This window comes from Labrys okinawensis, assembly GCF_047345005.1.
GTDB classification, from domain to species: Bacteria; Pseudomonadota; Alphaproteobacteria; order Rhizobiales; family Labraceae; genus Labrys; species Labrys okinawensis.
The window spans coordinates 560,785-787,957 of the sequence record NZ_CP178864.1; the positions used below are offsets into that span (position 1 = coordinate 560,785).

Below are 227,173 nucleotides of genomic sequence, written 5' to 3' on the forward strand. Positions count from 1 at the left end.
CAGGGCATCGCGTACATCCTCCCGTTCGAGGTAGGCGCTGAGCACCAGCCCGTCCGGCAGGAGAGTCGGCATGTCCTTGGTTGAATGCACGCCGATATCGATCTCGCCGTCGGCGAGCGCGCGTTCGATCTCCTTGGTGAACAGCCCCTTGCCGCCCACCTCGGACAACGGACGGTCGCGGATCATGTCACCCGAGGTCCTGAACACGCGGATCTCGATGCGTTCGGGCGCGATGTCATGCGCCCGAGCCAGCAGGGCCTGGGTCTCCCGGGCCTGCGCCAGGGCAAGCGGACTGCCTCTCGTCCCGAGGCGCAACAGAATGGACACGATGCGGCTGCTTTCCGAATGGTTTGAGGCTGCTTAGCGCCGGAAGGCTGGGGAAGTCAAAGGCCGTTCGAGGGCTCAGAGCTGCTTGCGGTACACGATGAAGCCGGAAAGATCGGCCACCTTGTCGTAAAGCTGGCGGGCCACGCGGTTGCTCTCCTGCGTTTGCCAATAGACACGCGGCGCCCCCAAGGCCTTGGCGCGGCGATAGACTTCCTCGATCAGCGCGCGGCCGACACCAAGCCCCCGCGCGGCCTCGTCGGTGAACAGGTCCTGCAGATAGCAGTTCGGGCCGATGGACACCGTGGTGCGATGGAAGAGATAATGGGTGAGGCCGATCAGTCGCTCCCCGCGTTCGGCAACCAGGGCATGAACCGGCTCGTAGCCGTCAAAGAAACGCTGCCATGTGCAGGCCGTGATCTCGGGGGCAAGCGAGTCAGGTCCCACCCGGCCATAGAAGATATTGTAGCCCTCCCACAGGCGCAGCCATTGATCATGGTCGGCGCGCTCGACAGGGCGGATGGAAAAGTCCTCGGGCATCGCAGTCATCTCCGGAGCAAGGGCGCATTGACGCGACAGGAACGCTTCCTATCATGATTGCGATCTTTCAAGCTTGGGATTCTCCAGCGAGGGAAATGAATGCCTATTCAGGCGCCTGTCACTGCGGCGAAGTCACTTTCAGCGTGGATGCCGATCTGCCAAAGCAGGCGATGAGCTGCAATTGTTCCTTCTGCCGGCGCAAGGGCTCGCTGATGACCTTCGTGCCGGCCGCCCAGTTTGATCTGACAAGCCGGCAGGAGGCGCTGAAATCCTATTTCTTCAACAAGCACAGGATCGAGCACCGCTTCTGCGCGACTTGCGGCACCCAGGCCTTCTCCGCCGCCACGGCGCCGGATGGCGCGGACATGCGCGCGATCAATCTCCGCTGTGTGCCGGAAGCGAATCTCGAGGCTCTGGAGCTCAAGATGTATGATGGGGCGAGCGTGTAGGCCCGCCAGGCCTGCCGAAGAGGCTCGAGCGGAAAGAAGCCTGCGTGGTTGGCCCCGGCGGCCAAATATCGCCATGTCAAAAATGTTGGTCGCTGCTTGCCGAGGGGCGGCTAGCAGGGCCATTCTTTCTGCGCAAAGGAGATTCGTCGGTAAAGATGTTTCTGCAACGAAATTCGGCTGGACTGGAAAAGGTAAGATATTCGAGGAGAGCGGGATTAGCACTTCCGGTCGTATGCCAAGGCCTATCCAGAACGTAATCAGGGGCATTCCACCAGGTCGGTTGAGGATTTAGCCTGTAGCGATGGGCCAGATAATGGGCGGTCGCGGCAATCAAGGGCATCGTGGCGCAAATTGCCCGTTCTGCCTGGCTGCTCCACGAGCATCAGATAGCGGCGTCTGTTGCTCTCCGCCGCATAAAATTCGTCGAGAAACTCGGGAAGAACCTTATCGAGCGTTTCCGTCGCGAGACGACTTGCGACTTCGGATAGGGTATTGGGGCGCATCTTCTCGATCTTTCTCGATCAGCTTTGGGAGCATCAACGTCTTTAACAAGAATTTCTGCTTTTCAGCGCCTCTGCGCTCTTTGGGAAATACTGCCGGAGTACATCAATTGCCGAATTGGCGGTGGAAATGCCTATCGTTCTCATAAGCTGAACGACGTCGTTGGTTTCAGTTTCTCCTTTGGCAGGATCGTTGAAACGCATCGCTTTCAGCTTGAGGGCGAGCATGTATTCCGGCTTGGGAATATAGATCGCGAGGCCAGGTTTTTCACTGTCTGGCGGGTACGAGCCAAAAAGAATGTGATCTGTGTCTTTCCGAGCGCTACTGCTCAAATGGAATTGAACTGCGTCATTGAGCCAGTCCTCCGACCATTCGTTTTCCCTGGCAATGGATCTTGTTTCCGAGAGCAGCCGGTCAGGCCATTCTTCGCCTATCGATGCAATGTCGACGTCTTCTGTTGCGAAACGGAAATTGCTGGCGATCATCAGTGCGGAACCGCCATAGACCAGGAGTTCAAGACGCGTGCCATGCTTCGTCGCAGCCTCGCCTATCCGGTCGAAGGCCAGCAGGAGGGATTGGGCATTGATGGTCGGCATGGCTTCCTAGAGCAACCTGCGTCGTGGAGTTATCGAGGAGTCCGATGGTGTGGCCGGAGTGCTTATAGCCCGACAATCCAACGCCTGAAGGTTCGATGAATGATTTAGCCGCTGGAACGTTCAAGCGGAAGCACCCACTGTCGTGTCCCGAGACTGGAGGCGAGCAAAAGTGGCGGTGATGTCTGGGACGGTCCGGACAGCGATCAAGAGATCGAGGTCCCGCGGCAACTGGGCCGTGTCACAGCACCGCCAAATCCCCATAGTTCTGCATCGGCCCGTCTCCCAGAAGTCCGGCGAGGGTGGTCAGGCTCTGGCGGAGCGTGTCGAAGGGCGGTGCGCCGAGGCTCAGGCGGATGCCGCCTTCTGCCGCCTTGGTATCGACCATCGGTGCCCGGGGCGGCATGACGCGGATGCCCTTGGCCATGGCGGCGCCCGCAAAAGAGTCGGCCCGGGCTGTCGGCATGGGCAGCCAGAGGTGGTAGCCCGGGGCGTCCGCGCGACGATCGAGGCGAAGGAGAGTGCGGGCGAGGTCCATGCGCCTTGCCGCGTCGGTGCGGATCGAGGCGGCGACGGAGTGGGCGGTACCATCCGTCAGCCATTGCTCCATGATCAGGCAGGCGAGCGGGGAGGCCATGGTGCAGGTGGCGCGCAGGGCCGTGAGGGCGCGGTCGAGGAAGGCGCTGGGCACCACGAGCGAGCCGACCCGCAGGCCCGGGCTGAGCGTCTTCGAAAGGCCGCTGACATGCAGCGTGCGCTCGGGCGCCAGCATGGCGATCGGCAGAAGCTCTGGCCCGACCAGGATGGCATGGATGTCGTCCTCGACGATGATGACGTCATGCGCGCGGCAGAGGCGCACGATCTCCTCCCGCCGTCCGGCTCCCATGGTTGCGGCGGTAGGGTTGTGCAGCGACGGCGTCACATAGAGGAGCCGCGGACCCTCAGTACAGGCCTGCGAATGCAGGGCCTGTTCCAGGGCGTCGGGCCGCATCCCCTGTTCGTCCAGTTCGATCCCGACGAGGCGATCGCCGCGCTGGCGAGCCAGCATGATGGCGCCGGGATAGGTCAGGGCCTCGGTGAGCACCACGCCGCCGGCCGGCGCGGCGGCGGCGAACGCAACTGCGATGGCATGCTGCGCCCCGTGGCAGATCAGCAATCGCTCCGGTGCCGCGTCCAGCCTCTGCGCGGCCAGCCAGCGGGCGAGCAGCGCGCGGTGGTCGTCGCGCCCGGCCGGCGGCAGATAGGAGCCGAAAGTGCCGGCGTCGAGCCGGCGCGCCAGCGAGGCCAGGGTCGCGGACAGCAGGCGGTCGCTCAGCATCTGGGGCGGCAGATTGACACTGAGGTCAATCACCTCCGTCGCGCGTGGCGCCAAGCCCGCCACGAACATGCCGCGCCCACGCTCGCTCTGCACCAGGCCGCGGCGCTCCAGCACGGCATAGGCCTTGGTGACAGTGCCGATCCCGATGCCGAGCTGGTAGGCAAGCTCGCGATGCGGCGGCAGGCGGGCGCCATGCGGCAGGTTTCCCCCGGCGATATCGTCGGCCAGGGCGGCGACCAGCCGCTCATAGGGCAGCCCTGAGCCCTCGTCGAGGCGAGGTTTCCATGGAGAGGCGAGACGCATCCAAATTCCCAGAGTGTCATGTGACGCTATAACGATAGCGGCAATAGTGTCACATCAGTAAAGTCGCGGCAAGCAACGAACCGCGGGTACAGCGTATGACCACCGAACTCCTGCTTGCCTTCATGGCCTATGCCTTCGTGACCTCGATCACCCCGGGTCCCAACAATACGATGCTGCTGGTTTCTGGCGCCAATTTCGGTTTTGGGCCGACCATCCCGCACCTGCTCGGCGTCGCATTTGGTTTCTCTGCCATGGTGCTCGCCGTGGGGCTGGGCGTCGGCGGCATCTTCGTGCTGTTCCCGCCGCTGCACGCGATCCTGCGCTATGGCGGGGCGCTCTATCTGATCTATCTCGCCTGGAAGATCGCCACCTCCGGCGGCCTCGGCGGCGGGGATGCGGCCGCCCGGCCCATGCATTTCCTACAGGCGGTGGCCTTTCAGTGGATCAACCCCAAGGCCTGGATCATGGCGATCGGCGCGGTGGCCACCTATACGCCGCAGAACGGCTATTTCCTCAACATCGCCGTCGTCTCGCTGATTTATCTGATCATCAACGCGCCCTGCATCGCGGCATGGGCCGGCTTCGGCACGGTGCTGCGCCGGTTGTTGCGCCGGCCGCTATATCTGCGGCTTTTCAATGTGGGGATGGCGCTCCTGCTGGTAGCTTCGCTCTATCCGCTGCTGATGCATGCGTGAGCCGTCGCCTCGACAGTCTCGACTTTTGGAAATGACCGATGAAACGACGCTTCGTCCAGTGCGATGTCTTCACCTCCGTCCCCGCCCGTGGCAATGGCCTGGCCGTCGTCCTCGACAGCGGCGGTCTCTCGGATGAGGCGATGCAGGCCTTCGCCACCTGGACGAACCTGGCTGAGACGACTTTCCTGCTGCCGCCTGATGATCTCGGCGCGGACTACAAGGTGCGCATCTTCACGCCGGCCTACGAGATGCCCTTCGCCGGCCATCCCACCCTCGGAAGCTGTGCCGCCTGGCTCCGCGCGGGTGGCAAGCCGGCAACGGCCGGAATTGTCAGGCAGGCATGCGGGGTTGGTATCGTCGAGATCGATGTGAGCAGTACGGTGCCGGCCTTCACGGCCCCGCCCACCACCATCGAGCCGATGCCTGCCGAGACACTGGAGACCATCGCCGCCGCGCTTGCGATCGATCCAGGCCGCATTCTCCGCACGGCGATCCTGAACAACGGCTCGCCCCGGCCCGTGCTGGAACTCGCGGGCGCCGGGGAAGTGCTGGCCCTCGATTCCGCGCGGGTGCGCTGGCCGGCCTTCCAGCCGATCGGGGTAATCGGCGCTCATGCCCCCGGCGGCGAATGCGACTATGAGGTACGCCTGCTCGCGCCCTCCAGCGGCATGAGCGAGGATCCGATCACCGGTTCGCTCAACGCCGCCCTTGCCCATTGGCTGCAGAGCCAGGGCCGGCTGCGGGGACCGATCGTGCTGGCGCAGGGCACTAAGATCGGCCGGGTCGGGCGTGTCTACATCAGCACCGTGGGGAACAAGGTGCTGGTGGGCGGCAACACGCAGATACTGATCGAAGGAACGCTGGAGTTGTAGGCCGCGACCTTGCTATGGTTGCGTAGGGATGGAGTGGCGGTCTCCGACCGCCATCTTAAACCGCCACTTTGTATTTGGTGCACCGCCGAAGCGGATGCCTGTGCCTTCTCCGCTCTACCTCGGCTTCTCATGAACGAAGAACAAGTCCATCACGCCTTCCTGGTCAGCGTCTTTCTCAAGGGCGCCCACGCCCTGATCGAATGCATCGGCGGTCTCGCCCTTGCCCTGATCAGTACCGAGACGATCACCGGTTTGGTGAGGGCGCTGACCCAGGACGAACTGTCCGAGAACCCGCACGACTTCCTTGCCAGCCATCTCCAGGCCTGGGCGCAAGGCTTTTCGCTGCAGAGCAAGCATTTCTACGCCTTCTATCTTCTCAGCCATGGCATGGTGAAGGTGTTCCTGGTCATCGGCCTGCTCCGCGGCAAGGCCTGGTCCTACCCGGCATCGCTGGTGGTGCTCGGCCTCTTCATCCTCTACCAGCTCTACCGATATTCCTACACAGGCAGCATCGGCCTGCTCGTCCTCACGGTCTTCGACGTGGTGGTGATGGCGATGATCTGGTGGGAATATCGTCTGGTGCGCCACAAGCTTGCGTGAGGCCGATCCAGAGGGCGAGTTCCTGGCAGGGGCCCGGTCAGGCCCGCCGTCTCTCCGCCATCAGAGACACCGCCAGTACACAGCACAGCAGGCCAAGGCATAATGGCAGCCCCTGGTGTCCGATCAGTTGCATCGCCAGTCCTGTCGCTGGCGAGCCCACGATGCCGCCAATGCCCCACACGAACGCGAAGGCCGCGTTGCCGGCGATCAAGGCCTGCCCGGTGAAACGCTCGCCGAGCTGGATCAGGGCCATGGTGTACAGCCCGAACGAGAACCCGCCCCAGACCAAAACCAGCGGCCAGACGAGCCACACGTTAAAGATCAATGGCAGCAGCGGGCAGCCGGCCAGTGCAGCCAAGGCACAGAACAACAGGGTCCGTGCGGAGCCGAGTTGTTCGGCCACGTGCCCGAGCAGAATCTGCAGCGCGGCGTTGCCAGCGATGAAACAGGTGATCAGCGAAGCGATGCGTTCTTCATCGCTGCCGAGCGCGACGCCGTAGACCGCGAACAGGGAAAGCAGGATCTGCTCGAAGGCGGCGGCGGTGAAAACTGCGAACAGGAGGAGCGGCGCCCGTGCGAAGAAGCCTCCGACCGATGTCGCCGGGCCTTCATGCGGCATCGTCGGCAGGCGCGGCACGACCGCAAGCACGATCAGGCCACAGAGAAGGAACGCCGCGATGCCGATCACGAAAGGTGGCCAACCCTGCGTGCCGACCAGGCCGAGCGACAGCGGGCCGATGGCGAAGCCCGCCGAAACAATCGATGAATACAGACCCAGGATGCGGCCCCGGCGTGTCGCAGGCGTGATCGTGATCAGCCAGGTTTCACTGATCACGTAAAGGGGATTGGCGAAGAAGCCGAGCAGGAAGCGCAGCGGCATCCAGACCCAGACTTCCTGCGTCCAGCCAATCGCGACCAGGGTGAACGCGGTCAGGATCGAACACAGGATCGCAAGCCGTGCCCCGCCCACGCGGCGCGTCAGCGCCGGAATGAGTGGCGCGGATACAATGAAACCCAACGGCGTCATCGCCGCCGACAAGCCGATCAGGCCTGATGTCGTCCCCTGCCGCTCCAGGATGAAGCTGAGCAGCGGATAGGTCAGCCCCTGGGCCACCGCGAACACCGTGACTGTCGCGATAATGCCCGCCATCGCGGCCCACGGCATCCGTTCCCCCTGCGGTGATGTCGCGCTTTCGGCAATCATGCGCTCTTCGCCTTATGGTTGCCAGAAAGGCTTGGCGATCTCTGCCTCGGCCTGCCATCTCTTCAGGCCGATGTCGTCGATCATGTGGGGATTGGCCTTCGAGATGTCCTCAAGTCCCCTGCGAAAGCGTGCCCGCTCGCGCCAGGTCGCGATAAGGCTTCGCAGGGCCGCCAGGCTGTAGCGCCGAGTCGGCATGTCCGCCGGCCGCGCTGTCGGCGCAAGGATGGGATTATCGTTCATGGCAGCCTCCATGGAATTGTGGATCAAGGGACCCCGGGAGGCTGAACTCTGCAGGATACGAACAGTGTCGTAATTAAGCCCTCCCAAATAGTTCTCAAAAGTTCCAAAGGGGCTATAGATGCGCCGTATGCAGGGATCGCGCTTTGCCTTTGGTCCGTTCGTGCTTGATTCCGACGCGGGAACGCTCCTTCGGAACGATGTTCCCGTTGCAATTGGCTACCGCGGTCTGAAGCTGCTTGCGGCCCTCGTGGCACGGTCCGGCGAAATCCTGGGCAAGGCCGCGTTGATGGACGCGGCGTGGCCTGATACTGCCGTCGAGGAAGGCAACCTCACCGTCCAGATCGCGCTCTTGCGCAAGCTCCTTGGTCCGGCCGTCGATGGCGGTGAATGGATCGTCACGGTTCCTCGCGTCGGCTACCGCTTCACGGGAGCCATCGAACAGCTCGACGGCGCGAAGCGAAGGCCATTGCCGCTGCCCGGCAAACCATCGATAGCCGTGCTGCCCTTCGTGAATGTCAGCAACGATGCCGACCAGGAAGCCTTCGCGGATGGGCTGACCGAGGACCTGATCACCGACTTGTCCAGGATTTCCGGCCTGTTTGTCATCGCGCGCAACTCGGCCTTTGCCTACAAAGGAAAGGTAATGGACGTGCACGGGATCGCACAGGACCTCGGCGTGCGCTATCTGCTGGAAGGCAGCGCAAGACGCGCCGCGGGACGCGTGCGCATCAACGCCCAGCTGGTCGATGCGATGAGTGGCGACCATCTTTGGGCGGAACGCTTCGATCGCAGCCTGGATGATATCTTTGCCGTTCAGGACGAGGTCACCGGCAAGATCGTCGAGGCGCTGCTCGGGCGGCTGCGCGCACCGCCGCCGCGCAATCGGCCAAGAAATCTCGAGGCCTACGATCTGTGCGTGCGGGCGCGCCGGCTGATCGATGATTCCCCGCAGTCGGCACGTGAAGCACATCTGATGCTCATGCGCGCGGTTTCGCTCGATCCCGATTACGCCGAGCCCTATCGCTGGCTTGCCATGAACCACTGGATGGGGTGGGTGCATTGGGGCGGGCCGACCGACGACTCCCGTCGTGCCGCCCTGGAACTGGCACGCAAGGCCGTCGCGCTCGATCCCAATGACGCCGGCTGCCACTGGGTCCTGGCTTACCTGCTTGCCTTCGAGCGCAGCTTCGTCGAGGCGGATGCGGAATTCGCCAAGGCGATCGAGCTCGACCCGAACGAGGCGGACACCTGGGCGGCATTATCCGACATCACGGTTCTGGCCGGGCGAGTCGAGGAGGGCCTCGAGCATATTCGCAAGGCCTTCCGGCTGAATCCGTTTCCGGCAAGCTGGTACTATCTCGCGCTCGGCCAGGCGCAATATGCCGCCCGCGAATATGAAGCCGCTGTCGAGACGCTGCGCAGGGACGAAACTTACCGTACAAGCTCACGGCGTTTCCTGGCGGCAAGCCTTGCCCAGCTCGGCCGGCTCGACGAGGCACGCGCGGAGGTCGAACTGTTTCTCGTGGGCAACCCGCATTTCACAACTGGCCACTGGGCCAGGACGGAGCCATTCCGCGACGCTGCGACGCTTGAGCATTTCGTCGATGGCTACCGCAAGGCCGGTCTTCCGGAATAATGTGCGCGGCGGCGTGACCTCCCGAACGGCCAGTCACCGGGCAAAGTCGGTGCTTACGGGCGGGCGGCCCGCCATTGCTGACAGAAGCTGTCAGCAGCTTTCCCTTATGGTCGTGTAGAATACGATAGGGAGAAGCTCTGATGTGGACAGAGGGTTTTGAAACACGCTCGGTGCGGATGGAGCGGCTGTGGCTGCTCACGGTTCAGGCGCCTGTCGAGGACCTCGATCGGCTCATGGCGGCGGTGACGGCCATCACGCCTCTTGCGATGGGCAAGTATGACTTCAATGCCTATCAATCCGCCGGCGGCATCGAGTGGTATCGCCCGCTGGAAGGCGCTGCCGCCGGTCCGGAACAGGCGGTCCGCAAGCGCCCGGGCGTGGTGGAACTCGCCTTCCAGCTGCCGGACGACCAGACGCTGATCGACGCGGTGGTCGAAGCGCTGTTCCAGGCCCATAGCTACCAGGAGCCGGTGATCCGGCTGCAGCCCATCCTCGCCAGCCGCTCGAAGGGCCTCGACGACAGCGCCAATCCGCATCGCTGGTGGAACACCACGGGCGACTGGAAAAAGGCGCAGGCTGCCAACCCTGCGGCGCCCGAATGAACTCCGCGCAATACCGCCTCGGCCTCCTGCTGGTGACGGGGTCCGCCATCGCCTGGAGCATGGCCGGCTTCTTCACCCGTCTGATCCCGCTTGACACCTGGACCCTGCTGGCCTGGCGCGGCATTTTCGGCGGCCTCGGCATCGGGGCGGTGATCGTGGCGCTGGAAGGCCGCAAGGCCTGGCATGGCTTTGCGTCGATGGGCTGGCCGGCCTGGATCTTCGCCCTTGTCTCGGCGCTCGGCATGGTGCTGTTCATCACCTCGCTCCGCCACACCACTGTGGCCCATGTCGCGGTGATATACGCCACCATTCCCTTCGTCGCGGCGGCCGTCTCGTGGTTTGCCCTGCGCGAACGGCCGACGGGCAGCGCCATCCTCGCCAGCCTCGCGGCGCTGGCGGGCGTCTGCGTGATGGTGGGCCTTAGCGGTGAAGGTGGACGGTTCGGCGATCTCCTTGCCTTCGCGATGACATTGACCATGGCGGTGATGATGGTGATCGCCCGCAAATATCAGGGCATTCCGGTGACGCAGGCCGCGTGCTTCTCCGCCCTCCTGAGCGCGCTGGTGTGCTGGCCGCTGGCCGATCCCCTCGCCGTCTCGGCGCATGAGCTTTGGCTGCTGGCCCTGTTCGGCCTGGTGAACTCGGCCCTCGGCTTGACGCTCTTCACGCTCGGAGCCCGCTATCTGCCGCCGATCGAGACGGCCCTGATCGGCTCGCTCGACGCCCCGCTGGCGCCCCTCTGGGTCTGGCTGATGTTCGGCGAAACGCCCGGCGCCGGCACCCTGGTCGGCGGCCTGATCGTCTTCATAGCGGTGACCGCCCACATTTTGCTGAGCGCCACCCGGCGGGGAGCGCCTGAAACGGCCGGCACCTGAGTACCCGCCGCGACCCCAGCCATAGTTCCCGTCGCCAATTGCCGCGTTGCCAAGAACGGGCAGGCGGCTCACATTATCGGCCTTGGCCGCGGGGCCGCATGAATATCGGAAAGCCAGGTGAAACCAGCGCACGTCACCACGCCGCAAGAACTCGCGATCATTCGGCGCGCCTACGCCAGGCAGGTGAAGGCGGCGGCCGGAGCGGACAATCCGGCGGTCGAGCGGGCCTTCGCCACGGTGCCGCGCGAGGATTTCCTCGGGCCGGGACCATGGCAGATTCCGCGGGACTGGGGGAACTATACCCCGACCCCCAGCGCCGATCCCGTCTATCTCTATACCAACGATCTCGTCGGCATCGTCCCCGAGCGCCGGATCAACAATGGCCAGCCCTCGCTGCATTTCTATCTCCTCGCCCGTGCCGCGCCGGTGGTCGGCGAGCATATCGTGCATGTTGGCGCGGGCGTCGGCTACTACACCGCGATCATGGCCGATATCACTGGCCCGGACGGCAAGGTGACGGCCATCGAATATGATCCCGACCTTGCGGCGCGGGCCCGCGCCAACCTGGCGTCCTACCCGCAGGCTGATGTGATCGAGGGCGACGGTGGCAGCGTGCCATTCGAGGATGCCGACATCATCTACGTCAACGCCGGTGCCACCCGCCCCGCCAAGACCTGGCTCGACCGGCTGAAACCCAGCGGCCGCCTCGTCCTGCCGCTGACCACCGATCTGAATTTTTCGGAAGACGGCTGGAACAAGATGCACCAGCGCGGCGCAGTGTTCCTGATCACGCGGCGGGAGAGGGATTACGACGCCGAATGGATCTCGCCGGTGGCGATCTTCCCCTGTGTCGGCACGCGTGACGAGGCCTCGGAAAAGCCGCTGGCTGCGGCCCTCCAACGAGGCAACGCCAAGCGCGTGCGCAAGCTTTATCGCAGCGATGCCATCCCCGGGGAGCGCTGCTGGCTCAAGGCCCCTGGCTGGTGCCTTGCTTATGACTAGCGCCTATGCCGCGACGCGGGGTGAGGGCGCTGGATCCGTCGCCTTGCTCGAGAGCCTCGAGCGACAGCTGCTCGACCCCGCCGTAAGGGCAGACGCAGTGCGGCTTGCCGCTTTGCTGCACGATGGTTTCGTCGAATTCGGCCGTTCCGGCGCCGTCTATGACAAAACCGGGGTGATCGCCGCGCTGGCCGCCGAAACAAGCGAGCCCGCCGCCGCTCGCCTTGCCCAGGATTTCCAGATCAAGCTGCTGTCGGAAGCTGTCGCCCTCGTCACCTATGTCACCGTCCGGGAGATCGAGGGCGGCGCTGAGCTCCGCAGCCGCCGCAGCTCGATCTGGACGCTGGCCGGCGGCCGCTGGCAGATGATCTTCCACCAGGGCACACCGATGCCGCCGGGCGTAGCGGTAGGATAGAGAGTTCAGCCACCGCTCTGTCGTCTCTGGTGACGGCGCCATGATGCGGGCAACGGTCCACAAGCTGGCACACCTCGGATGGGGGCGTAGATGGTGAAGGAGAGCAGTCAGTCAGGCCTGGCAACGAGGACGTGTGTGGAGAGTAGGCGCTGCGGCTACCGGCCTAATGCTTGACCGCCTCCGGCCCGTCGGAGGCGAGCCATACACCAAGGGCGGCGTGCAGCGCTTCCGCCGCCTCGGGCGAGATCGGAACCTTCAACACGGTGTTGCCGTCGAAATGAAATTCGGCGAGGACAAAGCCGCCGCAGGGTGGAGAAGCCAGGCGGAGCAGGCTGGTCATGACCGGAGCCTCGATGGCGCCGCCGTCGCCCGTCAGGTCATCGATATTGTCAACCATGTCGGCCTCAATTCCCCTGAGAACGCATCTGGATTGCCACCTATCGTCAACGTCACGGCAGCCGCGCTTCGGACCTCGCAGATGCGGAACCTTCCTGATTGGCGATCTTGGGCAGCTGCCTCTGCGCCCTCGCTCAAGATCACCATTGGCTAGACGGTGCACGCTTTCATTAACTAGTGAATTCGGCGCCACTCTCGGCAGTCTAAGCGAAATGGCATCGCTATAGTTTTCCAATAATGAAAGCGATCACGCATGCAGCTCGTTCGTGTATCACCCAACAATTTTTTATGATAGAGCAAACATGCAACACTTGGAAGTAAATCAGAGCATCGACTGGCGATCTTTTGTGATCCACTGCCGTGGCATCTTCTGAGGGTATTCTTTCCAAAGCGGTTTTGGGTGGATTTTCTGTTCCCGATCCCCGCCGAATCGGGCTCTCCGTTCCATATGCCGTTGATGCCGGCCCGGCTTTGCCGCGAGCTCGCGCGCTTTGGCGATATTCTTCGGCGCCGGGTCACGCGGCGAATACGCTGCTCGGTGCAAATAGAGCTTGAACCGCGCCGCCTTCTTGCCGATTGTTCGTTGCCCTCCCGTCTCGGAGCCTTTGCATGTACGGCCAATCCTCCTCCTCTGCTGCTTCGCAGAGCCGCGCGCGGCGCCTCGATGCCGTTATCGACAAGGCCATCGCGGAGGAGCGCATCGTAGGGGCCATGGCCCTGGTGGCCGAAGACGGCGAGATCGTCTATCGCCGTGCTGCGGGCTATGCCGATCGGGAGGCCGGCACGCCCGTGGCCGAGGACACCATTTTCCGCCTGGCCTCGGTGACCAAGCCGATGGTCGCCGCCGCGGCGCTTTCGCTCGTGGACAGCGGCACGCTGGCGCTGGAGGACGCGGTGACGCGATTCCTGCCGGATTTCCGTCCCAGGCTCGCCGACGGCAGCGAGCCCGTGATCTCCATTCGCCATCTCCTCACCCACACATCCGGCCTGATCTATGGTTATGACCGAGCGGCTGGCATTTCCGACGGCATGGACATGCCGGGCCGCGGCATGGCTGAGAACCTGGCGCGTATCGCCGCTCAGCCCCTTGCCTTCTCGCCGGGCAGCGCCTGGCGCTACTCGGTGGCGATCGACGTTCTGGGCGGCCTGATGGAAAATGCAGCGGACAAGAGCTTGCCCGAAATCGTGGCCGAGCGCGTCACCGCGCCTCTGGGCCTCGATGACACCGAATTCTTGGCGACCAAGCCGGAGCGTCTCGCCATCCCCTATGCCGACGGCGCGCCGCGCCCGATCCGCATGGCCGACCTCCAGCCCGTGCAAGGCAAGGACGGCATGCTCTTTTTCTGCCCGCCCCGTGCCTTCGATCCCACCTCCTTCCCTTCGGGTGGCGGCGGCATGGTGGGCACGGCAGGCGACTTCCTCACTTTCATCGAAGCCGTGCGCCAGGGCGGCGCCCCCATCCTGTCGCCGGCCAGCGTTCATCTTCTCAGCGAGAATGCCATCGGCGGCTTCGATACCGGCGTTCCCGGACGCGGCTTCAGCCTCGGCTGGTCGATCTCCCGCGATCCCACGGCCGCCGGTCTGCCCTATACGGTGAGCACATGGCAGTGGGGCGGCGTCTACGGTCATTCCTGGTTCGTCGATCCCGTCAGGAAGCTTTCCGTGGTGTCTTTCACCAACACGGCTGTTGCAGGGGTCAACGGCGCCTACCCCGATGCCATCCGGGACGCCGTCTATGCGTAACGCCCTTCCGGCAGGCCTCTGGCATCGAGGGAACGTCGCGCAGCCGTGTGCGTTGGTGGTAGACGCGCGTATCAGCCTGCCCGCATACCGACCACGCCATCAGGACGAAGCCCCGGCCTCGATAGGAGGAGATGTACGTGCGTCCTTTTTGGCTCTTTCGCCGAAGAAGGTAGTTCTAACCATTTTGGAGCGCTTGCATCCCTCGAACCACTTAGGCATTTACGCAGAGATACTTCTGAAGCGGACCTGTACGTTCCGTGTCTCTGCCTGTAAACGCAAGGCTATCGTCGGAGCTTTTGCAATTGAGATTGCCCGGCGAAAAATTTGGGGGACCGGGAACCAGGATCGAAAGGCTCCGTTTTTACCGCTATGGGAATGGATATGATTACCGTCCTTGTTACCGGTGGTGCTGGCTATATCGGCAGCCATGCTTGTAAGGCATTGGCGCTGGCGGGGTATCAGCCTGTCTGTGTCGACAACCTTTCCTTAGGGCATGCCGATGCGGTGAAATGGGGACCGCTCGAAGTCGGCGACATCCGCAACAGCGCCTTCCTCAACAAGGTCATCGCCAAATACGCGCCCGAGGCGGTGATGCATTTTGCGGCCAGCAGCAATGTCGGCGAGTCCGTCGCAGATCCCGCGAAATATTATTCCAACAATGTGCAGGGCTCGCTGAACCTGCTGGAGGCCGTGCGCCAGAACGGTATCGAGCATTTCATCCTGTCCTCGACCTGTGCCACCTATGGCATTCCCGAAAGCTTGCCGATCGTCGAGACCTCGCCGCAGAACCCCATCAATCCCTATGGCGCCACCAAGCTGGCGGTGGAGCATGCGCTGGCCGATTACGGTCGGGCGTATGGATTGAAATGGGCGTCCATGCGCTATTTCAACGCTGCTGGCGCCGATCTCGATGGCGAACTCGGCGAAAGACACACGCCCGAGACGCATGTCATCCCGCTCGCCATCATGGCGGCGTTCAGCCATTCGCCGACCTTCAACGTGCTTGGCACCGACTATCCCACCCCCGACGGCTCGGCCATCCGCGACTATATTCACGTCACCGATCTTGCCGAGGCGCATGTTAAGGGCCTCGATTATCTCCGCGCCGGAGGCGAGAGCTCGGCTTTCAACCTCGGCACCGGAATCGGCACCACCGTGTTTGAAGTGCTGCAGGCGGTGCAGGTCTGCACGGGTCGCCGGCTCGACATTCGCCGTCAGCCGCGCCGCGCCGGTGACCCCGCCATTCTCTACGCCGCGGCGAACAAGGCGGCGGAACTCCTCGACTGGCATCCGCAACATCGCGAGATCGAGACCATCGTCGGCAGCGCCGTCTCGTGGTTCCGCCACAACCTGGCGGCTTGATCGAGCCGCCAGAAGACTTGTCTTGCAGGGGGATCGCGTCCAAAAAGGTTCATTCCTCCGCGGCAATATGCGTTCAGGTGGGAGTGAATTTCGAAATTAACTCACTGGTATCAAAAGAATTTTGCGATTCTTGGTGCTTCGATCTGAAAGTAAAACGCTCTGGAAACCGGCAAGCCGAGGCCAAGCGCATGAACCTGCTCTCTCCCGAAACGAACGCGCTGGTGCTGACCGCCGGGCGGATCCTGCTGGGCGGCCTGTTCGTGTTCGGAGGTCTGCGGCACCTCGCCCTGTTCCACCCCGTTTCGGAAGCCATGCGTGCCCGCCGCGTGCCCTTTGCGCCCCTGGTACTTCTGGGCGGCACCATCTTCCAGATTCTCGCCGGCCTGTTGCTGATGGCCGGGTGGCTGGTGGCGCTCTCGGGGCTGGGCCTGGCGCTCTTCACGCTGCTCGCCTCGTTGATGATGCACAATTTCTGGAGCCTGGAGGGTGACGCCCGCACCGCCGCGTTCAATGGCTGGCAGTCCAATCTTGCCATCATCGGTGGCCTGCTGATCGCCGCAGCTCAGGCAGGGTGAGGTGATGCCCGGCAAAACACCAAGCGGGCCGGCAAAGACCACAGGGCCGGCGCTTCTGGCAGGCGGAAACCCCCAGATTGCCAAGGCTTTTGGCGACGCCCCGGTGCAGGCCTATATAGCGGCCATGCCAAGCTGGAAGAGCGAGGTCGGGCTCCGCCTCGATACGCTCATCACCCGCGCCATCCCCGGCGTTCGCAAGGCAGTCAAATGGAACTCACCGCTCTATGGCGTGGAAGGCCAAGGCTGGTTCCTCGGCATTCATTGCGGTGCAAAATATGTAAAGGTGGCGTTCTTCCGGGGTATGTCGCTGCATCCCGTTCCTCCAGGCGCGTCCAGGAGCAAGGATACGCGCTACTTCCACATCCACGAGGGCGAACAGATCGACGAGGCCCAGTTCGCCGCCTGGGTCGAACAGGCCAGCCGATTGCCGGGCGAACGCATATAGGGGCATCCTTGTGGCGTTTTGCGATTTGACGAAATCGGCAAGAATCGCAAAGACGCGTTGAAACAAGGAGTTAGAGCAATGGGCGTTTGCCTGTAAACACGCTTTGGTCTAGGGCGCCGACACGTCGGCGCCTCGGATAGCCGCCGACTGTGCTTCAGCAGAGCTGACGGCGAAACGGACGGCCTCCTCTCGGCCCGGATATATTCTCGATCGCATCCAGTCGCATCGAATTTGGACATCGAAGCCAACCCGGTCGGATCTCCGTCGACTTAATGACTTCTGAGGACTGCCATCTATCAACCGCCCCAGGGCAGTTTGTTTTCCTTCACAAAGTTGCTGCCTTCCTGATTGTCGCCTTTCTGAATGAAGATCAGATTGTGGTAGAAATGCATGCCAAAGATATTCAGATCCGTGTAGTTCGGGCTATAGCCGGGAGCGTGCATCTCCTCCCAGTTCAGGCCATCGATCAGCGATTTGAAAAATTCCATTGTCGTTTGTGGGTTCGCGGTGGGAGTGATGGAGCCACCGAAAATCGGCCAATAAGATGTCTGGACGTCTTCGACGACATACCACCCATTTGGAGCGACGTGCTGAAAGAGCATCCAAAAGCTCGGAATGACGTGTTCCGGCCGGTGGGAACCATCGTCAATGATGATGTCGAATTCTCCGCCTTCGATCTCATCCAGGATCTTCGCAAGCGCCTGAGGGCTGCCTTGGGATCCGGTATAGGTCTTGATCCGCTTTCCCGCGACGCCGGGCTTGGGATAATAGTCCAAACCGATGATCTGGGCTTTGGGGAAGTAGTCACGCCACATTCGAAGGGAGTGACCGCCGGCATCGGGCTCGCCATAGCCCCCAATGCCTATCTCAAGCAGGCGAATAGGGTAGTCGCGGAGCGGCGAGAAGTGGCGGTTATAGTGCTGCGTATATTTGTGCGCGATTGCTTTGTCGGTCCCGTGAGAGATCGCCAACTTCGTCAGTTCGTCGTCCATATTCCCTCTTACGCAAGTAGTTCGAGAAGCCATCGCCGATTGGAAAAGTATCTCTGTCCAAGACTCAGCTGCGCAGCATCGTCATATCGCGTCGAATCACTCCCTGCAACTCCTCCTCTCGTAACTGAACGAAAGTGTAAGCATTGCCTGACGCAGAGTGATGCCGGCAGATTTGAGGTGAGTGGTCCGGATCGCGCCGGCAGCGGCTATGCGATGGCGAGCAATGGCAAGGCCCGCCAGGTCCGTGAACTGATCGCCGGTGGAAGGGCTTTGGCTTGACGGGCGGCCCAAAGGCGCGCGTCAAAAATGCTCCAGTTCCAAGTATCCGCGCCTCCGATTTCATGTGTCCGGCTTCAAGAGGGTCAAACCGTCACCTTGCTCGTGCGCAATGGTGTGCCGACATCGCCGGAGACACGGCGGCGCGCCATGGCGATACTGAGCGGCTGCAATGCCAGCAGTATCGAGGTGGCAGCCGCAAGACCCTTGTTCTCCGGCACTGACACTGTGGTGGCGTCGGGGATTTGCGCCTCGCCGCTGGCGTCCGCCACCACGGTGGCGCAGCCGGCGTCCAGTGTCGCTCGCGCGAGCGTGCGCACGAGAGGCCCGTCGCCGCCAGCGCTGCGCAGGAGCACGACGCCGAGGCCAGGCCTGAGCACCTCGAAAGGCCCGTGCCGGAACTGGCCGCCCTCGAAGCCGACGGTCACCACGCGTGCCAACTCCATCATCGCCAGCGCAGCGCTGCTCGCCGCACCCGCCATTGGACCGTAGCCGGCAAATAGAATTGCTTCGCACTCGGAAAGAACCTGTTCGGCCGCTTCGATCGAGGGTCTCTCACCAGCTTCGAAGACCGCACGCAATGCAGCCTGCGAGGCGCCCAGGGCTTCAAGGATGGCGCCATGCATGGCAAGCGTCAGCGTGATGGAACGGGTGGCGGCGAAGGCTTGCTCCGGGCCGCCATGGGCCACCAGCGCGGCCTCGCAGGCTTGGGCAAGCGCGCTGTCCCCGTCGAGCGTCAAGGCATAGCGCTCGCCCCGGCCAGCGGGCTTACCGACGAGTTCGACGATCTCGCCCGAGCGGCCCGATTGCGAGGCGATCAGCATGGTGTGGGGGAAATCCGGCAGGGGCGCCGACAGCAGCTCGGAAGCGATGCAGGCGCGGCAATCGAGCCCGAGTTCGCGATAAAGTGGCGCCGCCACGACATTGACATGGTGCGAGCCGCCCATGGCCGCGAGCACGACAGCGCCTGTCCTGCGTGCGCTTGCTGCCGCGGCTGACGCCGCCTCCCTGACGGCGGCGAGGGTCGCCAGGGCGTCGGCGCACTGGCGGTCCATCTCCGTCTGCATGCGCCGCAGGCCTTCATGCTGTTGCATCGGAAGCTCCATGGAAGAATCAAGGTGGAAAGGTGTGCAGTGATCCCACGCGGAGGCTCGAAACGCCACCCTGCCCAGATCGCCACGGAGGAACGCTTGCGCGCAATCTCGGCCCTCGGTCTTCGAGATCGAAGACCACCACTCCATCCTTGATATCTTAAGTGATGATTGACTCATCATACCAGCTGTCCTATACCCTCCCGAACTCGGGAGGACCTCTGCATGACCACGATCGCGCTCTTTGGTGCCGGCGGCAAAATGGGCTACCGGCTCGCCAGCAACCTGAGAGGGTCGCGCTTCGAGGTCCGGCATGTCGAGGTAAGCCCCGCCGGGCAGGAGCGTCTCAAGACCGGCCTCGGCATCGATTCCGTTTCGCCGGATGCCGCCCTTGATGGAGCCGAGGTCATTATCCTCGCCGTGCCCGACACGCTGATCGGCAAGGTCGCGGCGGGTATCGCCGACAAGCTCAAACCGGGCACCATGGTGGTGGCGCTCGACGCCGCCGCGCCCTTTGCCGGCCATCTGCCGGAACGCGCGGACCTGACCTATTTCGTCACCCATCCCTGCCATCCGCCCATCTTCAATGACGAGACGGAGATGGCGGCCAAGAACGATCATTTCGGCGGTGTCGCGGCCAAGCAGCATATCGTCAGCGCACTGATGCAAGGCCCCGAAAGCGCCTATGCGCTGGGCGAAGAGATCGCCAAGGTGATCTGGGCGCCCGTCATGCGCTCCCACCGCGTCACCGTCGAGCAGATGGCGCTGCTGGAGCCGGGCCTGTCCGAAACCGTCTGCGCCACGCTGCTCGACGTCATGCGCGAGGCGATGGACGAGGTGGTCGCCCGCGGCGTGCCCCGCGAGGCGGCGCGTGACTTCCTGCTCGGCCACATGAACGTCCTCGGCGCCGTGATCTTCGAGGAGGTCCAGGGCGTGTTCTCCGACGCCTGCAACAAGGCCATCACCTTCGGCAAGCCGGCCTTGATGCGGGACGACTGGAAGCGCGTGTTCGAGCCGGACGAGATCGCCGCGAGCATCCAGCGCATCACCTGAGCGCGCTGGCGGCGCTGGCCGCAGCTTCAACCAGAAAGCGTTCGCCGGAGGCAACCGGCGGCAGTCGTGAAGAAGCCATCGACAGACCAAACGGGAGGATACCATGACATTCAAACGACTTCTGCTCAGCGCTGCACTAGCCGGCGTGATCGCGGCAGGATTGGCGGGCACCGCGCTGGCGGCCGATCTCATCGCCATCATCACGCCCTCGCACGACAACCCTTTCTTCAAGGCGGAGGCTGAGGGCGCCGACGCCAAGGCCAAGGCGCTCGGCTACGACACGCTGGTGCTCGTGCATGACGACGACGCCAACAAGCAGTCGCAGTTGATCGACACTGCGATTGCCCGTGGCGCCAAGGCCATCATCCTCGATAATGCCGGCGCCGACGCCACCGTCGCCGCGGTGCAGAAAGCCAAGGCTGCCGGCGTGCCTTCCTTCCTGATCGACCGTGAGATCAATGCTGCCGGCGTCGCGGTGGCCCAGATCGTGTCCAACAACTATCAGGGTGCCCAACTCGGCGCGACGGAGTTCGTCAAGCTCATGGGCGAGAAGGGCAATTATGTCGAGCTTGTCGGCAAAGAGTCCGACACCAACGCCGGCATCCGCTCGAAGGGCTATCACGACGTCATCGACGACTATCCGGACCTCAAGTCGGTCGCCCGCCAGTCGGCCAACTGGAGCCAGACCGAGGCCTACTCCAAGATGGAAACCATCCTGCAGGCCAATCCCGACATCAAGGGCGTGATCTCCGGCAACGACACCATGGCGATGGGCGCCATCGCCGCACTGCAGGCGGCCGGGCGCAAGGACGTGATCGTGGTGGGCTTCGACGGCTCGAACGACGTGCGCGATTCCATCAAGCAGGGCGGCATCAAGGCCACTGTCCTGCAACCCGCTTATCTGCAGGCCCAGACCGCCGTGGAGCAGGCCGACAGCTACATCAAGACCAAGAAGGGACCGGCCCAGGAGAAGCAGTTGATGGACTGTGTGCTGATCACGCCCGACAATGCCGGCAAGCTCGAAACCTTCGCGCTGACCAACTGAGCTAGGATGGAGTGGCGGTCTCCGACCGCCATTCTCTTCTTCCAGCGTCGCGTTTCCTAGATGGCGGTCGGTGACCGCCACTCCAATTCCCAGAGCTAATTCATGCGCAGGCTTGCCACCGGGCTGATGATCGTCGCCGCAGCACTTGCCCTCACGGCCTGCAAGATCGTGCCGACCGCCGAAGTCCAGGCTGCCCGCCAGGGTGGCAGCTCCGGTGGGCCGGCGGCTTTCGATCCGGACAAGATGGTCAACGAGATGTGGGACGCCAAGGTCATCCCCTATCTCACGGCCAAGGCAGGCGACTTCGCCGTCGTGCGAGACCTCGCCGCCAAGAGCCCGGACGAGGCGGGTGCAAGATTTGGCTACCGCGCCAAGGAAGGCAGCACGCCCTGGACCTATGTCATCAAGGCACAGGGACGCATCGTCGCCGCCAACACCCAGTCGCGTGCGGCCACCATCGATGTCGATGTCGACCAGGACGGCAAGGCCGACATGGTGGTGCAGATCGGCCCGGCGTTGCGCGGCACGACCTTGCGCGACAGCCTGGATTTCGTTTCCTTCAATTCCTTCACCAATCAGATCGACTATGCCCAGTTCGGCAAGGCCTTCAACACCAAGGTCAACGCCGGCGTATTGCAGCCGCTGCCGCGCGATGGGCTCGTCGGCCGCAGTGTGACGGTTCTCGGCACCTACGCGCTCGAGCCGGGTGGCAAGCCGCCGCTGGTGACGCCGGCCGAACTCAGCCTGGGGCCATCCTCATGAGCCGCGAGGGCGAGAACATCCTGCCAGCCGACGACGTGGTGTTGCGCCTCGAAGGCGTGTCGAAGGTCTATTCCGGCACGGTCGCGGTCAAGCATGTCGATTTCGACGTGCGGCGCGGTGCCGTGAACGTATTGGTCGGCGAGAACGGCGCCGGCAAGTCGACCCTGATGAAGATCATCGCCGGCGTGGTGCAGCCCACCAGCGGGCGCATCCTGCTCGACGGCAAGCCGGTGACCTTCGCCAATGCCGGCGAGGCCGTGGCTCACGGCATCGGCATGGTGTTCCAGGAGCTCAACCTGTTCGGCAATCTCTCCGTCGCCGAGAACATCTTCGCCGCCCGCGAGATCGTGCGCCTGCCCCGTGGCATCGACCATCGCGAGCAGGAGCGTCGCGCCGCCGAATTCCTCCAGCGGCTCGAAGCCGGCATTGATGCCCGCACGCTGGTGGAAGACCTGCGTGTCGGTCAACAACAGCTCGTCGAGATCGCCAAGGCGGTGGCACAGGACGCCCGCATCCTGATCATGGACGAGCCGACCTCCGCTCTCAGCGCGGCCGAGGTCGAGATCCTCTTCCGCGTCATCGCCGACCTCAAGGCGCAGGGCGTTGCGATCGTCTACATCTCCCACCGTCTGGAAGAGCTCATCCGCATCGGCGACTACATCACCGTGCTGCGCGACGGCCAGGTCACCGGCGAGGAGCGCATGACGAATGTCGACGTGCCCTGGATCGTGCGCCAGATGATCGGTTCAGACGCCAAGGATTTCGCCAAGACGGAAGACCATCCACTCGGCCCCGAAGTCTTCCGTGCCGAGGATATCAGCCTGCCGCGCGTGACGGGGGGCCTTGCGGTCGACCATGTCTCCCTTTCCGTCCGGCAGGGCGAGATCGTCGGCATCTATGGGCTGATGGGCGCGGGGCGCAGCGAGTTCTTCGACTGCGTCATGGGTCGCCACCGCCATGCCACCGGTCGCATCTTCATCGACGGCAAAGCTGTGGCCGAAAAGGACGTCACGGGACGTATCCGCCGCGGCCTTGCCCTCATCCCTGAGGATCGTCAGCGCGAAGGGCTGGTGACCGTGCTCTCCATCGCCGCCAATCTCTCGATGGCTGCGCTCGGCCGGTTCGTGAGGGGCTTCCACATCAGGCGCGAGGCCGAGTACAGCGCCATCCGCGGCGCCATCAAGGACCTCTCGATCAAGGTGGCCGATCCCGAACTCGGTGTCAGCTCGCTGTCGGGCGGCAACCAGCAGAAGGTGGTGATCGGCAAGGCGCTGATGACCAAGCCGAAGGTGCTGCTGATGGACGAGCCCAGTCGTGGCATCGATGTCGGCGCCAAGGCCGATGTGTTCCGCAACATGCGCCGGCTCGCCGCCAATGGTCTCGGCATTCTGTTCGTGACCTCCGATCTCGACGAGGTGATGGCCCTGTCCGATCGCATCGCGGTGATGAGCAATGGCAAGCTCACGGCGCTGTTCGATCGAGCCGAGGCGACGCCTTCGGCCGTGGTGGCCGCCTCCGCCCTTGGTCACGGCCCCTCCAGTTCCCCGTCACCTGCCAACCACGGAGCGCTGGCATGACCGTCGCGCAGGAAACTTCGAACCGGTCGTCCAGCGGCGGTTCCCTGGCCTTGAACCTGATGAAGCTGCGCACCTTCATCGCCCTGTTCGCCGTGCTGATCTTCTTCTCGCTGGCGGCGCCGAACTTCCTGTCCACCGCCAATCTCATCCTGATGTCGAAGCATGTGGCGCTGAACGCCTTCCTCGCCATGGGCATGACCTTCGTGATCGTCACCGGTGGCATCGACCTCTCCGTCGGCTCGATCGTCGGCCTGTGCGGCATGGTGGCGGGAGGGCTGATCCTCAACGGGCTCGATCTGCGCATCGGCTACACCATCTTCTTCAACATCTATGAGGTGATGGCGATTACGTTGCTGGTGGGCGTGCTCATCGGCGCCGTCAATGGCCTGCTGATTACCAGGCTCAACGTTGCGCCCTTCATCGCCACGCTCGGCACGCTCTATATTGCTCGTGGCCTCGCGCTGCTGTCGTCGGATGGCGCCACCTTCCCCAACCTGGTCGGGCGGCCCGATTTCGGCACACAGGGCTACGAGATCCTCGGCGCGGGGCGTCTCCTTGGCCTGCCGGTGTCGATCTGGATCCTCGCCGTGCTGGCATTGGCCGCCGCCTATATGGCCCGCTGCACGCCGCTGGGGCGCCACATCTTCGCCGTCGGTGGCAATGAGCGCGCCGCCAGCCTGTCCGGCATTCGCGTCAACCGGGTAAAGCTCTTCGTCTACATGTTCTCGGGCTTCTGCGCCGCTGTCGTCGGCCTCGTCGTCTCCTCCGAGCTGATGGCCTCGCATCCGGCCACCGGCGAGAGTTTCGAGCTCAACGCCATCGCCGCAGCGGTGCTCGGCGGCACCTCGATGTCCGGCGGGCGCGGCACCATCGGCGGCACCATCATCGGCGCCTTCGTCATCGGCATCCTCTCGGACGGACTGGTGATGATGGGCGTCAGCGAATTCTGGCAGATGGTGATCAAGGGGCTGGTGATCATCATCGCCGTGGTGGTGGACCAGGCGCAACGCCGGCTGCAACAGCGCGTTGCCCTGCGCCAGATGGCGAGGCTGGCCTGATGTCTTATCGCGGCGCGCTGATCGGCTGTGGCTTCTTCGCCATCAACCAGCTCCATGCCTGGCGCGATATCGAGGGTGCGGATATCGTCGCCCTCTGTGATCGCGATCCGGCGCGCCTGGCACTCGCCGGTGACCAGTTCGGCATTTCGGCGCGCTACGCCGATGCCGAGAAAATGCTGCGGGCCGAGAAGCCCGATTTCGTCGACATCGCCACCACCGTGGCAAGCCACCGGCCGCTGGTCGAGCTTGCCGCGCGGTTGCGCATCCCGGTGACCTGCCAGAAACCGTTCGCGCTCTCGATGAAAGATGCGCGCGCCATGGTGGAGGCCTGCCAGCAAGCCGGTGTGCCCTTGATGATACACGAGAATTTCCGTTGGCAGAGCGCCATCCAGGCGGTGAAGGCACGGCTCGATGCCGGTGCGATCGGCAAGCCTTTCTGGGCGCGCGTCTCTTTCCGCTCGGGCTATGACGTGTTCAGCGGCCAGCCTTATCTCGCCGAGGGCAGGCGTTTCATCGTCGAGGATCTCGGCATCCACATCCTCGACATTGCCCGCTTCCTGTTCGGCGAGGTCACACGGCTGAGCGCCCGCATGATGCGCGTCAATCCGGCCATCAAGGGCGAGGATGTCGCGACCATGCTGCTCGACCACTCAAGCGGTGTCATCTCGGTGGTTGACTGCAGCTATGCCACGAGGCTGCCGGTCGAGCCCTTCCCGGAGACGCTGGTCGAGATCGATGGCGATGCAGGCACGCTGCGGCTCGGCCAGGGCTACCGCCTCACTGTCAATAGGCCCGGCGGACTGGAGGAAACGGACCTTTCGCCTCCGCTGCTGCACTGGGCCTCCCGCCCCTGGCACAACATCCAGGAGAGCGTGCTCGCCATCCAGCAGCACTGGCTGGACTGCCTGCGCAGCGGGCGCGAACCCTCCACTTCCGGCTACGACAATATCGGCACGATGGCTCTGGTGGAGGCGGCCTACGCAAGTGCCGCGAATGGCGAGAGTGTCGATACGAGGACGGTATAAAAGCGCCGGCGCCTGATGGCCGGGCCGGCCACCAAATTATTCGCCCATCCCTAAAATATTTTTGTCACACGCTCCGGGAATAAAACCGCCACGTGGATTGTCACTGCTCCCATAGGCCCGCTGTGGGTCTTCACGAAAGGAGAAGGACAATGTTGAACGTTTCCTATGCGAACAAGGAGAAGTCACTGCTGAAGTCGCTGGCTCTTGCGACGGCGGCGGTTCTTCTTTCCGTTACCTTTGCAGGCTCGGCTTTTGCTGATGCCGGTGACCGGGATCTCGAAGTCAATGCGGTCAATACTGCGCCCAATCTACTCGCCCCGAGGCCGGTGACGACACCGATGGGCGCGCAAGGCATGAAGCCAGTCCACATGGCGCACGTTGCGATCCGGCATCACGGATACAGTCAGGCCAAGGATCTCGGTCGCTATTATTGACACGTCCAGTCGCACGCTGGAGGCGGGCGCATCCGGGAGCGGGTCCTCAGACCTGTCCCTTGTCTGCGGCCGCTTTCCGAGGAGCCGGGTCTGAAGACCCGCCCCCCTGATGCACATAGAGAGAAGCCGAGCGGTCGAGGTGGCGCGCCATCGCCTTTTCCGCGCCCTCGGGATCATGGGCGATGATGCGGCCGAGGATCTCCTCATGCTCGGAGAGGGTGATGTTCTCCTTGCCGGTCCAGATCAGCAGATCGGTGTGATACCGCCTCAGCCAGCCGAGCGTTGCTTCGCTCATCGCCTCGAACAACGGGTTGCCCGAGATGGCGGCGATCCGCGTGTGGAACTGCATGTCGGCCGTGATGAAGGCATCGGCATTGCCGAGGCTGGCGCGCTGGCGGGCCAGGGCCTCCTGCAGCCCGGCGATGGCTCGCGCATCCGCCTTCTCCACCGCCAAGCGCACCATGCCGAGCTCGAAGAAGCGGCGCGCCTCTTTCAGATGCTCGAGCGAGGCCGGGGAGCTTGACAGCAGCACATTGGCGGCATCGTCGACCTGCTGGAAGATCGACCTGGCCGTGGGCCGGCGCACCCGCGCCCGCTCACCATGCGAGATGGTCAGGAGGCCGATGGTGCTCAGCTGCTGCATGGCCTCGCGGATGGCGGGGCGCCCGACGCCGAGCCGGTCCATCAGCTCGCGCTCTGAGGGAAAGGGATCGCCCGGCGAAAGCTCACCCATGGTGATCAAGGCCTTGAGGCGATCGAAGACCTCATCGGAAAGTTTGCGACGGACAATGGGTTCGCTGCTGAGGGGCATGAGACGTTCCGTATGAGGCCGCGCCGTGTTCAATTCTCTTTGCCGCCGGATTCCTGGCAAGGCAAGCCGGCAGCATGCAAGAGTGCCAGCGCTGCACGCAAACCGATAGGACAAAATCCATTGCGTCAACATAGATCATGATATACTCATCATACCTGTTGAGCAATGTACGAAACGGATCATACAGGCCGAGTTGGCATGAGAGTAAGCTATGGAAGCGAGTGGCGCCTTCCTCCGTCATTGCGGTCCTGCCATACAAAATCAGACCGAACGGCTTGAGTTGCTGCCATGTCCGTCATTCGCATGACCTACCGCATCGAGACCACCGGCGACGTTGGGAAGCTGGCCGCCAAGATCGCCAGCGACCAGTCTACCGGCACCTTCGTCGCCCTTCCCGGCGAGACCCCGGAGTTGAAGGCGCGCGTGGCGGCCCGCGTGGGCGATATCCGCGCGCTGGAGACGCTGGCGGTGCCTTCGATTCCTGATCCGGAAGCGCCGGCCAATGCGGCCTACAGGCGCGCCGACGTCGATATCGATTTTCCGATCGAGGCCATCGGTACCGATCTCGCCGCACTGATGACCATCGCCATAGGCGGCGTCTATTCGATCAAGGGCTTCAGCGGCATCCGCATCACTGGCATGCAATTGCCCGGGGAATTCGCGGCAGCCTATCCCGGCCCGCAATTCGGCGTGGCGGGCACGCGCCGGCTGACTGGCGTCAGCGGCCGGCCCGTGATCGGCTCCATCGTCAAGCCGGCGCTCGGCCTGCGCCCGCCGGAATCGGCCGGGCAGGTGCGCGAACTGGTCGAGGCGGAGGTCGACTTCATCAAGGACGACGAGAAGCTGGCAAGCCCGGCCTATTCGAGCCTCGAGGACCGCGTGAAGGCGATCATGCCCATCATCCTCGATCACGAACAGAGGACCGGCAAGAAGGTGATGTATGCCTTCGGCATATCGCATAGCGATCCCGACGAGATGCTGCGCAACCACGACATCGTGGCGAGGGCCGGCGGCAACGCGGCGGTGATCAACATCAATTCGGTGGGGCTGGGGGGCCTCTCCTTCCTGCGCAAGCGCTCCAGCCTGGCGCTGCATGCCCATCGCAACGGCTGGGATATCCTGACGCGCCATCCGGGTCTCGGCATGGATTTCGAGGTCTACCAGCAATTCTGGCGGCTTCTGGGCATCGACCAGTTCCAGATCAACGGCATCCGCGCCAAATATTGGGAATCGGACGAGTCCTTCGTGCGCTCCTTCAAGGCGGTGACGACACCGCTCTTTCCCGGCGATATCTGCCCGATGCCGGTGGTCTGCTCAGGCCAGTGGGGCGGGCAGGCGCCCGAAACCTATGCGCGCACAGGCCAGACGCTCGATTTGCTGTATCTGTGCGGGGGCGGGGTGGTCAGCCACCCTGGGGGGCCTGCGGCCGGGGTGCGCGCCGTGCGCCAGGCCTGGGAGGCGACGGTCGAAGGCGTGCCGCTGGAGGCTTATGCCCGAGAGCATCCGGAACTGGCGCAGTCGCTGCTGAAATTCGGCGCCGATGCCGGGGCGGCGTGAGCGTGGGGAGGACGGAATTGGAGTGGCGGTCTCCGACCGCCATCTTCCTCCCTTGCAAACATTCAGGTTCCAAGATGGCGGTCGGAGACCGCCACACCGCGTTTGGTGCTTATAGAAAGATTCCTCAATGCCCGGCCTGCTGCTTTCCTACTACGGCGACGACTTCACCGGTTCCACCGATGTGATGGAAGCACTGGCCTCGCATGGTGTACGCACGGCGCTGTTTCTCCAGCCCCCCTCTGCGGAACAGCGCAGGCGGCTCGGCGAGTGCGATGCCATCGGTCTTGCCGGCACCAGTCGCAGCCAGAGCCCGGCCTGGATGGACGCCGAACTCACGCCGGCCTTTGCCTGGCTGAGGGAACTTGACGCCACCATCTGCCATTATAAGGTCTGCTCCACCTTCGATTCCAGCCCGACCATCGGCAATATCGGCCGCGCCATCGAGATCGGCCGCCAGATTTTCGGCCAGCGCCAGGTGCCGCTGGTGGTGGGTGCTCCGCAGCTCAGGCGCTATACGAGCTTCGGCAACCTTTTCGCCGCCTATCAGGGCGAGGTCTACCGCATCGACCGCCACCCCGTGATGAGCCGCCATCCGGTGACACCGATGGACGAGGCGGATCTTCGCCTCCATCTCGGCCGGCAGACGACAAGCAGCATCGGCCTCGTCGATCTCGCTGCGCTGGCATCGGCCGAAGTCGACGGCACGGTCGACGCCGTCGTGGCGAAAGGCGAGGATATCCTCATCTTCGATGTCGCCGACGAGGCAACGCAGGCCGTAACAGGCCGCCAGCTCTGGCGCCTGAAGCCAAGTTTGGGATGCTTCGTGGCCGGTTCGTCCGGTATCGAATATGCACTGCTGCGCGCCTGGCAGGAGGCGGGGCTGATCGCTGGCAAGGCTTCTTTCGCTGCGCCGGGTGTGGCCGAGCGCATCGCCGTCGTCTCGGGCAGCTGCTCGCCCACTACCGAGCGGCAGATCCGCCACGCTACCGCCCATGGCTTCGAGGACATCAGCCTCGATCCGCGCGAACTCATCCACCGCAGCGAGCCGGCGATCGCCGAGGCCGTGGCCGCCGGCCTCGACAGGTTGGGCCAGGGGCGCAGCGTCATACTCCACACGGCGCTCGGGCCTGATACGGACATCGGCGCCGAGTTCGAGGGCGAGGGAGACCGCAACCGTATCGGCCAGGCGCTGGGGCAAATTCAGAAGGCGCTGGTCGAGCGCGCTGGCCTCACCCGGGCCGTCATCGCCGGCGGCGATACGTCCAGCCACGCTTTGCGCGAACTCGGCATCTTCGCCCTGACCACGAGGCTGCCTCTGCCGTCCTGCCCGGGTTCGCCGCTCTGCACCGCTCATGCGGATGCCCCGGCCTTCGACGGCCTGGAGATCGCCCTCAAGGGCGGACAGGTCGGCGGCGACGACTATTTCTCGATGATCCGCGAGGGCCGGGCTTAGGAGATGTAGGGGGCGGGTCTTCAGACCCGCCTGAACCGCTCCCGCTGTGTTTTGAGAGCCGGGCCTGAAGACCCGCCCCCAATCTATGTGCCTCGGGTTCGTCACACGGACTGGCTCCATGCCAATCGGCCGCTGGTTGTTGACATCACGCCTCAGACTGTAATAAATTTCAATCACAGAAATAAATTACACGCCTCTATTCCCCCGGCAGGAAACATGGCCCGATCAGCGCCCAAGCGGGACAGCGAGGACAGCCTCGCCGTTCGCGCTGCCTGGCTTCACTATGTCGCCGGGCTGACCCAGGCCGATGTCGCGACGCGCCTCGGCGTCGCCAATGTCAAGGCGCACCGGCTGATCAGCCGTGCCGTCGAGAGCGGCGCCATCAAGGTCACCATCGACGGCGATGTCGCCGAATGCCTGGTGCTGGAAGCCGCCATCGCCTCCCACTATGGCCTCGACATTTGCGAGGTCGTGCCGGACCTCCATGAGCCTGGCCTGCCGTTGCGAGCGCTCGGCGTTGCGGGGGCCGGCTTCCTCCAGCGCGAGATCGAGAACCTGCAGGGCGGCATCATCGGCATTGGCCATGGCCGTACCCTCGCAGCCGCGGTGGCCGACATGCGCCGCGTGCCGGGCGGCAGGATCCGCTTCGTCTCCCTGCTCGGGGGCTTGACGCGTAATTATGCCGCCAATCCCTATGACGTGATGCATCGCCTGGCCGAGAAGACCAACGCGGCCGCCTATGTGCTGCCCGTGCCCTTCTTCGCCAACACGGCGGAGGATCGCGAGGTGCTCGTCGCCCAGCGCGGTGTACGCGAGGCCTTCGGCCTGGCTGCCCAGGCGGACCTCATGGTGGTGGGCATCGGCACCGCCCAGCCTGACGCCCAGCTCGTCGCCTCCCAGATGATCGAGCCGGTCGAGATCCTGGAAGTGCGCGAGGTCGGCGGCGTCGGCGAGGTGCTCGGCCATTTCTTCGACCGTGACGGCAAACCGGTTGAGACATCGCTCGCCGCCCGAACCATCTCGCCGGAGCTCGAGGGATTGAAGGGCCGCCGCATCGTGGCGCTCGCCGGAGGGCCGGAAAAGATCGAGGCCATCCAGGCGATCCTCGCCAGCGGCTATCTCAAGGGCCTCATCACCGACGAGCGCACCGCGGAAGCGCTCGCGAAGAATATCCGGGGGAACGCATGATCTCGGGCCAGGACATCCTCATCGGCATCGATGCCGGCACCTCGGTGATCAAATCCGTCGCCTTCAGCTTCAAGGGCGAGCAGATCGCCGTCGCCTCCGTGCCCAACCGCTATGCCACCGGCCCCGACGGTATGGCGACGCAGTCGCTGTCGCAGACCTGGGCCGATTGCGCGCAGACCCTGCGCGACCTCGCCGGGAAGGTCGAAGGCCTGGCACGGCGCACCGCCGCCATCGCCGTCACCGCCCAGGGTGACGGCACCTGGCTGGTCGGCGCCGGCAATACGCCCGTGGGCGATGCCTGGCTCTGGCTCGATGCGCGGGCCGCGCCTACCGTTCGGAAGCTGCGCGGCCAGCCCACCGACCGCTCCCGCTTCGAGGCGACCGGCACCGGCCTTGCGGCCTGCCAGCAGGGCACGCAGCTCGCCCATATGGCGGCCACCCAACCCGAATTGCTGGCGAAGAGCGAAGTCGCCCTGCACTGCAAGGACTGGCTCTACCTCAACCTGACAGGCGTGCGCGCCACCGACCCGTCGGAAGCGAGCTTCACCTTCGGCAATTTCCGTACCCGCCGTTACGACGACGGGGTTATCGAGGCGCTGGGGCTCCGGGGCGAGCGCCGGCTGCTCCCCGACATCGTCGATGGATCGCAGACCACGCATCCTCTCGGCGCCGGAGCGGCGGCAGCCACGGGCCTCAAGGCCGGCACGCCGGTCTCGCTCGGCTTCGTCGACATCGTCGCCACTGGCCTCGGCGCCGGAATCTATACGGGCGACGCCACGGCTGCGTGCACCGTGATTGGCTCCACCGGCATGCACATGAAGGCGACACCGCAGGATGGCGTCTATCTCAACGCCGAAAGCACTGGTTATGTCATCGCGCTGCCCGTGCCCGGCATGGTGGCGCAGATCCAATCGAACATGGCGGCGACGCTGAATATCGACTGGGCGCTGCGCCTCGCCGCCGATCTCCTCGCCGAGATGGGCCAGAGCGTGAAGCCGTCGGAGCTGGTGGGCCGCATCGACGCCTGGCTGGCCGCCAGCAAGCCCGGCCAGATCCTCTATCACCCCTACATCTCCGAAGCCGGGGAACGGGGCCCCTTCGTGAACAGCAGGGCGCGTGCCGATTTCATCGGCCTTACCAGCACGCATCGCTTCGCCGATCTCCTGCGTGCCGTGGTCGAAGGCCTCGGCATGGCGACGCGCGATTGCTACGAGGCGATGGGCATCCTGCCCGCGGAAGTGCGTCTCACCGGCGGGGCTGCCCGTTCGCGCGCCCTGCGTGCCGTGCTGGCGGCCTGCGTCGGCGCTTCAGTGCGCGTCTCCGCACGCGAGGAGGCCGGCGCGGCCGGTGCCGCGATGATGGCGGCGGTGGCCGTGGGCGCTTACGGCTCGATGGCCGACTGCATCGGCGAATGGGTCACACCTCTTCTCGGCGCCGCCGAGACGCCGGACCCCGCCCTCATCCAGATCTATTCCCATTTGTTCCCCGCCTATCAGGGCGCGCGCCGCGCGCTCGAGCCGGTGTGGGACATGATGAATTTTCAATAGGAGCCGAGATGACCGAGACCGTGGACCTTTTCATCATTGGCGGCGGCATCAACGGCGCCGGCATAGCGCGTGACGCGGCCGGGCGCGGGCTCTCGGTGATGCTGTGCGAGAAGGACGACCTCGCCCAGGGAACCTCGTCCCGCTCGGGCAAGCTGGTGCATGGGGGTCTGCGCTATCTCGAGTATTACGAGTTCCGCCTGGTGCGCGAGGCCCTGATCGAACGCGAAGTGCTGCTCGCCAGCGCTCCCCACATCATCTGGCCGATGCGCTTCGTGCTGCCGCATAGCCCCGAGGACCGGCCCGCCTGGCTGGTGCGGCTCGGCCTCTTCCTCTACGACCACCTCGGCGGCCGCAAGCGCCTGCCCGGCACGCGCACGCTCGACCTCCTCCGAGACCTGGAGGGCGCGCCCATCGAGGACCAGTTCACCAAGGGCTTCGAATATTCCGACTGCTGGGTTGACGATAGCAGGCTGGTCGCTCTCAACGCCGTCGATGCGGCAGAGCGCGGCGCCCAGATCTTCACCCGCACCGCCTGCACGAGCGCACGGCGCGAGGGCGATCTGTGGCATGTGGAGATGACCGACACTCGCAACGGCACCCGTACCACCGTAACGGCGCGTGCCCTCGTCAATGCCGGCGGGCCCTGGGTCAGCGACATCATCCAGCGCGTTGCCGGCGCCAACTCCAGCCGCAAGGTGCGGCTGGTCAAGGGCAGCCACATCATCACCCCGAAATTCTGGGACGGCGCCAACGCCTATCTCGTGCAGAACCACGACAAGCGGGTGATCTTCATCAACCCCTATGAGGGCGACAAGGCGCTGATCGGCACCACGGACATCCCTTATGAGGGCGCGCCTGAGAATGTGGCGATCGAAGAGACCGAGATCGACTATCTCCTCAAGACTGTGAACCGCTATTTCAAGCAGAAGCTGCGGCGCAGCGACGTGCTGCATTCCTTCTCCGGCGTGCGTCCGCTCTACGACGACGGCCAGGGCAACCCCTCCGCCGTGACGCGCGATTATGTTTTCGACCTTGACACCACCGGTGGGGCGCCGCTGCTTAACGTGTTCGGCGGCAAGATCACCACCTTCCGCAAGCTCGCCGAGCATGCCTTGCAACGCCTGCAGCTGACCTTTCCCAAGATGGGCCCGGACTGGACGGCCACGGGCATCCTGCCCGGCGGCGAGATCGAGAAGGGCGACGTGCCGAAATTCCTTGACCGGCTGGCGACCCATTATCCCTGGCTGCCGCGCGACCTCGCCCGGTACTACACCCGCACCTATGGCGCCCGCACTGCCCGGCTGATCGGTGGCGCCACCAGCCTTGCCGACCTCGGCCAAGGTTTCGGCCCGCGCCTTTACGAGGCGGAGGTGCGCTACCTCATGGCGCAGGAGTGGGCGGAGACGGCGGAGGACATCCTCACGCGGCGCACCAAGCACGGCTTGCATATGAGCGAGGACCAGAAGGCCGCCTTCGCCGGCTGGTTCGAGCGCCAGCCCGCCGATGCGGCGTGAGGGGGCACCCCCGTGGGCAATGGCATTGCCGACAGGGGCGCGAGATCGGAGTGGCGATCACCGATCGCCATCTTCCTCTCGTAAGCGCGCAGCTTCCAAGATTGTCGATCGGTGATCGACACTCCTATCCCACGCCCCCACCACCCTCTCGGAGCTCCCATGGGCCTGACGCTCTCCCTGAACACCAATCCCCTGGTGAACCGTTTCGCAGATCCCGGCGACCTCATCGACGCCGTCGCGCATCAGTTGAAAATCCGCGACTTGCAGCTGACCCATGAGTTCATCAACCCGTCCTGGCCGGCTCCGGTGATCCGTCGGCTGACGCGTGAGATGCAGGCGGCCCTCGCGCGCACCGGCGTGCGCGTCACTTCAGGCATGACGGGCCCTTATGGCCGACTCAACCATTTCGGCCATCCGGACCGGGATGTCCGGCGCTACTACGTCGACTGGTTCAAGACCTTCTCCGACATCACGGCGGATCTCGGCGGCAGTTCGGTCGGCACGCAGTTCGCGATCTTCACCTATAAGGACTATGACGATCCCGCGCGGCGCGAGGAACTGATCCGGATCGCCATCGATTGCTGGGCAGGGGTGGCCGAGCATGCCAAGGGGGCCGGCCTCGCCTATGTCTTCTGGGAACCGATGTCGATCGGCCGCGAGTTCGGCGAGACCATCGAAGCCTGTCTCGCCCTGCAGAAGCGCCTGACGGAAGCCAGCATGGCCGTTCCGATGTGGATGATGGCCGATATCGATCACGGCGACGTCACCAGCAGCAATCCCGACGACTACGATCCCTATGCGTGGGCGCGCGCCGTGCCGCAGGTCTCACCCATCATCCACATCAAGCAGTCGCTGATGGACAAGGGCGGGCATCGGCCCTTCACGGCAGAATTCAACGCCAGGGGACGTATCCAGCCCCAACCACTGCTCGCGGCCTTCGCAGAGGGCGGGGCTGAGGACAATGAGATCTGCCTCGAGCTCTCCTTCAAGGAGCGCGAACCTAATGACCGCCAAGTCGTCGCGCAGATCGCCGAGTCGGTCGCCTTCTGGGCGCCGCATATCGATACTGGTGCCGCTTCTCTGAACCTGTGAGGAGGGATGGAGGGGCGGTCTCCGACCACCATTCTTCGAGACGGCAGCGCCTGTAGCGGGGGAAGACGGCGGTCAGAGACGGAGCGCCATATCGGGCGCACCGCGCCTTTGAAGCAGGTGGACCGCTCACGCTCTTTTTATCCGGCGTTGAATTTTTCCCATTGCGCGTGTGATATGATGTGTTATTTATCACTTCACAGATGATCTTCATCACAATAACAAACCAGATGCGCCGGCCGAGGAAGCAATGGGTCTGCACGATGCATATTGGACAGTTTTCAGCCTGCCGGCGAAGGCGGACTTCCGCCTGGCGTGCGTTTGACGGGAGCTGGCGAGCATGACCAAGACCCCGTTCTGGATCGGGACGAGCTGGAAAATGAACAAGGTCTTGGCTGAGGCGCGGGCCTTCGCCGAGGGCCTGATCGCTGCCGAGCCAGAGGCGGATCCCCGTATCCAGCGCTTCGTCATTCCGTCTTTCACCGCTGTGCGCGAGGTGAAGCGCCTGCTCACCTCAACCACCGTGAAAGTGGGGGCGCAGAACATGCATTGGGCTGATGAGGGCGCCTGGACTGGCGAGATCTCACCCGTGATGCTGGTTGATTGCGGCCTGGATCTGGTCGAGATCGGTCATTCGGAGCGGCGCGAACATTTCGGCGAGACGGACGAAACCGTCGGGCTGAAGACCGCCGCCGCAGTGCGCCACGGCCTGATCCCGCTGATCTGCATCGGCGAGACGGCGAAGGACAAGGACGGCGGGCGGGCCGACGAGGTCCTCGAAAAGGAAGTGCGCGCCGCACTCGGCGCCCTGTCGCCCGACCAGTTCGCCGCGCCCATGCTGTTTGCCTACGAGCCCATCTGGGCCATCGGCGAGCGCGGCGTGCCAGCCAGCGCCGACTATGCCGATGCCCGCCAGGCTCGCATCACATCCGTCGCGGAAACAGTGCTGGGGCGCCGGATTCCCTGCCTTTACGGCGGCTCCGTCAATGCCGGCAACTGTGCCGAACTCGCCGGCTGCCCTCACATCGACGGCCTCTTCATCGGCCGGTCGGCGTGGGACGTGACCGATTATCTCCACATCCTCGCCCGTGTCGGCGAGGTGCTCTGAACGTTAGGTACAACCCATCTCTTCGTGAAAGGGGCGTGTCATGAAACTCGCAATTGCCGGCGACAGCGCCGGAGACGGCCTCGCCCATGTCCTGGCCGAGCATCTTAAGAACCGCTTCGATGTGATCGAACTCTCCAAGGCGCCCGATGACGCCACCGAGCTCTATGCCAACCTGTCCGACCGCGTCGCCTCGGGTGTGCTGAAAGGCGATTATGACCGGGCGATCCTGGTCTGCGGCACCGGCATCGGCGTTTGCATCTCGGCCAACAAGGTACCCGGCATCCGTGCCGCGCACTGCCACGACACCTATTCGGCCGAGCGCGCCGCCCTCTCCAACAACGCCCAGATCATCACCATGGGCTCGCGGGTGATCGGGCCGGAGCTCGCCAAGTCGATCGCCGAGGCCTACCTGGCCCAGACATTCGACGAGAAAGGCCGCAGCGCCTCGAATGTCGCCGCCATCAACGATCTCGACGCGAAATATCACGGTTGAGCCTCTGGCATGCTGCGCCGCTTCTTCAGGAGCAGTGCCCACCGATCGCCATTCGGCGGAATTGCAGGCATGTCGCTGGTGGTCTATTATAATTATCGCGCATTCTGGCTACATCATAACATAACCATATCGTAGCCGATCTCTGGGACCGGGAAACAACGAGGATGACGGCGGGTACCCACAAAAAGGCGGGATTTCATAACGAACAGATGTCGTCGAGGCAGGCTGCCTCGCGCATCGTGGCTCTCTTTTGCTTCAGAATGAGCCAGATCGGCATTGTTTTTGCTCGAATCCCTGCTCGGCTCCGCGAAGCGCTCTCCAGCCGGAAGACAGCCTCCTGGTCGCTCGCGCCTGCCTCTGGCCGTCCTTATCAGGCACGTGGCTCCTATCGCAGTCTTGAGATATCTAACGCGAGTATAGCCGCAATCTCTCACATAAGCGCGATGGTTGCAGCTTTTTCCATCTCTTCGCTGCCAGCCGGCCGCGCTTCCGCCTTCCTCCAGCCGCCTCACGGCTGCCCAGCACAGGGGGTTCTCCCATGAGCGTTTCAGCAAGCACGCCCCTGAAACCGCGCCGCAGGTCGGGCCTGCGCTGGGCGCTGGCCGGCGTTGCCGGGCTGGTTCTCATCGCTGCGATGGCTGTAAGCACCAAGGTCGTCATCATCGGTTCGGCGGCCGACGTGCAGGCAGATGTGTTCTCGCCGGATGCCTTCGGCGCTGCGGAATTCCCGAAGATCCAGGCTGCCGTCACCGACAAAGCCGTCGCGGCTGACGTCTTCGCGACTGCCGTCGCTGCCAACAAGGACGAGGCAGGCAAGAAATACGGCGTGCCCGGCAGTATCGGGCCGGAAATCTCGGTCAAGTTCACGGGCGTCGCCGGCCAGGGCAAATCCGGTATCTACAGCGTCACCGTGCCGGGCGTGCCCTCCGAGGTGCTGATCCGCGTGCAGACGGGTCCCGCGATCAACGGCACGGATATCCGCGATGCCACGGGCACGATCGCCTTCGGCCAGTTCACCAACCAGATCGAATATCAGAATGCCGGCTCCGCCCTGAACAGGGAGATGAAGAAGCAGGTTCTGTCGAAGATCGACAACTCCAACCTCACCGGCAAGACGCTCTCGGTCGTCGGCGTCTTCCAGCTCATCAACCCCAAGAGCTGGCTCGTCACGCCGGTAAAGCTGGAGGTCCAATGAGCGCCGTGGCCGAACAACTTGCGGGTGCCGGCGAGACCGTGCTCGCCGCCCGCAACGTCGCCAAGATCTATGGCAGCACCCATGCACTCAAGGGCGTGAACTTCGATATTCATCGCGGCAAGGTGACCACCTTGTTCGGCGAGAACGGCGCCGGCAAGTCGACGCTGATGAAGATCCTCTCCGGGGTCGTCTCGCCGACCTCGGGCCAGATCGAGCTCGATGGCGAGGTCGTCTCCTTCGCCTCCTCGACCGACGCGCGCAATCGTGGCATCTCGATCATCCATCAGGAGTTGAGCCTCGCGCCCAATCTGAGCGTGCGCGACAACATCTTCATGGGGCGTGAGATCGTGACGCCGACCGGCGTCGATTTCGCCGAAGAGGCGCGCCAGGTCCGTGCCCTGATGAAGGAACTCGCCGAGGATATCGATCCGCTGCAGCGGGTGGAGGAACTGCGCCTCGGACAGCAGCAGATCGTCGAGATTGCCCGCGCCCTCTCGGTGAACTCGCGCATCCTCATCATGGACGAGCCGACCTCGGCGCTGAGCGCCAGTGAGGTCGAGATCCTGTTCAAGGTGATCCACGACCTCAAGCGGCGGGGCGTCTCCATCGTCTACATCTCCCATCATCTCGAGGAAGCGCTGCAGATCACCGATTTCGCCGTGGTCCTGCGCGACGGCGCGATCACGGCCAGCGCGCCGCGCAAGGACATCGATCTCGAATGGATCGTGCGCAACATGGTTGGCGAGAATTTCGACCTGGGCTCACCGCCCACCGGCTATGGTTTCGGTGACACCGCCCTGTCGATTCGCAACCTCTCGGTGGCCGATGCCTCAGGCACCGGCTCGGTGGTCGATGGCATCTCGCTCGACGTTAAGGCCGGCGAAATCGTCTGCATCTACGGGCTGATGGGCGCCGGCCGCACCGAAATGCTCGAATGCGTCGCCGGACGCATGCCGAGGACCGCCGGCAGCGTCTTCCTGGAAGGCCAAGACGTCTCGGATTTCAGCATCGCCGACCGCATCGAACTTGGCCTCGCCCTCGTGCCCGAGGACCGCCAGCGGGACGGCCTGGTACAGACGATGACGGTGGGTTCGAACCTCTCCCTCGCCAGCATCGGCAATTTCGTGCGCGGCCTTCTACTGTCGCCGCCACGCGAGCAGGCTCTGATCGGCCAATCGATCCGCGACACCCACATCAAGACGGCAGGCGGGGAGGCGCCCATCGGCTCGCTCTCCGGCGGCAACCAGCAGAAGGTGGTGATCGGCAAGATCCTGGCCACCCACCCTCATGTGATCCTGCTGGACGAGCCGAGCCGCGGCATCGACATCGGCGCCAAGGCCGAGGTGTTCCGCATCCTCGCCGAACGCGCCACCCAAGGCCTCGCGGTGGTGTTTTCAACCTCGGAAGTCGCCGAGTGCCTCAGCATCGCGCACCGCATCATCGTGATGCGCCGCGGCAAGATATCCGCCGAGTTCGGGTCCGACGTGACCAAGGAGCAGATCATGGCCGCCTCGGGCGAAGCCGTGGTCGTCGGTTGATCAAGAAGAACGGAGCCTGACCATGACCCAAGTCGGTCCCTCTCTCAAATCCAGCAGCACGGCCTCCGTCGCCGAGGGATTCGACATCGGCCGCCTGCTGCTGGAAGGACGCGCCTTCTTCGCGCTGATCGCGATCATCGTCGTGTTCTCCTTCCTGTCGCCCTACTACTTCACTGTCGCCAACTTCCTGACGATGGCCCAGCACGTCGCCATCTTCGGCATCCTGGCTGTCGGCATGCTCCTGGTCATCCTCAATGGCGGCATCGACCTCTCGGTAGGTTCGACATTGGGCCTCTCCGGCGTAGTGGCGGGCTTCCTCATGCAGGGCGTCACGCTGCAATGGTTCGGCGTCATCCTCTATCCGCCGGTCTGGGTGGTCGCGGTACTGTGCTGCGTGCTCGGTGCGCTGGTCGGCCTCGTCAATGGTGTGCTGATCGCCCGCTTCAAGGTGCCCGCCTTCGTCGCCACTCTCGGCGTGATGTATGTGGTGCGCGGCTTTGCGCTGCTGATGACCAACGGCCTCACCTACAACAATCTCGGCGGCAAGCCGGAGCTGGGCAATACCGGCTTCGACTGGCTCGGCTTCAACCGCCTCGCCGGTGTGCCGATCGGTGTGATCGTGCTTTGCGTCATCGCCGTCCTCATCAGCCTCGTGCTCAATCGCTCGCCCTTCGGCCGCTGGCTCTACGCCTCGGGCGGCAACGAGCGCGCCGCCGAACTCTCGGGCGTGCCCGTCAAGATGGTGCAGGTCACCGTCTACATGCTCTCGGGCATCTGCGCGGCGATAGGCGGCCTCATCCTCTCCTCCCAGCTCACGTCGGCAGGCCCGACCGCCGGCACCAGCTACGAGCTCACCGCCATCGCGGCCGTGGTCATCGGCGGCGCGGCGCTCACCGGCGGACGCGGCAATATACGCGGCACGCTGCTCGGGGCTTTCGTTATCGGCTTCCTCTCCGATGGCCTCGTCATCATCGGCATCTCGTCCTACTGGCAGACGGTCTTCACCGGCGCGGTCATCGTGCTCGCGGTGCTGCTCAATGCCATCCAGTATCGCCGCCGCGTCAAGCGCCCAGCGGACGCCGGCAGCCAAACCACTTCTCAGCAGCAGGGGGGATAAGCCGACAAGCTGTCTTCCAGAGAAGAGCCTTAACGACCCTGAAAACACCACCCAAAGGAAATGTCCCATGATGAGCAAGACCAAACTCCTGATGGCTGCCGCCTTCGCCCTGACGATGAGCGCCAGCTCGGCCTGGGCCGGTGGCCTGATCTCCATCATCGTCAACGACCCGGCCAATCCCTATTGGCTGACCGAGGGCAATGTGGCGGCTGCCACGGCCAAGAAGCTCGGCTATGACGCCAATGTCGCTGCCCACAAGGCCGACACTAATGTCGAGAGCAACCTGATCGACACCGCCATCACCAACAAGTCCGTGGCCATCATCCTCGACCCGGCCAACGCTTCGGGCTCGATCGGCGCCGTGAAGAAGGCCGTGGCCGCCAATATCCCGGTGTTCCTGGTCAATGCCGAGATCAACCAGGAGGGCCTCGCCAAGGGCCAGCTCGTCTCCAACAACGCCCAGGGCGCCGCCCTCGGCGCGCAGGAATGGGTGAAGCTCGTCGGCGAGAAGGGCAACTATGCCGAGTTGCTCGGCGCCCCGTCCGACAACAACGCCGCCACGCGTTCCAACGGCTACGAGACCGTGCTGAGCCAGTATCCTGACCTGAACAAGGCCGCTTCGCAGGTTGCCAACTGGGATCGCACGCAGGGCCACGACAAGATGCAGACCATGCTGCAGGCCAACCCGAATATCGTCGGCGTGATCAGCGGCAATGACGAGATGGCCCTCGGCGCGATCGCCGCGCTCAAGGAAGCCGGCAAGCTCTCCAGCATCAAGGTTGGCGGCTTCGACGGCTCGCCCGACGCCGTAGCGGCCATCAAGGCCGGCGAGCTGCAGTACACCGTGCTGCAGCCGGTGGCGGTGTTCTCGCAGAAGGCGGTCGAGCAGGCCGATTCCTTCATCAAGACCGGCAAAACCGGCGCCGCCGCAGAAAAGCAGCTCTTCGATTGCGTCATCATCAACAAGGACAACATCGCCAAGTATTCGGCAGCCTTCACGCTGTCGAACTGATAGAATCCAGGGGAGCGCCGAGCGCGCGCTCCCCTATTCTGGCTTCCACCATAGGGGCCACGCGCGATTGTCGGGTGTAAGCCCGCATCGCTGATCTTCGCCCTTTGCGATCTCGATCACGGACGTGGTATCCCCGTCCTAGACTATGGTGCAGGCAAGATGAATACCCTCGAAGACGACGATCAGAGCGACGCCCCCCTGGGGCAGGAGCCCGTACAGGGTGATTCCCGTCTGGCACGCCAGGTTGCGCGGCGGCAGTCGATTACCGAAGCGGTGATGGCCGAGGGATCGATGCGCATCGAGGATCTCGCCGAACGCTTCGGCATCAGCCTGATGACGGTGCATCGCGACCTCGACGAACTGGTCAGCCGCGGCATCCTGCGCAAGACGCGCGGCATCGCCTCGGCCGCACCGACCAGCCTGATCGAATCGAGCGATGTCTATCGCTTCAGCCGGCAGCTGGCTGAGAAGAAGGCGATCGCTTTCGCCGCCATGCGCTTCGTCGAGCCGGGGCAGGCGATCTTCCTCGATGATTCCACCACCGTGCTGCAGATGGCCCAGCATTTCCCCGCCAAGGTGCCGCTGACTGTGATCACCAACTCGCTGACCCTGATGAACGAGCTCAAGGGCATGCGCGACCTTACTTTGCTCGGCCTCGGCGGCCAGTATTACAACTGGTGCAACGCCTTCATGGGGCGCATGACCTCGCACGAGACTTCCTATCTGCGCGCCGACACGCTGTTCATGTCGATGTCCGCCATCACCGACGACATCGTCTTCCACCAGTTCCTGGAGATGGTGGACACCAAGCGCGCGATGTTCGATTCGGCCTCGACGCGCATCCTGCTGGCCGACCACACCAAGTTCGACCGCCGCGCTTTGCACGGCTTCGGCCCGCTGACCAATTTCGACATCGTCATCGTCGACGACGGCACCCCGCCCGTGCATCTCGACCGCATGCGCGCCAAGGGCATCAACGTCGTGGTGGCCCCAACGAAGGGTGTGGAGGGGGCCTGAAGCTTCCTGAGCATTTGCTTCAACGGCTCACGAAGAAGCGCAACGGCCGCCGTCATTCCGGCCGAAGAGCCGGAATCCATGAACATTGCCATTACGGGACATGCGCTCCCCACGTCTGCTCTTTCGTCAGTGCCTGTGTTCATGGATTCCGGCGTTCCGCTTCGCTCCAGCCGGAAAGACATCGGTTGCGCCTCCCAGGCTTAGCCAGCGCCCGTCCTACTTCACCGAGAACGTTACAATATCAAGGTTGTAACACTTATTCTCGTGACATTCTCATAAAATCATGTTCATTTTCTTCCCATATCCCATCCATGACAGGGAAGCGTTTGCATGCCCAGCTTGCTCGGTATCGACAATGGCCTCACCATCACCAAGGCGGTGGTCTTCGACGTGGATGGCGGCCAGCTTTCGGTGGCGCGCCGGCGCGTGCCGCAGTCGATGCCGGCGCCGCGCTTCGTCGAGCGTGACATGGCGGGGCTGTGGCGGGCGACTGCGGAGGCGATCCGCGAGGCGATCGCGCTCAGTGGCCGGCCCACCCAGGATATCAAGGCCGTGGCGGCGACCGCGCATGGTGACGGCGTCTATCTCCTCGATGCCGAGCGCCGGCCGCTCGCGCCCGGCATCCTTTCGCTCGACAGCCGCGCCGGCACGGTGGTCGAGAGATGGGAGAAGGAGGGCCTGTTCGGGAAGGCCCTCGCCGAGACCGGGCAGATGCCGCACGTCTCCGCGCCTTCTGCCCTGCTGGGCTGGTTCAGGGAGAACCAACCGGAGCTTTACGGCAAGATCGGCCATGTCCTCGCCTGCAAGGATTGGCTGCGCTTCTGCCTTACCGGCACGCTTGGCACCGACAGGACAGAGGCCAGCACTTCCTTCACCAATGTGCACAGCCAGGACTATTCGCCCGAGGCGCTGCGCCTCTACGGCCTCGAGGCCATCCGGGGCGCACTGCCGCAGATCAGCCATTCCGCCGAGATCGTCGGGGAAGTGACGGCCGAGGCCGCGGAACTGACCGGGCTTGCAAGGGGCACGCCTGTCGCCAGTGGCTTGCACGACGTCACCGCATCGGCGCTCGGCATCGGTGGGCATGAAGACGATGTCGTCAGCATCGTCGCCGGCACTTATTCGATCAATGAGGTGGTCTCGGCAGCGCCCAAGCTCGATGCACGCTGGTTCTGCCGCAGTGCCATCGCGCCCGGGCGCTGGAACAACATGTCGATCTCACCGGCCTCGGCCGCCAATTACGACTGGTTCCTTGATACGCTCTGCCGGGGCGACCAGGCCGAGGCTGCCTCCACCGGCGCCTCCATCCATGCCCGGCTCGGAACGGAGATCGACGCGGCCCTGAAACGGCCTTCGACCGTCCTGTTCCATCCCTATCTGTTCGGCTCGCCCTTCGGCAATCTCGCCAGCGCCAGCTTTGTCGGCCTCCATGGCTGGCATGATCGCGGCGACATGCTCAAGGCCGTGCTCGAAGGCATCGTGTTCAACCACCGCTACCATGTCGAGGCGCTTCGCCAGGGCTTTGCCTGCCGGGAGGTTCGCCTCACCGGCGGTGTCTCGCGCAATGCCGCCTTCGCCCAGATGTTCGCCGACGCGCTGAACCTGCCGGTCACGGTGGCGGATGTCGACGAGGCGGCGGCCTTCGGGGCGGCGCTCTGCGCCGGCGCGGCGGTCGGCTTGTTCTCTTCACCACAAGAAGGGGCGCGCGCCATGGTCGCCAGGGCCCATATCTTCGAACCTGATCAGGCTCGGAGCAGGCTCTATGACGAGCGTTACGCCGTCTATGCCGGCATCGCCGAAGCCCTCAAGCCGCACTGGGCCCGGCTGGAAAGCCTGGGGTATCAGGCATGAGCAAGGCGGATGACCGGCGCCAGGACATCGCCGACTATGTTATGCGGCAGGGCCAGGTCCGCATCGAGGATCTGGTCAGCCATTTCGGCGTGTCGCGCATGACCATCCATCGGCATGTCGACCAGCTCGCGCAACAGGGGATCATCCGCAAGCTCCATGGCATGGTCACTGTACTGCCGTCCGGCGTTTATGAGAGCACCTTTCGCTATCGCCAGGGCATCGGGCGGCTGGAAAAGGAGGCCCTGGCCAGGGCCGCCCTTACGCATGTCGAGGCCGGACAAGTCGTCATGCTCGACGATTCCTCCACCGCCGGATCGACGGCGCCGCTCCTGGCCGAGGTCAAGCCGCTGACCGTGATCACCAACTCCGTCCATGCCGGCACGGTGCTGATGGAAGCCGGGGATGTCGATTTCATCTGCCTCGGCGGCCAGTACCACCCAACCTACAATGCCTATATCGGCCTGCTCTGCGAGAACGCCATCGCCGGACTCCGGGCCAACCTGTTGATCTGCTCGGCCTCGGCCGTATCTGGCCGCACGGCCTATATCCAGGACCAGCATGTCGTGCGGGTGAAGCAGGCGATGATGCGGGCCTGCGCGAAGCGGATCCTGCTGCTTGAGGCCGCCAAGTTCGACAAGATCGCCCTGCATGCCCTCGACGACCTCAGCACCTTCGATGCCGTGCTGGTTACCGATGGCCTTCCGGCGGCGATCGCCCACCAGCTCCAGGAGGCCGGCGTGCGGCTTCAGATCGTCAAGACGGTGACAGCATGAGCGAGACGATGAAGAACAGTCCCGATGCGGTGGAACGCGCCGAGACGATTGCGCGATCGGGCGCTATCGACGTGGTCATCCTCGGCGCCGGCATCAACGGCGCCGGCCTGTTTCGCGACCTCAGCGCACAGGGTGTCAGCTGCGTGCTCGTCGACAAGGGCGATTTCGGCTCCGGCACCAGCGCCGCGCCCTCGCGACTGATCCATGGCGGGCTGAAATATCTCGAAACCGGCGAGTTCGGCCTGGTGGCACAGTCCACCCTTGAGCGCAATCTCCTGCTCAGGAACGCGCCGCATTGCGTCACGCCGCTTCCGACAGTCATCCCGATCTTCTCCTGGACCAAGGGCATCGGCGCGGCGCTACGCACGCTTTTCGGCTCCAGAAGCGCCCCGCGAAGCCGCGGCGCCCTGCTGATCAAGGCGGGCCTGGCGATCTACGACCATTACGGCTCGCGCAATCGCGTGATGCCGCGCCACCGCATGGTCGGCCGGCGCACGGCGCTGAGCGAAATGCCGGCACTCACCCCCTCGATCGTGGCGACGGGCACCTATTACGACGCCAAGGTGAGCCTGCCCGAGCGCCTGGTCTATGAACTCGTCGCTGATGGAATGGCGGCCAATCCCGGCTCGGCGGCACTCAACTACACCGGTCTTGCTTCATCCGAGGACGGGGTGCTCACCTTTCAGCCGCAGGCGGGGGCCGATCCCATCTCGATCAAGCCGAAGCTCGTGGTCAATGCCGCCGGGCCCTGGATCGACCATGTGAACGCGGCCCTTGGCGCGCCCTCCAGAATGATCGGCGGCACCAAGGGCTCGCATATCCTGCTCAGGCATGATGCACTCATCAAGGCGCTCAAGGGGCAGATGATCTATTTCGAGGCCGATGACGGGCGCATTTGCCTGGTCTACGACTATCTCGGCCTTGCCCTTGTCGGTTCCACCGACATCCCGGCCGACAATCCGGACACGGTGAAGGCCGACCAGGCGGAGATCGACTATCTGATCGCCAGTCTCCGCTCGCTGCTGCCGGGTCTGGAATTCGATCACTCCCAGATCGTCTACGCCTATGCCGGTATCCGCCCGTTGCCGGCCTCGAATGCGGCGGTGCCGGGCCTGATCAGCCGCGACCATTCCGCGCCGGTGCTGGAGCCGGACGACTCGCGTCCCTTCCCGATCATCTCGCTGGTCGGCGGCAAGTGGACGACCTTTCGCGGCTTTGCCGAGGAGGTCGCCGACAACGTGCTCAAGCGCCTCGGCAAGAACCGCTCGGCCAGCACGAGGACGCTGGCGATCGGCGGCGGCAAGGATTTCCCGCCTGATGCAGCCGCCCGCGCCACTTGGCTCGCCCAGGCGGCTGGAGCGTCCGGCCTGTCGCGGGAACGTCTGGAAACCCTGCTCGCCCGCTACGGTACCACCGCGCTGCCGGTCGCCCACCATTGCGCCGCCAGCAGTCGAAGCGAGGAGATGCTACGGGCCAGTTCCTACAGCCTGGCCGAGATTGAATATATAGCCGGCAAAGAGCAAGTCGGGCATCTCGCCGACATCGTGATGCGGCGCACGGCGCTCGCCATCACAGGTTCGCTCAACCGGCATGACCTCGAAATCATTGCCCGCGTGGCCGGGGACGTGCTGGGCTGGAAGCAAGAGCGCATCGCCACGGAGGTGGAGAGCGTCGTCAGCCTACTCGGGGAGCGGAACCTGCTGAAGATCGAGTAGCGGTGAGCTCTCATAGCCGAGGAGGGCGCGCCAAACACCGAGTGGCGGTCTCCGACCGCCGTCTTCCCCTCCTGCAAACTCTTCGGCTCGAGGATGGCGGTCGGAGACCGCCACTCCAAAGAAAGTCGTCGCCAACCGGTCGGAGGGCGGGATACTTCAATCCCATCGTAATTCGAGGTCCCCATGCCGCTTGATCCAGCCCAGATCGAAACCCTGTCCAGGATTTCCACCGCAACCTTGACCACGGTCCTGCTCAAGAAGGGCCTGCGCAATGTCTGGATGCGCGGCACCAAGCCGCTCACGACCGGGCAGCCTCGTATCGTCGGACCGGCCTTCACCCTGCGCTTCGTGCCGGCACGCGAAGATCTGGCCACGCCCGCAAGCTGGGCCTCGCCCACCTCGACCCGCGCCGCCATCGAGGCGATGCCGAAGGGTGTTGTCGCCGTGGTCGATGCCATGGGCATAGAGGATGCCGGCATCTTCGGCGACATCCTGTGTGGGCGTATGCAGAAGCGCGGCGTCGTCGCCCTCGTCACCGACGGCGTGGTGCGCGATGCCGCTGGCGTTCTGCAGACCGGCCTGCCCGTCTGGTGCAACGGCGTCGCCGCTCCACCCTCGGTAGCGGGTCTCACCTTCGTCGGCTGGCAGCAGCCGATCGGCTGCGGCGGCGTCGCAGTGTTCCCTGACGATGTGGTGGTGAGCGACGACGACGGCGCAGTGGTTATCCCGGCAGCCTTCCTCGGCGAACTCCTGGCGGAGGCACCGGAGCAGGAGCGGGCGGAAGCCTGGATCATGAAGCAGGTGGAGGCTGGGGCTGCTCTTCCGGGCCTCTATCCGATGAACGCCGAGATCAAGGCACGATATGAGCAGGCGAAGGAGGACGGTGAGGCGTGAAGCAATCGTAGCAGGAAAAGGCGCGACGCAAGGCCTCCCCCTGCCAGCCCTGCTCCTCACGCAACCCAGCCCTGTGACCCTATCCCCCACCCCATATCGTGCTATAGGAAACCAACCCCTTACCTACGGTACCGCCTCCCCCATGCTTGTTCTTGGCATCGAAACCACCTGCGATGAAACGGCCGCCGCCATCGTGTTGCGCAACCAGGATGGCGAGGGACAGATCCTCTCCAATGTCGTGCTGTCGCAGATCGCCGAGCATGCCGCCTATGGCGGCGTGGTGCCGGAGATCGCGGCACGCGCCCATGCCGAGGTGATCGACCACATCATCGAGCAGGCGATGGAGGAAGCCGATGTGCGCTTCGACCACCTCGACGCCATCGCCGCCGCCGCAGGGCCGGGCCTGATCGGCGGCGTCATCGTCGGCCTCACCACGGCCAAGGCTCTGGCGCTGGCGTTGAACAAGCCGCTGATCGCAGTCAACCACCTGGAGGCGCACGCGCTGACGCCGCGCCTCACCGACCAGGTCGCCTTTCCCTATCTGCTGCTGCTGGCTTCCGGCGGCCACACGCAACTCGTCGCCGTACGCGGCCTCGACGACTATGTGCGCCTGGGCACCACCATCGATGACGCCATCGGGGAGGCCTTCGACAAGGTCTCCAAGATGCTCGGCCTCGGTTACCCCGGCGGGCCGGCGGTGGAGGCGCAGGCGATGAGCGGTGATGCCGCCCGCTTCGCCTTCCCCCGACCGATGCAAGGCCGGCCCGAGCCGAATTTCTCCCTCTCCGGCCTGAAGACGGCGGTGCGCCTGGAAGCCGAGCGCCTCGCCCCTCTCGCCGCCAAGGATATCCGGGACATCTGCGCCTCCTTCCAGGCGGCGGTGGTCGACATGGTAGTAGACCGTACGCGCGTCGGCCTGCGGCGCTTTCGCGATGTTGCCGGCACCGCGCCGACCGCCCTGGTGATCGCCGGGGGCGTCGCCGCCAACCTCGCCATCCGCCGCGGGCTGCAGCGCCTCGGCGCCGAGGCAGGCTTGCGCATCGTCATGCCGCCGCCGGCCTTGTGCACCGACAACGGCGCCATGATCGCCTGGGCCGGAGCGGAGCGCCTTTCCGCCGGCATCACCGACGGGCTTGACACCAGCCCGCGGGCGCGCTGGCCGCTCGATCCCAATGCGCCCGGCTCCGGCAAGGGCGGCCTCGGCCGAGAAGGGGTCGGCAAGGGAGCCAAGGCTTGACTGCGGGCAACGTGAAGATTGTCGGCGTCATTGGCGCGGGGGCCTTCGGCACCGCACTTGCCTGCGCCGCCGCGCGCGCCGGCCGCCAGGTCCGACTCTGGGGCCGCGACGCCGGAGCGATGGCCGAGATGAGCGCGGCGCGGGGAATGCCGAAACTTCCAGGCCTGGCCCTGCCTGCGAGCATACAGCCCACCGCCGACCTCGCCGAAGCGGCGGGAAGCGAGGCGCTGATCCTGGCCGTACCGACGCAAGCCCTGCGTGAAGTCTGCCTGCAGCTTGCCCCTCTGGCGAAGGCAGGCACGCCGGTGATCCTGGCGGCCAAGGGCATCGAGCGGGCGAGCGGCGACTTCGTCTCCGACATCGCCCGCGAGACGCTGCCTGCCTGCCCGCCCCTGGTGCTCTCGGGCCCCGGCTTTGCTGCCGATATCGCCAAGGCCTACCCGACAGCGCTCACCCTCGCCTGTGCCGATGCCGCGCTCGGCCAGCGCCTGGCAAAAGCCATCGGCTCGCCAGCCTTCCGGCTCTACCATTCGACAGATTTGCGCGGCGTCGAGATCGGCGGGTCGGCCAAGAATGTGCTGGCCATCGCGGCGGGCGTCGCGGCCGGGCGTGGCTTCGGCGAAAGCACGGTCGCCGCTTTGCTTGCCCGCAGCTTCGCCGAGCTCACGCGGTTCGGCCTCGCCTTCGGTGCCCGTACCGAGACGCTCGCGGGCCTGTCCGGGCTCGGCGACCTTATCCTCACCGGCACCTCCTCGCGTTCGCGCAACCGCCGCTTTGGCGAGGAACTCGGCAAGGGCATCGGCATCGAGGCGGCCATCCGCGACGTAGGCCTCGCCGAGGGTGTCTGGACGGCCCCGATCCTCGCCAGCATGGCTGACGACAAGGGCGTGGACATGCCGGTCGCCGCCGCCGTGGCCGACCTCGTGGCCGGCAAGGCCAGCATCGACCAGGCCATCGACCGCCTGCTTTCCCGGCCGCTCAGGGCGGAGTAGGCGCAAATCGGTGTGTCCGCGACCTCTATCGCAATCGTCCTGTTTCCATGCCGGTCTGAAGACCAGCAAACCAAAGGATCCTTCCATGACCCTGAAACGCATCGGCGCCGGCAACCGCATGAGCGATGCCGTCATCCATGGCGACAAGATCTACCTCTCCGGCTATATCGCCGAAACCACCGTCGGCAAGTCGGTGAAGGAGCAGACGGAGGACATCCTCGGCCAGATCGACGAGACGCTGAAGGAAGCCGGCAGCGAGAAGACCAAGGTGATCAAGGCCAATATCTGGCTCACCGACATCGGCACCTGGGATCAGATGAACGAAGCCTGGGACGCCTGGGTGGTGCCCGGCCAGGCTCCGGCCCGCGCCACGGTGGAAGCAAAGCTGGCGGGACCGGGGCTTGATGTCGAGATCATGGTGGAAGCGGCCTTGTAGCAGGGAGCGCGGACGTCATCGTCCGCCTCTTGAACCACCAGCGAAGCAAGTTGAGGCTGACCTCTCTCGGTGCGTTCCAAGGGCGAACGAGGACCTACCGGCTCCCAGCTACCCCCGGGCCCTCGGATGCGCGGCCTGGTACACCCGCATCAATTCGCTCGCGTCGACCTTCGTGTAGATCTGCGTGGTCGAGAGGCTGGCATGGCCGAGCAGCTCCTGGATCGAGCGCAGATCCCCGCCCCGGCCGAGCAGATGCGTTGCGAAGGAGTGGCGCAGCGCATGCGGGGTGGCGCTGTCGGGCAGGCCGAGCGCGCCGCGCAGATGCTGCATGGCGAGCTGGATGATGCGCGGGGACAGCGGGCCGCCCCGCGCGCCGACGAAGAGCGGCTCGTCGGGCCCCATCCTGTAGGGCACAAGCTTCAGATAATCCTCCACGGCCCGTGCCACGGGGGCGATCACCGGCACCGAGCGCATCTTCTGGCCCTTGCCGATGACCGTGAGGCTGTCGTGCCCTGCCACCGGCGCATCCTTGCGCAGGAGGCTGAGCGCTTCGGAGATGCGCAGGCCCGCTCCGTAGCACAGCGCCAGCACGGCGGCATCGCGGGCGAGGATCCAGGGCTCGCGCACTTCGCCACCCCGGGTGTCGGCATCGGCCACCTTGCGGGCCGCCTCGGGCGACAGGGGCTTGGGCAGGCTTTGCGGCAGCTTCGGCCCGCGCACGGCCGAGAGCGCCGCGCTGGCGCCATGGCCCTCGCGCTCGAGGAAACGGGCGAAGGCACGGGCGGCGGCAAGCGCCCGCATCAGCGAGCGCGGCTTCAACCCGTCGCTTCGGCGGGCGGACAGGAAGGCACGGACATCGCGCGGCGCCAGGCTTGCGATGTCGTCGAGATCAGGCGGCCCACCGAGATGGCCGGTGAGGAAGCGCAGGAAGGCGGTGACGTCGCGCTCATAGGCCTCGACCGTCTTCGGGCTCATGCGCCGCTCGACGGCCAGATAAGCGAGCCAGCGCCCCTTGGCGGCGACGAGGTTTGGTGCGGCAACGAGCACGGGAGGTAATGCGGTCATGCCACCATCATGCTGCGAAATAGTGAGGGAGTGGTTGAGAGGTGGTGGGAACCCCCTCCTGGCCAGAATTGCGCCGCCGTCGTGGCGGTGTCCAACCTATTCGCCTGGCTCGGCCACCGACAGCGGATCCGCCAGGGCTTCTTCCACTGCCTTGGGATTCTTCTCGATCACACGCAAGAGGGCGCTTGCCGCCGGATCTGGATGGCGACGCCCCTGCTCCCAGCCCTCGAGGGTCCGTGCCGGAATACCGAAGCGTTTCGCAAAATCCTTGGGAGACTTGGAGACGGCCTTGCGGATCGCCTTGACCTGTTCCGCCGTTATGGAGGGGATCTTGCGAACCGGAAGGGCGATCTCTCCCCTCTTCCAGGCGGCCACCTCCTTCAGGCTCTCGATGAGGGCCGCGCCAAATTCCGTTTCAGTCTTGGCCATCTGTGATCTCCTTCATCAAGGCGAGAGCCAGCTTGCGCTCGTCGCCCGTCAAATCCTCCTTCTCCGACTTGGCATAGGCGAAGAGCATCACGGCTACGTCGTCCGCGATCATCAGAAATTAGATCGCACGTCCGCCGCCGCGCTTACCCTTGCTGCGGAGAGCGAATCTGATCTTCCGAATGCCGCCAAGGCCAGGGACAACATCGCCGGCGTGCGGATTGTCGGCGATAGCCTCTTCGAGTGCGGTAACATCCGCCATCGACGCCTTCAATCGCTTGAGATCACGCTCGTAGCGCGACGTACGGAGAATTTCCACGCCCAATCATACGTCATTGGCGGACTTATTCAAGACAAAATACGCCAATGCCGTGATCTGAACGATAGAGACCGCTTACTCGCCCGGCACCATTACCGCGGCACCGTTGCCAGCCGGAACAGGCGCGGACGCCGTGCCGCGGCTGGACCAGACCAGCACCAGGATGCACAGGCTCGACAGGCCGAGATAGCCGCAAGCCAGCGGCACGATGGTGCCGTCATAGGCCTCGCCGATCACGGCGCCGAGCACAGCGCCCATCAGCGTGGTGACGCAGCCGATGAAGGATGAGGCGGTGCCGGCGATGTCGCCCACCGGTTCCATGGCCAGCGCGTTGAAGTTCGGCATGGTGAGGCTGAACAGGAAATGCGCAACTCCCATGGCCAGGCCGAAATAGAGCAGCGGCGGGCGGCCGTTGTAGAGAAGCGCCAAGCCGAGCAGCACCAGCGCCATCAGCCAGAAGCCGACCATGCCGAAGCGCGACAGTGCGATCATGCCGAGCCGCTTCACGAGGCGTGAATTGGCGAAGGACGCCGTGCCCATGCACATGGCAATCAGGGCGAAGGCCAGCGGGAAATAGTGGCCGAGGCCATAGATGTCCGTCTCGAAGATCTGCTGCGCCTGGCCGAGATAGGTCATCAGGCAGCCCATGGCGAGGCCCATCGCCAGCGTGTTGGCGATCGAGGCGCGGGTGGTGGCCACGCGCCTTATGCCCGAGGCTACGTTGGAGAAGGACAGCCGCCGGCGATATTCGGGATGGAGAGTCTCCGGCATGCGCAGGCCGAACCAGAATACCACCACCAGCACCAGGGCCAGCATGCTCATGAAGATGTAGCGCCAGCTGCCAAGCACCAGAAAGGCACTGCCCGTGGCAGGGGCGATCACCGGCACCACGATGAAGATCATCATGGTGAGCGACATCACGCGCGCCATGTCGCGGCCGGCGTAACGGTCACGGATGATGGCGATGGAGAGCACGCGCGCCGCTGCGCCGCCGAGGCCCTGGACGGCACGGGCGACGAGCAGCGTCTCGAAATTATGGGCGAAGATCGCGAGCAGCGCACCGGCCGTATAAATGACGAGGCCGAGCATCAGCACGGTGCGGCGGCCAATGGCGTCGGAGACCGGACCCCACACCAACTGCATGACGGCGAAGCCGCCCATATAGGACGTGAGGATGAGCTGCATGCGGTTGGCATCGGCGATGCCGAAATCGGAGCGGATGGCTTCGAAGGCAGGCAGGAGATTGTCGATCGACAGCGAGATCAGCCCCATCATGAGGGCGATCACCAGGACGAATTCGGCAAAAGACGGTTGGGGACCCTGCTTCAAAGCAGGGTCCGAGGCCGGACCAGCAAGGGGACGGGACATCGTAATCTCAGAAATGCGAAAATCAAAAAACTGGCGGGGCAATAGGGCGGCGCTCAGATATCGATTTACTAGCACGACAATCGTGACCAAAAGGTGATCTATTTGCCACATGGAGCGCAAATCCGCGCAAGAATGGCAGAAAAATTTCATCGGTGAGCAGAGAGTCGGGATGACGGCGCTTCGGGCACAGTGGTGCTAGCTCCGCGCAACGGACGCGACACCCCTCTTGCGCCCTAACCCCAGCGCCTGTGCGCCCACATCCATTGCTCGGGATATTCCCGCACCCATTTTTCGAACAGGCGATGGATATTGCGGGTGGCCTCTGCCACATCGGCATCGCGGTCGCTGGTTTGGGGGATCTCGATCGCTTCCGCCTCGATAAGAAAGCGCACGCCCTGCTTGCGTATGACGCGCGCGGCGACGAGCGAGGCGTCGTTGCCTCTGGCGAGCAGGGCCGGAAAGACGGTCGAGGGGGCCGGGCGATCGAAGAAAGGCACAGACAGGCCGCCGCGATCCCGCAGGTCCGCAAGCAGGGCGATGGCGCCACCTTCACGCACGATGCGCATCAGCTTGCGCCCCACGTCGGCCCCCTTCACGAAGAGACCCCGCGGATAGCGGTCGCGGCGCACCAGGGAGACATAATCATCGACCCTCGGGTTCTTCAGCCGCTGATAGACTCCCGCGACCTTGATGCCGCTATCGACTGTCGGCAGCACAACCAGTTCCCAATTGCCGGTGTGAAGCGAGACAAAGACCACACCCTTGCCGCTCGATTTCATGGCTTCCAGCAGGAGGCCGCTTTTGTTCTCGATCCGTTGGGCCCTGATGATGCGTTCGACCATCAGGCTTTCAGCAAAGGTTCGGCCAAGCTGCATCCACATCGCGCGCGCCATCGCTTCGATTTCGGCTGCATCCTTGGCGGGATAGGCCGCTCGGAGATGTCGTATCGCGCGCTCATGGCGACGCAATCGCGGTGCGATCAAGCGCCAGAGCGTGCCCATGAGCCAAGAGCCGAAATCAAGCGGAAGTAAATGCAGCAGGCCGATCAGGCCGCGCAACATAAAATACTCCGCTGCGTATCTGACCTTACGCCAGCGTCGTCTGTTATTCGAGTTAATCACTGAGGGCCTACTATCGAAACGCACCGCTGAGGCGGTGGTGCCGCTGACCCGTTCGAGCTCCCCGATGCCGATGCAAGCATTACTCGCTATCGGGCGTGGCTGCAACTATCGTCAGTAGCCGCGAGGTGATCCATGAAGCACTGCAGCCCGGGAAGACGGCCGGTGGCACCAGCGACAACCGGCGAGCCGGTCTCCGCCAGCTCCGGTTTACAAGGGCAGGCGGAGATGCCCATCGGTGCTGACCTTGGTCGATAAAGGCGACAGAAACATCGTCATTGCTTCGCGCCGCTGGCAATGACGGGCTCGGATTCCGCCCCTCGACTGCAGAGTTGGCGCCTCTGGGTCGAGATGTCCGCGATCCTGGAATCTCTCCCGTGCATCCGCGCACAGCGGTCCCGTTAACCCTCGGTTAACCTGCCCGGAAGTGTGGAGCGAGCGAGACCCCGCCATGGTTGCCATCCCCCAGCGCAGCGTGCCCAGTCGTACTCACAGCCTCCTCTTCGAGGCCAAGGCCGCCGTCCTGCGCGGCCTGCGCCTTGCCCGCGAGGCCTTTGCCGCGGAGCGCGTTACCAGGCACCGTCCAGCTGCGCTTCTGGCGCAGGCGCCGGTGCTGGCACGGGTATCCTCGCCGCTCTGGAGCAATTTCACAGGCACCAAGGACCGCCAGCTCACCGCCGGCAAGGTGCAGAACCTGCGCCGAGCTCTCAAGGGCCTTGACGGCGTCGAGGTGCCTGCGGGCGAAATCCTCAGCTTCTGGAAGCAGGTCGGCCGGGCCAGCCGCACCCGCGGTTTCGTGCCAGGGCGGGAGTTGCGCGAAGGCTGCCTGATCTCCAGCGTCGGAGGCGGCCTCTGCCAGCTCTCCAATGCGCTCTACGAGGCGGCCCTGCAGGCGGGTTTCGAGATCGTCGAGCGCCACGCCCACAGCCGCGTGGTGCCGGGCTCGCGCGCCCAGCTCGGGCGTGATGCCACGGTGTTCTGGAACTATGTCGATTTCCGCTTCCGCAGCTCTCACGCCTTCCGCATCGAGGCGCGCATGAGCCGCGACCAGCTCGAACTCGTCTTCCGCGGCTTCGGACAGGCGGCTTCGGCCATGCTGCAGCAAGCTCCCGACTTGCTGGGCCAGGAAGCGCATGACTGCTCAAGCTGCGGCCGGCACGACTGCCACCGCAACAATCCCGACCGCCCCCTCCACACCGGCCTGCCCACGGCCTGGTTGGTTGATGCCGGCTGGCCGGAATTCATCGACCTCTTCAAGGCGATGGCGCGCAGGGAAGACGCATTGCTGCGCCCCGCCCGCCTGCCTGGCTCGGCGCGCTATGCCTGGCCAACCGGCCTCGTCGACACGGAGAGGAGCGCGCCGGTCGCTACCCTCCGCCGGTCGCTAGACCTGCGCGGCGCCTCCGGTGGCAGCCTGCAATTGAAGACGATGGCGGCCGATGAACGCCTTGCCGAAGCCTATGCCGCCAGGCTCTCTCACAACCACATCCACCTTGTGGTCGCCCAGAACCTGCTGCCGCATCTGTGGCGCGCCGGCGTGCTCCAGGGGCGCAGCTTCGACGTGCTGATGGAGCGCCTGCCGCTGGACGCGTTGCAGGGCCGTCTCGACGCCGCCGTGCGCCGCCATCCCGAAAGTCCGACGCTAGCCGATTTCCGCGCCTCCGACGCCATCGTCGCCGCCGAGGCCGCTGCGCTGAAAGCCGCCGACCGCCTGTTCACCCCGCACGCCGCCATAGCCGCCCTCGATCCCCGCCGTACCACCTTGCTTGGCTGGGCGCCGGCAAAGCCCCTGCCGGCAAAGAAGGGCGGACGCACCGTGCTCTTTCCTGCCTCCGCCCTCGGCCGCAAGGGCGCCCACGCGCTGCGGGAGGCGATCCAGGGCCTCGACATCGATCTGGCCGTCAAGGGCCATGCGCGCGACTGTCCGGCCTTCTGGGGTAACCTGCCGGCGCGCCTGCTGCCAGCCGGCGAGATCCCAGCCGAGATCGCCGCCGTGGTGCTGCCAGCCTTGGTGGAGCACCAGCCCCGCGCACTCCTCGCTGCGCTCGCCGCCGGCCTTCCTGTAATAGCCACCCCCGCCTGCGGCCTCGCCCCGCAACCGGGCCTGACCCTGGTGCCGGAGGATGATGCCGGCGCCCTGCGCGTGGCGTTGAAAGCCGTTTTGGGATGAGAGCGGCGGCGTGCCTGGTCGCGGGCAGGCATCCAAGCCAGGCCGGCGGGAAGGCGAGTCCGGCGATCATTGAGCCGGTTTAGGTATCCGCTGTAGCCAAAATTGCTAATTGAGCCTGCACCGGAGCCGCTTACCCTGCGGGAGGGGATCGGAAAGGTGCCGTGCGTATCCATGAGCACGTTCGACAAGAGCGGCGGATCCCGCTCGCACGCCGTTCTCGCCAGCGCTGCCGATACCCTATCGACCTTGCTCCTCACCTGCCGGGGGATGAATGCCGAGGATCCCGAGAGAGGCTTTGCCGCGCTTGAAATGATCCAGGGCCATCCGCGTTCGCGCCTTGGCCTCTCCCATGGCGAAGTCGCCCTGATGGTCGAGGCGCTGATCGAGCGATATGTGCCCGAGGTGGAGGCGGCGTGGATCCATTCCAGGCTCTCTGCGAGCGGCCGGCTCCTGTCTCTGATGATAGAGCTGGAGCTGATCGGGGACCTGGACACCACGATCGTCAGCGCAGACTTCAATGCGCTAGCCTAAAAGAACGTTTCGACTTGCGCTTTGCTCTAACGCACGAGCTCAGGGGCGGGGAACGTCCATTTGCCATCGAGAATTGCAGGCCGCGGCCGATAGAGGCGAACCGTATAGTTCCAACCCTTCATGATCGGCAGACAGTTCTGAATTTTTCCATCACAGCCACCGAACTGGATGTCGATCGAGCCGTCACTGCTCTTCTTCGCGGTGATGTTGTTGATCGAGTACGCGCCATACTCGTTCTTTTCGTAATAGCCTTGGGCATTGTAGAGGCTGATCGACCAGAAGCCGTCGACGGGCACGTCCTTGACCTTGAGCGTGTAGACTGTCGTGCCATCATTCTCGGCAGGCGTAACGTTGAGATAGGTCGCGTCCTTGTCTGGATTGCCACCCCAGCCCACAGCGGTTCCGATCAGATGGCGGATCGGATCGACTGCCTGTCTGGTGCCGAACGCCTTCTTGAAATCGGGAATAGTGGAGCCGAGGGCGAGGAGCGCGTCGCGAACCTTCTTCTGGCTGGTCTGATCCCACTCCGGTATCTCGAACTTGCCCTGGTTCTTCTGGCTGACCTGTATGGCATCCTGCAACGCGTGGACCTGATCGACGTCCTTGGGATCGGACGGGTCGACGAGGGTCCTGACTGCCACGGCGACGTAGCGTGTGCCTACCAGTCGCTTGTCCAACTTGTAGGTGCCGGCGCCGTATACGACTTCAGGCACGTAGTGGTCTTCGCTGATGACCTGCATCGACATGAAGCGCTTGCCGGGGTCGGGCAGCGTGATCGTCACCGGGCCGGCGTCGAGATCGAACACTGCGGACGAATAGAGCGTGTCTCGATTGAGACGAATGACATCCTGCTTGTCGATCGACGCCGGCTCCCGGCGATGGTTGAATTTGCCGAGGCCGCCGTCCTTGGCGATGTTCCCCAGATACAGGTCGCTCTCGGCGCGGATGAAATTGTCGACGGTGACGGGCACTGCGTCAGCCGCCAGCGATTGGCCCGCAAGTGCGCCGATTGCGCTGAGCGCCGCGGCAAAGCCGATGGTGATCGGTGCGATCTTCACGCTGCGCTCCTTCATATTCACTGAACCCGTTCCATCGGTGGGGCCTTCCATGTGCCCTTGAGCGCCGCAGGTTTCGGCCAATAGAGGCGCAGTACCGAGAAGAACGGCCCCGTGGGCGCGGGCAGCCAGTTCGCCTCCTTGTCCGCGCCGGGCGACTCGTTCTGGACGTAGAGCGTAATGCCGCCATCGGCGTCCTTCTTCAGGTCCGCCAGCATCGGGGAATTGATCAAATAGCGATTGAGTGGATTGGCATAGAGCAGGCTCGACGGAAGCTGGTAGAGCGTCAGCGACCAGAAGGCGTTGACGGGCGGCAACTGACCCGGCGCAAAGCGAAGCGTGTAGCGATTAGCCCCATCAAGCTTCTGCTTGCCGGCGTCGACGAAATAGACCGGGTAGATCGCTTCATCCTTCGAGTTCCCGTAGATACCGAGAACCGCCGCCGACATACGTTGCATGTAGTCGTTCTTCAGAAATGCCCGGGTGCCGAATCCATCGGCGCTGGAGACCTTGCCCGTATCGATTTGCGTGGTCTTGAACTCGTTGAAGGCCTTCCACCCATCGGCCATGCCGTCGGAGACCGCCTTTTGCATCTCCGGTGAGAGCGCTGCCGCGTCAAAGGATTTGCCGGCTCCGATATTGAGCTTGGCAAAGCGCGCCATGAGCGTTTTCTCGGATGGGTGGGTCGGGCAAAGCTGGAGGATGAAATTCAGCTGGTTGAAGAAGGCTGGCGAGGTCTTCTCCTCCTCAGCACTGAGCGGCTTCACAAAATTGAGCGCCGGCGGAGCCTGCGGTGCCGGTTTGCCAAGAAAGGTCGAGAGCGGCTCGACCTTGTAGCCAGCCTGGATCTTCTTGACGTTGTCGATGTCGCTGGGATTGAAGAGTTGCGTCCGGTAGATGACGAAGGCGAGCTGTGTTTCCGAGCGCAGCACCGTCTTGATGCCGGCTGGCGTCTTGCCCTTCCAGTTCGGTCCGGCGAGAAGATAGCTCGCTGCATTGTTGCCCGTGGCACGGCTGCCGACATAGGCAAAGTTGAACGTGTACATGTCAATGAACTGGAGCGAGTAGTAACGGTCCTTTTCGACGGCGGGCACCGTGAATACCAAGGGCTCTGCACGGAGGTCCGCACCGATAAAGGAATAGGGTGTGTCCGAATTCGGGGTCTGGATGGCCTTGTCGTCGGGCGTGTAGACCCGCGCATTGTTGTGCAGGACGTTCCAGTCGCCCTTATATTCGGGGCTGCCCTTATCGACGAAGTAGGAGTACTGAACCCGGTAGCTGTCGACGAGCGGGAACCCGTAAATCGTCGCCTCCTTCGCGATCGCGCGCGCTTCATCGGGCGAAATGGATTGGCCGCTTGCAAAGGCGGGCACGAAAAGCGCCAGGCCCGCGCCAAGAAGAACTCCCGCGATTACTTCCCGAAAGCTCGCCATCTATTACTCCTGTCGCGAAGGGGGCCGCCTGTCGGTCTTTCCATTGCAGAGGGCCTTCCGGTGAGACGGCTTCGCACCGGCTGGAGGAGCCGGCAACTTTCATCGAGCGCTCTGTGGCGGTCGTTCATTCGGCGAGCGCAAAATGCCATCATCGCTATGACCCTCCAACGCTGTAACGGTAACCGCGCGAACCCGTGCCGATTTCCGTGCACTATGCAACGCTGATGACAGGCCGTCCCTCCTTCGCCTATTGGGGGTTGCCGTGGAGCATGCTCAAAAACGCGGATTAGCTCGGCTTCTGCTTCGTTGGCCCGAATACAGGGTCAATCTCCAGCGACGCGCCAAGGAAGATCCGTATTTGCTCGACTTGATCGGTGCCTACGAAACCGCGTGCGAGGCCGTGGAATATTGGAGTCACGCAGACACCATCGTGGCAAGCGAGCGTGCGGAAGAATACCGGCAACTGCTGATAGCCACCGAGCATGATATCCTGACCAAGATCGTATAGGCCATTTGAAGTAAGGGAATTGTGGACGCTGCTTATACTTTGTGTCAAATTGCCAATGCGTAAATACGAGCAGCCGGGGGTGCTGGTATGATCGTCATAGATAGAGATGCTATTCTAGATGGTAATATTTCAAAGGTTTTGATTGAACGTGCGCTATCGAAGCTTTTGTCAAATGAAAGCCTGCGATTATCGGACCGAAACAGGAAGTTTATTCACTTCGTTGTTAAAGAGGTGATCGCGGGGAGAGGCGAGCGAATAAAAGCCTATTCCATCGGCGTTGATGTATTCGGCCGTGGTGAGGATTTCGATCCAAATATTGACCCGATCGTGCGTATCGAGGCCACACGCTTGCGTTCCGCGCTGGAGGCATATTACAGCGGTCCCGGAGCGAATGATGATGTCAAGATCATCATGAGGCCTGGTAGTTACGTTCCAGTCTTCGAGGGACCCTCGCTGGGGGCTTCTCCGAACCGTCCAAGGCTTGTCGCGTCGGCGCCTGTTCCGCTTCCAAGCCGTCCCATCGTGGTCAGTCATGGGACAGATCCGCGGAACAGACAGGCCTATACCTGTGGCGCGCTGCTGGTGAATGCACTCGCGCAGAAACTGATAGGCAAGTCATACAGGGTCTTTTTCGGCTCACTTCCTAATCAGAAGGGGCGAGGGAGAAGCATCAAGGACATCATGAAGTGCCATGACAGTGTCATCTGCATCGATATCAGCATATTGCCGATAACTGGCGGCAGACGTCATGTCTGGTCCATTTCCGATCTCGAAACGGGAGAGGTATGCAGCCTGGGCGATATGGATCAGGTCAGTGACGAGTTGACCAGCGCATCCTGGGTGAGTGAACTCACGGACAGAATTTTCCGGTCGGTCACTTCGGTAATGGATTTGGCTACTGCAGCGAGGGAGCGGTCAAGGCGCTTGTGACAGGGTGAGGTCATCGACTCCCTCCAGGAAGCCGTGCGCGACAGCGAACTTGGCATCGCCAGCTTGGCTGATAGGGGCCTACTTGCAGCGATTGTAAGTCGTCTGGACGTCGGGGAAGGCGGGATCCATACGCACGATCGTATTGTCGTCCTTGATTTTTATCGTGACCGAGATGTCGCCAAAAATGATCTGCGAGCGGCAATGCAGAAGCAGATTCATTGTATCCCCGGCATCCTTTCGCGAGGTGATGGAACACTGGGAGGTCAGCCCGCTCACCTTGCCTCCCTGCACGATGAAACCCGGCAGGTCGCTGCCCTGATGCTTGGAAAAGACCGTCTTGCCGCCGCGTGTGGTGAAGACATTGCTGCAATTTTCTCCCTCCACGGCCCACGCCCCGTCAAATCGATCCCATGATGCGGCCTGAGCGGCCTGCGATGCGATCATCGCCAGGACCAGGGCACCGGCCAGTCGGGAGTTCGTGGAAACGGAAGGGGACATAGGAAACCTCAACAGTGATCGGCATGCTGATAGTGGCCTCGATGCTCATCGGAGGGCACCCTGTTACGGTTACAGGGTCAACGTATCAAAGTCCTTGTGAAAGACTGCAAGCGGGAGCCCGTCCGGGATGGTGGACGCTCGACGTTCGAGACTTCCCCGAGCACCCGATCAGAGAAACGTCATGGAGAGCGCGATGGCACGCCTAAAATTCCTGACCGCAACGGCGCTGGCTGTTGGGCTTGCTTTCTCGTCTCCACCTGTCCAGGCCCAGGACACGGCGAGCAAACCGAACATCCTCGTCATCTTCGGTGATGATGTCGGCCAGTATAACATCAGCGCCTATTCGCGCGGCCTAATGGGCTACCGCACGCCGAATATCGATCGGCTGGCCAATGAAGGCATGCTGTTTACGGATTACTATGCCGAGAACAGTTGCACCGCCGGCCGCTCGACCTTCATTACCGGGCAGGTGTGCCTGCGCACCGGCCTTTGCAAAGTCGGTATTCCCGGCGCGGCCGTCGGCCTCCAGGATCGCGATGTCACCATCGCCCAGGCGCTGAAGCCGCTCGGCTACGCTACCGGCCAATTCGGCAAGAACCATCTCGGTGATCGGGACGAATATCTGCCGACCCGGCATGGCTTCGACGAGTTCTTCGGCAACCTCTACCATCTCAATGCGGAAGAAGAGCCGGAGCGGCCCTATTACCCGAAGAACGACACCGCGTTCGTCAAGTCGAACTCACCCCGCGGCGTGCTCCACACCTACGCCGACGGGCGTATCGAGGACACCGGGCCGTTGACCAGCAAGCGCATGGAGACGATCGACGACGAGACCACCGCCGCGGCGATCGACTTCATGCAGCGGCAGGTGAAGGCCAGGAAGCCCTTCTTCACTTGGATGAACACCACGCGCATGCATGCGTTTACCCATATCCGCGACTCGATGAAGGGGCAGAGCGGCATGCCGGGCAACGAGTATGCCGACGGCATGGTCGAGCATGACGGCGATGTCGGCAAGTTGCTCAAGGCGGTGGACGATCTCGGCATCGCCAAGGATACCATCGTCCTCTACACCACGGACAACGGTCCCAATCAGTGGTCCTGGCCGGACGCCGCGACCACGCCGTTCCGCAGCGAGAAGGACACCAATTGGGAGGGCGCCTTCCGCGTGCCGGCACTGATCCGCTGGCCGGGGCATATCAAGGATGGCTCGGTATCCAACGACATGGTCTCCGGCCTCGACTGGTTCCCGACTTTGGTGGCGGCGGCCGGCAATCCCGATATCAAGGATCAACTCCTGAAGGGCACGACGCTCGGCACCGCCCAGGCCAAGGTGCATCTCGACGGCTACAACCAGCTTCCCTACCTCACCGGTCAGCAGCCCAAGTCCGCGCGCGATGAGTTCTTCTATTTCAACGATGATGGCGAGGTGGTCGCCTACCGGTATGGCAACTGGAAGATCGTGTTCTGCGAGCAGCGAAAGCCCGGCGGCTTCGAGGTCTGGGCCAATCCGTTCACCTGCCTGCGTGCGCCCAAGGTTTTCAATCTGCGCATGGATCCGATGGAGCGGGCCGATGTGGTCTCCGATCAGTATTACGATTGGCTCGCCAAGAACGCCTATCTTCTCCAGTATGGCGTGTGGCGCGTCGTGCCCTTCCTGCAGACCTTCAAGGAATATCCTCCGAGCCAGCGGCCAGCCAGCTTCAGCATCGACCAGGCCGTGGATGCCCTCATGAAATCCCTGGACAAGACCACGCATGACTGACTGTACCTTGACATGGGCCTGGGGGCGGCATGCTGGTCGATCCCCGCCCCAGAAGTAAGCGAGGTTGATTGTGGTCGAGGCGACAATGGAGGCGAAGTCGAGGGTGGTGCCCGAAGGCATGATTCATGTGCCGGGCGGGAGCTTTCGCATGGGCTCGGACAAGCACTATCCGGAGGAGGCTCCGAGCCATCGCGTCAAGGTCGACGGTTTCTGGATCGACGCGACGCCGGTCACCAATCGGCAATTCGCCGCCTTCGTCGCAGCGACGGGGTACAAGACCTTCGCGGAGATTCCGCCTGATCCGAAAGACTATCCCGGCGCGCTCCCGCATATGCTGCGGGCTGGCTCGCTGGTGTTCACCTCGCCGCCCCGGGTGAAGGACCTGCGGGACTGGTCGCAATGGTGGAACTTCGAGTTCGGCGCCAATTGGCGCCAGCCCTACGGTCCGAAATCCTCCCTGCGCAATCTCGATGATCACCCCGTCGTGCATGTGGCCTATTGCGACGCGCTCGCTTATGCCGAATGGGCGGGCAAGTCCCTGCCCACCGAAACCGAATGGGAATTCGCGGCACGGGGCGGCCTTGAAGACATGGAATTTGCCTGGGGCGACGAGTTCATGCCCGGCGGCCAATTCATGGCCAACACCTGGCATGGCGATTTTCCGGTCAGGAACAGCCGCGCCGATGGCTGGGCGCGCACCTCGCCCGTGAAGTCCTTCCCGGCCAATGGCTACGGGCTTTACGACATGATCGGCAATGTCTGGGAATGGACGAGCGATTTCTGGTCTTCGCGCCATCCCGCCGAGGCGGCCAAGGCCTGCTGCGTGCCGCTCAATCCACGGGGCGGCGCGGAAGCCGCCAGTTATGATCCCAACCAGCCGGCCATCCGCATCCCGCGGCGCGTGCTCAAGGGGGGCTCGCATCTATGCGCGCCCAGTTATTGCCGGCGCTATAGGCCCGCGGCGCGCCATGCCGAACCGGTCGACACTTCGACAAGCCATGTCGGTTTTCGCTGTGTGGTACGAGAAGGAAGAATTGAAACTCAATAATCCCTTTTCTTCGTATGATGAGTTTACCTTACGTAATACTTGCTATCTACAGATCTATCGATCACTTTGACGTTATCATTGTAACAGTAACATACTCGTCCTCTGCTTCCTCGCATCTCGTGAAAGTGTAGGGTTTGGCTTGATCCAAATCAGCTAGCGACGGTCGTCGACAGTTCTAAGCTGTCCGGTCGCGTTGGCCATGTCGTTTTTACTGCTCTGCAAAGGCCACCACGATCGATGGAGACAGCCATGAATGACGACACTCATTCCGGGAAGCCGCAGAATTCAGCTGCGTTGAGTCGACGCTCGCTTCTCGCCGGAACCGCAATCGTAGCTGCGTCGACCCTCGCGTCTGCGTCGGTGCAGATCGCCGAGACCACGGCGGCGAAAGCGCAGACGCCAGCATCGGGCAAGACACCCAATATCCTGGTGATCTTCGGCGACGATATCGGCATCCCGCAGATCAGCGCTTACACCATGGGTCTCATGGGCTATCGCACGCCGAATATTGACCGCATCGCTGCTGAGGGCGCCATCTTCACGGACAGCTATGGACAGCAAAGCTGTACGGCGGGAAGGGCTTCCTTCATCCTTGGCATGGAGCCTTTCCGCACCGGCCTCCTGACCATCGGCATGCCGGGTGATCCGCATGGCATCACCGAGTGGATGCCAACCATCGCCGATGTGATGAAGACGAAGGGTTACGCAACCGGCCAGTTCGGAAAGAACCACCTCGGCGATCGCGACGAGCACCTGCCGACAAACCATGGTTTCGACGAGTTCTTCGGCAATCTCTATCATCTGAACGCGGAAGAAGAGCCCGAAGGCTATTTTTATCCGAAAGACCCCCAGTTCCGGAAGCAGTATGGTCCGCGCGGTGTCTTGCATACCTACGCGGATGGCAGGATCGAGGACACCGGCCCGCTCAACACGAAACGCATGGAGACGATCGACGAGGAATTCCTTGCCGCGGCCAAGGATTTCGTCGATCGCCAGCACAAGGCCGACAAGCCTTTCTTCATGTGGTTCAATACAACCCGCATGCATATTTTCACCCATCTCAAGCCCGATAGCCTCGGAAAGACGGGCAAGGGGATCGAGGCGGATGGCATGGTCGAGCATGACGGGCATGTCGGACAGTTGCTGAAGCAACTCGACGATCTCGGCCTCGCAGACAATACGATCGTGCTCTACACGACGGACAATGGCGCCGAAATCGCGATGTGGCCGGACGGCGCCATGACGCCATTCCACGGCGAGAAGGGCACCACTTGGGAAGGCGGCATGCGCATCCCCATGATGGTGCGCTGGCCGGGTGTCGTGAAGCCGGGAACCCAGATCAACGAGATTGTCACGCTCATGGACTGGATGCCGACATTCGCTGCGGCGGCAGGCATTCCAAATCTCGCCGAAAAGATGAAGACCGGCTTCACCTCGGGGTCCAAGACCTTCAAGGTCCATCTCGACGGTTATAATCTCATGCCTTACCTGAAGGGGGAGGTGAAACAAGGCCCTCGCGACACGCTGTATTATTTCGACCAGGGTGGCAATCTGAACGCCATCCGCTGGGACGATTGGAAAGTCAGCTTTGCCAGCTATAGCGAGGGCAATATAGCTACGGCCATCCGCGAAACAACCAATTGGGCGATGATCACCAATCTGCGCATGGACCCCTATGAGCGAGGCATCAAGGAAGGCGGCAAGGCCATGGAATTCGTTGGCCAGCAGATGTGGCTCCTGGTGCCGATACAAGGGAAGATCAAGGCGTTTTTTGCCGATTTCGACCAATACCCCTCGCAGACCGGCTCGTCACTCAACGCCAGCGGAATCAACTATCGCTTCCTGCAGGAGCAGGCTGCTTTGAAACGGCTTGGCGAGCTTCAGGACCGCCTGACGCCGCAGTGATGCATCAGCCACCACGAGAGTAGTGGCCGACGCGACCGGTTCCTCGCGCCGGCTTCCGCCTGTGCGCGGAACACGGAATCCAATTGTTACAGTTACAAGGCAGACAGCGCGTTTGTGGGCGCAACAATGACAACTCATGTTGGGTGAAACGCTATCCAAATGGATCAGGTCATCGAGTCGGCTGCCCGCAATGCAATCCTGGATCTCCAGGCGCGGGTCAATCGTGACATCATCGGTCAGGAGCGGGTGGTCGAACGTCTGGTCATCGCGTTGCTCGCCAATGGCAATGTGCTGCTCGAGGGCCTGCCGGGTCTGGCCAAGACTCGCGCGATCAAGAGCCTGTCGAAGAACCTCGAATCCGATTTCAGCCGCATCCAGTTCACCCCCGATCTGCTGCCTTCCGATGTGACGGGCGGCGAGATCCTGCGCAGCGACGGTCAGTTCGAATTCCGCAAGGGCCCGATCTTCGGCAACCTCATCCTTGCCGACGAAATCAACCGCGCCCCGGCGAAGGTGCAGTCCGCACTGCTGGAGGCGATGGAGGAGCGGCATGTGAGCGTGGCTGGCAAGCGCTATGACCTGCCGAGCCTCTTCATGGTGCTGGCCACCCAAAACCCGATCGAGCAGGAAGGTACCTATCCGCTGCCGGAGGCGCAGATGGACCGCTTCCTCATGCATGTGCGTATCGACTACCCAAGCGACGCGGACGAGATCAAGGTGCTGCGTCTGGTTCGTTCGGAAAATGTCGCCAAACCGGAGACGCAGGTTGCGGCGCCGGCGCCCATCGCCCAGACCGTGGTGATGGATGTGCGCGCCGAGGTCGACGCGGTTACCAGCAAGGATGTGGTGGAAGCCTATATCGTAGCCCTGATTGCCGCGACGAGGCGCCCGGCACAGTTCGGCGACAAGCTGAAGGACTGGATCTCCATCGGCGCCAGCCCGCGCGGATCCTTAGCGCTGGACCGCTGTTCGCGCATCCATGCCTGGCTTAGGGGTCGCAGCTATGTGACACCGGAGGACGTGCAGGCCGTGGCCCATGATTGCCTGCGCCACCGTATCTCGCTGAGCTACGAGGCCGGCGCCGATGGCGTGAGCGCCGATGATGCCATTGACGAAGTGATCCGGCAGGTGGCCGTCGCGGTCTGAGGGAGATGCGCATGCTGATGCGGCAACGACCAATGACCGAGGGCAGGACCACGACGGAGCGGGCGCAGGCCTTTGTCAGCATGGAGGAACTCCTGCGGCTCAAACATCGCGCCCATGGCTTCAGCTTCATGCCGCGCCAGCCCGTCCATAGCCTGCTGGCGGGCCGGCACGCCTCTCGGCTGCGCGGCCGCGGGCTCAATTTCGAGGAATTGCGGCATTACGTCGAGGGCGATGACACGCGCACCATCGACTGGCTCGCCACCGCACGAATGGGCAACCCCTTCGTCAGGGTCTACTCCGAGGAGCGCGATCGGCCGGTCCTACTGATCGTCGACCAGCGCAGCACGATGTTTTTCGGCAGCCGGCGCATGATGAAATCGGTCGCCGCGGCCGAGGCGGCCGCGCTCGCCGCATGGCGGGTGACCTCGCTGGGCGACCGGGTTGGCGGGGTGGTGTTCGGCGATAGCGGGGCGACCGAGGTCAAGCCGCTCGGCCGCGATGCCGGCGTGGTGCGGTTACTCTCGGAGGTCGTGCGCTACAACGACACCTTGGGCAAGGCCGCAGCGATGGATGCGGCGGGTGGATTGAACGAGGCGCTCGAACGCGCCGTTCGTCTCGCCACGCACGATTGGCTGGTCTGCCTCATCAGCGACGCCAGCGGCGAGGATGCCGATACGGCGCGCCTGATCACCCGCCTGACGGCGCATAACGACGTGCTCGCCATCTATATCTTCGATCCCTTGGAGCACGACCTGCCGGATCTTGGACCTTCCGTGTTTTCCTCGGGCAGCGCCGAAATCGAGGTCGACCTCTCTCCGGCCTCGTTGCGCCGACGCTTCTCGGAAGATAAGGCGTCATGGCGCGCGCGGCTGGCAGCGTTGTCGCGCCGACGCTCGATTCCCGTCCTGCCCGTTTCCACTGACCGGGATGTCGCCACCCAATTGCGCGAACTGATCGGCCGGCGCTCCGCCAAGCATCTTGCGAGCGTGGGGGCGGGGCGATGAACGATCCGGGCGATCTCAGCAGGCTGCACGACATCGCGGCGCCGTCCGGCTTCCCGTTCTGGCCTCTGGCGCCTGGCATGTGGATCCTGATCGCGGCGCTGGCCGCCATCTTGCTGCTGCAGGCCTGGCGAACATGGCTGCGCTATCGCGCCAATGCCTATCGTCGCATTGCGCTGCGCGAACTCGACGCTGTTGCTGCCCCGGCAGAAGGCGGTGGCGCCGACGATGTCTTGCGCGTCTCGGCCATCCTGAAACGCGTCGCCCTGGTCAGCTACCCGCGCGAGCAGGTCGCAAGCCTGAGCGGGAAGGCCTGGGCAGGTTTCATCGCCGCCCAGTCGCGGCCAGGGATCGATGTCGCGGCGATCACCAGCGCGCTCGAAGGCGCCTTTGCGGCAAAGGAGGCAGGCACGTCCGTTCACTCCTTGGTCGCCGCGGCCAGGGCCTGGGTTCGCCTGCACCAGGCCGCCGAGGGGCAATGAGGATGCTCGTTTTTGCCTATCCCTGGCTCGCTCTGCTGATACCCTTGCCGTTCGCGGTATGGTTCCTCGTCCCGCCGCGTGCGGACCGGCGGGCGGGGCTGAGGGTGCCCTTCTTCGATCGCCTGGTCGCGCTGACCGGCGCGCGACCTCACCAGGGAGGCGTGGTGGCCCCGCGAGGCTGGCTGCGCCTTGCTGTCCTCGCGCTGTGCTGGCTGCTGACTGTTGCGGCGCTGGCACGGCCGCAATGGCTCGAGCCGCCCCTTCACCGCGACCAGCCTGCTCGCGACATGCTGCTTCTCGTCGACCTGTCCGGTTCAATGGACGCCAGGGATTTCGTCGACGCGTCGGGCAAGACGGTCGATCGTCTGAGCGCGGTCAGGGAGGTGCTCGACGACTTCCTTGCCCGGCGCAAGGGGGACCGCGTCGGCATTGTCGTCTTCGGCGATGCGCCCTTCACACTGGTGCCCTTCACCACGGATCTCAATCTCTGCCGTACCTTGCTGCGGGACATGGCGGTCGGCATGGCAGGGCCGCGAACGGCCTTCGGCGATGCCATCGGTCTGGGCATCCGCATGTTCGAGAAGAGCAATGTGAAGGCCAGGACCATCATCGCGCTGACGGATGGCAACGATACAGCGAGCAAAGTACCACCAGCCGAAGCAGCCGGTGTCGCCAGGGACAAGGGGATCGTCATCCACACGGTGGCGATCGGCGATCCAACCGCCATCGGTGAGGAGAAGCTTGACGAGAAAGCCCTGCAGGATGTCGCGAAAGTCACGGGAGGCGGCTTCTTCCGCGCGCTCGACCGCGCCGGCCTTGCCCAGATCTACGCCCGCCTCGACGCCCTGGAGGTGCGCAAGATCGACACCGTGAGCTTCCGGCCAAAGCTCGACATCTATTGGGTTCCGTTGGCTGGTGCCTTGCTCCTCTCGATGCTGGCCCAGGCCCTCCATCTGCTCTGGCGCCGGATTGCATATCGAGCCGACGTTCCGGGCACCGTGCAGCCGCCGGTGCGGCCATGATGCATAGCCTTGCCGCCTTTCATTTCATCCGCCCGCTCTGGCTGCTGGCGCTGTTGCCGGCTCTGGGACTGTTTCTGCTGCAGCACTATCGCTCCGACACGGCCCAGCGCTGGCGGCGCGTCATCGATCCCGACCTCCTCCAATATCTGCTGGTCGGCAGCGAGCGACGCTCCCGGTTTACGCCGAATGGCCTGCTCCTGCTTGTCTGGATCCTCGCCATAACGGCGATTTCCGGGCCGACATGGCGACTGGAGGCATCACCTTTCGCCGACAACAAGCCACCGGTCATGGTCGTGCTCAAGGTCACGGCCTCGATGACGACGAAGGATCTCGCTCCCACACGCCTGGACCGGGCCCGCCAGAAGCTCTCGGATCTGCTGGCCCTGCGAGAGGGGGCCTCCACCGGGCTCATCGTCTATGGGGGTTCCGCCCATCTGGTGCTGCCCCCGACAGCCGACAAGGATGTCGTCCTGTCCATGGCGGGCGCCCTGTCGCCCGGTATCATGCCGGCGGACGGGGATGCGCTCTCCTCCGCGATGGCCATGGCCGACGGGCTCCTTTCGCAAAATGACGAGGGCGGCTCGATCCTCGTGCTTGCCGACACTGTGGCTGGAGACCAGATCAACGCCCTTTCGGGCCTGACATTGAAGCACGGCGTCACCATCCTCGCACTCCTGGGGCCCAATGAGGACACAAGCGAGTTGGCTGATGCGGCACGTGCCCTCGGCGCTGACCTCATTCCGACGACCGTGGAACAGGCGGATATCGCGACCGTCGACAGTGCAATCGATCGCTCGCAAAGGACAACGGCGGTTGCCGGGCAGGGGCGCTCCTGGAGGGAGGCCGGTTATTGGCTCGTGCCGGCACTCCTGCTTTTCACGCTCGGCTGGTTCCGGCGAGGCTGGGTGGTGACATGAAGAACGACAGCCGCCGGTCCTGGATTCCCTATGCGGTGGTGGCGGGCTTGGCTGCACTCGGTCTCGTCTTGGCGGCGCATCGCGTCGGTTGGCGCAATGTCCTGCTGACCGCCGATCAGCGGGGCGCCGTCCTTGCGGGCAGGGGCCGACAGAGCGAGGCGGCGGCGGCGTTCCGTGACCCCCTGCGGCGGGGCGCCGCCTATTACCGGGCCGGCGATTTCAAGGCTGCGGCACAAGCCTTTGCAGCCGCCGATACGGCGCGCAGCAACTATGACCAGGGCACGGCCCTGATCATGCTCGGCAAGTATGATGACGCCGTCGGACGCTTCGATCGCGCGCTCGCCCTGCGGCCCGACTGGGCCGATGCCATCTCCAACCGACAGATCGCAACCGTCCGGGCGCAGCGCCTCAAGACCGAGGGCGGGAATGCCGCCGATGAAAAGGCTGACGACATCGTCTTCGACAAGGCCAACAAGGGCGGCGCGGACACCACGATAGCGGGACAACAGAAGCCACTCTCGGACGAGGCGGTGCGCGCGCTCTGGCTGAAGCGGGTGGAGACCCGGCCGGCCGATTTCCTGCGCCTGCGCTTCGCCTATCAACGACAGGCCCAGATCGCGCCGGCCCAGAGCCAGCCAGCCGGGGAGGGGCCATGATCCGGCTGTGGCTCGCTTTCCTCCTTGCTTTTATCGCCGCGTCGGCAAGCGCCCGTGCAGAGGACGTTCTCGTGCGCACCCGGCTCGATCCGGCGGACAAGGCGGTGATCGGCCAGCCGGTCGATCTTGTCGTCGAGGTGCTCTTTCCCGGTGAGATGCCGCATCCGCCGCGTGTTTCCGTTGCCGACGCGCCGGGAGCGCAAATCTTGCGCTTCGAGACGCAGGCGGTGACGCTGCGCGAGCAAGTCGGCGCGACCTCTTATGTCGGCCAGCGTTTCACATTCGTGGTGTTTCCACGCCGGGGTGACCGCCTGGTTATTCCGGCGGCGCAAGTGACACTGCTCGATCGCAATGGAGACCCGGCAGGAGCGGCACAAGGAGTGGCCCAGAGCCTGGACGTCGACGTCCCCAGCGGCATCGATGCGTCCGGCCCTGTACTGGCGGCAGAGGAGGTTACGCTCACCCAGAGCTGGAATCCCCTGCCCGGGACCACCCGCCTCCGTCCGGGCGCTGCATTGGTGCGAACGATCCAGCGCAAGGCTCAGGGCGTGCCGGCCCTCGGCATGGCCGATTTCAGTTTCGGGGCGCCTGCCGGCGTGCGCGTCTACCTCGATCCGCCGCAGAGCGAGGATCATGTCAACCGCGGCGACGTCGAGGGCTCCCGCACGGATCGCGTCACCTATGTCTTCGAGAAGGCCGGCAGCTATGACCTGCCACCCCTGGTGCAAAGCTGGTGGGATATGCGGAACCGACAGGCGCGGCAATTGACGGCCGCGGGCATCCAGGTCGATGTCGCAGCTGCGGCCTCGGCCAACGCAAGGGCAAGGCCTTCATTCTGGACCACCAGGGCCATAGCGGCTGCGATCTCCATTGCCTTGGTGGTGGTCGCGGGCCTTGCCTGGTTTGCAAGGGCCGGGCTTGCCTGGAGAAAGCATCATGCGGCCTCTGCCGCGGCGGCCCAGCAGGAGGTCCGGAGGCGCGCCGCGGCTGGGCAAGCGAGGGAGAGCTATCAGGCCCTGGAGATATGGTTGAGCCGACTGCCGCCCCCGGTGGCTATAGCCGCCCGCGAGCATGCTGCGCTTGGTCCAGCCATCGCGCGGCTTGAGGCCTACCTGTTTGGAAACGCCCCGTCGTGGACCGTGGAGGAGGGAGCCTACCTGGCGCGATCCGTGAGGGCGTTTTCTCCCTCACCGTCACGCCGACACCACTCCGAAGCGATCCTGCCGCCCCTCAATGCCGCGCCGGGTTCGTTCTGACCGACTCGAGCTTGGTGCCATTCGAGCCGCTGATGGCGCGCTCATGAAAGAGGATGCGCCAGAGGCTCCCTTCGCCAAGCAGCGTATTGATCTCCGCCACTCCGACATAGATGAGGAAGAGCACGAAAATCCAGATCTGGATGGCGGCAAAGCGGTGCCAGGAGAAACGCTCGGCGATTTCTGCGGGCAATGCGCCGATGGTGCCGCCACTCCAGAAATACTCCACGATTCTCTCGAGAAAACGGAACATGAAGACCACGGTGCAATAGACCAGCGTCTTGAAAAGAATGGGGCGGATGAGCGGCGCATGGTCGAAGCGGCGCAGTAAAGGCATCGCGTTTGCAACCAGAACCGCCTTGCCAACGACGAGGGCGGCGAAGGTGGCACCAGCGAAGCTGAACAATTGGCCGTAATAGTCGGCGAGGATCAGCTGTGTGGTCAGCAGGATCAAGTTGAAGCCCGCGATGAAGAATAACGTCGGCGCAATAGCCTCCTTCGCCTCGGTCAGGATGAGATGGATGAAGCGCTTTGCCGACATGAATCTCTTCCCATGATAGAGCGGTGAGGGGCCTGAAGGTGCGGACGTTCGCACACGTAGCCGGCGGCGCTTAGTCCATAACGGTTACTGTGCCACTGCAGGCCACGGCCGAGGCTGGGGAACCTACACTTGCAGCCACAGGGACATCGCGAGCGGCAGACTCCCCGCTCTGTCAAGCCGCTAACTGTTACAACAACTTTTACCCCTCGGCAGACGTTAGGCTCCAGGGTCAGTTTTCGTATTCCGGCACCTGTCAACTCCCGCGTCCGTAGTCAGGCCGGTCCGATGTCATACTATCGTTATGGAGCCGAGACGATGAGACTTTTCAAGCCAGGATCTATCATCGTGCTGGCGCTATCTCTGGTCCTGTTGGCCGGCCTGGCCCCCGCCGCCTGGGCGGACCAGCCGCGCCGCGCGACGGGCTCGGTCTATATCCAGCAGGTCCAGGTCGCGATGATCGGCAGCGGTGGTGGTGGCAGCGGGCGGCTTAGCTTCAGGGGCAAGAGCTATCCCATCAAGGTGGTCGGCCTCGGCGTTGGAGGCATCGGTCTGTCCAAGCTGACGGCCACGGGGACAGTCTACGATCTCAATCGCCTCGCCGACTTCGAAGGCCTCTACGGCCAGATCCGCCTCGGCTGGGCGCTGGCCAACAAGGGCGGTGGTTACCTGTGGCTCAAGAACGGCAAAGGAGTGGTTCTCAAACTCAAGACCCGCCGCCAGGGCCTCATGCTGGCCGGCGGCGCCGATGGCGTCAACATTCGGTTTGCGCGCTAGCCACCGCACTCTCGCGTGGCTTCTTCAAACCCGGCGCAACGCCCCGTAACCGTTACAGGATCGTGGCGGGCTCGCGGTCGTGCGACATTTGCCCGTCGGTCGCGTCGCGAGGGACAGCCATGAAGCGTACAGCGTTGTCGGTGATCCTGATGCTTGCGGGCCTCGCACCGCTCCATGCAGCCGACCTTGTGCCAGCACCAGCGGAACCCGCGCCGCCACCCGCCCTCTATATCGGCCCTACCTTCGCCTTCACCGGCTACTTCTGGGCCTCCGCGCTGAGCGGAAAGTCCTCGACGCTGCCGCCCTTGCCGCCCGCCAAGATTGACCTGACCTTCGGAGACATCTTCAAGGATCTCAACGGCGGCATCATGGGAGCAGGGGAGTTCAAGGTCGATCGCTGGATCGTGCTCACCGACGTAATGTTTTCGAAAGTCACCTCGACCGCCAAGCTGCCAGGCCTGTTCTTCTCGGAGGCGGAACTGCGCACGGAGAGCCTGACGCTGCAGGGCGATGCAATGTATCGTCTTTTCACCAATCAGACAGTCGATTTCGATCTCGGCGCCGGGGTGCGCTATTGGAATCTCGACAACAAGCTCACGCTCAAGAGCGGCGCGCTGGCGCCTCGCATCGACCATAGCGAAGCCGAAGACTGGTTCGACCCGGTGGTTGCCGCGCGCATAATCGCCCATATCAACGATACTTGGAGCGTGACCGTGCTTGGCGATATCGGCGGTTTCAACGCTGGGTCCAAGCTGACCTACCAGGTCGTAGGGCTGCTCAACTACAAATGGAACGAGAACGTGACGCTTCATGCCGGCTATCGCCTGCTGTCGGTGGACTACAAGAACGGCTCCTTCCTCTATGATGTGCGCATGTACGGCCCGCTCGTGGCGCTGACCTACAAGTTCTAGGGCGACTGTTTTTTGCTTCGTGCGCCGGCGAAAGCCACAACGCCCGATTGCCTCCCGTAACGATTATCAGCCCGGGCGACGCATCGTTGTGCTTCGATCACAGCAGAGCTGCCCGAAAACGGGGTAGTGCGTAGCCGGGAAAACCACTGACATCGAAGCATGGAGTCACGACCCGAGCCGGGGTTTTCAGCCGCCAACTGGCAGGCATCGAGGCCCGGTTTTGGCCATTTTTGTTTAATTGATGGGTAAATTCGTCAATTACTGGCGCAATCGAGAAGTAGTGTGTCAAAGGGGTCATGAAAATTGCCCCTCTTGACCTGCCAGACGTTTGATGCGCCCGCCACGACCAACAGAAGCGACGTTGCGCACCCCCGGCCTTTCCCGACAGGCCGGGGGTTTTTGTTTCTGATGCAACTTTAAGTTGGATGGGCGATAATCCAGCGTCGTGCGAGCAGAGCTTGAGGTGACGTCTTTTCTGCTCGCAGGAGAGCACGCCCTTCAGAAGGGTGGCTCACCTCGAAGCAAAGAGGACTCCTGTTGTCCTTTCCGATCGATGTCACGCAAAGCGATTCCCGAAGCAGAGGGGCGGCATCGTGAAACCAGTCAGCAACGCCTATACCGAGATCGCGCGCCTCTAGGCGAAGGAGGCTGCGGGCCGCGCCTTCCGGGGGTGCGCTCTAAACATGTCTGGGAATAGGATATGGCGGAAGGGGCGGGATTCGAACCCGCGATACGGTTTCCCGTATACACACTTTCCAGGCGTGCGCCTTCAACCACTCGGCCACCCTTCCGTCGAGCGGTGCTTATGGCGATGTCGGGGCAGTTTGTAAACCTCAGTTTGCAGGTTTTTCGTGTCGATTCCTGGGATATGGCCCTCCCCTGTGCCGGCGGGATCGCCTAAGCTCCGGCATCGTCCTGCGAGAGAGACCGTCATGCGTTTCCTGGCCCGCGCCCTCGGCCTGTTCCTGGCCGCCGGAACCTTCGTCGCCGTCATGGTCGACGGCACGCGCTCGATCGCCGACAACCATATCCTCTATCTGTCGATCCGCGGCTTCTGGGCCTGGCTCAACTCGGCGAGCCTGGCGCGGGCGCAGGCTTGGGTGGAAGCCTCTCTGTCGGCCCTCGTGCTGGAGCACATCGCGATGCCGGTGCTGGAGTTGCCTTTCGCCTGCCTCACGGTGGTGCTGGCGGTGCTGCTCCTCTGGCTGGGGCGCAAGCCGGCGAGCCGGATCGGCTATGTGTCGCACCTCTAGGAGTGGCGGTCTCCGACCGCCAATCCAGGAACTGCTGTGCCAGCCAACAAGGACGATGGCCTCGCACGCTGGCGCTGCCACAGGCCGGCTGGAAACCCGGCTGTCCCGGGCTTGCTGTCCGCCGCGCCTCGCTATATCCCTTGAAACATAGCCATAGCGGCTTACTGGGGATCATATCATGCTGCGCTTTGCCCGCCGGGCGTTCCTTGCCCTCACCCTCGGCCTTGTCCTCTCGCCCGCCCTTGCCCAGGCGCAGGACGTCACCGTCTTCGCTGCCGCAAGCCTCAAGGGCTCGCTCGACGATGCCGCCAAGGCCTGGACCAAGACATTCGGCAAGAACGTCAAGATCTCCTACGCCGCCTCCTCGGCCCTGATGAAGCAGATCGAGCAGGGTGCCCCCGCCGACATCTTCGCCTCGGCCGATCTCGACTGGATGAAGTATGGCCTCGACAAGAAGCTGATCAGGCCCGACAGCGTCTCCAACCTGCTTGGCAATGCGCTGGTGCTCGTTGCCCCGTCGGACTCGGCCGCCACCATCACGCTCGGCCCGAATGCCGACCTTGCCGGGGCCATCGGCGACGGCAAGCTGGCGGTTGGCGAAGTGAAGACGGTGCCGGCCGGCAAATATGCCATCGAATCCCTCACCAAGCTCGGCATCCTTGCTTCCGTGCAGCCGAAATTTGCCCAGTCTGACAACGTGCGCGCCGCGCTCGCTTTGGTGGCCCGCGGCGAGGCCAAGTTCGGCATCGTCTATGCCACCGACGCGGCGGCCGAGCCCAAGGTCAAGGTGGTGGCTACCTTTCCGGAGGATTCGCATGCTCCGATCATCTACCCCTTCGGCCTGACCGCTTCCTCCACCAATGCCGACGCCGCGGCATTCCTGGCCTTCCTGAAGACGCCGGAGGGGCAGGCGTCGTTCGCCAGGGCCGGGTTCACGCTGCTGAAGTAGACAGCGCTCACAAGAGTTACCGGAGTGGCGGCCTCTGGCCGCCACGTTCGTTTTGATGGCGTCCCGGGATCGCAGGTATCCTTGCCTGCCTCTTGAACCGCTGCGCTCTCCGACACAGGAAGAAGCAGGCAAGGATGCCTGCGGTCCCAGGATGTTCCCCGCGCCTTCACATCCGCGAAACATAGCTCACACAAATGTGCGCGTCTTGCGAGCACCCTTTGAAATTGCAGCATTGAATTTCGCATATTTTCATCACATTTCGGGTCATAAACGAAACTTACAAGTTTCATTCGTAACCGCGGGGTTTTGATTCGAGGCCGCCATGGATTCGTTGACTGACGACAAGCCCTCGGGCGAGGAAAGGTGGCGCGACATCCGCCGCAACAATCTGCTGGACGCGGCCAGCCGCATCTTCGCCCGGCAGGGCTATGAGGCGACCTCCGTGGAGGACATTGCCTTCGAGGCCGGCATCGGCAAGCCGACGGTCTACCGCTATTTCGCGTCGAAACAGGCTCTGTTCGAGGCGGTCTTCGGCCAGGCCATCGACGATCTCGAGATCCGGCTCGACGCCGCCCTCTTGCAGGACGGCCCCTTCGAGGATCGCCTGATGCGACTTGCCATCGAGATCGTGCCGACCTTCCGCACCCATTTCGGCTCGATCCGCAACATCAACGAGGGCGAGACCTCCAAGCGCCGGCTGTTCCGCCAGCGCCGCAGCCAGATCGAGCAGCGCCTCAGGGGCGTGATCGAGACGGCGCAGCGCCAGGGTGAGGCCCGCCCCTTCGATGCGGGCATGGCCGCCAAGCTGATGATCGGCATGATGTGGAGTGGCGTCGGTGCCGACTATCTCTCCGATGCCGAGGTCGCCGAAGCCGTGATCGGCATGGCTCTCAATGGCATCGGCAGGAGCCAGGCTCCGCAAGGCCGTACGCCGCGGGAGAGCCCGGCCGGCGGGACGGTCACCGTGTTGAAGCCCCGTGGCCGCAAGGGCGGGGGCACGCAGCCATGAGCGAGAGCCGCGTTCCCAGGATCGACATACCCACTGGCCGCCTGTTGCCGCTGATCATCGCCTGCGGGCTGTTCATGGAGAACCTCGACTCCACGGTGCTCTCCACCGCGCTGCCGACGATCGCGCACGATTTCGGCACCAGCCCGATCTATCTCAAGCTGACGCTGACGTCCTACCTTCTCTCGCTCGCGATCTTCATCCCGACCTCCGGCTGGATGGCCGACCGCTTCGGCGCGCGCACCGTGTTCCGCGCCGCCATCGTGGTGTTCGCACTCGGCTCGATCGCCTGTGGTCTCTCGACCAACCTCACGGAGCTCGTCGTCGCTCGCATCATCCAGGGCATGGGCGGGGCGATGATGACGCCTGTCGGCCGCCTGATCATCCTCAAGACCACGCCCAAGCACGATCTCGTCAATGCCATGATGTGGCTGACGCTGCCGGCCTTGCTGGGTCCACTCAGCGGCCCGCCACTGGGCGGCTTCATCACCACCTATTTCCACTGGCGCCTGATCTTCTGGATCAACATTCCCATCGCTGTGCTCGGCATTATCCTGGCTACGCTCTATGTGCCCAATGTGCGTGAGGACGATCGGCGTCCCTTCGACCTCATCGGCTTCGGCCTGCTGGCTCCCGGCCTGGTGGCCCTGATGAGCGGGGCGACGCTGTCGGGCCTCGACCTCGTGCCGGTGGGCTACAATGTGGCGCTGGCGGTGCTGGGCATCGTGCTGATCGGCCTCTATGTGCCACATGCCCGCCGCTCGGCCAATCCGTTGATCGAGCTGCGCCTGCTGGCTCTCCCGGCCTTCCGTGCTTCGATCACCGGCGGCTTCCTCTTCCGCATCGGCGTGGGGGCGACGCCTTTCCTGCTGGCGCTCTATTTCCAGCTCGGCTTCGATTTTACGCCCTTCCAGTCCGGCCTGCTGACGCTCGCCACCGGCGCCGGTGCCATGGCGATGAAGGCCTTGGCCGGGCCGATCCTGCGGCGCGCGGGATTTCGTCGCGTGCTCACGCTCAATGCGGTGATCTCCTCCGTCCTCGTGGCGGCGCCGGCGCTGTTCTATGCCGGGATGCCGGTCTACCTCATCTCGCTGACGCTGCTGGCGGCCGGGTTCACGCGCTCGCTGCAATTCACGAGTATCAATACCGCCGGCGTCTCGGACGTCCCGCCCCATTTGATGGGGCGGGTCACCAGCATGACGTCGGTGTTGCAGGAACTGGCAAGTTCGGTCGGCGTGTCCATAGCGGCGCTGGCTCTCGAGGGCTCGATGCGCCTGCACGGCGCCACCGGCCTGACGGCGAATATCTTTCCCGTGGTGTTCATGATGATTGGCCTGATCGCCATGAGTTCGACGCTGATCTTCAGACAGCTGCCGCGCGATGTCGGCAGCGAGTTGCTGGCGCCGGCGCCTGGGGCGCCACCCCAGCGTGCAGTCCCCGGCGCGGTTGTGCCTTCCGCGGGAGGTCCGGTGCCAGCGGAGTGACAACTCACTTCGCATCACAAACGGGTTAAATAACGTTCAGTATTGATCAAATTTTCAGCACTGAAACATTACTTAACACAGCGTCATACTTTTGACGACCAAAGCACTCTAAATTACGCTTGAGATTTTTTGTGTGTACGCAATAGAGGCGTATGTATATCCGTGGGTTGTAGACATGGCTGACAAAGAAGAAAAGCAGAAGAAGCCGCGCCGTCGCTGGCCGGTGTTCCTGACCATCCTGGTGGCCGGAGCGGCGGGCTATGGCGGCTGGCGCCACTTCATCGCCGATGCCAAGCCGACGCCCCAGCCGCAGGCCCAGGCCGCCGCGCCCGCCAAGGTGCCCGTCACCTTCGCCGAAGTGAAGAAGGCAGATTATCCCGTGCACGCCTATGGCCTGGGCACGGTCATGCCGCTCAAGACAGTGACGGTGAGAAGCCGCGTCGACGGCGAGATCACCAAGATCCTGTTCAAGCAGGGCCAGATGGTGAAGCAGGGCGATCCGCTGGTGGAGATCGACAAACGGCCCTACCAGGCGGCGCTCGACCAGGCGGTGGCCAAGAAGGCACAGGACGAGGCCAACCTGCGCAATGACCAGCTCAACCTGCAGCGCTTCCAGAACCTTGCCGAGAAGAGCTTCGAATCCAAGCAGGATGTCGACACACAGCAAGCCTTGGTCGACCAGGTCAAGGCGCAGATCGAGGGCGACGAGGCAGCCATCGACAATGCCCAGACCAATCTGAGCTACACTACCATCGCGGCCCCGATTACCGGGCGCACCGGTTTCAGGCTGATCGACCCGGGCAACATCGTCCACGCCTCGGACTCGACCGGCATCGTCACCATCGCCCAGCTACAGCCGATCTCCGTGCAGTTCACCGAGCCGCAGGACCAGTTGCCGGCCATAACCAAGGCGTTCGACAAGGGCACCGTGCCGGTCGAGGCGATGAGTTCCGACGGGACCACCACCCTCTCACGGGGAAGGCTCCTGGTGATCGACAATACCGTCAACCAGGCCACCGGCACCATCAGCCTGAAGGCTCGCTTCGACAACCAAGACAATGCGCTCTGGCCGGGCCTGTCGGTCAACACCCGCATGCTGATCAACACGCTCGTCCAGGCGATCGTGGTGCCCAGCGACGTGGTGCAGCATGGCCCCAACGGGCTGTTCGCCTATGTCATCGGCGATGACGACAAGGTCAGCGCCAAGCCGATCAAGGTCAGCGTCAACGGCGACGGCAACGCCGTGATCTCGGATGGGCTCACCGTCGGCCAGAAAGTGGTGGTGGAGGGGCAATCCCGCCTGCAGAACGGCGCGCTGGTCGATGCCAAGCCGATGAGCCCCGATGCCGAGAAGGTTGCCGAGCAGACGGTGCCTCCGGCAGGCGGTACGGCCGGCGATGCTTCCCAGAAAAAGGCGGACTGATCATGGCCGGCGGCATCTCCACCCCCTTCATCCGCTTCCCGATCGCCACCTCGCTTCTGATGGTCGGCATCCTGTTCGTGGGCATCATCGCCTATCCGCAATTGCCCGTGGCACCGCTCCCGGAGGTTGACTTTCCGACCATCCAGGTCTCGGCTAGCTTGCCCGGCGCCGATCCCGCGACCATGGCATCCTCGGTGGCGCAGCCCCTGGAATCACAGTTCGCGCTGATCCCGGGCGTGTCGGAGATGACCTCTTCGAGCCAGACCTCATCGACCCAGATCACCCTGCAGTTCGACCTTTCGCGCAATATCGACGGCGCCGGCTCCGATGTGCTCGCCGCCATCAACGCCGCCTCCGGCCAGTTGCCCAAGAACATGCCGAGCCCGCCGACCTATCGAAAGGTGAACCCGGCCGACTCGCCCATCCTGCTGCTCGGCGCCACGTCCGACACGCTGCCGCTGACGGAAGTCTCGGACCAGGCCCTTACCAAGCTCGCCCAGGCCATCAGCCAGATCAACGGTGTCGGCCAGGTCAACGTCGGCGGCCAGCAGACGCCCTCCATCCGCATCCAGGTCGATCCGGCGAAGCTGGTGACCATGGGCCTGTCGCTGGAGGATGTGCGTACCCCCCTGGCTGTCACCACCGTCAACAACCCCAAGGGCACCTTCAACGGCGCCACGCGTTCCTACACCATCTATACCAATGACCAGCTCACCGATGCCGCGAGCTGGAACGACGTTATCATCGCCTATCGCAATGGCAGTCCCATCCGCGTGCGCGACATCGGCCAGGCCATCAGCGCGCCGCAGGACGACACCCAGGCCGGCTGGGCCGACGGCAAGCGTGGCGTGTTCCTGGTGATCTTCAAGCAGCCCGGCGCCAACGTCATCAACACCGTCGACAGCGTCATGAAGGAGCTGCCGCATCTGGAGGCCGGCATTTCGCCCGCCATCAAGATCTCGGTGCTCTCCGACCGCACGCAGACGATCCGTGCCGCGGTGAAGGACGTGCAGTTCACGTTGCTGCTCACCATCGGCCTCGTGGTGATGGTGATCTTCATCTTCCTGCGCAGCGTCTGGGCCACCATCATTCCCTCGATCACGGTGCCGCTCGCTCTCCTGGGTGCCTGTGCTCTGATGTGGATGGCCGGCTACAGCCTCGACAATCTCTCGCTGATGGCTCTCACCATCGCGGTCGGCTTCGTGGTCGACGACGCCATCGTCATGCTGGAGAACATCACCCGCTATATCGAGGAGGGCGAGAGGCCGATGGCCGCCGCCATCAAGGGCGCGGGCGAAATCGGCTTCACCATTCTCTCGATCTCGATCTCACTGATTGCGGTGCTGATCCCGCTCCTCCTGATGAGCGGTATCATCGGGCGCCTGTTCCGCGAGTTCTCGATCACGCTGGCCATGACCATCGTGGTCTCGGCCTTCGTCTCGCTGACGCTGACGCCGATGATGGCCTCGCGCTTCCTCAAGCCCATCCATGACGAGCATCACGGCAAGCTCTACCAACTCAGCGAAAGCATGTTCCAGGGCCTGGTGAATGGCTATGAACGTGGCCTGGACCTGGTGCTGCGCTTCCGCTTCATGACGCTGCTGGTCTTCTTCGCCACGGTGGCGCTCACCTGCTATCTCTTCATGATCATCCCAAAGGGCTTCTTCCCGCAGCAGGACACCGGCCTGATCACCGGCGTGGTGGAAACGGCGCAGGACACCTCCGTCTCCGACATGGCCAGGCATATGGAGGAACTCGGGGCCATCGTGTTGAAGGACCCGGCCATTGCCCATATGGCGATGCGCATGGGTGGCAATGGCAATACGCTCAACGACGGCACGATGTATATCACGCTGAAGCCGCTCGACGAGCGCACGGCCTCGGCAGACCAGGTGATCCGCCGCCTGCAGACCCAGACCTCGCAGGTGCAGGGCGCCCGGCTCTACCTGCAATCGGCGCAGGACGTGCGCCTCGGCGGCCGCCCTTCACGCACCCAGTACCAGTTTACGCTGCAGGGCACCGACATCGACCAGCTCAACGAATGGGCGCCCAAGCTCCTCGACAAGATGAAGACGATGCCGGAACTGCGTGATGTCGCTTCCGACCAGCAGGCCTCCGGCACCACGCTGACGCTGTCGATCGACCGAGACCAGGCGGCGCGCTACGGCCTGACGCCCGACGTCATCGATGCCACGCTCTACGACGCCTTCGGCCAGCGCCAGATCGCCAATTTCTCGACGCAGCTCTCTACCTATTACGTCATCTTGGAGGTGCTGCCCTCGCTGCAGAAGAACACCTCGACGCTGCAGCAGATCTATCTGCGCTCGCCCACCACGGGCGGCGAGGTGCCGCTCTCGGCCTTCGCGAAATGGACGACCGATCCCGTGCGCCCGCTCGCCATCAACCACCAGGGCCAGTTTCCGGCGGTGACGATCTCCTTCAACCTGGCGCCCGGCACTGCGCTCGGCCAGGCAACGACGGCGATCAATGCCATGGAACAGCAGATGAACGTGCCGGCGACCATCACCTCGACCTTCCAGGGCACGGCGCAGGCGTTCCAGGACTCGCTTGCCTCCGTGCCGCTGTTGATCGTGGCAGCGCTGATCGTGGTCTACCTGATCCTCGGCATCCTCTATGAGAGCTACATCCATCCGCTGACCATCCTTTCGACCCTGCCTTCGGCCGGTGTCGGGGCACTGGCCACGCTGCTGACCTTCCACTTCGACTTCAGCCTGATCGCGTTGATCGGCGTGATCCTGCTGATCGGCATCGTTAAGAAGAACGGCATCATGATGGTGGACTTCGCCATCGTGGCCGAACGCGACCATCGCATGAGCCCGCTGGAGGCGATCCGCCGCGCCTGCCTGCTGCGCTTCCGCCCGATCCTGATGACCACCATGGCGGCCATGCTCGGCGGCGTGCCGCTGATGCTGGGCCACGGCACCGGCTCGGAAATCCGCCAGCCGCTCGGCTATGCCATGGTCGGCGGCCTGATCGTCAGCCAGGTGCTGACGCTGTTCACCACGCCGGTGATCTACCTCTATCTCGACTCGTTCTCCAAGTGGATCAGCCCCAAGCGTGCCGAGAACGAGTTCGAGCCCGAGGAAGCCGCCCTGGCCGGCGAGCCGGTCGAGAACCGCGACGTGATAGAGGCCAAGCCGCAGAGCATCGCCGCAGAGTAGCGCCCGGAGCGCGGACGTCCCGTCCGCTCTTGGACCGCCGCGTTCAAAAAGCAAAGGCTCCGACCATGTCGCTGGCTGGAGCCTTGATCTTGCAAATGTAGTGGTTCAAGAGCGGACGAGGACGTCCGCGCTCCCAGACTCACACCGCCCGGGCGATCATCTCGATGGGCGCGATCGAGCCATCGGCCACCGCCGACATCACATTGCCGATCCGCATCGGCGCACTCTCCCCCATCAGCACCAGCGGCCCCGCCGGCGCTGCACCGCCTTGCGCCGCCTTATCGCGCATCTCGCGGCCAAGCTTGAGGGCGAGGTCGCGGTGGCTGCGTTCGAGGTCGATCGCGAAGCCTGCATCCTCAAGGCTCTTGCGGTAATGCGAGGGGCCCTCGACGAAACTGGTGTCCATCGTCATCGCCCAGGGCATGGGATAGGGGAGCTCTCCTTCGGCCACGCGCATGATGTCGTAGACGCCGAAGCGCGCGCCGTGGCGCAGGACGCGGCGCACTTCCTGGAACAGGGCGGCCTTGTCGGCGATGTTCATGCCCACGTGCAGCATCGCCGCGCCGTCGAACTCGCCGTCCGCGAAGGGCATGGCAAGGGCGCTCCCCTGCACGAAGGAGACCTTGCCCGAGAGGTGGCAGCGTTTCGTCAACGTCTGCGCGACCTCGACGAACTCCGGCGTGAGATCGACGCCGACGACATCGCAGCCGAGCAGGCGGGCAAGATGGCGGGCCGGGCCGCCGATACCCGAGCCGACCTCCAGGATCGTCATGCCATGCTCGAAGCCGAGGTCCTCCGCAAGCTCCTCCGTGGCCGAGCCCCAGCCGAGATGGAACTCATCGATGTCGGCAAGATCCTCGATGGCGAGATTGTCGGGATCCTTGCCACGCGACTGCAGCGCGGCGAAAAGGGTTTTCTCCAGTGAACCATGCGTGTAGTGGCGCGCAACAGCTCCTTCGACGTCCATGGCGGCATCCCTTCATGATGATGAAACGGTGGCACGGCATCGCGATCGGGGGAGTATAGCACCGGGCGTGGAGAGCGCCGAGGGATCCTTTCCGGGATCGCAAGCGTCCAAGGAGCGGGCGCAGATGCCAGTCCTCCCAGGGGACTTGCCCCCGGCAACAGCTTTGCCTTAAGCCTTTTGTCACGATAACGCGCCAAAACAGGCCTTGCGGCGGGGTCAAGCCGTGTGGTGGGAGGAATAGATGTCAGAGCACAGGATTTACGACGTTCCCCGCGAATGGGCCGAGGAAGCCTATGTCGACAACTCCCGCTACCAGGCCATGTATGAGGCCTCGATTGCCGACCCGGAGGCTTTCTGGGGCGAGCACGGCAAGCGCATCGGCTGGTTCGAGCCCTATACCAGCGTCAAGAACACCCGCTATGCCCCCGACGTCTCCATCCGCTGGTATGAGGACGGCACCACAAACGTCGCCTGGAATTGCGTGGACCGGCATGTGGCCGAACATGGTGAGCGCATCGCCATCATTTGGGAGGGCGACGATCCCTCGCAGTCGCGCCACATCACCTATCGCGAACTCGCCGCCGAGGTGCAGCGTTTCGCCAATGTGCTGAAGGGCGAGGGCGTCAAGAAGGGCGACCGCGTCACCATCTATATGCCGATGATCCCGGAAGCGGCTTTCGCCATGCTGGCCTGCGCCCGCATCGGCGCCGTCCATTCGGTGGTGTTCGGCGGGTTCTCGCCTGATTCGCTGGCGGGCCGCATCGCCGACTGCTCCTCCACCGTGGTCATCACCGCCGACGAGGGCGTGCGCGGCGGCCGGCGCATCCCGCTGAAGGCCAATGTCGACGCCGCCTGCGCCAAGACGGGCGGCGTCGCCTCGGTGATCGTGATCCGGCGCACCGGTGCGAACGTGCCGATGCTCACGGGCCGCGACCATTTCTACGACGACCTCGCCGCCAATGTCTCGGACGAGTGCCCCTGCGAGGAGATGGCGGCGGAGGATCCGCTCTTCATCCTCTACACCTCCGGCTCCACCGGCAAGCCCAAGGGCGTGCTGCACACCACCGCCGGCTATCTCGTCTATGCTGCCATGACGCACCAATATGTCTTCGACTACCACGAGGGCGACATCTACTGGTGCACGGCGGATGTCGGCTGGGTCACCGGCCACTCCTATATCGTCTACGGTCCGCTCGCCAACGGGGCGACGACGCTGATGTTCGAGGGCGTGCCGAACTACCCCACCGTCTCGCGCTTCTGGGAAGTCGTCGACAAGCACAAGGTGACGATCTTCTACACCGCCCCCACCGCCATCCGGGCTCTGATGGGCGCCGGCGAGGAGCCGGTGAAGAAGACCTCGCGCACCTCGCTCCGCCTGCTCGGCTCGGTGGGCGAGCCGATCAACCCCGAGGCCTGGGAGTGGTATCACCGCGTGGTGGGCGACCACCGCTGCCCGATCGTCGACACCTGGTGGCAGACCGAGACCGGGGGCATCCTGATCACGCCGCTGCCGGGCGCCACCAGGCTGAAGCCAGGCTCGGCCACGCGGCCTTTCTTCGGCATCCGTCCGGAGATCGTCGATGCCGAGGGCAGGGTGCAGGAAGGAGCCTGCGAGGGCAATCTCGTTATCGCCGATTCCTGGCCAGGCCAGATGCGCACCGTCTACGGCGACCACCAGCGTTTTTTCGAGACCTATTTCTCCGCCTACAAGGGCAAATATTTCACCGGCGACGGCTGCCGGCGTGACGAGGACGGTTATTACTGGATCACCGGCCGTGTCGACGACGTCATCAACGTCTCCGGTCATCGGATGGGCACGGCCGAGGTCGAGAGCGCGCTGGTCGCGCATGAGAAGGTCTCGGAGGCCGCGGTGGTGGGCTATCCGCACGATCTCAAGGGCCAGGGCATCTATGCTTATGTCACGCTGATGGCCGGGGAGAGCGGCGATGACGGCCTGCGCCGCGAACTCGTCGCCTGGGTACGCAAGGAAATCGGCCCGATCGCCTCCCCCGACCTCATCCAGTTCGCGCCAGGCCTGCCCAAGACACGCTCGGGCAAGATCATGCGCCGCATCCTGCGCAAGATCGCCGAGGACGAATTCTCGGCGTTGGGAGATACCTCGACCCTGGCCGACCCGGCCGTGGTGGACGACCTGATTACGAACCGGCAGAACAAGAAGGCGTGAGGCGCGACCTAAGCCTCCCCCACGGAGCTGGGGGAGGTGGGCCGGCGAAGCCGGGTCGGAGGGGGTGTGGGCGGAGTGGGGCTCGCCCCAGGGATTGGCAGGGCGTGGCATTCGATGCGAAACGGTCCAGGGGTCAGCGGTTCGGGTGCCTTATCCTGGCCACACCCCCTCCGACCTCACTTCGTTCGGCCACCTCCCCCAGCTTCGTGGGGGAGGCTCCCCGCACCCGTTCTGAGGCGCTTATCGCCGCCATTATCTACTCATTCAATCGATATTATAGCCGAATTTCAGCGTAAAATTGCGTCGCCACGAGACTTTTTGCTTTCACCACAACCGTTTAAACAGGATGCGATCCGTTTCTCCAGCACCCCTCTCCCAGACGGGACTGGGGTAGTGTCGCTTTTGTCATGTCCGTTGCCAGCGATGATACCAGCCCTCTCTCCCGTGCCATCCCGGCCTGGATGCGTGCGCTCGTGCGCCGCAGCGAGAGCGGCATGGTGCTGCTGGCTGCCATCGTCGGCGCGCTGGCGGGCCTTGCAGTCTTCCTGATCAGCCATACCGCGCAGCTTGCCCACGAGCTCTTCTTCGGCCTGCAGTCGGAGGAGCGGCTGAGCGGCACCCTCGGCTTGCCCATGATCCTCGCGCTCAGCGTGCCGGCCTGCGGCGGCCTGATCCTCGGGCTCGTCAATCTGTGGATCGCGCGCCGCCGGTTCCCGCGGCCGATCGACCCGATCGAGGCCAACGCCCTGCATGGCGGCCGGATGTCGCTGAAGGGCAGCCTGATCGTCTGCCTGCAGACCTGGATCTCCAACGGCTTCGGCGCTTCGGTGGGCCTGGAGGCCGCCTATTCGCAGATCGGCTCGGGCATGGCGGCGCGTTTCGGCACCAGTTTCCATCTGCGCCGGGCCGACATGCGCCTCATCGTCGGCTGCGGCTCGGCCGGAGCGATCGCGGGCGCCTTCGGTGCGCCGCTCACCGGCGCCTTCTATGCTTTCGAGATCATCATCGGCTCCTATGCGGTGTCCAACCTCGCGCCGGTGGCGGCAGCGGCCATTTCGGGCACCATCGTCACCCATCTGCTCGGCCTGGAATCCTATGCCGTGGTCGGCGGCGTCGCTTTCCAGCCGCATGCCGCTGGGGCCGCCACGCTCTGCGGCCTTGGCCTGTTCTGCGCAGCAGTCGCTGTGGCCGTGATGCAGGGCGTCGCCTGGATGGAAAAGCTGTTTCGCGGCCTTCGCCTGCCGATCTGGCTGATGCCCTGCATCGGTGGCCTGCTGGTTGGCGGCCTCGCGCTGATCTCGCCCAAGGTGCTGTCTTCCGGCCATGGCGCGCTGATGAACATGCTGGTCGGCGCGCCCGCCCCCGTGCTCGTGCTGGGGGGACTGATCCTGCTGAAGGCGCTGGCCTCGGCCATCTCGCTCGGCTCAGGCTTTCGCGGCGGCCTGTTCTTCGCCTCGCTGTTCCTCGGAGCCCTGGTCGGCCAGTTCTATCTCGGCGCCCTGCAGCTCCTCGTCGCCGATACCGGCCTGACACCGCACGCTGCGGCATTGGCTGGCATGGCGGCGCTGGCGGCGGCCATCGTCGGCGGCCCCTTGACTATGAGCTTCCTGGTGCTGGAGATGACAGGCGACTTCCAGCTCACCGTCGCCGTGCTGATGGCGGTGATCGTCGCCTCGATCACCGTACGCGAGACCTTCGGCTATTCCTTCGCCACCTGGCGCTTCCATCTGCGCGGCGAAGCCATCCGCAGCGCCCACGACATCGGCTGGGCGCGCGATCTCACCGTCGGCCGCGTCATGCGCACGCCGGTGCCCACGGTCGACAAGAACGCCTCGCTGGTGGTGTTCCGCAATGCCTATCCGCTCGGGTCAACCCATTATGCCGTGGCCGTGGATACTCTGACCAACCGATATGCCGGGCTCATCCGGGTCGCGGATGCCTGGCAGGCCAATCCCGAGCTGCCTGACGGCAACAAGGCGGCGGAGACGCTGGCCTTGTTCCGCGACCAGACGCTGATGGCGGGCATGACGCTGAAGCAGGCCACGCAGCGGATGGAGAGCTGCGAGGCCGAGGCGCTGGCGGTGGTGGACGAGGCCGGCCACGTCATCGGCCTGCTCTCGGAAGCGCATGCGCTCAGGCGCTATGCGGAGGCGGCGGATCGGGCGAGGCGCGACCTTGCCGGCGAAGGCGTGTAGGCTAGGACCGCGCTCCCAGGTCAGACCAGCGTATTGCAGAACCTCTGGATGCGCCGTCCCGCCTCTTCCAGCGCCTCGTTCGACGTCGCGTAGGAAATGCGGAAGTTCGGGCCCAGACCGAACGCCGAGCCGTGCACGACCGCCACGCCCTCGGCCTGCAGCAGCTCGGAGACGAAATCCTCATCCGTCTCAATCACCTTGCCCGACGGCGCTTTCTTGCCGATCGTGCCGGCGCAGGAGGGGTAGACGTAGAAGGCGCCTTCCGGTGTCGGGCACTGGATGCCCTTGGCCTGGTTGAGCATGGAGACGATGAGGTCGCGTCGGCCTTCGAAGATCTTGCGGCGCACGGGGATGTAGTCCTGCGTGCCGTTGAGCGCTTCCACCGCCGCCCATTGCGCAATGGTGCAGGCGCCCGAAGTCTGCTGGCCCTGGATCATGTCCATGGCCTTGATCAGGGGCTCGGGGCCGGCGGCGTAACCGATGCGCCAGCCCGTCATCGAATAGGCCTTGGAGACGCCATTGATGGTTAGCGTGCGGTCATAGAGCTTCGGCTCGACCTGCGCCGGCGTGAAATAGGTGAAGTCGCCATAGACCAGATGCTCATACATGTCGTCGGTCATCACCCACACATGCGGATGGCGCATCAGCACGTCCGTAAGCGCCTTGAGCTCGTCCCGGCTATAGGCGGCGCCCGAAGGGTTGGAGGGCGAGTTGAAGATGAACCACTTGGTCTTCGGCGTGATCGCCTTTTCGAGCGCCTCGGCGGTCAGCTTGAACTGGCTGGCGATCGTCGTCGGTGCGAACACCGGCGTGCCGCCGCACAAGGCCACCATCTCCGGATAGGAGACCCAATAGGGCGTGGGGATCACAACCTCGTCACCCCTGTTGAGCGTCGCCATCAGGCCATTGAACAGGATCTGCTTGCCACCAGTGCCGACGATGGTCTGCGAAGGCTTGTAGTCCAGCCCGTTCTCGCGCTTGAACTTGGCGGCGATGGCTTCGCGCAGTTGCGGAATGCCCGAGACCGGCGGATATTTGGTCTCTCCGCGCATCATGGCGTCGATGGCCGCCTGTTTGATATTGTCGGGCGTATCCATATCCGGCTCGCCGGCGCCAAGACCGATGATATCCCGGCCGGCTGCTTTCAATTCGCGCGCTTTCTGGCTCACCGCGATGGTCGCGGAGGGCTTGATGCGCGAAAGAGCGTCGGCGAGAAAGGCCATGGCTGGGACTCCTGATGAACCGTTTAAATTTGCGGGCGGACCCTAGAGCAAAGCGCGCTTAGGCGTAAACGCTGCTTTGGCCTAGCGCTTTGTTTCGACGCGTCTTTGCGATTCTTGCCGAATGCGCCAAATCGCAAAACGCTTTAGGCGCGCCATAGCGCCGGTTCAAGGGGACGGACGCCTTTTTTCTTCACGCCTCGAAGGAAAATGCCGGCCCCAAACCCGGGTCGACAAAAGCGAAGACGGTGTCATTCCGCGCGTGCCGCGCAGGTTTGCTTGTGAATGGCAGGGAGACCGGAATGACCAGCCCTTTCCCCGACATTGCTAGTTTGTAACGACACAACATTGCCATGAAACTTCCTCACCGCCGCCCGCTCAGGTGCAAAGACCCGCCGTGATCGCGAGTATTCTTGGCGTCATAGCCGATGCGCTTCGGGAAGAGGTCGTAATCTGGTTGAGTGCCGTGTGCGTTTTTGCACTTCGCAACGGAAGGCGAGTGTCTAAACCAAAGGACGTTAGGGCGATTTAAAACGATTGCGTTCCAAGTACGTTCATGGAGATCACTATGGCAGTCAATCAGGCAGTTCCGCACTTCTTCAAGGCCGACACCCGCGCCATGCGCGTTTCGGCGGCTGAAGCAGAACGTCAGTTGACCCTGGCGTTGTGGCTGGTCGGATTGCTCGTTGTTGCGACATTGATTACAGCGACCGTCGGTTTCTTCGCTTAACCCCCCCGCGAGCGAAGAGTACTGGTCGCTAACGCGCCGGATGGACCCCCCGCCATCCGGCGCATTTTTTTGGCCTGGCGCAAATTGCGATTTCATCGAATCGCAATCTTCCCAATCGAAAAGTTCACCAGCTTTTCTGGAAGATGCTTTGCCTGCCTTGGTACAGATTTTCCTTTCGATCTTGGTGCTTTTTCCTGGCCCCTTCCGCGGGCAGCCTGCAGCTCGGGAGTCTGACAGGAGAACATCATGGGTCATCGTATCTTCCTCGCCGGGGCTTCCGGCGCCATCGGCCGTCCCTTGACCAGGCTCCTGGTCGCCGCCGGACATGAGGTGACCGGCACCACGCGCTCGGCCGAGAAGGCGGAGCAGTTGAAGGCGCTCGGCGCGGAACCTGCCATCGTCGATGTCTACGATGCCGAGGCGCTCGCCGTTGCGATGGCGGCCGCCCGCGCAGAGATCGTCATCCACCAGCTGACCGATCTGCCTTCGGGGGTCGATCCTACGCGCATGGCCGAGTTCGCCGCGCGCAATGCCCACCTGCGCCGAGAGGGGACCGCCAATCTGGTGAAGGCGACGCTGGCGGCCGGCGCCCGCCGCCTGGTCGCCCAGAGCATCGCCTGGGCCTACGCGCCCGGCCCCTTGCCCCATCGCGAGGGCGATCCGCTAGACCGCGACGCCGAGGGCCTGCGCGCCGTCAGCGTCGGCGGCGTGATCGCCCTGGAGGAGGCCGTGTTGACCGCGCCGCTGGAGGGCATCGTGTTGCGCTATGGCCGGCTGTATGGCCCGGGTACGGGGGTGGAGAAGGCAAACGCACCCGCGGTGCATGTCGAGGCGGCCGCCAGGGCCGCGCTGCTTGCGGTGGATCGTGGCAGTGCCGGCGTGTTCAACGTTGCGGAGCCCTGCGAGGAGCTGTCGAGCGAGAAGGCAGCGCAGGAGCTCGGCTGGACGGCTGGGTGACCCTGGGATTGCAGGCATCCTTGCCTGCCATTTGGAAACCGTAGCGTTCGTTGGATCGGAAGAAGCAGGGGAGACGCCTGCTCTTGGAAACGGCACGCCCTGTAGGAAGGGAAGAGGCAGGCAAAGACGCCTGCGATTCCAAGGATTCACAAATCGCCCGCTCCCGCATAATCTCGCCCGGAAAGCCCTACCTCGGTTGATTCCTTGCACCTCACTCCCGACGAATGTGCGATGCGCGATGGCGGACACGGCCCGGCCGTTGCCTTCGCCATGGACATCCTGCTGCGCTTCGGCGAGGCCGTGGGCGCGCCGAGGCTCATCCCGATCAGCCAGGCTCATATCGACGGCTGCCTCTATCACGGCCAGGTCAGCCTGGATTTCGTCGAGCGCCTCGTTGAGGAGGACGGCAAGGTCCGGGTGCCGACCACCCTCAATGTCGGCTCGATGGACCTCCTTCATCCCGAGCTGATCGGTGGCCCGCAGGCCGAGCGCGCTGCTGGGAAGCGGCTGATGGAGGCGCATCTGGCGCTCGGTTGCGAGCCGAGCTTCACCTGCGCGCCCTATCAGACGCGCTTCCGCCCACGCCTCGGGGAACAGATCGCCTGGGGTGAGTCCAACGCCATCGTCTTCGCAAATTCGGTGATCGGCGCCCGCACCAACCGCTATGGCGACTTCATCGACCTCTGCTGCGCGCTCACCGGCCGCGCACCCGCCTTCGGGCTGCATCTCGACGAACACCGTCGCGGCGAGGTGTTGTTCCGCCTTCCGGAGCTGCCGTCGGCCTGGCGCGACTCCGACGCGCTCCATGTCGCCGTCGGCCACGTCATCGGCGAGAGGTCGCAGGGCCGCATTCCGGTGATCGAAGGCCTGCCACCACAGCCCACCGAGGACCAGCTCAAGGCTCTCGGCGCCGTGGCCGCTTCATCGGGCTCGGTGGCTCTGTTCCATGCCATCGGCATCACCCCGGAAGCACCGACGCTGGGCGACGCCCTTGGTGGGCGTCCGCCTGCCGAGACGATCGATCTCACTATGGCAGACCTGAAGCATGCCTTGGCTTGCCTCTCGACCGCCGCCGAAGGCACGCCGCTCTCGGCCGTCAGCCTGGGCACGCCGCATTTCTCGCTGCAGGAGTTCAAGACGATGGCGCCGCTGATGGAAGGCTTCCACAAGGCGCCCGGCCTGGCCTTCTACATCAACACCAGTCGCGAGACCTATCATGCCATCGATGGGCTCGGCCTGTGCACCCTATTCGAAAAGGCCGGCATCACCCTCCTTACCGATACCTGCACCTATGTCACCACCCTGCTGCACGGCCTCGACGGCGTGGTGATGACCAATTCCGGCAAGTGGGCCCATTATGCGCCGGGCAATATCGGCGTCGGCGTCGCCTTCGGTTCCCTGGCTGATTGCATCGCCTCGGCGCAGGCGGGCTACGTGATGCGGAGCGCACTATGACTTCGTTCACCGCCCGCACCTTGGTGGAAGGCAGCGCGGAGGGCCTGCTCGTGCTATGGACCGTGCCGCTCTCCTTCTGGGGCGGCTATGACAGCAGTACCGGCCGCGTGATCGACCATTCGCATCCCGCCTTCGGCACGGGAATCGCCGGGCGCATCCTCGCTATGCCCTCGGGCCGTGGCTCCTCCTCGGCGAGTTCGGTTCTGGCAGAGGCGATCCGGCTCGGCACAGCGCCGGCGGGCATCGTCCTCGCGCAGGCGGACCCGATCATCACGGTCGGCGCCATCGTGGCGGCGCGGCTCTATGGCAGGGCCTGCCCGGTGGTAGTTTGCGGACCCGGGGTCATGTCGCAACTTCGGCCAGATGTCCGCATGAGCCTCTTCGCAACGGCCGATGGCGCCCGGCTAAACTTAAGCGCCGCTGCGTAAATCAGCGTCGCGAAGCTGTCATTTTTCCCTTGCCAGCACGCCCAAACGGCGCGACGTTTCCTCGCAGCCGCCGTCAAGAGCGGTGGCCCGAAGCGCTTTGCGATCTGACGCAATCGTCGGAACCGCAAGGATGCGTCGAAACTAAAGAGCGACATAGCTGGGAGGTACGCGACATGACGCAAGACACTCCAGACGGCAGGACGCCAGCCAGCGGCAGACGATTTAGCGGGCCGCGCTGCATCGCCCTTGTTGGCCCGTTCCAAAGTGGCAAGACCACACTTCTCGAAGCCATCCTCGCCCGTATGGGGGCGCTGCAGCGCCAGGGCACCGTATCCGCCGGTTCCACCATCGGCGATGCCAGCGCCGAGGCGCGCGCCCACGCCATGAGCATCGAGGCCAATGTCGCCGCCGTGGACTTCATGGGCGACACTTACACCTTCATCGACTGTCCCGGCTCCATCGAGTTCCTGGCCGAGATGCGCCCGGCCCTGCCCGCAATCGACGCGGCCGTGGTGGTGTGCGAGGCGGACGAGAAGAAGGTCCCGGCTTTGCAGCTGATTTTGCGCGAGCTGGAAGATTTGAAGATCCCGCGCTTCCTCTTCCTCAACAAGATCGACAATTCGCACCAGGGCGTGCGCGAGGCACTGCCTCTGCTGCAGCCCGCCTCCCGCCTGCCGCTTCTGCTGCGCCAGATCCCGATCTGGAAGAACGGGGTCGCCGTCGGCTATATCGACCTCGCCCTCGAGCGCGCCTTCATCTACCAGGAGCACGCCGCTTCGCAGGTGGTCGACATCCCGCCCGATGAGCAGGACGAGAGCAAGGATGCCCGCTATTGCATGCTGGAGCGGCTCTCCGACCATGACGACGCGCTGATGGAGCAACTGCTCGAAGAGGTTGAGCCGCCGCGCGACCGGGTCTTCGACGACCTTGCCCACGAACTGCGCGACGGCCTCGCCGTGCCGGTGCTGATGGGCTCGGCCCTCAACGGCAACGGCATGCTGCGCCTGATGAAGGCCCTGCGCCACGAGGCGCCCGGCATCGCCGAGACGACGGCACGCCTCGGCGTGACGCCCGGCAGCGAGCCGCTCGGCTATGTCATGAAGACCTTCCACACCGCCCATGCCGGCAAGCTCTCGCTCACTCGCGTGCTCTCGGGCAACTTCCAGGAAGGCATGACGGTGACGACCTCATCCGGCGAGAGCGGCCGCATCGCCGGCTGTACCCGCCTGCTCGGCCAGACCACGCAGAAGACCACGCAAGCCGGGCCGGGCGATACCGTGGCGCTGAGCAAGGTTGATGCCGCCCATACCGGCGACATGCTGTCTATCGGAAAGGCCGTGTCGTCGCCTGTCGCCGCCGAGGTTCCGCAGCCGGTGATGGCGCTCGCCGTGCGATCCCGCGACCGCAAGGACGACGTCAAGCTCACGGCGGCCATCCAGCGTTTGCTTGACGAGGACCGCGCGCTCAGCGTCGAACAGAATGCCGAACTCGGCGACATCATCCTGCGTGGCCAGGGCGAGATGCATCTTCGCGTCGCGGTGGAAAAGCTCGCCTCGAAATTCGGCGTGGCGGTGAACTCGCATCCGCCTCAGATTGGCTATCGCGAGACCATCCGCAAGGCCGCTACGGGCGTGCGAGGCCGGCACAAGAAGCAGTCCGGTGGTCACGGCCAGTTCGGCGACGTGGTGATCGATGTCATGCCGCTCCCGCGTGGCGAAGGCTTCGCCTTCACCGACAAGATCACCGGCGGCGTGGTGCCGCGCAACTACATCCCCTCGGTCGAGGAGGGCGTGAAGCACTATCTCAAGCGTGGCCCGCTCGGCTTTCCGGTGGTGGATGTCGGCGTGGCGCTGACGGATGGTTCATACCACACGGTGGATTCCTCCGACATGGCGTTCCAGACCGCGGCACGCATCGGCATGAGCGAGGCAATGCCGCAATGTAGCCCCGTGCTGCTGGAGCCGGTGCTGGCGGTGGAGATCGCCGTGCCTTCCGACGCCACCGCCAAGGCCAATGCCATCGTCTCCTCCCGCCGGGGCCAGATCCTCGGTTTCGACTCCCGCCAGGGCTGGGATGGCTGGGACGTCGTGCAGGCGCTGATCCCGGAGGCGGAGATCACCGACCTCATCATCGAACTGCGCTCGGCCACCTCCGGGGTGGGTACCTTCAAGGCGAAGTTCGACCACCTGGCGGAATTGTCAGGACGGCAGGCGGATACGATCGTGGCCTCCAAGCAGGCTGCGCAGTAATCGTGGGAGCTCGGACGTCCTCGTCCATGTGCGCTGACTTTGCGGGGCGAGGCGATGGAAACTGGAGGGGCGATCACCGATCGCCCTCTTCCCTCCCCGCAAAACGTACCGTTTGCGAAATTGTCGATCAGTGATCGACACTCCAGCTGCGCGCCCTTCCAGCAAAGTTAGCGCCTATGGACGCCCTCATCCGCTCTTGGATTCGGGAGCGGACGAGGACGTCCATGTGCGCTAACTTAACCCAAGCTACGGGTTTGGAATGGTCAAGGGGAGAGGCTGTTTTGGCGCCAAGGGATCGGTCTGGTCGGCGAGGAGGGCGGCGATCAGGTGCGTGAAGGCATTGGGCACGGAGCGATGCTTTGAAGGCGCGCAATCTCATCGAACGCTGCTTCAACAAGCTCAAGCACTTCAGACGCGTAGCCACTCGATACGACCGGCGCGCCCTGTGCTTCCCCGGTTTCGTTCAACTCGCTTGCGCAATGCCATGGATGCGGTGAATGTCGATTCAGCCTAGAGAAGCCGAGGTATGCACAGGGCAGGGGCCGCCACAATTTCTGTGGCGGGAGCATGACCTTGTACCGGATGGGCCTGACGCGCACCAATGAGGCGTTGGCCTGCCGGCGGTGCCGTCCCTTAGAAGACGCGACCGAAAGGAAGAGATGTTGGCGCGCCATTGTCGACCGTCGAAGAATATCAATCGCCGACGCCCGATCGACGGTCACGCGCGTCAGGGCGTACTCGATAAGCTATTGGGCCAATCAGGATATCAACTTCATCTCCGATAGTGGCAAAGAGGTCCGCTCTCTCGCCGAAACGATCGCGCCGGCGAGCGAGCATGTCCTCGACCGGTTCCACATCACCATGCGCATCACGGTTCTTCGCCAGTTCGCGCAAGGGCTCGAAAATCATGGCGAACAAGCCGGGCCTCGATCGATCTGACACCGGTCGCGAATGGCGACTTCACTGTCACCATTTCCGCCGGCACGCTCTCCACCTCGCTCGATGTCACAGTCACCGATCCGGTGGTCGCGATTATCCGATCTCGACCAGGCCGCGTTCGCACCGAAAGCCGCACCGACCGCTGCTGTCGTGGGTACCTGAACTTCTGTCGGCCATGAGAATGCAAGAGTCGGGGGCAGTTGGCCGGCCTGGGACACAGGATTGGTATCTCTTGCCAATCCATTCCAAGTCGGGCCAGCCATAATAGGTATTGCTCTCATATCTCCATGCTCGCGCGTGCAACTTGTCGTGAAATACCTTCAGAAATAGATCGAAAAGTAGTATTGTAAAATAATCGGTGCAATACTGTGCCGGAAGACTAGAATAATATATACTGCAGGGCTGGGAAATGACTATGAATAAAATTGGCGCCATTCAGGCGCTCCGAGGACTCGCGGCAATATTCGTCGTCATTCGGCATTCGTGGTGGTCGTTCAGGCTGGGTGGTTCGGGCGTCGACCTCTTCTTTATTATTTCCGGCTTCACGATGGTTTATGCATCGCAGAACATGTTCGGGTCTGCCAAAAACACCTATACATTCATTGCTCGTCGTTTTATTCGCATATTTCCAGCATACTGGACGGCGACAATCATACTCGTTCTCCTTCTTGGACTTCCGGATTTTTCGTATCTGATCAGGTCTCTCTTCCTGGTGACGCTGCCCGAGCTGCCCATGCTTGCGCCGGGTTGGACCCTTTCTTTCGAACTCTGCTTCTACCTGATATTCGCAATGTTCATCTTTCTGCCAATGGCTGGGGCGGTATTTGCCGTTGTCTCGGCTCTTTTGCTTCTCGTCTTCGTGGGTCAACTGATTCCGTCGGTAGGATACTATGCAAGCCCGCTCGTGCTTGAATTCGGGCTGGGTTCGCTCATTGGTCTGGCCTTCTGCAAGGGTGCGAGAGTCCGGAAATGGCCGGCGATGATCCTGCTCCTAGCCGGCCTTGCCGGCTTAGCTGCGTCGGTGAGTCTGGGCGAGCTTGCGGACAAGATTTGGTTACGGCAGATATGGTGGGGACTGCCATCCGCCTGTATCGTCATCGCTCTCGTATTTGGTCCTGAAATCAAGTTGCTACAGCATACTATATTCCAAGAGCTTGGCGATGCCTCCTATTCGATCTATGTGACACATTGGATTATCGTAAAAGGTTTTCATTCTGCTCCCTATCACCGACCGGCGACTTTCTTGATGTCGATATTCGCCGGTGTTGGGTTCTACTACGTCTTCGAAAAACCAGTTTTACAATTTCTCCGCGCAAGGCTGGCACCGTCCTTCGCAAAGGCTCCAGCAGAGCCGGTCTACGGCGCGCTTTCCACGTCGCCCGCTGCGAAGGATGCTCTTTCAGCTGCCACGACCATCAGCCGTGATGTCCACCATGCTGCAATCGTGCAAAAGGCTGCACCGGCTACTACCAGTGTTGGCGCATAATCTCCCGCCAGCCGTGAGAAGGCATGGGCGAGCTTTTTTGGCTGAGTTGTCGCTCGATCTATTCCTCCTCTCAATTGCGCAGCACCGAGGCGTCGATCCCGATCATGACTGACTGCGACCGAGCCTGCTGCCCCTCATGCAGCGTCGACTGCGCCACCCTCAATTGCCATCGAAGAGATAATCCTAGACCTCCGAAACGTGGGTCGGAACAGGATCTGTTCTTCCAGGCATGTTAAGAAAATAGCTCAAGTATTTCAGGGGGTTGAGGGGGCAGTCGCTCGGATCCATTTGAGCGGGCCGTTACATTAACCCGAGCCACGGGTTTGTCTTCACATTAACCCTGGGTGAATCCAGATAGATTCATCCGATCCGACAGACGTTGCGGAGGCGCGCATGTTTGATCGGCATGTGGAGCAATTCTAAGGGCAAGCGCGACAGAGGAAAGGCAGCAATTTACTTGATGGCTGCTCCTACACGAAAGGGATGCCCGCGAGCGCTTTGCTTCTCAGCAAGGGGCGAAACCGCAACGGCCGTCCACGCTAAGGCCGATCCTCAAAACAGCAGACCACGAAAGCGCTAAGGGCCGGTATCAACCGGTATCGAAGCACACCACATTAGATTGTGTTCTTTTTGTATACACTGTGAATACAATTTTGTTGACTCGATCGAAAGCGTGTGAGATTGGATGCCTACGATCTCAGTTTGCAGAAGCCGGGCCTGGTGGGAGCATCCTCGTGAAGAGCAGCAAGAGCAGTCTCTATGACGATCTGAAGCAGCAGATTCTGACCATGGAGCTTGAGCCGGACGCCGACTTGGACGAGATGGTCCTGTGCGAGCGCTACGGAATATCCCGCACGCCTGTCCGTGAAACTTTCAGGCGCCTTGCCGGCGAGGGCTATATCGATATTCGGGAGAATAGGGGCGCCCGGGTCATCCCCATGAACCACTCGACGCTCAGGAACTTCTTCCTGGTCGCGCCGATGATCTATGCCGCCATTGGCCGTCTGGCGGTCCAAAACTTCACAAAGCGCCAGCTTTCAGCACTTCGGGACACTCAGGAACTGTTTCGCGCCGCGACGGTAACCGACGACGCTCCAGCGATGGTTCTCGAGAACAATCGCTTCCACGAAATCATGGGTGAGATGTCCCAGAACGTCTATCTGCGCCCAAGCCTTGGCCGGCTGCTCATCGACCACGCTCGCATCGGTCACACGTTCTTTCGTCCGCGGAATGCGGATATGCGCGAACGCCTCAACCGCGCCGTCAAGCATCACGACGGCTTCATCGAAGCGATAGGCGCGCATGACGAAGACGCAGTCGTCGATCTGGTTTTCGAGCATTGGGAGTTGTCGCGCGAGAACATGGAGATGTTCATCGCACCGCAGGGATTGAAGGCTGTTGATTTCCACTGAGAAGTGACCCAGTCGGAGGGGATTTTTCCATCGAGAATTGACCCATGTTCGAAGCTCCCCCTGTGCGGCTAGCGCAGGGGACGACGGAGTGATCAACATGGAGTTATTGAGCGTCATTCGACGCTGGCACTACCGGGACCATTTGCCGATCCGGGAGATATGCCGACGCACTGGGCTATCGAGGAACACAGTTCGCAAGTATTTGCGCGCCGAGCGGATTGAGCCTCGGTTCGCTGTTCCCGATCGGCCCAGCAAGCTTGATCCTTATGTGGACAAGCTGTCGGCGATGCTGCGGGTGGAAGCCGGCAAGAGCCGCAAGCACAAGCGCACGATCAAACAGTTGCATGCCGATCTGACAGTCCTTGGTTACGGAGGCTCCTACAATCGGGTGGCGGCCTTCGCGCGCGAATGGAAGGCAGCCCGCCAGCATGAGCAGCGCACCAGCGGTCGTGGCACCTTCGTGCCGCTGGCCTTCGTGTCGGGCGAGGCGTTCCAGTTCGACTGGTCCGAAGACTGGGCCATCATCGGCGGCGAGCGAACCAAGCTGCAGGTTGCCCACTTCAAGCTGTCGTGCAGCCGCGCCTTCACGCTGCGGGCCTATCTCCAGCAAAGCCACGAGATGCTGTTCGATGCCCACAATCACGCCTTCCGTGTCCTGGGCGGCGTGCCGCGCCGAGGGATTTACGACAACATGCGCACGGCGGTCGACAAAGTCGGCCGTGGCAAGGATCGCCAGGTCAACATCCGCTTCTCGGCAATGGTCAGCCACTTCTTGTTCGAGGCCGAGTTCTGCAATCCCGCCTCAGGTTGGGAGAAGGGACAGATCGAGAAGAACGTCCAGGATGCCCGGCATCGGCTGTGGCAGCCCATGCCGAACGTCCCGTCCCTGGAGGCGCTGAACGACTGGCTTGAGACACGCTGCCGGGACCTATGGTCCTTGACCCCGCACGGCGTCCAATCCGGAACCGTCGCCGATGTCTGGAACGAGGAGATCCGTCATCTGATGCCGGTCCAACGCCCCTTCGATGGTTTTGTCGAATACACCAAGCGCGTCTCACCGACCTGCCTGATCCATCTGGAACGTAACCGCTACAGCGTTCCAGCTTCCTTCGCCAATCGACCGGTCAGCGTCAGGCTCTATCCAGACCGCATCGTCGTCGCAGCCGAGGGCCAGGCTATCTGCGAGCATCGGCGGGTCTTTGTCCGGTCCCATTCCCAACAGGGCCAGACGATCTATGATTGGCGCCATTATCTGGCGGTCATCCAGCGCAAACCAGGAGCCCTGCGCAACGGTGCCCCCTTTGCCGATTTGCCGGATGCCTTCCGATCGTTGCAACACCGCTTGCTCAAAACGCCAGGCGGCGACCGCGAGATGGTCGAGATCCTGGGGCTCGTGCTTCAGCATGACGAACAGGTCGTGCTGACGGCCGTCGAACTGGCATTGAGTGCAGGTGTTCCGACCAAGACCCATATCCTCAACCTGCTGCATCGCCTGATCGACGGCAAGCCGATCACCCCACCAACCGTGGACGCTCCCCAGGCTCTGGTTCTGACCACTGAGCCCAAGGCCAATGTCGAACGTTATGAGGCCCTGCGCCGGGAGGCTCGCCATGCGTCATAATCCGGCAAGCGGCGCTCTCGTCATCATGCTGCGCAGCCTCAAGATGCACGGCATGGCCCAGGCCATCGGCGAATTGACCGAACAGGGCTCCCCGGCCTTCGAGGCCGCCATGCCGATCCTGGCGCAACTCCTCAAGGCCGAGACAGCCGAACGCGAAGTTCGATCAACGGCCTATCAGCTCAAAATCGCCCGCTTTCCAGCCTACCGAGACCTCAGCGGCTTTGACTTTACTTCCAGCGAGGTCAACGAGGCTCTCGTGCGCCATCTCCATCGCTGTGAGTTCCTCGAGGACGCTCATAATATCGTCCTGATCGGCGGCCCCGGTACGGGCAAGACCCACATCGCCACCGCACTCGGCGTTCAGGCGATCGAACATCATCATAAACGCGTTCGCTTCTTCTCAACCGTCGAACTCGTCAATGCTCTCGAGCAGGAAAAGCTCCAGGGAAAGGCCGGTCAGATTGCCGGTCGCCTCGTCCACTCCGACCTCGTTATCCTCGACGAATTAGGATACCTGCCCTTCAGTGCCTCGGGTGGCGCGTTGCTCTTCCACCTGCTCTCCAAACTCTATGAGCGCACCAGCGTTGTCATCACCACCAATCTCGGGTTCAGCGAATGGGCTTCCGTCTTCGGCGATGCCAAGATGACCACTGCGCTCCTCGATCGCCTCACCCATCACTGCCATATCCTGGAGACCGGAAACGACAGCTTCCGCTTCAAAAACAGCTCTGCGAAAAGTCCAAAGCCAGCAAAGGAGAAGGCACGAAACTTGACCTCAGCCTGACACACAAACATCATCGGGGCGGGTCAGTTCTCAATGGAAATCCCGGGTCACTTCTCAACGGAAATCAACACCCAGGACCAGCTTATTGTCCCAAGCATCATGGGCCGTTTCTCCGGCGCCTTGCACGAACAGAACCTGCTTTGGCATTTTCCCATACCTCCACGGAGTGCCGGAGCGATCGCCTCCAACTTCTGAAAGCGATCTTCAGGCAACCGGCGACGGCCAGCCGAAAGCTAGGAACAAGGTCTCCCGTTTCATCTGTACGTCCCTCCTCGGGCCGGACTCTAATCGAAGCTGGAGGAAAATCTCAGGCACAGGTCACCTCGGCCGAGAGCCGAACCATTCGGGGCGTCGCGCGCCAGCGAAGCAGCACGAGAGACGGCGCTGCTGCCTCGGCCAACTGCTCGATCTCTTGCGCTGGCGCGACGAGGACTCTGTGCCCTTGATCAGGCTCTCCTCGATGGACGCAGCATCGCCGAAACCATCATTGGGCACATCAAGGAATTCTCCTCTCTGGGCATGCCAAAGCATCGCTCCGTGCCCAATGCTCTCACTCACCTGATCGCTGGCCTCGTGGCCTGCCAGACCGATCCCTTGGCGCCAAAACAGCCTCTCGCCTTGAACGTTGCCAACCCACCCGTAGCTCGGGTCAAGTTAGCGCACATGAACGTCCTCGTCCGCTGCTCCCGGTAGTTTACCCCCATCCCCATCCGCGCTAGATAGCGCCCATGCAGCCCATCGAGATCGCCGCCTTCTATCATTTCGCCCGCCTGCCGGATTCCGCGGCCCTGCGCGAGCCGCTGGCGAAGCTCACCTGCTCGCTCGGCATCAAGGGCATCATCCTGCTCGCGCCGGAGGGTATCAACGGCACGGTGGGGGGTAGCCCCGAGGCGATGGCCGCCTTCCATCCCCGGCTGCGGGAAATTACCGGCCTCACCGCCATCGAGCACAAGACCTCCTTTGCCGACGAGATGCCCTTCCTGCGCATGAAGGTGCGGCTGAAGGAGGAGATTGTCACCATCGGCGACGCCAGCGTCGATCCCACGGAGCGCGTCGGCGCCTATGTCGAGCCCTGGGACTGGAACGCCCTGATCGCCGATCCCGAGGTGCTGGTGATCGATACCCGCAACGATTTCGAGGTACGCATCGGCAGCTTCCAGGGCGCCGTCGATCCCCACACCAAGACGTTCGGCGACTTTCCCGCCTATGTCAGGAACAATCTCGATCCCGGCCGTCATCGCAAGGTGGCGATGTTCTGCACCGGCGGCATACGCTGCGAGAAAGCCACCAGCCTGATGCTGCGCGAGGGCTTCGAGGAGGTCTACCATCTCAAGGGCGGCGTGCTGAAATATCTGGAGGAGATCCCTGCGGAGGAGAGCCTGTGGCAGGGCGCCTGCTTCGTCTTCGACAAGCGCGTCGCCGTGGGGCACGGGCTTTCGGTCGAGGACTATCAACTGTGCCACGGCTGCCTTTCGCCGCTCAATGCCGAAGAGCGGCGCTCGCCCGAATACGAGGAAGGCGTGAGCTGCCCCTATTGCGCCCCGATGCTGACGGAGGCGCAGAAGGCCTCTTCGCGGGAGAGGCAGCGGCAGGTGGTGCTCGCGGAGAAGAGGGGCGGGGTACATCTGGGGCCGGTCGGCGGCGCCGCGATGCAGGATGAGGCGCGAGCCTCCCCCACGAAGCTGGGGGAGGTGGCCTCGCGAAGTGAGGTCGGGGGGGTTGTGGTCCGCTAACGGGTCACAACAGAGCAGGGTCAGGCCGCTCGCAAATAAGCTTCAGCTCCTTCTTGTGGTGTCGAGCCCGTGGGGCCACACCCCATCCGACCCGACTTCGTCGGGCCACCTTTCCCAGCCTTTTTTCCGGACCCCTCCATGCCTGAAACCGCCCTCGTCCTGTTCTCCGCCGGCCAGGACTCCACCACATGCCTCGCCTGGGCGCTCGAGCGCTTCGACCATGTCGAGACCGTCGGCTTCGATTATGGCCAGCGTCACCGGGTGGAACTCGACATGCGGCCGGCCGTGCTGGCGGCCCTGCGGCAGGCCTTCCCGGCCTGGGCCGGCAAGCTCGGCGAGGATCATCTCATCGATCTCGGCGTGCTCGGCAGGATCAGCGAGACCTCGCTCACCCGCGATGTCGCCATCGCCATGCGGGCGAACGGGCTGCCCAACAGCTTCGTGCCCGGGCGCAACCTGCTCTTTCTCACCTTCGCCGCCACGCTCGCCTATCGGCGCGGGGCGAAGCACCTCGTCACCGGCGTCTGCGAGACCGACTTCTCCGGCTATCCCGATTGCCGGGACGACACCATGAAGGCCATGCAGCTCGCACTCAATCTCGGCATGGAGGCACGCTTCGTCATCCATACGCCGCTGATGTGGATCGACAAGGCCGCGACCTGGTCCCTCGCCCGCGAAATCGGCGGCGACACGCTGGTGGACCTGATCCGCCTGGACACCCACACCTGCTACAACGGTGACCGCAGCCACCGCCACGACTGGGGCTTCGGCTGCGGCACCTGCCCGGCCTGCGAACTGCGCGCCGCCGGCTACCGCAGGTTCACCGCCGGCTGAAAGCGACGCGGCCTCGCAGCGATGCGCCTATCCGCTTTACCCTCTCAGGGCTTGTAAACGGGATGCGGATAATGCCGATGGACGTGCTTCACATGCCGATAATGCCGGTAGTGCTTGGCGTAATACACCCCCGGCTTGAAATGCTCGCAGCCCTCGGAGCCGTTGGGCACCCAGTTGCGCGGCAACGGGGCGGCATAGCGGCAGTCGGTGGCGCTATAGGGATAACCGCGCTGCGTGGCGCAAGCACCCAATCCCCCAGCCAGCAAGGCAACCATGGTTGCCGCAATCAATTTCGTGCTCATCGGCCGTCCTTTTGCACCCGCGCCACTAAAACAGCAATTTATCAGCCCCTCTCCTGCATCGGCTGACAAATTGCTGCGTCTTCTCAAAGTCCTAGAGCGTCTTGCCTTCAGATCGAATTACCAGGAATCGCAAAACGCTTTTGATACCAGTAAGTTAAGTTCGAAATCCGCTCCCGCCTGAACGCATTCTGCTTCAGCCTTGCGACCCGGTCCCGAATGCAATTCAGGGGCGGGACACGACACCCAGGCAACCTGAACCGGACATGCGGCCTCGTCAAGCGCCGCGGACGCAGCGCTCTGTTCAAAACATCACGCCAAAATGTCAGCACGTCGCCGTACCTGAAAGCTGGCTGAAAGCTTGCTGCCGTAGGGTGGCGCCGTTCAAAGCCGGGGCAGCGGGCGAACCATACAAGGGAGGTAGGAATGACCAGGCTCGGCTTGGCAGTCTCCGTTACGACTTTGGCTATCGTCATCGGCACACCGGCTCTCGCCTTTGACGGCTGGCGCCTGCAACATGCCATCACAATCGAAGGCAGGGGTTCGGGCTACGACTATGTTTCGGTCGATTCAGCCTCGCACCATGTCTTTCTCGGCCACCGCAAGGAAGGCCTGCAGGTCTTCGATCCCGTGGCCGGCAAGGTGATCAAGGTGATCGAGAAGACGGCGACGGACAGTTCGGACGGTGCTGTGCTCATCCCCGAATTCGACCTCGGAGTCTCCAACAACGAGGATGGCACCATCACGCCTTTCAAGCTCTCTACGCTGGAGGCACAGGCGCCGATAAAGGTGGGCGAGGACCTCGACACCAGCCACTACGATCCCGTCAGCAAGCGTCTGGTGCTCAACATGGGTTCCGGCGATGACGGCACAGAGCTTATTATGCTGGACGTTCCCTCCCTGAAGGAAGTCGGCCGGCTCAAGGTGCCGAGCAAGAAGGTGGAAGGCGCCGACAGCGACGGCAAATCCGGTTTCTTTGTGGCGGCACAGGACCTGGACAAGGTCTACAAGATAGACACCACGGCCGGGAAGATCGTCGCCACCTATGATACTGCGCCCGCCTGCGGCCGCCCCACGGCGGTGACGGTGAACGTGGCCGATGAGCGTGTCTATGTCAGTTGCCGTGGCCGCGACGCCATCAAGCCCTCGCTCCTGGTGCTCGACGGCGTCAGCGGCAAGATCGTCTATAGCGCCGAGATCGGCGGGGGCACCGACAGCATCATCTATGATGCCGCCCTCAAGCGCATCTTCACCGCTAATGGCGTGAGTGCCAACCTCAACGTCTTCCAGGTCGACGGTCCCGACAGCTACAAGCCGCTGGAGACCCTCGGTACTCGCGCGGGCGTACGCACGATGGCGATGGACCTGCAGACCAAGACGATCTACGCCATCACCGCCGAGGGTAGCGCCGACGCCTCCAAGAAGATCCTGACGGCTGTCTCGCCCTTCTATGCCAACACCTTCTACCCCAACACCTTTACTGTGCTGGCCTACGGCAAGCCCTGAGAGCATGCCAGAACAAATCGCCGACTTTGTGCTTGCCCAAGGTCGGCGATCGCCTGTGCGGCGAAAGTTCCGGTGAGCCGATCGTTTCGGTTTGGTGAGCGATGGCGACAACCTCGCCTGGATCAGAGGCCCAGGCCCTTCTTCACCGCGGGCAATCCCGGTTGGCCGTCAAACGTCGTGACGCCATCGAGCCAGGTATCCAGGATGCCCGGGTTGGCTTTGAGATATTCAGTGGCTGCGGTCGGGCCGTCCTTGCCGTCGGTCAGGATCATGTTCATCATCGTATTTTCAAGATCGACGTTGAACTTGAGATTGCCGACAAGCTTGGCCGCGTTCGGGCACTGGGCTGCCCAACCCGTGCGCTCGTCGGTATAGACGACAGCGCTGCCGAAGTTGGGGCCGAACGTCTCGTCGCCGCCGGTCAGGTATTGAATCTTGAAATTGACATTCATCGGATGGGGAGCCCAGCCAAGGAAAACGATGTCCTCCCCCCGCGCAACATTGCCTTGCACCTGGGCGATCATGCCTTGCTCGCTCGATTCCACGAGCTGGAAGCCTTTCATTCCGTCCTTATTGCTGTCGATCATGCCCTGGATGAGCCCGTTGCCGGTATCGCCTGGTTCGATGCCGTAGATCTTGCCTTGGAGCGAATCCTTGAATTTTGCGATATCGCTGAAGTCCTTCAGTCCCTTGTCATAGGTATATTGCGGCACGGCGAGCGTGTATTTCGCACCGACGGGAAGATTGGCGCCGGTGACGACGATGGATTTGTCGTCAAGATATGGTTTGCGTTCGTTCACCATGCTGGGTTGCCAGTCACCGAGATAGACGTCGATATCCTTGTTCTTCATTGAAGCGTAGGTGAGCGGGATGGTGAGAACCGTGGTCGTCGGCGTGTAGCCCAGACCTTTGAGAATCAGGGATGAGACGGCGGTCGTCGAGGTGATGTCTGTCCAGCCGACATCGGAAAATCTGACGGCTCTGCAAGCTTCCGGATCGCCAGCCCGTGCGCCGCTGCTTGTTACTCCGAGGGTCAGGGCGGTGATCGTGAATATGATGCCGAAACTTTTCATTCCAAATCTCCCAAATCCGACGATTCACACCATGCCACCCCACCACGGGGCTGCATTGACCATTAGAACTCGATGACGAAACGGCCTTTCGAGGCGCCGCTTTCCAGGGCGAGCAATGCGCCCGAGACTTGCTCCAGCGAAATGATCTCGACGGCGATCTCGAAGGGCCGTTCAGCGTGCATGGCGACGAGTTCGCGCATCTGCGCCCGCGTGCCGACGCTGGTTCCGGTGATGACGACGCCCGTGGCGGTCAGCCACTCCTGAACAAGGGGAACTGGTTCGAACACCATGGCGGCTGCAATGATTCTGCCTCGGGGCCTGACAGCAGCGATCATCGCGGGCCAGGTGGCCGCCGTCGGGGCGAAATTAATGCATGCGTGGGGCTTGGTGGTTCTTGCCGCGAGTCTAGCAGGCAGCGTGTCATCTGCGATCTCGGCTTCCACCGCGCCATAGCGCTGGGCAATCATCAATTTTTCCGGGTCGCGGTCCACCGCCAGGACCTTGATGCCAAGGCGGCTGGCGATCTGTATGGCGTAAAGCCCGAGGCCGCCGCAGCCGAAAACGATGCAGCTTTCACCCTCCTTCAGTTCCGCCTTTTTGAGGGCGCCGTAGGCGGTGATGCCTGCGCACATCAGCGGAGCGGTTGTGAGGGGATCGATGTTCGAGGGCAGGGGCACCGCGAACCCGGCATCGGCAAGGACATAATCCGCGAAAGCTCCCGGGACGTTCAGGCCGTGGGCTCGATGGTGCTGGCAGAATGATTCATCCCCCTCCAGGCATTCGTCGCAGTGGCGGCAGGTGTCATGAATCCACGGCACCCCAACCTGGCCGCCCGCGACCCAATCTGTGACGCCCTCGCCGACCGCCTCGATAATCCCGACCCCTTCATGCCCCATCACGAAAGGCGAGGGAATTTGCGTCGGTATGCCTTTGCCTCTCCAGATATGAACGTCTGAATGGCAGACCCCGCAGGCCTGAAGGCGCACCAATAATTGACCGGGACCAGGAACCGGGCGGGTCAGGGTTACGACATCAAGGGGCGCGCCATATTTCGCGAGTACAGCTGCACGCATGATGTCCCTACCTCCCGTCATGGGCGTTTCCACCACGTCCAGCGCCGTTGCGCAGCCTCGTCCCGGGCAGATGCCGAGGGAGGCGGAGAGCGAGGGCCAGCCGCTGAACGGGAGTTTACGCCCCAGAAGCTTTTAGGCAAGACAAAAAATTGTTAGAGCGTACAAAAAATTGGACAGATATAAGAATTGGATGGCTGCGAAGAGCAAGAAGCAGAAAACCCGGATCGAGGACATCAGGCGGATCGAGCTGATCGAGGCGGCCCATCGCATCTTTTTGCGCGAAGGACTGAAGGGTCTCACCACCACTCGGATCTGCCATGAGGCAGGGATGTCACAGGGCATCCTGACCTACTATTTCAAGGATAAGGACGAAGTGCTTTTCGAGATGGTGCGGTTCGCCAATCGCCTGCTGATGGATGCGGTGGTGGTCAATTTGCGCCAGGCACAGACGCGTTGGGACCGCTTGATCGCGATTATCGAGGGCAATTTCCCGGAAGCGAAATTCAATCGCGACATGGCGAACGCCTGGATTTCCTTCTATGCGGAGGCGGCCCGTTCACCCCGTTATGCCCGCTTGCAACAGCTGTTCTACAAACGGCTGAGGTCCAACGTCATGTCGGCCCTTTTCCCACTCTGGCCCAAGAGCAGGATCGATCATTTTCTCTACGGCTTTGCCGCAATGCTGGATGGCTTGTGGCTACGGCGTGGTCACTCGGACGAAGCCATTTCTTATGAGCTGGCAAGAACGCAGCTGGTCGAATACTCCGAGAAAATGCTCGGGGAGGACATGGTTTCAAAGTTGAAGGTGCACCGCTGAAATCAAACCGTATCGCAAACTCGATGCGGTGAGGGCGATAGAGTCAAGCTCAGGCGCCTCCACGCCATGCCTTCTGAGGCTTGAGCATTTCCTCACGGTAGTGCGCGGCGATGTCGTCGCTAGTGGTGAGCCAGACGCCCTCATGGCCGGCGATATAGGCAAGCGCCCGGTCGAGATATTTGTACCGGAATGCTTGGCCGATGACGAAGGGGTGCAGGGCCAGGGCCATCACGCGGCCGCCCCGCGCGCCGTCGGCATAGAGCTGGTCGAACTGGTCGGCCACCACGCGGTAGAAATCCTCCCCCGACAGGCGATGCTGGGTGAACAGCATGATGTCGTTGAGCTCTACCGAATAGGGCACCGAAATCATGCCCGGTACGTTGAGCGGGAAGGGCTGGTCGTCGGCGCACCAGTCGAGAACATAGTCGAGGCCGAATTCCCGCAACAGCCTCGGCGTTTCGAAGGTCTCCGAGAGGCCCGGACCCATCCAGCCCCGTACCGGCCGGCCGGTCGCTTCGCCGATGCTTTGGATGACGTGGGCGAGTTCGAGCCACTCCTCCTCCACGGTCATATCGGCCTGCAGGGTGGAATTGTTCCGGCCGTGGGCGAGCCAAACCCAGTCCCGCGCCTTTCCGGCGGCGATGATCTGTGGATAGTGCCGACAGACATCGGCATTCAGCAACACTGAGGCGCGCAGCCGGTATTTGTCGAGCGCCTCGATCACACGCCAGATGCCCACACGTGCCCCATAGTCCCGCCAACCATGATTCAGCGCGTCCGGCCTGAGGTGGGATGTGCCGGCGAAGATGCTGGTCGCGGGCTTGTCGACCTCGAAATGTTCGACATTGAGGCCGACATAGAACGCCACGCGGGCGCCATCGGGCCAGGCGAGCGGCGGACGGGTGGTGATCGGCGAGTAGTCGTAGAGGGTGTTGTCCATGGGCTTTTCCTTTGCCGTGATCCAGCGAAGCAGCGCTGCAAGGGCCGCGCGCCTTGTCTCGCATGACGTTGGAAGCAAGGATAAATTCATTCTCCATTGAAGAGAATTGGGCTAGAGATCAAAGCATATCGGACGTTTCTGTCCGCAATTGAGAGGCCCGCCATGGACAGCCTCAACGCTCTCAGCGCCTTCGTGCAGGCCGCCGAATCACGCAGCTTCACCCTGGCTGGGCGGCAGCTCGGCGTATCCTCCTCCGCCATCGGCAAGGCGGTAGCGCGGCTGGAGGAAAGGCTTCACGTCCGCCTCTTCCACCGCTCGACCCGCTCGATCACGCCAACGTCCGAGGGCCTACTCTTCCTGGAGCGCTGCCGGCGCATATTCGACGAGATCGATGCGGCCGAGCAGGAACTCGCCCTCGCCACTGGCGCGCCGCGCGGCAGGCTGCGCATCAGCCTGCCGATGATCGGCATGCTGATGATGCCGACGATCGGCGCCTTCATGCGCGCTTTTCCCGAAGTGGAACTCGATCTCGATTTCACCGATAGGCTGGTCGAGGTGATCGAGGAGGGCTTCGATGCCGTGATCCGCGCCGGGCCGGTCGGCGATTCCCGTCTGATGACGCGTGTGCTGGGCAATTTCCGCTTCAGGCTGGTCGGCTCGCCCGCCTATTTTGCCGAGCGCCCGCCACCGAGCCAGCCGGAGGACCTGACCGCCCATGCCTGCCTGCATCACCGCTTCGCGACCAGCGGCAAGCTCGAGAACTGGCCGCTACGCTGGGGCCGCAAGGAGGTGGAATTGCCGCGGAGCGCCGTGCTGAACACCATCGAACCCCTGATCGGGCTCGCCGAACAGGGCCTGGGCATCGCATGCCTGCCGGATTTCTCGGTGCGCCGGCAGATCGAAGACGGGCGACTCGTCGCCCTACTCGACGACTTCATCCGCCATGAGGGAATCTACCGAATGCTCTGGCCCTCGGGCCGTCACCTTTCGCCCAAGCTGCGGGTGTTCGTGGACTTCATGGCGGCGAACCTTTTCCCCGCCTGAGGCACGCGCCTACATCTTCTCGATCTTGCCAGGATCGAGCTTGCCCCTCACCAGATCCCACAGAGCCAGCAGGTTGCCAACAAGCCGGCCGCGCCGATCCGCCCAGGGCTCGGGATTGAAGCTCCTGAGGAAGTTCGAGGAGAGGTTCGACACGCCGCCTTCCAGGGCACCCCGCAGGCTCATATTGCCTTTGCACGTGATATAGACGCGGTTGGCAATCTGCGAATAACCCAGGCGCCTGCCGGGGCTGCGGCCCGCCTTCTTGGTGCCGAGATGAACGCCGCGCAGGCGCTCGCTTTTCACCACGCGGCCGTAACGCGCGATCGCGCGGGAGAAGTCGACATCCTCCAGCCAGGAATAAAGCGGCAACTTTTCATCGAAGGTGAGACCATGACGGCGCGCAAGGTCGAGCCTGACGGCCATATTGCAGCCATAGGCATTATACACGTCTTTGAGCCGGTCCGACGCCCGGTTCGGTCCCGCTTCAGAGAGGGCTTTCGACCCAGTGCTCATATCAATCCCAGCGCCACGAATGCCATCGGCCAGCACGCAGCCCGTGGCGATCGCCACATCTGGATTGGCATCGAAGAGCTTTTCGATTTCTACGAGAAAGTCGGCATCGGGCAGGAAATCGTCGTCGAAGAACACCATCACATCGGCGTTGCTGGCCGCCATCAGCGCATTGCGCTGACGGCACAAGCCCACCGGGCTCGACACCGTGGCGAGTTGGGGATGCGCCTTTCGGAGCACCTCTACATCGACTTCCTCGGGCTTCGCCGGGCAGATCAGGAACTCCTCTGGCGTACGTTCCTGGTTGCGCATGAAGAGCACAGTATCGGCAAGCACCTCGCGGCGGCCGGCGGTGGCGATGGCAATGGCGATCTTCAGCCTGGCGGGCGACGTCACGGTCGCCTCTCTGTAAGTGGTGCCGCCGTAGATAGCGGCGTTGCGGGAATAGTGATCGTGAAAATTGCGCAAACTCTGCACCATCGCGTCAAGAGAAATTCATGTGTTTCGTTAAGGAAAAGAAACCAAGACGATCAAAGGAAGCAGGAGATTCGAATTTTTCACTGATCCCCTCGGAGAAAAGGACAAGATTTCTCCGATCCTGCAGCATCTTGTTGTAAATGATATATTCAGCGCCAAACCTGAAATGCTCCTTGCGGAGCATTTCCGCATCGATCTTGTCTTTCAGGTCGGCGGTGAATTTGAAATGCAGGAGCGCCACGGTTTCCTCAGCAAACACCGGCGCGAAGACCCCATGGGGGCTGGCATAGTCGATATCAGCGCCGTCGCGGCTGTTCAGCGTGAAGGGCGTCTTGTTGAGCCCGGGCGGCTGGGGCGGAAAATGCTCCACGATGTAGCGGTGCCATTTTGGTGGCGCGGCGTTGAGCACCCGGCCGAGCTGGGCACGGAAGAAATAGTCGATCCAGGTGGAGCGAGCCTCCCGCTCCAGGCTGGAGACCAGGCGCAGACGGGGGCCCCCGAGGCATTCCAGCTCCGCCCTGCCTCGTGCCCAAGGCTTAAGCGGCCGCTTGCGGAACTTGTAGACTGCGTCGAAATAGCAGCAGGTTTCGACCAGCCGGCTGTCGGTTTGCGCGTCCAGGAAGGGGCCGCGCGGATACATGTCCACCATCAGGCCGAAGACGGCGTTGGGCCGGCTGCCGAGACTGGCGACGAAATCGCCGACCTTGCGTTGTGGGCTGCCGCGATAGACGAGATATTCGTCGAGATCCACGTAAAGCGTCCAGGTCTCCGGCGGCAGAGCCCGTCGTACTTCGTTGATCCACATCATGCCGAAGTTCGATTCACGGAAAGAAAGCTTTGTCGACAGACAGTGAACGTCTTTCTGCTCTCTCAGATACTCTACGCTGCCATCGGACGAATCATTGTCTATCAGCACAAAGCATTCAACGCCGAGACCACGATAATGTTCGAGCCAGTGGGGCAGGCGCCTCATCTCATTGCGGCAAATGGAAATCATAACAATGCCGGTAGCAGCGACATTATCCTTTACGTAAGTATAAATTGGGGACTTAGACATTAGAATACTGCTTCTCCAAGCTGATTCCAACTATCGCAACAGACCACGAGAAACGTCAAGCCTCCCAATGGACTAGTGGGGTCGCCAATAGCAGGATCAGCAAGCAACTCCAAAGCATGAAGACCCTTTGGGGCGCCTGCGTGCTTATTCCAGCAGGCAACCCTGACAGATAGGCGGCAGGAGGGTGCGAAGTTGCCACCATGGCGGCAGATTACAATCAGAGCATCCGGTGAGGTTACCTATAGCATGCCAAATTGACGCCATACAAACGACGATGGTCTCTCCAATTCCATGCAACCCATAGCAAGAGCATCACGCTTCGCCGGAACGAGCAGAGAGAATAGCCTTTAGTGTATAAGACGAGAACGAAATATTTCTATCGCCGCTGCAATTCACCAGCGCTTACGTCGTTACGGCAACTGCTGCTGCCTGGTTCTATTTTATCTGCGCTGCGCCGATTGTGACATGGAGATGAAATGAAACCGGGCTACTCAATTACTGACAACGCCAACCTACTGAAGGGTCTTACGATTTGATGGAATCGGCAGGAGTCGCAAAGACGTGCCGAAACAAGGAGTTGGAGCGAGGCTGCGTTTGCGCGTGAACGCGCTTTGCTCCAGGCATGCAGCATCACGCGGAAGACGGGTGACGATTCCAGTGGAAAACGGTGCGGCGGTGAGGCCACATCACATCGAGCCGGCTTGAGGAGCGTTCGTGCTGGTTGGTGGGGTGATTATCGCCGACATCGGCGTTCGCTTCCCCGAGCGCCTGGCGCATCCGGTGGTGGACAAGGCCTTTCACCTGCCTGTCGCGCGCGGCATCGATCGGCCGCTCATCCTCGGCGCGGCTCTCGCCTCGCTCTCGCTGGGCCTGTGGCAGACGATCCTGTTCGTGCTGTTATGATCGTCGGAATGCTGCTGCATAAGCGCGTATTGGCCTACCGCAGCACCGGGGGGTGAGGCGGAAGTGCGAAGAACGGCGGAAGCCCGCCGTCAGCGCCCTCGCAGCGGAACGCCGACTTGCCGGGCAGCGTCCCGGGTCCTTGCCCGGCGGCCGTCGCGATAGCCCTCGAGACGTCCGCGCAAAGTGTTCAGATAATAGACCGCGCGCGCGCGTTTGCCCTTAGCCAGGCTGACGGCCGCACCCCCGAGGGAACGGACCATGTAATTCATCGAATAGGCCAACCCCAGATCATATTTGCCGAGGACATAACCCATACCCCGGCCGTAGCCGAGCGCCTTCTGCTGCATGCGGGCGTCGGTGGCGTCGATACTGATCTCGGGATGGTGACCATAGATGCCATAGTCGTAGTAGACCCGGAATCCCTTCGCCATCATGCGGAATACGATGTCCGGCCCCTCGCAGGCCTGCCAGGGCGAGGAAGCGCCGACGCCAACATCGACATCGTAGCCGCCCACGGCCTCGAAGGCCGTACGCTTGCAGAAGGACACCCATTCGATCAGGGAATTGAAGACATCCTGCTGGCGCGTCCAGTTCGCCCCCTCCAGGAAGCGACCGTTGATAGGCCTGCCCATCTCGTCCCCGGCTCGGCCGTTCACAACATCGGCGCCGGTCCTCTGGAAAGTCTGGGAGACCTTTTCGAGCAGCCAGGAGGGATAGGTGCAGTCGTCGTCGGGGAAACCATAGATCTCACCGGTGGCATGCTTGGCGCCATCATTCCGGCCACGGCTGAGCCCTCGTCTGTCCGGAGTGCGGATGTGCTGGACTGTGAAAGGACGCTGCTGGGCGGCGAGAATCTCCGTGACCCGCTCATCGCCATTTTGGTCGACGATGATGACCTCGAAATCCTTGAATAGCTGGGCCTCCAGGCTGTCCAGCATCGACGCGATTTCCTTGGATCGACCAAGCGTCGCCATGATGAGCGAAAACCGCACGCCATCAACTCCTTAACGGTGCATATCAGCGCTTATCTGTAGGATAAGGAGGGCGAAAAGTCTCCTTACCGTGCAGGTTTGGTGGGATAATAATTTCGGCGGACCTCGTTTGAAGGAAGAGATTATCGATGCCTTTCGAGCCGGTCTCACGTATCGAAAGGTCACGCAAGATCGAAAGGATTTCACGCCAGGCCTGCCGAGTTACATCTTAAGGATGTTGGACGGATGCAGCCTGCCGCGTGCCAGATCCCACAAGGCCATGACATTACCCATGAGCCGCCCGCGCCGATCCGTCCACGGTTCGGGCCAGGCGCTCTTGAAAAAGTTGGACAGAATATTCGCCGCGCTGCCTTCCAGTGCACCTCTCAGAGTCATGTTACCTTTTTTGAGGATGTGGACCCGGTTGGCGATCTGCGAATAGCCCAGGCGCTTGCCGGGGCTGCGGCCGGCCTTCTTGGTGCCAAGATGGACACCCCGCAGGCGCTGGCTCTTCACAATCTGGCCATGGCGAGCGATCTGACGGGAAAAGTCGACATCCTCGAGCCAGGCATAGAGCGGAAGGTTCTCGTCGAAGCGCACGCCATATTGGCGTACGGGGCCGAGACGGATGGCCATGTTGCAGCCATAGCCGTTATAGATCGGCTCCGGCTCGGCCAGCAACTCGTTGGGGCCGGCGGAGGCCAGCACCTCGAAGCCGTCGCTGAAGTCGAGGCCCGCCCCGTTGGCGCCATCCGCCAGCACCTCGCCGGTGGCCACGACCACATCCGGATGGATGCGGAAGAGCCGCTCTATTTCCTCCAGGAAATCCTTGGCGGGCAGGAAGTCATCGTCGAAGAACACCATGATATCGGCCGTGGAAGCCTTGATCATGGCATTGCGCTGGTGAGAAGATCCCATCGGGCTCGAAATGAAGCGGATATGCGGCACGATCTGCCGAAGGGCCGCGACATCGGCATCCTCGGGCCTGGCAGGGCAGATGAGGAACTCGTCGGGAACGCGCCGCTGATGCGCCATGAAGCGCACCGTCTCGGTCAGCACGTCACGGCGACCCGCCGTTGCGATAGCAATCGATATCCTGGCCTTGTTCATCAAAATCACTGCCGCCAACCCCCAGCGCTTCTCTTACGGCCTAGTTGTGAGCAGGATGTGGCAAAGCGCACAATCCTGTCGATTCGTCTGGCGAGCCGTGCGAATTCCAAGAAGGGCGCAGGCAAGAAACATCCAAACGCTCATCCCCACGCGAGGGATGGTCTTATACCGAAGTCTCTTTCACAGATAATGTCGCGTCACTTTTCAGAATAGACGCCAAACACGACCCGCATCTTCTACGCGAGACAATACACAGGATGACGTCGGACTTGAGAACTGCCGATTTTTACATTCCCTAAGGGAAATCATCGCTATCTGATATGCAGGATTTTAGGGGGGTAAAACAACCCAGACGAATCGGTAATTTGCTACCCTTTTGGGGGGAAGGATTCGTTACCCATGCATATTCGGCCTGGAAAGAGGTAGTGACCGGCGTGGACGAAGCTGGGAACTAGATCGGATTTTGGTCGACAAAAGCGACAGAAATACCGTCATTGTTTCGCTACGCTCACAATTATGCCCTCAGAGCATACCACCCTTGATGGCAAAGTTGACATCCAAGGCGCTTTGCGATTTGCCGTGCTCGGCGCGAATCGCAAAGATGCGTGGAAACAAAGAGTTAGAGCAAAGCAGCGTATGTACTTAAACGCGCTTTGCGCCAGGAGGTCAGGCGTCCGCGCCTGTCTCGAGATCCGTGCTCCGCGTCAGTTCTTCCCACCTGTCGAGGTCTTCCTGGAGATCGACGACCTTCTTTCGGATTAGATCGAGAGCGTCTCCTCCCAAAGCGAGGTGTAGCGGAGGCCTATCCGCCTCGAGGGCGGTGATGATCGCCTTGGCGCCGCGCGCTGGATCACCCCGTTGCTTGCCGTCGGCGGCCAGCAAAGCATCGCGGGCCTTGCCGGCGGTATCGGCATAGGCCGGCAGCCGGACGTTCGACTGCTGCATCGAACGACCCCTGAAGTCGGTGCGGAACGCGCCCGGCTCCACGACAGTGACGCCGATGCCGAAAGGTGCCACTTCCTTGGCCAGCGTCTCGGACAATCCCTCCACCGCGAACTTCGTCATGTGATAAAATCCAACCACCGGGAATGTCGTGATCCCGCCGAGCGAGCTGATGTTGACGATATGCCCGCGTCCCTGTTCCCGCATGCCGGGCAGAGCGGCCTTGAGCATGTTCCAGGTGCCGAAGACGTTGGTTTCGAACATCGCGCGAACGTCGGCGTCCTCGCCTTCCTCGATGGCCCCGAGGTAGCCGTAGCCTGCATTGTTGACGAGCACGTCGATGGAGCCAAAGCGATCTCTGGCCCTCTCGACGGCAGCCTTCGCCTGATCCGGCTTGGTAACGTCGAGTTCCACCGCGAAAGCGGCTTCCCCATGATCCCTCACGATGTCGGCGACGGCGGACGGATCTCTTGCGCTCACGACGACGCGATAGCCCGACTGCAAGGCCTGCTGGGCAAGTGCCCGCCCCAGGCCTGACGAGCACCCGGTGATGAGCCAGACGGCATTCTTTTCAATCATTGATCAGCCTTTCATTCCGAGAGTCAGAGCGACAAGCTTAAGTTGGCGTCGTATGGATCGTTCGATAAGATAGGATAGATCGAAAGGCTCATTGAACAGGATGGGATGATGCGGCATGCGAGCCTCGATGACCTGGCGGCGTTTGCCTGCGTGGCTCGCCTGCGCAGCTTCACCCGCGCAGCGGCTGAACTCGGCACCTCGACGTCGAATCTCAGCCATACGATCAAGCGGCTGGAGGAGGGGCTTGGCGTGCGCCTGCTCCAACGCAACAGCCGCAGCGTCTCCGCCAGCGATGCCGGGGAAGAGCTGCTGAGATCGATCGCGCCCGCGTTCCAGAGCATCGACGGCGCGATGGAGGCGCTTCAGCGCAGCCGCAACCGGGTCTCGGGCACGCTGCGCCTGACGGCCACGCGTCAAGCTTACGAAATGGTCATCCGCCCCGTGCTGCCGGTCTTCGCCGCTGCCCACCCGGACGCGACAGTGGAGGTGCTGATCGAATACGCCTTTCGCGACATCATCGCCGACCAATTCGACGCCGGAATCAGGCTCGGTGAGAAGATCGAGCAGGACATGATCGCGCTGAAGGTCGGGCCGGACCTCCGCATGGCGGTGGCGGCCGCGCCATCCTATCTCGCGCGTCATGGTACGCCCCAACATCCGCGAGACCTGATGGGGCACCGCTGCATCAACTATCGAATGGTCGCAGCCGGCACCATCTACGCCTGGGAATTCGAGCGGAATGGTCTTGCGTTCGAAATGCGGGTGCCGGGCCCGCTTACCTTCAACGAGCCCGGACTGATGCTGGATTGTGCGCTTGATGGACTCGGCATCGCCTATCTTCTCGAACATGAAGTCGCGCCGCATATCGCTCGTGGCACACTGACGCGCCTGCTTGACGACTGGACGGCACCATTCCCTGGATTCTTCCTCTATTACCCCTCGCGCCAGCAGCTACGGCCCGTGCTCGCGGCGTTCCTGGACCTGCTACGGCGTCAGTCCGGCCAGCGGATTGCAGTTCCGGAATGATGTCTGCGCCATCGGGGGCAGCGTCGATGAACGCAACGCCGTACCAAAGCGTTTGCGGCTCTACCGGTCACCATGGGATCGTGCCGTTCTCCCAGCGCGTGAACGTCCCCGTCGGTCCCTCCGCGCCAAGCAATGCGACGCGTACCGCTTCGCGGGCGCCCTCCTCGACCGTCTGCGTGCCCGCATATCCGTTGAGGTTCGTCTTGGTGAAGCCCGGGGAGACGGCGTTGACCCTGATCCCCTCCGGCTCCAGCTCGATCGCCATGGCTACCGTCAAGGCGTTGAGAGCCGTCTTCGAAGCAGGATAGACAGGACCGAAGATCGAGCGCCAGGGAAAGCCCGGGTCCGAATTCGTGGCCAGTGACCCGACGCCGCTCGACACGTTGACGATGCGGGCGTTCGGCGTCTCGCGCAGCAGAGGCAGCATCGCCTGATAGACGGCAAGCACACCGAAAACGTTGGTTTCCCATACCGCGCGCATCTCATCGAGGGACACGTTGCTCGGACGGGTCGTGGCTGCATAGGCCTCGACGGACTGGTCAGGCCGCTTGTTCGTATTCGAGATGGCTGCGTTCTGGACGAGCACGTCGAGGCGGCCAAACTCGTTGCGAACGCGCTCTGCCGCAGCGGCGATCGAGGCCTGATCCGTGACGTCGAGCTGGAGGGCGTGGGCGTCCTGCCCGACTTCCTTGGCTGCGGCCACCCCGCGCTCGAGGTTGCGCGACCCGACGAGCACCGTGAAGCCGTGTGCGACGAGATCCCTTGCGATCTGGAGGCCAATCCCCTGATTAGCCCCGGTGACCAACGCGACTTGCTTGTCCCTCATATAGACCTCCGCTCGAATAAATTGCCCTGGCCCTGCTGTCAACGTCGGGCCGGGTTGATCGCCCACGGCCGGCTCTGGGTTCAGCTCGACTCGGCCCAGCTCACGGCGTCGGCGCCGGCCGGGATCCGCATGGGGCTCGACGGATCGTTCACTGCGCGCCACACCGCTTCGGCGACGTCCTGCGCGTGCGTGATCGGTCCCGGCTCGCCAAAGCGCGCGAACACGCTTTTCACGAGGTCGGCATAGGCCTCATGGTCGAGGCCCGGCATGCGGGAGCGCGCATTGTCGGCGAAACGGGTCTCGGGCGAGCGCCCCGGCAGCACCAGACGTACGCGAACATTGAATTGCTCGACTTCAAGCGCGAGCACCTCGGTGAATGCGTTCACCGCCGCCTTGCTCGCGGTGTACGAGGCGACCAGGGGGATCGATTTCAAGGTCACGCTCGACGTGACGTTCACCACCACGCCGGCCTTGCGCTGCCTGAACTGCGGCAGTACCGCCTGCGTCACGGCCATCGCACCGAAGGTGTTGGTCTCGAAGAGCTGGCGCACCATCGCCATCGGGGTGGTCTCCAAGGGCGATGCCGCGCCGAAGCCCGCATTGTTGACGAGAGCGTCCAAAGGCCCCGCTGCCTCGACGGCTTGATGGATGCTCTCCAGATCGGTGACGTCGAGTGCGAGCACGCGCAGATGCTCGGAACGAGGCAGCGCGTCCTCGCGCGGCGTGCGCATCGTGGCGACAACTTTCCAGTTGCGATCAAGAAAGTATTTGGCGGTTTCGAGTCCGAAGCCGGACGAGCATCCGGTGATCAGGATGGTTTTCATGGGGCGCCTTGGAGGTGGTTTGCGATACCAAGACGATAGATTGCCGCCGTCGGACCTTCTATAATCGAAAGTCCATGATTCATTTGCGGAAGTCCGGATATGATCGATCCGCTCGCGGAGGTTGTCACGCTGCTCCAGCCAGCTGCCCGGTTCTCGAAGCTCGTTGTCGGCGCCGGGCCGTGGCACATCCGCCGTTCGGATGCCGGGCAGCCCTTCTACTGCGTGGTCCTTGAGGGGGCGTGCCGCCTCGTGGTCGACGGGCACGAGGCGATCGAATTGCGGTCGGGCGACTTCATCCTGATCCCAGCGGCTTACGGTGTGGCGATGTCCAGCCTTGCGCCCCCCGCGGCCGAGGTGCCCGACGCTGTGCCCGTCGCGCTGGCAACCGGCGAATTCAGGATCGGCGACCAGGACGGCCCAACCGACCTAAGGATGCTGGGGGGGCATTGCAGCTTCGGTTCGCCGGATGCGGGCTTGCTGGTTTCGCTGCTTCCTCAACTCGTGCACGTGCGCGGCGAGCCGCGGCTCGCCACAATCGTGCAGCTCGTGAGAAACGAATTCCACGAACAACGTCCGGCGCGCGAGGTCATTCTCGCCCATCTCCTCGAGGTTCTCCTCATCGAAGCACTTCGTTCGGACGCGGGTACCACCGCTTCGCCAGGCCTCGTGCGCGGGCTCGCCGACGAACGCCTTGCCGCGGCGATACGACGGATGCACGAGAGCCCCACCCGTGCCTGGACGGTCGCGCAGTTGGCGAAGGAGGCTGCGCTCTCGCGTTCGGCGTTCTTCGAGCGGTTCAGCCGCGCCGTGGGCGTTGCACCAATGGAGTATCTGCTCGCCTGGCGCATGGCCTTGGCAAAGAGCATGCTGCGGAAGAACGAAAATGGCGTCGCCGAAATCGCAGAACGGATCGGCTACAGCTCCGCAAGCGCGTTCAGCGTCGCATTCACCCGCCATGTCGGGCTGCCGCCGGGGCGGTATGCGCGCGAGCAAACGGAAACGTGACGCCTTGGTGGATTGGCACCCTGCGACATCGAGGTCCCCTTGTCCAAGGCTCCACCTGCTTGGAGCGTAGTGGCATTGGGCACCATGGCTGGGGCGCTTTACCATCGGATCGAAGGACCAAGAATCGCAAAATGCGTTTGATACCAGTCAGTTAATTGCGAAATCCGCTCTTACCCGCATGCATTTTGCTCTGGGGTCATCATTGTGGCGGCGGTTTCCAGCCCATTACTGCTTCCGCACTCCAGCGCGCATCGGTCAGCTCGGCGATCAGGAAATCGGCCAAGGCGGAAACCTTCGCAGGACGCGCGCGAGCCGTCGGTGTCACAAAGTACAATCCGCCTTCGGGCAGCCGCCAATCGGCGAGAATCGGCTCAAGCCGTCCGTCCGGAAAAAATTGGGTGGCGATGAACTCGGGGAGTTCGGTGATCGCCAATCCCTCCAGCACTGTCGGCAACAAGGCCTCGGCACTCGTACCTCGCAGTTGCCCTGCTGGCGTAATCGGAGCGTCCTCACCCGTCTTGCGATGTATGAAACGCCAGATGTCACGCTTCGACTTGTTGGTGTAGCTCAGGCATTGATGAGCGGCGAGGTCGTGCGGGTGCTGCGGGCGGCCATATCTTGCAATGTAGCTCGGCGATGCGACGACGAACCGTCGGACGGGGGCGATCCGTCGCGCGACGAGCGATGAGTCTTCCAGAACGGCGATGCGCAGCGCGGCATCGAAGCCGTCGCCTATCAGGTCTGTCTGTGCATCGGTCAGGTGAAGATCGATTGCGATGCCAGGATAGCGTCGAAAAAACTCCGGCAGCATGGGTGCGACCCAGCGTGTGCCAAAGGACAGCGGAGCCGCAAGTTTCACAAGGCCACGCGGGCGACTGGCAGCCTCGCGCGCGAAGTCCTCGGCCTCCTCCGCATCGGCGAAGATCTTGGAAGCCCGCTCGGCCAGCGTGTGACCATAGTCAGTCAACGCAAGGCGCCGGGACGTCCTGTTGAACAGCCGCCCTCCAAGGCGTTCTTCAAGACGCGTGACGGCTCGCGAGACCGTGGCCACCGATACGCCCATGGTCCGGGCAGCTGCAGCGAACGAGTGCTCCTCCGCCACCTTGGCGAACATCGCCAGTCCCTCGAAGTCGGGGAGCCTTGACATCAACAATCCTGCAACGATGGTTTTCAATCATTTCTATTTCGAAAATGGCACGTTCGCAACAATATTCATCCCGACCGCAACGAGATGCGGAGCTTCCCATCAAGGAGACTTTCAATGTTCACGACCCGTTACCTTCCCTTCGTCGGCCGGTTGATGATCGGTCTTCCTTTCGCAATGAGCGGCCTGAGCAAGCTCGGCGCTTACGGCGCCACAACCGGCATGATCGGCGCCGTCGGATTGCCTTTCCCGCCGCTGGCTTTCGCCGTGGCTGTCGCGATCGAACTCGGCGGTGGCCTGCTTCTGATCGCGGGCTATCGGACCCGCACCGTGGCGGCTGCGCTTGCCCTGTTCTCGCTCGCCACGGCGCTGTCGTTCCACGCCAATTTCGCCGACCAGAACCAGATGATCCACTTCCTCAAGAATGTGATGATGGCGGGTGGGCTGGTGCAGATCGTCACATTCGGCGCCGGTGCGCTCAGCATCGACAATCGGCGCAAGACCGGCGAGCTGGACTCACGCCCTGCAGTGGCGGCCTGAATATCTGCGAAGGCGTTCTCGCCCATGGCCCGCGGCGGTGGCCAGCTGGCTTACCGCTCGAGGAAACCACCTTCGAAGACGCTTTTTGCGCCTACTCCTCTGACATGAGAGCGAAGCATGCCCCCAGACCTCGCTCTCACACTCATCGCAAGCGCTGCGACTTTCGTGAGCGGGGGACGCGGCACAGCCCAGACGATCCGCTTCGAGGGGCTTCCTACAACAGAGCCTTCCCTGATCGAGATAGCGCAGGTGGCACCTGACACCAAACGGAGAAAAACCCATGTCTCAATCCGTATCGACCTTGTTGCTTCGCAATCTCCACGACGTGTTCGGTGAGATCGACCCCGTGCGTCGGCGCGCAACGATCGACGAGATCTTCCACGAAGACGCCGTATTCTACGACCCCAAAAGCGGCATACACCGCGGCCGCGACGAGATCGATCGCATCGCAGGCGTGATCAAGGCTACTCATCCTGACTTCCAATATCAGCCGCTCTCCCCGCCCGAGGAGGTGGGTAATGGCGGTCGGGTCAGGTGGGTGTCGGGTAGCCCCGGCAAGCCGCCAGCCTACGCCGGAACCGATTTTATGGTGACCCATGACGGCAAGATTGCCGCCGTCTATCTCTTCTTTGACGAGCTTCCAAACTGAACGTCGCGGCGGCGGCATCGCTCGCGTCGCCCCCACCCAACGCCAAGCTTGATATCATCGACTCCGAGCACTTGGTCTGGGAGCATGCCGCCGAGACATACGCAAGCATCGTTATCGAGTGGGCTCGCACCAATCCGCGCGTTCTGAGTTCGATCCAAAACTCAAGCTGAGTACGCAAAGCGCCATATGTGCAACATGCTGGGAGAGCCGCAAAGAAGTAAGCTTCGGCTGAGGTCATCGCGTCTTCGAAGTTCCGTCCGATCGCAGACGCCGTCCTTGTAGTAAGGATTCCGAGCTTCTCAACACCCGTCTACCGGAATTGGTCGAGACTGAAAATCCAAAGGTGCCGCCTAAGCACCTTACGCGACCGACCCTACTGGCGTCGCGGGCGGAAGGTCCCAGGGCGGCTCGCCGCCGAAACTCCCAATCAGGTGATCAATGAAGCGGCGCGCCTTCAGCGGGATATTGCGGGCAGTCGGATAGACCGCGTGGATTGCCAAGTCGGACGTGCGATGGTCCGGCAGCAAGGCGATGAGATCGCCAGCCGCGATTCGTTCGCCGAAGACGAAGGTCGGGCCGTAGGCAACACCCGCTCCGGCGAGCGCAACCGCAAGAAGCATCTGCGTATTGTTCGCCGACATGCAGACCGGACCGTCGATCAGATGAGGCTGGCCCGATGGGTCCGTCAGTGTCCAATCTCCCGCCGAGACGGCTTCGCTGAAGGCGAGCCGAGGCGCGCGGCGCAGGTCTTCTGCGTTCCTCGGGGTGCCGTGCCGCTTGAGAAAATCGGGTGAGGCGCAGAACACCATGCGGCAGGGCGCCAAGCGTCGGGCGACGAGATCGGAGTCGAGTAGTCGACCGATCCGGATCGCCACATCGATCCCCTCGCCGAGGAGGTCGACATAGCGATCGTTGAGCACGACCTCCACGGCGACCGCGGGGTGCTGGTCGAGATAGCGGGCTAGCACGCCGCCCAGATGCATGGCGCCAAAGGTTACGGGCGCAGTAATGCGTAGCACTCCGCGAGCGGTCTGTTGCGCGTCGCTGGCCTCGCGGTTCGCATCGTCGACTTCCTCCAGGATGCGCTTGCAGCGGGAATAGTAGGCTCGGCCCACCTCGGTCAGGCTGATCTGGCGGGTGCTGCGTTGCATCAGGCGAATGTTGAGATCCGCTTCGATCGCGGAGACGTGCTTGCCAGCCATCGAGGCTGACAAACCAAAACGCCGTGCCGCCCGGCTGAGGCTGCCCTCTTCAACAGCCGCAACGAACACCGCCATGCTGGTGAGACGATCCATGACTCGCTCCATTCGATAACAGAATTATCATATCTCAATCATAAGGCAGCGATTATCGATTGGGGTTACACAGCCTATCTTAGATACCGAGCCCAAGCAGATGCCATATGGGCTTTCAAGCCCAGGGAGACCCCATGAAGATCGCGTCGAACGGCATTCGGATTCACGTCGAGGAACAGGGCCACGGCGAACTATCCCTGGTTTTCCTGCACTATTACGGCGGATCATCGCGCACTTGGGCCAAAGTGATCGCCGCCCTGCCGCAATCGCATCACACGATTGCGATCGACCATCGCGGCTGGGGTGAATCCGACGCGCCGGCCAGCGGCTACGGCTTGGCCGATCTGGCCGACGACGCACAGGGCGTGATCGAGGCATTGGATCTGAAGCGCTACGTTTTGATCGGCCATTCGATGGGCGGCAAGGTGGCTCAGCTTCTGGCTTCGCGCCGCCCGAAGGGCCTCGCCGGCCTGGTCCTTGTTGCCTCTTCCCCTCCTCCGGCCATGGCCGTTCCTCCTGAGGCGAGGGAGGCGATGGCCCGCGCCTATGCGACCCGCGAGAGCATCGGCATGGCGATCGACCAAATGCTGACGGCCAAGGTTCTCAGCCCGGAGGACCGGGAGCAGGTGATCGAGGACAGCTTGCGCGGCGCGCCGCAAGCGAAGGCGGCATGGCCATGGTCCACAAGCCTGGAAGACATCACCGGTGACGTGGCCGCCATCGATGTGCCCACAATCGTCATCGCGGGCGAACTCGATCGGGTCGATAGCGTCGACTTGCTCAAGAAGGAACTGCTGCCTCGCATTCCCCACGCCGCCCTGCATGTCGTGCCCGGCACCGGGCATCTGTCGCCGCTGGAGTCGCCCGAGGAAGTCGCGAAGCTGGTGGAGGATTTCATCGAGTTGGAGGCGGCACACCGATCGGTGGGATGAACAGCAAGCTCCACCGGCGGTCGCCATGACACCTCATGGACAGCGGACGCAACGGCCGCCTCAACCACCCGCGACGCGCGCAGATGCAAACACATCCTGGCATAGCGCGCCCGACAGGATAAAACTGGGCACTCCTATATCATTGTTTGTGCTCTGCAATTTGCCGGCGCCAGTTCTCTTGGCGCCGACTTCGTTCAATGAGTCGGTGACTGAGCTAAGCAGGACACCTGTGTAGAACATCGTTTCGCTAGGTGACCGATCGCGAATACCGACCCCTGCATAGGCCTCGCGGGGAAACGGAATTCTGCCGCCGATATCTGCTTGGGCTTGGGCCGGTCTATTTCAACAATATCGAACCCAAAGTCGATCACTCAGGCGCTTCAACAGCGGGATTCCGCTCCAGGATATGCCGATCGTCTCAGGAATCTGTCAGTCCACTATTTGAACTCAGCGTCGTGGAGCTTCACAAAGTCGTGCATGTTCGTCGGTGCTTCGCCGGTGAGTTTGCGCAGAGTGTCCGTCATGCGGTCGTAACGCCCCTGCTTGGTCAACTCGGCCATGGCCGAGAGATGGCGAACGACGTGCTCTGGATACTTCGCCTGCCGAAGGCCTTCGCTCCACGCCGGGAGTGGGACGTCCCGATATGCGATGGGCCTGCCGAGCACTTCGGAGTAGACACGCGCATAGTGGTACAGATCGGCCGATTCCGGGCCCGTTAGATTGTAGATCTGTCCGATATGCGGTGTGGGGTCGTCGAGGATCGCTGCTACCGCACGCGCCACATCGACCGCCGAGATCGGAGAGGTCTTGCCGCTCCCCAGGGGCAGCGCCAACGCGTCGGAGGCCCTCACGCCGGGGGCGGCGAGTTGAAGAAAAAAGCCCTCGAGGAAGACCGTCGGCCGTACGGTGACGACCGGCAGTCCCGACCAGGACAGAGCCTGCTCCGACAGCCAGTGGAGCTTGTGCTGCGGGCTGTCGGTGGTCTCGCTGATGCTCATCTGCGAGACTGTCATCTGCGACATGTTCACAAAGGCCTCGACGCCGTGGTGGCGCGCCACTGCGGCGGTGTTGACCGTAGCTTCCAGGTACGCCGCCGAGGTAGACATTCCAAAATAGATGCGCTTGCAACCTTCGATGGCGCGGTGCATTCCGGCGAGGTCCGTCAGGTCGCCCTTTACGACCTCGGCGCCCAGCCGCCGCAAGGCTTCGGCGCGCTCGTCTTCACGCCGAACCAAGGCGCGCACCTTATGCCCCCTTGCGAGCAGGAACTCAGTGAGGTTGCGGCCGATGTCGCCCACCGCGCCGGCTGCTCCGGTCACGAGGATCGGGTCGTCGTGTTTATGCTTCGTCATCATGTGGCTGACCTTGGTTGCGTTCATTTGCCTGACTTGCCCTCTATCCAGCCGAGTCAGGGGCATATATCCGGCGCAGCCGACGACCCGGCGGGCCGCGCCGGTGCAGTCGCATTAGCCGGTACGCGAAGCGTCACGTATCGGTTGGCTGCTCGAGCCGCGTGACGAGGCGGGACAAGTAGGAGTAGAAGGCGTCGGCCTCCGCGTCTTCGAAGCCCGCCAGGAGGCATTGCGTGTATTTGATCGAGGCGGCCCGGGCCGCCTCGGACACTGAGCGCCCTTCATCCGTGAGGGCCAGTGAAACCTGGCGTCGGTCGGCGCCGTCGCGCCTGCGCACCACCAGGCCCTTTTCCGCTAGCTGATCCACAAGCCGCGTTGCTGATCCGGTGTCACAGCTCAGCGTCTTGGCGATGTCGCTCGGACCGCTGGCCAGGCCCTCGTCGAGCAGTTGCAATGCGACGTGCTGTTGCACCGAAAGGCCGACGGTCGCGTACAGAACCTCGAGTTGCTGGCTCAACAGGCGCTGCGATCTAAAAGCCATGAAGGCTAGGGTGCGCTTGATGGCAAAGGGTGATTTGGTGGCTTGCGGCATCGGCGAACTCAAGGAAGTCCAGATTACTGCAGAAAATGTAACTGCAAATGCAGCAACTGTCAATCCAGCTGTCCTGAAATTCTTCGACCGCTGTCACCGTCGTCGCGGCGTCCCGATGCAGGGACGTGGTGGGCGAGCATCGGGCGTGGCCAATTCCCTCGTCTGGAGAAATCTACCTGCTTGCGGCCCGGGCAGCTTGGGTCCGCTCGTCCGCGTCCGCTACTTGCTGATAGTGCGAACGTCCGCTCTTGGCATCGATGCCAAGCTCCGCGCCGGGGGCCCGAAGCCCACGTTCTGGGCACTCCGATGTCTTTGTTATTCCTTTCGCCTTGTGAGGGCGCTCAAGTCCATCGCATCAAATCCGATTCGCCCCTTTGTGGAGGCGCCAATCTGCGCAGCGTCCGGCCGACATTCACGCAAGAGGCGAAATCGCGCTGCGTGTTGGAGGCATCGGTCCCCCAAGCAGATGGCCGAGCCCGTCGGTCAGAGAGCCAGGATCGAAGCCGTGATCTCCTTGGCGCCGACAATAGCGCTTTCGTAGTTCGGAATATTGATGTCGAGAGCGGCGTGCATCGCCTCATCCGAATAATCCGCGGTGGCGTCTCTCACCACGGTGACCTGGTAGCCAAGCTCCGCGGCAAAGCGAACGGTCGCTTCGACGCAGGTATGCGCGATGAGTCCGATGATGATGAGCTGATGGATCCGAAAATACCCTAGTCCTGCGAATGTGCGTCCGATAGCCCTTGGCTCCGACCGAGTCCTGTGAGCGGCGGTAGCGGCAGGGCAAATTAGAGCGGTTCGCCCGGTATTTTTGGGAGACGCCCTGTCTTGTTCCAGGGCGGTGGGTAAAATGGTGCACCCAGCACGATGAAGCCGGGCCCGTTAGGTCATTGTTTGCGCCATATGGACCCCCCAGGCTGTTCGCTGCCGAGACGTTCAGTCGGCCCCGGAAGCGAGTACGGCCTCACTGATCAAGCGCCACGATAGCGCAAAACTTCGACCAGTTTGACGAAGGCCGCAGACGGATCGCATTCCCTCTTACAGGATTGGCCGTCGCCTTGAGACACGCTATGCGAATTCCGTTGCCTCGAGAAATGGAGTCAAGGCATCCAGCACGGCATCGGGAGCCTGCTCGGGCAGCAAATGACCGCAGTTGATCTCAACGCCGCGCACGTCGTCGGCCCAGCGGCGCCAAACCTCGGCGGCGGTCAGCGTGCCGCTCTCCATCCCCTCGGCGACCAAACGCTCTGCGGCCCAAAGGACAAGCACCGGACATGCGATACTGCGCCCGGCGGCACGGTCGGCCAAATCATGCTCGACATCGGGACCATTGGCGGCGCGGTAGTCCTCGATCATCGCATGGCGTACGGAAGCCTTTCGGAAGGCGTCACGATATGCGATTACGGCGGCGGGATGCAGTTTGTGGATTCCACCGGCCATCTGTTCGAGCGTGGCGTCCAGGAAGGCGTCCGGATCGGAGGCGAGCAGGCGTTCGGGTAGATCGCCGGGCTGAGCAAACAGGAACCAGTGGAAAGCGCCCATGGCAAACCGCCAGTCCACTGCTGCCCATACATCCAGGGTCGGCACCACAGCAAGGGCCGCATAAGCGCGGACGTGATCCGGGTGGTCAAGCGCCAGCCGATAGCCTACGCGTGCGCCGCGATCATGGCCAATGACGGCAAAACGCTCATGACCGAGTGCTCGCATCATGGCAACCAGCTCAATGCCGACCGAGCGCTTGTCCCAGGGCCCGGCATCGAGCATCTGGCTGTTCCCGTAGCCTGGCAGGTCGGGAACGATGACCGTGTGGCGGGTCGCCAAAATTGGCGCGACAGCATGCCAGCAGGCATGGCTTTGCGGATAGCCATGCAACAGGAGGACGGGCGGCCCCTTTCCTCCAGCGACCCCACTGAAACGTGTGCGTGAAGTCGTATGGTCCAGCCTGGCAAAACCATCGAATAGTCGATGGGGCGAGGAATGGCTTGTGTCAGTGTTCACGGCGTTCGTCCTTGGCCATATTGCGAATGATGAACGGGCTCAGGCGATGTGGTTCTCAACGGGATCGCGGGGCGCGATGGATGGGCTGGGCCGAGCAAGGGGTCGGCTTTGGGTAATGCCCACGCCGCAGATGCAAATCAGCGCACCCGCGGCAAGGCGCGCTGTCAGCGGCTCGTGCAGGAAAAGCACGCCAGCGGCTATCGCGTAGGCCGTCTGGAGAAGCCCATAGGGCGCAATCCGTGCCATCGAGCATTTCGCGATCAGCCAGAACCACAAACCAAAGCCTGCGATCCCGCCGAGCACGACGGTATAGGCGAAGGCCAGCCACGGCATGGGAGGGGAGGTGTGAAGCGAGGCGAGTTGATCATGCTCAAGCAAGGCCGAAACCGCCCAAACCTGCGGCACGGTGAAGAGCGACACCCAGGCCATGAGCTTCAGAGGCTCGAACGGACCGTAACGCTTCGTGAGCACGTTTCCAATTGCCATGGCAAGCCCGGCGCCGATGACCAGCAAGATTGGGAGGAGTTCGACTTGCACAGTCGGCGCCGCGACCGTGAGCACAACGCCTCCGAATGCGATCGCCACGCCGAGGATTATTCGCAAGGACGGTCGCTCGCCGAGGAGCGGCCAAGCGAGCAGAACCGTGAATGGTGTCTGCAGTTGGAACGCGACCGCCGATACGCCCGCCTGCCCATGTGCGAGCCCGGCATAAACCAATCCGAAATTCAGGCCGCCCATAAAAATCGATATGCCGACGATCGGCCCAAGCTCGCGCCGAGTGGGTCGCCCAACGAACGGAAGTACGAGCGCGGCGATGATCGCGAAGCGCAAGCCGAGGAAAAACAGGGGAGGAAACGCTGTCAGACCAATCTTGATTACAACGAACTGGAATCCCCACAGCAGCGGCACCAGCAGCGCGCAAGCGATTTCCATCGGCGACATGGAGGCCTCTTTCACGACCGCGGCCCATCGCCGAAACGTGAGGCTATGCCCGATACAACCTCTTCAACGACCTCTTGCAATTGCGCCACCTCCACGCCATCGCGCGCCTGGATCGAGATGCCTTGCATGACCGCGACCAGATGTCGGGACAGGCGGCGCACCTCGTCCGCCGAGCCAAATCGTTCGAGGACTTGTGCGATCCTCTCGCGGTGGGCCTCACGCCGCGCGGCAAGATCGCGGGCGATCTCCGCGTGCTCAGGTGGGCAGGTAATCATGCCGCTAGAGATCATGCAGCCACGCTCGCGATCGGAATGCGTGGCGGTCCGGACAGCGGCTTCGAGCAGCAAGCGTACAGCCTCTGTCAGTGTCGTCGCCGCGTTGAGAGGGGGCATGTCGAGGGATCCGGCGCCCTCTTCGTAGTGCGTAAGCGCTACCTGATAGAGCCCGGCCTTGCTCCCGAAGGCGGCGTAAAGGCTCGGGGGCGCGATCCCGATGGCCTCGGTCAGGTCCCCGACCGACACCCCTTCATAGCCGCGTTGCCAAAACAGCCGCATGGCGGTCTCCACCGCCTTGCCACGATCAAAACTCCAGGGTCTTCCCCCGCGGGATTTAACTGGTTCCATAGCGAGCACTAATTAACACCTTGACAATCGAGATGCAAGTTCGTTGATTAGTGACAGCTAAATAACATGGATCGTTAGCGATGGATCACTCACGACGCATATTTGTGACGAGCGCAGCCGGCCTCGCCGCCTTAGCCTTGCGGGCAAAAAGCGCTTACGCCCTCCCAGGCGCGAGCGCGGTGGATGCGAGCGTAGCCTCGACCAGCGCGGTCGTGGCAGGCGCACCCTCGGGCGAACATGGCCCTTTCCTGGCTCGATCGGCCGACGGCACCATGCTCGCGGGAGACGCGCAGGGTGATCCGCAAGCGCCCGAGATTTTGTTGATCCATGGGCTGCGGCAAAGCCGCCTCAGTTGGGACAAGCAGTTCGCCGATCCGGCGCTCGCGGGTTTCCGAATGGCACGGTTCGACCTGCGCGGACACGGGGACTCCGACAAGCCGGGTTCTCCGGATGACTATTCAGATATCGACAAATGGGCGGACGACGTCGCCGCGGTGATCGCCGCCACCAAGCTCCGGCGTCCCGTGCTCGTAGGCTGGTCGCTCGGCGGGTGGGTCGCTGGCGCCTATCTCCACAAATATGGCGGTGCGGGGATCGCCGGCGTCAACCTTGTCGACGCCGTCACCAAGTTGGCGCCGGGTCTCCTGACGCCCCTCGCCGGAGCCTTCGCCCAGACAGGGACGTCGCACGACCTCGCGGTACGGACGGCAGCGACGGCGGCGTTCCTGCTCGCTTGTTTTCATCAACCGCCGAGAGGCGTCGACCTCCAGAACATGCTTGTCATCAACGGCATGACGGCGAGAGCGGCGAACGAGGGCTTCATCAAGACAGCGGTGAATGACCTCGAACCCGTTTTTGCTGCTTACAAGGGCCCCATCCTAGCCTCGCACGGCATGCATGACCGGCTCGTCAGCCTCGCCATGTCCGAACGGATCAAGGCGCTTCGGCCAGGCAACCGCCTTTCCGTTTACGCAAATAGCGGGCACAGTCCGTTCTACGAAGAGCCGGCCCGGTTCGGACGCGAACTCGCCGCGTTCGCCGCCGCGTCGAAGTAGCATGCGGATCGTCCCCGAATGTTCGCTCAACTTTCATCCGGGAAAAGAGATGAACACCGAGCGGCTTGGAGAGGCCGCGAAACGCGCCCTTGGCGCAACTGGCTGAACGGTCGACGCGGACCTCGACGACCCCAATGACTTGTAGCAGCGTGAGAACGCCGGCGTGCGACTGCTGCCAGTCAAGCCCCTTTTGAAGGTGGCCCTCGGAAAGTGAGGCGGCCGGCGGCTTTCGCGGCGTAGAGCGCGCGATCGGCTCTCGCGAACACTGCAGCGGGGGTCTCTCCATCCGTAAAGGCATAACCAATAGAGGCGCCAACCTGAAAACTGCGGCCTGAGCAGTTTATCGGCATCTCCGCGACATCGATGATGCGTTGGGCCATGCTTTCGATCCTTTGCTGGCCGGCGGTTGGGCCGAAAAGCACAGCGAACTCGTCACCCCCGATACGAGCAACCAGATCGGCACCCTGACACTCCGCTGAAAGTCGGTGCCCGATTTCGACCAGGCACTCGTCGCCCACGCCGTGCCCGAAGGTATCGTTGACCACCTTGAAACCGTCGAGGTCTACGAGCATCAGGGCGCCGCCTTGCCGTTGAGGCTCACAGATTTCTGCAAGTCTCGCTTGAAACTGGGTGCGATTGGCAAGGCCGGTCATCATATCGTGCTCGGCGACATACCGCATTTGCTCGAGCAGCCTCTTCTCCTCGGTAACGTCCTGCTTGACCCCGAAGAGCCGGATCGGTTCGCCGTTTCGGCGCTCGACGGTGGCGGATATTCTGATCCACCGCTTTTCGGCTTCGGGGGTCTGGATTTCGGCATCAAATCCGAAACCGGACCCTGCTTCTATGGCATCGCGACGCACTTGCTCCAGACGAGCAAGCGATTCTTCCGAATAACTCCTGACGACTTCACCACGTACGATCCCGCGACCACGCTGGAGACCGAACAGATCGTAGGTTCCATTGCTCCAGGTCAATCGTTCGCTGGGCAATTCGCATTGCCAGATGCCCATGCGCGCCGCGACAGAGGCTTGCTCGAAAACCTTGGCGCTGGCGAGCGTATCCTTGGCTTGCCGCATGAGGCTGTATTGATGTCCTATGTCTCGACGCAACTGCCAAACGGCCCGACTATCGAACGGGCGCAGCAGGGCGGAACGCAAACGGCGAAGGAGGGAATAAAACGTCGACTCCGGTGGGTAAAGGCGGTCGCAGCCGAGCCGAAGGGCACCAGAATCCGCGTCACCCGCCAGGCGCTCGGTACCGTCTTCCGCAATCCCGTACAAGTCTCTCTCCACCTTGACTGTGCCGCCAGAGACATTCCTCGCATCCAGGCAAGGACTATAGCGCTGGTAGCATAACTCAACAACAAACGGTATCTGCTGCTCCCGAAGACACCCCGAAAAGGCTGTACTGTTCAGCAATGCGGGTCTTGAACACGATCCAGCTCTGATTTTGCTTCGTCTTCGCTTGCTACGAGAAACGGATGAATGTTCGGTTCGCAGGCCATTCAGCGCCCAGTTCATCGACCGAATCGGGCCGAAACTGTGCCAGACAGAGTGCGCCGGTACCTAGCAGAGCCTGTTGGTATGCGTCCGAACGGAAACCTCGAATACCTGTAACAGGGAGATCGCCCGCAACGTAATTCATAGTCGATATGGATGATACGTGGGAGCTTGCGATGAAGCCTCGTGGACACGGCAGTGCCGATCTCAAGATGCCTGACCGCGAGCCCCCGCTGTCGAAGAGCGCGACGGATGTCACTCGGCGAACTCTTCTAATTGGTGCCGCTGGCCTGATCTCGCTGCCGACCGCTGCAATTGCCGCTTCGACCACGTCAGCGCAGCTCGGAGCCGTTGCTTTCGATGCCTTCACGATATTCGATGCGCGCTCCATCACGGCGCTGGTGCAGGGTTTCTGGGGCGCGAGCGGCACGAAGCTCATGGCTCAATGGACGGGAAAGCTTTTCGGGTACACTTGGCTGGAGACCGCCGCCGGCCGCTACTCTGGATTTGAGGCGATAGCCGATGCCGCCTTGCGGCAGACCGCGGAGGCTCTCGCCCTGCCATTAAGCACGCTCCAGCGTGAGACGCTCACCGGACAATATCGAAAGCTTGATGTATGGCCAGATGTGGTTCCGACGCTCACCCGCCTGCGAACGGCTGGTTTGCGCCTGGCACTCCTGTCCAATCTCAGCGACGATCTTCTCCGGACCAACATGACCCGGAACGGCCTGGACCAGATTCTCGAGCAGCCTCTGAGTACTGACCGGGTGCAACGCTTCAAGCCGGCTGGGGAGGCGTATGCGTTGGGAGAGAAAGCATTCGACATACCCAGATCGCAGATCGGTTTCGCCGCCTACGCTGGATGGGACGCCGTCGGGGCGCAGTGGTTTGGATATCCAACGTGCTGGGTCAACCGGGCGGGGCAGTCTCCGGAGACGTTGGGCGATGGCATTTCTTTCGTGACAAACGATATGACGTGTGTCGTGCAGCTGGCGGGCCTGTAGGGGGCAGGGCTAACCTTTCTGCGACGCAATGTCCGCTCTTGGCAGTCATTTTCCCGCCGGCTCGCCTCGGAGCGAGGGGCCGAATCTGGCGACCCGGCGACCGATCTTCCCAAAGGAAATGTCGAGCCCGCGCTCGCGCCAAGACATCTCCGATATCGCCGAGCTTCAGTACAGCTGGCTACACCAGCTTGCTGCTACCCTCACGGTGGCCCTACCAACGCCTAGTCAACTTGAGCTTCTCTCGTACTTCCTGCGGCCCAAGAATGCGGGCGTTGATCGATTGAGCAATGGCGACCGCTCGCTCGACGAGTGTGCGGTTGGTCGCAAGGAGCCCTTTCTCAAGCCAGAGATTATCTTCCAGTCCTACTCTGATATTGCCGCCGGCGAGCATTGCCAGCATCGAGTAGGGAAGCTGATTGCGTCCAATCGAGAACGCCGAGAAAATCCAATTACTTGGAAGATTGTTGATAAGCGCCATGAAGCTATTGAGGTCGTCAGGTATGCCCCATGGGATGCCCATGCACAGTTGAACCAACACAGGATCGTCGATGACGCCTTGCTGGACCAGCCACTGTGCCAAGCGCAGATTGCCCGTATCGAAAATTTCGATCTCTGGCCTGATTCCCAGTGAACGAAGTCTTTGCGCCATTTCCACGAGGATGCTCGGCGTGTTGACCATCACCAGATCCCCGTCTCCGAAATTCAGGCTGCCGCAGTCAATGGTGCATATTTCCGGCAGCAGTGCCTCGGCGTGAGCGACACGCTCGCTGGCTCCGACCATGTCGGTCAGGTGGGCGATCGGCGGCAAGGGCGCTTCGGGGGGCCCGATCATCATGTCGCCCCCCATGCCTCCGGTGAAGTTGAGAATGACGTCGACACCTGAGGCGCGGATGCGCTCGACGACCCCCCCGTAGAGCTCCACACCGCGCGTGCCCTTCCCGCTGATCGGATCTCTCACGTGAATATGGGCTATGGCGGCACCCGCCCGCGCGGCCTCGATTGCCGCGTCGCCAATTTCCTCAGGCGTTATGGGAACCCTGGCGGATCGCCCCGTCGTGTCGCCTGCGCCCGTCACCGCGCAGGTAATGAAGACCTCTGCGCTCGGCATAAGCGGCATGGCGTTTCCTTTCAATGTGATGAGCGGTGTTGGCGTCAACCCGCCGCGATCTGAGAGCGAAAACCGAGACCCTTCGAAATACGAGCGGCCGCTCGCAGAAGTGGCTCTACCTGGATGGGGTCGGGGGGAAGTCGGATGGCGTTGACAAGCCCGACCAAGGCTATCGTGCCGACGCCATCGCCGGTTTGGTCGAATATCGGCGCGGCAATCGCGCTGATGCCTCGCGTCTCTTCTTCCGAGGAGACTGCGTATCCATTGGCTCTGACGCGCTCTATTTCGTCCCGGATCGTCTCAATGTCGCAAATCGTAGCCTCGGTGTGGCGAAGGAATCCTGTCGCCATGGCGCACTTCAAGAGTGGATGGCGGCTGAACGCCAACGCCACCTTTCCCTGCGCGGTCGCGTGCAGCGACAATTCGCTTCCGGGACGTACGCCTATCTCAATCAACGATGTTCCGCGCACGGTGGTTGTGACCACGAGAGAGTTTGCGGTCGCCAACGACACCACGGCCGTCTCTCCCACTTCGTCGCGTAAGGCGCGGGCCTCGATTTCCGCCGCTTCAACGATGCCGATCCTTCCGGCGCTTTGGCCGAGCAGATAGGAACGCACGCCGAGGCTATAGCGCGCTGTCGCCGCATTCTGCATGACATAGCCGCAGTTCAGCAGAGTATGGAGATGGCGAAAGATCGTGCCTTTGGTGGTACCCAGTTGGGCTGCCAGTTCGCTTACGCCAACACCATCTTGAGAGGCAGCGACAGCCTCCAGGACGCCGAATGCGAGCTGAACGGATTGAATGCTCGACCCTGATTTTTCTGCGGTCATGATCGTCAGAGCCTATGAAACGAGGGGTTCAAGTGCGCGCTCGCCCAGAAGAGCGATCGCGTTGTCGGCAAGCATTCGGCGAATATCGCCATCGCTGAAGCCATTGTCGGAAAGCAACAGGGCCATCCGCCGGAAACCCTCCACCGGCGTGCAGTTCCTCAGTTGACCCAGATCGGAACCGAAAATCGTGTGCTCAATGGAGCCGGCCTCGACGAAAGCGACAAGGTCGCCCGAATCGTAGAGCCGATCATCGGGGCCGCCGAACCACATGCAAATCGAATGCTCGATCGTGACGCCCCACCTGGCCAGATCGCGTATGTCGGCTTTGGATGCACCAAGGATGTATTCCGGATGGCTCATGATGAAGCGCCTTACACCGCGAGCCTGCGCCTCCTGGAAGATACGGAAAGCTTCGTCCTTGTGCACATGACCCGCGGATAGCACGAGGTCATGCGCCGCGATCATGTCGCAGATGGCTTTCAATTCGTCGCGAACCTGTCCCGCGCCGTCGAACAGCGGCACCGGTTGGAAGGGCAATGCGCCCGATTTGCGAACGGGGAAGGCTTTTTCCGGAGGGACATTCTCTTGAGAAGCGATGTGATTCTGAGCGTCGAAAGTCGGCAGCCAGATGATCCGCGCACCTTGGGCAATAGCATGTTCCACGGCGTACGGGTTCAATCCGCCGACCGCATTGTTGAGAACGATTCCGCCCCGCATCCTGGTCATTTGTTCGGGGTAGTGGCGAGCGATCAGTCGCGCCGCGGGAGCGGTGCAATAGTAGTGATCCTTCATAACCACGGCGCGAAACCCCGCCGCTGAGGCTTCCCTCAACTCATCGATGTGATCGAGTCGCCGCCGCATTAGGGATGGACCGCTGTGGCAATGCAGGTCCACCGCCCCCCAGACCAAAGCGGCTGCCTTCTCGTCCCCGCTCAAGGCGTCGCTTTCAGGCGCCGCATTTTCCCCGGACATCGCTTCCGCTCCTTCATGAACTGCAGATCTCTCTTGCCACAAGCCCAAACTTAGTGCAACGTTCGTTTTAATAAGCGTGACATCGTTTCGTAGTACGAAACGCTTGATGAGGGGACGTATCGATGAAATTGGCCAGTTTTCATGGCGGCGGCCGCGATCGGGTTGGCTTGGTGGACAGGCAGGGACGGCTTCACGATGCCGAGCAGGCGGTCGCGGCGACCGGGCGCTCAGGACCGGACGCCGCGATCTTCCGCGACATGCAAAGCGTGATTGAGGCTGGTCCCCCGGCATTCGAGGCCCTTGCCAGGGCAAGTGAACTTGTTGAGGCGGATGCCAATACGGGCGCGGTTTTTGCCTCGGATCAGGTTCGCTGGCATCCGCCAGTCCGCAAACCTTCGAAGCTGGCTTGCGTGCCCAACAACAACACGGCGTTTTCCGATACGATCATCAAGCGTCCGAAAACGACGACGTTTTTCGTCAAGCCTTACTCGGCGCTGGTTGGGCACAACGAACCCATCGTGCTCTACCCGGACTACGGCATCACCTATCCGGAGCCGGAGATCGCGGTGATCATCGGCCGAACCGCGACACGCATTCGGGAAGAGAACGCCTATGATCACGTCTTTGGCTACACGATCCACAATGACGTGACATCGGCCACGCTTCGGGAGGAGGATACCTTTCATTATCGCGAGGCGATGCCCGACGGAAAGGGCGGCTTCAAGATGGTCGAAAGCCATGCCTCCTATTCGGGGCGATACAAGAGCGCGGACACGTTCTCCCCGCTTGGGCCCTGGCTCGTGACGCGCGACGAGATCCCCGATCCCCATGCGCTGGATGTCGAGTGTTTCATAGGCGACACGCTGCTCTATCGTGACAACACACGAAACCTGACTTACTACCTGCCCGAAATCCTGGCCGTCATCTCTCGCTATCAGACGCTTTTTCCAGGCGACATCGTATCGCTCGGCACGGCCTCCGATCCCGGTGGCGAGGAAGGTGAGGTACCGCAGTCCTCAACCGATATGAACCGGCTCGGCGGTCCGGCGCGCATCAGCATCAAAGGGCTCGGCGAGCTGTCGAATCCCGTCGATATCCGTCGCTGAAGGCGGGCCTGACGATGACAGCCTCTATTCCTCCGGGCGAGGTCTCCCAAGGTGAACGGGAAGCTGATGCTGTCACGCCCATCATCTCGCTGCAGCGCCTGTCCAAGGCCTACGGCCCGAACCTGACCGTTCTCGATGATGTTTCGCTCGATGTCCGGCCGGGCGAGTTCCTGACTTTGCTCGGCCCAAGCGGGTCGGGCAAGACGACGACCCTTATGCTCATGGCTGGCTTCCAATATCCCACCAGCGGCAGGGTCATAATCGCGGGCCGGGACGTCACCGCCCTGGCCGCCTATAAACGCAACCTCGGCGTCGTATTTCAGAGCTACGCCTTGTTTCCCCACATGACGGTCGCGCAGAACGTCGCATTCCCGCTGGCCGTCCGCAAGATTTCGCGGACCGAGATCGAAAAGCGTGTTCGGGAGGCGCTTGAGCTCGTGCATCTTGGCGATCTCGGCGGGCGCAGGCCCGCGCAACTGTCGGGCGGCCAACAACAGCGCGTGGCGCTGGCGCGTGCACTGGTTTACCGCCCCGAGATCATCCTCATGGATGAACCGCTGGGCGCGTTGGACCGGGCATTGCGCGACGCGATGCAGCGCGAATTTCGCGATATCCATCGCAGGCTCGGCATGACCTTCGTCTATGTAACGCATGATCAGGCGGAAGCCTTGACGATGTCGGATCGCGTCGCCGTTTTTCACAGCGGCCGCGTTGTGCAAATCGGCTCTCCCCTGGAGGTGTATCAGCGGCCCAAAAGTCGTTTCGTCGCCTCATTCCTCGGCGAGGCCAACCTCCTTGAAGGTCATGTTGCTCAGGTGAATGGCGGCCAGGCCCAAATTCGCCTGGCGACGAAGGATGTCATCTGCGTGCCGAGCGGCGAAGCAACGGCCGTGGGGCAGGGCGTTACCGTGATCGTCCGGCCAGAAGCCGTGGAAGTCGGCGCCACGGGACAGAATGCCCTGCAGGGAATGCTCGAAAGCACCGATTTCCACGGTGACCACATTCGCCTCAGTCTTGCCCTGGCCGGTGGGGTGAAGATCGCCGCCAGGGTTGGCGTCCCTGCATTCGAACTTCCGCAGCCGGGATCGATGCTGAAAATCGGAATCCCCAATCACGACCGAACGATCGTTTTGTTGCAACCAAGCGAAAAGGTTTAGCGATGAGAAAACTTCGCGTTTTTGAATCCTCACTATTGGCAGCGCTGGCGCTGGCGGGAGGTCTGTTTCCGGCTCTCGCACGGGATTTCACGGTGGTCGCCTCTGGAGGCTCGTTTCAAGCGCTGCAGAAGAAAGTGTTCTTCGAGCCTTTTGCCAGGGACGAGAATATCAAGGTCGTCGATGACAGCTGGGACAACGGCATTGGCATCCTGCGAACCAAGGCAGCAATGCCGGATGGCGGTTGGGATGTGGTGCAGGTCGAGGCTGAGGAGCAGCAGATTGGCTGCGACGAAGGCTTGTTCCTGCCGCTTGATCAAAGCCGTATCGGCAAGCCCGAGGATGTGGTCGCAGGCAGTTCCAGCCGTTGCGGCGTCGGTTCCATCATCTACAATTATGTGCTTGGATACGATGCCGCGGCGTTGAAGACGCCGCCGAGGGGCTGGACCAGCTTTTTCGATCTCAAGCAGTTTCCCGGAAAGCGGGCCTTACGCGATGGGCCGAAGGGCAATCTCGAGATTGCCCTGATGGCCGACGGGGTGGCGCCGGGCGACGTATACAAGCTCCTGGCTACCGATGAAGGCGTCGAGCGAGCCTTCAAGAAGCTGGATTCCATCAAGCCATCGTTGATCTTCTGGAAGTCGGGTGCGCAGCCGATCCAACTTTTGTCGTCCGGCGAGGTGACGATGGCGAGTTCCTATAATGGACGCGTCACCAACGCGATCCGCGACGATCACAAGAACTTTGGCATTGTCTGGAACCAGTCGCTGCAAACCGTGGACAGCTGGGTCATCATGATGAACTCGCCGTTCGCAGACACGGCCTACAAGTTTCTGGCAGCCTTTGAGCGTCCTGATCGTCAAAAACTTCTGCCCCTGGGCCAGCCGGTAGGGATCACCTCCGTGGCAGCTCTGAAGGTTCTCGATCCAAAAATCCTGAGCGACCTGCCGACCGCGCCCGCAAACAGCACCGACATCCTGCATATGGATGATAAATTCTGGGTCGATAATATTGACGCGCTCACCGCCCGCTGGGCGGCGTGGTCCGGCCAGTAGAGTGGCATGAGAGGGGATCGCGAGATGGAGAGACCGACGGCTCGCCCCTTCAATTGGCATTACGGCCTTATCGCGCCGTTGCTCATCTTTCTGTCGCTGACGTTCCTGATACCTCTCGGACTGGTTTTCTGGACCAGCGTTTCCGATCGGGAATTGCCAAATGCTCTTCCCCATCTTGCTGCCGTGCTGCGAGGCTGGGATGGGGAAGGCGCACCGCCGGAGGCTGCGCAGGCAGCGCTGGCCGAAGACCTTCGCGCCACACCGCCCGAAAAGCTCGCAGCGCTTGGGCGCCGTCTCTCTTACGAGGATCCGCGCCTGAATGCACTGTTGAGGCAAACCGCCCAACAGTTGAAGACAACAAACTCGGGTCCGTCGCAGATCAATCCGCGCTGGCTGGACGAGGGAACCTGGCGCATCTTGAAACGTGCCGCGGGACCGGTCGACACCTTCTATCTTCTTGCAGCCTTTGACTTGCGATGGGAGTTCGGACAGGGCCTGGTGGACGCCTACAAAACAGGCGGCCTCTACCGCCTGATCCTCTTGCGCACGGTTATCATCGCCGCCCTGACCAGTGTGAGCGCGATCGTTCTCGGCTTTCCGCTTTGCTACTATCTGTCTCGAACATCGGCGGTGATCCGACAGGTCGCGGTCATTGTTATCATGCTTCCGTTCTGGACCTCTATCGTGGTTCGGACGACTGCCTGGATCGTGTTGCTGCAGGATCGAGGCGTCGTGAACAGGCTGCTTCAGGCGATCGGGATCACGGATCACCCACTTGGGCTTCTCTACAACCGCTTTGCCGTCGTGGTTGTAATGACCCACGTCATGTTGCCATTTCTGGCTTTGCCGCTTTTGGCTTCCATGAGAGCAACCGACGATCGCCTCATGCAGGCGGCCTCCTCGCTTGGAGCCTATCCGCTTTATGCCTTCCGGCGTGTCTATCTTCCGCAAGTCATACCGGGCCTGGCGGCCGGTGCAATGCTGGTATTTGTCTCATCGCTTGGCTTCTACATTACCCCGGCACTTGTTGGTGGCCCCGGCGACCAGACCATCGGGAACTACATCACGCTCTTCACGGTCGGCACGTCGAATTGGGGATTGGCGGCGTCCCTCGGGCTCACACTAACGATCCTGACGGCATTCCTGCTTACGTTGAAATATGTCATGCCGCGCACGCTTCGCACTGCATCCAGGTGATCGAGAATGGAATACCGTTCTATATCAACGGCCGGAAAACTCACACGGGTGCTGCTTGGGGTATGGTCGGCACTCGTTCTACTATTTTTGATTGCGCCGATATTGGTGATCGTGCCGCTCTCCTTCAATGCCGGCGACGAACTTAGCTTTCCTCTCGCGGGTTTTTCCCTGCGCTGGTTCGAGGATTTCTTCGGCTCCGATACTTGGCGAAACGCCCTGATCAACAGTCTTTCCATCGGCCTGGGCGCCACGATCATTTCCGTCGTGCTCGGCACAACTGCGAGCCTTGGCCTGAACAAGCTGGGTTTGAGATCACGCCAGCCGATACAGGCAATCGTCCTGGCGCCTCTCGTCGTGCCGACCGTGATTGTCGGGGTCGGCATCTATTTCGTATTCTCTGAGCTGGGCCTTACAGGCACTTATCTCGGCCTTGTGATGGCCCACGCCACGCTTGCGGTCCCGTTCCAGGTCGTCACCACGTCCGCGGCATTGGCGAACCTGGACGCTCGGCAGATCTGGGCGGCCGCGAGCATGGGCGCGGGTCCGGTTCGAACATTTTTCGCCGTAACGTTGCCGATCGCTGCCCCGGGCATCGCCTCAGGGGCATTGTTCTCCTTCTCTACTTCATTGGATGAGATCGTCGTCACGCTGTTCCTTGGCGGCCCTGGCCAACGAACCCTGCCTCGCGAGATGTTCACGCAGGCCCGCGAATATCTGACGCCGACGATCGCCGCCGCTGCAACTGTCATGATTGTCTTCTCGATCGCACTGCTTTTAGGTTTTCTGCTTCTAAGGAACCGCGAGGCAACTTGACCGGGTCAGGTCTCGCGGTCTTAGCCAAGTCGTCGCCAATCCCGGATCAGAGAGGAATATGCGCATCTAGCATCGCACGCGGCAACTCCTCTGATCCTCCAGCGCCGAGTGCTTAGGTGGCCGCCGCGCTGGAGAGCATTTTCTTTGAACGTCATCTGACGTGTGCTTGGACAAGCGCCGAAATGTCGACCGTCGCCCATGCAGCATTCTGGTCGGGCGACCTCTCCAATAGAGCCGCCCTTACATTCTGCGTCATGCCAGCCAAAAATGCCCAAACTCTCTTCAGGTCTGAATTGGCGCTCGGCCATCACCGAATAATGTCCTTGCCTTCAACGATCCGAAGGCCTGGAAGATGCCGCTTTGGTTTCGTGCGCTCGGAATCGGGAATGATACGGATAGTGTCTTGCGTCACTTCGATTACAGCCCCGATTCCGGCCTACCGTTGGCGCCGGGGCTGCTTAATCGCTCAGACCCGGATAGTAGTAGGACGAATTGGAGACGTACATCGTCCCACGCGTGATGTACGCTGAAACTTCCAATCCAACGCCCGCACCCGGTATATCGATCATCACCACGCCCGATTTCTTGGAGGCCTCATACCCGGCATAAAATGTATGGGCCAGGTTCCTGAGCTGACCAATGGTATCAACGCCCAATTTGGAGAGCCGGGCAGCCTTTGCTGCTCTCGCCATTGCTACGGCGACCGAGAGCGACGTGACAAGGCTCTTGGAGAGCACTTTCTCAGTAATGGCGATATTGACTCCCCAGTCGTTCGCCGATTTTCCATCCAGTTCATAGGGCACGCTAAAACCGAAGCCGATGACCGCCACGGCGCCACCATCGCCACCGAGGCCCAGGCCCCAGCGGCCGGCGAAAACCTCGAGGTCAAACGACTCGCCGTCGCCCAAATTCCACAGCCTGGCCGTCGTGCTTTCAACGCCGCCAATTCCCAATTGACCGCCTGATTTGACACCGACTCCCAACCAGCGCTTGTAAGATGTATCCATCGTAGTTCTCCCAAGTGAATGACCTAAATCGCGAAGATTTAATCCAGGGATTTGCCTTTTGCGTGCAAATACCAGAACCATTCGTCAGCATCTCAAGTTCGCGATTGCTTGGCATCCCCAGTTTGGAGGAAGATAACGAGGAGAAGGCAGTGTCTTTTGAAAGAAATTAATGTCACATTCGGGTAGCTATGACTCACCGAGTGGTCCTATTAACTTAAGGTTGTTATTTGATGGTTATTCCTCAGCTTGTGGTTGTATTGCTTCTCTGGATCCTCGGTATTGGTGAACAGGCCATCGGTAGTCCAGCCTAGCCACGGCTCCATGTCGGCCCTGGTCACTTCTCGGTCGTCGCCGTCCTCGCTCCCAAGGCCAATGGGGCCTGAAAGCGATGGAGCACCCAACCGATACCGGCACGGTCGTGGGCAAAGGCTCGAGACGAATCTGCGCGAAGAGCGCCAGATGGAAGGCATCGCTTGGGGCAATGCTGTCGGCGTCTACAAAGGGTGTCGCCCGACTGTCGATGTCGCTTTGGTGAAAGAGCCGCAGGGCAAGGGCTTTGGTGCGACAGAGATCTCCGAGAGGCTCGGTATTGGGGGGGCGCGTCTACCGCCTCATGGGCTGGTCCTGCACCTAGCAACTGGGCGCCGCGGCGTCAATCGCCGTCGGCATCATCCAGATCATTGTCCGCACTGTGCCAACCTTCGTTCCAGCGCCGATAGCCGCCTGGATCGATTTCCGGATCATACGGATTTGCATCTTCCGAATATCCCATCCAGCGAGCAACCTCACCGTCGCTGAAGGCATCGCTTGAAGCTTGCTCCATATCGCCTCCTCTGCGGGTGATTTGCGCGGCGTTCAACGCTTCGAGGGCAGCTTCTCGGCATCAACCTTCTTTTCGTCCCGCTTCTCGCTTGGGTCATCGTCGAGATCCTGGGAGGGGAAATCTCTTCTTTTCAGCCCGCGCTCGACATCGGCCCTGTTGCGGTAATATTCGGATCCGCTCACCATGGGTTGCCGCTTTGGCGGGTTATCCTTGCACGTCGTGGGATTGCGCATGACACTTTCCTCATTGGCTATCTGTCATGCCAACAACTTTGGGGCGGCGAGGTTCCTCCTCGACAACCGAACGTGATCGCGACGCCTGTCACGGCAGTCTGCCCCACATCCCGATACCACCCGCCTTGGCCCGCGCGGAAGTCGGGCCGTCTCAGCGTCAGTTGCGCCAGCCTGTGATTGAGAGGGTGAGGCCAAAGACTGCGGTCCCCACAAGGATCAACGACAACATGAGAATGTCTGCGATCGGCATAGCCTTACCCTCATTCCTTTCATCTCGGCTGCAAAGCGAGCCAGTGAGAGGAAGGTGGCATATCGACCAGAACCCCGCCTTGACGCAGGTCAAGGGGAACCAATGGTCGGCGCGCTTTTGAAAAGGACCGCCAACTGGATGTGCGGGCATAGAGCGCAAGATTTGGGGAGGGCGCCCAACCGCTCCGCACTCCCATCGCTGCTTCAGGCGGGAAATCGGCGGATATCGGCGTTCGCGGTTTTGCACGCAAATGGCGCACCCAGCACGATTCGAACGTGCGACCTTTGCCTTCGGAGGAAGTAGTCCTGTCTACGCCTATTCCCGACAGGACCGCCCCCTATGCGCTATGCCACTGTAATAACTAAACAATTTGAATCTCCGTCCCGCCTGGGTTACCCTCAATCACGCTCCGATTTGCGCCCGTCTGCTTACGTGGTGCTTACGCGAGAACCGGAGCTTCGACGGGAGAATTCCCATGGCTAAGCTCACCAAGCGCGTCGTCGACGCCGCTGAGTCCCGCGAGAAGGACTACGTTATCTGGGACGATGAACTACCAGGTTTCGGCCTGCGCGTCTTCGCCTCTGGCAAGCGCAGCTATGTCCTTCAATATCGAGCGCTGGGGCGCTCACGCCGCTATACGATCGGGCTGCATGGCGTGTGGACGCCCGAAAGCGCGAGGCAAGAAGCGAAGGTTCAGTTGGGGCGTGTCGCGCAGGGCGACAATCCTGCTGAGGAACGCCAGCTCGACCACAAAGCCATCACGGTGAGGGAGCTTTGCACCCTTTACCTGAACGACATGAACGCCGGCCTCGTCATGGGAAAGGGCGGCCGTCCGAAGAAGCCCCACACGATCATCACCGATACCGGACGGATCAACCGGCACATCATTCCGCTTCTCGGCACCCGGCGGGTGAAGGATCTCACGAAGACCGACGTGAACAAGATGCTGAAGGACATCATGGCCGGAAAGACGCGGGTGTCCGTAAAAACCGACAAACTGCGAGGCAAAGCTATTGTCCGCGGCGGCGCCGGCACAGCGGCGCGAACCGTTGGGCTTCTCGGCGGAATTCTCACCTATGCGATCGAGGCCGGGATTATCAGCACCAACCCCGCCCACGGCCTTCGCAAGCCTAAGGATGCCGTCCGGACGCGCCGACTGAGTGAGGCGGAGTATCGGACCCTCGGCGACATGCTCCGCAAAGCCCAAGAGGATGAGAAATACGCGCCGAGCGTGGACATCATTCGATTGATCGCGCTGACGGGCTGCCGGCGAAGCGAAATTGTTGGACTGAAATGGGCTGAAGCGGATGTCGACGGAAGCTGCCTTCGGCTGATCGACAGCAAGGAGGGCATGTCGGTTCGCCCCGTCGGGTTGCCCGTCGTGGAGCTTCTCGAGGAACGTCAGAAGACGTCAACGGGCACCTTCGTCATCGCTGGCTATGGCGAGGACAATGCGTTCGGAGGCTTCCCGAGGCACTGGGACCAGATATTCAAGGACTCCTCGCTTTCCGACGTGACGCCTCATGTCCTTCGACACAGCTTTGCGAGCTTGGGCAACGACCTGGGCTTCACGGAGATGACAATCGCAGCCCTGGTCGGGCACGCGAAAGGTTCTGTGACGAGCAATTACATTCATACGCTCGACACGGCGCTGATCATGGCGGCCGACACGATCGCCGGCTACATCGCGGGTTTGCTTGAGGGCAAAGAGTTCAAGCAGACCGCCTATGCGCTCGATCGCGACTCGCGGAAGGCCGCGCTGGCGCGCTTCCTTCAAAAGGCTACAGGCGAGGACGAATCCGATCCGCAGGAGAAACACCTGCTCGCCGCATAGGGCCGCGGTTGGTCGTCAATGCGGTTGTAGCTCCGGCCGCACCGCCTCAAAGCCGCCGTCACAGAAATCATCGTTCCCGGCAAGGGCCCGATAGAGTTTGGCGAGCCAGTAATTCGGCCCTTGCACCTCCTCAAAGTCCTCCGCTCCCTCGACCAGCTTTTCTGCGACGCGCCCCGAATCTTCACCCGGGCCGTAGGCGCGACGAAGCGCAGGATACTGTCCCCCCAGATGCTCAAGACCCATTCGTCGGTAGCGGTCGGCGAGGTCGAGCTCGTCGAAATGATTCCGGAGATGCTGGAAAGTCTGAAGGGCCATCCCGGCCGGCCGGACCAGGCGGTACGACAGCACGAGAGCGTCACCCTCCATGCGCGCACGCACTCTCAGAAACGCGATGTCGGGGATTACGTCGTAACAAGGATGCAGGAACATCCGCACGTTCGTCCCTTCGTCGAGGATGCGATCACGCTTGCGCGTATTGCACACCGCACAGCTCGGGACGAGGTTCTTCGGAAACACCGAGAACTCGGGGTATTGCTCCTTCGGAAGGTAGTGATCGAGGGTAGAGGACTCGCTGATCCCGCAGAAGGGGCACCGCGCAACGCTGATCCTCTTCAGGAGATCGCCGCGGAGCGCGGTCATCGGTGCAGTCTCGACGTTGAACGCGTGCCGCATCGCCTCCTGCTGCGCATCCGTCAGCGGCGCTTCGTCCAGCTCACCGACTTCCGGCACGGCATCCTCGTAGCTCTGATAGGCCGTCAGGACGTCCGCGCGCGCCGCCTGCATCCGTCCGCGCCGCGGTTGATGCTTGGCGGCGGCGATCTCATCGAATACGACCGTCGCATCGACGGCCAGGAGAGGGATCGATCGCATCCACTACTCCTCGAGCTCATCGCGAATGCTCAGAATGTAAGAGCGCGCCGCGAAGCCCAGCTTGCGACCGAACGCTTCCTCGATCTCCTCAAGTGTGTTGCGACGGGCCAGCGCGCGTAACGTCTCGTGCCAATCGGTCGAGCCGTCACCAAGATTGAAGACCTCCTGCGTAATGACGCCGATGCTCTCTGCGAACGTCTCCACGTTCGGAGCCACGACCCGGCTCTGGTCGGCTGAGCGACGCAGCACCTGGACGTATTTCGCCGGGGTCTCCTGCAGAACGACGGGCGAATGGGTGGCGATGATGGCATAGCCATCGAAGGTTTCGAGACACGCCCGCACGCTCTTCAAAAACGCGGCGAGCAAGGGTGGATGAAGGTGGGTTTCGGGCTCGTCGATGAGCACTAGCGTCGGCTCCGAGCCCGAGATGTGCGCCGTGAGTTCGGTCACGATCTTGAGCACCACCTTGTGGCCGCTGCTCAGTCCACGGAAGAGCTCGCCAAGTTCGTCGTCGTCGCGATTGGCGTAGAGTTGGGTCAGGCCGATGCGCTGAAACGACGGATCGCGCAGCAGCGGCTTCAAAACCTCCAGTAGGCTGTCTAAGCGCTCCGCGTCGCGGACCCGCCCAAGCGCGGACAAGAACTCCGCCTCGATCTCGGCTGGCGTCCGCAGCCGATACGCCTGCTCGCCGTTCGGCGCGTCGTCGTCCGAGCGCTCGCGAAGACCACAATACACGTAGCCGAAGATCCCCCCGCGCTCCTGGAGCCTCTCCTTCTCCTCCTCCGTCCGGCCCGGAATGACGAAGGTGTCGAACGCGCTGTAGGACACCACGACCACCGTCTTGAACGGCGGCGCGGCGCCCACGAACCGGCCCGCCGCGTCGTCGAGCACGTCTTCCTTGCTGCCGTAGCCGTATCCGCTCGCGACGATCGCGAGGTTCGAGAGCAGTCGGGTCTTGCCGGTGCCGTTATAGCCAATCAGGGCGTTGATGCGGTTCGGCAGTCGGCCGCGACGGCGAAAATCGAAGTCGATCGTTATGGCGTTCGCGTGCCGCGCCACCTTGGTCTTGAACTTGACCCGGAAGCCCGCGCTGCGCCGTCTCGTCGGCAGCGTGGGCGCACTCAGCAACCGTGCGGCGTCAATGATCGTCCGCTCGGCGCCGCTAAAGCGCAGAAGCGAAACCCGATAGGCCTCGGTGTCCTCGACGCCGGCCTTGATCTCATCGTCAAACGCGACGTCTCGAAGACCTCGGAAGTAGGGTTCGAACACGCCTCGCCCGAGCTTGTAGACGGTCTCATAGTAATCGAGGCTGGACCCCAGAGAGGCATGGCCGGCGGGCAGTTCCGTAAAGGGCTGCCTGGGCATCTCCGTGTAGCCGCTGGTCCGGCCCGACTCGATGATCTTGATGCTGCCAAGGTCGTAGCTCTCATCGGCCGAGACGTGCAGCGTGACGTGGAAGGTGGTCTTGTAGCCATAGTCGTCCCAGTTGTCCTGGACGAGCACGGCGTGGGGGTAGCGATTGGTCGTCGGCGAGTCGCCCGACCTGAACTGGACGACGAACCTCATGCCGATCTCCCCGTGGCGGCGGGCGCCTTCATCGCTGGTGCGGCCGGCAGGCTCATCGCTCCAACCTCACCCGCAGTCGTCTCGCCCGCTCGCGGAAAGCCGCCTCTCCACCTTCCAGGATGTCGCAGACCGACTTGCGAATGTCGGCACTCTCGAGGCCGCCGGCGACATAGGTGATCGGCGGCAGGCCCCCGGAGGGATGCGGCCCGGCGGACGCAACGATGATCTGGTCCGCATCGGTGTTGATGACGAGGTTGGCGTTGTGGGTGACCATGATCACCTGGCGCTTCGCCTTCGCAGCGACGAACAGCGTCACCAGCTCGTCGAACACCGACTTCGGATCGAGATTTTCCTCGGGCTGGTCGATGATCAGGGGTCGGTCATCGGAATCGTCGAGGGCGAGATAGAGCAACAGCAGCACGATCCCCCGGGTGCCGGGGGACAGCTTGCGGATGTCGACGCCGTCATAGGAGATCTCGTACCGGACGGTGATGTGCTCGGTGCCGAAGAGCCAGTGCGCGAACTTCTTCGACCAGGCCCGAAACTCGGCCTGCTGCGTCGGCGCATAAGGTGCGTGCGAGAGCAGGTCCCTCAGGTATTTCGCCATGAAGGCGACCATCGCGGCCTGCACATCGGCCGCCGACCCCGTCTCCCACGCCGGCTTCAGCGCTTCGCTGGCCGCCGCGATCAGGGAGCCCCTGCCGTAGAAAGGGCCGGTCTTGCGTCGATCGAGAAGCTCTTCCTCCGCAACCGCACCCCAAGCCTGAACGTCGGCCATCCTGCGAACCGAGAAACTGAGCTTCTTCAGCGTGCCCGATGATGCCGCGAGCCGCGCCATCAGCGGCGCGTAGAGCCCGGCCAGCGCGTTCTGTTCGTTGATGATCGCTTCGAACACCCGACCGTAGGTCTCATCGCGTTCGGTTTGCAGATCCTTCCGGCGCGCGGCCGCCCCTTGCGCATCGGAGAGCCGGGTCTCCAAGGTCTGGAGCGCCGAGTTCTCCTGCGCAATTCGGCCGGTCAGCGCCGCATATTGATCGCGAACGACCTTATCGGCGCTGAACAGCGCCTCGAGCCGCGTCATCTCGGCGACGATCGGCGCCAGCGCAAGCGTGGAAAGATCGGCCTTGTCCGAGATCAAGGCGACGGTCGGGTCGCCTGCCGGCGGGGGAACGCCGTTGAGCTTGCGGACCTCGCCATCGGCCCAGGCGACGTAGGCTGTCAGGCTCTTGTCGACGTCGCCCTTGTAGATAAGCAGGAACTCGTTCCACTGCTTGGCGTCGAGCCCGCTGTTGGAATGGCGCGCCTGCGCCTGGCGAAGCATTTCCGGGGCCCCCGTGGCGCGCATGCTGCGCACCTCATCCTGCAGGGCCACGAACGTACGGCGTTGATTGCCGAAGGACTGGATCCGGCTGCGGAGCTTCTGGGCCGCCTCACTGAGCTGCGTGTGGCGCGTGACCTGCGCCTCGGTGCCCTTGACCACGAGCTTGGCGCGATCGGTTGTGTAGTCCGCGATGACCTTCTTCTTTTGAGCGACCTGGGTTGTCAGCGTGGCGACCAGGCTCTCTTTCTCAAATTCGGTGGCGATGCGGTCCGAGATGTCGGTGATCGCCTCGGACTCACGCTCGCGCGCCTGCTGAAACCGCGAGGTCTGCTGATCGCGCAGCTCCGCGAAATCGAGCGCCCATTCGCGATCGTCCTGCGAATGGGACTCGAAAATCACCCGCTCGATCTCGTCCACGAGGCCGTCGGACACGCCTTTGGCCGAGCAGAGCTCCTCGACGAACTGCTGGGACAGATAGCGGGCCCGCGGGAACGACATGTGGCCGTTGGCGTCGCGGCCGTCGAGCGCACGCGTGACCGTCTCACCCCCGGCCCAGGTCAACGCCGTCGTTGCGTCGCCGACAAGCTTGCGCGCCCGCGCCAAGAACGAAGGGGTGATGTTCTCGTCCGCGTCCCAGCCGGCCGGCGTGATCGCATCGCAGCCGGCGGCGATTACGTCCGCCAGGGCCGTCTTTCCCGATCCCCGCGCGCCGATGATGGCGACGAGGCCGGGGTTGAGGGGAATGTCAGGCGTGGTGGCCCAATCGGCGCCGTCGATCCGGACCTGCGCGATGACCTGCGACGGCATCGCCGAGCGCGGCGGCTGCTCGCCGACATAGGCGCGTCCATCGGGATCGATGCAGGCCTGGCGGAGAGCGTCGAATTCCAGCCCGCCCTTGATCCACGAGAAGCGATTGCCGAACGGCGAGGCCACGTCTTCGAGCTTGTGCGCATCGCTCCCGTGCAGGCAGGGCTTCAGCCCGCCGTAGCGGGCGCGGATTTCGTCAGGCGCGAGATCCTTCTGGCCCAACCAGAATTCGCGCTGCGCCGGACTGCCCGCGAAGATCACATGGGCGAACCCCTCGATCTCGCGTCGGAGCGTCTGATCGGCGGCCTCCCGCACGCCCGACGTGCCGTCCGTGGCGCCGCCGGCTACCGCGATCAGGATGTTCTTCTTCGCCCATCCGCTTTCGGAGAAGACCTCGCGAAGCTGCTGGAAATTGACCTTGAACTGGTTGGCCCCATAAGCCAGCGCAGCCCGTTCGTCCGTGATGGTCGGATCGGCTTTCTTCCCGAGCCGGATGAGATCGGCCCGCGTGCAATCGAACCGATCCTGCATGACGTTGAACTGCAGGCGCGAGAGCAGCCGCCGCAGTTCGTCGAGATGCTGCGGGTCCTCCGGGCTGACGAACAGGTGGAGATTGACGAAACCCCCTTTCGCCGTTGCCACATCAAGCCGCAGCTCTACATTCGGAAACACCAGCTTGGCGTCGGGCAGGCGACCCGCAGCCTTCTGGCGCAACACCTCCTCGTAAGTCTCGGTCACATAGTAGTCCGTGACCGCGATCGCCTCGATGACGGGCGCAGCCCGTTCAAGCGCAGTCAGGTAATCGCCCCAGGCGTTCGGCCCGCTGAACTGATTGTTCATGGCCGTGCCCGGCGCGTGAATATGCGGCTCCCATCTCCGCCACTCTGAACCCCGACTCAGCATCCCCCTGGGCCTTTCGTCTTACTTAGCCGTACTTGTATCGCGGTCCGCCTCATGCGGCGACCTCACGTCAACCACCTCACCGCGCCCGCCCACGAGCGCGATCTCGATCCCAGCTAACGCGCAGCGCGGCGCCAGCCGCCTCGCCAGTCGCATCGTGCTGTCCGTCAAGGGAACGACGGCCACCTGCCGTCCTTGCGATGGCGTCGCCATGAGCATGCCGACGGTCTCACAGAGGCCCTTGTAGAGCCGCGACACTTGGCCGGAATGCCTGGAGTTGATGACGCCCCCCTTGCACTCGGCCGAAATCACAAGATCGCCGATTTCGGCGACCACGTCGCCCAGGCCTGATCGCGGATTGACGATGATCGTTTGCCCCTCTGCGTTTTCATACACCCCGCCATAGGCGGTGGCGCCGATGGACGAGGTCTTGCGGAACTGACGCCGCTCCAACCACCCCGAAAAATCGAACTGCTTGCCGTGTTCGCCGTCGGGATGGACGCGCACCTGGTGGGCGCCCTCGCTCCGAAGCAAGTGCATCGCATAGGCGATCATTACGGCGCCTTCGTAGAGATGGTGCTCGTGATCGCCGGCGCACTTGCCGACGCGATTGGGCGGCGGCGCCAGCGCGGTCACCAGGTCTTCAAAATCCAAAGCGCTCTTCCCTGACGGTCATTGACATGCCATTATAACCGGCCATATTTGCCCGGTAAAGGAGGCCCTGTCATGTTTGCCTATAACCCCGAAAAGTTCGCGTCACTTTACGAGAGCGAGTTGGGCCAGCGCATCTGGGCGTTTTTGACCGAACCCGCGAACGTCGCCCGGCTCGAGACGGCTTCGCAGCTCGGCAAGCCGGCCGTCGAAGGCATCGAGGAGCACCTTCTGGAGGCATTTCGCGAGGACGTGCTCGCCGACCGGGTGAAGCAAATGGTCGGGCACATGGTTCGCCAGATTCTCGAACAGCGCGATTGGGTGCTCGACCAGACCGATGTGAAGGTCCAGTCCGTGCCGTTCAGCAAGGCGGCGCGCTACCGGCGTCCCGACTGGATCACCTTTCACGCGTTTCGCAACACCAGCGATCCGCGTGACGTCGTCATCACCGATCGGCGCCAGAACGCTGCCCTCCCCGCGGACGCGCGGTGGGCCTATTACGCGACCTTCGCCAGTCCGCTGAAGGCGTCGGTGGCGTTCGGCGTGCGTGACATCCGCCAGCTTCGCCAGCATGTGCATGCGCATGGCTATCAGCGCGTGCGCATCGAGCGGATGCTGCGGCGTGCGTGACCGCGATGCCCGGACACGCGCACATCGCACTCAGGGACCGAGAAGAGCCGGTGCTGCTCGCGTGGCCGACGCAGGGCAATGCGGGCGGATTCATCCAATTTCAGAAGGCTGCTGACTGGCGCGCCTTCGTCGAACGCCTCGGCATCGATGCGCGCATCCCAGAGATCGTCCGCGCCAAGTTTACCCGCGCCCAGACGCTTTATCTGCTCGGCTGGGCCGATTTTAGCGTCCTCAAGGCGGGCGAGCTCGCTGCCCTGATCGCCCTGGAACTGGCGCTGATGGATCGCTACGGCGGGCACATCTCTAAGAATAAGCGAAGTTTTGCCGCGCTACTGAAATACATGGTCAGCGCCGATGGCCTCACGGACGCGCAAATCCCCATGGTCGTGCGATGCGGAGGAACGGCGCTCGGTCAATTGACGGGCGACACGCGTCCGACCCTCGCCGAGCGTCGCAACGCGCTGGCCCACGGCGATCCGTTCGATGGGTTGCCGACGGGCGGCCTCCTTGAACTGGTTCGAGACCTCATCAATTTCGCTTACCGCCACTACATCGCCGAGGCCGCGAGCCTTGGCATCGCGCCGTCGGCGCCGGGACGGACCTGATGGCAGCAAGTCCTTCGATGATCGCCGCCGTCGAAGGCGTCTGGCGGCTTCCCCGGCCGGGCCCTGACAACCTGCTGGCCTCGCCGCCCTTCGTTGCCCTGAGCGAGCTATGCGAAGCCGAATACGGCGGCGGCAAGCCGGTGTTTGCGTTGAGCACCGCCCTTCGATCGCTTGGACTGCCGTGTCATCTCCCGGCCGATAAGACCGATCTCAGCCTCGATCCCGCGGACGTGGCGAATGCGATCGACGACGCTTACAGGCGCAGGACCACGCTGCGGCGGCATCTCTGCCCGCTCGACCTCGCCGACGACATGCCGGCGTTGAGCTTCGGCCGATCCCGCGTCACCGACTTCAGCGCCGAGGAGCTCGCAGGGCTGTTCGACGCGCCGCGCCTTGCCCGGAACTTTCCCAACCAGCCTCTCGATGCGAAGCGTCTGGCGCAATTCCGCTGGCTCGTTGTGGAGGAAGAGATCGCGCTCGACCCCCGCCCAGAGGCGCGGGCCTCTCCCTTTATGTACATGACGTTCGATCGGGATTTTGGCGAGATCGATCCGCATCTCGGTCGCTTTCCGCCGTCTATCGAACGCGCTCTTTTCTTCCTCCTTCTGGCGCCGTGGGAGCGATGGTCGACGATGCAGGAGGTCGACTGGCGGGGCTTTCGCCTGCCCTGGATTTACACGGTCAACGACGATCTTTTCATACGCCCGTCTCCGCCGCCGAGCGCCGACAACCTCACCCTTGAACCCTGGATCGTGCAGGACCATTGGGGCGACGACATCGAACTTGAACGTCCGACCGTCTTGCCGCTCGACGATGACGCGGCGGCGGGCCTGGCGCTCCTCACCGACCAGACATGGACGGACCTCGAACGTGCTCGAGCAACCGATCTGTTCGAGACGCCGGTCGCGCACTTCCTCGTTCGGGCCTTCCTCGCCGATGGCATGGATGAGGTCATGGCGCACATGACTGCGATCGAGGCGGCTGTCGGCCTAGAGATGGACCACAAGAAGTGGCTCCGCCCGAAGCCCGATCCCAACAAGGCGGTATCGTCCGCGACGGATCGCGTCGCGGCGCGTGTCGCAGCCGTCTTGAGCGATCCCACAAGCGTTCAGGCTTACAAGGATCTGTTCGACTTGCGCAGCACCTTCGTTCACGGGCGCGCCGGTCTGCAAAAGGTGTCGACGAAACAGCGCGTCATGGCCCGCAGCCTGGCGCGCGGCGTGGCCCGAGGCTTGGTCGATCTCGCGCTTCAGCGACCACGGCCGCGCACTGACGTGCTGAGCGACCTCCTCGCGCAGGGCGCGCGGTACTTGTAGGCCCCGTGGGCAGGATGGTCTGATCGCTAATGGTCGCGGAAACGGAATCCCTCCTCATCAAGCCCATCAGCCGGCGGCAGTTCGAGCTGTACGCCCTGTCACTGGAACGCGGCCCGAACTTCGAACCCGCAACGGTTTTCGCCACCTATCAAGTCGGCCGGGGCGGTGCGTGCGGCGCCATTCTCCTCAACGAAGAGACCGGGCGGTTCAGCATGATTGCCCTGCGGCGGCGCGTCGATCACTGCTGGAACTGCGTCGCGCAGGGCGGTTCATTTCCAACGCCCGAACAGGCCCTTGAAGCGCTTAGCCTCGACATGCGCGGCGGCGACCCGCCCGAGCCGCTTCCGCCAGGCGTTCGCCGCCGGCCGTTATTGGTCGAGGTCGGACCACGGGGAAGCTCTCCCGAGTTCGACCTGCTCGCCACCTCGATCAGCCATCTGCCGGCGCTGATGGCTGTCGGGGAATGCTATCTCGCCCTGCCGCGACCCGATCCGAACTTCGTTCCCGATCTGCAAACCAACAACTTCGCGTCACGACTGTTCGAGCTCTACCTTCTGGCCTGCTTTCGCGAGCAAGGCTTACGGGTGCGCCAGGATCATGTCTCGCCCGACTTCCAGATCGAGAAGGACGGCGCCACGTGCTGGGTAGAAGCGGTCACGGCGAACTCCGAAATGCCGCGAGCCGGCGGCATCGGCGATTGGGTTCACGCGCCGACGGATCGGACCGAACGGCTAACCGGCGCGCCGGCCGAACGCTTTGCGAAGACGCTAAGAGCGAAGCTCCAGCGGGAATATCACGACCTCTCGCACGTAAAGGACCATCCGTTCGCTATCGCAATCGCCGATTTCCACAGCTCTGGCTCAATGGTGTGGAGTCGCGAAGCGCTGCCAACTTACCTTTATGGTGTCCGCGCGGATGTCGAAGGCGAAGGCGCGAAGCGACGCGCGGTCGGGAAGCCGATTTCCAATCTGACCGGCAAGAACGCAATCCCGGCCGGCCTGTTTCGCGACCCAACCTTCGCGCGGTTGTCGGCCGTGATTTTCAGTAATGCAGGCACTTTGGCGAAGTTCAACCGCATGGGATTCCTAGCCGGGTGGCGTCCGCCGGGCCTCAAGATGATTCGGCGCGGAATATTATTCGATAGAACGCCTGGCGCTCTCGAGCCGATCGACTTTGAGCTGGAAGTGGGAAGCTCGGAGTACAACGCACTCTGGCCTTGGGGCGAAGCTTGGTGTCAGGAACTCGAGGTCTACCACAACCCTTTGGCTGCTCATCCGATCCCATTCGACCTGATCCCCGGCGCGACACATTGGTTCGAGCGCGATGGCGACGTCGAATGCAACACGATATGGGCGAACTCGGTCATCTCATCCATCACTCATCTTCAAGCCCCGAAGGGCTACTATCCGGCGCAACGTGAAGACGGCCCTTAGCGGCCTGGGCTCGGCCTATTCAAACAAGCGTCGAATATCGGCCATCGGTCGAAACAGCTTCCTGGGCTGGTCCGGAAACGGCAGAAAGCTTTCCCGCTCGTAGAAGCGGCGGGCATTGTCGTCCTTCGCATCGACGATCACTGCGAACGAGGCGATCTCGCTTTGCGCGGCTCGGTATAGCGCGTCGGCGAGGAGGAAGCGGCCGTAACCCTTTCCCTGGTGTCTCCGATCCACCGCGAGGCGCCCCAAGAGCGTCGCCGGCACCAGCGGATATTTCGGCAGCTTTCGCACCGTTTGCTCCGGCAATTCGCCGAGCTGCACAGACGTCGAGGAGAGCGTGTAGTAGCCGGCGATCGTCCCATTCGGCTGAACCAGGACGAACGGCGCGGCCATATTCTTCCGCGCGTCCTGACTGGCCTGCGATCGAAAATATCGGTCCAGCGGCTCGACGCCGCTCTCAAACCCCGACCGATCATGGTCTGAGCCGAGCGGCTCGACGCGAAGCTTTTCGTCTTCAGCCGCCACGCGTCAAACGCCGGCCTGCTCGCGATAGCGGCGAACCGTGTCGCGGAGACGGTCGTTTACCGGCTGGGGATTTAGCAGCGCATCAACGAAGGCCTCGCTGTCGCGAACCGACAAGGCAAGCTGTTGATGCTCTTCGATTGCACGCCGAGCGGCGTCTTGCACGCTCGTCAGCACAAAATCGGTTAGGCTCCGGCCCTGCAGGGCGGCGGCCCGCTCGATCAAACTCTTCTGCTCCGCGGTGACACGGGCCTCCAAGCGCTCCGCTCGGGTGCGCCCACTGGCCGGTTTCGATGCTGCACTGGGCATGGCTTTTCTCCCCGTCCAATGTACGGCCAATGACCGGCCACTTCAAGGGGCCGGACGTCGGAGTCGGATCATCCTTGACTCTTCGGCCCAACGTGGAGAACAAATAAGGAACATGATCCCTTACCGTGCCCCTGGAGGACACCATACGCTGTGCGGCCCCCGTCCGCCCTTGAGTCTTTGCGCGTCCAGGTTCGGCAAATCGAAGGCCGACACCGGCGCGCCACAACGGTGTTGCCCTTCGGTCTCGCCGCAGTGGACTCACGACTCCCAGGCGGCGGCCTCCCGTGCGGGGCACTGCATGAGGTCGCCGGCGGCGGAAACGGCGCGCTCGACGGAGCCGCCGCCGCGCTCTTCACCGCCGGGATCGCCGCACGCACGCGAGGCAAGGTGCTGTGGTGCGTCACACGCCCGGACCTGTTCGCCCCAGCGCTCTCACAAGCCGGCCTGAAATCCGATCGCGTCATCTATCTCGAGGGCGGCGACGACAAGACCGTCCTTGCCTGCTTTGAAGAGGGGCTTCGGCACGGCGGCCTGGGCGCCGTGGTGGCCGAAGTCGCCCGCCTGCCGATGACCGCTTCGCGGCGGCTTCAGCTCGCTGCCGAAGGATCGGGGACCCTCGGCATCGCGCTCCGGCGCTGGCGGCGGCAAACCGAGGCATCTGATTTCGGGCAGCCGACGGCCGCCACCTCGCGCTGGCGTGTCTCGGCGCTGCCCTCCACACCGCTTCCCGTCCCGGGGGTCGGCCGGCCGCGCTGGCTGATCGAGCTGATCCGTTGCCGCGCCGGCGAGAGCGCCGATTTTGAACTGGAGGCGTGCGATGACACGGGTCATCTCCGTCTTCCTGCCGACCTTGTCTACGGACCGGGTCAGGCGGAAGACGGGCGACGCAGCGCCTCCGCCTGACGCGCCGCTCATTCTGGTGGGCCGGGACGGGAGACGGCGGGTGGTGCTGGCAGCGGACGCCGCCGCCCAGGCCGCTGGCCTGCGCGTCGGCATGCCCGCCACCAAGGCCCAGGCGCTGGTGCAGGGCCTGGTGATTCAGGACGCCGATCCCACTGCCGACGCCGAGGCGCTGGAGCGGCTGGCGCTGTGGATGCTGCAGCGGTTCGCGCCGATTGTTGCCGCCGACCCGCCCGACGGGATCATCATCGACTCCACCGGCGCCGATCATCTGCATGGCGGCGAGGCCGCCATGCTCGCGACCTTGGTCGAGAAGCTCGCCGGCGTCGGCCTTCGCGCCCGCGCCGCCATCGCCGACAGCTGGGGCGCGGCCCACGCCTTGGCGCGGTTCAGTATCCAGCCGGGCTACATTTCCGAGCCGGGGAAGGCCGTGGTCGATGTCAGCCGCTTGCCGATCGTCGCGCTGCGGCTCGCGCCCGATCTGGTCGATGGTCTCCGGGTGCTCGGTTTCGACCGCATCGGCGATCTGTTGGCGCAGCCACGCGCACCGCTGGCGCTGCGCTTCGGTCCCGAGCTGGGTCGCCGCCTCGATCAGGCCACCGGCCGGATTGCCGAGCCGATCGAACCTACCCGCCCCGAAACGCTGATCGAGGTCCGCCGCGCCTTCGCCGAACCGATTGCCGCAGCGGAGACCATCGCGCGCTATATTGGCAAGCTCGCGGCCCAGCTCTGCGACGCCCTGGAGCAGAAGGGCCTCGGCGCGCGGCGGCTCGATCTCATCTGCCATCGCGTCGACAATCGGGCCCAGGCCCTGCGCGTCGGGACCGGCCTGCCGCTGCGCGACGTGAAGCGCATGACGCGGCTCCTCAGCGACAAGATCGAGACTATTGATCCCGGCTTCGGCATCGAGATCATGACTCTCACCGCGACCGTGGCGGAGCCGTTGGCGCCGAAGCAGGCGGTCTCGAGTCTGGTCGAGGAGCCGGAGCCCGACGTCTCCGGCTTGATCGATCTTCTCGCCAACAGGGTCGGCGAGAAGAACCTCTATCGCATGGCGCCGGTGCCGAGCGACGTGCCCGAGCGGTCGGTGCGCCACATCCCGGCGCTGGCGCCGGAGACCGGCGTGGAATGGCCCGGCCATTGGCCGCGGCCATCGCGCCTGTTCGCCCATCCCGAGCCGATCGACACCGTCGCGCTGCTGCCGGATCACCCGCCCGCGTCCTTCACCTGGCGCGGCGTGCGCCGGCGGGTGAAGCGTGCCGATGGGCCCGAGCGTGTCTTCGGCGAATGGTGGAAGCGCGATCCCGAGCTGGATGCCGTGCGCGACTATTTCCGGATCGAGGACGATGCCGGCGAACGCTACTGGGTGTTCCGCGCCGGCGACGGCGAGGACCCGCTGACCGGCTCGCAGCGCTGGTTCTTGCATGGGATCTTCGGATGAGCGGGCCGCGCTACGCCGAACTTCAGGTCACCTCGCACTTCAGCTTCCTGCGAGGCGCGTCCTCCTGCGAGGAGTTGTTCGCCACGGCTGCCGTGATAGGCGTCGACGCGTTGGCCATCGTCGACCGCAATTCGCTGGCCGGCGTCGTGCGCGCCCGTGAGGCTGCCAAGACCACCGGCGTGCGCCTGGTGGTCGGCTGCCGGCTCGATCTCAGCGACGGCATGTCGGTGCTGGTCTATCCGATCGACCGGCCTGCCTACTCGCGGCTCTGCCGGCTGCTGTCGCTGGGCAAGAAGCGCGGCGGCAAGGCCAAATGCGATCTCGTTTGGGATGACCTCGTCGCCTACGGCGAGGGCCTTATCGTCGTGCTTGTGCCGGACGACGCCGACGAGGAGTGTGGCTTGCGCCTACGGCGCTTGCGCGAGGCCTTTGGCGACCGTGCCTACATGGCGCTCTCGTTGCGCCGACGGCCCAACGATCAGCTCCGCCTGTTCCAGTTGTCCAATCTCGCCACCTCGATGCGCGTGCCGGCCGTCGTGACGAACGACGTGCTGTTCCACGAGCCTGGCCGACGCATCTTGCAGGATGTCGTGACGTGCATCCGCCACAACGTCACCATTGACGAACTCGGCGACCGCCGCGAGCGCCATGCAGATCGCTATCTAAAGCCGCCCGAGGAAATGCACCGCCTGTTCGCGCGCTATCCCGAGGCGCTGGCCCGCACGGTCGAGATCGTCGAGCGCTGTCGCTTCTCGCTCGACGAACTGGCCTATCAGTATCCGGAGGAGCGGGCCGACCCATCGCTCACCCCGCAGGAGACGCTCGAACAGTTTACCTGGGAGGGCGCCACCTGGCGCTACCCCGAGGGCCTCCCCGACGAGGTGGTGCAAACCCTGCGGCACGAGCTGGGTCTGATCGAGAAGCTGGGCTACGCGCCTTATTTCCTGACGGTGAACAGCATCGTCCGCTTCGCGCGCTCGAAGGACATTCTCTGCCAGGGCCGTGGCAGCGCCGCCAACTCGGCTGTCTGCTACGTGCTCGGCATCACCTCGATCGATCCCGCGCGCAATGACCTCCTGTTCGAGCGCTTCGTGTCGGAGGAGCGCCGCGAGCCGCCGGACATCGACGTGGATTTCGAGCACGAGAGGCGCGAGATCGTCATGCAGTGGATCTTCGATCAGTACGGCCGAGATCACGCCGCGCTCTGCTCGACAGTGATTCGCTACCGCACCAAGGGCGCGATCCGCGATGTCGGCAAGGCGCTCGGCCTGACCGAGGACCTCGTCAAAATGCTGTCCTCTCAAGTCTGGGGGTGGTCTGAGGAGGGCGTCGAGGACAAGCATGTCGAGGCGCTGAACCTCAATCTCTCCGATCGGCGTCTACGCCTGGCGCTCGATCTCGCCCGCCAGCTCATGGGCGCGCCGCGCCATTTGAGTCAGCATCCGGGTGGCTTCGTTCTTACACACGACCGGCTCGACGACCTCGTACCGATCGAGCCGGCCGCCATGGTCGATCGGCAGGTCATCGAGTGGGACAAGGACGACATCGACGCGCTGCGCTTCATGAAAGTCGATGTGCTGGCGCTCGGCATGCTGACCTGCATGAAGAAGGCGTTCGACCTCCTGGCCGACCACAAGGGCATCAACCTCGATCTCGCGACGATCCCGGCCGAGGACCCGCGCACCTACGCGATGATCCGCAAGGCCGACACGCTCGGCACCTTCCAGATTGAAAGCCGCGCGCAGATGTCGATGCTGCCGCGGATTAAGCCCAGGACATTCTACGACCTGGTGGTGGAGGTGGCGATCGTCCGGCCGGGCCCGATCCAGGGCGACATGGTACATCCCTATTTGCGTCGGCGTGAGGGTCTGGAGCCCGTCGTCTATCCCAAGCCCGAGCTGGAGCAGGTGCTCGGCAAGACCCTCGGCGTGCCGCTCTTCCAGGAACAGGCCATGCGCGTGGCGATCGTCTGCGCCGGCTTCACGCCGGGCGAGGCCGACCAGCTCCGCAAGAGCATGGCCACCTTCAAGTTCACCGGCGGCGTCTCGGCTTTCCGCGACAAGCTCATCACCGGCATGGTCGCGAATGGATACGAGCAGGAGTTCGCCGAGCAGACCTTCAAGCATCTCGAGGGTTTTGGCAGTTACGGATTTCCGGAAAGTCACGCAGCCTCTTTTGCGCTGATCGCCTATGCCTCGTCCTGGGTGAAGTGCTGGCATCCGGACGTGTTCTGCGCGGCCCTGCTGAACTCCCAGCCCATGGGCTTCTACGCCCCGGCGCAGATCGTGCGCGATGCGCAGGCCCACGGCGTCGAGATTCGCCCGGTCTGTGCGAATGCCTCCCGCTGGGACAGCACACTAGAGGCGGCGGGTGACGAAGGCCGCTTCGCCGTGCGCCTGGGCATGCGCATGGTGAAGGGCCTGGCGAACGTCCATGCCGCCACGATCGTCGCCGCCCGCGCCGACCGGCCGTTCGTCTCGGTCGATGACCTCTGGCGACGCGCCAGCGTGCCCGCCGCAGCGCTCGTCCAGCTCGCCGAGGCCGATGCCTTCCGACCATCGCTCGCGCTTGCTCGCCGTGAAGCCCTCTGGGCGATCAAGGCGCTACGGGACGAGCCGCTTCCCCTCTTTGCGGCCGCCGCCGCACGCGAAGACGAACCCGTCCCCGAGGTCGACGAACCCGCCGTAGCCCTTCGGCCGATGACGGCCGGCAGCGAGGTGGTCGAGGACTACGGCCATGTCGGGCTGACGCTGCGCCGCCATCCCATCGCATTCTTGCGCGACGACCTCATCGCGCGCCGTATCGTCACCTGCACCGAGGCCATGCAGGCCCGCGATGGTCGCTGGCTCGAAGCGGCCGGCCTTGTGCTCGTCCGCCAGCGGCCCGGCAGCGCCAAGGGCGTCATGTTCATCACGCTGGAAGACGAGACCGGGATCGCCAACCTTGTGGTCTGGCCGCAAGTGTTCGAGAAATTCCGCCGCGTGGTGATGGGCGCCAGCATGATGGCCATCCGCGGTCGCATTCAGCGCGAGGGCGAGGTGGTTCACCTGGTCGCGCACAAGCTTACCGACCTCTCGGCCGAGCTTGCCTCGGTCGGCAGTCGCGATCAGACCTTCCCGCTACCACACGGCCGCGGCGACCAGGTTACCCATGCCGGCGGCGGGCCCGATCCGCGCGAACTGCCGCCCAAGGGGCTGCGCACGCGCGACATCTATATTCCCGACCTTCACATCGACACGATCAAGGTGAAGAGCCGGAACTTCCACTGATCTCTTTAGCAGCCGACGAATGTCTCAAAGCTCAGCCATACGCTAAACTTCATCGCCACGCGGGAATACGGGAGTCAGGTCAATGTCCACCATCACGCTGTCGGCCACGCCCAAGGGCAACGGCTATCAGGCCACCGTGAGCTTTCCGGACGGCGTCTCCATGAGCTCCGCCGAAACCTACCCGACGATCGCCGAGGCGCTGACCGCTGCCGCTTTGAAGATGCTCGACATGCCCGAGCGATTGGAAGCGCTCGACAAGATCGACGAGGTATCAGGCGATCATGGAAGAAGGTAAGCCCGGCGCGATCGCCAAGGTCATTCGCCGCAATCCCAAGACCGCCCAGCGCGAATTCGGCGACCTCGTCTGGGGCCTGCTTCCGTATAAGACCGAGCGGCCGACGACGGCGGTGCGGCCGATTCATGCCAGGGCGGAGACGGTTCAGGAGTTGCCGATGTTCGCCGACGCCTTTCGAAGTCGGCGGGCGATCGTGCCGGCGACAGAATACTACGTAAGAACCGAGAAGGACGGCCGCCCGCAGCGCTACGTCGTTACTCGCGCCGATGGCAAGCCGATGGCCTGGGCGGGATTGTGGGAGTCCTTCGTCTGGCCGGGTGATCGCGTGGAGCGCAGCTACTGCGTGATCACGGTCGACGCCAACGCGACCATCGCCCCGTACCATGACCGCATGCCCTTGATCCTCGAGCCCGAGGACTGGCCGGTCTGGTTGGGCGAGGCGCCGGGCGATCCGGCAACCCTCCTACGCATGGTAGACCCGGACGTGATACGTTGCGAGCCCGTCGCCCAACGACGCCGGAGCCGATAAACCTTGTGCAATCTCTACACCGTCAAGAGCAACCTTCAGGATCTCGCCGATCATTTCGGCGTCTCGACGGCGCCCGCATCGAACGCGGGTGAAGAGGTTTATCCGGGCACACCCGGTATGGTGATGCGCGAACGCGATGGCGCTCGCATTCTACAGTCGATGACCTGGGGCTTTCCCGTCCGCCTGAAGACGATGAAGCCGGGATCGAAACCCATCCCTGTCAACAACATCGCCGACCTCGCCAAAGGCTTCTGGGTCGGTCTTGCGCGCAAACCCGAATGGCGCTGCATCATCCCGGTGACGGGCTTTGCCGAAGCGGAGGGCGCGAAGGGTTCGAAGACCCGCACTTGGTTCAACGTCAAAGACCAGCCCATCTTCGGCTGGGGCGGTTTGTGGCGCGACAGCGAGGAATGGGGGCCGGTCTATTCGGGCGCGATGACCGACTGCAACGAGGCGGTCAGGCCCATCCACGACCGCATGCCGGTGCTCTTGCTGCCGCATGAATATGATCAGTGGCTCCACGGCACGTTCGACGACGTGATGGGCTTTCAGAAGCGATGCTTTCCCGACGCGATGATTGAAATGACTCGGACAAGCGAATCTTGGGTCAAACGCAAGGCGGCTCCCAGCCAGGGCGCTCTGATCTAGGAGGGGAATGCCTTCCCCCTGGCCGGCGCCGCAGTCGCCGGCACACCCCCTTCTGCGGGGAGGTCCCCGCAACGCCCCCTGTAGAGTGAGAGTGCTGACGAATTTGCCGTGACGGGTTGAGGACTGGAGGAGAGGCCTCCGGCGCCCGTCATGGAGTTTCGTCCCATGAATATGCAGGTTCTCGATGCGCGCCGCGACGTGAGCGGCGGCTACAAGGTCGATGTGCGCCGCGGCGAGCGCGTCGGACGCGTCTCGTCGGAATGGTTCTCGCGGCCCGACGACGAACGCTATCTGTCTCTGTCCGATCTCGCGCAGACGGTTCGCGAGCGCTCCGAGCGAAGCCGGACGCGCGTCGTGGAAAGCGCCCTTATCCATGTCGAGGCAAATCGCTCCGACCCCGAACGGCTGTCGCTGCTCCTGCCGGGCGCTGATGCGCCCGTTGCGCCGACCCATTGGAGCTTCGGTCAGCTCGCCAGCCTGGTCGGCGCTCCGGCAGCCTATCTGCGCCAGCTCCCCGCAGCGCTCGCGGGCATCAATCTACAATATGGCCTGACCTCGCATCGCGCGGAGCAGGTCAAGACCCTCGAACTGGAAGGCGGCCGCGTCGAGCTGCGCGCCGTCACCGGCCCCGATTATGGCCGCATCCACGACTACGAGCTGGTCGAGGCCGTGCAGCGCATCGCCGGAAACGGCACCGGCGATACTCGCTGGAAGGTGCCCGGCGTGCTCGACTGGTCGACCGGGATCTACAATCCGCGCGTCGATATCACCAAGGATACGACGACGCTCTATGCGTCGGATCGCGACGTCTTCCTCTTTCTGGTCGACGATCTCAATCCGATCGAGGCCGGTCGGCTGCCGGACGGATCACCCGATCTCTACTTCCGCGGCTTCTATGTCTGGAACTCAGAAGTCGGGGCCCGCACGTTGGGCATGGCGAGCTTCTACCTGCGCGCGGTCTGCCAGAATCGGAATTTGTGGGTGCGCCGTGTCGGCGCGATCAATTGAGTGAAGGAGACTTCTCAGGAAACCAAGAACAGCCTGATGCCCACCCGACTTACCTTGGCCAGAGATGGCTGCGACCGGGAAACCGGCAGGGGACAATAGCATGTCGGGAAAAGGCGTCATCCGGGTCGAAACCATTGTAGGCTATCGGGACGTCAGGGCAAGACGTGTATGGTGAATGCTGAATTGCGTGAAGCCCAGATCAGGGACATTTTTCGGGTCATGACGCAGCAATGGTTGACGCGTCATGCCGTGTGAAGGGTGGGGCACCCCATATGGCCCACCTAAGCTTGGTCACACGGCCCACCCTTCGTCGAAGGGCCAATGATCGAACGGGTCACCTAACCACGTCGCTTCTCATTGATCGTGTAAACACGGGATCGCCTAAGCGGGCATCGCTCGATGTCCCATAGGGCGACGGAGCCGCCATATTAGCCAAATGCCCGGGGTAATGCCCGGGACAGCCATCAACAGATGGACGGGCATGGGTGAAACCGACCGGGCAACCGGATGGGGAATCCCCTCTGCGTGGGTGAAGGGCGGCGCGTTTGCTGGGTCTTTCAACTTCATAACGGAGGTATGCTGATGCAACCGCACACCGTAGAGAAGAGACTGGGCTCAATCATCGACCTGTCTCGTCAGGGAAAACGTATCAACGGCCTGTTCAGGCTGCTCTCGGCCCCAACCCTCTGGGAAAGGGCCTATGAGCAGATCGCCCCCAACAAGGGGGCGCTGACCCCGGGCGCCGATCCCGAAAACACTCTTGATGGCTTCTCGCTTGAAAGGATGGAAGGGATTATCGCACGGATCATGGACGGATCGTACCGTTTCTCTCCGGCGCGCAGGCAATACATCCCCAAGGCCAACGGGAAGAAACGCCCGTTGGGCATTCCCACTGCGGACGATAAGCTGGTGCAGGCGGCCGTGAAGATTTTGCTCGAGCATGTCTACGAGCCGATCTTCTCGGAACAATCGCACGGCTTCCGCCGGGGGCGGTCATGCCACACAGCCCTGACTGAAATCAGGCGCACCTGGCATGGCATGAAATGGTTGGTCGAAGTCGATATCGTCGGATACTACGACAACATTGATCACGACATTCTGCTTGGCTTGCTGCGCAAGCGTATCGATGATGATCGATTGTTGCAGTTGATCCAGCGGATGCTCAAGGCCGGCTATCTCGAAGACTGGAAGTTCCACAAGACTTTCAGCGGCGCCCCGCAAGGTGGTGTGATCTCGCCGATCCTCGCCAACGTCTACCTCCATGAACTCGATCTGTTCATGGCAAAGATGAAGGAGCGGTTCGATAAGGGCCAGAAGCGGCGGCGCAGTGCTGCCTATCTCGAAGCCTCGAAAGGGATACAGATCGCCCGCAGGAAGATTAATCGACGGCGTGCCAATGGCAACGAGGAAGAAATTCCCCGGCTGCTCGATGAAATCAGGGAATGGGAGCGGCGACGGCTGGAAATGCCGTCCCTCGATCCGTTCGATCCGAACTACCGCCGCCTCCGTTACTGCCGCTATGCCGATGACTTCGTGATCGGTGTGATCGGCAGCAAGGAAGATGCCCGCAGCCTCATGGATGAGGTCAAAACCTTTTTGGCCCAGACGCTGAAGCTGGAAGTATCTGCGGAGAAAAGCGGGATCAGGAAGGCGGACGAGGGGGCCATGTTCCTCGGATATCAACTGAAGACGTATGGCGATGGCCGTACAAGGCGCACTGTGATTGGCGGACGTGCCGTCACCGTGCGAATTGCGGATGATCGCATGCAGCTCCATGTTCCGATGGAAAAGCTCGCCCGCTTTGCAGAACGCAATCGCCTCGGAAATCTCTATACCGACCGGGGTGAAGCGCGATGCGAAGTGATCAATAACTCGGATGTTGCGATCCTGACCGGATACAATGCGATGATGCGAGGGCTGGCCGAATATTACAAGCTCGGCACGCTCTGGAAACAGCAGGTCGGACGGCTCTATCACCTTTGGTGGTGGAGCTTCATGAAGACCCTGTCGCGGAAGCACAAATGTTCGGTCAAGACGACAGCAGAGAGGCTCCGAAATGGGGATCGCCTCGGCTTGTGGTATGAAGGTCGTCACAAACGGCTCTTCATGCAGATGTTCCGCCTCAAAAGTGTCGAACCGGCTTCGGCATCTCGGTACGTCGATCACCAAACGCAGATGCATATCCACTTCAATGGTCGAACCGATCTTGTTGATCGGCTCCGGGCAAGGGTGTGCCAAGCGTGCGGTGCGAAAGATGTGCCAGTGGAGATACATCACGTCCGCAAAATGAGCGATATGCAGGGCACCACACTGTGGACCCACGTCAAGGCTGCGCGCACGCGAAAGCGTGTCGTGCTCTGCCGCGACTGCCATGTCGCCCACCATGCCGGACGATTACAGGCAAGACTGGATCGTATGAATGCAAACGTAGGAGCCGGATGATGGGAAACTATCACGTCCGGTTCCGTGGGAGGGGTAGAGGATCATCCCACAGGGAACCCTCGCCCCTACCCGACGGCGTGGAGGATTTCGAGGAGATCACGATCCGCCATTCCAAATATGCCGCGTCGCGCTTCGCGCATGAGGCGGCTCCGGCGTTGTTGAATTTCGCGAACTCATCGCCGATGCCCTTCGTCAACGGGATCAAGGCGGCCCGCGAGCGGATCGTGGCCAGGACCGACGAGGACCGCACCGACTTCCTGCGCCGGCGCGGTTTCTCCAAGGCCGAGAGTGGCAAGATCATCGATGCGGTGCTCGCCGAAGAAGGCCGTCCGCCCGAGTCCATCTTCGATTTCGTCCAGGGCATCACGGCCGTCGCCCGGAACAAGCCGCACCAGGACGCTCGCCTCGAGATGGAAGGCAAAGCGAAGAAGTTGCTCGACCGCGCCGCCTGACTTCCGTGAAGCCGGGGATGCGGCTTTCCGTGTCTCCGGCTCTACGCCTTCGTGTCTTCACGTTCGTCGGATCGTGGCGCTGCCCCCTTCAGAGGAAGAGGGCGGCGCTTCGCTTCGTGACGAGTTTCGGTCCGAGAGAGAGGCTCTCGGCGCTCGTCGCGGAGTATATCCCGATGGCTAGTGCTGTTCAGAAGATCACCCTGTCGTCCTCGCGCGACATCCCCTTCAACAAACTGGTGCTGTCCCAGTCCAACGTCCGGCGTGTGAAGGCCGGCATCTCGATCGAGGAGCTTGCCGAGGACATCGGCCGGCGCACCCTTCTTCAGGGTTTGAGCGTCCGGCCGGTCCTCGACGCCGAGGGCGCCGAGACCGGCATGTTCGAAATCCCCGCCGGCGGCCGGCGCTATCGCGCGCTCGAATTGCTGGTGAAGCAGAAGCGCTTGGCCAAGACCGCGCCCATCCCGTGCGTGGTCCGCGATCCGGGCAGCGACATCCTCGCCGAAGACGACTCGCTGGCCGAGAACATCCAGCGTGCCCCGCTGCATCCGCTCGACCAGTTCCGCGCCTTCCAGGCCCTGCGCGAGAAGGGTCGGTCCGAGGAGGACATCGCCGCCGCCTTCTTCACCTCGGTCAACGTCGTGAAGCAGCGCCTGCGCCTCGCGTCGGTCTCGCCGACCCTGCTCGACGTCTATGCCGAGGACGGCATGTCGCTGGAGCAGCTCATGGCCTTCACCGTGACCGCCGGCCACGCCCGCCAGGAGCAAGTCTGGCAGGCGGTCTCCGGCTCCTGGCAGAAGGAGCCCTATCAGATCCGGCGCATGCTGACCGAGAAGACGGTGCGCGCATCCGACCGGCGGGCGGTGTTCGTCGGCTTGGACGCCTACGAAGCCGCTGGCGGTGTGGTGCTCCGCGATCTGTTCCAGTCCGACGATGGCGGCTGGCTGGAAGACGTCGCACTACTCGACGGCCTGGTCGCCGAGAAGCTGAAGACCGAGGCGGAAGCTATCGCCGCCGAGGGCTGGAAGTGGATCGAAGTCGCGATCGACTTCCCTTATGGCCACACCCGCGACCTGCGTGAATTGGAGGGCGTGGCGGCCGACCTCACGGCCGAGGAACAGGCGACGATCGAGGCGCTCAACGCCGAATACGCCAAGCTCGAAGCCGAATATGACGGCGCCGATGAGCTGCCCGACGAGGTGGACCAGCGGCTCGGCGAGATCGAGACCGCGCTTGCCGCCTTCGACGATCGGCCCGTCACCTATCAGCCGGCCGACATCGCCCGCGCTGGCGCCTTCGTCGGCATCGACTCCGAGGGCGCGTTGTCGGTCGATCGCGGCTACGTCCGGCCCGAGGACGAGGCGCCTGTGGTCGAACCGGACCACGACGTCGACGGCGAGTCCATCGTCGCTTCCCCCGACGGCGCGGAATCAACGGCACCCATCGTCCAGCGCGCCGTCATCACGATCGGCGGACAGGTCGCCGGACCTGAGGACGAGGATGATGAGGAGCTGAAGCCGTTGCCGGACCGCCTGGTGACCGAGCTGACGGCCGAACGGACGCTGGCGCTGCAGGACAAGCTCGCCAACATGCCGTCGGTGGCGTTCCAGTCCGTGCTGCACAAGTTCTGCCTCGACGTCTTCTCCCGCTACTTCGCCTACGGCACGGCGATGGAAGTGTCGGTGCGCAGCACCAGCTTCCCGGCGCAGGCTCACGGGCTGAAGGACACGCCGGCAGCCAAAGCGATCGACGCTCGCCGCAAGGCCTGGGAGGAGCGGATGCCGAAGGAGAAGGCCGACCTCTGGGACTGGCTAACCGGGCTCACGGGCGACGAGCAGGCGGCGCTCTTCGCGCACTGCGCCTCGTTCGGCGTGAACGCGCTCTACGAGAAGGGCGACCGCTACGGTGGTGGCGTCTCGCCGCACACCGTCGAGCAGCGCATCGCCGACGCCGATCGCATCGCCAGGGCCGTCGATCTCGACATGGTGGACGCCGGCTGGCGCCCCACCGTCGACAACTACCTCGGCCGCGTGCCGAAGGCGCGCATCCTGGAGGCGGTGCGCGAAGGCGCTGGCGAGCGAGCCGCCCAGCTCATCGACCACCTGAAGAAGGGCGACATGGCCAAGGAAGCCGAACGGCTCCTGGCCGAGACGGGCTGGCTGCCCGAGCCGCTCAGGATGGTCGACACGCAGGGGGAGGCGGTCAGCGAAGCCGCACAGAGCGATGTCGGCGGCGAGGAGCTGCCGGAATTCCTCACCGAGGACGACGAGGAAGCGGCAACCGACGAAGCGGACGAGTCGCACATGATCGCGGCTGAGTAGCACCACGACCTCGCGGGGCGGCTTCGGCCGTCCCGCACTTCTTTCAATCCCACCGAACCCACAGCCTGGTCCTGGCCGGGCTTTTCGCATTCCGGAGGCCAGCATGCCCCTCTTCACCATCGAGACGACCTACCGTCTGCCGGTCTATCGGCAACGGACCTACGAAGCCGACACGCTCGACCAGGCCTGCGATCTCGCCATCGCCGACGAAGGCTGGGACGACGAGAAGTCGGATGTCGAGACGTCCGGCGACACCTACGTCACCGGGGCATGGGAAGGCCGCGACGCCGCCTACAGCGGCCGCGCACTGGACGTTCCCTCCCGGTTCGACGAGCAGATCCAGCGCAAGGCCGCGCATTTCGAGGTCCTGCTCGGCTTGCTCAAGGTCTTCGCCCACGCGCCAGACGGGGAGCCGACCGATGGGCCGTTTTGGCGGCGACGCTTGGCGGGCGCGATCGCCAAAGCCGAGGCGATCATCGCCGGCGCGCCCGATCCTCATGCCGATGGAGACGCGTCATGACCGAGCAGCCAGCCTCCCGCCGCGTCGTCTTCCAGTACCTGGTCCCCGTCCATGTCGAAGTCGAAGACGGCCAGGTGTGCCGGGTCACCGTCATCGACGAAACGCCGGTCGCCGATCCCACTATCGTGGAAGGAGATGCGAGCTACCTGGCGGAAGCAGTCGCCGCCGCCGATGACGGCCAGGCGTGGCCGTCCTGGCAGTTCGGATATTGATGCTCGCCTTGATTTCGGCGCCCTGCCTCCCGGCGGGGCGCCTTTTTTCATGCCGGCCACGGCCATGGCGATGAGAGGGAGAGGTCGGCCGGGACGGATTTGAGCCGGTGCGGTCGAAGAGAGAGCGCCGGTCGGCTCATCCGTTCCCGCTCTCCCGAGGTTCCCTTCATGAACGACCATTCCCCGACCGCGGCCGTCCAGGCCGCGCCGATCTCGCCTGCCTGTAGCGCAAGCGCCATCATCACCGCGGCGGAGCGGCTGCTCCCCCATCTCGAACGCGGCCAGCGTGTCGACGCCACGATCCTACGCACCGCCATGGAGGCGGCATTTGGCGGGTCCGATGCCTCTGGCGCCTGGGACTGGAAGACGGCCTACGACGCCTGCGAGGCCGCGACCGTCCTCTTCCTGCGCAAATACGGAAAGCCGCTTTTCCGCAAGGCCGACTCTCCGGCTTCACGCTTCTCAGCACTGGCGAAGATCGCCGGCCTCCTACCAACCCACACGCGCCGCTCGATCGAGAGCGAGGCTTACCAGCAGTTCTCGACGCCGATCCCACTCGGGCTGGCCGCGCTCACCGCAGCCGCCATCACGCCGGCAGATCGCGTGCTCGAACCGTCTGCCGGCACGGGCCTGCTCGCCGTCCTGGCCGAGATCGTCGGCGGCGCGCCTGTGCTGAACGAACTGGCCGAGAACCGCGCCGGGCTGCTCTCCCTCCTCTTTCCGGCCGAGCCCGTCACGCGCTTCGACGCGGCACAGATCGATGATCATCTCGATCCGGCGGTCATCCCCAGCGTCGTGCTGATGAACCCCCCGTTCTCGGCGATGGCCAATGTGACTGGCCGTATGGCCGACGCCGCCTATCGCCACATCGCCTCCGCGCTCGCGCGACTCGCCGATGGCGGGCGGCTGGTGGCGATCACCGGCGCGAACTTCGGGCCGGACACCCCGGCCTGGCGCGACGCCTTCGTCCGGCTGCAGGAAAGCGGTCGCATCGTGTTCACGGCCGCAATCGACGGTGCGGTCTACGCCAAGCACGGCACCACCATCGACACGCGGCTGATCGTCATCGACAAGGCGCGCGTCGAGGACCCGGCGACGCTGCCGGAATCGCGGGGCATCGCACCCGACGTTGCGACCCTGTTGGGTTGGATTGCGGAGCACGTTCCGAATCGGCTGCCGCTCGCGACAGGCCTCGCCATCCCCGTGTCGGCCACCGCCACACCGCGCACCGTCCGCGGCTATCTCGCACGCGGCGCTGCGGTGGGACTCCCCAGGCACTCTGTCGCTGACCCGGAGGCGGTCGATCTCGCCTACGAGACGATCGACTGGACGCCGCCAGAAGGCGCGCGTCTCAGCGATGCGATCTATGAGGAATACCGGCTCCAGTCGATCCGGATTCCCGGCGCCCAGGCGCATCCCACCAAGCTGGTGCAATCGGCCGCAATGTCCTCGGTCGCGCCGCCGAAGCCGAGCTATCGGCCGCGACTGCCGATCAATCTCGTCAGCGACGCCCTCCTGTCCGAGGCTCAGATCGAGACGGTGATCTATGCCGGCGAAGCGCATGGCGACTATCTCGCCGGCGCCTGGACGGTTGATGAGACCTTCGATCTCGTCACCGCCGCGCGCGACGATGCGCCGAACGCCGTTCGCTTTCGCCGAGGCTTCATGCTCGGCGACGGCACCGGCGCCGGCAAGGGCCGCCAGTCGGCCGGCATCATCCTCGACAACTGGTTGAAGGGCCGGCGCAAGGCGGTGTGGATCTCGAAGTCCGACAAGCTGCTCGAGGACGCGCAGCGCGACTGGTCGGCCCTCGGTATGGAGCGCCTGCTGATCACACCGCTCTCGCGGTTCGCGCAGGGCAAGCCGATCCGGCTCACGGAAGGCGTCCTATTTTTAACCTACGCTACGCTGCGGTCCGACGACCGCGGCGAGAAGCTTTCCCGCGTCCGGCAGATCGTCGAATGGTTGGGCTCCGATTTCGACGGAGTGATCATTTTCGACGAGAGCCACGCCATGCAGAACGCCGGTGGCGGCAAGGGCGAGCGGGGCGATGTCGCGCCCTCGCAGCAGGGCCGCGCGGGCTTGCGCTTGCAGCATGCGCTCCCGAATGCGCGCGTGGTCTATGTCTCGGCGACCGGGGCCACCACGGTCCACAACCTCGCCTATGCCCAGCGGCTAGGCCTCTGGGGCGGCGAGGACTTCCCCTTCGCCACCCGCGCCGAGTTCGTCGAAGCGATCGAAGATGGCGGTGTCGCCGCCATGGAGGTGCTGGCCCGCGATCTCCGGTCGCTCGGGCTCTACACCGCCCGTTCGCTCTCCTATGACGGCGTCGAATACGAGCTGGTCGAGCACCCGCTGACCGAGGAGCAGCGGCGCATCTACGACGCCTATGCCAGCGCGTTCTCCATCATCCACAATCATCTCGATGCGGCGATGCAGGCCGCCAACATCACCGGCGAGACCGGCACGCTGAACGCCCAGGCCAAGTCAGCCGCCCGTTCGGCTTTCGAGAGCGCCAAGCAGCGTTTCTTCGGCCATCTCCTGACCAGCATGAAGACGCCGACGCTGATCCGGTCGATCGATCAGGACCTAGCCGAGGGCCACGCCGCCGTCATCCAGATCGTCTCGACCGGCGAGGCGCTGATGGAACGCCGCCTCGCGGAAATTCCGACCGAGGAATGGAACGACGTCCGCGTCGACATCACGCCGCGCGAATACGTCCTGGACTATCTCGCCCATTCCTTCCCGGTGCAGCTCTACGAGCCGTTCACCGACAGCGAGGGCAACCTCTCATCCCGGCCCGTCTTCCGCGACGGGCAGCCGGTAGAGAGCCGCGAGGCCGTCGCCCGCCGCAACGAGCTGATCGACCGGCTTGCTTCACTCCCGCCCGTTCCCGGCGCGCTCGACCAGATCGTCCAGCGCTTCGGCACGGACCTCGTGTCCGAAGTGACGGGCCGCTCGCGCCGCATCGTGCGCAAGGGCGACCGCCTTATCGTGGAAAGCCGCGCGGCCTCCGCCAATCTCGCCGAGACCGCCGCCTTCATGGATGATCTGAAACGCATCCTGGTCTTCTCGGAGGCGGGTGGCACCGGGCGCAGCTATCACGCCGAACTGTCGGCGCGGAACCGTCGGCTACGCGTCCACTACCTGCTCGAACCTGGCTGGAAGGCCGACGCCGCAATCCAGGGCCTCGGGCGGACGAACCGCACCAACCAGGCGCAGCCGCCGCTGTTCCGGCCGATCGCGACAGACGTGAAGGCCGAAAAGCGCTTCCTTTCGACCATCGCCCGCCGCCTCGACACGCTCGGCGCCATCACCCGCGGTCAGCGCCAGACTGGCGGTCAAGGGCTCTTCAGGCCCGAAGACAATCTGGAATCGCACTATGCCTGCGACGCGCTGCGGCAGCTCTACATGCTGCTGGTGCGCGGCAAGATCGAAGGCTGCTCGCTCCAGATGTTCGAGGCGGCGACGGGCCTGAAGCTCATGGATGCCAACGGCATCAAGGATGAGCTGCCGCCAATCACCACCTTCCTCAATCGCCTTCTTGCGCTCACCATCGACCTGCAGGGCGTGCTGTTCACCGCGTTCGAGCAGCTTCTCAACGCCAAGATCGAAGGCGCGATCGCCAGCGGGGTCTATGACGTCGGGCTGGAGACGCTGCAGGCCGAGAGCTTCATCGTCACCGATCGCCGGGCGATCTACACCCATCCCGCGACGGGAGCGGAAACCCGGCTGCTCACCATCACCGAGCGACGCCGCAATCGCCCGGTGACGCTCGACGACGCGCTCGATCATCTCGCTAATCCCGGCGCGATGCTGCTGGTCAACGAGCGCTCGGGCCGGGCCGCCGTACAGATCCCGGCGCCGAGCTTGATGCTCGACGATGGCGAGATTGAACGCCGCGTGCGGCTGATCCGGCCGATGGAGCACCATCACGCCTCGTTGAAGATGATGGACGAGAGCCATTGGCAGGCAGCCGACCGCGAAACCTTCGCCGTCGCATGGGCGCGCGAAGCGTCGGAGGTCCCGGAATTTGCCGACAGCACGATCCATATCGTCGCCGGCTTGCTGTTGCCGATCTGGAAGCGCCTCCCGAACGAGTCGACGCGCGTCTATCGGCTCCAGACCGACGCGGGCGAACGCATCATCGGCCGCAGGGTCTCGCCCGCCTGGGCGGCGAACGCCTCCTTGACCGGAGCGACCAGCCTGACACCGGATGCGGCCTTCGCGGCGCTGATGGAAGGCCGCACCGTTCTCGACCTCGCCGAAGGCCTTCAGCTCCATCGCGCGCGCGTCATGAGCGCTCACCGCATCGAGCTGTCCGGCTTCACCGACACGATGCGCGACCGCCTGCGCGCCTATGGCCTCTTCAGCGAGATCATCTCGTGGAAGCTGCGCATGTTCGTACCGACTGATGCGAACGGCTCCGGAGTGCTGGCGAAAGTCCTCGACCACTATCCGGTCGAGCGCATCGGCGAGCGGGAAGCCGCGTGATGGCCCGCCACGATGCGTCCGAACTGGCCCAACGTCTCGCGCGCGATGCCGAGGCGGTGTGCCGACATTACCTCTCCGCCGGGCGGCGGGAGGGCGGTTACTGGCTGGTGGGCGACGTCCGCAACACGGCGGGCCGCTCGATGTTCGTCAGGCTCAAGGAGTCGATGAAGGGGCCCGCAGGCAAATGGACCGACGCGGCCACCGGAGAGCATGGTGACCTGCTCGACGTGATCCGCGAGACCTGCGGCCTGGTCGACTTCAAGGACGTCGCCGACGAAGCGCGCTCGTTCCTCAGTCTGCCGCGCCCCGAACCAGAGCCGGATCGTCCCCGATCGCGCGTGCCGAATGCTTCAACCGGATCACCGGAAGCGGCGCGGCGACTGTTCGCCATGTCACAGCCGATTTCTCGTACTCTCGTGGAAGCGTATCTCCGTACTCGCGGCATTACGGCTTTGCACGGAACCGGAAGCCTTCGCTTCCACCCTCGCTGTTACTATCGGCCGGACGAGCACAGCCCGACCGAGACCTGGCCGGCGATGATCGCTTCCGTCACCGACCTCGCGGGCCATCTGACTGGGGCGCATCGCACCTGGCTCGATCCCGGCGGCTTCACCGAGGCGACGCTCGGCAAGGCGCCACTCGACACGCCGAGACGGGCGATGGGCGACCTTCTCGGGAATGCCGTTCGATTTGGCGTGGCGGGCGAGGTGATGGCGGCCGGCGAGGGCATCGAGACGATGCTGTCGCTCAGGTGCGTCCTTCCTGGCATGCCGATGGTCGCAGCTCTCTCGGCAGCGCATCTCTCCGCGATCCTGTTCCCCGACACGTTGCGCCGGCTCTACATCGCCCGCGACGACGATCCGGCCGGTGATGGCGCGATGGCGACGTTGATCGAGCGTGCGCAGGACGTCGGGATCGAGCCGATCGTGATCTCGCCACGGCTCGGCGACTTCAACGAAGACCTCCGGCTACTCGGGATCGACACGCTTCGGGCGGCGAGCCGGGGACAGATCGCGGCGCAGGACGTCGCCCGCTTCATGGAACTGGCGGCATAGCCGGAACAGGATGGGGGTGGCGCGGCAGCGTCTCGCCACACGGTCGGCGGTCGCGCTTTCCCCCAGCATCGGAGAGGACCGCGCCCACGGCCTTCTGAGAGGGCGATCGGGCAGCAAGCGGCCCGGACCGGCAACCTTGTGGGCCGACTATTTTCCGGCGGCGGCCGAGGCCGCCTTTCCATCGCGAGACAAAATAGCCGGCCCCCTTCGGTCCTCCGCCGAGGCTCCGGCCCTTCGCTGCGCTGCGGGTGCAAGTCCGTCCCGCCCGCCGCCTTCGTCGCCATGAAGGCCGCGATGGGCGCGGCCGATCCGACGAAGGAAAGCCGCGATGACCGCCGACCACGACGACGATTTCGAGCCGCACCACAGCTCATCCCCGACCGACCAGGTCCTCCACGAACTCCAGCTCTATGGCTACCGTCCCTTCCACGACGAGCCCGACCCCAGGCCGCTTCCCGAAGCGAACATCCTCGCGGGCAGCATCTCCGACATCTTCGACGCCCTCGTGGTGGCGCTGGCCGACACTCGCCTCGAACCCGACCTCGAGGACCTGCTCTGGTCGACTGTGAACGTCTTCCACCGGGCCATCGACCGGATCGAACGCGAACTCGACGACAACGAGCTGGCGCAGCAACGCTCGCAACGGGAACAGGATGGCAGCGAGGTCAAGTCCGTCGAGCTGGAACGCCTGACGGCGGAAGGACAGACGCTGATCGAACGCCGCAACGCCTTCGAGCTGATGCGCGACCAGGCTGCCGACCAATTCGAGCACCACACCCGTTCAACCTGGCGGCCGCGCAACGGGTCGAAGGTCAATCACCGCAATCTGACCTCCGCGATGATCGACAGCCGCGACTTCCTTCACGCCAAGAAGCGCGCCGACAACCAGGTGCTCCTGCCGCCAGGTCCGAAGGTCGCACTCACCGGCGGGCTCGACTTCAACGATCACCGGCTGGTCTGGGCGAAGCTCGATCAGGTCCACGCCAAGCACCCAGACATGGTGCTGCTGCATGGCGGCTCGCCCAAGGGCGCCGAGCTGATCGCCGCCAAATGGGCCGACAATCGCAAGGTCACGCAGATCGCCTTCAAACCCGACTGGACGAAACACGCCAAGGCCGCGCCGTTCAAGCGCAACGACGCCATGGTGGAAACCCTGCCGATCGGGGTAATGCACTTCCCCGGCACCGGCATCCAGGACAACCTTGCAGACAAAGCGAAGAAGCTCGGCATCCCGGTTTGGAAGTTCGGCGGCGCGTAAGCGCCGCCTGAGCTTTCGGCCAAGAACTCTTGCAGAGTCGGCCTGCACTCAGGCTCCTTAGCCGACGATTTGTTCGAAGAACTGGCTCACAGGCACGCTTAGAGCCTTTCCGAATGCGTAAAGTCTTGCGGCTGAAATTCGGTCTGCACCGCATTCGAAGCGGCGAAGCCGACCCACAGAAATCGCCGTCATGACAGCCACCTCCGTCTCGGAACGGCCCAGCCGGAGACGTTCGCGCTGAATCGCATCTCCAACCATCCGGTCGACCTCAGAACGAGGCGGCATCCACCTCCGGCGATCGGAGAAATCGTAAATCACGCTTTCCTCGGGGGCACGTCATCGACCTGCATTGCGCAATTCCATCCGCAACGACGCCACCAGCCTAGCGGTAGGGTACTTGCCTGCCAATCTGAGACCGTCGTCGATCGTCATCATGTTGGCCGCTGAGTTCGTCTGGACACTTCGGCTCCTAGTCCGACTGGGCCCATCCCTCGTTCGGTGGCGCTGATCCTTGGTCCAGCCGAGGGCCTGAGGCCATCAACCCGCAAGGGGTCGGCTTACGCTGGCGCGTGCCGCCGCTCTGTCTTCGCCTTCGCGGTGATTGCGGCCCTCGGTTGGACGCATCGGGCGCCTGTCACGCGGGGATGGTCCCCGCCTCTGCACAGGAGCCGGATCAATGTCTCGAACCCTCGCATTCGCCAATGGCTGGAACCTCTCCATCACCCTGATGGTCTGCGTCATCGTCTTCCATGCTGACGCTGGCAACTTCGGCGTCATGCTGGCCACGGAATATGACGGCGACCCCGGCGCCGTCATCCACGAATTCGACCCCTTCCAACCATGAAGGAGCCGACCGCCACGCACGCTGAACCTGAGAGCGCCAGCGGGATTGCCACTCCCACTGGCGCCTGTTTGCAGCTATGCTCATTCCCGCGCCGTGGTGGTGGTGGAAGGCGCGACCGTCAGACCCTTATCTCACGGAGTACACCGCCATGATCATCTTCGGACCACTACTCGTCATCGTCGGCATCGGCTTCTTCTGCTGGCTGCTGTTCACGCTTGCTGTCTTCGCGCTGCCGTTTTTCGCCGGTCTAACGATTGGCATTTGGGCTTTCCACTCCGGCGCGGGCGTCCTCGGCGGCATCCTGGTTGGGCTCGCCGCCGGAGGCGCAACCTTCGGCCTCGGCCAGCTCGCGCTGGCTTTCGTGCCTTGGACCTGGCTGCGGCTGCTCATCATCCTCGCCTATGTCGCGCCAGCGACCGTCGCTGGCTACAGCGCCACCTATGGACTTGCCCATATGGCGATGCCGTCACCGACCTGGCAGACCATTTTTGCAATCATCGGCGCTATCGCCGTCAGCATCACGTCGTTCGTCCGTTTCACCGGCATAGCCGCGCCCGGACCAGCCGGACAGGGCTTGGCGCGGGGCTGACACCGTCTGGTGTCCGGGGCGGAACCAGATAAGGCATATCGGACGCCCGTGGTCCCCGTCATCGAAGCCGGCCAGAGAGCCGCTCTGGCGTTGAATCTCAGCCCGCCACCGCAGAGTGGCCGAAATCATGCGGCCGACGCAGCCGCGAGGACCAGATGGCGTGCCTACGAAACCCAGCCAACGAGTCGCGTGAAGTCGGGCGCCCAGCCGGAGCTTGCTCTTCGAAGCGGGAGATCCACTGCTGGCCGGGACGGGGCTCGGATCGCCGTGGCATTCACGGGCCCTGACTTTGCGGCGACTCGAAAATCGCCACGTTCCCCTTGATGTCAGCTCTGTCAGGCCGAGCGCACCGAACGGCCTCTTCGATGGATGGATCTGGCCGAAGGCCGGCTAAAGCCTCGACCGCCTAAAGCGCAACAGCCGCGTCAAACTTTCTTCCCCTGCCGGCTGCGCCGTCATTCCTCGCGAAACAAGAAAGCCCTCCTTGGCTGTCAGGCCCCTTCGGGGTGCGCCGTCGATCGCCTCCGGCCTGTCGATCACCATCGAGGCCGCAATGGTGCGGGCTCGGAAACAGAGATCAAGGAGAACTACCATGGCGACCATCGGCACCTTCAAGAAGTCCGGCTCGAACGGCTTCACCGGCCAAATCGTCACCCTCTCAGTCCAGGCCAAGAACGTCCGGATCGTGCCCGAAACCAACCGCTCCGGCGAGAACAGCCCCAGCCACCGCGTCTATGCCGGCCAGGTCGAGATCGGCGCCGCCTGGGCCAAGCGCTCCAACGAGGGGCGCGACTATCTGGGCCTCAAGCTCGACGATCCGAGCTTCACTGCCCCGATCTTCGCCAACCTCTTCGACGACGAGGAAGGTGAGGGCTACAGCCTGATCTGGTCCCGCCCCAACGGCCGCCGGAGCGACTGACCCCGCCTACAATGCCCCGTCCGGCTGGTCCGGGCGGGGCATCGCCTTGTGTTCGAAGAGACCCCCGCCGACCTTGAACGGGCGGAATACCTAGTTTACTAGGTGGCAGTATATTAGGTGGCACGGCGATCTCACCGCATGAGCTTGCGGGAGATCGTCGCCACGAATCTGCGAAGACTGAGACATGCCAAAAGCATGTCGCAGGAGGAGCTTGCCGATCGTGCGGGCATCAATCGCAACTATGTTGGCATGCTGGAGCGCGAACAGCACTCCGCGACCGTCGACATGCTGGAGAAGCTCGCCGAGGTCCTTGAAGCGGACCCTGTCGAATTCTTCCGGCGCGAGACGTGAACCGGAATCGTCACGGAACCTGAGGCTCGACCGCCGCCTTTTTCCGAGCCTTCACGGGCGCGGCGCGCACCAGTTCGGTGGCTTCCACCTCGAGCGCTTCCGCGATCCGGCCGAGCACGGTGACGCTGGCCGAGACGTCGGCGCGCTCGATCCCTCCCACGTATCGGGCGCTCAACCCGGCTCTTTCGGCCAGTTCTTCTTGCGTCATCCTTTTAGCATGACGCAACCGACGCAGATTGATCGCCATGACCTCCTTGAGATCCATGGCGATGATGGAGCCGATATAGGAACTATCGTTCCAGGAATGATCGTTCCGATTCGTACATGCCGCTGCTATTCATCGACGCTGCGGAGGCCACTGTTTGCCATTTTGACGAGCAACGTGATGCGCCCCACGCATCACAGCACAAGTATTCGCGGCGCAAATCTTGCAAAAATTCGCGGTAAATGAATGCTTAGCACATTGCATTGATCTCAAGGGGGCAGATCGCAATGACTGAAGCGCCGTTTCAGGACCGGCCGCCGTACACCGAGCGCGTGAATGCCTATGACGAGCAACATCTCGCAGTCTATCTGCGGTTGCTGATGGCCGAGGAAGAAGGCGCCGACTGGCGCGAAGTTGTCCAGGTGCTCTTTGGCCTCGACCCGGCACGTGAACCGACCCGTGCCAAAACGGTCCATGAGAGCCATCTCGCGCGCGCTCGCTGGATGACCGAGGCAGGATTTCGGCATCTGCTTGAGCCGCGGATGCAGTGAAAAGACACAGCGACTCTGACGGCGTGCAGCCCCGCGCGATGCAACCTTAGGGACTACTTTCGCCGACGAATTTCCGGATCGTGGAGGCCCCCTTTGAGGGACAAAACGAGAGGAAACGCCATGCCAACAGAGTATTGGCGCTCGCCGGAGACGATTGACCGCCTGAACCGCCTCGAACGCCCAGGCTTCGCCGTCGAATTCCTGCGCCGCAACCCTGATTACCGCCGCGACTTCGTCCGCACACAGCGCCAGATCGCGCGCGCCTCCGTCGATGCAGAAACCGCCCAGGTCGGTCTCGCTCGGCGATGGGGGTTGCGTTTTCGCCCATGATCCGAGCCTTCCGGTAGGGGCCGCCCCGGTCGCCTGGTTGCCCGAACTCTCGCCCGGTACGCTGATCCTCGAACCGGCACCGGCAGGGTTCGACCATTTGACGTCGCTTGATGCCACGCAGCTCGGATTGATCGTCGCTGACGATGCAGACGATGAGGGGCGTGAGCTTGTTGTCAACGACGGCTCCGGCGAACTCCACGTCCGTCTGCCGAGCGATCATACCCCCACACGTTCCGCCATTTTGCTGCCGCCCGACATTTCCTTTGAACTTCGGCTCGATGTCGCACTGCGCTTCGTGCGCCGCCTTCGTGGCCAGCGAGTCAAACTTCTTCCTGCCGCGCTTCGCCTTACCGCTTTTCAGAAACGACGGTTGATCGAGCTTCTCCACGCCTTCGACGTTCACGACGCCGGCGGCGGGCCTCGCGACGTCGCGGCGGAAGTGCTGACCTCTGATCACGCCCGGCTTCCCTCCGTCGAATGGAAAGACTCGCACGCACGCCGTAAGGCCAACCGCCTCATCCACGATTCGATCGCCTTGGTCGAAAGGGGCTATCTCAAGCTCTTGCGCGGTCTCTGACGCGTCCGTCGATCTCCCAAACGCCAACGCCACGACACGCGACCGCGCCGGCTACGCTCGTGTTCACCCGCTCGCAAACAAGGGGGGACACATACGGGCGAAAATCTTCGTCCACCCCCAACGCCTGAACTCTCCGCCACCGTGACCCGGACATGCCGCGACTTAGCCGCGGCGCTTCTAGGCAACACGGAGGCATCCAATGGCCGACAGGGCCGCGCAGCTCGCTACGCGCTACGTCCGCACTCACGAGGCCGCGCGCATGCTCGGCATCTCGCCGCGCACGCTGGAGAAATATCGCTCCCATGGCAGCGGACCCACCTTCAGGAAACTCGGCGGCCGCGTCGTCTATGCGGTCGACGACCTCGAAGCCTGGGCCGACCAGGCCGCGTGCAGATCGACGTCGGACCCTCGATACATCGAGGCCCGCGCCGCCGGCCACGCGCATCGCTGACGCGGGGTTCGTCGATGTCGCCCCGCCGCCTCATCACCGCCAGCGAACGGAGCCAGCTCGATCCGTTCGTCGTCGCCACCGGCGACGCCAGCCCACGCGATCAGCGCGACCTGATGGAGCGGCCGTTCTTCTCCCTCGCTAAGGCCAGGCGCACGGCGCCGATCCTCTACGAAGCCGCCGGCGTTCGCGTCGAGGTCTACGCCGTGCCTGAGCACGGCATGGCGACCATTTGGGACGCCGACGTGCTGATCTGGGCGGCGAGCCAGATCGTCGAGGCCGAGAACCTCGGCTTCAAGACCTCGCGCTTCCTGCGCTTCACGCCCTATCAGCTCCTTACCGCGATCGGTCGACAGACGGGCGCCCGCGACTACAAACTGCTGAAGGGCGCGCTGGCGCGCCTACAGTCGACCGTCATCCGCACCACCATCCGCAGCGGCGAACATTGGCGGCGTCACCAGTTCTCTTGGATCAACGAGTGGGAGGAATGCACGACACGCGACGGTCGCGTCGAGGGCATGGAGTTCGTGCTCCCCGATTGGTTTTATCGCGGCGTCATCGATCGCTCGCTCGTTCTCGCCATCGATCCGGCCTACTTCCGACTAACCGGCGGCATCGAGCGCTGGCTCTATCGCGTCGCCCGCAAGCACGCCGGCCGTCAGCCGAAGGGTTGGCTGTTCGAGATCGCCCATCTGCACGAGAAGTCCGGAAGCCTGGTGCGCGTCTCGGATTTCGCGCTCCAGATCCGGCGCATCGCCGCGCGCCAACCGCTGCCCGGCTATCGCCTGCGCATCGAGTGGCAGGGCCGCCGCGAGCTGCTGCGCATCCTGCCGGCCCACCTGTCCACAGTCCCTGTGGATGGCGCTGTGGAAGCGCTCGGGACTTCGCACGCAAACGGTATCGGGACTCCGCACGCAGCCCTATCGGGACTTCGCACGCACGAACCGCAGCTAACGCTCTGGCCAGAAACGGCGATTCCGGGCCTTAACTTAGAGTCTAACTCAGAATCTAACTCTTGTAGTTGGGGCGCGCGATCTGCGGATAAGCCCGCGACCCCTGTAGCGCAGACCGCCGAACAGCCGGCACGACAGCCGTCGCTGCCCCTCAGCCGCAGGCCGGGAGGGAAGCGATGATCGTTGCTCTCCTCAATCAGAAGGGCGGCGTCGGCAAGACCACGCTTGCGCTGCATCTCGCCGGCGAGCTGGCGCTGCACGGCAAGCGCGTCACGCTGATCGATGCCGACCCGCAGGGCTCGGCACTCGATTGGTCCCAGCAACGGGCGCGGGAGAACGTGTCACGGCTGTTCGGCGTCGTCGGCCTCGCGCGCGACACGCTCCACCGCGAAGCGCCGGAGATCGCGCGCACCGCCGATCATGTCGTCATCGATGGGCCGCCGCGTGTCGCGGGATTGATGCGCTCGGCGCTGCTCGCCGCCGACCTGGTGCTGATCCCGGTGCAGCCGTCGCCGTTCGACGGCTGGGCTTCGGCCGAGATGCTGGACCTGCTCCGCGAGGCCCGCATCTATCGCCCTGGGCTCGCCGCGCGCTTCGTACTGAACCGCTGCGGCGCGCGCACGGTGATCGCCCGCGAGACGGCGGAGACGCTCGCCGATCACGACCCGCCCGTGCTCACCAGCACCATCGGCCAGCGTGTCGTCTTTGCCGACGCCGCGCAATCCGGCCGCCTCGTATTCGAGCTGGCCGAGCAGAGCGCCGCGGCGCGCGAGATCGCCGCGCTCGCCGCTGAAGTCGCGAGGATCACGCCATGAGCGCGAATGGAGCCCGACGCGGCTTCGCCGCCCGGCCCGGCGACGCCGAGAGCTGGATCAAGGCGCCCGACGCCCGTCGTGGCGACGAGCCCTCCGCCTTCACCGCGCGCCTGACGATCGACATTACGCCGGTGCTGCGCGGCCGGATCAAGGTCGCCGCGTTCCAGCGCGGCGTCACCGTCGCCGACATGCTGCGCGACCTCCTGGCGAGCGAATTTCCCGCCGATCCCGGAGAGAGCTCATGAACGACAACGAGCCGTCGCCGCCGCGTGTCGTACCGCCATCGCATCGGCGCACGATCGCTCTCACCCATGTCGAGCTGACCTGGATCGAGAAGAAGATCGAGCACTGGCTGCGCTTCGGCCGGCGCGCCGAGGAGAAGATCCTCGATCGCCGCCGCAGCATCTCCAGTTTCAAGCCGGGCAGTATCTTCGCGTTCGTGCGCTGGGCGGCGAACGACTACGGCACCGTCATCTCACGCATGGATATCGTGCGCGCCGTCGAGCCTGGCGCACGTTTCCAGACGCTGCCGTTCGTGCGCCCCGGCGGCGAGATCCTGCTGCGCGTCGATAGCTGGCCGAAGGTCGAGCGCGTGCTGCAGGCGATCGACGCCGTCGAGACACTCGACATCGATCCCACCGACGCCGCGCCGGAATACTGGCGCCATCTCCACAACCGTCTCGCCGCCGGCCATGAGCCGCGTCCCTACACGCGCGATCAGCATGCGGCCTGGCTCAAGCGCAGGAGCGTCACGCTATGACCCGCTTCGGCTACGTCATGACGACGTATTTCGCCATGCTCGTCTTCATCGGCTTGGCCTTCGTCCATCCCGCGCCACGCCTGATCTGGAACGCTACGGCGAGTACCCCGACCGGGCTTTATGCGCTACGGCCGGCCGGACATCTTCGCGCGCTCGAGCTCGTCGCCGTGCGCGCGCCCGAACCAATCGCCAGCTACCTCGCCGATGGCGGCTTCCTGCCCAAGGGCGTGCCGCTGCTGAAGCATGTGATGGCGGTGCCTGGGCAGACCGTGTGCCGCGCAGGCGACGCCATCACGGTCGATCATATCGACGTCGGCGTGGCGCGCGAGCGCGATCATCTCGGCCGCCCGCTGCCGCGTTGGAGCGGCTGCCACACGCTCGGCCTCAACGAAGTCTTCCTCATGAATCCGACCGTCCCAGACAGCCTGGACGGACGCTATTTCGGCCCGCTTCCCACCACCGCGATTGTCGCCCGCGCGGTCCCCTTGTGGACCGACGAGGCCGGTGACGGCCGCTTCGTGTGGCGCGCCGCCACCGATTGACCCGCTTCTCAACCCGCCAACAACGGAGGTTTCCCATGGCGCAGATTGGTCAGTTCACCCGCGATAAATCCGGTTTCACCGGACGCATCCAGACGCTGTTCTTCTACCGAGACCTTTCCCTCGTTCCGGCCGAATCCTCCGATGCCGAGAATGCGCCGGACTACCGTATTCATATGGGCGACGGCGAAGGGCCGGAGATCGGCGCGGGCTGGAAGCGCACCGGCGAGAAGGCCGGCGAATACGTCTCGCTCGTCATCGACGATCCCGCACTCTCGCAGCCGATCCGCGCCAACCTGTTCCAGTCGGGCGACGACAAGTCCGCCTGGGTGCTGAATTGGAACCGCCCGCCGAAGCGCGGCGATCGGGGCTGACCGCATGCGGCGCGCGCTACTTCTGCTCGCCAGCATGACGGCGCTCAGCATGCCCGCTGTCGCCGTCCACGCTCAGGCGGCGCCCATGGCGGTGCGGTCGGCGAGCGATTCCTACGCCGACCTGATCGCCGAAGCCGCTCAACGCTTCGCCATTCCGGCAGCATGGATACGGGCGATCATGCGCATCGAGAGCCGCGGCGATCGGCGCGTCGTCTCGGCCAAGGGCGCGATGGGCTTGATGCAACTCATGCCCGAAACCTGGGCTGCGCTGCGCGCTCGCTACGGCCTCGGGCGCGACCCGTTCGATCCGCACGACAACATCCTGGCGGGCGCGGCCTTCCTGCGCGAGATGCACGACCGCTACGGATCGCCGGGATTCCTCGCGGCCTACAATGCGGGGCCTGGGCGATACGAGGACTACCGCGATCGGCATCGTCCGCTGCCGCCCGAAACCGTCGCTTATGTGGCGGCGCTCGTCCCTTTTGTCGGGGACGGCGCGACCGATGGGCCTGTCCTCGTGGCGGCCTCCGATCCGTCGTCTTGGACAATGGCGCCGCTCTTCATCGTGCGATCGGCAAGCGCTGAACCTGTCGATCGCGCGGCAGCCAAACCGCCGTTGAACGACACGCCGCCCGCCGTCGCGGTGCGCGACCTGTCGGCCATCGCGCCGCAATCCGATGGGTTGTTCGTCCACATTTCCGCAGCGGGGCCGAAGCCGTGATCTCGCTGCGCCCCCTTCGTCGTCCCGCCACGTCGCCTCGGTCAGCTCGTGGCTTTCCTGTCGGCTCGGCGGCTTCCGACGTCTTAAGCGACCCCATCGCAGCTACAGGGCGCGATTTCGTAGGCAGGCGAGGCACAGCGTTCTTCCGGGAAGAAGGAAGGGCAGGCAGGGGAGGAGCGCAGAAACCAACCGACCGAGGGCCAGATAAAAGGCCGCAACGTGCGGCTCGGTCGGTTGGTTGTTTTTGCTTGGGTTTTTCACTGATACGGCAATGTGCGGCGTTCGCCCGCACTGTGCGCGCGGCCTGCAATCCCCTGCCAGAGCTGGGTTTTCCGCACATTGCGGGGACCGGCGATGGCTGACGAGAACGACTTCCAGCCCCGGCCAGGCCGCATCCGATCATCGCGCAGCCAGCGCGCCAAGCCGTTCATCGCCCAGGCGCTCGCTGCCGCCCAGCGCGCCGGCGGCGGCATCTCGCGGCAGGGTCTGCTCCGAAGCGCGAGCCGCTCGACTTTCGGGCGGGGCCGGGCCGCCAGCGTCCGGGCGAACCGCTTGCTGACCGGCCGCTCGCGGCTGGTGACGGTCAAGACCCGCGTGGTCCGTCACACGGCGCGGTCCGCGCCGCTCGCCGCCCATCTCGGCTATCTCCGGCGCGAGGGCGTCACCCGGGACGGGGAGAAGGCGCGGTTGTTCGGTCCCGAGACCGATGACGCCGATCCCAAGGCCTTCGCCGAGCGATGCGAGAAGGACCGCCACCATTTCCGCTTCATCGTCTCGCCGGAAGACGCGCCAGAGATGGCCGACCTCCAGGGCTTCACCCGCGAGCTGGTCGGCCAGATGGAGAAGGATCTCGGCACGAAGCTCGACTGGGTCGCCGTCGATCACTGGAATACGCAACACCCGCACGTCCACATCATCGTGCGCGGCGTCGCCGACGACGGCCAGGACCTGGTCATCTCGCGCGACTACATCAAGGAAGGAATGCGCGCCCGCGCCCAGGACCTGGTCACGCAGGAACTCGGCTTGCGCAGCGATCTCAATATCCGGCACGCGCTCGAGCGCCAGGTCGAGGCCGAGCGCTGGACCCAGCTCGATCGGCAACTTGCTCGCGACGCCAATCGTCATGGCATGATCGACCTGGCTGCCGGTGCTGCTCAGCAGCCCGACGAATTCCAGAGTCTGAAGATTGGACGGCTGCGGCATCTGGAGAGCCTCGGCCTCGCGCATCAGATCGGCCCCGGCCAGTGGACCATGGAGGCGGCCGCAGAGACGACGCTGCGCGAACTCGGCGAACGCGGCGACATCATCAAGCGCATCCACCGCGGCCTGACCGAACGTGGCATCGAGCGGGCGACCGCGAGCTACGTCCTCGCCGCCGAAAGCCTCGACGTTCCCATTGTCGGCCGGCTGGTCGATCGCGGTCTCGACGACGAGTTGAAGGGCACGGCCTATGCCGTGGTCGACGGCGTTGACGGCCGCACCCATCACATCAGATTCCCCGATCTCGACGCCGCCGGCGACAGCGCGCCCGGCTCCATCGTCGAGCTACGCAAGTTCGACGACGCGCAAGGTCGCCGTCGGGTCGCGCTGGCCGTTCGGTCCGATCTCTCAATCGAGAACCAGGTGACGGCCAGCGGCGCGACGTGGCTCGACCGGCAGGCGGTCGCCCGAGATCCCGTGGCGCTCGGCCAGGCTGGATTCGGCGCCGAGGTCCGCGACGCCATGGAGCGGCGGGCCGAGCAGCTCATCGAGCAGGGCCTCGCAGAACGCCAGACACGTGGCATCGTCTTTTCCCAGGGCCTGATCGGAACGCTCCGGCGTCGCGAGGTCGAGACGTTGGGCGAGCGGCTCGCAGCCGAGACGGGTCAGCCGTTCAATCAAGCCGCGGCCGGCGAGTATGTGGCCGGGGCCTATCGCCAGCGCTTCGCGCTCGCCTCCGGGCGCTTCGCCATGATCGATGACGGCCTCGGCTTCCAGCTCGTGCCCTGGACGCCGTCGCTGGAGAAGCAGCTCGGCCGCCACGTCTCCGGTGTCAGCCGTGCCGACGCCGGAATCGATTGGGACTTCGGCCGCAATCGGGGACTCGGCCTGTGAGCGATCCCACCCATCAACGATTTCAGGAAAGGACGTCTGCTGTGTCCGCGACAAAGATTCTCTGGGGCCAAGTCATCACCGTCTTCGCGATCGTCCTGCTGGCGATCTGGACGGCAACCGAGTGGACGGCCTGGCGCCTCGGCTTTCAGCCGGAGCTTGGGCGGCCGTGGTTCGAGGTGCTGCATTTCCCCTTCTATCTCCCGCCGGCGTTCTTCTGGTGGTGGTACGCCTACGATGCCTATGCGCCGTCGATCTTCATCGAGGGCGCCTACATCGCCGCGTCAGGCGGATTGATCGCTGCGGCCGTGGCGATCGGCATGTCGGTCTGGCGTGCCCGCGAAGCGAAGAACGCCGAGACCTACGGCTCTGCCCGCTGGGCGCAACCGAAGGAGATCGAAGCCGCTGGACTCAGCGGCCCCGATGGCGTCGTGCTGGGCCGCTACCAGCGCAGCTATTTGCGCCACGACGGACCGGAGCATGTGTTGTGCTTCGCGCCGACACGATCGGGCAAAGGCGTCGGCCTTGTCATCCCGTCGCTCCTGACCTGGCCCGGCTCGGCGATCGTCCATGACATCAAGGGCGAGAACTGGCAGCTCACCGCCGGCTTCCGTGCCCAGCACGGCCGCGTGCTTCTGTTCGATCCGACCAATGCGAAGTCATCGGCCTACAATCCGCTGCTCGAAGTGCGGCGCGGCGAGTGGGAGGTGCGCGACGTTCAGAACATCGCCGACATCCTGGTCGACCCCGAAGGCAGCCTCGAGAAGCGCAATCACTGGGAGAAGACCAGCCACGCGTTGCTGGTAGGCGCGATCCTGCACGTCCTCTATGCCGAGGAGGATAAGACCCTCGCGGGCGTCGCCGCATTCTTGTCCGATCCCAAGCGGCCGATCGAGTCGACCTTGTCGGCGATGATGAAGACCGCCCACCTCGGCGAGGCCGGCGTCCATCCCGTCGTTGCGTCGGCGGCGCGCGAGCTGCTGAACAAGTCCGGCAACGAACGGTCGGGCGTGCTCAGCACGGCCATGTCATTCCTCGGTCTCTATCGCGATCCCGTCGTGGCTGAGGTCAGACGGCGATGCGACTGGCGGATCGGCGACATCGTGGCAGGCGAGCGGCCGACGACACTGTACCTGGTCGTACCGCCATCGGACATCAATCGGACCAAGCCGCTGATCCGGCTGATCCTCAATCAGATCGGGCGCCGGCTCACCGAGGACTTGCTAGCCAAGGCCGGGCGGCGTCGCCTCCTTCTGATGCTGGATGAATTCCCGGCGCTCGGCCGCCTCGACTTCTTCGAGTCCGCGCTGGCCTTCATGGCGGGCTACGGGATCAAGAGCTTCTTGATCGCCCAGTCACTGAACCAGATCGAGAAGGCCTACGGCCCCAACAACTCGATCCTCGACAACTGCCATGTCCGCGTCAGCTTCGCCACCAACGACGAGCGGACCGCCAAGCGAGTGAGCGACGCACTCGGCACAGCAACCGAGATGAAGGCGATGAAAAACTACGCCGGCAGTCGATTGTCGCCCTGGCTCGGCCACCTGATGGTCTCGCGCTCGGAAACCGCGCGTCCGCTGCTGACCCCCGGCGAAATCATGCAGCTCCCACCCGCCGACGAGATCGTCATGGTCTCGGGGTTGCATCCGATCCGCGCGAAGAAGGCGCGCTACTACGAGGACGCTCGCTTCCAAGAGCGCATCGTGCCCCCGCCCGTGTTGGCACAGCCGAAAGAGGGACGGCCCGACGACTGGAGCGCCCGTCCGCTGCCGCCGCGCCCGCCGTCGCCGGCGGCGCGCGATGGCGAGGAAGCTGACGATGAAGATCCGAAGAACGCGGATCGCCGCAGGCAGCCGGAGTTGAGCCAGGAGACTATCGAAAAGAAAGAGCCGATCGAGAACGAGTTCGCGCTCGACCCGGCCGACGAGCTGGAGGACGACGCGCCCCGGATCGGCCGGATGAACGACCTGATGCAGGGCATCGCCCGCCAGGCCTCGCTCGATCCGGGCGACGACCTCGGACTGTGAGGGCCGGATGACGGCGCCGAAGAAAAAGGCCCAGGTTTCGGTCTATCTCGACCCGGACGTCATGAAGGCGCTGTCCGCCTACGCGGCGCGTCGCGAGCAATCGATGTCGATCGTTGCCGAGGCGGCCATCGCATCGTTCTTGTCACCCGATGCCGACGAGCGACGCGAAGCGGCGATCGCCAAGCGCCTCGACCAGCACGATAGGCGCCTGGCGCGGCTCGAGCGTGACGTCTCGATCGGCGTCGAGACCCTCGCCTTGTTCATCCGCTTCTGGCTGAACACAACGCCGCCGCTCCCTGAGCCGGCCGCGAAGGCCGCGCGCGCCCAGGCCGGCGCGCGCTACGACAACTTCATCGCCACGTTGGGCCGGCGCCTCAACGAGGGGCCGAAACTTCGGCAGGAGATTCCGGACGACGTCTCGGAGCACTCCGCCAGCGGGTTTTCCGAATCGTAATCGCCGAACCAAATTCATTCCGTGGTGCGGCGAAAGAAGGCGAGTACCCGAAAAGGTCCATCGCACCCAGCAAGTCTTATTTCTCTGCTCTACGCTCGGTCCCTACGACGACTGAATACTTGTTGAACAGCCCCATTTCTTGCCTCTTCTAATCGTCCCCGTCGCTAGTCGCGTCTCGCGATTGGCCAATGACGGGGACGATCGTGGCGGTCACACCACTTCATTCCGAGGCCTTCTCCCGCGGTGCGCGCATGCTGCGCACCGCGCTCGGTCCCGCGATCGCCGGCTTCCTCGAAGACCCCTCGATCGTCGAGGTAATGCTAAACCCCGACGGCCGGCTCTGGATCGACCGGCTGTCGGGCGGTCTGGAGGATAGCGGCCGCACCCTGTCCGCCGCCGACGGCGAGAGGATCGTGCGCCTGGTCGCGCACCATGTCGGCGCCGAGGTTCATGCCGAGCGCCCGCGTGTCTCGGCCGAGCTGCCCGAGACGGGCGAGCGGTTCGAGGGACTGCTGCCGCCGGTGGTCGCCGCGCCGGCTTTTGCGATCCGCAAGCCCGCCGTCGCCGTCTTCACCCTCGACGACTATGTCGCCGCCGGCATCATGCTGGCCAGCCAAGCAGCAGCACTCCGCGCCGCCGTCGCAGACCGCAAGAACATCCTCGTCGCCGGCGGCACATCCACCGGCAAGACCACGCTAACCAACGCCCTTCTGGCCGAGATCGCCGGCACCGCGGACCGGGTGGTGCTGATCGAGGACACCCGCGAGCTGCAATGCCGCACCCCCAACTTGGTGGCCTTGCGCACTAAGGACGGCGTCGCCTCGCTGTCCGATCTGGTCCGCTCCTCGCTGCGCTTGCGGCCCGATCGTATTCCAATCGGCGAGGTGCGCGGCGCTGAGGCGCTGGATCTTCTGAAGGCGTGGGGCACCGGGCACCCGGGCGGGATAGGCACGATCCACGCCGGCACCGCGCTCGGTGCGCTGCGCCGCCTCGAGCAGCTCATCCAGGAAGCCGTTGTCACCGTCCCCAGGGCGCTGATCGCCGAGACGATCGATCTCGTCGCGGTGCTGCGCGGACGCGGCAGCGAACGCCGCCTTTCCGAACTCGCCTTCGTCGCCGGTCTCGATCCCGCCACCGGCGACTACCGCGTCCAGTCCGCCTTGGCGGGCGGCGACCCCTTGCCCCTTGGAGACCCATCATGATCCGCATCCTAGCTGTCGCACACTTTTCGCGTCGTCGCCTGGCCGAGCTCGTCACGCTTGCCACTCTGTCGATCGCCTTCGCCCCGGCGGCTTACGCCTCAGGCTCCTCGATGCCGTGGGAGACCCCGCTCAACTCCATCCTGGAGTCGGTGCAAGGGCCTGTCGCCAAGATCATCTCGGTGATCATCATCACGGTGACCGGCCTGACGCTCGCCTTTGGCGACACCTCGGGCGGCTTCCGCCGGCTCATCCAGATCGTGTTCGGTCTGTCGATCGCGTTCGCCGCGTCGAGCTTCTTCCTGTCCTTCTTCTCCTTCTCCGGCGGAGCGCTAGTCTGATGGCCGCGATCGTCGATCCCGACGTGCCCGGCTTTTTCGCGCCGGTCCATCGCGCGCTCACCGACCCGATCCTGATGGGCGGCGCGCCGAGAACCGTCGCGATCGCCAACGGCACGCTCGCGGCGGCGATCGCCCTCGGCCTCCGCCTCTGGATCCCCGGGACGCTGATCTGGGCGGTGGGTCATGCCGCCGCCGTCTGGGCGGCGAAGCGCGATCCGCAGTTCGTCGACGTGGTGCGCCGGCACCTTCGTTACCCGGCCCATCTCGGCGTCTGAGGCTCCGATGCTAAACCTTGCCGAATACCGCAATCGCCCCACGACCCTCGCAGACTTCCTGCCTTGGGCGGCCTTGGTCGACGAAGGCGTCGTCCTCAACAAGGACGGCTCGTTCCAGCGCACAGTGCGCTTCCGCGGCCCGGACCTCGACAGCGCGACGCCGGCCGAGCTGGTGAGCGTCACCGCCCGACTCAACAATGCCCTGCGCCGCCTCGGCTCCGGCTGGGCGATCTTCGTTGAGGCGCAGCGGATCGCGGCCCAGACCTATCCGCACAGCCGATTTCCCGACCCGGCCTCAGCGCTTGTCGATCTCGAGCGCCAGGACGCCTTCGAGGAAGCCGGCGCGCATTTCGAGAACCGCTACTACCTCACCTTTGTCTGGCTGCCCCCCGCCGAGGACGCCTCGCGCGTCGAAGGCTGGCTCTACGAGGGCCGCGCCCAAACCGCCGTCGATCCCTGGGAACTGCTGCGCGGCTTCGTCGATCGGACCAACCGCGTCATCCAGCTCGTCGAGGGCTTCATGCCGGAGGTAGCCTGGCTCGATGACGGCGACACGCTGACCTACCTCCATTCGACCATCTCTACCCGGCAGCAGCGCATTCGCGTCCCCGAGACGCCGATGCACCTCGACGCGCTGCTCGCCGACGAGCCGCTTGCTGGCGGCCTCGAGCCCCGCCTCGGCGCCCATCATCTTCGCACGCTCACCGTCGTTGGATTCCCGACCGTGACCCATCCCGGCATCCTCGACGAACTGAATCGGCTTGCCTTCCCGTACCGCTGGTCCACCCGCGCGATCCTGCTCGACAAGACCGAAGCGGTGAAGCTGCTGACCAAGATTCGCCGGCAGTGGTTCGCCAAGCGCAAGTCGATCGCCGCGATCGTCAAGGAAGTGATGACCAACGAGGCGTCGACGCTGGTCGACTCCGATGCGGCCAACAAAGCGGCCGACGCGGACCTCGCGCTTCAGGAGCTGGGCTCGGACGATGTCGGCCAGGCTTACGTCACCGCGACCGTCACCGTCTGGGACGAGGACCCCGGCCTCGCGGCGGAGAAGCTCCGCCTCGTGGAGAAGGTGATCCAGGGCCGCGACTTCACCTGCATGCCGGAAGGGGTGAATGCGCTGGAGGCATGGCTCGGGTCCATTCCCGGCCATGCTTACGCCAACGTCCGCCAGCCGCCGGTCTCGACCCTGAACCTGGCGCACATGATCCCGCTCTCGGCGGTCTGGGCCGGGCCGGCGCGCGATGAACACTTTCAGGCGCCGCCGCTGCTCTACGGCAAGACGGAAGGTTCGACGCCGTTTCGGCTGAGCCTGCATGTCGGCGACGTCGGCCACACGCTGATCGTGGGCCCGACCGGCGCGGGCAAATCGGTGCTGCTGGCGCTGATGGCGATGCAGTTTCGCCGCTACCGCAACAACCAGATCTTCGCCTTCGACTTCGGCGGCTCGATCCGCACCGCGGCGATCGCCATGGGCGGCGATTGGCACGATCTCGGCGGCAGCTTGTCCGCCGGCTCCGAGCATTCGGTGTCGCTGCAGCCGCTCGCCCGAATCGACGATCAGACCGAGCGCGCCTGGGCGGCGGAGTGGGTGGCCGCAATCCTTGCGAAGGAAGGCGTCACCATCGATCCGACCGCAAAGGAACACGTCTGGTCGGCGCTGACCTCGCTGGCATCGTCGCCGGTGCAGGAACGCACGATCACCGGCCTCGCTGTCCTGCTGCAATCGACGGCGCTGAAGCAAGCGCTGCAACCATATTGCGTCGGCGGCGCTTCCGGACGGCTGCTCGACGCCGAGACCGAACAGCTCGGCTCCGCACCTGTCCAGGCCTTCGAGACCGAGGGCCTGATCGGCGCCGGCGCGGCGTCCGCTGTGCTGACCTATCTGTTCCATCGCATCGAGGGCCGCCTCGATGGCCGGCCGACGCTCCTCATCATCGACGAGGGCTGGCTGGTGCTCGACGACCCGGCCTTTGCACAGCAGCTTCGCGAATGGCTGAAGACGTTGCGCAAGAAGAACGCCTCCGTCGTTTTCGCCACGCAATCGCTGTCCGACATCGACGGCAGCAATATTGCGCCGGCGATCGTCGAAAGCTGTCCGACGCGCATCTTCCTGCCGAACGAGCGCGCGATCGAGCCGCAGATCACCGCGATCTATCGCCGCTTCGGCTTGAACGATCGCCAGATCGAGATCCTCGCGCGCGCCGCGCCCAAGCGCGATTACTACTGCCAATCCCGCCGCGGCAATCGCCTGTTCGAGCTGGGCCTCGGCCCGGTTGCGCTCGCCTTCTGCGCGGCGTCGTCGAAGGCCGACCATGCCGCGATCGAGCGCGTCGTCGCCGAATACGGCCGCGATGCCTTCACGGCCGCTTGGCTCGCGGACCACGAGCTTCTGTGGGCCGCCGATCTCATCCCTGACCTGACCAACCTGGAGACGTCATCATGATCAAGCTGCGCCATCTGGCGGCGGCAAGCGCCGTCGTGCTCACCCTGGCCGTCGCCGCGCCGCCCGCGTCGGCGCAGTGGGTCGTCTACGACCCGACCAACTTCAGCCAGAACGTGCTCACTGCGGCACGCGAACTGCAACAGATCAACAATCAGATCCAGATGTTGACCAACCAGGCGACCAGTCTGGTCAACCAGGCGCGCAATCTCGCCAACCTGCCGATGTCGACGCTGACGCAGCTTCAGTCGTCGATCGCCCAGACCCAGTCGCTACTCGGTCAGGCGCAGAACATCGCCTTCAACGTCCAGCGCATCGAGCAGGCCTATTCGACGAGCTACGGCTCAGCCGCCGGCACGGGCTCGACCACGGCCATGGTCGCCAACGCGCAGCAGCGCTGGCAGAACTCGGTAGGCGCCTTCGAGGACAGCCTGAAGATTCAGGCCGGCGTCGTCGGCAACATTCCGACCAATTCCACCGCCATGACCTCGCTCGTCACGGCCAGCCAGAGTGCGACAGGCGCCTTGCAGGCCGCGCAGGCCGGCAACCAGCTTCTGGCGCTCCAATCGCAGCAGCTCTCCGACGTGGTGGCTGTGCTTTCGGCGAAGAGCCGCGCCGATGCTCTGGAGCAAGCGCGCGTAGCCGCTGCCGAGGCGCAGGGTCAGCAAAACTATAAGAACTTCTCGACGCGCAGCGGCTACCAGCCCGGCAACGTCACTATGTTCAAAGGCAACTGAGGCGCGCGATGCTGGGCAAGTCGGAGATCTTCCGCGCCGCCGCGATCGTCGCCCTGGTCGCGTGCTTCATCGCGGCTCTCGCCGCGATCAATCGGCGCCCGTCGGCGCCCGCCGTCGAGACCACGCCGACCACCATCGCTCCGACACCCGATGACCTCTCGGCCGAGCTGCGCCGTTGTAGCGCGCTCGGTCCTCAGGACGCCGAAGACCCGCATTGCGTCGCGGTCTGGGAGGAGAACCGCCAGCGATTCTTCGGCAGGCCGGCGCGGCCGTTGCCGCCACAAACGCCCCCGGGCGCCGCCGCGCCGGCCACCCCTTCTTCAGGAGATGCGCGATGAACAACGTCGGCGTCATCGACACCTTCCTCAACACCTTCACGACCTACATCGATTCCGGCTTCGGACTGATCAAGGGCGAGGTCACCTACCTGTCGTCGACGCTCATCGTCATCGACATCACGTTGGCAGGGCTGTTCTGGGCTTGGGGCGCCGACGAGGATATCCTACAGCGCCTGGTGAAGAAGACGCTCTACATCGGCTTCTTCGCCTTCATCATCACCAACTTCAACAGCCTCTCGGCCATCGTCTTCAACAGCTTCGCCGGGCTCGGCCTGAAGGCCGGCGGCTCATCGATCTCCACCGCCGATTTTCTGCGCCCGGGAAAACTCGCCCAGGTCGGGCTCGATGCGGGTCAGCCGCTGCTCGACGCGGCCAGCCAGATGATGGGCTTCACCAGCTTCTTCGCGAACTTCGTGCAGATCGCGGTGCTGATGGTGTCGTGGCTCCTGGTGCTGATCGCCTTCTTCATCCTCGCGGTGCAGCTCTTCGTCACGCTGATCGAGTTCAAGCTGACGACGCTCGCCGGCTTCATCCTCATTCCCTTCGCGCTCTTCAACAAGACCGCCTTCCTTGCCGAGAAGGTGCTTGGCAACATCGTCGCCTCCGGTGTGAAGGTGATGGTGCTGGCCGTCATCGTCGGCATCGGCACAGGCCTCTTCTCGCAGTTCACCCAAACCTATGCCGGCGGCCAGCCGACGATCGAGCAGGCGCTCTCCGTGGTGCTCGCGGCGTTGGCCATGCTCGGTCTCGGCATCTTCGGCCCCGGAATCGCGACGGGCCTCGTGTCCGGCGCTCCGCAGCTCGGGGCTGGCGCCGCCGTCGGGACCGGCCTTGCGGTCGCCGGCACGGCAATGGCCGGCGTGGGCGCGCTGGGCCTAGCCGGAAGGGGAGCGATGGCGGTGGCCTCCGGCACGGCCGCTGCTGCCCGTGGCGGCGCGGCGATGGCGGGTGGCGCATCCTCCGCCTACAGCCTCGCCTCGGCCGGCAGGTCTGGAGCGGGTGGGGTCGCAGCGGGTCTTGCCGGTGTTGGACGTGCAGCCGCGTCCGGCGCCGCTGGGCCCGTCCGCCGCGCCGCCAACTCCATGCGCGAGAGTTTCTCAGCCGGCGCCAGGTCCAGTTTCGCGGCCACCGGCGGCTCCTCGACGGCGGGCACGATCGGCGGCGCAGAAACCGCCGACGCCGGCTCCTCCGGTGGCGGGGACTCATCCGGGCCGCCGGCCTGGGCACAGCGCATGAGGCGCAATCAATCCATGAGCCACGGTGCACAGGCGGCCGTCCAGGCTCTCAGGTCCGGCGATAGCCATGGCGGCGGCCATTCCGTCGATCTCTCGGGAGGAGAATAGGAATGGCGCTCTTTCGCCGCCCGTCGGTGCGCTATGGCCGCACCCCAGAACCGGAAACACCTTATCAGCGCGCGGCCCAGGCGTGGGACGAGCGGATCGGCTCGGCCCGCGTGCAGGCCAAGAACTGGCGGCTGATGGCCTTCGGTTCGCTGGCGCTCTCCATGGGCTTGGCTGGCGGCCTCGTCTGGCAGTCCACCCACGGCAGCATCGTCCCCTGGGTGGTCCAGGTCGACAAGCTCGGCCAGGCCCAGGCCATCGCGCCCGCCACCGCGGACTACGCGCCAAGCGATCCGGAGATCGCCTGGTATCTCGCCCATTTCATCCAGATCGTCCGCGTGCTGCCGGCCGATCCGATCATCGTGCGGCAGAACTGGCTGCAGGCCTACGACTTCACCACCACGTCGGGCTCGCAGGCGCTCAACGACTATGCCCGCGCGAACGACCCCTTCGCCAAGCTCGGCAAGCAGCAGATCGCGATCGACGTCTCCAGCGTCATCCGCGCCTCGCCGTCGAGCTTCCGCGTCGAGTGGGTCGAGCATCGCTACGAGGACGGCGCGCTCGCCGAGACCTCACGCTGGACCGCCATCCTCACTGTCGCGATCCAGCCGCCGACCACCGCCGACGCGCTCCGCAAGAATCCGCTCGGCATCTACGTCACCGCCATCAACTGGTCGAAGGAGTTGGGACAATGACCTCGCCGATTTCCATGGAAGCCGGCGGTCCGGCTTCACCTCTTTCAGTCTCCCAACAGAGCCGAGAAGGAGGGACTACGTCTTTCCGTAAAGCCGGCCTTACGGCTTTGCTGCTCTCCGTCTCCGCGCTCGGGGGCTGTGCCCACAGATTCATTCCGCCAGACATCAACTATGACAGCGCAGTGCCGGCAAAGCTCGCCGTCGATCCACCGGCGCCAGTCAAGATCGTCGAGCTGCCGAAACCCCTGCCGCTACCGGGTCAGTTGAAACCGCTCAGTACAGGCAAGGCCGTGCCGGAAGCTCCCGATCCCGCCGTGCGCGTCAACCAGGCCAATGCCGCCGCGCGCATCCAGCCGGTGCGGAACGGCTTCATCAATGCCGTGCAGGTTTATCCCTATTCAGCCGGTGCGCTCTATCAGGCCTACACGGCGCCGGGCGAGATCACCGACATCGCCCTTCAGGAGGGCGAGCAGCTCGTCGGCACGGGGCCGGTCGCCGCCGGCGACACCGTGCGCTGGATCATCGGCGACACGGAGAGCGGCGCGGGCCCGACCAAGAAGGTCCACATCCTGGTCAAACCGACCCGGCCGGATCTGGTGACGAACCTCGTCATCAACACCGATCGCCGGACCTACCTGCTCGAGCTGCGCTCGACCGAGAAGACCTACATGGCCTCGGTCTCCTGGCAGTATCCCGAAGACCAGCTCATCGCTCTGCGCCAGCAGAACGCCTCTGCAGAAGCGGCGGCGCCGATCGCGTCGGGCGTCGATCTCGCTTCGATCAACTTCCGCTATGCGATCGAGGGCGACAATCCAGCCTGGCGGCCGTTGCGCGCCTTCGACGATGGCCAGAAGGTCTTCATCGAATTCCCGTCTGGCATCCGGCAGGGCGAGATGCCGCCGCTCTTCGTCATTGGCCCGGCCGGCGGGTCCGAACTGGTGAACTACCGCGTTCGCGGCAACTACTACATCGTCGATCGCCTGTTTGCCGCAGCCGAGTTGCGCCTCGGCGACAAGGACAGCGAGCGGCGCGTCCGCATCGTCCGGACCGATGGAAGGCCTCGGTCATGACGGACGAACCGGAAGAACAACAGCCGGCGCCGACGCCGGTCGTGCCACCCGACCTGCGGTTGCGAGGCGAACGACCGCGTGTCACGCGTCTCTCTCGCAAGGTGCTGATCACGCTCGGCGCCGTGTCGGCTCTCGCTGTCGCGGGCGCGCTCGGCTACGCCCTCCAAACCCACAACAAGGGACAGTCGGGCCAGGAATTGCTCAGCACTCAGAACCGACCCTCGGCTGAGGGCCTGGCCGGACTGCCCAAGGACTACACCGGCCTGCCACGACAGGCGCCGCCACTCGGGCCGCCGCTGCCCGGCGATCTCGGCAAGCCTATCCTGAATGCCGGCGCGGCGCCAAACGCGACTGTGCCGAACGCCGCGCCTGATCCCGCGGCTCAACGCCTTGCTCAGGAGACCGAGGCCGCACGCATTAGCCGCTTGTTTGCCCAGACCAACCAACAGCCGCAGCCGGTGAGTCTCGTCGCTCCGCCCGCGACGGGGACGCAAAGCGGTCCGACGCCCGCGCCGCCTGTTGACGCCGGATCGGCGCAGAACATGCAGGATCGCAAGACCGCCTTCTTCAACGCCACGCCGGACAAGCGCACCGTCAGCCCCGACCGTCTCGAAGCCAAGGCCTCGCCCTATGTCGCGCAGGCCGGAACGGTGATCCCAGCGGCGCTCATCACCGGAATCCGCTCTGACCTTCCCGGCCAGATCACCGCCCAGGTCACCGAGGCCGTCTACGACAGCCCGACCGGGCAGTATCTCCTGATCCCGCAGGGTGCGAAGCTGATCGGCCAGTACGACAGTTCGGTCGCTTTCGGCCAGAGCCGCATCCTCCTCGTCTGGACGCGCGTCATCATGCCGGACGGCACGTCGATCGTTCTCGAGAGTCAGCCCGGCGCCGATACTAAAGGCTATGCCGGGCTTGAGGACGAAGTCGACAATCACTGGGGCATGCTGTTCAAGGCCGCCGTACTGTCGACTCTGCTCAGCGTCGGCGCCGAAGCCGGAACCAGCCAGGACGAGAACAACCTGGTGCAGGCGATCCGCAGCGGCGCATCAAACAGTATCAGCCAGACCGGCTCGCAGATCGTTCAGCGCCAGCTCAACATCCAACCGACGCTAACCATCCGCCCAGGCTTTCCGGTGCGAGTGATCGTCACGCGCGACCTCGTGTTGGCGCCTTACGGGAAGGGAGGAACGCCATGACGAAGCTCAAACTGGGACCGCTTGTGGACGACAAGCCGGTCAAGGTTACGCTAGAACTTCCTGCAGACGTGCATCGCGATCTCATCGCTTACGCCGACGTTCTCGGACGGGCCAGCGGTCAGAAATCGACAGATCCCGTTCGTTTGATCGTGCCGATGCTTCAGCGATTCATGGCAACCGACCGAGCCTTTGCGAAGGCGAAGAGATCAGACCAGGCTCATGATGCGGGCACGCCCGAGAGGTCGGGATAGCGTTCCTGCAGCAGCTCCAGGAATGGCTTCAGAGTCGGATTTCCGTTCTTTTGCTGCCAATAAGCCGTGAAGTTTACCCGCGTGGGTTCGGCGCCGTCCTGAATCTCGCGATAGACGACGCCATCGTGCTTAAGCCCTGCGCCGCCCTCAAACATCAACAGAACGCCATACCCCGTGCTCACGAGGCTAAGGAGGCGATCAAGGCCCGATTCGTGGTGCAACACGCGCCTCGGTCTGTCTCCGTTCAGCTTGGAAGCCAGCAGGCTCTCCAGTTCAGGCCCCGGCCCGTGCGAAGGTAGGACAAGGCGCTCCTGGGCAAGCTGCCGCCAGCTTACCGCCTCATACTCAGCCAGCGGGTGACGCTCAGGCAGCGCGACGATCACGCGCTCCGTCCATAACGACAAGGAGCGATCGTCCCAGACCTCCTGGGATCTGGACATGATGGCCACATCGACGGCGCCACGGCCGAGCGCCCCAATCAATCGGCCGTGAGACCCGTCCATCGTGTGGACGTCTACGCCCGGAAACCTGCAATGATATTCGGCGAGCGTGGCTCGCATGTTCCCGGTAGCAAGCGACGCATAGACGCCTACCGTGAGCCGGCCGTTCTCGCCGCGACTCCGGCTTTGTAGGTTCCGAAAGGCGGTTTCTGTGTCCTCTAGGATGCGGCGCGCGAACTCGATGAATTCGAGTCCGGCGACTGTGAGATGGGTCCCTCCATTGGTCCGCTCAAACAACGCTGCGCCGGCTCGATCTTCGAGCACTCGAATTCTTCGGCTCAACGTAGATTGGCGGACATTCAAAGCTTCGGCTGCCTGCCGAAGGCTCCGATGTTGAGCGGCCGTCACTGCCCATTGTAGGTCGCGCAGCTCGATGTTCACATGCCGCCAGCCTCGAAAATCGTGATCCCCTCGATCTTCAATGCGCGCTGCACGGCCGGCCTTGCGGCAACCACTTCGCTCAGTCGCGTCCAGGCCGGACAGAGCGTGCCCATGTCCAAGCTGATACGGCAGCGGCCCCAGTAGTAGAAGACGAGCAGATAGGCATCGACGATCGTATATCCCTCGGGGATTGCCCATCCTCGACCATCGGCGAGGAGCTTCTCGATGTAGGCGAAGCATTCGGAGACGTTCTCGCGGCCGCGATTTCTCACCGCCACAAGACCATCCTCGTCGGTCGTAAACCGATGTGCTCGCCACATCTGGGCGAAGGCCATGGAGTGTAGATTGCAGGACAGCCAGCTCACCCATTCGATGCACCTGGCTCCGGCGGCCGGATCGGATGGAAGCAGTTCGGCGGCCGGATTCGTTCGCGCCAGGTACGCCATAATGGCGGGCACCTCGGTGAGAAGGTTGTCGGCGCCGCCGATGCGACCGGGAACGCCGAGCAAAGCCGGCACGCGTCCCTTCGGATTGATCGCCCTCCATGTCGGCGTTGACGTCGCTGCGCCTTCCCGCGGTCCAGATGCCGAGATCAACATCATCTCATAGGGTTCGCCGATCTCTTCAAGAACGATGTGCGGCGCGAGCGAACAGGTTCCTGGCGAGTAGTAGAAGGTGTGCTTGCCGGCTGGCGCCGGGGTCCTGTCGGAACTACTCATCGTCCACTCGCTTCAGCAGATCGCACACACTCACGCGGCCTTCAGGCAGTTGGTCGCGGGAAGCTCCGGAACGATGCCGCGCCGCGTCGCCACCGCCCAATCCCCGTCGTAGTAGTGGGTCAGGATGTGGTCGTACCGCGTCGTCCCAGCGACGCCTGGCAGATTGTGGATGCGCGTCGCCAGCGCCGGCAGCCGTGGATAGTCCGCCAATCGCCTGCGGCTTGCGCGGAACAGCGGGTTATAGACAGCGTCGAACCGTGCGAGCGGCGGATAGGCCAGGACATCCGCCAGCGTCGGGCGATCGCCGAGAAGGAAGGGACGCCCGTCGTCGAGCTGGCGATCGAGTTCGTCGAGGAAGCCGAACAGCTCGCCCATCGCCGCATCGTATTCCCGCTGGTCCCGAGCTGCGGCCACCGCGTAGACGCCAATCGCCAAGCTGTTTGTGATCCGCGCGTTCAGTCCGTCCATTGTGGACTTCAGATCCGCGGGGCACAGGTCGAGACCATTGTCGGCGTCCACCGAGTTGAACGCATCATTGAGCATGTATGCGATCTCCAGCGACTCGTTGCTGACGATCCTGCGAGAACGCTGATCCCAGAGGACCGGGACCGTGACTTTTCCGGTGTAGTTTGGCGATGAGGCGCCATAGGCCTCATGCAAGCACCGAAATCCATTGCCAGTGCCATCGACGGTCGAGAGGCAAGTATCCCCGAAGACCCAGCCGTCGGGCGTGTCCCAAAGCGGATGCAGAACGGAGAGGCCGACGACGGTCTCCAGCCGCTTGAGCGCCCGCACGACCATGACACGATGCGAGAACGGGCAAGCTGGCGAGACATAGAGATGATAGCGCCCGGCTTCCGCGGGAAACTTGGACGATCCATCGGACGTAATGCGGTCGCGAAAGCGCCCGGCATGGATCATCCGCTGTGCGTCGAGCTCGGGCGTTGGCGGGACCTCGCCGCGCCACGATCCGTCGACCATCAGTTTCATCGAAGGGGACCTTCGCTGTTGCAGGCGTCAAAGGGACGGATGCCGGTGATGCCAGTCCGTGACTTGCTGGTAGGCATGACCGGCGCGCACGAGCAGCGCTTCCTCGATATGGCGGCTCACGAGCTGAAAGGAGAGCGGCAAGCCCTTCGGAGTGAAACCGCCGGGCAAGGTGATCGTCGGATTGCCGGACATATCGAAGGGTGTGGCGAAGCGGACAAAGTCCGAAAGGCCTTCGGCCGTGGCAAAGAGCTCCTGCTCCTGCGCGACCGTAAAATCGGCGTGCGTCTGTGTCGGGATCAGTAGGAGATCGATGTCAGCAAACAGAGCGGCGAGGTTGCCGGTGAAGGCAAGGCGCTTGTGATGCGCCTCCATGACTTCCATGCCGGAAGCAGCGCGGCCTGTCTCAATGAGATTTCGAAGGCCGCCATATTCGGATGAGCGCTCCGGGTAAGTCGCCTTGTGTGCGATCGCGGTTTCTGGAGCGCAGATGGTTCCCCAAGCGGTCGTTACCATCACCCCACTGGGGTCTGGCAGCGCTACCTCTTTGATGGTCGCACCCAGGCTTTCGAAGACCTTTCTGGCTTCGCGTACCGCCGCGACAGTCTGGGCATCACAACCAGTCTCGTTGTAAGCGGCGTCTATCCCGATGCGGACCGCACGAATACCTGTATCGAGCTCGGCGAGATAATCCGGGACGGGTGCGATCAACGTCGTGGGATCTTTACTGTCCCGGCCGGCGATCACACCGAGTATGACGCCGGCGTCGGCAGCGGAACGCGTCATCGGCCCGACATGATCCGAGCTTTCGGCGAGCGCGAAGGCGCCGTAACGGCTGACCCGGCCCCATGTTGGCTTGAGCCCGGTGATGCCATTGGCTGCGCACGGAAATCGAATCGAGCCGCCTGTGTCGCTCCCAAGAGAACCGAAGCACAGGCCGGCTGCGGTCGCGACGCCGGACCCACTCGAAGAGGCTCCTGCGTAATAGTCCGCATTCCAGGGATTGCGGGGTGGCGTGATCTTCGGATGATGGCTGACGAAGGCGCCCTCGGTGTTTTGGAGCTTGCCCAGCAGCACCGCTCCCGCATCACGCAAGCGCTTCACCACGGTTGAATCGTGATCGGGTACGTTGTCGGCGTAGATCGTCATGCCGGCGGCGGTCACCACGCCGGCTGCGTCGAAGATGTCTTTGACGGCGATGGGGATGCCATGCAGAGGCCCGCGATAGTCTCCAGCGGCGATCGCAGCATCAGCGGCCTCAGCCTGCTTCAAGGCGAGATCAGGAGTAACCGTTGCGTACGAATGGAGCGATGGATCGATCTTCGCGATCCGATCCAGCAAGGCCCGCGTCAGCTCGACGGCCGACACCTTTCGCGATCGGAGGGCGGAGGCGGCTTCGAGGAGTGTGGTGTAGTGCATGTAGGTTGTCATTTGAGGAGCCTCGGACGAGTTGGAGGTTAGGACTTAGAGGGGCTTCGGCGCCGGCACGGCGCGCGCGGCGCTCGATTGGTGAGCCGCGAGCCACAGGGAGAGGAGCGCCGCGAGCGTGATCAGGGCGATGTTGCAGCCGAGGGCGAGCGCAAAGGCATGTGCGTAAGCGCCGATCGTCTGTTCGCTTCCGAGCGCGCGATAGAAAACGCCGCCGACGATGGCGACACCAAGCGCCGCGCCGATCTGTAGCGTGGAAATGACCATCCCGGAGGCGAGGCCTGCATGACGCTGGTCGACGCTACCGAGGACCGCCTTGATGACCGAGGGCATCACGATGCCGAAGCCAAGACCTGCAACCACGAGACCGATCTCGAGATCATTGGGCAGCACCCGTTCAACTGCGAGCAGGATCACGCCGAAGCCGATGATCTCGAGGACGAAGCCGAGTGTCAGAGCGCGGACGCCAAGACGCTGCATCACGGGGGAGGAGAAAAGCGAGCTGACGAAATAGCCGACTGCAAAAGGCAGTGTGGCGATGCCGGCGTCCATCGGTGATTTGTGAAGGCCGTTTTGCAGATAGACCGCGAAGGTCAGGTAGAACGCTGAGTGCATGTAGAAGGCCAGGGCCATAATCAGGCCGGCCACAAACCCGCTGTTGCGAAACAGCGACAAGGCGACGAGAGGATGCCCGCCTCGGGTGGAAAGACGCGCCTCGAACTGCACGAAAGCGAACAGGAGAATGGGGCACGCCGCCAGCATGGCTATCATCCAAGCTGGCCAGCCGGCTTCACGACCCTCGACGAGCGGATAGACGAGCAGCGCGAGACTCAGCGACAGGAGCGCGACGCCACCGAGATCGAGCTGCTGCGCATGCTCAGCGTGGGTGTCGCGGAGTACGATGGCACTGCCAGCCAGCGCGACTAGGCCGATCGGTAGATTGATGAGGAAGATTGCCTGCCAGGCGAAGCCGAAGGGATGCGTCGAAATGAGAACGCCGCCCAGCACCTGGCCGCAGATGTTAGCGAGTCCAAAGGTGGCCCCATAGAACGCCAGCGCGCGTGCCTGCTCGGCGGTGGGGAACAGGACGCGGATCGACGCGAGCACCTGCGGCGCCATCGCCGTGGCGGTGAGTCCCTGCAGGATGCGGCCCGCGATGAGCACAGTCGGCGACCACGCAATTCCGCACAGCAGGGACGTGAGCGTGAAACCGGCGACGCCCAACATGAACATGCGCTTGCGGCCGAACAGGTCGCCCAGACGTCCCCCGGTAATGAGGAACACGGCGTAAGTCGCCGCATAGGCCGAGATGATGAACTCGACCTCGCTTGAGGACGCGCCGAGGTTCTGACGGATAGCCGGTAGAGCCAGGTTGACCACGTTGAAGTCGAGGACCGGGAGGAATGCGCCAATAAGCAGGATCGGCAGGGCCAACCATCGCTGCGGGTCGCCAGCCGCCTGGTCGGCCGGCGTTGTCGTTATTGGGGCTGCCTCAACCTGCATGCTTGCCTCCGGCGCTTGTCCATCACCGGATTTTGGCTGTTCATGTGAGAACAGCCATTCTATATTTCAGCAAGCGCCATTTGCAGAAATGGACAGATATGAACTGGGACGATTTACGCCTCGTGCTCGCCGTCGTCCGGGAGGGCACCCTCTCGGGAGCCGCACGGCAGCTGAGCGTCACACACTCGACCGTGTTCCGTCGCCTGGGCGCGATCGAGGAACAGATTGGGGTTCGGCTATTCGAGCGCTTCCGTGACGGTTATGTGCCGACGCCGGCTGGCGAGAGCGCAGCCGAGACAGCGGCCCGTCTTGAAGACGAGGTGCTAACACTAGAACGACGGCTTTCCGGCCAGGACCTGAGGCCTTCGGGTGTCGTTCGGATCACCACGACAGATACGCTTGGCACGATCCTCATGCGCCACCTCCCGGCGATGCGCGAGCTCCATCCCGAAATTCAGGTCGAGGTCGCCATCTCGAATGTGATGGCGAACCTCAGCCGCCGGGAGGCGGAGATCGCGATCCGACCCACACCGGATCCGCCCGAGATCCTGGTGGGGCGGCGCGTTGCGGACATCTCCCACGCGATTTATGGATCGAATGTCTACCTATCCCAGCGCCAAGAGACGGAGCTGTCGGCTCATGACTGGATCGCGCTCGACGACGCGCTGGCAAGCACTGTCATCGGCCGCTGGATCCACGAGAACCTGCGCACGGCGCGCATCGCCTGCCGCGTCGACGCGCTGCCGGCCCTAAGGGACGCAGCGCTTGCCGGACTGGGGCTTGCCTTGCTCCCCTGTTATCTGGGGGACCCTGCTTCCGGGCTGCGCCGTCTCACACCGAAGACGTTGGCGGAGCCAAGGTCGGCGCTTTGGCTGCTCACCCATGACGATCTCAAACGCACTGCCCGCATCCGCGCCACGCTAGACTTCCTGGCGAAGGCGTTCGCGTCGGAGCGTGCGCTTCTTGAGGGGAGACAAACCAACGCCTCGTCTCCCCGCCCTCGGCGAGAGATATCTAGCGGTAGGGGAGCTTGTTGACGACGATGCGGACCGGATCGCGCGCTGTGCTCCTATCACAGGCATCTCATGGAGAAGGACAACTGACCGTGGCCGCTAACGAGGCAAAGACGCGCTGGGCGGACCGCATGATCGCCTTGGCCAAGGACGCCGAGAACCAGCTCTCTACCCGCAACCCGATCTGGCTCAAGGGTCCAGGCGTACGTTGGAGCCCGACGCGTCCATGGCCGGCTGCATGCCAAGGTGTCGCCTGAGACCGATCCACCCCTCCGGCGTCACCTCGACCGCTCGGGAACAGGCCGACCGCCTTATCCATCCTTTAGCGCCAAGCAGGCTCGTAAACTGGACACCGAGCGGGCCGGCAAGGTGATATCGCCGCTCCGTCCAATCGAGGCATTGCCGGGCCAGGCCACGCCGGTTCGGCTTGATCTTCGTCACATCCAGCCCCATGGCGCCGAACCATTGGGCGCCCGCGGGCGTCACCTCGAACTGCTTGTCCGCGCCCGCTACAAGAAGTCCGCGCGTCTGCAGAGCGCAAGCGACCTCGACGCCGAGGCGGCCCGCCAGATGATCGTAACAGCAGCGCGCGAACTGGAGCCTTTGCGCCTCGCGGGTCAGCGCCTTTCGGCGAACGGCCGCCTCCGGGCTGATGGTCGCGAGGGTCTCGAGCAGCGCTGCAATATGCGGACCCGCCAATCGGTAGTAGCGATGGCGTCCCTCGGCCTCGACCGCCAAAAGCCCTCCGGCTCGCAGCTTGCCAAGGTGGGCGCTCGCCGTCTGGGCCGTAACCCCGGCGGCATAGGCCAACTCGCCGGCCGGCCGCGCCCGCCCGTCGAGCAGGGCGATGAGCATGGCGGCCCGGGTCGGATCGGCGATCAAAAAGGCCGCCGAGGCGATGTTCGGCTGCGGTCCCATGGTTGGAGTCTCCCTAAGCACGCCACCCTAACACGATGGATGTCCGCATGATTCGACCAGCATCGAAGCATCCGGCCGAGCCCAACCTCTAAGGTGCGGGTGTCAGAAATCGACCCGGAACCCGCCCGTGACCGAAAACACCGACGAACAGATCCGCCATATCTACGATCGATGGCACGAGACGATCGTTGCGCGCGACCTTGACCGCCTGATGGAGCTTTATGCCGAGGACGCCATTCTGGAAACACCGCTGATCCTCGTCACCCTGACCGATCGGACGCAGGGGATTTTACGAGGCAAGTGCGAGATCAGACCGTTTTTCGAGGCGGGGCTTCGCAAGCTCGGAAATGAGCTCAGTCGCTGGTATCGCACGGGCCTGTTCTTTTCCAACGGACGACAACTGACCTGGGAGTATCCGCGCGAAACACCCGCGGGCGATCAGGTGGATCTGGTCGAAGTCATGGATGTCGCGGGCGGGCTGATCGCCCATCACCGAGTCTACTGGGGATGGGCGGGTTTCCAATCCCTCGTTGCCGCCTTGAACGCCGGCCGGGGCGAGGCGCGGCCATGACGGCGTGGATCCCGGCACCGCGCACGATCTGCTCCGAGCCGGCGCGATGGAAAGGATGCATCCAGAAGCTTTCGCAGCGATACTCCGTACCGATGGCTTAGTTAGGCTCAGGACTCACTGATCAGAGCTAGAAGAGGATGGTTCCAAAGCATTTCGCTTCACGAAATGCGCCATTCCAAGGACTCACCCTTGCATCTTTCCCTTAATCCCCTTTAGGCACGCGCACATGTCTTTCACCCTCCCCGGCTTCGACCTAGCTGCCTTTATCACCACCACGCTATCCGAAGACCTCGGCATTGGACTTCCCGGTGGCGGGCGCGACGTCACCGCAGAGAGCGTCATCCCGGCGGACGCGCGCTTTGCCGGGGTGATGGACACCCGCGAGGCGATCACCGTCGCAGGGCTACCTTTGGCCGCCGCGTTCTTTCGCCATCTCGACCCGGCGTGTGAGATCGAAATGCTTGTGCAGGATGGCCAGCGCGTCACTCCCGGAACCGCGCTGATGCGGATCGCCGGCAACGCCCGCGCCCTGCTCACCGCCGAGCGCAACGCTCTCAATACCGTCCAGCACCTCTCGGGCATCGCGACGATGACGCGCGCCTATGTGGACGCCATGAACGGCCACGCCACGCTGCTCGATACCCGCAAAACCATCCCCGGCCTGCGCGCGCTGGAAAAATACGCGACGCGGATGGGCGGCGCGACCAACTACCGGATGGGCCTGTGGGACGCGGTGATGATCAAGGACAACCATGTCGCGGTGGCAGGCGGCGTCGGGCCGGCGGTGGCGCGGGCCAAGGCGGCGGGCGTCGAGCGGATTATCTGCGAGGTCGATCGGATCGACCAGATCGAGCCGGCGATCGTGGCCGGCGCCACGCAAATCCTGCTCGACAATATGGCGCCGACGATGCTGGCCGAGGCAGTGGCGCTGGTGGCGGGCCGTGCGGCAACCGAGGCCAGCGGCGGCGTGCGGCTCGATAACATCGGCGCGATCGCTGCGAGCGGAGTGGATTACGTCTCAGTCGGGCGGCTGATGCAAAGCGCGCCCGCGGCGGATATCGGGCTGGATTTCGAGCTGGTGTGATGGGATTTATGCGAGGGCGCGTTTTTGATGGAAGACGCACTTCGTGAAGCGAAATGCTTTGGCCCCTCTCGCTCCCCTTTACGTCTTTCGGCGAGATGTATTCTTCGTGAGCCGCACTCGTCTCAGAACCGAGGAGATACAAAATGCCGATCCCCGAAACGGTAGGCGCATTCGCCATTGTCCCGCACAATGACCTTCCGGCCGCTATACCATTCTGGGAGCGGTTAGGTTTCACCCGCGTCGGGGGCGACGCGCATTATGTCATAATGACAGGTTGGGGCTGTGAAGTGAACCTCACCCAAGCGGGGTCCGGTCCGTGGCGGGTTCCGGAGGAGCATAACCCCTTCGGCGTCTTCATCCGAACACCCGAGGTAGATGCCATTGCTGCGTTGGTCGGCGATCTGATCATCCGTCCAGGCGGCGTTCTTCGTCATCGTGAGTGGGGTCTTTATGAAGCGGGGATCGCAGGTCCGGACGGCATGCTTGTCCGCGTCGGCTGGCCGTCTCGCCTGATGCAGAAGTCATCCCTTGATGGCGACAATCCAGCCGAAACGGCCGAGAACAAATAGCCGCAATCAGCTAAGACGACCGAGGAGATACCCCGTCGCCGCTCCCGGGCCGCCTGGTCAAGGGCATGCTTGTGGAAAAGGTCCGCTGATGGGAACGCGCTCCGACTCCGCCCTCGGCCCAAGTGAACGAGGACTGTGAGGAAGGACTGGCCGGGCACGGAGATAGGCCCCCTATGAGCGAATTGACGCTGACGCAATTGGCCCTCCGTGACATGGATCAGGCTGCGGTCATCCACCGAACGTCCTTCGATGACCGGCTTCCCTGGCTATCGGGTCTGCACACGCCTGAGGAGGATCGGACCTACTACCGAGAGCAGGTGTTCTCGGCGTGTCAGGTCTGGGGCGCGCTAGTTTGCGACAACCTCGTCGGAATCATCGCCTTCCGCCCAGGCTGGATCGATCAAATGTACGTCTTACCCCAAGCACAAGGCCTCGGCGCCGGGACTGCGCTTCTTGATTTTGCAAAGTCCAGGTCGGAGAGCTTGAGTCTCTGGACGTTCCAGCGGAATGCGGGCGCACGTCGGTTCTACGAACGTCATGGCTTTGCGGCGATCGAAGTGACCGACGGTTCAGGCAACGAAGAGCAGGAGGCGGACGTGCTTTACCGATGGAACGAAATCGTCCGCTGATCCGCTGCCAGGAGCGTCCGATCCTCAGCGTTTCAGGCTCGTGACGCAGTTTGATTTGTGGCGTCAGCTGGCCGCCTTCCGTCGGGCCAGTAGGATCGGGTATCGTGTCCCCGCAACCCATTGATTAAGTGACCGATAAGGCCCCATGCAAACCGCTTCGAGGAAATGTGCATGACCAATGTGATCGAGGGTGGCTGCCGATGTGGGCAGCTGCGTTACTTGCTGCAGCTGGAGCGGCTGCCGAAGGTCTACGCCTGTCACTGCCTGGACTGCCAGACCAGCTCGGGGAGCGCGTTCAGTCTTCACTTCTTCCTGCCGGAGGATCGGCTGGCGTTGACCGGCCAAACGATGCTCTATGAGGAGGAGCGTCTCTGCCCGACCTGCTTCGTTCGGATCTTCGCGCCACTCGGCGCAATGCCCGGGCTCCTCATGATGTTCGCTGGCACACTGGATCGAAGCAACGAATTGGAGGTGGTCGCTCACGTCTGGGCCAAGCGCAAGGCAGCCGGCATTGAGATTCCGCCCGGGACTCCGATGTGGCCCGAGCACCCGCCCGTCGCTGAGTTCATCTCGCAGATGACGGCTTGAGCCGACACGCTCCACCTCAGCCGGCGTACGACGATCTCAACTTCGCTCATAAAGCCTGCTTCTGGAGTCTAAGGAAGGACTCTTGAGAGAAGGCCAACATCCCTGATCATTACCGCCAGAGACCAGACGGGCCGGCCCGGACGCTTACGGTGCTTGACACGGGCGATCCGATTACAGAAGGGTGTGCCGCTGAAAGGCCAGCTTCAACTCAAAGCTGAACTCCGGGCGCCGAGGCGACGCTCCGGAGTCTGTTGAGGCTAGGTCAGTCCAACTCGCCGCGTTCCTTCATTCCCGCCGCGACCTGCTGGATAAACTCCAGGACCGCTGGATCGAACGAGAGGGGCTCGGACCTCGCCTGTGCCTCGGCGAGCGTTTTGGCATACGCATTGCGTATCTGCTCTTGCTCGGCCTTTGGGGTAGAATGCCTGATGCCGGCGGTACGGGACCGGATACGCCGAACGAACTCCTTGGCGGCCTCGGAATTCACATCTCCCGCCTCTTTCAACCGACTGGCTTCCGCCATCATAGCTTTCAGCGCAGCCTTATGGGCATCGTCGCCATAATCTTTCTTTATCCCGTCAAAGGTGCGGCCTGCCTGCCCGGTGGGGTCCTGTTCCGCGATCACGGCTTCGAATCTTGCGAGGAATTTCTTTTTATCGGTGGATTGTTGCACGAGAGTCTCCTTGGTGAGGATTACGAGCTCGTCCAGAGAAAGGTCTCGCCCCTCGTAGAGCTGGCGTTGCGCCACCTCTACGAGGACGATCGCGCGCCTGATCTTGTCTTGTTGGGACTCCAGGGTTTCGCGTTGCAGTCGCAAAATATCCCGAAGCCGGGAATGGCTCCCGACAAGGTTCTTGATCGATTTGAGGGGTAGGCCGAGATCACGAAGCACGATGATCTGGTGCAAGCGGGCGATTTGAGTTGGGCCGTATAGGCGCCACCTCGACTCAGCGCGGTGAGGGACAACGAGCCCCTCCCGCTCATAGACTCTGAGCGCCTTGGTGGTGACGCCGAGCCGCCGGGCCGTCTCCCCGGGACCGAACCATTGCTCCTTTTCGCCGCCCATACCCGACCTTCCGTTCTGGACCCGTGCCTCTGTAAGGGCGGCCCCAGGGTCCGATGCAAGAGCTAGTCTAGAGGATTTTGCACTTGCTGACGGTCATGGCGGCTCGGGCTCTTCAGCCGATATCCGCCATGACTTCCCTGTTCAGCTAGGAAAACAAAGGCGGGCCGGCGGCCTTATGCCTTTAGCAAGAGGACGGCAGCATCGAGGCGTAGTAATTCGTCTTCTGTCTCGAGCACAGATTGCTTTTCCGCCACCGACCCCAGAGCTAATTGCGCGATCAGATCGGCGAGTGCGCCCGGTTGCGTCGTCTTCTCTGCACGGATCGTGAGTCGGGATTGCAGATCGGCACTTAGATTGCGAAAGTGCTCACTTGTCGTGAAGGCGTTGAACGCTTCAACAGCCGCCCTTACTTGCGTCGCCGCCATGGCCTCGTCAACGGGATTGCTCCGAACCAGTTGGGCTTTCGCATAACGGCGCCCACCCTCGTCGACAATGGCGACGACTTTCGCACGCTGCCTCCCCCGCAGGGTCAGCTTCATGCTTCCATCGGGCGTCGCGTTCGCTACCTCCAAGACGTCAGCAACGACCCCGATACCGTAGATGTTGTCCTGGCCTGGATCTTCCTCCTGGGGCTCCTTCTGAGCCACGAGCAGGACCTCGAATCCGCCGCGGCTCGCCTCGGCCATTGCCCTTTTGGACATCTCGCGCGCAACGAACAACGGCGCTGTCTGTTTCGGAAACAGGACAAAATCGCGGCTGAGGAGGAGCGGACCGGACCAATTGTCAGCCGCAACCGCAGCGACTGCCCGCGAAGCAGAAGCAGCCTCAATAGCGGCCGATAAGACGTTCCAGTCCTTTGCGCCGAAAATTCGGGCCGTGATTTCGAGGCATTCTGAGTGGCTGAGGGTTGCAAGCTTTGGGGCAAGTTCTGCGCGAAGGGCCTGCGCCATAGCCTTAGCGTCGCGAAAATCTCGCATAGATCACCTTTGCATAAGCGGACGAGATGATCAGGCGCTTGCGTTGCTGACCCGTCCGCTTAGGACAAAGGGGGTCACGATCGATGCGATACGTTCACCATACCCAATGGGCGCAAGCGGCAGGTCGTATCAACCGAGGTCAAATTTGGAGCGGGCAGACTTCACTGTCAACGGAATTTCCGCGCGTCGGAGTTCCGACCATCCCATCTTGCGGCAACAGATCGATAACCGTGGGGCGTCAGGGAATCTGGGCGCAGGACTTCCCGCGCGTTGATGGGTTGGCTCGCCGCCCACGCTCCCCATGCAAGCGCTCGACGATAGAGCGTTGCAAGGTGCATGAACCAGTTGTACCTTGGGGTCAAGTGGTACATATCTATCGACCCTGATGGACATCACTATCGACATCGACAGCCCCGTGCCGCAGTTCGAGCAGCTCATCGAACAGATCAAGGCTGCGGTCACGGCCGGCGTGCTGAAGGCGGGCGACGCGCTGCCTTCGATTCGTCAGCTCGCCAACGATCTGGAGCTCAACAGCAAGACGGTGGCCAAGGCCTACAAGCTGCTGGAACGGGATTCGATCATCGAAACTAAGGGCTATCGGGGCACCTATGTCCACCCCAGGGCCAAGGCGAACTGCACAATCAACCTGCAGGAATGGGCGCTGCGCAAGCTTACCGAAACCGTCGCCGAGTTGCGCGACGCCGGCGTGACCGATTCGGAAATCCGCAACGCGCTCGCTGGCGCCATCAGCCGGCATGCGTGGACGAAATGAGGTGCTTTCATGACTGAAGCCTATGCGTTCTTTGGAGCGTTCGCCGTGCAGATACTGGCCGTGTCCGTGCTTCATGCGGCCTGGTTCACACGATACGTTCGCGCTAAGGCGGAAGCACACATTCCGGGCTGGGACGGTAAATCCCGCGAGCGCTTTCTGGGCCTGTACCGCGCGGCGAACACCGGCGTCGCGGTGCTCGGCGTGGTCCTGCTGGGCTGGCTGTTCTACCATACGCAAAGCCCTGATGACTGGAGTGTCGGTCCGGCGCTACGCCTGCTCGCCGAGTATACCATCGTGCAAATATTGCCGTCTGTCCTCGTTTCATTGATTGCAGCATCGATCAAAAGGAGGGCGCTCTTGCGCTCGCCGCCGCAGACCAAGCGGACGGCCAGTCTGCAGCGCCGTGGGTTTTTCGATATTGTCTCGCCATTCACTGTTTTCCTCGCCGCCGTTGGTTATGTCCCGTTCGGGGCGTTCATGATCTATGTCGCGCAGCATCCGGTTGCGGGATCTATCGGCCACAGCCTCTTGCTCAACGTTATGCTGGTTTCGACCCTGATCGCGTTTGTCGTGTATTGGCTTCTGTATCGCAGAAGAAAGTGGCCGCTCGAAACGCGCCCCTATCGCATGTTGGCGGTGGAGGTGCAGGTAAAAATCGCCCTCTACGTCAACACCGTCGCTATCGTGTACCTATCCCTCATCGCCACGCTTAACCTGCTGCATCTGGCGAGATGGGTACCGTTCGCGATGAGTGCTTATGTTGTGATCATCATGCTTTGCACGTCCATGATGCTGTTCGCGCTGCGGCGGCAGGCCGAAGCCGATGGGCCCGCCTCCATCCCAGCTTCCTGAGCGGCGGCTCCGCCATGATCGCGATGGGGTACCCTCACTCTTCGGCGCCGCAGGGGGGCAAGCTCCCCCAATGGAGCATCAGGTGAAGCCGTGGCCTTTGTTGTCTTGACCGGTGCTTCCGGCTCGGGAAAAACCACGATTGCGCGCGCGATCGCGGCTCGTCACGGCGCAGCTGCCAAGGTCTTCTTTTTCGACAGCATCGGTATCCCGCCCGTCGAGGAAATGGTCCAACAGTATGGATCAGGAGAGGCGTGGCAGCGCGCCAAGACCATCGACTGGATGCTTAGGCTGGCCGGGGAGGCGAAGGCTACCCCCAGGCTCCTCTTTGAAGGCCAGACCCGATTTTCATTCCTGGAGGATGGCGCCGCCGCCGTTGGCGGAATCGCCTACGCCCCCATACTCGTCGACTGCGATGACGACACGCGATCGAAGCGGTTGGAGACCGAGCGGAAACAGTCCGAGCTCGCCAACAAAGACATGATGATGTGGGCGCGATATCTGCGCAATGAGGCCCTCATCCATAGCTACCCGATCCTTGACACATCCACGCTCTCGCTTCGGGACAGCGTCGAATGGGTGATGGAGCGTTTAGAGGGCTGGGGTCCGATTTCCAGGCACCAAACTCCATCGCAGTCTGTCGAAAAACTGCGGTTTTCAGCAGCGGCGACGACATAGCTTAGCGTGCGGATCAAGTCGATGCGCACCAGCGCCTGCGTTGCGTACAACCGATAGCTTCGTGGAATAATTCGTGCCGCGGCCTGATCGAGTTCGCGCGTGGATGGTTGCCCGCCGCGTCATGATGAGAGAGATGGCGCGCCCGACACGATTCGAACGTGTGGCCTCCACCTTCGGAGGGTGGCGCTCTATCCAGCTGAGCTACGGGCGCATCTCACATTGCCTAGTCCTACCGACCTTCACGGGTCAATGGATTCGGCAATTCAAATCTCAAAGCCTCAGCCAGTTCGCTGGATTGCTACGCCCCAATCCGCTGTGCCTTTCCGGAAGCTGCTTACGCGGTGCTTACGCGGAAAAATACCGGCCTTGGGTGATCTGCTGAGGCTAACCTAACAACCTGACTTTACGCGTCTTTCCTCATCGTACTCAAAACATTGCACCCTTGACAGCAGCCTTCGGAGGGCAACGCTCTATCCAGCTGAGCTATGGGTGCGTTGCAGCCCTTCTAGCTGATCACGAAGCGTCCCGCAATCGCCCGGAAGGCAGATTGCAATGCTTCGTCGAGAAGGTACGGCTCAGGTGAAGGTCTTGCGCGGGTCGAGCGCGTCGCGCACCGCCTCGCCGATCAGGATCATCAGCGAAAGCAGCACGGCCGTGACCAGGAAGCCGCTGATCGACAGCCAGTAGGCGTCGGGCTTGGCGGCCGCCTGCTTGAGCAGCTCGCCGAGCGAGGCGGTGCCGGGGGGCAGGCCGAGGCCGAGATAATCGAGCGCCGTGAGCGTGGCGACCGAGCTCGACAGGATGAAGGGCAGCATGGTGAGCGTCGCCACCGTGGCGTTGGGCAGGAGATGCTTGATCATGATGGTGGTGTCGGACAGGCCGAGCGCCTTGGCCGCGCGGACATATTCGAGATTGCGCGCGCGCAGGAACTCCGCCCGCACCAGCTGCACCAGCGCAGTCCAGGAGAACAGCAGGAGGATGCCGAGCAGGATCCAGAAGCCGGGCGTCAGCACGGCCGAGATGATGATCAGGAGATAGAGCGAAGGCAGCGCGTTCCACACCTCGATGACACGCTGGCCGATCAGGTCGATCAAGCCGCCGAAATACCCCTGGATCGCCCCCACGGCCACGCCGATCAGCGAGGAGAAGACCGTAAGGATCAGGCCGAACAGCAGCGAGATTCGCGTGCCATAGATGACGCGCGCCAGCACATCCCGGGCAGTATCGTCGGTGCCGAGCCAGTTCCATTCGATGTCGCGGCAGGTCGAGCCGCCATTCGCCTGGGCTGCCGCCTTGCACTGGTCGTCGCTGAGCGCCCAGGTCGGCGGCGAGGGCACGCCCGTTGGCGGGTTGAGGTTGCGCGTCTGCGGCCCGTAGCGGATCGGCGGCCAGAGCACGAAGGCGCCGCGGTCGGCCAGGAGCTTGGTCAGGAAGGGATCGCGATAATCCGCCTCGGTCTCGAAGTCGCCGCCGAAGTCTGTCTCGGTATAGGTATGGAACACCGGCGTGTAGAGATGGCCGCGGTCATATATCACCAGCGGCTTGTCGTTGGCGATGAACTCGGCGCCCATCGACAGGACGAAGACGGCGAGGAAGAGCCACAGCGACCAGAAGCCGCGCTTGTTGGCCTTGAAGTTGCGCCAGCGCCGTCGGTTGAGCGGCGTGAGCTCGAACCGGCTCGTCTTCGCAGGCTTGAGAAGGGAGGCTTCCATCTCAGACTTCCCGCGCCTCGAAGTCGATGCGCGGATCGACCAGCATGTAGATGAGGTCAGAGACGAGGTTGATGAACAGGCCGAGCAGGGAGAGGATGTAGATGCTGGCCAGCACCACCGGATAGTCGCGGTTGAGGATCGAATTGTAGTTGAGCAGGCCCAGGCCATCGAGCGAGAAGGTCTGCTCGATCAGCAGCGAGTTCGCGAACAACGCCCCGATGAAGGCGGATGGGAAACCCGAGATCACGATCAGCATGGCGTTCCGGAAGACGTGGCCGTAGAGCACGCGCCGCTCCGACAGTCCCTTCATGCGGGCGGTGAGCACGTATTGCTTGCGGATCTCGTCGAGGAAGGAGTTCTTCGTCAGCATGGTCAGGGTGGCGAAGGCCGACACGCTCATGGCGATCAGCGGCAGCGTCATGTGCCAGGCATAGTCGGCTGCCTTGCCCCACAGCGACAGTTCACTCCAATTGTCCGAGACCAGGCGCGCATTGGGGAAGATCTGCCAGAAGGCGCTGCCGGCGAACAGGGTGATCAGCAGGATGCCAAGCGTGAAGCCGGGAATGGCATAGCCGATGATGATCACGGCGCTGGTCCAGGCATCGAAGAACGAGCCATCCTTCACCGCCTTGCGGATGCCGAGCGGGATGGAGATCGCGTAGGAAAGAAGCATCACCCACACGCCGATGGAGATGGAGACGGGCAGCTTCTGCCTGATCAGCTCGAGCACCGGGGTGTCGCGGAAATAGCTCTGGCCGAAATTGAAGGTGACATAGTTCTTCATCATCAGCCAGAAGCGCTCGGGCGCCGGCTTGTCGAAGCCATATTGCTTGCGCAGGCTCTCGATGAAGGCGGGGTCGAGCCCCTGGGAGCCGCGATATTGGGAAGCGCCGCCGTCGAAGTTCTGGCCGCCGCCGCCAAAGTCGCCGCCGCCGCCCGAAGCGGCACCCGAAAGCTGGGCAACCATGCGCTCCACCGGGCCGCCGGGCACGATCTGGATGATCGCGAACGAGATGAGCATGATGCCGAACAGGGTCGGCACGATCATCAGGAGGCGGCGGAGGATATAGGCGAGCAAATCGGGGGTCCTGGAAGTGTTCCGGGTGCGCGGACATCTTGTCCGCATCTTGGAAACGTTGTCCATGCCGGACAGGAAGATGCGGGCAGGATGCCCGCGCACCCGGCAAGCGCTCCCAGTTACATCCTGAACTCGCTGCCGAGATACAGCCTGCGCGCGTCGGGATTGTCGATGATTTCCTGCGGCGTGCCCTGCGTCAGCACATGGCCGGAATGGATGATGTAGGCCCGGTCGATCAGCGCCAGCGTCTCGCGCACATTGTGGTCGGTGATCAGCACGCCGATGCCGCGATTGGTAAGGTGGCGCACCAATGTCTGAATGTCGCCCACCGCAATCGGATCGATGCCCGCGAAAGGCTCGTCCAGCAACATGAAGGAGGGGCGTCCGGCGAGGGCGCGGGCGATCTCCACGCGCCGCCGCTCGCCACCCGACAGGGCGATGGAGGCGGTCTTGCGCAGGCGGTCGATCTTGAACTCGTCGAGCAGTTCGTCGAGCTGGCGTTCGCGCTCGGCCTTGTTGGGCTCGATCACCTCCAGCACGGCGCGGATGTTCTGCTCGACATTGAGGCCACGGAAGATCGAGGCCTCCTGCGGCAGGTAGCCGACGCCAAGCCGGGCCCGGCGATACATCGGCAGATGGGTGACCTCATGGCCGTCGAGCTCGATGCGGCCATGATCGGGCGGCACCAGGCCGGTGATCATGTAGAACACCGTGGTCTTGCCGGCGCCGTTGGGGCCCAGCAGACCGACGGCCTCGCCGCGTCGCACTTCCAGACTGACGTCGTCGACCACCGTGCGCTTGCCATAGGTCTTGGCGATCGACACCACCTGGAGAACGCCCTCGGCGCTCTCGGCTGGCTTGGCGGTGCTGTTTGCTTCGTATTGTGCTGCCTCGTTCATTCCCGGTCCAAATCTCTCCGAAGGCAGCTCATTTCCTTTGGCCGATCTTCCCGGGGGGTTGCAGATACCCTCCGTGACCCGCCTGGCCGCATTCTCATCTGTTGCTCTCGAAGCCTCCGCCGCCTTGTCACCGGGCCGGCATCAGCATTTTGTCGGGTCGCCGCCCGATACGAAGTGTCCCGTCGTGTCTCCAGTGACATTGGAGAGGCCGGTCTCGGTATTGACCACCAGCTTCTTGCCCCTGAGGACGTTGCAGCCCTGGCTCATCAGCACTTCCTGGCCTGTCATTGTGGCAATATTCGTCTCCATATCGAGATCGCCGTCGTCGCCGGTCGCCTTTTGATCCTTGGACGTAACGACGACGTGGCCCTTGGCCAGAAGGCGCTTCACCTTGTTGCCGCCCGCCACCGGTCCGCGGGCCGTATCATCACCTGCTGCGGCGGCAGTCGCATTGTCGGTGGCATTTCCCTCCGGGGTCTGCGCCCGCCCCGTCGAAGCTCCGGCCTGGTCGCTATTGGCCGAAGCCGATGCGGCCTCGGCCTGGCCTCCGGCAGACGCCTGAGCCTGGCCTGCAGCCCCGGGTGCCGAGGAGGTACCATCGGGAGGGTTGGCGGCTTCGTAGAACACGGTGAGTTCATCCGAGGTAAGAACGGAGTCACCCTGCGTTGCCACGACATTGCCGGTGAAGATGGCCATCTGCTCGTCATTGTGCATTTCGAGCTGGTCGGCCTTGATGTTCACGGGCTTGTCGCTCTTAGACGAAAAGCCCTCGAACGGTGTCGAGGGCTTGTTCGCATCCGCACCTGCCGCCGGCATGACTGCGGCGCCGAGGAGCAACGTCAAAGGCAGTATCAGCGCCGGCCCCCGCCGGCGAAACCACATGTCACGCTGCACCATCTCGGCCCCGCCTCCTTCAGTTGCCGTTCTTCTTCTGGTCGTTGCTCTGGGTGAAGACGCCGGAGACACCCCCTGTCCCGCCGCCCTGCACATTGGAGACGCCCGTCTTCAGATTGACCACCAGCTTCTTGCCCTTGAGCACGTTGGGGCCCTGGATCATCACGACCTCGCTCCCGGTGAGCGTGGCAAGGTTGGTCGCCATATCCATCACGCCATAGTCGCCGGTGGCCTTCTGGTCCTTCGAGGTGACCACGACATTGCCCTTGGCGATCAGCTTCTTGATCGAATTGGCCTGGGTCGCTCCGCCGGGCTGGCTGGAGGAACCGCCCTGGCCCGAAGCGGCCGGCTTGTCCGCCGAGGCAGCCTGGTCGGTGGCCGCAGCGGCAGGCTGCGCGTCGGCGGGCTTGGCGGCAGGATCGGCAGGCTTGCTCGCATCGGCCGTGGCCGCCTTGTCGGTCTTCTTGCCGCCGCCGCTTGCGCCGCCGGTCACTGAATTGTCGTAGAAGACCGTCAGTTCATTGGTGTGCAGCACCGAGTCACCCTGGGTGGCGACGACATTGCCGGTGAAGATGGCCTTCTGCTCGTCCTGGTGCACTTCGAGCGAGTCGGATTTCACGTCGACCGGCTTGCCACTATCCGAGGAAAAGCCTTGGAAGGGGCTCGCCGCCTTCTTCTGGGCTGCGCCGGCATCGGCGGTGGAAAGCGCCAGGGCGAGCGGCAGCAAGGCCAGAGACGCCAGGCGGCTGAGTGTCGTCTTCATTGTGAGGGGCTTCCCTGAGCTGGGGTGGCTGTGTCGGATGGGGTCGATCCGGTGGGATCGGCATCGTCGGTCGGCGTCGAATCCGACGATGTATCGTCCGAGGCGGCGTCATCCCCACCCCCGGGCTTGAGCGGGGTACTGAAGGTTGCGCTGACTCCGCCCGCGAAGGTGATCTTGGAGCCGCCCTGGACGATATCGAGGTTGTTGGCCGAGATCACGCCGTTGCTGAGGTTGACCGTCACGGGCTCGTCGCTGTGGACTGTGCTGCCCTTGAAGTCGATGGTGCCGCTCTTCATCACGGCGTCATAGCCCTTGGTCGACTTGACGTGGACATCGTCCTTCAGGAACAGCATCTGGGTGTTGGAATCGAACTTGCCGGTCGCGGCCGTCAGCGTCGCATTGCTCTGGTCGGCAGAGGAGATCACGGCATTGAGATTGGTGAGGCTGACGATGCCTGGCGCCGTGACCTTTTGCGACCCCGTCGTAGCCTTGACATCGTATTTCTGGCCGCGGCTGTTGACGCCCGTGAGGTGTGGCAGCATCACGTCGAGCGCCCCGTTGTTGGCGACGACAGGCGGCGCGGGTACCGGCACCGGAGGTTGGCGGAACGGATTGAACCAGGCCAGGACGACGAACAGGCCCACGCCCGCAACGGCGGTTGCGGGAACGGCGATCTTGAGAAAACGCACCAGCCTGCTGTGAGCGCGGGCAGCCCTGAAGGCGCTTTCCCGCGAAGGCGGGGCGGGTCGATCAATTTTTACCCGCGCATCCATGATATCGACCAAAATAATTCCCATCGAAACGCAAGCGCCGGCCGGGACGAGCGGCGCCATCCGGCATATTGCGATGCGGAAGTCACACGTCAACCCGGCGTATGGACGCCAGCCTATCCCTGCCTGCAATTCCTAAACTTTGGGTGAAATACGCAACAGGTGCGCCCTCATAGCAGAAATCCCGGGGTGGGGGAACGTGACGTAAGGAACGCAACTTTCGGGTGCCACCCGGAAAGGCCAGCTTTTCCGGCCCCTCCTACCGTTCCGCCATGGCCTTTCCAAGACGAGGATGCGGCAGGCGGCTGTCCCGCCTGTGTCAGCTATGGGCGAAGATATCCGTATCCGGCCAACCCTCCAGGTCGAGCTGCGCACGGGTCGGCAGAAAGTCGAAACAGGCACGGGCGATATCGGCACGGCCCTCGCGCGCGAGCGTGGCATCGAGCTTCGCCTTCAATTCGTGCAGATGCAGCACGTCCGAGGCGGCGTAGGCAAGCTGGGCGTCTGTAAGCGTATCCGCGCCCCAATCCGAGGATTGCTGCTGCTTGGAAAGATCCACGCCCAGCAATTCCCGCACCAGATCCTTGAGGCCATGGCGATCGGTATAGGTGCGCACCAGGCGCGAGGCGATCTTCGTGCAATAGACGGGCCTCGCCATCACGCCGAAAGCGTTCTGCAGCGCCGCGATGTCGAAGCGGGCGAAGTGGAAGATCTTGATGACGGAAGGGCTGGCCAGGAGCTTTTCCAGATTGGGGGCGCTCTTCTGGCCCTGCGCGATCTGCACCACGTCAGCCGTGCCGTCCCCCGGCGAGAGTTGCACCACGCACAGCCGGTCGCGATGGGGGTTGAGACCCATGGTCTCCGTGTCGATGGCGGCGCTGGTGGTGTAGCGGTTGAGATCGGGCAGGTCGCCCCGATGGTAGCGAATGGTCACGGACAGATCCTGAAGGTGTCGAAGGGTCAGGCTGCACATAGAACCCTTGGGAGAGGATGTGCAAGGGTTGGCAGCGCGGACATCCTTCCTGGGACCGCAGGCATCCGTGCCTGCTCTGGGAAACGGAACGTTCACCGGGAGGAAGAGCAGGCAGCGATGCCTGCGGTCCCAGGAGAGTTTGCCAACGCCGCCGCCCGTGCTATCGACCTCCCCGCACATAGAACCGGCTGGTACCCTTGGCTTCCTTTCTCGACCCCTTTCGTCTCATGCGCGCGGGCTGGACCCTGGCCCGCGAAGGTGCGCTCGGCCTCGTCGACGTCTACGAATTGCCTGCGCCCGCGCGTCTTGCCGTGCGTCTTGGCCGGCTTATCGAGCGGCGCACCGTCGATGGTGGCAAGGGGCTGGCCGCGGCGATGGTGAAACTCGGGCCGAGCTGGGTCAAGCTCGGCCAGTTCCTTGCCACGAGGCCCGACGTGGTGGGCTTCGCCGTGGCGCGTGACCTTGAGGAATTGCAGGATCGCATGCCGCCTTTCCCCCGGGAGGTGGCCGTTGCCGAGATCGAGCGGGCGCTGGACGGGCCTCTGAGCCACTTCTTCGCCGAGCTGTCCGAGCCCGTGGCCGCCGCTTCGGTGGCACAGGTGCACAAGGGCGTCATCCGCGATGCCGATGGCGAGCGCCAGGTGGCGGTGAAGGTGCTGCGCCCCGGCGTCGACCGCCGCTTTCGCAGCGACCTCTCCACCTTCTATTTCGCCGCCCGCGCGATCGAGCGCCTCGATCCGCGCGCCAAGCGCCTGAAGCCGGTCGAGGTGGTCGACATGCTGGCG

Annotated in this window: 218 protein-coding genes, 2 tRNA genes and 5 pseudogenes (2 of these 225 running past the window's edge); 152 read left to right on the forward strand and 73 right to left on the reverse strand. The window is 63.4% G+C overall.

Annotation, left to right across the window (positions count from 1 at the left end):
- Together hemC and ACMDCR_RS02715 are read right to left on the reverse strand one after the other, a co-directional pair.
- Positions 1-330, reverse strand: the beginning of a protein-coding gene (gene hemC, locus ACMDCR_RS02710; RefSeq protein ID WP_413993810.1) for a hydroxymethylbilane synthase. It extends 594 nt beyond the left edge of the window; the window shows 330 of its 924 coding nt (coding positions 1-330); it begins with the start codon at positions 328-330; its stop codon lies off the left edge, out of view.
- 72 nt (positions 331-402) lie between these two features.
- Positions 403-864 carry a GNAT family N-acetyltransferase gene (locus ACMDCR_RS02715; RefSeq protein WP_413991046.1) on the reverse strand — a complete coding sequence of 154 codons (462 nt, stop codon included), beginning with the start codon at positions 862-864 and terminating at the stop codon, positions 403-405.
- Between the two features lie 95 nt (positions 865-959).
- On the opposite strand from ACMDCR_RS02715, the gene ACMDCR_RS02720 reads away from it, so the two are divergent.
- Positions 960-1,313 carry a GFA family protein gene (locus tag ACMDCR_RS02720; RefSeq protein ID WP_413991047.1) on the forward strand — a complete coding sequence of 118 codons (354 nt, stop codon included), beginning with the start codon at positions 960-962 and terminating at the stop codon, positions 1,311-1,313.
- A gap of 257 nt (positions 1,314-1,570) precedes the next feature.
- On the opposite strand, the gene ACMDCR_RS02725 is transcribed toward ACMDCR_RS02720, so the two are convergent.
- The 3 genes from ACMDCR_RS02725 to ACMDCR_RS02735 all read right to left on the reverse strand — a co-directional run bounded on the left by ACMDCR_RS02725 (position 1,571) and on the right by ACMDCR_RS02735 (position 4,028).
- Positions 1,571-1,816 (reverse strand): hypothetical protein, encoded by a 246-nt coding sequence (locus tag ACMDCR_RS02725; protein ID WP_413991048.1) that lies wholly within the window; start codon positions 1,814-1,816, stop codon positions 1,571-1,573.
- 42 nt (positions 1,817-1,858) lie between these two features.
- Positions 1,859-2,410: a hypothetical protein gene (locus ACMDCR_RS02730; protein WP_413991049.1), complete on the reverse strand. Its 552-nt coding sequence runs from the start codon at positions 2,408-2,410 to the stop codon at positions 1,859-1,861.
- A gap of 238 nt (positions 2,411-2,648) precedes the next feature.
- Positions 2,649-4,028 (reverse strand): PLP-dependent aminotransferase family protein, encoded by a 1,380-nt coding sequence (locus ACMDCR_RS02735; protein WP_413991050.1) that lies wholly within the window; start codon positions 4,026-4,028, stop codon positions 2,649-2,651.
- A 95-nt stretch (positions 4,029-4,123) separates the two neighbouring features.
- On the opposite strand from ACMDCR_RS02735, the gene ACMDCR_RS02740 reads away from it, so the two are divergent.
- The 3 genes from ACMDCR_RS02740 (at position 4,124) to ACMDCR_RS02750 (ending at position 6,195) form a co-directional block, all read left to right on the forward strand.
- Entirely contained in the window at positions 4,124-4,723 is a 600-nt protein-coding gene (locus ACMDCR_RS02740) for a LysE family translocator (protein ID WP_413991051.1), read from the forward strand.
- Positions 4,724-4,761: 38 nt separating this feature from the next.
- The gene (locus ACMDCR_RS02745) at positions 4,762-5,595 is read left to right on the forward strand and encodes a PhzF family phenazine biosynthesis protein (RefSeq protein ID WP_413991052.1); all 834 of its coding nucleotides are present in this window, start codon (positions 4,762-4,764) and stop codon (positions 5,593-5,595) included.
- A 129-nt stretch (positions 5,596-5,724) separates the two neighbouring features.
- On the forward strand, positions 5,725-6,195 hold the full coding sequence (locus ACMDCR_RS02750) for a DUF2127 domain-containing protein (RefSeq protein WP_413991053.1): 471 nt from the start codon (positions 5,725-5,727) through the stop codon (positions 6,193-6,195).
- Between the two features lie 37 nt (positions 6,196-6,232).
- Here the strand turns inward: ACMDCR_RS02750 and ACMDCR_RS02755 are convergent, their stop codons facing one another.
- Both ACMDCR_RS02755 and ACMDCR_RS02760 read right to left on the reverse strand, forming a co-directional pair.
- Positions 6,233-7,399, reverse strand: a complete 1,167-nt coding sequence (locus ACMDCR_RS02755; RefSeq protein WP_413991054.1) for an MFS transporter — start codon at positions 7,397-7,399, stop codon at positions 6,233-6,235.
- Between the two features lie 12 nt (positions 7,400-7,411).
- Positions 7,412-7,639, reverse strand: coding sequence for a DUF1127 domain-containing protein (locus ACMDCR_RS02760; protein ID WP_413991055.1), 228 nt, complete (start codon positions 7,637-7,639; stop codon positions 7,412-7,414).
- 118 nt (positions 7,640-7,757) lie between these two features.
- Between ACMDCR_RS02760 and ACMDCR_RS02765 the strand changes: the two genes are divergently transcribed.
- The 5 genes from ACMDCR_RS02765 (at position 7,758) to ACMDCR_RS02785 (ending at position 12,166) form a co-directional block, all read left to right on the forward strand.
- Entirely contained in the window at positions 7,758-9,275 is a 1,518-nt protein-coding gene (locus ACMDCR_RS02765; RefSeq protein ID WP_413991056.1) for a winged helix-turn-helix domain-containing tetratricopeptide repeat protein, read from the forward strand.
- Positions 9,276-9,415: 140 nt separating this feature from the next.
- Positions 9,416-9,877: a hypothetical protein gene (locus tag ACMDCR_RS02770; protein WP_413991057.1), complete on the forward strand. Its 462-nt coding sequence runs from the start codon at positions 9,416-9,418 to the stop codon at positions 9,875-9,877.
- Positions 9,874-10,752, forward strand: coding sequence for a DMT family transporter (locus tag ACMDCR_RS02775; protein ID WP_413991058.1), 879 nt, complete (start codon positions 9,874-9,876; stop codon positions 10,750-10,752). Before ACMDCR_RS02770 ends, ACMDCR_RS02775 begins: the two co-directional genes overlap by 4 nt.
- Positions 10,753-10,869: 117 nt before the next feature.
- A complete protein-coding gene (locus tag ACMDCR_RS02780) occupies positions 10,870-11,754 on the forward strand; it encodes a protein-L-isoaspartate O-methyltransferase family protein (protein ID WP_413991059.1) in 885 nt (294 codons plus the stop codon).
- Positions 11,747-12,166: a DUF4440 domain-containing protein gene (locus ACMDCR_RS02785; protein WP_413991060.1), complete on the forward strand. Its 420-nt coding sequence runs from the start codon at positions 11,747-11,749 to the stop codon at positions 12,164-12,166. The genes ACMDCR_RS02780 and ACMDCR_RS02785 overlap by 8 nt, the downstream gene beginning before the upstream one ends.
- Before the next feature lie 163 nt (positions 12,167-12,329).
- On the opposite strand, the gene ACMDCR_RS02790 is transcribed toward ACMDCR_RS02785, so the two are convergent.
- A complete protein-coding gene (locus ACMDCR_RS02790) occupies positions 12,330-12,563 on the reverse strand; it encodes a hypothetical protein (RefSeq protein ID WP_413991061.1) in 234 nt (77 codons plus the stop codon).
- Positions 12,564-13,171: 608 nt separating this feature from the next.
- Here ACMDCR_RS02790 and ACMDCR_RS02795 point away from each other — a divergent pair.
- The 4 genes from ACMDCR_RS02795 (at position 13,172) to ACMDCR_RS02810 (ending at position 16,687) form a co-directional block, all read left to right on the forward strand.
- Complete coding sequence (locus ACMDCR_RS02795) at positions 13,172-14,305, forward strand: serine hydrolase domain-containing protein (protein ID WP_413991062.1); 1,134 nt, start codon at positions 13,172-13,174, stop codon at positions 14,303-14,305.
- A 375-nt stretch (positions 14,306-14,680) separates the two neighbouring features.
- Positions 14,681-15,667, forward strand: coding sequence for a UDP-glucose 4-epimerase GalE (gene galE / locus ACMDCR_RS02800; protein ID WP_413991063.1), 987 nt, complete (start codon positions 14,681-14,683; stop codon positions 15,665-15,667).
- 188 nt (positions 15,668-15,855) lie between these two features.
- On the forward strand, positions 15,856-16,242 hold the full coding sequence (locus ACMDCR_RS02805; RefSeq protein WP_413991064.1) for a DoxX family protein: 387 nt from the start codon (positions 15,856-15,858) through the stop codon (positions 16,240-16,242).
- Between the two features lie 4 nt (positions 16,243-16,246).
- Positions 16,247-16,687: a DUF1801 domain-containing protein gene (locus ACMDCR_RS02810; protein ID WP_413991065.1), complete on the forward strand. Its 441-nt coding sequence runs from the start codon at positions 16,247-16,249 to the stop codon at positions 16,685-16,687.
- A 296-nt stretch (positions 16,688-16,983) separates the two neighbouring features.
- Here the strand turns inward: ACMDCR_RS02810 and ACMDCR_RS02815 are convergent, their stop codons facing one another.
- Together ACMDCR_RS02815 and ACMDCR_RS02820 are read right to left on the reverse strand one after the other, a co-directional pair.
- Positions 16,984-17,679, reverse strand: coding sequence for a hypothetical protein (locus ACMDCR_RS02815; RefSeq protein ID WP_413991066.1), 696 nt, complete (start codon positions 17,677-17,679; stop codon positions 16,984-16,986).
- Between the two features lie 362 nt (positions 17,680-18,041).
- The gene (locus ACMDCR_RS02820) at positions 18,042-19,049 is read right to left on the reverse strand and encodes an SIS domain-containing protein (protein ID WP_413991067.1); all 1,008 of its coding nucleotides are present in this window, start codon (positions 19,047-19,049) and stop codon (positions 18,042-18,044) included.
- A 222-nt stretch (positions 19,050-19,271) separates the two neighbouring features.
- Here ACMDCR_RS02820 and ACMDCR_RS02825 point away from each other — a divergent pair, with 222 nt between their 5' ends.
- The 7 genes from ACMDCR_RS02825 (at position 19,272) to ACMDCR_RS02855 (ending at position 26,000) form a co-directional block, all read left to right on the forward strand.
- Positions 19,272-20,099: a phosphogluconate dehydrogenase C-terminal domain-containing protein gene (locus tag ACMDCR_RS02825; RefSeq protein WP_413991068.1), complete on the forward strand. Its 828-nt coding sequence runs from the start codon at positions 19,272-19,274 to the stop codon at positions 20,097-20,099.
- A 103-nt stretch (positions 20,100-20,202) separates the two neighbouring features.
- Positions 20,203-21,144, forward strand: coding sequence for a D-ribose ABC transporter substrate-binding protein (locus ACMDCR_RS02830; RefSeq protein ID WP_413991069.1), 942 nt, complete (start codon positions 20,203-20,205; stop codon positions 21,142-21,144).
- A gap of 102 nt (positions 21,145-21,246) precedes the next feature.
- A complete protein-coding gene (locus ACMDCR_RS02835) occupies positions 21,247-21,906 on the forward strand; it encodes a DUF2291 family protein (protein WP_413991070.1) in 660 nt (219 codons plus the stop codon).
- Positions 21,903-23,483 carry a sugar ABC transporter ATP-binding protein gene (locus ACMDCR_RS02840; RefSeq protein WP_413991071.1) on the forward strand — a complete coding sequence of 527 codons (1,581 nt, stop codon included), beginning with the start codon at positions 21,903-21,905 and terminating at the stop codon, positions 23,481-23,483. The genes ACMDCR_RS02835 and ACMDCR_RS02840 overlap by 4 nt, the downstream gene beginning before the upstream one ends.
- On the forward strand, positions 23,480-24,541 hold the full coding sequence (locus tag ACMDCR_RS02845; protein ID WP_413991072.1) for an ABC transporter permease: 1,062 nt from the start codon (positions 23,480-23,482) through the stop codon (positions 24,539-24,541). The genes ACMDCR_RS02840 and ACMDCR_RS02845 overlap by 4 nt, the downstream gene beginning before the upstream one ends.
- Positions 24,538-25,566, forward strand: coding sequence for a Gfo/Idh/MocA family protein (locus ACMDCR_RS02850; RefSeq protein ID WP_413993811.1), 1,029 nt, complete (start codon positions 24,538-24,540; stop codon positions 25,564-25,566). The genes ACMDCR_RS02845 and ACMDCR_RS02850 overlap by 4 nt, the downstream gene beginning before the upstream one ends.
- A 149-nt stretch (positions 25,567-25,715) precedes the next feature.
- Positions 25,716-26,000: a hypothetical protein gene (locus ACMDCR_RS02855; RefSeq protein WP_413991073.1), complete on the forward strand. Its 285-nt coding sequence runs from the start codon at positions 25,716-25,718 to the stop codon at positions 25,998-26,000.
- Between the two features lie 46 nt (positions 26,001-26,046).
- Here ACMDCR_RS02855 and ACMDCR_RS02860 read toward each other — a convergent pair whose 3' ends face one another.
- The gene (locus ACMDCR_RS02860) at positions 26,047-26,811 is read right to left on the reverse strand and encodes a transcriptional regulator NanR (RefSeq protein ID WP_413991074.1); all 765 of its coding nucleotides are present in this window, start codon (positions 26,809-26,811) and stop codon (positions 26,047-26,049) included.
- Between the two features lie 288 nt (positions 26,812-27,099).
- On the opposite strand from ACMDCR_RS02860, the gene oiaX reads away from it, so the two are divergent.
- From oiaX to ACMDCR_RS02960, 20 genes are all read left to right on the forward strand, one after another.
- Positions 27,100-28,368, forward strand: a complete 1,269-nt coding sequence (gene oiaX, locus ACMDCR_RS02865) for a 3-oxo-isoapionate-4-phosphate decarboxylase OiaX (protein ID WP_413991075.1) — start codon at positions 27,100-27,102, stop codon at positions 28,366-28,368.
- A 127-nt stretch (positions 28,369-28,495) separates the two neighbouring features.
- Positions 28,496-29,821 (forward strand): four-carbon acid sugar kinase family protein, encoded by a 1,326-nt coding sequence (locus ACMDCR_RS02870; RefSeq protein ID WP_413991076.1) that lies wholly within the window; start codon positions 28,496-28,498, stop codon positions 29,819-29,821.
- Between the two features lie 216 nt (positions 29,822-30,037).
- Positions 30,038-31,009 (forward strand): sugar-binding transcriptional regulator, encoded by a 972-nt coding sequence (locus ACMDCR_RS02875; protein ID WP_413991077.1) that lies wholly within the window; start codon positions 30,038-30,040, stop codon positions 31,007-31,009.
- Positions 31,006-32,556, forward strand: a complete 1,551-nt coding sequence (locus tag ACMDCR_RS02880; protein ID WP_413991078.1) for an FGGY-family carbohydrate kinase — start codon at positions 31,006-31,008, stop codon at positions 32,554-32,556. Before ACMDCR_RS02875 ends, ACMDCR_RS02880 begins: the two co-directional genes overlap by 4 nt.
- An 8-nt stretch (positions 32,557-32,564) precedes the next feature.
- Complete coding sequence (locus tag ACMDCR_RS02885) at positions 32,565-34,070, forward strand: glycerol-3-phosphate dehydrogenase (protein ID WP_413991079.1); 1,506 nt, start codon at positions 32,565-32,567, stop codon at positions 34,068-34,070.
- 159 nt (positions 34,071-34,229) lie between these two features.
- On the forward strand, positions 34,230-35,162 hold the full coding sequence (locus ACMDCR_RS02890; RefSeq protein WP_413991080.1) for a sugar phosphate isomerase/epimerase family protein: 933 nt from the start codon (positions 34,230-34,232) through the stop codon (positions 35,160-35,162).
- 337 nt (positions 35,163-35,499) lie between these two features.
- Complete coding sequence (locus tag ACMDCR_RS02895; RefSeq protein ID WP_413991081.1) at positions 35,500-36,267, forward strand: triose-phosphate isomerase; 768 nt, start codon at positions 35,500-35,502, stop codon at positions 36,265-36,267.
- Positions 36,268-36,307: 40 nt separating this feature from the next.
- On the forward strand, positions 36,308-36,760 hold the full coding sequence (locus tag ACMDCR_RS02900) for an RpiB/LacA/LacB family sugar-phosphate isomerase (RefSeq protein WP_413991082.1): 453 nt from the start codon (positions 36,308-36,310) through the stop codon (positions 36,758-36,760).
- Between the two features lie 538 nt (positions 36,761-37,298).
- Positions 37,299-37,955: a DUF2291 family protein gene (locus ACMDCR_RS02905; protein ID WP_413991083.1), complete on the forward strand. Its 657-nt coding sequence runs from the start codon at positions 37,299-37,301 to the stop codon at positions 37,953-37,955.
- Entirely contained in the window at positions 37,952-39,493 is a 1,542-nt protein-coding gene (locus ACMDCR_RS02910; RefSeq protein WP_413991084.1) for a sugar ABC transporter ATP-binding protein, read from the forward strand. Before ACMDCR_RS02905 ends, ACMDCR_RS02910 begins: the two co-directional genes overlap by 4 nt.
- A gap of 22 nt (positions 39,494-39,515) precedes the next feature.
- On the forward strand, positions 39,516-40,610 hold the full coding sequence (locus ACMDCR_RS02915) for an ABC transporter permease (RefSeq protein ID WP_413991085.1): 1,095 nt from the start codon (positions 39,516-39,518) through the stop codon (positions 40,608-40,610).
- A 67-nt stretch (positions 40,611-40,677) separates the two neighbouring features.
- A complete protein-coding gene (locus tag ACMDCR_RS02920) occupies positions 40,678-41,622 on the forward strand; it encodes a D-ribose ABC transporter substrate-binding protein (RefSeq protein WP_413991086.1) in 945 nt (314 codons plus the stop codon).
- A 159-nt stretch (positions 41,623-41,781) separates the two neighbouring features.
- Positions 41,782-42,639, forward strand: coding sequence for a DeoR/GlpR family DNA-binding transcription regulator (locus tag ACMDCR_RS02925; protein WP_413991087.1), 858 nt, complete (start codon positions 41,782-41,784; stop codon positions 42,637-42,639).
- A 330-nt stretch (positions 42,640-42,969) separates the two neighbouring features.
- Entirely contained in the window at positions 42,970-44,490 is a 1,521-nt protein-coding gene (locus tag ACMDCR_RS02930) for an FGGY-family carbohydrate kinase (protein ID WP_413991088.1), read from the forward strand.
- Complete coding sequence (locus tag ACMDCR_RS02935; protein ID WP_413991089.1) at positions 44,487-45,263, forward strand: DeoR/GlpR family DNA-binding transcription regulator; 777 nt, start codon at positions 44,487-44,489, stop codon at positions 45,261-45,263. Before ACMDCR_RS02930 ends, ACMDCR_RS02935 begins: the two co-directional genes overlap by 4 nt.
- Before the next feature lie 8 nt (positions 45,264-45,271).
- The gene (locus ACMDCR_RS02940; protein WP_413993812.1) at positions 45,272-46,978 is read left to right on the forward strand and encodes a glycerol-3-phosphate dehydrogenase/oxidase; all 1,707 of its coding nucleotides are present in this window, start codon (positions 45,272-45,274) and stop codon (positions 46,976-46,978) included.
- A gap of 183 nt (positions 46,979-47,161) precedes the next feature.
- Positions 47,162-47,872, forward strand: a complete 711-nt coding sequence (locus ACMDCR_RS02945) for a ribonuclease activity regulator RraA (RefSeq protein ID WP_413991090.1) — start codon at positions 47,162-47,164, stop codon at positions 47,870-47,872.
- A gap of 142 nt (positions 47,873-48,014) precedes the next feature.
- Positions 48,015-49,109 carry a tRNA (adenosine(37)-N6)-threonylcarbamoyltransferase complex transferase subunit TsaD gene (gene tsaD / locus ACMDCR_RS02950; RefSeq protein WP_413991091.1) on the forward strand — a complete coding sequence of 365 codons (1,095 nt, stop codon included), beginning with the start codon at positions 48,015-48,017 and terminating at the stop codon, positions 49,107-49,109.
- Positions 49,106-50,101 (forward strand): NAD(P)H-dependent glycerol-3-phosphate dehydrogenase, encoded by a 996-nt coding sequence (locus tag ACMDCR_RS02955; RefSeq protein ID WP_413991092.1) that lies wholly within the window; start codon positions 49,106-49,108, stop codon positions 50,099-50,101. The genes tsaD and ACMDCR_RS02955 overlap by 4 nt, the downstream gene beginning before the upstream one ends.
- 85 nt (positions 50,102-50,186) lie before the next feature.
- Positions 50,187-50,537 (forward strand): RidA family protein, encoded by a 351-nt coding sequence (locus ACMDCR_RS02960; protein ID WP_413991093.1) that lies wholly within the window; start codon positions 50,187-50,189, stop codon positions 50,535-50,537.
- A 108-nt stretch (positions 50,538-50,645) separates the two neighbouring features.
- Here the strand turns inward: ACMDCR_RS02960 and ACMDCR_RS02965 are convergent, their stop codons facing one another.
- From ACMDCR_RS02965 to ACMDCR_RS02990, 6 genes are all read right to left on the reverse strand, one after another.
- Positions 50,646-51,602 carry a tyrosine recombinase XerC gene (locus ACMDCR_RS02965; RefSeq protein ID WP_413991094.1) on the reverse strand — a complete coding sequence of 319 codons (957 nt, stop codon included), beginning with the start codon at positions 51,600-51,602 and terminating at the stop codon, positions 50,646-50,648.
- 96 nt (positions 51,603-51,698) lie between these two features.
- The gene (locus ACMDCR_RS02970) at positions 51,699-52,031 is read right to left on the reverse strand and encodes a helix-turn-helix domain-containing protein (RefSeq protein ID WP_413991095.1); all 333 of its coding nucleotides are present in this window, start codon (positions 52,029-52,031) and stop codon (positions 51,699-51,701) included.
- Positions 52,018-52,143: a hypothetical protein gene (locus tag ACMDCR_RS02975; protein ID WP_413991096.1), complete on the reverse strand. Its 126-nt coding sequence runs from the start codon at positions 52,141-52,143 to the stop codon at positions 52,018-52,020. Before ACMDCR_RS02975 ends, ACMDCR_RS02970 begins: the two co-directional genes overlap by 14 nt.
- A 6-nt stretch (positions 52,144-52,149) precedes the next feature.
- The gene (locus tag ACMDCR_RS02980) at positions 52,150-52,347 is read right to left on the reverse strand and encodes an addiction module toxin RelE (RefSeq protein WP_413991097.1); all 198 of its coding nucleotides are present in this window, start codon (positions 52,345-52,347) and stop codon (positions 52,150-52,152) included.
- Between the two features lie 75 nt (positions 52,348-52,422).
- Positions 52,423-53,715 (reverse strand): multidrug effflux MFS transporter, encoded by a 1,293-nt coding sequence (locus ACMDCR_RS02985; protein WP_413991098.1) that lies wholly within the window; start codon positions 53,713-53,715, stop codon positions 52,423-52,425.
- Positions 53,716-53,948: 233 nt separating this feature from the next.
- Positions 53,949-54,776: a lauroyl acyltransferase gene (locus tag ACMDCR_RS02990; protein ID WP_413991099.1), complete on the reverse strand. Its 828-nt coding sequence runs from the start codon at positions 54,774-54,776 to the stop codon at positions 53,949-53,951.
- A 508-nt stretch (positions 54,777-55,284) separates the two neighbouring features.
- Between ACMDCR_RS02990 and ACMDCR_RS02995 the strand changes: the two genes are divergently transcribed.
- Together ACMDCR_RS02995 and ACMDCR_RS03000 are read left to right on the forward strand one after the other, a co-directional pair.
- On the forward strand, positions 55,285-57,003 hold the full coding sequence (locus ACMDCR_RS02995; RefSeq protein ID WP_413991100.1) for a VanW family protein: 1,719 nt from the start codon (positions 55,285-55,287) through the stop codon (positions 57,001-57,003).
- 171 nt (positions 57,004-57,174) lie between these two features.
- Positions 57,175-57,534, forward strand: coding sequence for a hypothetical protein (locus tag ACMDCR_RS03000; RefSeq protein WP_413991101.1), 360 nt, complete (start codon positions 57,175-57,177; stop codon positions 57,532-57,534).
- A gap of 26 nt (positions 57,535-57,560) precedes the next feature.
- Here the strand turns inward: ACMDCR_RS03000 and ACMDCR_RS03005 are convergent, their stop codons facing one another.
- Entirely contained in the window at positions 57,561-58,592 is a 1,032-nt protein-coding gene (locus ACMDCR_RS03005) for a DUF1254 domain-containing protein (protein ID WP_413991102.1), read from the reverse strand.
- Positions 58,593-58,609: 17 nt separating this feature from the next.
- Positions 58,610-60,022: a DUF1254 domain-containing protein gene (locus ACMDCR_RS03010; RefSeq protein ID WP_413991103.1), complete on the reverse strand. Its 1,413-nt coding sequence runs from the start codon at positions 60,020-60,022 to the stop codon at positions 58,610-58,612.
- Between the two features lie 262 nt (positions 60,023-60,284).
- Here ACMDCR_RS03010 and ACMDCR_RS03015 point away from each other — a divergent pair, with 262 nt between their 5' ends.
- On the forward strand, positions 60,285-60,530 hold the full coding sequence (locus ACMDCR_RS03015; protein ID WP_413991104.1) for a hypothetical protein: 246 nt from the start codon (positions 60,285-60,287) through the stop codon (positions 60,528-60,530).
- Positions 60,531-60,617: 87 nt separating this feature from the next.
- A complete protein-coding gene (locus tag ACMDCR_RS03020) occupies positions 60,618-61,460 on the forward strand; it encodes a hypothetical protein (protein WP_413991105.1) in 843 nt (280 codons plus the stop codon).
- 78 nt (positions 61,461-61,538) lie between these two features.
- Here the strand turns inward: ACMDCR_RS03020 and ACMDCR_RS03025 are convergent, their stop codons facing one another.
- On the reverse strand, positions 61,539-61,904 hold the full coding sequence (locus ACMDCR_RS03025) for a hypothetical protein (RefSeq protein WP_413991106.1): 366 nt from the start codon (positions 61,902-61,904) through the stop codon (positions 61,539-61,541).
- A 247-nt stretch (positions 61,905-62,151) separates the two neighbouring features.
- Between ACMDCR_RS03025 and ACMDCR_RS03030 the strand changes: the two genes are divergently transcribed.
- The 10 genes from ACMDCR_RS03030 to ACMDCR_RS03075 all read left to right on the forward strand — a co-directional run bounded on the left by ACMDCR_RS03030 (position 62,152) and on the right by ACMDCR_RS03075 (position 73,156).
- A complete protein-coding gene (locus ACMDCR_RS03030) occupies positions 62,152-63,723 on the forward strand; it encodes an arylsulfatase (RefSeq protein WP_413991107.1) in 1,572 nt (523 codons plus the stop codon).
- Positions 63,724-63,808: 85 nt separating this feature from the next.
- Positions 63,809-64,771 (forward strand): formylglycine-generating enzyme family protein, encoded by a 963-nt coding sequence (locus tag ACMDCR_RS03035; RefSeq protein ID WP_413991108.1) that lies wholly within the window; start codon positions 63,809-63,811, stop codon positions 64,769-64,771.
- 249 nt (positions 64,772-65,020) lie between these two features.
- On the forward strand, positions 65,021-66,676 hold the full coding sequence (locus ACMDCR_RS03040; protein ID WP_413991109.1) for an arylsulfatase: 1,656 nt from the start codon (positions 65,021-65,023) through the stop codon (positions 66,674-66,676).
- A gap of 159 nt (positions 66,677-66,835) precedes the next feature.
- On the forward strand, positions 66,836-67,822 hold the full coding sequence (locus tag ACMDCR_RS03045) for an AAA family ATPase (RefSeq protein ID WP_413991110.1): 987 nt from the start codon (positions 66,836-66,838) through the stop codon (positions 67,820-67,822).
- 32 nt (positions 67,823-67,854) lie between these two features.
- Positions 67,855-68,826, forward strand: a complete 972-nt coding sequence (locus ACMDCR_RS03050) for a DUF58 domain-containing protein (RefSeq protein ID WP_413991111.1) — start codon at positions 67,855-67,857, stop codon at positions 68,824-68,826.
- Positions 68,823-69,305, forward strand: a complete 483-nt coding sequence (locus ACMDCR_RS03055) for a DUF4381 domain-containing protein (protein ID WP_413991112.1) — start codon at positions 68,823-68,825, stop codon at positions 69,303-69,305. Before ACMDCR_RS03050 ends, ACMDCR_RS03055 begins: the two co-directional genes overlap by 4 nt.
- Positions 69,302-70,327, forward strand: a complete 1,026-nt coding sequence (locus tag ACMDCR_RS03060; protein ID WP_413991113.1) for a VWA domain-containing protein — start codon at positions 69,302-69,304, stop codon at positions 70,325-70,327. The genes ACMDCR_RS03055 and ACMDCR_RS03060 overlap by 4 nt, the downstream gene beginning before the upstream one ends.
- Entirely contained in the window at positions 70,324-71,244 is a 921-nt protein-coding gene (locus ACMDCR_RS03065) for a vWA domain-containing protein (protein WP_413991114.1), read from the forward strand. Before ACMDCR_RS03060 ends, ACMDCR_RS03065 begins: the two co-directional genes overlap by 4 nt.
- Positions 71,241-71,900 carry a hypothetical protein gene (locus ACMDCR_RS03070; RefSeq protein WP_413991115.1) on the forward strand — a complete coding sequence of 220 codons (660 nt, stop codon included), beginning with the start codon at positions 71,241-71,243 and terminating at the stop codon, positions 71,898-71,900. The genes ACMDCR_RS03065 and ACMDCR_RS03070 overlap by 4 nt, the downstream gene beginning before the upstream one ends.
- Positions 71,897-73,156: a hypothetical protein gene (locus tag ACMDCR_RS03075; protein WP_413991116.1), complete on the forward strand. Its 1,260-nt coding sequence runs from the start codon at positions 71,897-71,899 to the stop codon at positions 73,154-73,156. Before ACMDCR_RS03070 ends, ACMDCR_RS03075 begins: the two co-directional genes overlap by 4 nt.
- On the opposite strand, the gene ACMDCR_RS03080 is transcribed toward ACMDCR_RS03075, so the two are convergent.
- Complete coding sequence (locus tag ACMDCR_RS03080) at positions 73,131-73,694, reverse strand: hypothetical protein (RefSeq protein ID WP_413991117.1); 564 nt, start codon at positions 73,692-73,694, stop codon at positions 73,131-73,133. The two genes, ACMDCR_RS03075 and ACMDCR_RS03080, sit on opposite strands and share 26 nt — an antisense overlap.
- A 315-nt stretch (positions 73,695-74,009) precedes the next feature.
- Here ACMDCR_RS03080 and ACMDCR_RS03085 point away from each other — a divergent pair, with 315 nt between their 5' ends.
- Complete coding sequence (locus tag ACMDCR_RS03085) at positions 74,010-74,468, forward strand: hypothetical protein (RefSeq protein ID WP_413991118.1); 459 nt, start codon at positions 74,010-74,012, stop codon at positions 74,466-74,468.
- A gap of 119 nt (positions 74,469-74,587) precedes the next feature.
- Entirely contained in the window at positions 74,588-75,379 is a 792-nt protein-coding gene (locus ACMDCR_RS03090) for a hypothetical protein (protein WP_413991119.1), read from the forward strand.
- 701 nt (positions 75,380-76,080) lie between these two features.
- Here the strand turns inward: ACMDCR_RS03090 and ACMDCR_RS03095 are convergent.
- Positions 76,081-76,170, reverse strand: a tRNA-Ser gene (locus ACMDCR_RS03095).
- A gap of 141 nt (positions 76,171-76,311) precedes the next feature.
- On the opposite strand from ACMDCR_RS03095, the gene ACMDCR_RS03100 reads away from it, so the two are divergent.
- The 6 genes from ACMDCR_RS03100 to ACMDCR_RS03125 all read left to right on the forward strand — a co-directional run bounded on the left by ACMDCR_RS03100 (position 76,312) and on the right by ACMDCR_RS03125 (position 84,676).
- On the forward strand, positions 76,312-76,632 hold the full coding sequence (locus ACMDCR_RS03100; protein ID WP_413991120.1) for a hypothetical protein: 321 nt from the start codon (positions 76,312-76,314) through the stop codon (positions 76,630-76,632).
- Positions 76,633-76,810: 178 nt separating this feature from the next.
- Positions 76,811-77,581 (forward strand): molybdate ABC transporter substrate-binding protein, encoded by a 771-nt coding sequence (modA, locus tag ACMDCR_RS03105; RefSeq protein WP_413991121.1) that lies wholly within the window; start codon positions 76,811-76,813, stop codon positions 77,579-77,581.
- A gap of 322 nt (positions 77,582-77,903) precedes the next feature.
- Positions 77,904-78,590, forward strand: coding sequence for a TetR/AcrR family transcriptional regulator (locus ACMDCR_RS03110; protein ID WP_413991122.1), 687 nt, complete (start codon positions 77,904-77,906; stop codon positions 78,588-78,590).
- Complete coding sequence (locus ACMDCR_RS03115) at positions 78,587-80,071, forward strand: DHA2 family efflux MFS transporter permease subunit (RefSeq protein ID WP_413991123.1); 1,485 nt, start codon at positions 78,587-78,589, stop codon at positions 80,069-80,071. The genes ACMDCR_RS03110 and ACMDCR_RS03115 overlap by 4 nt, the downstream gene beginning before the upstream one ends.
- Positions 80,072-80,246: 175 nt before the next feature.
- A complete protein-coding gene (locus ACMDCR_RS03120) occupies positions 80,247-81,494 on the forward strand; it encodes an efflux RND transporter periplasmic adaptor subunit (protein WP_413991124.1) in 1,248 nt (415 codons plus the stop codon).
- Positions 81,495-81,496: 2 nt separating this feature from the next.
- Positions 81,497-84,676 (forward strand): efflux RND transporter permease subunit, encoded by a 3,180-nt coding sequence (locus ACMDCR_RS03125; RefSeq protein WP_413991125.1) that lies wholly within the window; start codon positions 81,497-81,499, stop codon positions 84,674-84,676.
- A gap of 139 nt (positions 84,677-84,815) precedes the next feature.
- On the opposite strand, the gene ACMDCR_RS03130 is transcribed toward ACMDCR_RS03125, so the two are convergent.
- Positions 84,816-85,643 carry a class I SAM-dependent methyltransferase gene (locus ACMDCR_RS03130; protein WP_413991126.1) on the reverse strand — a complete coding sequence of 276 codons (828 nt, stop codon included), beginning with the start codon at positions 85,641-85,643 and terminating at the stop codon, positions 84,816-84,818.
- A 241-nt stretch (positions 85,644-85,884) separates the two neighbouring features.
- Here ACMDCR_RS03130 and acs point away from each other — a divergent pair, with 241 nt between their 5' ends.
- Both acs and ACMDCR_RS03140 read left to right on the forward strand, forming a co-directional pair.
- Positions 85,885-87,828, forward strand: a complete 1,944-nt coding sequence (acs, locus tag ACMDCR_RS03135) for an acetate--CoA ligase (protein ID WP_413991127.1) — start codon at positions 85,885-85,887, stop codon at positions 87,826-87,828.
- A gap of 407 nt (positions 87,829-88,235) precedes the next feature.
- Positions 88,236-90,023: a chloride channel protein gene (locus ACMDCR_RS03140; RefSeq protein WP_413991128.1), complete on the forward strand. Its 1,788-nt coding sequence runs from the start codon at positions 88,236-88,238 to the stop codon at positions 90,021-90,023.
- A 20-nt stretch (positions 90,024-90,043) separates the two neighbouring features.
- Here ACMDCR_RS03140 and ACMDCR_RS03145 read toward each other — a convergent pair whose 3' ends face one another.
- Positions 90,044-91,246, reverse strand: a complete 1,203-nt coding sequence (locus ACMDCR_RS03145) for a pyridoxal phosphate-dependent aminotransferase (protein ID WP_413991129.1) — start codon at positions 91,244-91,246, stop codon at positions 90,044-90,046.
- Positions 91,247-91,811: 565 nt separating this feature from the next.
- Between ACMDCR_RS03145 and ACMDCR_RS03150 the strand changes: the two genes are divergently transcribed.
- The 13 genes and pseudogenes from ACMDCR_RS03150 to queC all read left to right on the forward strand — a co-directional run bounded on the left by ACMDCR_RS03150 (position 91,812) and on the right by queC (position 105,871).
- The gene (locus ACMDCR_RS03150; RefSeq protein WP_413991130.1) at positions 91,812-91,973 is read left to right on the forward strand and encodes a hypothetical protein; all 162 of its coding nucleotides are present in this window, start codon (positions 91,812-91,814) and stop codon (positions 91,971-91,973) included.
- A gap of 246 nt (positions 91,974-92,219) precedes the next feature.
- Positions 92,220-92,930, forward strand: a complete 711-nt coding sequence (locus ACMDCR_RS03155; protein ID WP_413991131.1) for an NAD-dependent epimerase/dehydratase family protein — start codon at positions 92,220-92,222, stop codon at positions 92,928-92,930.
- 231 nt (positions 92,931-93,161) lie between these two features.
- Entirely contained in the window at positions 93,162-94,385 is a 1,224-nt protein-coding gene (locus ACMDCR_RS03160; RefSeq protein WP_413991132.1) for an aconitase X, read from the forward strand.
- Positions 94,382-94,813 carry an aconitase X swivel domain-containing protein gene (locus ACMDCR_RS03165; protein ID WP_413991133.1) on the forward strand — a complete coding sequence of 144 codons (432 nt, stop codon included), beginning with the start codon at positions 94,382-94,384 and terminating at the stop codon, positions 94,811-94,813. The genes ACMDCR_RS03160 and ACMDCR_RS03165 overlap by 4 nt, the downstream gene beginning before the upstream one ends.
- A 173-nt stretch (positions 94,814-94,986) precedes the next feature.
- The gene (locus ACMDCR_RS03170) at positions 94,987-97,062 is read left to right on the forward strand and encodes an elongation factor G (RefSeq protein ID WP_413991134.1); all 2,076 of its coding nucleotides are present in this window, start codon (positions 94,987-94,989) and stop codon (positions 97,060-97,062) included.
- Positions 97,063-97,424: 362 nt separating this feature from the next.
- Positions 97,425-97,559, forward strand: a pseudogene (locus tag ACMDCR_RS03175) (IS5/IS1182 family transposase); the annotation flags it as partial.
- Between the two features lie 256 nt (positions 97,560-97,815).
- Positions 97,816-97,986, forward strand: a pseudogene (locus ACMDCR_RS03180) (ISKra4 family transposase); the annotation flags it as partial.
- Between the two features lie 430 nt (positions 97,987-98,416).
- Entirely contained in the window at positions 98,417-99,487 is a 1,071-nt protein-coding gene (locus tag ACMDCR_RS03185) for an acyltransferase family protein (RefSeq protein WP_413991135.1), read from the forward strand.
- Positions 99,488-100,275: 788 nt separating this feature from the next.
- Complete coding sequence (locus ACMDCR_RS03190; RefSeq protein WP_413993813.1) at positions 100,276-100,899, forward strand: GntR family transcriptional regulator; 624 nt, start codon at positions 100,276-100,278, stop codon at positions 100,897-100,899.
- Between the two features lie 97 nt (positions 100,900-100,996).
- Positions 100,997-102,520 (forward strand): IS21 family transposase, encoded by a 1,524-nt coding sequence (gene istA / locus ACMDCR_RS03195; protein WP_413989053.1) that lies wholly within the window; start codon positions 100,997-100,999, stop codon positions 102,518-102,520.
- Positions 102,510-103,304: an IS21-like element helper ATPase IstB gene (istB, locus tag ACMDCR_RS03200; protein ID WP_413991136.1), complete on the forward strand. Its 795-nt coding sequence runs from the start codon at positions 102,510-102,512 to the stop codon at positions 103,302-103,304. Before istA ends, istB begins: the two co-directional genes overlap by 11 nt.
- Positions 103,305-104,032: 728 nt before the next feature.
- A complete protein-coding gene (locus tag ACMDCR_RS03205; protein ID WP_413991137.1) occupies positions 104,033-105,037 on the forward strand; it encodes a rhodanese-related sulfurtransferase in 1,005 nt (334 codons plus the stop codon).
- Between the two features lie 138 nt (positions 105,038-105,175).
- Positions 105,176-105,871: a 7-cyano-7-deazaguanine synthase QueC gene (queC, locus tag ACMDCR_RS03210; RefSeq protein ID WP_413991138.1), complete on the forward strand. Its 696-nt coding sequence runs from the start codon at positions 105,176-105,178 to the stop codon at positions 105,869-105,871.
- Positions 105,872-105,915: 44 nt separating this feature from the next.
- Here queC and ACMDCR_RS03215 read toward each other — a convergent pair whose 3' ends face one another.
- A complete protein-coding gene (locus ACMDCR_RS03215; protein ID WP_413991139.1) occupies positions 105,916-106,173 on the reverse strand; it encodes a hypothetical protein in 258 nt (85 codons plus the stop codon).
- Positions 106,174-106,596: 423 nt separating this feature from the next.
- On the opposite strand from ACMDCR_RS03215, the gene ACMDCR_RS03220 reads away from it, so the two are divergent.
- Positions 106,597-107,676: a YncE family protein gene (locus ACMDCR_RS03220; protein WP_413991140.1), complete on the forward strand. Its 1,080-nt coding sequence runs from the start codon at positions 106,597-106,599 to the stop codon at positions 107,674-107,676.
- Between the two features lie 122 nt (positions 107,677-107,798).
- Here ACMDCR_RS03220 and choX read toward each other — a convergent pair whose 3' ends face one another.
- Positions 107,799-108,749 carry a choline ABC transporter substrate-binding protein gene (gene choX / locus ACMDCR_RS03225; RefSeq protein WP_413991141.1) on the reverse strand — a complete coding sequence of 317 codons (951 nt, stop codon included), beginning with the start codon at positions 108,747-108,749 and terminating at the stop codon, positions 107,799-107,801.
- A gap of 62 nt (positions 108,750-108,811) precedes the next feature.
- Positions 108,812-109,858 (reverse strand): alcohol dehydrogenase catalytic domain-containing protein, encoded by a 1,047-nt coding sequence (locus ACMDCR_RS03230; RefSeq protein ID WP_413991142.1) that lies wholly within the window; start codon positions 109,856-109,858, stop codon positions 108,812-108,814.
- Between the two features lie 154 nt (positions 109,859-110,012).
- Between ACMDCR_RS03230 and betI the strand changes: the two genes are divergently transcribed.
- The gene (gene betI / locus ACMDCR_RS03235) at positions 110,013-110,639 is read left to right on the forward strand and encodes a transcriptional regulator BetI (protein WP_413991143.1); all 627 of its coding nucleotides are present in this window, start codon (positions 110,013-110,015) and stop codon (positions 110,637-110,639) included.
- 49 nt (positions 110,640-110,688) lie between these two features.
- On the opposite strand, the gene ACMDCR_RS03240 is transcribed toward betI, so the two are convergent.
- Positions 110,689-111,579, reverse strand: coding sequence for a polysaccharide deacetylase family protein (locus tag ACMDCR_RS03240; RefSeq protein ID WP_413991144.1), 891 nt, complete (start codon positions 111,577-111,579; stop codon positions 110,689-110,691).
- Between the two features lie 162 nt (positions 111,580-111,741).
- Here ACMDCR_RS03240 and ACMDCR_RS03245 point away from each other — a divergent pair, with 162 nt between their 5' ends.
- Entirely contained in the window at positions 111,742-112,623 is an 882-nt protein-coding gene (locus ACMDCR_RS03245; RefSeq protein ID WP_413991145.1) for a LysR family transcriptional regulator, read from the forward strand.
- 9 nt (positions 112,624-112,632) lie between these two features.
- Here the strand turns inward: ACMDCR_RS03245 and ACMDCR_RS03250 are convergent, their stop codons facing one another.
- Both ACMDCR_RS03250 and ACMDCR_RS03255 read right to left on the reverse strand, forming a co-directional pair.
- Positions 112,633-113,601, reverse strand: a complete 969-nt coding sequence (locus tag ACMDCR_RS03250) for a glycosyltransferase family 2 protein (protein ID WP_413991146.1) — start codon at positions 113,599-113,601, stop codon at positions 112,633-112,635.
- Between the two features lie 16 nt (positions 113,602-113,617).
- The gene (locus ACMDCR_RS03255; protein ID WP_413991147.1) at positions 113,618-114,667 is read right to left on the reverse strand and encodes a glycosyltransferase family 2 protein; all 1,050 of its coding nucleotides are present in this window, start codon (positions 114,665-114,667) and stop codon (positions 113,618-113,620) included.
- A 714-nt stretch (positions 114,668-115,381) separates the two neighbouring features.
- Here ACMDCR_RS03255 and ACMDCR_RS03260 point away from each other — a divergent pair.
- The gene (locus ACMDCR_RS03260) at positions 115,382-115,570 is read left to right on the forward strand and encodes a hypothetical protein (protein ID WP_413991148.1); all 189 of its coding nucleotides are present in this window, start codon (positions 115,382-115,384) and stop codon (positions 115,568-115,570) included.
- Between the two features lie 89 nt (positions 115,571-115,659).
- Here the strand turns inward: ACMDCR_RS03260 and ACMDCR_RS03265 are convergent, their stop codons facing one another.
- The 3 genes from ACMDCR_RS03265 to ACMDCR_RS03275 form a co-directional block, all read right to left on the reverse strand.
- Positions 115,660-116,508: a glycosyltransferase family 2 protein gene (locus tag ACMDCR_RS03265; protein ID WP_413991149.1), complete on the reverse strand. Its 849-nt coding sequence runs from the start codon at positions 116,506-116,508 to the stop codon at positions 115,660-115,662.
- A gap of 255 nt (positions 116,509-116,763) precedes the next feature.
- On the reverse strand, positions 116,764-117,651 hold the full coding sequence (locus ACMDCR_RS03270) for a glycosyltransferase family 2 protein (protein WP_413991150.1): 888 nt from the start codon (positions 117,649-117,651) through the stop codon (positions 116,764-116,766).
- A gap of 666 nt (positions 117,652-118,317) precedes the next feature.
- Positions 118,318-119,172 carry an oxidoreductase gene (locus ACMDCR_RS03275; RefSeq protein WP_413991151.1) on the reverse strand — a complete coding sequence of 285 codons (855 nt, stop codon included), beginning with the start codon at positions 119,170-119,172 and terminating at the stop codon, positions 118,318-118,320.
- 105 nt (positions 119,173-119,277) lie between these two features.
- On the opposite strand from ACMDCR_RS03275, the gene ACMDCR_RS03280 reads away from it, so the two are divergent.
- Positions 119,278-120,198 carry a LysR family transcriptional regulator gene (locus ACMDCR_RS03280; protein ID WP_413991152.1) on the forward strand — a complete coding sequence of 307 codons (921 nt, stop codon included), beginning with the start codon at positions 119,278-119,280 and terminating at the stop codon, positions 120,196-120,198.
- A 67-nt stretch (positions 120,199-120,265) separates the two neighbouring features.
- On the opposite strand, the gene ACMDCR_RS03285 is transcribed toward ACMDCR_RS03280, so the two are convergent.
- Positions 120,266-121,024 (reverse strand): SDR family oxidoreductase, encoded by a 759-nt coding sequence (locus ACMDCR_RS03285; protein WP_413991153.1) that lies wholly within the window; start codon positions 121,022-121,024, stop codon positions 120,266-120,268.
- Between the two features lie 80 nt (positions 121,025-121,104).
- The gene (locus ACMDCR_RS03290) at positions 121,105-121,848 is read right to left on the reverse strand and encodes an SDR family oxidoreductase (protein WP_413991154.1); all 744 of its coding nucleotides are present in this window, start codon (positions 121,846-121,848) and stop codon (positions 121,105-121,107) included.
- A gap of 99 nt (positions 121,849-121,947) precedes the next feature.
- Between ACMDCR_RS03290 and ACMDCR_RS03295 the strand changes: the two genes are divergently transcribed.
- A complete protein-coding gene (locus ACMDCR_RS03295; protein WP_413991155.1) occupies positions 121,948-122,853 on the forward strand; it encodes an AraC family transcriptional regulator in 906 nt (301 codons plus the stop codon).
- A 199-nt stretch (positions 122,854-123,052) separates the two neighbouring features.
- Here ACMDCR_RS03295 and ACMDCR_RS03300 read toward each other — a convergent pair whose 3' ends face one another.
- On the reverse strand, positions 123,053-124,000 hold the full coding sequence (locus ACMDCR_RS03300) for a LysR family transcriptional regulator (RefSeq protein WP_413993814.1): 948 nt from the start codon (positions 123,998-124,000) through the stop codon (positions 123,053-123,055).
- A 114-nt stretch (positions 124,001-124,114) separates the two neighbouring features.
- On the opposite strand from ACMDCR_RS03300, the gene ACMDCR_RS03305 reads away from it, so the two are divergent.
- The gene (locus ACMDCR_RS03305; RefSeq protein ID WP_413991156.1) at positions 124,115-124,537 is read left to right on the forward strand and encodes a DoxX family protein; all 423 of its coding nucleotides are present in this window, start codon (positions 124,115-124,117) and stop codon (positions 124,535-124,537) included.
- A 280-nt stretch (positions 124,538-124,817) separates the two neighbouring features.
- Positions 124,818-125,186 (forward strand): nuclear transport factor 2 family protein, encoded by a 369-nt coding sequence (locus ACMDCR_RS03310; RefSeq protein ID WP_413991157.1) that lies wholly within the window; start codon positions 124,818-124,820, stop codon positions 125,184-125,186.
- Between the two features lie 359 nt (positions 125,187-125,545).
- Here ACMDCR_RS03310 and ACMDCR_RS03315 read toward each other — a convergent pair whose 3' ends face one another.
- Positions 125,546-126,481, reverse strand: coding sequence for a LysR family transcriptional regulator (locus tag ACMDCR_RS03315; protein WP_413991158.1), 936 nt, complete (start codon positions 126,479-126,481; stop codon positions 125,546-125,548).
- 134 nt (positions 126,482-126,615) lie between these two features.
- Between ACMDCR_RS03315 and ACMDCR_RS03320 the strand changes: the two genes are divergently transcribed.
- Positions 126,616-127,413: an alpha/beta fold hydrolase gene (locus ACMDCR_RS03320; RefSeq protein ID WP_413991159.1), complete on the forward strand. Its 798-nt coding sequence runs from the start codon at positions 126,616-126,618 to the stop codon at positions 127,411-127,413.
- Between the two features lie 437 nt (positions 127,414-127,850).
- On the opposite strand, the gene ACMDCR_RS03325 is transcribed toward ACMDCR_RS03320, so the two are convergent.
- The 6 genes and pseudogenes from ACMDCR_RS03325 to ACMDCR_RS03350 form a co-directional block, all read right to left on the reverse strand.
- Complete coding sequence (locus ACMDCR_RS03325) at positions 127,851-128,792, reverse strand: NAD(P)H-binding protein (RefSeq protein ID WP_413991160.1); 942 nt, start codon at positions 128,790-128,792, stop codon at positions 127,851-127,853.
- Between the two features lie 106 nt (positions 128,793-128,898).
- Entirely contained in the window at positions 128,899-129,357 is a 459-nt protein-coding gene (locus ACMDCR_RS03330) for a MarR family winged helix-turn-helix transcriptional regulator (RefSeq protein WP_413991161.1), read from the reverse strand.
- Between the two features lie 483 nt (positions 129,358-129,840).
- Positions 129,841-130,059: pseudogene (locus ACMDCR_RS03335) on the reverse strand (isochorismatase family protein); the annotation flags it as partial.
- Between the two features lie 366 nt (positions 130,060-130,425).
- A complete protein-coding gene (locus tag ACMDCR_RS03340) occupies positions 130,426-131,355 on the reverse strand; it encodes an alpha/beta fold hydrolase (RefSeq protein ID WP_413991162.1) in 930 nt (309 codons plus the stop codon).
- A 39-nt stretch (positions 131,356-131,394) separates the two neighbouring features.
- Positions 131,395-132,297 carry a DMT family transporter gene (locus ACMDCR_RS03345; RefSeq protein WP_413991163.1) on the reverse strand — a complete coding sequence of 301 codons (903 nt, stop codon included), beginning with the start codon at positions 132,295-132,297 and terminating at the stop codon, positions 131,395-131,397.
- Between the two features lie 11 nt (positions 132,298-132,308).
- A complete protein-coding gene (locus ACMDCR_RS03350; RefSeq protein WP_413991164.1) occupies positions 132,309-132,920 on the reverse strand; it encodes a TetR/AcrR family transcriptional regulator in 612 nt (203 codons plus the stop codon).
- 179 nt (positions 132,921-133,099) lie between these two features.
- On the opposite strand from ACMDCR_RS03350, the gene ACMDCR_RS03355 reads away from it, so the two are divergent.
- The gene (locus tag ACMDCR_RS03355) at positions 133,100-133,975 is read left to right on the forward strand and encodes an alpha/beta fold hydrolase (RefSeq protein WP_413991165.1); all 876 of its coding nucleotides are present in this window, start codon (positions 133,100-133,102) and stop codon (positions 133,973-133,975) included.
- Positions 133,976-134,154: 179 nt separating this feature from the next.
- Here the strand turns inward: ACMDCR_RS03355 and ACMDCR_RS03360 are convergent, their stop codons facing one another.
- On the reverse strand, positions 134,155-135,255 hold the full coding sequence (locus ACMDCR_RS03360; RefSeq protein WP_413991166.1) for a diguanylate cyclase domain-containing protein: 1,101 nt from the start codon (positions 135,253-135,255) through the stop codon (positions 134,155-134,157).
- Between the two features lie 395 nt (positions 135,256-135,650).
- On the opposite strand from ACMDCR_RS03360, the gene ACMDCR_RS03365 reads away from it, so the two are divergent.
- Complete coding sequence (locus ACMDCR_RS03365) at positions 135,651-136,478, forward strand: haloacid dehalogenase type II (protein ID WP_413991167.1); 828 nt, start codon at positions 135,651-135,653, stop codon at positions 136,476-136,478.
- Between the two features lie 211 nt (positions 136,479-136,689).
- Here the strand turns inward: ACMDCR_RS03365 and ACMDCR_RS03370 are convergent, their stop codons facing one another.
- Genes ACMDCR_RS03370 through ACMDCR_RS03380 form a run of 3 tightly spaced genes read right to left on the reverse strand, consistent with a single transcriptional unit; the run spans position 136,690 to position 139,388 of the window.
- The gene (locus ACMDCR_RS03370) at positions 136,690-137,595 is read right to left on the reverse strand and encodes a 3-keto-5-aminohexanoate cleavage protein (RefSeq protein ID WP_413991168.1); all 906 of its coding nucleotides are present in this window, start codon (positions 137,593-137,595) and stop codon (positions 136,690-136,692) included.
- Between the two features lie 35 nt (positions 137,596-137,630).
- Positions 137,631-138,416, reverse strand: coding sequence for an IclR family transcriptional regulator (locus tag ACMDCR_RS03375; protein ID WP_413991169.1), 786 nt, complete (start codon positions 138,414-138,416; stop codon positions 137,631-137,633).
- Positions 138,417-138,428: 12 nt separating this feature from the next.
- Positions 138,429-139,388, reverse strand: coding sequence for a DUF6282 family protein (locus tag ACMDCR_RS03380; RefSeq protein ID WP_413991170.1), 960 nt, complete (start codon positions 139,386-139,388; stop codon positions 138,429-138,431).
- Between the two features lie 122 nt (positions 139,389-139,510).
- Between ACMDCR_RS03380 and ACMDCR_RS03385 the strand changes: the two genes are divergently transcribed.
- The 5 genes from ACMDCR_RS03385 to ACMDCR_RS03405 are packed head-to-tail and all read left to right on the forward strand — an operon-like array spanning position 139,511 to position 144,713.
- Entirely contained in the window at positions 139,511-140,494 is a 984-nt protein-coding gene (locus ACMDCR_RS03385; RefSeq protein ID WP_413991171.1) for a fumarylacetoacetate hydrolase family protein, read from the forward strand.
- A gap of 14 nt (positions 140,495-140,508) precedes the next feature.
- Positions 140,509-141,651 carry an ABC transporter ATP-binding protein gene (locus tag ACMDCR_RS03390; RefSeq protein WP_413991172.1) on the forward strand — a complete coding sequence of 381 codons (1,143 nt, stop codon included), beginning with the start codon at positions 140,509-140,511 and terminating at the stop codon, positions 141,649-141,651.
- A 2-nt stretch (positions 141,652-141,653) separates the two neighbouring features.
- The gene (locus tag ACMDCR_RS03395; RefSeq protein WP_413991173.1) at positions 141,654-142,703 is read left to right on the forward strand and encodes an ABC transporter substrate-binding protein; all 1,050 of its coding nucleotides are present in this window, start codon (positions 141,654-141,656) and stop codon (positions 142,701-142,703) included.
- A 24-nt stretch (positions 142,704-142,727) separates the two neighbouring features.
- Positions 142,728-143,900 (forward strand): ABC transporter permease, encoded by a 1,173-nt coding sequence (locus ACMDCR_RS03400; protein WP_413991174.1) that lies wholly within the window; start codon positions 142,728-142,730, stop codon positions 143,898-143,900.
- Between the two features lie 6 nt (positions 143,901-143,906).
- On the forward strand, positions 143,907-144,713 hold the full coding sequence (locus ACMDCR_RS03405) for an ABC transporter permease (RefSeq protein WP_413991175.1): 807 nt from the start codon (positions 143,907-143,909) through the stop codon (positions 144,711-144,713).
- A 458-nt stretch (positions 144,714-145,171) separates the two neighbouring features.
- Here ACMDCR_RS03405 and ACMDCR_RS03410 read toward each other — a convergent pair whose 3' ends face one another.
- The 3 genes from ACMDCR_RS03410 to ACMDCR_RS03420 all read right to left on the reverse strand — a co-directional run bounded on the left by ACMDCR_RS03410 (position 145,172) and on the right by ACMDCR_RS03420 (position 146,776).
- On the reverse strand, positions 145,172-145,720 hold the full coding sequence (locus tag ACMDCR_RS03410; protein ID WP_413991176.1) for a hypothetical protein: 549 nt from the start codon (positions 145,718-145,720) through the stop codon (positions 145,172-145,174).
- 652 nt (positions 145,721-146,372) lie between these two features.
- Positions 146,373-146,543 (reverse strand): hypothetical protein, encoded by a 171-nt coding sequence (locus tag ACMDCR_RS03415; RefSeq protein ID WP_413991177.1) that lies wholly within the window; start codon positions 146,541-146,543, stop codon positions 146,373-146,375.
- A 32-nt stretch (positions 146,544-146,575) separates the two neighbouring features.
- Positions 146,576-146,776, reverse strand: a complete 201-nt coding sequence (locus ACMDCR_RS03420; protein WP_413991178.1) for a hypothetical protein — start codon at positions 146,774-146,776, stop codon at positions 146,576-146,578.
- A gap of 725 nt (positions 146,777-147,501) precedes the next feature.
- Here ACMDCR_RS03420 and ACMDCR_RS03425 point away from each other — a divergent pair.
- Complete coding sequence (locus ACMDCR_RS03425; protein ID WP_413991179.1) at positions 147,502-148,860, forward strand: tyrosine-type recombinase/integrase; 1,359 nt, start codon at positions 147,502-147,504, stop codon at positions 148,858-148,860.
- 15 nt (positions 148,861-148,875) lie between these two features.
- Here the strand turns inward: ACMDCR_RS03425 and ACMDCR_RS03430 are convergent, their stop codons facing one another.
- The 4 genes from ACMDCR_RS03430 to ACMDCR_RS03445 are packed head-to-tail and all read right to left on the reverse strand — an operon-like array spanning position 148,876 to position 154,978.
- The gene (locus ACMDCR_RS03430; RefSeq protein ID WP_413991180.1) at positions 148,876-149,730 is read right to left on the reverse strand and encodes an HNH endonuclease; all 855 of its coding nucleotides are present in this window, start codon (positions 149,728-149,730) and stop codon (positions 148,876-148,878) included.
- A 3-nt stretch (positions 149,731-149,733) separates the two neighbouring features.
- Positions 149,734-151,296, reverse strand: coding sequence for an AAA family ATPase (locus ACMDCR_RS03435; RefSeq protein ID WP_413991181.1), 1,563 nt, complete (start codon positions 151,294-151,296; stop codon positions 149,734-149,736).
- Positions 151,297-151,348: 52 nt separating this feature from the next.
- Entirely contained in the window at positions 151,349-154,327 is a 2,979-nt protein-coding gene (locus ACMDCR_RS03440) for a TrlF family AAA-like ATPase (RefSeq protein ID WP_413991182.1), read from the reverse strand.
- Positions 154,328-154,345: 18 nt separating this feature from the next.
- On the reverse strand, positions 154,346-154,978 hold the full coding sequence (locus tag ACMDCR_RS03445) for a hypothetical protein (RefSeq protein ID WP_413991183.1): 633 nt from the start codon (positions 154,976-154,978) through the stop codon (positions 154,346-154,348).
- A gap of 72 nt (positions 154,979-155,050) precedes the next feature.
- On the opposite strand from ACMDCR_RS03445, the gene ACMDCR_RS03450 reads away from it, so the two are divergent.
- Genes ACMDCR_RS03450 through ACMDCR_RS03465 form a run of 4 tightly spaced genes read left to right on the forward strand, consistent with a single transcriptional unit; the run spans position 155,051 to position 158,959 of the window.
- Entirely contained in the window at positions 155,051-155,605 is a 555-nt protein-coding gene (locus ACMDCR_RS03450) for a hypothetical protein (protein WP_413991184.1), read from the forward strand.
- A gap of 5 nt (positions 155,606-155,610) precedes the next feature.
- Positions 155,611-156,210 (forward strand): hypothetical protein, encoded by a 600-nt coding sequence (locus ACMDCR_RS03455; protein WP_413993815.1) that lies wholly within the window; start codon positions 155,611-155,613, stop codon positions 156,208-156,210.
- 17 nt (positions 156,211-156,227) lie between these two features.
- Complete coding sequence (locus tag ACMDCR_RS03460; RefSeq protein ID WP_413991185.1) at positions 156,228-157,526, forward strand: hypothetical protein; 1,299 nt, start codon at positions 156,228-156,230, stop codon at positions 157,524-157,526.
- A 29-nt stretch (positions 157,527-157,555) separates the two neighbouring features.
- Positions 157,556-158,959: a hypothetical protein gene (locus ACMDCR_RS03465; RefSeq protein WP_413991186.1), complete on the forward strand. Its 1,404-nt coding sequence runs from the start codon at positions 157,556-157,558 to the stop codon at positions 158,957-158,959.
- A 15-nt stretch (positions 158,960-158,974) separates the two neighbouring features.
- Here the strand turns inward: ACMDCR_RS03465 and ACMDCR_RS03470 are convergent, their stop codons facing one another.
- Together ACMDCR_RS03470 and ACMDCR_RS03475 are read right to left on the reverse strand one after the other, a co-directional pair.
- Entirely contained in the window at positions 158,975-159,484 is a 510-nt protein-coding gene (locus tag ACMDCR_RS03470; protein ID WP_413991187.1) for a GNAT family N-acetyltransferase, read from the reverse strand.
- A gap of 3 nt (positions 159,485-159,487) precedes the next feature.
- Positions 159,488-159,790, reverse strand: coding sequence for a DUF1778 domain-containing protein (locus ACMDCR_RS03475; protein ID WP_413991188.1), 303 nt, complete (start codon positions 159,788-159,790; stop codon positions 159,488-159,490).
- A 177-nt stretch (positions 159,791-159,967) separates the two neighbouring features.
- On the opposite strand from ACMDCR_RS03475, the gene ACMDCR_RS03480 reads away from it, so the two are divergent.
- The 19 genes and pseudogenes from ACMDCR_RS03480 to ACMDCR_RS03570 all read left to right on the forward strand — a co-directional run bounded on the left by ACMDCR_RS03480 (position 159,968) and on the right by ACMDCR_RS03570 (position 183,334).
- The gene (locus ACMDCR_RS03480; RefSeq protein WP_413991189.1) at positions 159,968-160,693 is read left to right on the forward strand and encodes an ImuA family protein; all 726 of its coding nucleotides are present in this window, start codon (positions 159,968-159,970) and stop codon (positions 160,691-160,693) included.
- On the forward strand, positions 160,608-162,131 hold the full coding sequence (locus tag ACMDCR_RS03485) for a Y-family DNA polymerase (protein ID WP_413991190.1): 1,524 nt from the start codon (positions 160,608-160,610) through the stop codon (positions 162,129-162,131). Before ACMDCR_RS03480 ends, ACMDCR_RS03485 begins: the two co-directional genes overlap by 86 nt.
- Positions 162,128-165,400, forward strand: a complete 3,273-nt coding sequence (locus ACMDCR_RS03490; protein WP_413991191.1) for an error-prone DNA polymerase — start codon at positions 162,128-162,130, stop codon at positions 165,398-165,400. Before ACMDCR_RS03485 ends, ACMDCR_RS03490 begins: the two co-directional genes overlap by 4 nt.
- A gap of 82 nt (positions 165,401-165,482) precedes the next feature.
- Positions 165,483-165,695, forward strand: coding sequence for a hypothetical protein (locus tag ACMDCR_RS03495; RefSeq protein WP_413991192.1), 213 nt, complete (start codon positions 165,483-165,485; stop codon positions 165,693-165,695).
- Positions 165,682-166,224 carry an SOS response-associated peptidase gene (locus ACMDCR_RS03500; RefSeq protein ID WP_413991193.1) on the forward strand — a complete coding sequence of 181 codons (543 nt, stop codon included), beginning with the start codon at positions 165,682-165,684 and terminating at the stop codon, positions 166,222-166,224. The genes ACMDCR_RS03495 and ACMDCR_RS03500 overlap by 14 nt, the downstream gene beginning before the upstream one ends.
- A gap of 3 nt (positions 166,225-166,227) precedes the next feature.
- Complete coding sequence (locus tag ACMDCR_RS03505; protein ID WP_413991194.1) at positions 166,228-166,872, forward strand: SOS response-associated peptidase; 645 nt, start codon at positions 166,228-166,230, stop codon at positions 166,870-166,872.
- Positions 166,873-167,037: 165 nt separating this feature from the next.
- A pseudogene (locus ACMDCR_RS03510) lies at positions 167,038-167,853 on the forward strand (DUF932 domain-containing protein); the annotation flags it as partial.
- Positions 167,854-168,462: 609 nt separating this feature from the next.
- On the forward strand, positions 168,463-170,322 hold the full coding sequence (locus ACMDCR_RS03515; protein WP_413990715.1) for a reverse transcriptase domain-containing protein: 1,860 nt from the start codon (positions 168,463-168,465) through the stop codon (positions 170,320-170,322).
- A gap of 74 nt (positions 170,323-170,396) precedes the next feature.
- Positions 170,397-170,774 (forward strand): annotated as a pseudogene (locus tag ACMDCR_RS03520) (DUF932 domain-containing protein); the annotation flags it as partial.
- A 173-nt stretch (positions 170,775-170,947) separates the two neighbouring features.
- Entirely contained in the window at positions 170,948-173,092 is a 2,145-nt protein-coding gene (locus ACMDCR_RS03525; protein WP_413991195.1) for a ParB/RepB/Spo0J family partition protein, read from the forward strand.
- A 103-nt stretch (positions 173,093-173,195) separates the two neighbouring features.
- Complete coding sequence (locus ACMDCR_RS03530; protein WP_413991196.1) at positions 173,196-173,612, forward strand: hypothetical protein; 417 nt, start codon at positions 173,196-173,198, stop codon at positions 173,610-173,612.
- Complete coding sequence (locus ACMDCR_RS03535) at positions 173,609-173,824, forward strand: hypothetical protein (RefSeq protein WP_413991197.1); 216 nt, start codon at positions 173,609-173,611, stop codon at positions 173,822-173,824. The genes ACMDCR_RS03530 and ACMDCR_RS03535 overlap by 4 nt, the downstream gene beginning before the upstream one ends.
- Positions 173,825-173,992: 168 nt before the next feature.
- Positions 173,993-178,318, forward strand: a complete 4,326-nt coding sequence (locus ACMDCR_RS03540; protein ID WP_413991198.1) for a strawberry notch-like NTP hydrolase domain-containing protein — start codon at positions 173,993-173,995, stop codon at positions 178,316-178,318.
- A complete protein-coding gene (locus ACMDCR_RS03545) occupies positions 178,318-179,373 on the forward strand; it encodes a toprim domain-containing protein (protein ID WP_413991199.1) in 1,056 nt (351 codons plus the stop codon). Before ACMDCR_RS03540 ends, ACMDCR_RS03545 begins: the two co-directional genes overlap by 1 nt.
- 328 nt (positions 179,374-179,701) lie before the next feature.
- On the forward strand, positions 179,702-180,631 hold the full coding sequence (locus ACMDCR_RS03550) for a DUF2493 domain-containing protein (protein WP_413991200.1): 930 nt from the start codon (positions 179,702-179,704) through the stop codon (positions 180,629-180,631).
- Positions 180,632-181,307: 676 nt separating this feature from the next.
- Entirely contained in the window at positions 181,308-181,475 is a 168-nt protein-coding gene (locus tag ACMDCR_RS03555; protein WP_413991201.1) for a hypothetical protein, read from the forward strand.
- A gap of 148 nt (positions 181,476-181,623) precedes the next feature.
- The gene (locus ACMDCR_RS03560) at positions 181,624-182,064 is read left to right on the forward strand and encodes a hypothetical protein (protein ID WP_413991202.1); all 441 of its coding nucleotides are present in this window, start codon (positions 181,624-181,626) and stop codon (positions 182,062-182,064) included.
- A gap of 592 nt (positions 182,065-182,656) precedes the next feature.
- Positions 182,657-182,983: a DUF736 domain-containing protein gene (locus ACMDCR_RS03565; protein WP_413991203.1), complete on the forward strand. Its 327-nt coding sequence runs from the start codon at positions 182,657-182,659 to the stop codon at positions 182,981-182,983.
- A 138-nt stretch (positions 182,984-183,121) separates the two neighbouring features.
- Positions 183,122-183,334: a helix-turn-helix domain-containing protein gene (locus ACMDCR_RS03570; RefSeq protein WP_067732649.1), complete on the forward strand. Its 213-nt coding sequence runs from the start codon at positions 183,122-183,124 to the stop codon at positions 183,332-183,334.
- A gap of 10 nt (positions 183,335-183,344) precedes the next feature.
- On the opposite strand, the gene ACMDCR_RS03575 is transcribed toward ACMDCR_RS03570, so the two are convergent.
- On the reverse strand, positions 183,345-183,599 hold the full coding sequence (locus ACMDCR_RS03575; protein ID WP_413991204.1) for a helix-turn-helix domain-containing protein: 255 nt from the start codon (positions 183,597-183,599) through the stop codon (positions 183,345-183,347).
- A 227-nt stretch (positions 183,600-183,826) separates the two neighbouring features.
- Here ACMDCR_RS03575 and ACMDCR_RS03580 point away from each other — a divergent pair, with 227 nt between their 5' ends.
- The 25 genes from ACMDCR_RS03580 to ACMDCR_RS03700 all read left to right on the forward strand — a co-directional run bounded on the left by ACMDCR_RS03580 (position 183,827) and on the right by ACMDCR_RS03700 (position 204,067).
- A complete protein-coding gene (locus ACMDCR_RS03580) occupies positions 183,827-184,090 on the forward strand; it encodes a DUF2285 domain-containing protein (RefSeq protein WP_413991205.1) in 264 nt (87 codons plus the stop codon).
- 120 nt (positions 184,091-184,210) lie between these two features.
- Complete coding sequence (locus tag ACMDCR_RS03585; RefSeq protein WP_413991206.1) at positions 184,211-184,420, forward strand: transcriptional regulator domain-containing protein; 210 nt, start codon at positions 184,211-184,213, stop codon at positions 184,418-184,420.
- A gap of 37 nt (positions 184,421-184,457) precedes the next feature.
- A complete protein-coding gene (locus ACMDCR_RS03590) occupies positions 184,458-184,997 on the forward strand; it encodes a DUF2285 domain-containing protein (RefSeq protein ID WP_413991207.1) in 540 nt (179 codons plus the stop codon).
- A gap of 199 nt (positions 184,998-185,196) precedes the next feature.
- Positions 185,197-185,448, forward strand: a complete 252-nt coding sequence (locus ACMDCR_RS03595) for a helix-turn-helix transcriptional regulator (RefSeq protein WP_413991208.1) — start codon at positions 185,197-185,199, stop codon at positions 185,446-185,448.
- Between the two features lie 14 nt (positions 185,449-185,462).
- Entirely contained in the window at positions 185,463-186,578 is a 1,116-nt protein-coding gene (locus tag ACMDCR_RS03600; RefSeq protein ID WP_413991209.1) for a replication initiator protein A, read from the forward strand.
- Positions 186,575-187,213, forward strand: coding sequence for a ParA family partition ATPase (parA, locus tag ACMDCR_RS03605; RefSeq protein WP_413991210.1), 639 nt, complete (start codon positions 186,575-186,577; stop codon positions 187,211-187,213). Before ACMDCR_RS03600 ends, parA begins: the two co-directional genes overlap by 4 nt.
- Positions 187,210-187,458: a hypothetical protein gene (locus ACMDCR_RS03610; RefSeq protein ID WP_413991211.1), complete on the forward strand. Its 249-nt coding sequence runs from the start codon at positions 187,210-187,212 to the stop codon at positions 187,456-187,458. Before parA ends, ACMDCR_RS03610 begins: the two co-directional genes overlap by 4 nt.
- Complete coding sequence (locus tag ACMDCR_RS03615) at positions 187,455-187,973, forward strand: DUF2840 domain-containing protein (protein ID WP_413991212.1); 519 nt, start codon at positions 187,455-187,457, stop codon at positions 187,971-187,973. The genes ACMDCR_RS03610 and ACMDCR_RS03615 overlap by 4 nt, the downstream gene beginning before the upstream one ends.
- Positions 187,970-188,515: a S26 family signal peptidase gene (locus ACMDCR_RS03620; RefSeq protein WP_413991213.1), complete on the forward strand. Its 546-nt coding sequence runs from the start codon at positions 187,970-187,972 to the stop codon at positions 188,513-188,515. The genes ACMDCR_RS03615 and ACMDCR_RS03620 overlap by 4 nt, the downstream gene beginning before the upstream one ends.
- A 35-nt stretch (positions 188,516-188,550) precedes the next feature.
- On the forward strand, positions 188,551-188,886 hold the full coding sequence (locus ACMDCR_RS03625) for a DUF736 domain-containing protein (protein ID WP_413991214.1): 336 nt from the start codon (positions 188,551-188,553) through the stop codon (positions 188,884-188,886).
- A gap of 4 nt (positions 188,887-188,890) precedes the next feature.
- Entirely contained in the window at positions 188,891-189,607 is a 717-nt protein-coding gene (locus tag ACMDCR_RS03630; RefSeq protein ID WP_413991215.1) for a lytic transglycosylase domain-containing protein, read from the forward strand.
- A 354-nt stretch (positions 189,608-189,961) separates the two neighbouring features.
- Complete coding sequence (locus tag ACMDCR_RS03635; protein ID WP_413991216.1) at positions 189,962-191,701, forward strand: relaxase/mobilization nuclease domain-containing protein; 1,740 nt, start codon at positions 189,962-189,964, stop codon at positions 191,699-191,701.
- A 41-nt stretch (positions 191,702-191,742) separates the two neighbouring features.
- Entirely contained in the window at positions 191,743-193,725 is a 1,983-nt protein-coding gene (locus ACMDCR_RS03640; protein ID WP_413993816.1) for a conjugal transfer protein TraG, read from the forward strand.
- Positions 193,726-193,732: 7 nt separating this feature from the next.
- A complete protein-coding gene (locus ACMDCR_RS03645) occupies positions 193,733-194,179 on the forward strand; it encodes a CopG family transcriptional regulator (RefSeq protein ID WP_413991217.1) in 447 nt (148 codons plus the stop codon).
- A 203-nt stretch (positions 194,180-194,382) separates the two neighbouring features.
- The gene (trbB, locus tag ACMDCR_RS03650) at positions 194,383-195,381 is read left to right on the forward strand and encodes a P-type conjugative transfer ATPase TrbB (protein ID WP_413993817.1); all 999 of its coding nucleotides are present in this window, start codon (positions 194,383-194,385) and stop codon (positions 195,379-195,381) included.
- Positions 195,378-195,719 (forward strand): TrbC/VirB2 family protein, encoded by a 342-nt coding sequence (locus tag ACMDCR_RS03655; RefSeq protein WP_413991218.1) that lies wholly within the window; start codon positions 195,378-195,380, stop codon positions 195,717-195,719. Before trbB ends, ACMDCR_RS03655 begins: the two co-directional genes overlap by 4 nt.
- Positions 195,719-195,994: a VirB3 family type IV secretion system protein gene (locus ACMDCR_RS03660; protein ID WP_190260862.1), complete on the forward strand. Its 276-nt coding sequence runs from the start codon at positions 195,719-195,721 to the stop codon at positions 195,992-195,994. Before ACMDCR_RS03655 ends, ACMDCR_RS03660 begins: the two co-directional genes overlap by 1 nt.
- Before the next feature lie 7 nt (positions 195,995-196,001).
- Positions 196,002-198,440: a conjugal transfer protein TrbE gene (gene trbE, locus ACMDCR_RS03665; RefSeq protein ID WP_413991219.1), complete on the forward strand. Its 2,439-nt coding sequence runs from the start codon at positions 196,002-196,004 to the stop codon at positions 198,438-198,440.
- Positions 198,437-199,174, forward strand: a complete 738-nt coding sequence (trbJ, locus tag ACMDCR_RS03670) for a P-type conjugative transfer protein TrbJ (RefSeq protein ID WP_413991220.1) — start codon at positions 198,437-198,439, stop codon at positions 199,172-199,174. The genes trbE and trbJ overlap by 4 nt, the downstream gene beginning before the upstream one ends.
- A gap of 8 nt (positions 199,175-199,182) precedes the next feature.
- A complete protein-coding gene (gene trbK-alt, locus ACMDCR_RS03675) occupies positions 199,183-199,512 on the forward strand; it encodes a putative entry exclusion protein TrbK-alt (protein WP_413991221.1) in 330 nt (109 codons plus the stop codon).
- Entirely contained in the window at positions 199,509-200,855 is a 1,347-nt protein-coding gene (gene trbL, locus ACMDCR_RS03680) for a P-type conjugative transfer protein TrbL (RefSeq protein WP_413991222.1), read from the forward strand. The genes trbK-alt and trbL overlap by 4 nt, the downstream gene beginning before the upstream one ends.
- Positions 200,856-200,857: 2 nt before the next feature.
- Positions 200,858-201,547: a conjugal transfer protein TrbF gene (trbF, locus tag ACMDCR_RS03685; RefSeq protein ID WP_413991223.1), complete on the forward strand. Its 690-nt coding sequence runs from the start codon at positions 200,858-200,860 to the stop codon at positions 201,545-201,547.
- Entirely contained in the window at positions 201,544-202,617 is a 1,074-nt protein-coding gene (trbG, locus tag ACMDCR_RS03690; RefSeq protein ID WP_413991224.1) for a P-type conjugative transfer protein TrbG, read from the forward strand. The genes trbF and trbG overlap by 4 nt, the downstream gene beginning before the upstream one ends.
- Complete coding sequence (locus ACMDCR_RS03695; protein WP_413991225.1) at positions 202,614-203,816, forward strand: TrbI/VirB10 family protein; 1,203 nt, start codon at positions 202,614-202,616, stop codon at positions 203,814-203,816. The genes trbG and ACMDCR_RS03695 overlap by 4 nt, the downstream gene beginning before the upstream one ends.
- Positions 203,813-204,067, forward strand: coding sequence for a DUF2274 domain-containing protein (locus ACMDCR_RS03700; RefSeq protein ID WP_413991226.1), 255 nt, complete (start codon positions 203,813-203,815; stop codon positions 204,065-204,067). Before ACMDCR_RS03695 ends, ACMDCR_RS03700 begins: the two co-directional genes overlap by 4 nt.
- On the opposite strand, the gene ACMDCR_RS03705 is transcribed toward ACMDCR_RS03700, so the two are convergent.
- From ACMDCR_RS03705 to ACMDCR_RS03725, 5 genes are all read right to left on the reverse strand, one after another.
- Positions 204,034-204,948, reverse strand: coding sequence for a LysR family transcriptional regulator (locus tag ACMDCR_RS03705; RefSeq protein WP_413991227.1), 915 nt, complete (start codon positions 204,946-204,948; stop codon positions 204,034-204,036). The genes ACMDCR_RS03700 and ACMDCR_RS03705 overlap by 34 nt on opposite strands.
- Complete coding sequence (locus ACMDCR_RS03710; protein WP_413991228.1) at positions 204,945-205,667, reverse strand: glutathione S-transferase family protein; 723 nt, start codon at positions 205,665-205,667, stop codon at positions 204,945-204,947. The genes ACMDCR_RS03705 and ACMDCR_RS03710 overlap by 4 nt, the downstream gene beginning before the upstream one ends.
- Before the next feature lie 30 nt (positions 205,668-205,697).
- The gene (locus ACMDCR_RS03715; protein ID WP_413991229.1) at positions 205,698-206,657 is read right to left on the reverse strand and encodes a glutathione S-transferase C-terminal domain-containing protein; all 960 of its coding nucleotides are present in this window, start codon (positions 206,655-206,657) and stop codon (positions 205,698-205,700) included.
- Positions 206,658-206,684: 27 nt separating this feature from the next.
- Entirely contained in the window at positions 206,685-208,022 is a 1,338-nt protein-coding gene (locus tag ACMDCR_RS03720; RefSeq protein WP_413991230.1) for an amidase, read from the reverse strand.
- A gap of 96 nt (positions 208,023-208,118) precedes the next feature.
- Complete coding sequence (locus ACMDCR_RS03725) at positions 208,119-209,516, reverse strand: MFS transporter (protein ID WP_413991231.1); 1,398 nt, start codon at positions 209,514-209,516, stop codon at positions 208,119-208,121.
- A 167-nt stretch (positions 209,517-209,683) separates the two neighbouring features.
- Between ACMDCR_RS03725 and ACMDCR_RS03730 the strand changes: the two genes are divergently transcribed.
- A complete protein-coding gene (locus ACMDCR_RS03730) occupies positions 209,684-210,622 on the forward strand; it encodes a LysR family transcriptional regulator (RefSeq protein ID WP_413991232.1) in 939 nt (312 codons plus the stop codon).
- A 165-nt stretch (positions 210,623-210,787) separates the two neighbouring features.
- Here ACMDCR_RS03730 and ACMDCR_RS03735 read toward each other — a convergent pair whose 3' ends face one another.
- Positions 210,788-211,516, reverse strand: a complete 729-nt coding sequence (locus ACMDCR_RS03735) for an ArsR/SmtB family transcription factor (RefSeq protein WP_413991233.1) — start codon at positions 211,514-211,516, stop codon at positions 210,788-210,790.
- A 127-nt stretch (positions 211,517-211,643) separates the two neighbouring features.
- On the opposite strand from ACMDCR_RS03735, the gene ACMDCR_RS03740 reads away from it, so the two are divergent.
- The 5 genes from ACMDCR_RS03740 to ACMDCR_RS03760 all read left to right on the forward strand — a co-directional run bounded on the left by ACMDCR_RS03740 (position 211,644) and on the right by ACMDCR_RS03760 (position 214,957).
- A complete protein-coding gene (locus ACMDCR_RS03740) occupies positions 211,644-212,087 on the forward strand; it encodes a nuclear transport factor 2 family protein (protein WP_413991234.1) in 444 nt (147 codons plus the stop codon).
- A 226-nt stretch (positions 212,088-212,313) separates the two neighbouring features.
- Entirely contained in the window at positions 212,314-213,171 is an 858-nt protein-coding gene (gene nadC, locus ACMDCR_RS03745) for a carboxylating nicotinate-nucleotide diphosphorylase (RefSeq protein ID WP_413991235.1), read from the forward strand.
- A 143-nt stretch (positions 213,172-213,314) separates the two neighbouring features.
- Complete coding sequence (locus tag ACMDCR_RS03750) at positions 213,315-213,740, forward strand: glyoxalase (protein ID WP_413991236.1); 426 nt, start codon at positions 213,315-213,317, stop codon at positions 213,738-213,740.
- A 173-nt stretch (positions 213,741-213,913) separates the two neighbouring features.
- A complete protein-coding gene (locus tag ACMDCR_RS03755; protein WP_413991237.1) occupies positions 213,914-214,369 on the forward strand; it encodes a GNAT family N-acetyltransferase in 456 nt (151 codons plus the stop codon).
- Between the two features lie 171 nt (positions 214,370-214,540).
- Entirely contained in the window at positions 214,541-214,957 is a 417-nt protein-coding gene (locus tag ACMDCR_RS03760) for a GFA family protein (protein ID WP_413991238.1), read from the forward strand.
- Positions 214,958-215,219: 262 nt separating this feature from the next.
- Here ACMDCR_RS03760 and ACMDCR_RS03765 read toward each other — a convergent pair whose 3' ends face one another.
- A complete protein-coding gene (locus tag ACMDCR_RS03765) occupies positions 215,220-216,023 on the reverse strand; it encodes a MerR family transcriptional regulator (RefSeq protein WP_413991239.1) in 804 nt (267 codons plus the stop codon).
- A 173-nt stretch (positions 216,024-216,196) separates the two neighbouring features.
- Positions 216,197-216,973 carry an LON peptidase substrate-binding domain-containing protein gene (locus ACMDCR_RS03770; RefSeq protein WP_413991240.1) on the reverse strand — a complete coding sequence of 259 codons (777 nt, stop codon included), beginning with the start codon at positions 216,971-216,973 and terminating at the stop codon, positions 216,197-216,199.
- 412 nt (positions 216,974-217,385) lie between these two features.
- Between ACMDCR_RS03770 and ACMDCR_RS03775 the strand changes: the two genes are divergently transcribed.
- The 3 genes from ACMDCR_RS03775 to ACMDCR_RS03785 all read left to right on the forward strand — a co-directional run bounded on the left by ACMDCR_RS03775 (position 217,386) and on the right by ACMDCR_RS03785 (position 219,299).
- Entirely contained in the window at positions 217,386-217,772 is a 387-nt protein-coding gene (locus ACMDCR_RS03775; RefSeq protein ID WP_413991241.1) for a GntR family transcriptional regulator, read from the forward strand.
- A gap of 9 nt (positions 217,773-217,781) precedes the next feature.
- Positions 217,782-218,624 carry a hypothetical protein gene (locus tag ACMDCR_RS03780; protein ID WP_413991242.1) on the forward strand — a complete coding sequence of 281 codons (843 nt, stop codon included), beginning with the start codon at positions 217,782-217,784 and terminating at the stop codon, positions 218,622-218,624.
- 90 nt (positions 218,625-218,714) lie between these two features.
- Entirely contained in the window at positions 218,715-219,299 is a 585-nt protein-coding gene (locus tag ACMDCR_RS03785) for an AAA family ATPase (protein ID WP_413991243.1), read from the forward strand.
- A 134-nt stretch (positions 219,300-219,433) separates the two neighbouring features.
- On the opposite strand, the gene ACMDCR_RS03790 is transcribed toward ACMDCR_RS03785, so the two are convergent.
- The 8 genes from ACMDCR_RS03790 to ACMDCR_RS03825 all read right to left on the reverse strand — a co-directional run bounded on the left by ACMDCR_RS03790 (position 219,434) and on the right by ACMDCR_RS03825 (position 226,349).
- Positions 219,434-219,510, reverse strand: a tRNA-Arg gene (locus ACMDCR_RS03790).
- 364 nt (positions 219,511-219,874) lie between these two features.
- A complete protein-coding gene (locus ACMDCR_RS03795; RefSeq protein ID WP_413991244.1) occupies positions 219,875-221,011 on the reverse strand; it encodes an ABC transporter permease in 1,137 nt (378 codons plus the stop codon).
- Position 221,012: 1 nt separating this feature from the next.
- Positions 221,013-222,089: a microcin C ABC transporter permease YejB gene (locus ACMDCR_RS03800; protein WP_413991245.1), complete on the reverse strand. Its 1,077-nt coding sequence runs from the start codon at positions 222,087-222,089 to the stop codon at positions 221,013-221,015.
- Between the two features lie 119 nt (positions 222,090-222,208).
- Positions 222,209-223,054 carry an LPS export ABC transporter ATP-binding protein gene (gene lptB, locus ACMDCR_RS03805; RefSeq protein ID WP_413993818.1) on the reverse strand — a complete coding sequence of 282 codons (846 nt, stop codon included), beginning with the start codon at positions 223,052-223,054 and terminating at the stop codon, positions 222,209-222,211.
- A 75-nt stretch (positions 223,055-223,129) separates the two neighbouring features.
- Positions 223,130-223,885, reverse strand: coding sequence for an LptA/OstA family protein (locus ACMDCR_RS03810; protein WP_413991246.1), 756 nt, complete (start codon positions 223,883-223,885; stop codon positions 223,130-223,132).
- Positions 223,886-223,901: 16 nt separating this feature from the next.
- Positions 223,902-224,645, reverse strand: a complete 744-nt coding sequence (locus tag ACMDCR_RS03815; protein ID WP_413991247.1) for an LptA/OstA family protein — start codon at positions 224,643-224,645, stop codon at positions 223,902-223,904.
- Entirely contained in the window at positions 224,642-225,430 is a 789-nt protein-coding gene (gene lptC, locus ACMDCR_RS03820) for an LPS export ABC transporter periplasmic protein LptC (RefSeq protein ID WP_413991248.1), read from the reverse strand. Before lptC ends, ACMDCR_RS03815 begins: the two co-directional genes overlap by 4 nt.
- Before the next feature lie 304 nt (positions 225,431-225,734).
- Positions 225,735-226,349: a ribonuclease D gene (locus ACMDCR_RS03825; protein WP_413991249.1), complete on the reverse strand. Its 615-nt coding sequence runs from the start codon at positions 226,347-226,349 to the stop codon at positions 225,735-225,737.
- Between the two features lie 266 nt (positions 226,350-226,615).
- Between ACMDCR_RS03825 and ubiB the strand changes: the two genes are divergently transcribed.
- A protein-coding gene (ubiB, locus tag ACMDCR_RS03830; protein WP_413993819.1) for a 2-polyprenylphenol 6-hydroxylase crosses the window boundary here: on the forward strand, positions 226,616-227,173 show its beginning. It continues 978 nt past the right edge of the window; only the first 558 of its 1,536 coding nucleotides appear in the window; the start codon lies at positions 226,616-226,618; its stop codon lies beyond the right edge, outside the window.

Coding starts and splice junctions, on each gene's coding strand:
- ACMDCR_RS02715 (WP_413991046.1), bottom strand. CDS start 864: ATGCCCGAGGACTTTTCCATCCGCCCTGTCGAGCGCGCCGACCATGAT.
- ACMDCR_RS02720 (WP_413991047.1), top strand. CDS start 960: ATGAATGCCTATTCAGGCGCCTGTCACTGCGGCGAAGTCACTTTCAGC.
- ACMDCR_RS02725 (WP_413991048.1), bottom strand. CDS start 1,816: ATGCGCCCCAATACCCTATCCGAAGTCGCAAGTCGTCTCGCGACGGAA.
- ACMDCR_RS02730 (WP_413991049.1), bottom strand. CDS start 2,410: ATGCCGACCATCAATGCCCAATCCCTCCTGCTGGCCTTCGACCGGATA.
- ACMDCR_RS02735 (WP_413991050.1), bottom strand. CDS start 4,028: ATGCGTCTCGCCTCTCCATGGAAACCTCGCCTCGACGAGGGCTCAGGG.
- ACMDCR_RS02740 (WP_413991051.1), top strand. CDS start 4,124: ATGACCACCGAACTCCTGCTTGCCTTCATGGCCTATGCCTTCGTGACC.
- ACMDCR_RS02745 (WP_413991052.1), top strand. CDS start 4,762: ATGAAACGACGCTTCGTCCAGTGCGATGTCTTCACCTCCGTCCCCGCC.
- ACMDCR_RS02750 (WP_413991053.1), top strand. CDS start 5,725: ATGAACGAAGAACAAGTCCATCACGCCTTCCTGGTCAGCGTCTTTCTC.
- ACMDCR_RS02755 (WP_413991054.1), bottom strand. CDS start 7,399: ATGATTGCCGAAAGCGCGACATCACCGCAGGGGGAACGGATGCCGTGG.
- ACMDCR_RS02760 (WP_413991055.1), bottom strand. CDS start 7,639: ATGAACGATAATCCCATCCTTGCGCCGACAGCGCGGCCGGCGGACATG.
- ACMDCR_RS02765 (WP_413991056.1), top strand. CDS start 7,758: ATGCGCCGTATGCAGGGATCGCGCTTTGCCTTTGGTCCGTTCGTGCTT.
- ACMDCR_RS02770 (WP_413991057.1), top strand. CDS start 9,416: ATGTGGACAGAGGGTTTTGAAACACGCTCGGTGCGGATGGAGCGGCTG.
- ACMDCR_RS02775 (WP_413991058.1), top strand. CDS start 9,874: ATGAACTCCGCGCAATACCGCCTCGGCCTCCTGCTGGTGACGGGGTCC.
- ACMDCR_RS02785 (WP_413991060.1), top strand. CDS start 11,747: ATGACTAGCGCCTATGCCGCGACGCGGGGTGAGGGCGCTGGATCCGTC.
- ACMDCR_RS02790 (WP_413991061.1), bottom strand. CDS start 12,563: ATGGTTGACAATATCGATGACCTGACGGGCGACGGCGGCGCCATCGAG.
- ACMDCR_RS02795 (WP_413991062.1), top strand. CDS start 13,172: ATGTACGGCCAATCCTCCTCCTCTGCTGCTTCGCAGAGCCGCGCGCGG.
- galE (WP_413991063.1), top strand. CDS start 14,681: ATGGATATGATTACCGTCCTTGTTACCGGTGGTGCTGGCTATATCGGC.
- ACMDCR_RS02805 (WP_413991064.1), top strand. CDS start 15,856: ATGAACCTGCTCTCTCCCGAAACGAACGCGCTGGTGCTGACCGCCGGG.
- ACMDCR_RS02810 (WP_413991065.1), top strand. CDS start 16,247: ATGCCCGGCAAAACACCAAGCGGGCCGGCAAAGACCACAGGGCCGGCG.
- ACMDCR_RS02815 (WP_413991066.1), bottom strand. CDS start 17,679: ATGGACGACGAACTGACGAAGTTGGCGATCTCTCACGGGACCGACAAA.
- ACMDCR_RS02820 (WP_413991067.1), bottom strand. CDS start 19,049: ATGCAACAGCATGAAGGCCTGCGGCGCATGCAGACGGAGATGGACCGC.
- ACMDCR_RS02825 (WP_413991068.1), top strand. CDS start 19,272: ATGACCACGATCGCGCTCTTTGGTGCCGGCGGCAAAATGGGCTACCGG.
- ACMDCR_RS02830 (WP_413991069.1), top strand. CDS start 20,203: ATGACATTCAAACGACTTCTGCTCAGCGCTGCACTAGCCGGCGTGATC.
- ACMDCR_RS02835 (WP_413991070.1), top strand. CDS start 21,247: ATGCGCAGGCTTGCCACCGGGCTGATGATCGTCGCCGCAGCACTTGCC.
- ACMDCR_RS02840 (WP_413991071.1), top strand. CDS start 21,903: ATGAGCCGCGAGGGCGAGAACATCCTGCCAGCCGACGACGTGGTGTTG.
- ACMDCR_RS02845 (WP_413991072.1), top strand. CDS start 23,480: ATGACCGTCGCGCAGGAAACTTCGAACCGGTCGTCCAGCGGCGGTTCC.
- ACMDCR_RS02855 (WP_413991073.1), top strand. CDS start 25,716: ATGTTGAACGTTTCCTATGCGAACAAGGAGAAGTCACTGCTGAAGTCG.
- ACMDCR_RS02860 (WP_413991074.1), bottom strand. CDS start 26,811: ATGCCCCTCAGCAGCGAACCCATTGTCCGTCGCAAACTTTCCGATGAG.
- oiaX (WP_413991075.1), top strand. CDS start 27,100: ATGTCCGTCATTCGCATGACCTACCGCATCGAGACCACCGGCGACGTT.
- ACMDCR_RS02870 (WP_413991076.1), top strand. CDS start 28,496: ATGCCCGGCCTGCTGCTTTCCTACTACGGCGACGACTTCACCGGTTCC.
- ACMDCR_RS02875 (WP_413991077.1), top strand. CDS start 30,038: ATGGCCCGATCAGCGCCCAAGCGGGACAGCGAGGACAGCCTCGCCGTT.
- ACMDCR_RS02880 (WP_413991078.1), top strand. CDS start 31,006: ATGATCTCGGGCCAGGACATCCTCATCGGCATCGATGCCGGCACCTCG.
- ACMDCR_RS02885 (WP_413991079.1), top strand. CDS start 32,565: ATGACCGAGACCGTGGACCTTTTCATCATTGGCGGCGGCATCAACGGC.
- ACMDCR_RS02890 (WP_413991080.1), top strand. CDS start 34,230: ATGGGCCTGACGCTCTCCCTGAACACCAATCCCCTGGTGAACCGTTTC.
- ACMDCR_RS02895 (WP_413991081.1), top strand. CDS start 35,500: ATGACCAAGACCCCGTTCTGGATCGGGACGAGCTGGAAAATGAACAAG.
- ACMDCR_RS02900 (WP_413991082.1), top strand. CDS start 36,308: ATGAAACTCGCAATTGCCGGCGACAGCGCCGGAGACGGCCTCGCCCAT.
- ACMDCR_RS02905 (WP_413991083.1), top strand. CDS start 37,299: ATGAGCGTTTCAGCAAGCACGCCCCTGAAACCGCGCCGCAGGTCGGGC.
- ACMDCR_RS02910 (WP_413991084.1), top strand. CDS start 37,952: ATGAGCGCCGTGGCCGAACAACTTGCGGGTGCCGGCGAGACCGTGCTC.
- ACMDCR_RS02915 (WP_413991085.1), top strand. CDS start 39,516: ATGACCCAAGTCGGTCCCTCTCTCAAATCCAGCAGCACGGCCTCCGTC.
- ACMDCR_RS02920 (WP_413991086.1), top strand. CDS start 40,678: ATGATGAGCAAGACCAAACTCCTGATGGCTGCCGCCTTCGCCCTGACG.
- ACMDCR_RS02925 (WP_413991087.1), top strand. CDS start 41,782: ATGAATACCCTCGAAGACGACGATCAGAGCGACGCCCCCCTGGGGCAG.
- ACMDCR_RS02930 (WP_413991088.1), top strand. CDS start 42,970: ATGCCCAGCTTGCTCGGTATCGACAATGGCCTCACCATCACCAAGGCG.
- ACMDCR_RS02935 (WP_413991089.1), top strand. CDS start 44,487: ATGAGCAAGGCGGATGACCGGCGCCAGGACATCGCCGACTATGTTATG.
- ACMDCR_RS02940 (WP_413993812.1), top strand. CDS start 45,272: ATGAAGAACAGTCCCGATGCGGTGGAACGCGCCGAGACGATTGCGCGA.
- ACMDCR_RS02945 (WP_413991090.1), top strand. CDS start 47,162: ATGCCGCTTGATCCAGCCCAGATCGAAACCCTGTCCAGGATTTCCACC.
- tsaD (WP_413991091.1), top strand. CDS start 48,015: ATGCTTGTTCTTGGCATCGAAACCACCTGCGATGAAACGGCCGCCGCC.
- ACMDCR_RS02960 (WP_413991093.1), top strand. CDS start 50,187: ATGACCCTGAAACGCATCGGCGCCGGCAACCGCATGAGCGATGCCGTC.
- ACMDCR_RS02965 (WP_413991094.1), bottom strand. CDS start 51,602: ATGACCGCATTACCTCCCGTGCTCGTTGCCGCACCAAACCTCGTCGCC.
- ACMDCR_RS02970 (WP_413991095.1), bottom strand. CDS start 52,031: ATGGCCAAGACTGAAACGGAATTTGGCGCGGCCCTCATCGAGAGCCTG.
- ACMDCR_RS02975 (WP_413991096.1), bottom strand. CDS start 52,143: ATGATCGCGGACGACGTAGCCGTGATGCTCTTCGCCTATGCCAAGTCG.
- ACMDCR_RS02985 (WP_413991098.1), bottom strand. CDS start 53,715: ATGTCCCGTCCCCTTGCTGGTCCGGCCTCGGACCCTGCTTTGAAGCAG.
- ACMDCR_RS02990 (WP_413991099.1), bottom strand. CDS start 54,776: ATGTTGCGCGGCCTGATCGGCCTGCTGCATTTACTTCCGCTTGATTTC.
- ACMDCR_RS02995 (WP_413991100.1), top strand. CDS start 55,285: ATGGTTGCCATCCCCCAGCGCAGCGTGCCCAGTCGTACTCACAGCCTC.
- ACMDCR_RS03000 (WP_413991101.1), top strand. CDS start 57,175: ATGAGCACGTTCGACAAGAGCGGCGGATCCCGCTCGCACGCCGTTCTC.
- ACMDCR_RS03010 (WP_413991103.1), bottom strand. CDS start 60,022: ATGGCGAGCTTTCGGGAAGTAATCGCGGGAGTTCTTCTTGGCGCGGGC.
- ACMDCR_RS03020 (WP_413991105.1), top strand. CDS start 60,618: ATGATCGTCATAGATAGAGATGCTATTCTAGATGGTAATATTTCAAAG.
- ACMDCR_RS03025 (WP_413991106.1), bottom strand. CDS start 61,904: ATGATCGCATCGCAGGCCGCTCAGGCCGCATCATGGGATCGATTTGAC.
- ACMDCR_RS03030 (WP_413991107.1), top strand. CDS start 62,152: ATGGCACGCCTAAAATTCCTGACCGCAACGGCGCTGGCTGTTGGGCTT.
- ACMDCR_RS03035 (WP_413991108.1), top strand. CDS start 63,809: ATGGAGGCGAAGTCGAGGGTGGTGCCCGAAGGCATGATTCATGTGCCG.
- ACMDCR_RS03040 (WP_413991109.1), top strand. CDS start 65,021: ATGAATGACGACACTCATTCCGGGAAGCCGCAGAATTCAGCTGCGTTG.
- ACMDCR_RS03045 (WP_413991110.1), top strand. CDS start 66,836: ATGGATCAGGTCATCGAGTCGGCTGCCCGCAATGCAATCCTGGATCTC.
- ACMDCR_RS03050 (WP_413991111.1), top strand. CDS start 67,855: ATGACCGAGGGCAGGACCACGACGGAGCGGGCGCAGGCCTTTGTCAGC.
- ACMDCR_RS03055 (WP_413991112.1), top strand. CDS start 68,823: ATGAACGATCCGGGCGATCTCAGCAGGCTGCACGACATCGCGGCGCCG.
- ACMDCR_RS03060 (WP_413991113.1), top strand. CDS start 69,302: ATGAGGATGCTCGTTTTTGCCTATCCCTGGCTCGCTCTGCTGATACCC.
- ACMDCR_RS03065 (WP_413991114.1), top strand. CDS start 70,324: ATGATGCATAGCCTTGCCGCCTTTCATTTCATCCGCCCGCTCTGGCTG.
- ACMDCR_RS03070 (WP_413991115.1), top strand. CDS start 71,241: ATGAAGAACGACAGCCGCCGGTCCTGGATTCCCTATGCGGTGGTGGCG.
- ACMDCR_RS03075 (WP_413991116.1), top strand. CDS start 71,897: ATGATCCGGCTGTGGCTCGCTTTCCTCCTTGCTTTTATCGCCGCGTCG.
- ACMDCR_RS03080 (WP_413991117.1), bottom strand. CDS start 73,694: ATGTCGGCAAAGCGCTTCATCCATCTCATCCTGACCGAGGCGAAGGAG.
- ACMDCR_RS03085 (WP_413991118.1), top strand. CDS start 74,010: ATGAGACTTTTCAAGCCAGGATCTATCATCGTGCTGGCGCTATCTCTG.
- ACMDCR_RS03090 (WP_413991119.1), top strand. CDS start 74,588: ATGAAGCGTACAGCGTTGTCGGTGATCCTGATGCTTGCGGGCCTCGCA.
- ACMDCR_RS03100 (WP_413991120.1), top strand. CDS start 76,312: ATGCGTTTCCTGGCCCGCGCCCTCGGCCTGTTCCTGGCCGCCGGAACC.
- modA (WP_413991121.1), top strand. CDS start 76,811: ATGCTGCGCTTTGCCCGCCGGGCGTTCCTTGCCCTCACCCTCGGCCTT.
- ACMDCR_RS03110 (WP_413991122.1), top strand. CDS start 77,904: ATGGATTCGTTGACTGACGACAAGCCCTCGGGCGAGGAAAGGTGGCGC.
- ACMDCR_RS03115 (WP_413991123.1), top strand. CDS start 78,587: ATGAGCGAGAGCCGCGTTCCCAGGATCGACATACCCACTGGCCGCCTG.
- ACMDCR_RS03120 (WP_413991124.1), top strand. CDS start 80,247: ATGGCTGACAAAGAAGAAAAGCAGAAGAAGCCGCGCCGTCGCTGGCCG.
- ACMDCR_RS03125 (WP_413991125.1), top strand. CDS start 81,497: ATGGCCGGCGGCATCTCCACCCCCTTCATCCGCTTCCCGATCGCCACC.
- ACMDCR_RS03130 (WP_413991126.1), bottom strand. CDS start 85,643: ATGGACGTCGAAGGAGCTGTTGCGCGCCACTACACGCATGGTTCACTG.
- acs (WP_413991127.1), top strand. CDS start 85,885: ATGTCAGAGCACAGGATTTACGACGTTCCCCGCGAATGGGCCGAGGAA.
- ACMDCR_RS03140 (WP_413991128.1), top strand. CDS start 88,236: ATGTCCGTTGCCAGCGATGATACCAGCCCTCTCTCCCGTGCCATCCCG.
- ACMDCR_RS03145 (WP_413991129.1), bottom strand. CDS start 91,246: ATGGCCTTTCTCGCCGACGCTCTTTCGCGCATCAAGCCCTCCGCGACC.
- ACMDCR_RS03150 (WP_413991130.1), top strand. CDS start 91,812: ATGGCAGTCAATCAGGCAGTTCCGCACTTCTTCAAGGCCGACACCCGC.
- ACMDCR_RS03155 (WP_413991131.1), top strand. CDS start 92,220: ATGGGTCATCGTATCTTCCTCGCCGGGGCTTCCGGCGCCATCGGCCGT.
- ACMDCR_RS03160 (WP_413991132.1), top strand. CDS start 93,162: ATGCGCGATGGCGGACACGGCCCGGCCGTTGCCTTCGCCATGGACATC.
- ACMDCR_RS03165 (WP_413991133.1), top strand. CDS start 94,382: ATGACTTCGTTCACCGCCCGCACCTTGGTGGAAGGCAGCGCGGAGGGC.
- ACMDCR_RS03170 (WP_413991134.1), top strand. CDS start 94,987: ATGACGCAAGACACTCCAGACGGCAGGACGCCAGCCAGCGGCAGACGA.
- ACMDCR_RS03185 (WP_413991135.1), top strand. CDS start 98,417: ATGAATAAAATTGGCGCCATTCAGGCGCTCCGAGGACTCGCGGCAATA.
- ACMDCR_RS03190 (WP_413993813.1), top strand. CDS start 100,276: ATGGAGCTTGAGCCGGACGCCGACTTGGACGAGATGGTCCTGTGCGAG.
- istA (WP_413989053.1), top strand. CDS start 100,997: ATGGAGTTATTGAGCGTCATTCGACGCTGGCACTACCGGGACCATTTG.
- istB (WP_413991136.1), top strand. CDS start 102,510: ATGCGTCATAATCCGGCAAGCGGCGCTCTCGTCATCATGCTGCGCAGC.
- ACMDCR_RS03205 (WP_413991137.1), top strand. CDS start 104,033: ATGCAGCCCATCGAGATCGCCGCCTTCTATCATTTCGCCCGCCTGCCG.
- queC (WP_413991138.1), top strand. CDS start 105,176: ATGCCTGAAACCGCCCTCGTCCTGTTCTCCGCCGGCCAGGACTCCACC.
- ACMDCR_RS03215 (WP_413991139.1), bottom strand. CDS start 106,173: ATGAGCACGAAATTGATTGCGGCAACCATGGTTGCCTTGCTGGCTGGG.
- ACMDCR_RS03220 (WP_413991140.1), top strand. CDS start 106,597: ATGACCAGGCTCGGCTTGGCAGTCTCCGTTACGACTTTGGCTATCGTC.
- choX (WP_413991141.1), bottom strand. CDS start 108,749: ATGAAAAGTTTCGGCATCATATTCACGATCACCGCCCTGACCCTCGGA.
- betI (WP_413991143.1), top strand. CDS start 110,013: ATGGCTGCGAAGAGCAAGAAGCAGAAAACCCGGATCGAGGACATCAGG.
- ACMDCR_RS03240 (WP_413991144.1), bottom strand. CDS start 111,579: ATGGACAACACCCTCTACGACTACTCGCCGATCACCACCCGTCCGCCG.
- ACMDCR_RS03245 (WP_413991145.1), top strand. CDS start 111,742: ATGGACAGCCTCAACGCTCTCAGCGCCTTCGTGCAGGCCGCCGAATCA.
- ACMDCR_RS03255 (WP_413991147.1), bottom strand. CDS start 114,667: ATGTCTAAGTCCCCAATTTATACTTACGTAAAGGATAATGTCGCTGCT.
- ACMDCR_RS03265 (WP_413991149.1), bottom strand. CDS start 116,508: ATGCTGGACAGCCTGGAGGCCCAGCTATTCAAGGATTTCGAGGTCATC.
- ACMDCR_RS03270 (WP_413991150.1), bottom strand. CDS start 117,651: ATGAACAAGGCCAGGATATCGATTGCTATCGCAACGGCGGGTCGCCGT.
- ACMDCR_RS03275 (WP_413991151.1), bottom strand. CDS start 119,172: ATGATTGAAAAGAATGCCGTCTGGCTCATCACCGGGTGCTCGTCAGGC.
- ACMDCR_RS03280 (WP_413991152.1), top strand. CDS start 119,278: ATGATGCGGCATGCGAGCCTCGATGACCTGGCGGCGTTTGCCTGCGTG.
- ACMDCR_RS03285 (WP_413991153.1), bottom strand. CDS start 121,024: ATGAGGGACAAGCAAGTCGCGTTGGTCACCGGGGCTAATCAGGGGATT.
- ACMDCR_RS03290 (WP_413991154.1), bottom strand. CDS start 121,848: ATGAAAACCATCCTGATCACCGGATGCTCGTCCGGCTTCGGACTCGAA.
- ACMDCR_RS03295 (WP_413991155.1), top strand. CDS start 121,948: ATGATCGATCCGCTCGCGGAGGTTGTCACGCTGCTCCAGCCAGCTGCC.
- ACMDCR_RS03300 (WP_413993814.1), bottom strand. CDS start 124,000: ATGTCAAGGCTCCCCGACTTCGAGGGACTGGCGATGTTCGCCAAGGTG.
- ACMDCR_RS03305 (WP_413991156.1), top strand. CDS start 124,115: ATGTTCACGACCCGTTACCTTCCCTTCGTCGGCCGGTTGATGATCGGT.
- ACMDCR_RS03310 (WP_413991157.1), top strand. CDS start 124,818: ATGTCTCAATCCGTATCGACCTTGTTGCTTCGCAATCTCCACGACGTG.
- ACMDCR_RS03315 (WP_413991158.1), bottom strand. CDS start 126,481: ATGGATCGTCTCACCAGCATGGCGGTGTTCGTTGCGGCTGTTGAAGAG.
- ACMDCR_RS03320 (WP_413991159.1), top strand. CDS start 126,616: ATGAAGATCGCGTCGAACGGCATTCGGATTCACGTCGAGGAACAGGGC.
- ACMDCR_RS03325 (WP_413991160.1), bottom strand. CDS start 128,792: ATGAACGCAACCAAGGTCAGCCACATGATGACGAAGCATAAACACGAC.
- ACMDCR_RS03330 (WP_413991161.1), bottom strand. CDS start 129,357: ATGCCGCAAGCCACCAAATCACCCTTTGCCATCAAGCGCACCCTAGCC.
- ACMDCR_RS03345 (WP_413991163.1), bottom strand. CDS start 132,297: ATGTCGCCGATGGAAATCGCTTGCGCGCTGCTGGTGCCGCTGCTGTGG.
- ACMDCR_RS03350 (WP_413991164.1), bottom strand. CDS start 132,920: ATGGAACCAGTTAAATCCCGCGGGGGAAGACCCTGGAGTTTTGATCGT.
- ACMDCR_RS03365 (WP_413991167.1), top strand. CDS start 135,651: ATGAAGCCTCGTGGACACGGCAGTGCCGATCTCAAGATGCCTGACCGC.
- ACMDCR_RS03370 (WP_413991168.1), bottom strand. CDS start 137,595: ATGCCGCTTATGCCGAGCGCAGAGGTCTTCATTACCTGCGCGGTGACG.
- ACMDCR_RS03375 (WP_413991169.1), bottom strand. CDS start 138,416: ATGACCGCAGAAAAATCAGGGTCGAGCATTCAATCCGTTCAGCTCGCA.
- ACMDCR_RS03380 (WP_413991170.1), bottom strand. CDS start 139,388: ATGTCCGGGGAAAATGCGGCGCCTGAAAGCGACGCCTTGAGCGGGGAC.
- ACMDCR_RS03385 (WP_413991171.1), top strand. CDS start 139,511: ATGAAATTGGCCAGTTTTCATGGCGGCGGCCGCGATCGGGTTGGCTTG.
- ACMDCR_RS03390 (WP_413991172.1), top strand. CDS start 140,509: ATGACAGCCTCTATTCCTCCGGGCGAGGTCTCCCAAGGTGAACGGGAA.
- ACMDCR_RS03395 (WP_413991173.1), top strand. CDS start 141,654: ATGAGAAAACTTCGCGTTTTTGAATCCTCACTATTGGCAGCGCTGGCG.
- ACMDCR_RS03400 (WP_413991174.1), top strand. CDS start 142,728: ATGGAGAGACCGACGGCTCGCCCCTTCAATTGGCATTACGGCCTTATC.
- ACMDCR_RS03405 (WP_413991175.1), top strand. CDS start 143,907: ATGGAATACCGTTCTATATCAACGGCCGGAAAACTCACACGGGTGCTG.
- ACMDCR_RS03410 (WP_413991176.1), bottom strand. CDS start 145,720: ATGGATACATCTTACAAGCGCTGGTTGGGAGTCGGTGTCAAATCAGGC.
- ACMDCR_RS03415 (WP_413991177.1), bottom strand. CDS start 146,543: ATGGAGCAAGCTTCAAGCGATGCCTTCAGCGACGGTGAGGTTGCTCGC.
- ACMDCR_RS03420 (WP_413991178.1), bottom strand. CDS start 146,776: ATGCGCAATCCCACGACGTGCAAGGATAACCCGCCAAAGCGGCAACCC.
- ACMDCR_RS03425 (WP_413991179.1), top strand. CDS start 147,502: ATGGCTAAGCTCACCAAGCGCGTCGTCGACGCCGCTGAGTCCCGCGAG.
- ACMDCR_RS03430 (WP_413991180.1), bottom strand. CDS start 149,730: ATGCGATCGATCCCTCTCCTGGCCGTCGATGCGACGGTCGTATTCGAT.
- ACMDCR_RS03435 (WP_413991181.1), bottom strand. CDS start 151,296: ATGAGGTTCGTCGTCCAGTTCAGGTCGGGCGACTCGCCGACGACCAAT.
- ACMDCR_RS03440 (WP_413991182.1), bottom strand. CDS start 154,327: ATGCTGAGTCGGGGTTCAGAGTGGCGGAGATGGGAGCCGCATATTCAC.
- ACMDCR_RS03450 (WP_413991184.1), top strand. CDS start 155,051: ATGTTTGCCTATAACCCCGAAAAGTTCGCGTCACTTTACGAGAGCGAG.
- ACMDCR_RS03455 (WP_413993815.1), top strand. CDS start 155,611: ATGCCCGGACACGCGCACATCGCACTCAGGGACCGAGAAGAGCCGGTG.
- ACMDCR_RS03460 (WP_413991185.1), top strand. CDS start 156,228: ATGATCGCCGCCGTCGAAGGCGTCTGGCGGCTTCCCCGGCCGGGCCCT.
- ACMDCR_RS03465 (WP_413991186.1), top strand. CDS start 157,556: ATGGTCGCGGAAACGGAATCCCTCCTCATCAAGCCCATCAGCCGGCGG.
- ACMDCR_RS03475 (WP_413991188.1), bottom strand. CDS start 159,790: ATGCCCAGTGCAGCATCGAAACCGGCCAGTGGGCGCACCCGAGCGGAG.
- ACMDCR_RS03485 (WP_413991190.1), top strand. CDS start 160,608: ATGACACGGGTCATCTCCGTCTTCCTGCCGACCTTGTCTACGGACCGG.
- ACMDCR_RS03490 (WP_413991191.1), top strand. CDS start 162,128: ATGAGCGGGCCGCGCTACGCCGAACTTCAGGTCACCTCGCACTTCAGC.
- ACMDCR_RS03495 (WP_413991192.1), top strand. CDS start 165,483: ATGTCCACCATCACGCTGTCGGCCACGCCCAAGGGCAACGGCTATCAG.
- ACMDCR_RS03500 (WP_413991193.1), top strand. CDS start 165,682: ATGGAAGAAGGTAAGCCCGGCGCGATCGCCAAGGTCATTCGCCGCAAT.
- ACMDCR_RS03515 (WP_413990715.1), top strand. CDS start 168,463: ATGCAACCGCACACCGTAGAGAAGAGACTGGGCTCAATCATCGACCTG.
- ACMDCR_RS03525 (WP_413991195.1), top strand. CDS start 170,948: ATGGCTAGTGCTGTTCAGAAGATCACCCTGTCGTCCTCGCGCGACATC.
- ACMDCR_RS03530 (WP_413991196.1), top strand. CDS start 173,196: ATGCCCCTCTTCACCATCGAGACGACCTACCGTCTGCCGGTCTATCGG.
- ACMDCR_RS03535 (WP_413991197.1), top strand. CDS start 173,609: ATGACCGAGCAGCCAGCCTCCCGCCGCGTCGTCTTCCAGTACCTGGTC.
- ACMDCR_RS03540 (WP_413991198.1), top strand. CDS start 173,993: ATGAACGACCATTCCCCGACCGCGGCCGTCCAGGCCGCGCCGATCTCG.
- ACMDCR_RS03545 (WP_413991199.1), top strand. CDS start 178,318: ATGGCCCGCCACGATGCGTCCGAACTGGCCCAACGTCTCGCGCGCGAT.
- ACMDCR_RS03550 (WP_413991200.1), top strand. CDS start 179,702: ATGACCGCCGACCACGACGACGATTTCGAGCCGCACCACAGCTCATCC.
- ACMDCR_RS03555 (WP_413991201.1), top strand. CDS start 181,308: ATGTCTCGAACCCTCGCATTCGCCAATGGCTGGAACCTCTCCATCACC.
- ACMDCR_RS03560 (WP_413991202.1), top strand. CDS start 181,624: ATGATCATCTTCGGACCACTACTCGTCATCGTCGGCATCGGCTTCTTC.
- ACMDCR_RS03565 (WP_413991203.1), top strand. CDS start 182,657: ATGGCGACCATCGGCACCTTCAAGAAGTCCGGCTCGAACGGCTTCACC.
- ACMDCR_RS03570 (WP_067732649.1), top strand. CDS start 183,122: ATGAGCTTGCGGGAGATCGTCGCCACGAATCTGCGAAGACTGAGACAT.
- ACMDCR_RS03575 (WP_413991204.1), bottom strand. CDS start 183,599: ATGGATCTCAAGGAGGTCATGGCGATCAATCTGCGTCGGTTGCGTCAT.
- ACMDCR_RS03580 (WP_413991205.1), top strand. CDS start 183,827: ATGACTGAAGCGCCGTTTCAGGACCGGCCGCCGTACACCGAGCGCGTG.
- ACMDCR_RS03585 (WP_413991206.1), top strand. CDS start 184,211: ATGCCAACAGAGTATTGGCGCTCGCCGGAGACGATTGACCGCCTGAAC.
- ACMDCR_RS03595 (WP_413991208.1), top strand. CDS start 185,197: ATGGCCGACAGGGCCGCGCAGCTCGCTACGCGCTACGTCCGCACTCAC.
- ACMDCR_RS03600 (WP_413991209.1), top strand. CDS start 185,463: ATGTCGCCCCGCCGCCTCATCACCGCCAGCGAACGGAGCCAGCTCGAT.
- parA (WP_413991210.1), top strand. CDS start 186,575: ATGATCGTTGCTCTCCTCAATCAGAAGGGCGGCGTCGGCAAGACCACG.
- ACMDCR_RS03610 (WP_413991211.1), top strand. CDS start 187,210: ATGAGCGCGAATGGAGCCCGACGCGGCTTCGCCGCCCGGCCCGGCGAC.
- ACMDCR_RS03615 (WP_413991212.1), top strand. CDS start 187,455: ATGAACGACAACGAGCCGTCGCCGCCGCGTGTCGTACCGCCATCGCAT.
- ACMDCR_RS03620 (WP_413991213.1), top strand. CDS start 187,970: ATGACCCGCTTCGGCTACGTCATGACGACGTATTTCGCCATGCTCGTC.
- ACMDCR_RS03625 (WP_413991214.1), top strand. CDS start 188,551: ATGGCGCAGATTGGTCAGTTCACCCGCGATAAATCCGGTTTCACCGGA.
- ACMDCR_RS03630 (WP_413991215.1), top strand. CDS start 188,891: ATGCGGCGCGCGCTACTTCTGCTCGCCAGCATGACGGCGCTCAGCATG.
- ACMDCR_RS03635 (WP_413991216.1), top strand. CDS start 189,962: ATGGCTGACGAGAACGACTTCCAGCCCCGGCCAGGCCGCATCCGATCA.
- ACMDCR_RS03645 (WP_413991217.1), top strand. CDS start 193,733: ATGACGGCGCCGAAGAAAAAGGCCCAGGTTTCGGTCTATCTCGACCCG.
- ACMDCR_RS03655 (WP_413991218.1), top strand. CDS start 195,378: ATGATCCGCATCCTAGCTGTCGCACACTTTTCGCGTCGTCGCCTGGCC.
- ACMDCR_RS03660 (WP_190260862.1), top strand. CDS start 195,719: ATGGCCGCGATCGTCGATCCCGACGTGCCCGGCTTTTTCGCGCCGGTC.
- trbE (WP_413991219.1), top strand. CDS start 196,002: ATGCTAAACCTTGCCGAATACCGCAATCGCCCCACGACCCTCGCAGAC.
- trbJ (WP_413991220.1), top strand. CDS start 198,437: ATGATCAAGCTGCGCCATCTGGCGGCGGCAAGCGCCGTCGTGCTCACC.
- trbK-alt (WP_413991221.1), top strand. CDS start 199,183: ATGCTGGGCAAGTCGGAGATCTTCCGCGCCGCCGCGATCGTCGCCCTG.
- trbL (WP_413991222.1), top strand. CDS start 199,509: ATGAACAACGTCGGCGTCATCGACACCTTCCTCAACACCTTCACGACC.
- trbF (WP_413991223.1), top strand. CDS start 200,858: ATGGCGCTCTTTCGCCGCCCGTCGGTGCGCTATGGCCGCACCCCAGAA.
- trbG (WP_413991224.1), top strand. CDS start 201,544: ATGACCTCGCCGATTTCCATGGAAGCCGGCGGTCCGGCTTCACCTCTT.
- ACMDCR_RS03695 (WP_413991225.1), top strand. CDS start 202,614: ATGACGGACGAACCGGAAGAACAACAGCCGGCGCCGACGCCGGTCGTG.
- ACMDCR_RS03700 (WP_413991226.1), top strand. CDS start 203,813: ATGACGAAGCTCAAACTGGGACCGCTTGTGGACGACAAGCCGGTCAAG.
- ACMDCR_RS03710 (WP_413991228.1), bottom strand. CDS start 205,667: ATGAGTAGTTCCGACAGGACCCCGGCGCCAGCCGGCAAGCACACCTTC.
- ACMDCR_RS03715 (WP_413991229.1), bottom strand. CDS start 206,657: ATGAAACTGATGGTCGACGGATCGTGGCGCGGCGAGGTCCCGCCAACG.
- ACMDCR_RS03730 (WP_413991232.1), top strand. CDS start 209,684: ATGAACTGGGACGATTTACGCCTCGTGCTCGCCGTCGTCCGGGAGGGC.
- ACMDCR_RS03735 (WP_413991233.1), bottom strand. CDS start 211,516: ATGGGACCGCAGCCGAACATCGCCTCGGCGGCCTTTTTGATCGCCGAT.
- nadC (WP_413991235.1), top strand. CDS start 212,314: ATGTCTTTCACCCTCCCCGGCTTCGACCTAGCTGCCTTTATCACCACC.
- ACMDCR_RS03750 (WP_413991236.1), top strand. CDS start 213,315: ATGCCGATCCCCGAAACGGTAGGCGCATTCGCCATTGTCCCGCACAAT.
- ACMDCR_RS03755 (WP_413991237.1), top strand. CDS start 213,914: ATGAGCGAATTGACGCTGACGCAATTGGCCCTCCGTGACATGGATCAG.
- ACMDCR_RS03760 (WP_413991238.1), top strand. CDS start 214,541: ATGACCAATGTGATCGAGGGTGGCTGCCGATGTGGGCAGCTGCGTTAC.
- ACMDCR_RS03765 (WP_413991239.1), bottom strand. CDS start 216,023: ATGGGCGGCGAAAAGGAGCAATGGTTCGGTCCCGGGGAGACGGCCCGG.
- ACMDCR_RS03770 (WP_413991240.1), bottom strand. CDS start 216,973: ATGGCGCAGGCCCTTCGCGCAGAACTTGCCCCAAAGCTTGCAACCCTC.
- ACMDCR_RS03775 (WP_413991241.1), top strand. CDS start 217,386: ATGGACATCACTATCGACATCGACAGCCCCGTGCCGCAGTTCGAGCAG.
- ACMDCR_RS03780 (WP_413991242.1), top strand. CDS start 217,782: ATGACTGAAGCCTATGCGTTCTTTGGAGCGTTCGCCGTGCAGATACTG.
- ACMDCR_RS03795 (WP_413991244.1), bottom strand. CDS start 221,011: ATGGAAGCCTCCCTTCTCAAGCCTGCGAAGACGAGCCGGTTCGAGCTC.
- ACMDCR_RS03810 (WP_413991246.1), bottom strand. CDS start 223,885: ATGGTGCAGCGTGACATGTGGTTTCGCCGGCGGGGGCCGGCGCTGATA.
- ACMDCR_RS03815 (WP_413991247.1), bottom strand. CDS start 224,645: ATGAAGACGACACTCAGCCGCCTGGCGTCTCTGGCCTTGCTGCCGCTC.